This window comes from Caballeronia sp. LjRoot31, assembly GCF_964253885.1.
Classification (GTDB): Bacteria; Pseudomonadota; Gammaproteobacteria; order Burkholderiales; family Burkholderiaceae; genus Caballeronia.
The window spans coordinates 1,143,093-1,373,778 of sequence record NZ_CAXURX020000001.1 but is presented as its reverse complement, the minus strand read 5'-3'; the positions used below and the strand labels follow the sequence as shown (position 1 = coordinate 1,373,778).

Sequence of the window (230,686 nt, the reverse complement as noted above, 5' to 3'; positions counted from 1 at the left end):
GCTGGCCGTTCGGACGATTTCCGTCATCCATCTCGCAGTCCATACTCGCCTGGCTCACCCACACGGCATCGTCCCTCCGAAAACCCGGCTTCAGCCGCAGCAACGGCTCAATTTCATCACTCTTGACGTATTACGCAAAACGTAATACGATGAACATAATGATCCAAACGTTCCGATGCAAGGACACGCAAACACTGTACGAAGGTGGAACACCGAAACGGTTTCGGGCAATCGCTGATGTCGCTATCAGAAGGCTTACGGCATTGGACGCTGCAGTGGAAATACGCGACCTGAAGTCGCCGCCCGGCAACCGGCTCGAATCCCTTTCCGGCGACCGGCGCGGTCAGCTCAGTATCCGGATCAACGGTCAATGGCGCGTTTGTTTCAAATGGACGACGAAGGGTCCCGTCGACGTCGAAATCATCGACTATCACTGACCACTACTAGGAAAGCTCATGTCCAAGAACGGCATGCGTCCGGTTCACCCGGGCGAGATATTGCGGGAAGATTATCTGGTCCCGCTCGAAATGAGCGTGAACGCGCTGGCGCTGGCGTTGAATGTGCCTGCAACGCGTCTGCATGAAATCGTGAAGGAGCGGCGCGGCATCACGGCCGACACCGCCTATCGCCTTGCACGCTACTTCGACTCGACCCCCGAGTTCTGGTTGAATCTCCAAGCCATGTACGACTTGAAAACATTGCCCACGCGCAGTGAAATCGATCGCAAGGTTGAACCCCGTGAGTTGTCGCGCGCGTGATGCATCAAGCCGGGCAGGCACGGAAATGTGGTGTGGCCTGACTCCGGGTGTCGTCGTAAAACCTTGGGGCAAGGTCTGCGGAGTTGGGTTAGCGGAATTGATCCGCGAGCGATAGACCCGATCCCGGCGTGCAACACGCGCACCTTCGCTGCCACAGCCCAGCCTTGACGTGATCCAGGATCGACTTTGCGTGTCCGGCAGCTATCCACGTATTACTTGTTACGCATATGTAGCGTATAGCACCGAGGCAAATGGCAAGCGCCCGGAAGACACCGGGGCCTTTGCCATACAATGCGCAGCATCATGCCCACGTCCAAGCTCCCAGACCTTCACCTTCTCTTGCCGTTCGCGCTGCCATCGGCTGCGGACGCCGCCACCGCGCTGCACAAGCTGGACCGCCCCGCGCTCGACCGGCTGCTCGCCCGGGCGACGCTCGATGAGCGCGTGATCGGCGAGGATTTCCAGCGCACTCTGCCGCACGAGCGCTGGATCGCACGGCAGTTTGGCGTCGTGAACGAGGCGCCCGGACAAGCCGCCGACGAAGCGCCGCTCGCGCCCTATATGTTGCTCGCCGACGGCGGAACGCCCGGCGATACCATTTGGGCATGCATCGAACCGGTGCACGTGCGGATCGCGCGTGATCATCTGGTGCTGATCGATCCGGCCACGCTGGGTGTAGACGATCAGGAAGCACGCACGTTATTCGATGTCGTCAAGCCGCTGATAGAAGACCTCGGACTGACCATTCAGGCGCCGCAACCAGCACGCTGGTACGTCGCCGGACCGAATCTCGGCAAGCTCGCGGGCGCGTCGCCGTTGCGAGCGAGCGGGCGCAATATCGAAATCTGGTTGCCGCATGAAGCAGGCACCGGCGAGCGCTCACGTGCGTGGATGAAGCTGCAGAACGAAGTGCAGATGGCGTGGTTCGAACACCCGCTCAACGAAGCACGTGAAGCGCGTGGCTTGCCCGCGATCAACTCGATCTGGCTGCACGCGCAAGGCGCGCTACGCAGCGTAACGAGCCCATTCGCGCACGTGATGTCGAACGCTCCGGCCACACGCGGGCTCGCATTGGCAGCCGATATCGTGCCGCAAGCGCCGCCGGAATCTTTCGCCGCTTTCATGGCTTCAACAACGGCAAGCAATGGCCGCGCGCTTGTCGAACTCGACCCGTTTTCCGCACCGTTCATCGAGCAGGACTGGGCGCGCTGGAACGACGCGCTCGGCACGCTTGAGCGCGACTGGTTCGCGCCGGCCCTTGCCGCGCTCGAGAACGGAACGCTTGGCACGTTGCGCCTCACGTTGTGCAGCGACACGGGTTCAGTGTCGCTGACCGTCACGCGCGGCGCGTTGCGCAAATTCTGGCGGCGGCGTCCGATCGCGGCGCTGCTTATCGAATGAACGAAGCGAATAAACGAAACGAGTAGATGAAGCGAATGAAACGAATCCTCACCGGCCTGTCCGCATGACCCGAATCGTCACCCGTGCGCCCTCTCCCGCCGATGCCGCCGTCCTCGTGCGGCATGGCGTTCATCCTGTCATTGCGCGTCTGTATGCATCGCGTGGCGTGTGCTCGCCGGAAGAGATCGAGACCGAACTCAAGAAATTGCACGCGCCCGTCGGGCTGAAAGGTTGCGATGAAGCCGCCGCCGTACTCGCCGACGCGCTCGCGGCGAAGCGACGCATGCTGGTCGTCGCTGACTACGATTGCGACGGCGCCACCGCTTGCGCCGTTGCCGTGCGCGGCTTGCGGATGTTCGGTGCGCAGATCGATTACCTGGTGCCGAACCGGTTCGAATACGGTTATGGCCTGACGCCCGAGATTGTCGCGCTGGCCGCGCGCCGCGCGGGAGGAAAGCCGGATCTGCTGATCACCGTGGACAATGGCATCGCAAGCGTGGATGGCGTCGAGGCTGCGAATGCGTTGGGTATCGACGTGCTGGTGACCGATCACCACCTACCCGGCGATGAACTGCCGCCCGCGCGCGCCATCGTCAATCCGAACCAGCCGGGCTGTGCGTTTCCGAGTAAATGCATCGCGGGCGTGGGGGTCATTTTCTATGTGCTGCTCGCATTGCGGGCGGAGCTGCGTCGTCGCAATGCTTTCACCACCGACGCGCCCGAACCGCGTCTGGATGGCCTGCTCGATCTGGTTGCGCTCGGCACGGTCGCCGACGTCGTCAAGCTCGATCCGAACAACCGGATCCTGGTCGCGCAGGGCCTGAAGCGGATTCGCGCGGGACGAATGCAACCGGGCATCGCGGCGCTGTTTCGCGCGGCTGCGCGCGATGCGCGCGCAGCGTCCGGATTCGATCTCGGTTTTGCGCTTGGGCCGAGGCTGAATGCGGCGGGACGGTTATCGGATATGTCGCTTGGGATTGAATGCCTGATCACCGATGACATCGGCCGCGCATGGGAACTCGCGCAGCAACTGGATTCGATCAATCGCGAGCGGCGTGAAATCGAAGCCGGGATGCAGGAACAGGCGCTTGAGGAACTTGCCAATATCGATCCTTCGGATTCAGCCACGTTGACGCTGTTTAATCCGGCGTGGCATCAGGGCGTGATCGGGATTGTCGCGGGGCGGCTGAAGGAGAAGTTTCACCGGCCATCGTTCACATTTGCTCATGCCGATGACAGCGGGGTTTTATCGAAGGGATCGGGGCGCTCGATTCCGGGGTTTCATCTGCGCGATGCGGTCGACCTGATTTCCAAGCGCGAGCCTGGGATGATCGTGAAATTCGGCGGCCACGCAATGGCGGCGGGGATGACCATTGTTACCGCTGACATCGCGCGGTTTACTGCGGCGTTTGAAGCCGTCGGGCGCGAGTGGTTGACGTCCGATGCCTTGTCACGGGTGGTCGAAACCGACGGCGAACTCGAGGACGCTTATTTCACGCCGCAGTTTGTTGAATTGATCGATGGCGCGGTGTGGGGGCAAGGCTTTCCGGCGCCCGTGTTTTCCGGGGAGTTTGAAGTGGCGTCCCAGGCGCTGGTCAAGGACAAGCATTTGAAGCTGCAATTGCGGCGCGGGCAGCAGCGGTTCAACGCTATCTGGTTTAATCACACGGAAACGCTGCCGGCACGCGCCGTCGTGGCGTACCGGCTCGTTTCCGATACCTGGAATGGAGTCGCGCGGGTCCAGATGATCGTGGAACATGCGCTGGGGTAAGGCGCAGTCCGGCCTGGACCACTCATGCCGCCTCCCGCCATCCGTGCGAACGGACCACGCGCTCTCCCGCGCTGGCGGCCTTTGGCGTCCAGCAGGCACCCCGTCCTAAGCTATAATTTCCCTCTTAGCCAAAAAACCTGAAAACGATCAAAAATGGAAGCGGAACGTCTAAACGCAATCGAGAACCTCCTCGCCGACCTGCGCCGTCGCGCTGGCGAGCTCCGGGGGTATCTTTGACTACGACGCCAAGGCCCTGCGTCTTGACGAAGTCAACCGGGTACTAGAAGACCCGAACGTCTGGAACGACTCGAAAAACGCCCAGGCCCTGGGCCGCGAGAAAAAGCTGCTGGACAACGTTGTCACCACCATCACGGACCTCGACAACGATCTTCGCGACACGCAAGACCTCTTCGACATGGCCCGCGAAGAAAACGACGAAGACACGCTCGTCTCATGCGAAGCGGACACGGCAGCGCTCGAAAAACGCGTCGAAGACATGGAATTCCGCCGGATGTTCTCGAACCCGGCCGACCCGAACAACTGCTTCATCGATATCCAGGCCGGCGCCGGCGGCACGGAAGCGTGCGACTGGGCCGCAATGTTGATGCGCCAGTACCTTCGCTACTGTGAACGCAAAGGCTTCAAGACCGAAGTTCTCGAAGAATCCGACGGCGACGTTGCCGGTATCAAGAGCGCGACCATCAAGGTTGAAGGCGAATACGCGTACGGCTTCCTGCGCACGGAAACGGGCGTTCATCGGCTGGTACGCAAATCGCCCTTCGACTCATCGGGCGGACGCCATACGTCGTTTTCATCGATCTTCGTGTATCCGGAAGTCGACGATTCCATCGAAATCGATATCAATCCGGCCGACATTCGCACCGACACGTATCGCGCATCGGGCGCCGGCGGCCAGCACATCAACAAGACCGATTCGGCCGTGCGCCTGACTCACGCGCCCACCGGGATTGTTGTGCAGTGCCAGAACGACCGCTCGCAACACCGTAACCGCGCCGAAGCCATGCAGATGCTGAAAGCGAAGTTGTACGAGTTCGAAATGCGCAAGCGGCAGGTTGAGAAAGACAACCTGGAAAACAGCAAGACCGACGTGGGCTGGGGTCACCAGATCCGCTCGTACGTGCTCGATAACAGCCGCATCAAGGACTTGCGCACGAACGTGGAAATCAGCAACACGAAAGCCGTGCTGGACGGCGACCTGGACGACTTCATCGGCGCGAGTCTCAAACAGGGCGTATAAGCAAAAGTCGAGCAAATGGCGCGGCTTCAGTAACACGCCGCCGCGCCAACAGCATCGTTTCGACGTTGCTTCGTTCACGGCAATCCATCGCAGCATTGCATCGCTAATATTTGCGACCATCCGTGTGCCTGTGTTCCTGCGCTGTGTTTCAACCTTGTCATTCACGCGGTGAAACGCAAACAACCTGGACGCAGCATCAGGCCCACGACCAAGCCGCATTCATCGCACTCAAAGCCAAACACATCATGACCGAACCGACTCAGCCGGGCGCAGCTCCCGAACTGGAAGAAAACCAGATCCTCGCCGAGCGTCGCGACAAACTCCGTGCGCTGCGTGAGCAAGGAATCGCATTTCCGAACGATTTCCGGCCGACACACCAAGCCGCCGCGCTGCAATCCGACTACGCCAATAAAGACAAGGAAGCGCTCGAAGCCGAGCCGCTGCAAGTCGCGGTCGCGGGCCGGATGATGTTGAAACGCGTGATGGGCAAGGCCAGTTTTGCGACGGTGCAAGACGGCAGCGGCCAGATCCAGTTCTTCATCACGCCCGCAGACGTCGGCCAGGAAGTCTACGACGCGTTCAAGAAGTGGGACCTGGGCGACATCATCGCGACGAAGGGTGTTTTGTTCCGCACGAACAAGGGCGAGTTGTCGGTGCGTTGCACGGAATTGCGCCTGCTGACCAAAGCGCTGCGCCCTCTTCCCGATAAATTCCACGGCCTCGCCGATCAGGAAATGCGCTATCGCCAGCGTTATGTCGACCTGATCGTGACGCCGGAAACGCGCCAGACGTTTATTGCGCGCACGAAAGCGTTCGCGTCGATCCGCAGCTTCATGGCGAAGGCGGATTTCATGGAAGTGGAAACGCCGATGCTGCACCCGATTCCCGGCGGCGCCGCGGCGAAGCCGTTCGTCACGCATCACAATGCGCTCGACATGCAGATGTTCCTGCGTATTGCGCCGGAACTGTATTTGAAGCGCCTGGTGGTCGGCGGCTTCGAACGCGTGTTCGAAATCAACCGGAATTTCCGTAACGAAGGCGTGTCACCGCGACACAACCCCGAGTTCACGATGATGGAGTTCTACGCTGCGTACACGGACTACACGTGGATGATGGACTTCACCGAAGCGCTGATCCGTCAGGCGGCCATCGATGCGCGCGGCGACGCGAGCATCGTGTATCAAGGGCGTGAACTGGATTTGTCGAAGCCGTTCCATCGGTTGACGATCTGCGAAGCGATCCAGAAATACGCGCCGCAATACACGAACGAACAACTCGCCGATGCCGCGTTCCTGCGCACTGAGTTGAAGAAGTTCGGTGTCGATGCATCGCAGCCGCAGTTTTTGAACGCGGGCGTCGGTTCGTTGCAACTCGCGTTGTTCGAGGAAACGGCCGAATCGCAATTGTGGGAGCCGACGTTTATTGTCGACTATCCGCTGGAAGTCTCCCCGTTGGCGCGGGCATCGGACACGGCTCCGGGCATCACGGAACGCTTCGAGTTGTTTATCGTGGGGCGTGAGATTGCGAACGGCTTCTCGGAGCTGAACGATCCGGAAGATCAGGCAGCGCGGTTCCAGAAACAAGTCGACCAGAAAGATGCCGGCGACGAGGAAGCCATGTTCTACGACGCCGACTACATTCGCGCGCTGGAACACGGCATGCCGCCGACGGGCGGCTGCGGAATCGGTATCGACCGGCTGGTCATGTTGCTGACCGATAGCCCAAGCATTCGCGACGTCATCCTGTTTCCGCATTTGCGTCGCGAAGACTGAGCGCACGCAGGGACGGCAAGTTTGTAAAAAAGGCGCGAAAGCGCCTTTTTTTCGTCCTGAAGAATGGCTGGATTTGTAACTTTCGGTAAAAACCTCCATCCAAGACTACCGCTTGATGCCGGCTTTATCTGGAAAACCCTTATAAAACAAAGCCATCCGGCACATCTTCAATCCGGTGCGTTTCTTGCATCTGATGGATACCTGGAAACGTTACAAATTGACAAACCTTACGCTTCAGATTGTTCGACACTGCTTTCGTGAATGAGCAACGTCACACCCGGTAATGCCACACTCTGCCTTGAGACGGAGGTCCAAAAATGGATAACAGCAACAACATGACCACATCGAATTCACCGAATCCCGACGCGCCACGCGACCGCAAGATTCATCCACTGGTGGCAACCGCCGCGGGCGCGGTGATCATTGCCAGCCTTGCTGCCACGGCAGCAGTCACCGGGCTGTTCCCGAAAGCATCGAGTACGTCCCCGACCAACGACCAGACCCAGGCCGCGCAAGTTGCGACGCAACCGGCAACGCAACCCGCCGAGCCCACTGCTGCTCAGCAACAGCAGGCGCAGCAGGACCAGCTTGCTCAACAGCAAGCTCAGCAGCGCGCGGCAGCCCAGCAGCAACAACAGCAACAGGCGGCACCTCCTCAGATGGCACAGCAGCAACCTGTCCCTGCGCAGCAGCCTAACTACGCACAGCAGCAACCCGCTCAACCCGCCTATTGCTCGACGTGCGGTACGGTGGAAGCGATCTCGGCCGTACGGCATGAAGGCCAGGGAACCGGCATTGGTGCGGTAGGCGGCGCGGTCGCAGGCGGTCTTGTCGGGAATCAGTTCGGACGCGGAGGCGGTCGAACCGGCATGACGATCCTCGGCGCGCTCGGCGGTGGCCTGGGCGGTAATGCGGTCGAAAAACATCTGCGCAGCGAAACCGATTATTCGGTACGCGTGCGGATGGAAAGCGGCAAGACGCGTTACTTCACGTATCGCCAAGCGCCGCCGTTCAGCCAAGGGCAACGCGTGCGGATTGAAAACGGCACGCTGGCTGCGGGCTGATTTATAGCCGGAAATTTCAGAAACGAAGCCACAAAAGCAAAACGGCGATTCCCGATGGAATCGCCGTTTTGCCTTGTCCGCACCGCTTTAGCTCAAAGAAATCGACCGGATTCAATAATCCGCGTCTTCAATCCACGCCGCCTGGATCGCTTCGAGAATCTTCTCGTTGGACCTTGCAGGGTCGTCGTCGAAGCCCGGAAGCTCTGTCACCCAGCGATGCAAATCCGTAAATCGCACAAATTGCGGATCGACGTTCTGATGCGCGTCGGTCAGTGCCATCGCGATATCCTGCGTATCTGTCCACTTCATGGCGAGCGCTCCTGTCTCGTGGTCGCTGATTTAAGTTCAGTGATTCTCTTTGGCGTGATTGATGGTGTAGCGCGGAATCTCGACAACCAGATCCTCGTCCGCCGGCGCCATCGCCTGACATGATAACCGCGACGTCGGCTCAAGTCCCCAGGCCTTGTCGAGCAAATCGTCCTCGTCCTCCTCCGACGGCACAAGCGCGTTGAAGCCCTCGCGAATGATCACGTGACACGTCGTGCACGCGCACGATTTTTCGCACGCGTGTTCAATCTCGATGCCGTTGTCCAGCAAGTTGTCGCAAATGCTCTTCGACGTATCCGCGTCGATCACAGCGCCGTCAGGACACAATTCCACGTGGGGTAATACTACGATCTGAGGCATGAATTTCGTTCCGTTCTTTGTACGTGAGAGGCTCGGCGCGTCCTCGGCTAATAGTCAGACTTCGTCGAGCCTGCGGCCGGCGAGCGCGCGGCGAATGCTCTTGTTCATGCGGCGGGCAGCGAATTCATCGGTGGCGGCGGCAAGTTCTTTCGTCGCCGTTTCGATGGCATCAACGCTGTCCCCGCCCGTGACCGCCGAGAGCTTGACGATCAGCGCTTCAATGTTGACCCGCTCCGCTTCGTCCAGCAGTTCACCGTCCACGCCGAGCGCCGCCTGCGATGCTTCCACCAAGCGCTGCGCGTCGACCTGCGCCTCGCGCAACGCACGGGCGCGCATGTCGACTTCGGCGGTCGTGAAGCTTTCTTCCAGCATGCGCGCGACGTCGTCATCGGCGAGACCGTAGGATGGCTTCACCACCACCGACGCCTCCACACCCGACAATTGCTCACGCGCGAACACGGACAACAACCCGTCCGCGTCTACCTGATACGTCACGCGAATGCGCGCAGCGCCGGCGGCCATCGCGGGAATGCCCCTTAACTCGAAACGCGCGAGCGAACGGCAGTCCGAGACCAGCTCGCGCTCGCCTTGCACGACGTGGATTGCCATCGCCGTCTGGCCATCTTTGAAGGTCGTGAAATCCTGCGCGCGTGCGACCGGAATGGTCGAGTTGCGCGGAATGATCTTCTCGGTCAATCCGCCCATGGTCTCAACGCCGAGCGACAGCGGAATGACATCGAGCAGCAGCCAGTCATCGCCTTCTCCGCGACGATTTCCCGCGAGCAGGTCCGCCTGGATGGCGGCACCGAGCGCCACGACCTGATCCGGATCGAGATTGGTCAACGGCGGCTGGCCGAAGTAAGTTTGCACCGCGCGGCGGATCACCGGCATGCGCGTGGCACCGCCAACGAGCACCACACCCTTGATCTCGGCGGGCGCGACCTTGGCGTCGCGCAAGGCCTTGCGCGTGGGGGTCAAAGTGCGGGCGACCAGTGCGTCAGTCAGCGTAGCGAAGTCGCTTTCGGTGATAGTGAAATCGATTTGCTTGCCATCGGACAACGTGGCTTGAATTGTGGCCTCAGGCGCGTCGGACAGCGCTTCCTTAGCCGTGCGCACGCGATCCAGCAGCAGACGCACGTCTTCCGGCGTAGCGGGCGTTACCTTGGATTTCACCAGCACATGCCGATACAGCATCGCATCGAAATCGTCGCCGCCGAGCGCTGAATCGCCGCCCGCTGCGAGCACTTCGAACACGCCCTTCGTGAGCTTGAGGATCGACAGATCGAAGGTCCCGCCGCCCAGGTCATACACGGCATACAAACCTTCCGATGCATTGTCCAGCCCGTACGCAATCGCCGCGGCGGTCGGTTCGTTCAAGAGGCGCAGCACGTTCAAACCGGCGAGTTTCGCGGCGTCTTTCGTGGCTTGCCGCTGGGCTTCATCGAAGTATGCAGGCACCGTGATCACCGCGCCGACCAACTCGTCGGCAAGCGTGTCTTCCGCGCGATATCGCAGCGTCGCCAGAATTTCCGCCGATACTTCCACCGGACTTTTCACGCCGTCGACGGTGCGAATCTGCACCATGCCCGGCGCATCGACGAAATCGTACGGCGCGTTTTCCGCCCCTTCCACTTCGCTTTTGCCGCGGCCCATGAAGCGCTTCACCGACACAATGGTATTGCGCGGATCGAGCGCCGCTTCTTCCTTCGCCACGCGGCCGATCCGCCGGCCGCCCTTCTCCAGATACCGGACCACTGACGGCAGCAAGTAATGGCCGTCTTCGTCGGGCAGCACTTCGGCCACGCTGTTGCGCACGGCGGCAACCAGCGAATTGGTCGTACCAAGGTCGATACCCACAGCTACCCGCCGCTGATGCGGCGCCGGAGCCATGCCGGGTTCTGAAATTTGCAGTAAAGCCATCGTTGATCTAGTGGGGGTTGGTGTCGTCTGGTTTTATATATGGCGTCAGGCTCAGTCGAGCTTCTCGATCTGCACGCCGATCTCGCTCGCCACGCGCTCAATGAACATCAGCTGGCGCACGGCTTCGCTCGCCGCCTGGTCGGAATGGCTGTCGATCAGCGCCGCCAGTTTTTCGAAGCGGATACGTTCCTGATCGCGCAACTCACGGAGCAAGTCTTCGAGCGCGCCAAGGTTCCTGGCGTGGGCCGCGTCTTCTATGTTTTCGCGCCATTCCATTTGCTGCATCAGGAAGGCCGGTTCCATCGCGGTGTTGTTCTCTGCGTCGGCATGCACGCCGCGCAGCGACAACATATACGTTGCCCGCTTTAGCGGATCGCGCAACGTCTGATACGCCTCGTTCGCCCGCGTGGCCCACTGCATCGCGACGCGTTTCTGCGCGTCGCCAGCGGCCGCAAAACGATCGGGATGAACCTGCGCCTGCACCGTCCGATACGCGTCGTCGAGTGTTTTTGCATCGATGGCGTAGGTCGGCGGGAGGTCAAACAGATCGAAGTGACTGTCGTTGAGCGTTGCCATGTTGAAAATGAGTGAAAGATCAGCGGAAAGCAGGGCCAAGAGAGACTTCTAAACCGGCGGCATTAAAGAAAAAGGCGGCACGCGCCGCCTCTTTTGCTGTTCTTGCGCCGCGCTATACGCGAAACGATTCGCCGCAACCGCACTCGTCTTTCACGTTCGGGTTATTGAACTTGAACCCTTCGTTCAGCCCTTCGCGCGCGAAATCCAGCTCGGTCCCGTCGATATAAGCCAGGCTCTTCGGATCGACAATGATCTTCACGCCGCTCGACTCGAACACCTGGTCTTCCGGCGCGAGTTCGTCCACATACTCGAGCTTGTAAGCGAGGCCCGAGCAGCCGGTTGTGCGCACGCCGACGCGCAGGCCAACGCCCTTGCCGCGTCGAACCAGATACTTCTGCACGTGTTGTGCTGCCTTGTCCGTCAACGTGATTGCCATAGTCTCTCATCAGCAGCCGCTCGCCCGGAGTCAATCGTTTCTCCGGCCGCCACGCTGCAGCCTTGCTTTGAATCGAAAACCAGAGCGCCTGAAGTCAACTGATCGACTAACTGATCACCCAAGCGCCCTTCCCGAAACCTGATTGCTGATTACTACCTACCGCTTAAGCCGCGTGTTGCTTTGCTTCAACCGGAGCAGCTTCCACCGTGCCCGCACCATGACGTTGCTTGTAGTCAGCAACGGCGGCCTTGATTGCGTCTTCGGCCAGGATCGAACAGTGAATCTTTACCGGCGGCAGTGCCAGTTCTTCGGCGATGTGCGTGTTCTTGATCTCCAGCGCCTGATCCAGCGTCTTGCCCTTCACCCACTCAGTCACGAGCGAGCTGGAAGCAATAGCCGAACCGCAGCCGTATGTCTTGAACTTCGCATCCTCGATCACGCCGTCCGCGCCCACGCGGATCTGCAGCTTCATCACATCGCCGCATGCCGGCGCACCGACCATGCCGGTGCCGACGGTGTCATCGTCCTTGCCGAACGAACCGACATTGCGCGGGTTTTCGTAATGGTCCAGAACCTTGTCGCTATAAGCCATGATCAAACTCCTTGAATTCGTATGCGTGTGCGTTCAAACATGAGCGCAAATGAGCCGCCGTCAAAGCGGCCAGCCAAGCGCTTAATGCGCAGCCCACTGAATCGACGAAATGTCGATACCGTCCTTATGCATTTCCCAAAGCGGCGACAGATCGCGCAATTTCTGAATCTTGCCCTTGAGCAAGTTAATCACGTAATCCACGTCCTGCTCGGTCGTGAAGCGGCCCACTGTAAAACGGATCGAGCTGTGCGCGAGTTCGTCGTTGCGGCCAAGCGCCCGCAGCACATAAGACGGTTCCAACGAAGCCGACGTACATGCCGAACCCGACGACACCGCCACGTCCTTCACCGCCATGATCAACGATTCGCCTTCCACGAAGTTGAAGCTGATGTTGAGGTTATGCGGCACACGGGTTTCCATGTCGCCATTCACATACACCTCTTCCATCTCCTTCAAGCCGTTGAGCAAGCGGTCACGCAACATGCGGATACGCTCGTTTTCAACGGCCATTTCTTCACGCGCGATCCGGAACGCCTCGCCCATGCCGACGATCTGATGCGTGGCCAGCGTGCCCGAGCGCATACCGCGCTCGTGACCGCCACCGTGCATTTGCGCTTCAATACGGATACGCGGCTTGCGACGCACGAACAACGCGCCGATACCCTTCGGGCCGTACGTCTTGTGCGCCGAAAACGACATCAGGTCGACCTTCTGCTTTTGCAGATCGATCTCAATCTTGCCGGTCGCTTGCGCTGCATCTACGTGAAATATGATGCCCTTTGCACGCGTGATCTCGCCGATCGCCGCCACGTCCTGGATCACGCCAATCTCGTTGTTCACGCTCATCACGGAAACCAGGATGGTGTCCGGACGGATGGCTGCCTGAAACTTGTCCAGGTCGAGCAAACCGTCGTCCTTCACATCCAGGTAGGTGACTTCGAAACCTTCGCGTTCGAGTTCACGGCAGGTATCGAGCACGGCCTTGTGCTCGGTCTTCACCGTGATGATGTGCTTGCCTTTGCTCTTGTAGAAATGCGCCGCGCCCTTGATGGCGAGGTTGTCCGATTCGGTGGCGCCCGACGTCCAGATGATTTCGCGCGGGTCACAATTGACCAGCTTCGCGACGTTCTCGCGCGCTTCCTCGACCGCCCGCTCCGCGTCCCAGCCGTATTGGTGGCTACGCGATGCCGGATTGCCGAACTGCTCGCGCAGGTACGGAATCATCTTGTCCACCACGCGCGGATCGACCGGGGTCGTTGCGCTGTAGTCCATGTAAATGGGCAGGTGGGGAATGTCGTTGTTCATCAGTTGCTCCGGGGATTTAACTCAATTGGCTCGTTCAAGGCGAGACGGCCGCGTCATTGAATAGATACTCAAATAAACGCGGCAGCCGTCAGCCGGCCAGGTTGAAAACGGAATTCGGTCCTTTCGGCGCCACGCGCACCGGTTCGACGCCCGCCGATTCGGTACGCCGGTCGCGCAATACCGCTGGCGATCCTTCGCGTGCGCGCTGCTGGTCGACGAGATCTTTCAGCGAGACCGAGTCGAGATACTCGACCATCTTCTGATTGAGTGTGGACCAGAGTTCGTGGGTCATGCAGTGGCCGTCGTGCTGCTTGGTGCCTTCGCAAGCACCCTTGCCACCGCATTGCGTGGCGTCGATAGGCTCGTCCACCGCAATAATGATGTCTGCGACCGTGACGTTCTCGGCGCGGCGCGCAAGATTGTATCCACCGCCCGGACCGCGCACCGACTCGACAATCTCGTGCCGGCGCAACTTGCCGAACAACTGTTCGAGATAGGACAACGAGATATGCTGGCGCTGGCTGATTCCTGCCAGCGTCACCGGGCCCTGCTCCTGGCGTAAAGCCAGGTCGATCATCGCCGTGACGGCGAAACGGCCTTTCGTGGTGAGTCTCATAGTTTGTAAGCTACCGGGGGCTACGGCTAATACTGGATGATTTTGGTCAAGTATAAATAGCCTACGGATTTAGTCAAGTATCTACAGGCATTTTCTTAGGAATTTGCTGAGAATATTGCACCGATTGAAACCTGCTTCCGGGGCCGCGATCAGACCACCAACTGTGTGCGAAGCGCTCGCAGCAAGCCTTCGCAGGCATCCTCGCACTGATCGAGCACGCGTTCAAAACCTTCGTCGCCGCCAAAATACGGGTCGACCACCACGCGGCTGTCGTCACGGGTTGCGAACTCCATCAGCAACCGGATCTTGTCGCGATACTCCGCCGGACACGCTTCGGTCAGCGCGGCGGCGTTGGCGTCGTCCATCGCGATAAGCAGATCGAACCGCGCGAAATCTTCGCGGCTGACCTGCCGGCCGCGCAACGGTGACAAGTCGTAACCCCGTTTCCGGGCAGCTCGCTGTGCGCGTTCGTCGGGCGGCTGGCCGATATGCCAATTGCCGGTACCGGCGGAATCCACCACGATCTTGTCAGATAGCCTAGCCCGTCCCACCTGATGCAACATCACCGCTTCGGCGCTCGGCGAACGGCAGATATTGCCCAGGCACACGAAACAGACGGCGATAGTGGTCATCAGATTCCAGGCATCGTTGGCTTGAGCGCGATTTGCAATTCGGCTGCCCCAGGCCGACCGGACGGGTCCGCGCGAAGCAGTCCCGAATTATACAAAAGACGGCGTTTGCACGCCCGAGCGGACTCCCCGCAGCCCTATCGCCCCTGCTCAGAACGTCCCCGAAACAGCCGTAGCCGACGTCCCATTAGCCTGTCGATATCCATTGCCGGCGTTATCGGACTCGACAAGTCCCAGTGAAATCGCACGCGCGAATTCCGCACTGACGCTTGCGGCGCTTTGCGGATGGGGTGCTGCAGCCCCGGCAATCGGGTGGATGGCATGGCAGTAGCCGGCGAGTGCAAGTGGTACGAGCATCGCAATGGGCCAGTAGGTCGATATTGTCTTTTTCATTTTCAAACCCCTTCTCAGGTCCTGTGGGCTGACGGGCCCACTTCCAGACAATGAGATTTTAAGGGTTTGCACTTATCCCATAAAGATGCCCCAGCACAAAGCATTGTTGCAGTCCTGTCAACAGCGTATGACATGTCGGCGTTGTGTGGTTCATGAGCAATTCCTGCCACTGTCACTCTGTCACTGCGGAGATAAAACTTTACAAACTTCTTGCGACATCCTCTCCGCGAAACTGTCAGATACGGTAATTAGTTTAAGGAACGTCTTTCCGCTCATGATGAAACTCACAGTTACAAGCCTGATCCTCGCTTCGTCCGCCTTGGTCGCGGGCTGCGCCGTCTACCCGGACGGCACGCCCGCTTACGCGACAGGCGGCGGTTATTCCGCATATCCCGCTTACCCGGGCTCTGCGCCTCCCCCGCCTGGCTACGAAGCCGGTTACGGTTATGGCTATGGCGCACCGGTCGTGCAGTCGGGCGTGATCATCGACGGCGGCGGTGGATATTACGGCGGCCCCGGCCCGCGCTATTGGAACGACGGCCCCGGTTATCGCCGCCCGCCTCCTCCGGGTGGCCGGGACGATCGGGGCGGCGACCGTGGAAACCGGGGTGGTAACCGAGGAGACAACGGCGGCGGTGATCGGGGCGGTCATGGCGGGCCGCAAGCGGGTGGACCGCAAGGAGGCAGGCCGCAGCCGCAAGCGGGCAATCCGGGCCGGCCGGCACCAGCACCGCAGGCGCAGCAGTCACGCGGGTCTACGCCCTATGTCGGCCGATCTCTCTGGGGTAAGCAGCCGGCGCAACAACCCGAGCATAATCACTAGGGCCTTTGCTCCCCTCACTTGCAGACCAAAGCCGCCCGAAGCCTTTTCAGGTTCCGGGCGGCTTTTCTTTTTGTCTGCAGAAAATCTGGCATGTGACGGCTATCGTGCCGCTGAGCCTTTCGCACTTTTCACAATACGAGATACAATCATTATTCCGCTGTTTGACGTATCAACTGATTTTCTCCATGAGCGATACGAACCCGGAATCCCGAACGTCCATACAGGTGATCGAGCGCATGATGCGCCTGCTCGACGCGCTCGCCGCGCACACCGATCCCGTCAGCCTGAAAGAACTCTCGCAGAGCACGTCGCTGCATCCGTCCACCGCGCATCGCATCCTGAACGACATGGTGACGTGCCGTCTGGTCGATCGATCGGACCCCGGCACGTATCGGCTTGGCATGCGCTTGCTCGAGCTCGGCAATCTGGTCAAGGCGCGGCTCTCGGTGCGCGAAGCCGCGATGCCGCCCATGCGCGAATTGCATCGGCAGACAGGCCAGACGGTCAATCTCTCGGTGCGCCAGGGCGACGAGATCGTCTATATAGAACGGGCTTATTCCGAACGCTCCGGTATGCAGGTCGTGCGAGCGATCGGCGGCCGTGCACCGCTGCATCTGACGTCGGTGGGGAAACTCTTTCTCGCGGCCGACGAATCTGCCCGCGTGCGCGCGTATGCCACGCGAACCGGCCTCTCCGGCCACACGCAGAACAGCATTACGGATATCGGCAAGCTCGAGCGCGAATTGTCGTTCGTGCGCAGCCAGGCGTGCGCCCGCGATAACGAGGAACTGGAACTGGGGGTTCGCTGCATCGCCGCCGGCATCTACGACGATACGGGGCGGCTTGTCGCCGGCCTGTCGCTTTCGGCGCCTGCGGATCGGCTGCAAGACTCATGGCTGAATCAACTGAGCGGCACCGCGCTGGAGATTTCGCGCTCGCTCGGATATCGCCCGGAAGCTACCGCGGATTCGCAGCAGCGCTGATATTTTCCGTGCGAGTACGAAAGATTCGCAACATTCGCAGGCGATAAAAAAAACCGGCCCGATCGAACGATCAGGCCGGTTTTTTAACGTTGGGACTCAAACGATTCAGGTACCACCGCCGCCTGCATCGGCGCTGGTAATATGCGGCTCGCCAGCGGTCTCCAGGAAACCGCGCAAACGGCCGGCATCGGCGAAACGTGAATATTTGCCTGATGAGTCCAGCAAGACCATCACGACCGGACGGCCATGAATGGTCGTCTGCATCACCATGCATTCGCCTGCTTCGTTAATGAAACCGGTCTTCTGCAAGCCGATGTCCCAACTCGGATTCCGGATCAGCGCATTCGTGCTGTTGTAGGCCAGATTGCGCTTGCCGGTAAACACGTCGTAGCTGCGATCGGTCGAGAACTTGCGAATCAACGGATATTGATACGCCGCATTCACCATCTTCACGAGATCGCGGGCGCTCGAAACGTTCTGGCTCGTCAATCCGGTCGAATTCTCGAAGTGCGTGTCGGTCATGCCGAGCATCTTCGCCTTGGCGTTCATTGCAGCGATAAAACCAGGACGCCCATTCGGGTAATAACGCGACAACGCCGCGGCCGCCCGATTTTCCGATGCCATCAGCGCGATATGCAGCATGTCTTCGCGGTTGAGCTCAGAGCCGACCGAAAGACGCGAACCCGTGAATTTCTCGTAGTCGCGATCTTCGTCCGTCACCGTGATTTCTTCGGTCAGCGGCGCCTTGGAGTCGAGCACGACCATGGCCGTCATCAGCTTCGAAATTGAAGCAATAGGCACGACGGCGCGCGAGTTTTTATCGAAGAGTGTTTCTGCTGTGTTCTGGTCCACCACGTACGCAACGCTTGAGCGCAACGCGAGGCTGTCCGGCGTCTCGTGCAGGCCGAACGCCTGGCCGACGGTAGGCGGACGCGGCTGGAACGCCACCGAACGCACAGCGGCACGGCGGCCGTGCGCGTCCATCCGGTAACTTACGCGATGCCGCCGCGTGGCGCGGGGCGTCTCGTCATCCTGTACCGCAGCGGCTTGAGCGACCTTCACACCCTTCGCCGCCTTGGCATTGCGCGCAGCGACTTTCGACGACTTGGCAGTTTTAGCTTGCGGCGCAGCGACTGCGCCTTTGGCCAGCTTCTTGGTGGATTTCGAGGTTGGGGTCTTGGCAAAAGCGTCGACCGGTGCAGCCGCGAAAGACGTCGCGAGCGCCACCGACACGGCAACCGACAGTGCAGTGCGGACTGCAACGCCGTGGATCACCCTGAGCGACGAAAACATTTCGGTTTTCATTAGTGTTCTGTTCTGGACCGGCGAGAGAGTGTCGCCAGTGTAGTAAAGCTTCGAAAAATTAGCAATATTAAGCACTTATCCGCGCTACTTAAACCGGTTTGTAAGACGCGATTTATCGGAGCGAACAAATTCTGAGTTCCGATCGTAAAAAATCATCGCCGATGGCGCAATCGTTTTGACCGCCATACGCCATTGCCAGACATGGGCTATCAGCTTCATATCGGCAATAGTTTGTAAAACTTGAGGGAGATTTTTGATCTTGCCCTCAAGGCAAAAATTTCACTGATAGTGTGGACGGCGACAGGAAACGAAGCTTTTCGGCAAGACATGCCGGTTCTCAACGGCATTTCGACCGGTATCGAAAGTTTTTGTTCATACAAACTTTGACGATGTTGATCGATCTCGAATGTTAACGTCGCGTTAACACATTTGGTTTACTGAGTTTCAAACCGTTTCAAATGAAATTTACCGGGCGCAGTGTATCGGGTGCGCCTGAATCGTGCAGGCCGCCGAACGCGACGGCAGCAAGCTGAATGGTCTGGAGATGGATGTCGACGGTGACGTTGATATCGCGGCCGTAACCACCGGCCATTGTGATTGCCACGGGGATATCCCGCCCGGACGCGGCGGTGAACACGAGGGAATCGCGCCTGGCCAGGCCATCGACACTCAGTGCGAGTCGCCCCAACCGGTCGTCGACGTGTGGGTCCGCGCCGGCGAGATAAATAAGCATGGCGGGTTCAAAGCGTTCGAACATCGTCGATAAACCGCCGGAAAGCGCTTCCACATACGCGTCGTCCTCGCAGCCGTCGGGTAGCGCGATGTCGAGATCGCCGATCTCCTTGCTGAACGGATAATTCGACGTGCCGTGCAGCGACAGCGTGAAAACGCTCGGATCGTCCTGGAAGATGGCGGCGGTTCCGTTGCCCTGGTGTACGTCGAGATCGACGATCGCTATGTGCGGCGTGGGCTCGCCGCGCTCCCGCGCCTCGGCCTGTAGCGCCCGGGCAGCGACGGCCGCGTCGTTGAACACACAGAATCCTGCGCCGTGTGACGCATATGAATGATGCGTGCCCCCGGCCAGATTCACCCCGAAACCACCCTCCCGGGCAGCGTGACACGCAGCGATCGTCGCCCCCACGGAGCGCCGGGAACGCTCCACCATTTCAGGCGACCACGGAAAACCAATCTCCCGCTGCTCGCGGGCGTCCAACGCTCCGGTCGCCACCCGCTCGATGTAATCACCCGCGTGAACACGCGCCAGCTCGAAATCGGCTGCGATCGGCGCTTCACGCAACTCGACATTCGGCAGTTCGGCCTGCACACGCTCACGCAAAAGGTAATATTTCTGCATGGGAAACCGATGGCCGGCCGGTAGCGGCAAGACGAATCGATCGCTATAAAAGGCTTTCATTCGAAACAAAATTCCACTTTTCCAGAACCGAGATCAGTGTACCGGCAGCATTTGCGTCCTTCGCCCCAAGCTGGTGCAGCGCATCTCGAAATGTAGTTCCACTACAGAGTTCTCCACTCGTAAGCCATTGTTTAATAAGCAATCGTACGATGTTGCGCCGCACAAAAAGATACTTGACATCTTTAGGAATATCCCTAGAATAGGTTCCATGTTGCGACGCACCAATGGCTGTTCGCCTCATACGGTTTCCGGATTTCCGGTCGCCGCCAAAACCCACGACCCGCGCTGATGATGGGTCGACACTTTCAGGAGCGTGACATGACCCTTTTGACCCCGGAACAAATCGCCGCTGCAAACAAAGCTCAATTCGACACCCTCTTCGGCCTGACGAACAAGGCATTTGAAGGTCTGGAAAAGCTGCTTGAGTTGAACCTGCAAGTTGTGAAGTCGACGCTGGCTGAAAGCCAGGAAAACGCGCAACGCGTGTTGTCGGTGAAGGACGCGCAAGAACTGCTCGCACTGCAAGCCAGCCTGGCTCAGCCGGTCGCGGAAAAGGCGCTGTCGTATGGCCGTCACCTGTATGAAATTGCATCGTCGACGCAAGCTGAATTTGCCCGTGTTGCCGAAGAGCAGTACGAAGACCAGAACCGCAAGGTGCAAACGCTCGTAGAAAACGTCGCGAAGAACGCACCGGCAGGTTCGGAAACGGCTGTCGCCGTGATGAAGTCGGCCATCACTGCCGCCAACACCACGTACGAAACGATCCACAAGGCAAGCAAGCAAGCTGTCGAGATCGCGGAAAGCAACTTCAACGCAGCCGCTACGGCCGCTACGAAGGCTGCATCGCAAGCTACGGCTCAAGCTTCGCGTGCTACCAAGAAAGCGGTCTGAGCGAATTCATTCGCACGCGGTGGCGCCGGGAACTCCGGTGCGGCCACGAGACGGTCAGGCTGAATAGAAAACCGTTCCAACGAAAGTTGGGGCGGTTTTTTTTCGCCCTCTGTCACCCCAAGGGAATGTCGCGTACAGCGCAAAGGCCCAAAAAAAACGGCGCGTTCCTGACAGGACGCGCCGCTCTTTAACCAGCCAACCGCGCCTTACTTCTTGCGCTGCGGCGGCAGGTCCGTGCACACGCCTTCGTACAACTCGGCGGCCATCCCGATCGATTCGCCGAGCGTCGGGTGCGGATGGATCGTCTTGCCGATATCCTCCGCGTCCGCGCCCATCTCGATCGCCAGACACACTTCGCTGATCAGGTCGCCCGCATTCGTCCCGACGATCCCACCACCGATAATCCGGTGCGTTTCTTCGTCGAAGATGAGTTTGGTGAAACCTTCGTCGCGACCATTTGCAATCGCCCGGCCCGACGCAGCCCACGGGAACGTGGCCTTGCCGTACTTGATGCCTTCGGCCTTGCACTGATCTTCGGTCTTGCCGGCCCACGCCACTTCGGGATCGGTGTAAGCGACAGACGGAATCTGCAATGCGTCGAAGTACGCCTTTTCACCATGCGCCGCTTCCGCTGCAACGTGGCCTTCGTGCACGGCCTTGTGCGCGAGCATCGGCTGGCCAACCAGATCGCCGATAGCAAAAATATGCTCGACGTTCGTGCGCAACTGCTTGTCGACGTTGATGAAACCGCGATCGGTCACCGCCACGCCGGCCTTGTCCGCACCAATCTTCCCACCGTTCGGGCTACGACCGACCGCCACGAGCACGAGGTCATAACGTTGTGCTTCAGCGGGTGCTTTTTCGCCTTCGAAGCTCACATAGATGCCGTCGTCCTTTGCTTCCGCCTTGGTCGTTTTCGTCTTGAGCATGACGTTCGCGAAACGCTTGGCGTTGAACTTCTCCCACACCTTCACGAGATCACGATCCGCACCGGCCATCAGGACATCGAGCATTTCGACCACGTCGATTTCCGCCCCCAGCGACGCATACACCGTCGCCATTTCCAGGCCGATAATGCCGCCGCCGATCACGAGCATGCGCTTCGGAATCTGGCGCAATTCGAGCGCGCCGGTGGAATCCACCACGCGTGGATCTTCCGGCATGAACGGCAGCTTCACGGCTTGCGAGCCTGCTGCGATGATCGCCTGCTTGAACTGCACGACCTTTTTGCCGCCCTCGCCTTCGATCTCCATGTGATTCGGGCCGACAAACTTGCCGACACCCGTGACCACCTGGACCTTGCGCGCCTTCGCCATGCCGGCCAGTCCGCCGGTCAGTTTCTTGACGACGCCCGACTTGAAGTCGCGGAGTTTGTCGAGATCGATCGTCGGTTCACCGAAGGAAATGCCGTGGTGCGCGAGTTCCTTCGCGGCGTCGGTGATCGCGGCAGCGTGAAGCAGAGCTTTCGACGGAATGCAGCCAACGTTCAGGCACACGCCGCCAAGCGTTTCATAACGCTCGACGATGACCGTGTTCATGCCGAGGTCAGCTGCGCGGAACGCGGCCGAATAACCGCCGGGGCCGGCGCCGAGCACGAGCATGTCGCATTCGATATCGGCGGAACCGGAGAACGACGCGGCTTTCGGTGCGGGCGCGGCAGTCGCTTTTTCGGCCGGCTGCGGCGCGGCGGTCTTCGGTTTTTCCTCAACCTGGCTGACACCGCCGCCCTGGCCTTCAAGCGTGAGGATGACGACGCCTTCGGAGACGTTATCGCCGATCTTGACCTTGACTTCCTTGACCGTGCCCGCTGCGGGCGACGGTACGTCCATGGTCGCTTTATCGGATTCGAGCGTGACGAGCGATTGTTCTTTCTCGACGGTGTCGCCTGCCTTCACGTGAATTTCGATGACCGGGATGTCGGTGAAATCGCCGATATCCGGCACCTTCACGTCTTGCGATCCACCGCCTGCGGGTTTTTGTTCAGCGGGCTTGGACGCGGCCGTTTCTTTCGGCGCCGGTGCATCGGCTTTCGCCGCAGCGGGCTTTTCAGCGGGCGCTGCCGGCTTTTCGCTGCCGGCGTCGGCCGTTTCCACCAATGCGATCACGGTGCCTTGCGAGACTTTATCGCCGGCTTTTACCTTGACTTCCTTGACCGTACCGACGAGATCGCTGGGGACTTCGATGGACGCTTTATCGGATTCGAGGGTGAGGACGCCTTGTTCTTTTTCGATGGCGTCGCCGGCTTTGATATTTACTTCGACGACATCGACGTCTTTGAAATCGCCGATATCGGGTACTTTAAGTTCGGTGAGACTCATGTTGTCCCCTAAAAAGGAAGCGGGCAGAACCAAAGGATGCAACGCGTAGCCCTGGGTTCTGCCGTCGGCAGACTTGCCTTTCTTTGCTTACTTTCTTTGGCAATTCAAAGAAAGTAAGTGCCGCCCCGCACAGGGGCGACTAGCAAAGTGCAGTGCAATGCAAGTTCAATGAAGCGGCTAGCGGGCCAACATAAGCGGCCCGCCAAGCACAAACATCACAAACTCACGCGACGGAAATCCGCCAGCACAGCAGAAAGGTAGGCATTGAACCGCGCGGCCTCGGCGCCATCGATAACCCGATGATCGTACGACAGCGACAAAGGCAGAATCAGGCGAGGTACAAACGCCTTGCCGTCCCACACCGGCTTCATCGCGCCCCGCGACAACCCCAAAATTGCCACTTCAGGCGCATTGATGATCGGCGTGAAATGCGTTCCGCCGATGCCACCCAGTGACGAAATCGAGAAACATCCGCCTTGCATCTGGTCGGGCTTCAGCTTGCCTTCACGTGCAGCCTTCGACAGATCGGCCATCTCCTTCGCGACATCGACGAGGCCCTTCTTGTCCGCGTCGCGAATCACCGGAACCATCAAACCGTTCGGGGTATCGGCGGCAAAACCGATGTTGTAATACTGCTTGAAGACGAGGTTGTCGCCGTCGAGGCTCGCATTGAACGTCGGGAATTTCTTCAACGCGGCAACCACCGCCTTGATCACGAACGCGAGCATGGTGAACTTCACGCCAGCCTTTTCGTTTTCCTTGTTCAACGTCACACGCAGCGCTTCCAGGTCGGTGATATCGGCTTCGTCGTTGTTCGTGACGTGCGGAATCATGACCCAGTTGCGATGCAGGTTCGCGCCCGAAATCTTCTTGATGCGCGACAGCGGCTTCGGATCGACCGGACCGAACTTCGTAAAGTCGACCTTCGGCCACGGCAGCAGATTCAACTCGCCGCCACCGGCCGGCGCTGCGGCGGCTGCCGCCGGCGCTTTACCCTGGCCGCTCATCACGCCCTTCACGAACGCGGTCACGTCGGCTTGCGTGATGCGGTTCTTTGGGCCCGAACCCGTTACGGACGACACGTCAACGCCGAGTTCGCGCGCAAACTTGCGCACCGACGGCGATGCGTGGCTCGACGTACGCGAGCCTTCGCCAGCGGGAATCGCCGGTGCGAGCGCGAGTGCGGACGGTGCTTCTTTCTGGGCGGGCGCGGCTTTGGCCGGTGCATCCGAAGGCGCTTCTGTCTTCGGTGCTTCCTGCCTGGGAGCAACAGCGGCCGCGGCAGCCGATCCTTCACCGCCTTCCAGCACGAGGATCAACGTGCCTTCCGAGACGTTGTCGCCGACCTTGACCTTGAGTTCCTTGACCGTGCCCGCTGCGGGCGACGGCACGTCCATGGTGGCTTTATCGGATTCGAGCGTAACGAGCGATTGCTCCTTTTCGACCTTGTCGCCGACCTTCACATTCACCTCGATGACCGGAATATCCTTGAAGTCGCCAATATCCGGCACCTTCACTTCAACCGATCCACCACCCGACGATGCAGCCGGGGCAGGAGCCTTATCCTGAGCCGGCGCTTCAGCGGGTTTTTCAGCGGCCTTCGGTGCAGCAGCGGCAGCAGCACCGGATTCAGCCGCTTCCAGCACGACGATCAACGCACCTTCCGACACGTTGTCGCCCACCTTGACCTTCACTTCCTTCACGACGCCAGCGGCCGAACTTGGCACATCCATGGTCGCTTTATCGGATTCGAGCGTGACGAGCGATTGCTCCTTCTCGACGGTATCCCCAACTTTCACCAGCACTTCGATCACCGGAATGTCCGTGTAATCGCCGATATCCGGCACCTTGACTTCGATCGCTTGACTCATTGTTTATTGTCTCCTGGGTCGCGACGCGAAAAATCGCCCTGCCACGAGGCTAAAGCCAGGGGCAAGGCGACTTCGCGCAACAACACTCGGGGGCCGATGCGTTAAACCGTCATCGGGTTGGGTTTGGCGGGGTCGAGCGCGTACTTCTTGATCGCGTCGGCGACGACCTTGCGGTCGATCGTGCCTTCGTCGGCCAGCGCATTGAGCGCCGCGACGGTGACCCAGTAGCGGTCGACTTCGAAGAAATGACGCAGTTTTTCGCGCGTGTCCGAACGGCCATAACCGTCCGTGCCGAGCACGACAAACTTGTTCGGCACGTAACCGCGAATCTGGTCGACGAGCGCACGCACATAATCCGTCGATGCCACCACCGGACCTTTCGCGTCCTTCAGCAGCTTCGTCACGTGCGAGACCTGGCGTTCTTCCGTCGGGTGCAGCAGGTTCCAGCGCTCCACTTGCGCGCCTTCGCGTGCCAGTTCCGTGAAGCTCGGAACGCTCCAGAGATCGGCGGCCACGTTCCAGTCGTTCTTGAGCAGGTCGGCAGCGGCGATCACTTCATTGAAGATCGTGCCCGCGCCCATCAGCTGAACGCGCGGCGTTTTTGCGTCGGCATCCGATTTGCGGAACGAGTACATGCCCTTGATGATGTCGGTGGCTACGGAATCGCCTTGCGGAATCGCCGGGTGTTCGTAGTTCTCGTTCATCACCGTGACGTAGTAATACACGTCTTCCTGCTCGGCCACCATGCGACGCAAACCGTCCTGCATGATCACCGCGAGTTCGTAACCGAAGGTCGGGTCGTAGCTCACGCAGTTCGGCACCGACGCCGCCCACATCAACGAATGGCCGTCTTCGTGCTGCAGCCCTTCGCCGTTGAGCGTCGTACGCCCGGCCGTGCCGCCCAGCAGGAAACCGCGCGAACGCATGTCGCCCGCTGCCCACGCCAGGTCGCCGATACGCTGGAAGCCGAACATGGAATAGAAGATGTAGAACGGGATCATGATCTCGCCGTGCGTCGAATACGACGTCGCGGCCGCGATCCAGTCACACATCCCGCCGGCTTCGTTGATCCCTTCCTGCAGGATCTGGCCGGTTTCCGATTCGCGATAGAACATCAGCTGGTCGGAATCTTCCGGCACGTACTTCTGGCCGTCCTGATTCCAGATACCGATCTGGCGGAACAACCCTTCCATTCCGAAGGTACGTGACTCATCCGGCACGATCGGCACGATGCGTTTGCCGAGCGCCTTGTCCTTCAGCAGGATGTTGAGAATCCGCACGAACGCCATGGTCGTGGAGATCTCGCGGCCCGGACCCGTGCCCTTCAACACCGGTTCGAACGCCGACAGATCCGGCACCGGCAGCGACTCGGCTTTCTGACGGCGCGCCGGCAGATAACCACCCAGTTCCTGGCGACGAGCGCGCATGTACTCGAGTTCCTTCGAACCTTCCTCGAACTCCAGGTACGGCACGTCGGCGATCTGGTCGTCGGGGATCGGCAGCTTGAACTGATCGCGGAACTTCATCAGCTGATCCGTGTGCAGCTTCTTCTGCTGATGGGTGATGTTCATTGCCTGACCGGCTTCGCCCATGCCATAACCCTTGATGGTCTTGGCGAGGATCACGGTCGGCTGACCCTTCGTCTTCGATGCTTCCGAATACGCCGCGTAAATCTTGTGCGGATCATGGCCGCCGCGATTCAGGTTCCAGATGTCCTCGTCGGACCATTCCGCCACCATCGCCTTGAGTTCCGGCGTGTTGAAGAAATGCTCGCGCACGTAGGCGCCCGACTCCGACTTGTAGGTCTGGTATTCGCCGTCTACCACTTCCATCATCCGGCGCATCAGCGCACCGGTTTTATCGCGGGCAAAGAGCGAATCCCAGCGGCTACCCCACACCACCTTGATCACGTTCCATCCAGCACCGCGGAATTCACTTTCGAGTTCCTGGATGATCTTGCCGTTGCCGCGAACCGGGCCGTCGAGACGCTGCAGGTTGCAGTTGATCACGAAGACGAGGTTGTCGAGCCGTTCACGGCCGGCCATGCCGATTGCGCCGAGCGATTCCGGTTCGTCCGTTTCGCCGTCGCCAAGGAATGCCCAGACCTTGCGGCTGCCTGCCTTGATGATGCCGCGCGCATCCAGGTACTTCATGAAACGCGCCTGATAGATCGCCATGATCGGGCCGAGGCCCATCGATACGGTCGGGAACTGCCAGAAGTCCGGCATCAGCCACGGATGCGGATACGACGAAATGCCTTCGCCGCCCACTTCCTGGCGGAAATTATCGAGCTGGCTCGCTTTCAGGCGGCCGAGCAAAAACGCGCGCGAGTACACACCTGGCGACGAATGGCCCTGCACGAACACGAGGTCCCCGCCATGTTCGGGGGACGGTGCGTGCCAGAAATGGTTGAAGCCGACGTCATACAGCGTGGCCGCCGATGCGAACGAAGCAATGTGGCCGCCCACGTTCGTGTCCTTGCCCGCGCGCAGCACCATGGCAATGGCATTCCAGCGCGTGTACGAGCGGATCTTGTGTTCGATGTCCTGATCGCCGGGAATCTTCGACTGGGCGGCGACCGGAATGGTGTTGATGTACGGGGTGTTAGCGGAAAACGGCAGATGTTCGCCGTGCACGCGCGCGAATTCGATCTGCTTTTCGATCAGGTAATGGGCGCGATCCGGACCTACTGCCGAAATCACGCCGTCGAGGGCTTCCAGCCACTCAGCGGTTTCCTGGGGATCTTCGTCGTCCTTGGCGTTGGCGACATATTTCATCACTTCGTCGGGTACAGCGGACATGCTCGTCTCCTGATTTGAGGAACGCTCTGTGAACAGACGACGCGAGCCTTTAAGCCATCCGCAAGACACAATTGCGGAAAACAATGAGGGACAAGCGCGCGTGCGGCAATTCTAAAGAGCCTCAGAACGGTAGCGCAAGCAATTTTTCGAATCATGAGACTCAATCTCATAATGCGGAAAAATGCTGCAACGCACCGTGGGACAAGGACTTTTTGTTAGACGCGTTGGTGTCCTTGCGATCAATTGCGGGACTTTTCAAGACTTTTTACGCCATTTAACAGTGTGGCGCTGCGTTACAATTGCGCGCATGTTGACCGAACGGCTTTTCGCACGCTCGGCGCGCTCGAAGGGCAAACCCAACGACTCGGCGCCGACCCGCTGGCACCACGGACCGTGGTGGTCAAACTCGTACTTGCTGACCCCGTTGATCTCGATCCTGGTCTTCCTGGTCGTGATGAGCCTGATCTTGTGGAGTCTCAACCGGCGCGAACAGCAACAGCAGGAAGACACGCTCTACCGTAACGTGGCTTGGGCGCAGCAGCAAATCAGGCTTTCCATGACTGGGGCGCAGGAGCAGATTCAGGCGTTGGCGCGTGACATCGCGACGGGTCATGGGGACCCGCAGACGTTCCAGAGTTCCACCGGCGACATCATGCAGGGGCATCCCGAAATCCTCTACATGAACTGGTACACGGCGCAGCACAAGCCCCGCTGGCCGAATACGCCGCTGCCCGTGCTCGGTTCACGGCTCGCCAAGCCCACGGATGCTCAGATGGACGACGCCGTCCAGTCCGCGTTCGACGAAGCCCGCACCAGCCGCCGGCAGGTCTACTCGCCACTTCTGTACGACGATTTAGGCAATGGCTACATCACGTTGCAGACGCCGGTTTATCGCGACCGCGATTTTCTCGGGTCCATTGCGGCGGTGTTTTCCATCGAGGGGATTCTCAAGCATGACATCCCCAGCGAACTCTCCGCCAAGTACAAGATTTCCATTACCGATCTGAACAATCGCGAGCTCGCGACCACGTCCAGCCGGCCGCGCCTGCCGCGCGACATGTTCTATGACCTGCCGCTCGATCCGCCGGGACAAGGGGTATCGGTACGCGTTTATTCGTATCCGCAACTGACGAATTTCACGAACAACACGCTCGTCTGGCTGGTCGCCGGCTTGTCTTGTTTTGTGTTGTGGAGTTTGTGGAGCCTCTGGAAACACACCCGGCAACGCTTTGAAGCGCAACAAGCGCTCTACGCCGAGGCGTTCTTCCGCCGGGCGATGGAAAATTCAGTGCTGATCGGCATGCGCGTGCTCGACATGCACGGCCGCATCACGCACGTGAATCCCGCGTTTTGCCGGATGACCGGCTGGGACGAAAGCGATCTCGTGTCCAAAGTGGCGCCCTTTCCGTACTGGCCGAAAGACGCATATCCTGAAATGCAGCGGCAACTGGACATGACCTTGCGCGGCAAGGCGCCTTCATCCGGCTTCGAATTGCGCGTGCGTCGCAAGGACGGTTCGTTCTTCCACGCGCGGCTTTATGTCTCGCCGCTGATCGATAGTTCAGGTCGGCAGACCGGCTGGATGTCGTCGATGACCGACATTACCGAGCCGCGCCGCGCTCGCGAAGATCTCGCCGCCGCGCATGAACGCTTCACCACCGTGCTGGAAAGCCTCGACGCGGCGGTATCCGTGCTCGCCGCCGACGAAGCCGAACTGCTGTTCGCGAATCGCTACTATCGGCACCTGTTCGGGATTCGCCCGGACGGCCATCTCGAACTGGCGGGCGCGGGTTTCGACACGGCGCAGGCGTCGTCGGATTCCATCGATATGGTCGATACGTATGCCGGCCTGCCCGCCACCGCGCTGACCGAAAGCACCTCGGACGCGCAGGAAGTGTATGTGGAGAGCATCCAGAAGTGGTTCGAAGTGCGTCGCCAGTACATTCAGTGGGTGGACGGCCATCTCGCGCAGATGCAGATTGCGACCGACATCACCACGCGCAAGCAGGCGCAGGAACTGGCCGATCAGCAGGAAGAAAAGCTGCAGTTCACCAGCCGTTTGATGACGATGGGCGAAATGGCGTCGTCGTTGGCGCACGAGTTGAACCAGCCTTTGGCCGCGATCAATAATTACTGTTCGGGTTGCGTTGCGCTGGTCAAATCGGGCCGCATGACGCAGGACGCGCTGTTGCCCGTGCTCGAAAAAACCGCGCAGCAGGCGGTGCGGGCAGGCATGATCATCAAGCGCATCCGCGAATTCGTGAAGCGCAGCGAACCGAAACGCCAGCCTACGCGCGTGGCGGATATCGTCGCGGACGCCGTCGGCCTCGCAGAAATCGAAGCGCGCAAACGCAAGATTCGCATTCTCACCGAGATCCGCTCGCGTATGCCCGTGATTCATGTGGACCCGGTGCTGATCGAGCAGGTGCTCGTGAACTTGTTGAAAAACGCTGCGGAAGCCATGCACGATGCCAAGCCGAACGCCGTCGATCCTGTGATCCGCGTGCTCGTGCAGCGCGTGGACGGCGGGTTTGTCTGCGTGAGCGTGGTGGACCAGGGACCCGGCGTGGACGAAGCTACGGCCGAGCGCCTTTTCGAACCTTTCTATAGCACCAAGTCCGACGGTATGGGCATGGGCTTGAACATTTGCCGATCGATCATAGAATCGCATCGTGGACGTCTTTGGGTGGTGAACAATATCGATGCCTCCGGCACCGTGACGGGCGCCACATTCCATTGCAGTTTGCCAATCGGAGAAGCCGATGGTCCGGGCAGTAACGGACCGGAAGCTCTCAGTCATCAACCCACACAACAAACTGTTACGGGAGAGCTATGAGCACAGTCACCACTCAGGAAACCGTCTTTGTCGTCGACGACGATGAAGCCGTGCGTGATTCTTTGCGCTGGCTGCTTGAAGCCAATGGCTACCGCGTCTCGTGTTTTGCGAGCGCTGAGGCGTACCTCGACGCGTATCTCCCGATCGCCCATTCAGGCGCAATCTCGTGCCTGATACTGGACGTACGGATGTCCGGCATGAGCGGTCTCGAATTGCAGGAGCGGCTGATTGCGGAAAACTCGCTGCTGCCGATCATCTTCGTGACGGGTCACGGCGACGTGCCGATGGCTGTGTCGACCATGAAGAAGGGCGCGATGGATTTCATCGAAAAGCCGTTCGATGAAGCCGAGTTGCGCAAGCTGGTTGAACGCATGCTGGATAAGGCGCGTACCGAGAGTTCGAGCGTGCAGCAGCAGCGTGCCGCGGCCGAGCGGCTGGGCAAGCTGACGGCGCGGGAGCATCAGGTGCTGGAGCGGATTATTGCGGGGCGTTTGAATAAGCAGATTGCCGATGATCTTGGTATCAGCATCAAGACGGTCGAAGCGCATCGCGCGAACATCATGGAAAAACTTTCCGTGAATACGGTTGCGGATTTGCTCAGGCTGGCACTGTCCAACAAGCCGCAGACGCAGTCGGCCCAATAGGGGTTTTAGGGCTTCTCGCTGGTACGCCGAGGGGCGGCTTTTTGCGCCTCGGCGGCAGTGGTTTTGGTTTGTGCCCGGTCGAAGCCGAATCGCCCGTCCCCGCCAGTGGCAAAAAGCGTCGAGAAATGTAGACAGACCCAAACCGGCCATCGTCCCGAGCGCCGCACCGCCCGCCGCACCCGCATCCCCGTCCGGTATAATCAAACACTCACCGCAACGCCGCGCCGCACTGGCGCAACAGGCCCCTTGCGACCCTGCGCCCTCAAGAAAAGCAGCGGACTTGTTCTCCGCCCAGACCTCCTATGACCGCCCAAATCATCGACGGCAACGCCCTCTCCAAGACCCTTCGCGCCGATGTAGCCGTACGTGCCGCCGCCCTGACCGCCCGTGGCCAGCAACCCGGCCTGGCAGTCATTCTCGTCGGTGAAAATCCGGCCAGCGAGGTCTACGTCCGCAACAAGGTAAAAGCCTGTCAGGACAATGGCTTGCACTCCGTATTCGATCGTTTCCCGTCCACGCTCACCGAAAGCGAATTACTGACGCGGCTCGACGACCTGAACAACGATCCGAACGTGCACGGCATCCTGGTACAACTTCCGTTACCGAAACATATCGATAGCCATAAGGTCATCGAAGCCATCGCGCCAGCCAAGGACGTAGATGGTTTCAACGTCGAAAACGCCGGCGCGCTAATGACCGGCAAACCGCTGTTTCGCCCGTGCACGCCCTACGGCGTGATGAAGATGTTCGAAGCGCATGGCATCCCGCTCGAAGGCGCGAATGCAGTCGTGATCGGACGCTCGAACATCGTCGGCAAACCAATGGCCATGCTGCTGCTCGAAGCCGGCGCCACGGTCACCATCACGCACAGCAAAACGCGCGATCTGGCCGCGCTGACGCGCAACGCGGATGTGGTCGTCGCGGCAACCGGCCGGCGCAATATCCTGACCGCCGACATGGTCAAACCCGGCGCAACCGTGATCGACGTAGGCATGAATCGCGACGAGAACGGCAAACTCTGCGGCGACGTGGATTTCGCGGGCGTGAAGGAGGTGGCCGGTTTCATCACACCCGTGCCAGGCGGCGTCGGGCCAATGACCATCACCATGCTGCTGGTGAATACCATCGAAGCGGCCGAACGCGCGATGCAGCAGGATCGGGATTAAAGCGTTGGGGCAACGCCCTTCAGCGCTTACATGCATGATGGGCGCACCGGCTGCCCGATTGCCGCACCAACACGCACAGCCGGCACGCCGATCGGGTAAATCGCCGCGTTAGCCAGAATCGATTTGAGAATCGGTGGAAGCGTCCCCACAATAGTGAATAGCCCAACCGTCGAAATCGCGCGCTGTGTCAGGCGCGGCGTCACGTTCATCGTCGCATCCATTTTTATCCGAGACCGGGAGAGTCATGTCCAGTTCGACACCATCGAATATCGCGAATCAAGCTCAGACCCAAGCTCAGGGCAACCCCCTGCTCGACTTCTCCGACCTGCCCCGTTTCAACGACATCAAGCCGGAACACGTGACGCCCGCGCTCGACGTCCTGCTCGCCGATGCAAAAGCCGCCGTCGATCACGCCAGCGCGCCTGAGACCCCGGCTACGTGGCGAGACATCGTGGAAAGCGTGGAGCGCGCGAGCGAACGCCTGTCGCGTGCGTGGGGCGTGATCGGCCACCTGAATGCCGTCGCCGATACCCCCGAATTACGCGCCGCCCACGCCGAGAATTTGCCGCGCGTGACGGAGTTCTCAGCGAGCGTCGGGCAGAACCTGGCGCTCTATGAGAAATACAAGGCGATTGCGGCGAGCGAAGAACACGCATCGCTTTCAGTTGAGCAGAAGAAAATGCTCAGTAACGAGTTGCGCGGGTTCCGTTTGTCGGGCGCCGAGTTGCCCGAAGATAAAAAGCCCCGGTTTGCGCGCGTTCAGGAAGAACAGGCGGCGTTATCGAAGGCATTCTCCGACCATGTCCTCGATGCCACGAATGCGTTTTCGTATGTCGTCACCAAGGAAAGTGAACTCGCCGGTTTGCCGGAAGACGTGATCGAAGCGGCACGCGAAGCCGCGCAGAAAGAAAGCCGTGAGGGCTGGAAGTTCACGCTGCATTTCCCCTCGTATTTCCCGGTGATGCAGTACGCCGAACATCGGCCGCTGCGTGAAGCGATGTATCGCGCCTATGTGACGCGCGCGTCCGAACTGGGTGCGAACTACGGCAATGGCAAGCCCGAATGGGACAACACGGCGAATGTCGTCGAACAGTTGAAGCTGCGTGCCGAAGAAGCCCACGCGCTCGGCTATCAGAACTTCGCTGAGGTGTCTCTTGCGCCGAAGATGGCAGAATCGCCGGAACAGGTGGTTGCGTTCCTTGAGGACCTGGCTGTGCGTGCACGCCCACACGCCGAGAAGGACTGGATGGAGTTGCGCGCGTTCGCCGCGACCGAGCTCGGCATGCCGGAATTGCAGCCGTGGGACTCGACCTTCGCCGCGGAGCGCCTGCGCCAGCAGCGTTATTCGTTCTCGGAAAACGAAGTGAAGCAGTATTTCCCGCAAGAGGCCGTGCTGAAGGGTTTGTTCAAGGTCACGGAGACGCTGTTCGGCGTGAGTATCCGCCGCGATGAAGCCGCCGTCTGGAATCCGGAAGTGCGCTTTTTCCGCGTCGAAAACAAGGACGGTTCGCTTGTCGCGCAGTTCTATCTGGACCTGTATGCGCGCGAAGGCAAACGCGGCGGCGCCTGGATGGACGACGCCCGCTCGCGGCACAAACGCCGTGAAGGCGGCGTGCAGACGCCCGTCGCGTATCTGACGTGCAACTTCTCCGCGCCCGTTGGCGGCAAGCCAGCGTGTTTTACCCACGACGAAGTCATCACCCTGTTCCACGAATTCGGACACGGCTTGCATCACATGCTGACGCGTGTCGATGAACTTGGGGTATCGGGTATCAACGGCGTGGAATGGGATGCGGTCGAACTGCCGTCGCAGTTCATGGAGAACTTCTGCTGGGAGTGGGACGTGCTCACCGACATGTCCGCTCACGTGGACACGGGCGCCACGCTGCCGCGCGAACTCTTCGACAAGATGCTCGCCGCGAAGAACTTCCAGAGCGGTCTGGGCACGTTGCGCCAGATCGTGCTCTCCATGTTCGATATCCAGCTTCATAGCGACTACGATCCGGCCGGCGCGACGAACGTCAACGACTTCGCACGTGAGATCAACGAGCGGTTCCACGTCGTGCCGCAAGCGCCTTTCTCCCGTTGGACCAATACTTTCACGCACATTTTCGCCGGCGGGTATGCCGCGGGGTATTACAGCTACAAGTGGGCGGAAGTGCTGTCGGCGGATGCGTATGCCGCGTTCGAAGAGGCCGCGAAGCTGGGTGGTGGATCAGTGCTTGATGCGACAACGGGCATTCGGTACCGGCGCGAGATTCTTGAAGTAGGCGGCAGCCGGCCAGCGATGGACTCGTTCAAGGCATTCCGCGGCCGGGAACCGAATATCGATGCGCTGTTGCGGCATAACGGCATGTCGCCGGAGACGGCGCATTGAGGTTATGACAGCGGCGACGCTGTTTGAATGATTGAAGAAGACCGTTCCAACTCGCGTTGGAACGGTTTTTTTATGTGCTTTATTTAGAAGGGTCTCGACTTACCGATCCAGCCGGAAATTCACTTCCTCCGGCCGCCCTTCCAGACTGAGTTGCGCCCGCATCGCCGGCGCGCGGCTGACCACCTTGCCGCGGCGAAGCACCGCTATTCGCGTCGCCCGCAAGCGAATCGCTTCAACCGGGTCGCGCGCGTCCAGTATCACGCAATCCGCGTTGTTGCCCACGGCAATCCCGTACCCTTCGATACCCAGGATTTTCGCCGGCGTCGTCGTCACCGCTTCGAACGCGGCACGCATGGCATCAATACCCGTCATCTGCGCGACGTGCAAACCCATGTGCGCCACTTCCAGCATGTCGCCTGAGCCCAGGCTGTACCACGGGTCCATCACGCAGTCGTGGCCGAACGCTACGTCTACCCCTGCTGCCATCAACTCCGGCACGCGCGTCATGCCTCGGCGCTTGGGGTAGGTATCGGCACGACCTTGAAGCGTGATGTTGATCAGCGGATTCGCGATCGCGGCCACGCCGGAGTCGCGAATCAACGGGATCAGCTTGCTCACGTAGTAGTTGTCCATGGAATGCATCGACGTCAGGTGCGAACCCGTAACACGTCCCTGCAGACCCAGCCGATGGGTCTCCGACGCCAAGGTTTCTATATGGCGCGACATTGGATCGTCGGATTCGTCGCAATGCATGTCCACGCGCAGTCCCTTCTGCGCCGCGAACTCGCAAAGAAGGCGCACGGACTCGGCGCCATCGGCCATCGTGCGTTCGAAATGCGGAATGCCGCCGACCACATCGACGCCCATTGATATCGCGCGCTTCAGGTTCTCGAACGCGCCCTTGCTCCGCAAAACGCCGTCCTGCGGGAACGCAACGAGTTGCAAGTCCAGATACGGCTTCACACGGCGCTTCACTTCCAGCAACGCCTCCACGGCGAGCAGACGCGGATCGCAGACATCCACGTGAGATCGAATCACGAGCAGGCCACGCGCGACGGCCCAGTCGCAATATTGCATCGCCCGGTCGACCAGTGCGTCCTGTGTCAGCTCGGGCTTCAGCTCACCCCATAACGCGATCCCTTCCAGCAGCGTTCCCGACACGTTCACCCGCGGCAAACCGTAGGACAGCGTGGCATCCATGTGGAAATGCGCATCGACGAACGGCGCGCTGACAAGAGAACCCGCGGCATCGATTTCCTCCGGCGCGGTCGCGGCGAGCTGCGGTTCGATCGCGGTGAAACGCCCGCCTTCGATGCCGATGTCCACCAGATCGCGGGAATCCGCGAGCGCTGCGTGTCGAATGATCAGGTCCATGAGCTTGTCCTTTCGCCAAGTGTTTCGATGATTGTAGCGGGACAGAAAGCTCGATTTCCGGAGTGCTGGCCACGTTAGCCATTTGGTCGACTACAGCAAACTTGGGCGACCGATCACAGTGACCACTCCACTTTCCCGATGGTTGGCTTTCGTCACTACGCTCAAATCACTCCGATGCCGATTCCCGAGTGAGCAAGATCAGATCACTACATTCAATCGATGCCTTGAGTTTTCGTATCCAGTGGGATACACTTTACCAAGGCATCCCACTTAACGTTATCTGGGATCCACACGCATGACGAACACAATCAATCAAACGCACGACTTTTCGGCTTGGCTGTTGGGCGTGACTGATGTGTTAGCAAGAGCCGCCATCTTGATCCGGATCAAACGCGCCGCGTTGGGAAATTTCGGCGATTGCCATGACGTCGGCGGCAGCGTGTGGGAAATGCGGATTCACACAGGCGCGGGCTATCGTGTGTATTACGTGCGTGACGGCTTGACGGTTTATCTATTGTTGGCCGGCGGAAGCAAGCAAGGGCAGATATCGGATATCGCCCGAGCGAAGGCCATGTGGCAGCGAATCAGACAGGAACGGAAATGAACTCAACTCACATTTCAACTTTCGACGCATCCGACTATCTCGATAGCGAAGAGGCCATCGCGGCCTATCTGAACGAGGCGCTTGCCTCGGGGAACTCCGACATTCTCCTGTCGGCTCTTGCCGATGTTGTGAAAGCACGCGGCATGTCGAAAGTTGCCTCCGAAGCGGGTGTGCAACGCGAAAGCCTGTACAAGTCGCTGGCTGAGGGGGCGAAACCTCGATTTGAAACTATCCAGAAAGTGGCCGCTGCGTTGGGGGTGAAACTCGTCGCCGTGCCGGTACATCACTGACGCCCTTCGCCTTGAGGTCCTAAGGCCGGTGGCTCAGGTAAGCTGCGCCCACGCTTCAATCAATCGGGCCTATAACGCCGAAAGACCAACAAACAGCTTAACGCTCACGCCGACAACTCATCACTGACGAGAGTCAATCTCCGCACCAATCAAATGAAAATTGCCACCTGGAACGTCAACTCCCTCAAGGTCCGCCAACAGCATGTGATCGACTGGCTGGCAACAAGCGGCGTCGACGTGTTGTGCTTGCAGGAGCTCAAGCTCACCGACGACAAATTCCCCGTCGCTGAACTCGCGGCCGTCGGCTACCGAAGCTGGTTCGCCGGTCAGAAGACCTACAACGGCGTCGGTATTCTGGTACGCGACAGCCTGACGGTCGACGAAACCACGGTCGTGCGCAATATCCCGGCGTTCGAAGATCCGCAGCAACGCGTGATTGCCGCGACGGTCGAGGGCGTGCGAATCATCTCGGCGTATTTTCCCAACGGCCAGGCTCCGGGCACGGAAAAATTCGCGTACAAGATGCGCTGGCTCGAGGCGCTGCGGGACTGGATCGAGGGCGAGATGAAGACGTATCCGCAACTCGCGCTGCTCGGCGACTACAACATTGCGCCGGAGGATCGCGACGTCCACGACCCGAAAGCGTGGGAAGGCCAGAACCTCGTCTCGCCCGAAGAACGCGCGCATTTCGTGCAGTTGATCGAACTAGGTCTCACCGACACCTTCCGCATGTTCGAGCAGCCGGAGAAGCTTTACACCTGGTGGGACTATCGGATGCTCGGGTTCCGTCGTAACGCGGGATTGCGCATCGATCACATTCTGGTCACGGCAGAACTCGCCGCACGATGCACAGCGTGCGAAGTGGACAAAGTGCCGAGAAAGTGGGAACAACCGTCGGATCACGCGCCGGTAATCACAACTATTAACTGAATAGGGAGTGCTCTGGCAGCGGAGCGTTAACGCGGAAGCTGTGCCAAGCGCCAGGCGACTGCGTTATGTCTCGTTCGGAACTTGAGGCGAAAAGCTCGCTATCAAATACGCCCATAAATGCAGGCGAAGAACCGCGGCGAGGGCGTCGGCAGACGCCCTCCACTACCCGCATCAGGCGTCCAGGTGCAACTCCTGAATCTTGCGTGTGATCGTATTGCGGCCGATCCCCAGTCGCTCGGCCGCTTCCACTTTCCGGCCGCGCGTGAAGTCGAGCGCCTCGCGAATCACGGCGGCTTCAAAGCGCCGCGCGAGTTCGTCCATGACATCGGCGGTATTTTCACGCAGCAATCGCGCAACCTCGGTCCGCAGGCCGTTTTCCCACACGCTCGCGGGAACGCCGGCAGGCGGCGTACCAAGCGATGCAGGCAAACCGCCGACACCACCAGATAGGGCCGCGTTCGACCCACCGCCAATTTCCGCCGCCGAGGCGGTCAACGCAGTGCTCTCACCCGCGTATTCCTGAGTCGGCGTGAGATCCGGCGGCAAATCCTTTTGCTCGATGGTCTGCGCCGGCGCCATCACGGTCAGCCAGTTACACAGGTTTTCGAGTTGCCGTACATTGCCTGGAAACGGCAGCGATGCCAAAAAACCAAGCGCATCTTCCGATACGCGCTTCGGCTCGACACCAAGATCGCGCGCGCTTTTCTGCAGGAAATGCCGCGTGAGCAACGGAATGTCTTCACTACGCTCGCGCAACGCGGGTAGACGCAAGCGAATCACGTTCAGCCGGTGATACAAATCCTCTCGAAACAACCCTTGCCGCACGCGTGATTCAAGGTTCTGATGCGTCGCCGCGATCACCCGAACGTTCGCCTTCAACGGGTTGTGGCCACCCACGCGATAAAACTGCCCATCGGATAACACGCGCAACAGACGCGTCTGCAGATCAAACGGCATATCGCCGATTTCATCGAGAAACAACGTACCGTTTTCAGCTTGCTCGAACCGCCCCTGCCGCATCGCCTGCGCACCCGTAAACGCGCCGCGCTCGTGGCCGAACAACTCGGACTCAAGCAGATCCTTCGGAATGGCAGCAGTGTTCAACGCAATGAACGGCCCATTCGCGCGCGGGCTATGGCGGTGCAGCGCACGCGCGACAAGCTCCTTTCCGGTGCCTGATTCGCCCGTGATGAGCACAGTGGCGGCGGAATGTGACAGACGGCCGATCGCGCGAAACATGTCCTGCATCGCCGGCGCCTGGCCAAGCATCTCAGGCGTTTCGGTGACGCTGTTGTCGTAGGCCGCTTCACCGCGCATGCTTTCATCGACGGCGCGGCGGATCAATTCAACGGCCTTGTCGACATCGAACGGCTTTGCCAGGTATTCGAACGCACCGCCCTGGAACGCAGCCACGGCGCTGTCGAGATCGGAGAACGCCGTCATGATGATGACCGGCAAACCGGGCAGCTTATCGCGCACAGTTTGCAACAATTCGAGTCCCGAACCTCCCGGCATGCGGATGTCGGACACAAGCACTTGCGGACTTTCCTGTTCAAGCGCTATAAGCGCGTCGCGGACGCCGGAAAAACTGCGCGTGGCGAAGTTCTCTCTTGCGAGCGCTTTTTCAAGCACCCAGCGGATGGATTGGTCGTCGTCTACTATCCAGATCGGCTTCATATAGTTCGGCGAGATGTCTTCGTGTGGTTCGGTATAAGCCCGTCGAAACGGTCAGGTACTAGCGCTTTTCAAAATGTCGATGAACCCTCGTGATCGATCCTTAACCTTGACTCCATGCTTCGGTACTTCGATCCTTCATCGGTGTCCGGTCAGCCGCCGAACGGCAACAAGATGGTGAACTCGGTACAACCAGGCTTGCTTTCCACTTCGATCAACCCATCGTGCTGCTGCACGAACGTCTGCGCGAGCGTAAGACCCAGTCCACTCCCATCTTCCCGCCCGGACACAAGCGGATAGAAAATCCGGTCGCGTATCTCTTCCGGGATTCCGGGACCGTTGTCAGTGATATGCAAGTCCAGTGCCAGTTTGTGCAGGCGCTTGCCAATCGTCACTTTGCGCGCAATACGGGTACGCAACTCGATACGCGCATCGCCTTGTGAAATGCGTTCGCGCAGCGCTTCCGCCGCGTTGCGCACGATGTTGAGCAATGCCTGGATAAGCTGCTCTTTATCGCCGCGCAAGTCGGGCACGCTCACGTCGTAATCGCGATCGAGCGTGAGGCCACGCGGAAACTCCGCGAGAATCACGGCGCGCACGCGTTCGCATACTTCGTGAATATTTACGTCGCCAACAATATGTGGATGCCGATGCGGCTCAAGCAATCTGTCTACCAAGGTTTGTAGCCGATCCGATTCCTTGATGATCACCTGCGTGTATTCGCGCAACTCGTCGCGTTCACGCGCGCCCAACTCGAACTCGAGCAGTTGCGCTGCGCCTCGAATGCCGCCAAGCGGATTCTTGATTTCATGCGCGAGGTTGCGAATCAGCTGCTTGTTGACCGCCGTCAGATCGTGAATACGCTCCTCGCGGTCGGTCTTCAAATGCCGCTCGTTCTCGAATAGTTCGAGCAGCACGTAATTCGGTGCGACTTCCAGATACGCAACAATCGCGTGAACATGCAACGGCTCGCGGCCGGGACGTTCGAGCACGGCGTCGAGATGCGTTGCGTTGAAACGATGATCGGCAATCGACGCAATGGTCGTCACCAGTTCGTCCGCATTGGCGAACAGTTCAGGCCATGAGGTTTGAGCCAGTTGCTTGCGCGAGCGCTCCAGCATGGCTTCCGCCGACGGATTCGCGAACGCGATCTTGAGGCTCAACTTGTCGAGCACAAGCACGACCGTGGGCAGCGCTTCCATGCCCGGCAGCAAATGCGTAGCGACGAGCGCGGCGTCGTCGGACAACGAATTGTCGGGAGGACTCTTTCTCGCCTTGATGAGATTCTTGAGAACCATCGTGCAGTGAGACCCCGTCTTGAAACTTGTCAGGAGAAGTGTCGGCGATTAAAAAAAGGGACGGCACGCCGTCCCTTTTCGATCACTCGACACTCCTGCTTCGCGTCAGGCGACGCACTTCTCCGCAAGACAGCGAACGAAGAAGCGCGCGCGCCATGCAACGCGCTTTACAGCGAGTAGTACATTTCGAACTCGATCGGATGCACAGCCTGGCGATAGCGCTGCAGTTCATTCGTCTTCAGTTCGATATACGCGTCGAGCATGGAATCGGTGAACACACCGCCGACCGTCAGGAACTCACGGTCAGCGTTAAGCGCGTCCAGCGCTTCGTCGAGGCCGGCACACACGGTCGGGATCTTTGCATCCTCTTCCGGCGGCAAGTCGTACAGGTTCTTGTCAGCGGCTTCGCCCGGGTGGATCTTGTTCTGCACGCCATCCAGACCGGCCATCATCAGCGCCGAGAAGCACAGGTACGGGTTCGCCATCGGATCCGGGAAACGCGTTTCGATACGGCGGCCCTTCGGGTTCGACACGTGCGGAATGCGGATCGAAGCCGAACGGTTCTTCGCCGAGTAAGCCAGCTTGACCGGTGCTTCGAAGTGCGGCACGAGACGCTTGTACGAGTTCGTCGACGGATTCGTGATCGCGTTCAGCGCGCGAGCATGCTTGATGATGCCGCCGATGTAGAACAACGCGAATTCTGACAGGCCTGCATATCCGTCGCCGGCGAACAGGTTCTTGCCGTCCTTCCAGATCGACTGGTGAACGTGCATGCCCGAGCCGTTGTCGCCCACGACCGGCTTCGGCATGAACGTCGCCGTCTTGCCATACGTGTGCGCCACGTTATGAACGATGTACTTCAATTGTTGCGTCCAGTCGGCGCGTTGAACCAGCGTCGAGAACTTCGTGCCGATTTCGTTCTGGCCCTGGCCCGCCACTTCGTGGTGGTGCACTTCGACCGGAATGCCGATCTGTTCGAGCAACAGGCACATTTCCGAACGGATGTCCTGGAACGTGTCGACCGGCGCAACCGGGAAATAACCGCCCTTCGTGCCCGGACGGTGACCCGTGTTTCCGCCTTCGAATTCCATCGACGACGACCACGGCGCTTCTTCCGAGCCAATCTTGACGAAACAGCCCGACTGATCTGCGCTCCAGCGAACCGAGTCGAAAATGAAGAATTCGGGTTCCGGACCGAAGAAAGCGGCGTCGCCCAGACCCGAGCTCTTCAGATACGCTTCAGCACGCTTCGCGAGCGAGCGCGGATCGCGTTCATAGCCTTTGCCATCTGCCGGTTCCACCACGTCGCAGGACATCACGAGCGTCGACTCTTCATAGAACGGGTCGATGAACGCAGTATCCGCATCCGGGATCAGCAGCATGTCCGACGCTTCGATGCCCTTCCAGCCGGCGATAGACGAACCGTCGAAAGCGTGGCCGCTTTCAAATTTGTCTTCGTCGAATGCCGAGACCGGCACCGAAACGTGTTGTTCTTTACCGCGCGTGTCGGTGAAACGGAAGTCGACAAACTTGACGTCCTCGTCCTTGACGAGTTGCATGACGTCGGCCACGGATTTGCTCATTACTTATCTCCTGATTAACAAAAGTCGACGAACATCAATTCGCCGCCTGACCGATTCGAAACCATCGGTAGAGTCAAAAGCAGCTTCCATGCCAAGTGCACCATTGTTGCGCTAAGCGGTTGAAGCTGCGCGCTTTTTCGGGGAAGCACCACTACCCTTCAAGGGGCTTACTGATCGAAATCGCATCATTATGCACATATTCAGTGCACTCAAAACTGAGACCCGTAACGTTAGCACTGATTCGGGGCAATTCAAACGCTCCGCACCAGTCCGATGCGTTCTGCCGCCTCAGCCAACCATGCATGAGCGAAGCGCTGGCAGCAAGCTAGAATGCCTAATTAAAATGTCCGATTGGAGACCCAGTCCATGAGCACGCTCGAGCAGCTGTACGCCCAGGCCACACTTCGCGCCGATCAAAACCAGTTGCCTTACGCGGGCGCCATTCTGCCCGCCGAAGCTTTCGAGCTTCTGCAACTCGACCCCGCTGTTCGCCTGATCGACGTACGTACGCGCGCCGAACTCGACTGGGTCGGCCGGCCAGCCATTGATACCGCGCAGTACTCGCACGTTGAATGGATCCAGTATCCAGGTTCCGTCCCGAACACGGCGTTCATGCATCAGTTGCGTGAAGTGGCCTCGCCCGACACGCCCGTCCTGTTCCTCTGCCGTAGCGCTGCGCGCTCAAAACTAGCGGCGGTCCTCGCTCAGAAGGAAGGTTTCACCAAAGCCTTCGACCTGCTGGAAGGATTCGAGGGCGACAAGGATGGACAGGGCCACCGCAAAACCGTTTCCGGCTGGTGCTTTCGCGGCCTACCCTGGATCGGCGCGTAAATCCTCTGGTTGAGTGGTCGAGTTCGTCGCGGCTTAAGCCACTGCGCCCGGTTCAATCTCCACTATCTCGCCACCGAGCTCGGCCACACCCTCCCGCAACCGGGTGAACGCGGCGTTCGCTGCACCCGGTTCCCCCTTCACGCCCAAGTCAATGTGCGCACGCCCGTACACCTCACCGCGCGTGGCGTCACCGACGCTTGGCAGGCTGAAGACCCGCACTCCCGCGAAGTCGCTTTCGATTGATTCCATCAGCGGCGTAATACGCGATTCCGGCAACCCGAAGACCAGCACTGAACGCTCTACATAAGGCGTTGCGTGATGCAGGTCCGCGTATTTGTTGTCCAGCACCCACTCGATCATCGGCCATGCCATGACGGGGAAACCGGGCACGAAATGAATGTTCCCCGCTGAAAAGCCGGGAATCCGGTTATAGCTGTTTGGAATGATGCTCGCGCCCTTCGGGAACGTGCCCATGTTCAACCGATGCAGGTTTTCCGGCAGATCGAGATCCACCGGCTTGTCACCCGCCGTTTCCCGGATGCGCGCACGGATCAGTTCGGCCGCTTCTGGATGCAGTTCGAGCGGCACCCCGAGTGCAGCGGCAGCGCACTGCCGCGTGTGATCGTCGGGTGTCGCGCCAATTCCGCCCGTCGAGAAAACGATATCCCCCGACGCAAAGGCTCGTTTAAGCGTAGCGGTAATGCGTTCGCGGTCATCGCCAATATAGTCTGCCCAGTCGAGCGACAACCCGCGCGCCGACAACAATTCGATAACTTTCGGCAGATGCTTGTCGGTCCTGCGACCGGACAAAATCTCATCGCCAATGATGATCATGCCAAAGCCCATGAATGCTCCCTGATCGTGAAAATTAGCCGGAAATTCGAAATTCGGGCGGTGCGCCGGGACCGCTCAGCGTAGATGCAGCCGCAGCGGTTTCTATCCGCAAGCGCTCAAGCGCATGCAAGCAGTAGTGCGCAAACCAGAGTGCCGAGAAAACGAGGATGAACGCATAGATCCAGATAGTCGCCGCCGCCACGACTGGAAATAATGGCAGCAGCCAGACCGACCACGCCCATAACATGGTCGGCAAAGACCCCAGCAGACCGCTGATCACGCCAATTCCAAACAGCGGCCACCGGGAGCGCCGCACGATAGCGCGCCGCTCCTCCGCGCTAGCATGCAACGCGAGAGCGTCATAGGTCATGACCCGGTAAGTCAGCCAGCCCCACAACACGGGCGGAATGATCGCGAAAAACGGCGGGATCAGCCACAGCGGTAACGTCACGACCAGCAGCACGAGGCACACGACCGTTGTGACCACTGAATGCCCCAGACTCCCGTACCACGAGCCCCCGCGCCGCATTTCAAGCGACGCGTACTGACGCCGCGTCAACAGCCTGATCACGGCGGGCATGGAAAGCGTCGCAATGAGCAACAAAATGGTTACCACGATTAACGGAATCGCCATGATCACGATGAAAAACGGCGCAATCACCGCGTGCAACGACGAAAAACCGATCGAATCGAAGAGCCGGTACATTGCGGACGTCAGCGCCCAGCCATCAAGCCAGTTACGCGCGGCGCCCGTCAGCGTCTGCCAGAAAAACCACAGGACGGCGCCCCATGCAACGGTCGCCACAGCGAACGGCATGAACGTCAGCCACAGCATTCTCGGATGAAAAGCGTTCGCGAGCGCGCGTACGAACGAACGCAGCAAGTCATTCATGCAAAGAGTCGTCTGAAAGGGAAAGAAGACAGGATAAACCACTGAGCACATGCCGCGCTGCTCGTCCGTTTGGCTAACGCTGCCAGTTAAAACGACTTCGCCGGCTGGAGGCCGGCGAAGAGGACTGAGGCGCTACAAACTGAGTAGGTTCAAACAAAAACACATAGGCCCGGACAGGATAGTCTGAACCGGGTTTGATCACGCATGGCTGCTTAAACGGCGGCCGCGTCCGAATCCGAACCCGGGGCGCGGGTCGCCCGATGCGACACGATGCGCTCCCCGATGCGCTTAAACGCAAGCCAGTGCTGCTCGATGAAACCATCGCCGTAATTGCGGCCGGGCTTGTCCGCAACCGCCAGTTGGTCGCGAATACCGGTCGGCTCGAGCTCCTGATTCCACGACACGCTCCTGAACATCATGTCCCACCACGGCAGCAGCACGCCGAAGTTGCATCCGTAGGTCGTGCCTTCGTGACCATAGCCAATTGCATGGTGCCGCCGATGGAACGTCGGGCTGACAAGCAGGCGCTCGCCAAGCCAGCCGTAATGCAGCCGGATATTCGCGTGCTGGACGCTTTGCATCAGGTTGGTGATTGCGACGAGCACCACGAACTGCGATGGTTGCACGCCGATCACCAGCGCCACGCAAGCAAAAACCCCCGCCTGCATGACGTCGTCCAACAGATGGTTCCTGTCGTCGGTCCACAACGACATCTTTTGCTGGCTGTGATGCACCGCGTGCAATTCCCACCAGATGCCGATTCGGTGCTCCATCCGGTGATACCAATAACCGACGAAATCAAGCACGACCAGATAAATAACGAACGCGATGATCGGCTGAGACGTGACGCCCGGCCAAAGATTGTCAAGCTCGACGTTGGCAATGTTGTGCAGCCGCAGCCAACTCTGAAAACCATCAAAGAATGGCTGAAACGTGAAGAAAAAGAACAGATTCAGGATGCCCAGCTTGACGATCCACGTATACAGCGCGTCCACGCGCACGCCTTTCCTGTTTTGCCACTTCTCGGCAGGCCGCAAGGCCTCAAGCGGTCGCAGGATCGCGTACATGGCAAGCACTTCGAGCACGCCCACGATCACCCAATAGAGCGCGTCGTAGGTGTCTTCGTCATAACCCATCAGACCGACCTTGAACAGGAACGGCTGCACGACGTCGACGTACAGCCACGTCTGCGCCGTCGAGACGACCGTGTCGAACAGGGAAAAAATGGAATGAAACATGGTGCTCCGTCACTGTTACCAGGTGCAGTCCTATCTTGGCGGCACCTCAACCTTCAATCTAGTTGCTTCTTTGACCGCTGATTTCAACCGCCATTCGGACCGGTCACCGGGGCACGGTCGAAAAAATAGATGCCATGTGGCGAACGCCCCACCGCGATTGTCTGAATGAGCTTACGGTTTGTCAGGTCGATAACTCCGACCTTCTTCGCAAACCGGAATGTGACCCAAAGATAACGTTTATCGGCTGAAAGTTCCATATCGTCGGGGCCGGGCAACAAACCCGTGATGTCGCCGACATTCGTCAACGAGTCTTGATCGATGATGCTGATCGTGCTCGCGACCCGATTCGACACCACGACATGCTTACCGTCCGCCAGCGAGCGGAAGTTGTGCGCGCCATTGCCCGTCTTGATCGTTTTAATGATTTTCTGGGTACGCCAGTCGACCACAGCCACATAGTCCGCGCCGGTCATGCCGACCAGCAGATATTTGTCGTTCGGTGTCATCCAGAGGCCGGCAGGCACCGGGCCGACCTTCATCTTCCATTTCACGGTTTGCGTTGCCAGGTCAATTGCTGCTACTTCGCCGGATACCTGCAGCGATATCAACACCGTCTTGCTGTCGTTCGTGAACGCGATGTGGCTGGGCATGACCGCCAGCGGTATGCGCTTCGCGAGGGACATATTGGCGCCGTCGTACCGATAGATATCCAGCCTGTCGAGCCGCAAGCCGGTGGACACGAACCATTTCTTGTCAGGCGAAAAACCCATCTGATACGGGTCCTCGATGTTTTCAACCCAACGCTGCAGCTTGCCCGTCTTCGGGTCGACGAACATCAGATTGTTCGAGACCGAGTTTGCAACGATCAGCGAGGCGTTGTCCGGCGTCGCCATCAAGTGGTGCGGTTCCTTGCCGGTCGGGATGGTCGACACGACCTGATGCGTCGCTTCGTCGATAAGACTCAGTGTGGCCTCGCCGGAATTCAGCACGATTATGTTGTTGGCGTGAACCGGCACGGCGATAGAAAAAGCAGCGATCAATGCAGCAGCGGCAGCAGTCGCGCGGGAGAAACGAGTACGGAGAGAATTACGCATGAAAACTCAGGTCGAAAAACAGTCGCCATTGTAGAACGTTTGCGCCAAGCAGAGTGTTGATCCAGAACGGGTTTTTGGCACTTTTCGGCATTGACGCCGCAAATACTCCTGAAGTCGATCCGATACATTTCCAAGGCTGCGCCCTGCGCGGGATTCCACAGAAAGAAGGCGCATTGGGGCGAAAAATCCGCCACAAAAAATGACGATTTTTTAATTTATTTTGCAATCCAAACTATCTTTTCTTAATCGCACTCATTTTAGGAAAGATCGTGTATTTCGAAAACACGATAACCGCGATGATCCCGACCTTCTGAGTCCGAACGTAGCAATGCAGGAAGGCTGTCCGACGCCCGAGCGGGCCAGAACTTACGAGGCGGGAGATCCTCGTTCCAAGGAACCGTCGCGTCCAGATTCCTCCCTTTTCAGCAGGCAGGCACTCGCGCGATTAAATCCATCGATCAACCCGACATGTATTTGTCAAATTGTTAGACATCCTTCTTTCATGAATAGAATCTTTAAAGCAGTCTGGAACGAGTCATCAGGCACCTGGGTCGCGGCTTCCGAGACATCCAGATCGAAGACCAAGCGGTCTTCGGCACGCAAGCTTGCAATGGTGCAAGTGGCAATGATCAGCATTGGCGGCCTTGTTATGTCCTCTGGCGCCCATGCTGACGATTGGGCTGCGGCCGGAACGGGTACCAATGCCATCTACGTTGGGCCCAATGCCGCCGCGAGCGCCAATCGCGCTTCGGGCATCAATGCCGTCGCGATTGGCACCAACACAAACGCGACAGGCGAAAATACGGTCGCCACGGGCTTCTCCGCTTCCGCCAGCGGGATCGGGGCCAGTGCATACGGCTCCGGCGCAAATGCGTCCGGAACAGCATCCACAGCGTTGGGCGGAGGAAGTTGGGCGACTGGCGAGAGCAGTACCGCAGTAGGCGCATTGGCGGAAGCAGATGGCGCCAGATCCGCCGCATTTGGCACGGCATCTATCGCCACTGGAAACAGCGCAATGGCGCTGGGTGACACGGCATCGGCATCCGGCGCACAGTCGACCGGTATTGGCGCAAACGCTGTTGCGGCGGGTGACGGTTCGAATGCCATCGGCGCATCCTCGCAAGCGCAAGGAAGTAACGCCATTGCTTTCGGCACAAGTGCAAACGCACAGGCCACTGATTCTGTCGCTATTGGTACTGGTTCTGCCTCGGCCGCAGCCAGTGCGGTTGCGCTGGGTGCAAACGCGACGGCATCCGGAACCGCATCGAGTGCGTTCGGCATGTCAGCGACCGCTTCCGGTGCTAACGCCACTGCCGTTGGTTCGAACGCCCAAGCTACAAATACGAGTTCGACCGCGATCGGAAATTCAGCTACCGCTTCTGGCTTACAGTCGAATGCCATCGGCGTGTACGCAGAAGCGCGTGGGGCGAACGCCCTCGCGGCAGGTAGCTATGCTATTGCTGCCGGCGACAACTCAGTCGCTGTGGGTGCGGACTCCGCAGCGAAAGATCGGGCGACCGCTTTGGGTGTCAGTGCCACAGCAATCGACACCAGCGCGGTGGCCATTGGCGACACCTCCCTGTCAAACGCATCAATGGCGAGCGCCATTGGCCCATACGCCACAGCTTCGGCGGTCGGTGCGACGGCCGTGGGGTCGAACGCCACGGCTTCTGCCATCGGCGCGACGGCCGTGGGGTCGAACGCGCAGGCCAGCGGCTTAACCTCGTTTGCTGCGGGCTCCCATGCCAGCGCAACGGCTGAAAACGCAATCGCGATCGGTACGCAGGCTTTGACCGGAATCGATCCGGCGTCACTCGTGGCCAACCCAGGCGCAAATCCCGCAAGCGACGCCATCGCGATCGGTACAAGCGCGAACGCCGCAAATGTAGATACCGTAGCGCTCGGACGTAAGGCAACAGCCACGGGTGTAGCAGCGGTCGCCGTCGGAACGTTAGCCGGCGCCTATCAGGACGGCGCCACTGCCGTGGGTAACAACGCCACCGCCCAGGGCGTCAATACAACAGCCGTTGGCCAGTATTCAACGGCAGCAGGAGCGAACTCAGTCGCCGCCGGCGCAGGGACGTTTGCGTCAGATAACGCAGTGGCAGTCGGCTATCAGGCCAACGCGATCGAAAAGCAAGCCATCGCGGTAGGCGTCAATTCAACGGCGTCCGGACTCGCCGCCACAGCCATTGGCGACACCGCACAGGCTTCCGGAGTCGACTCCATCGCGGTGGGTCATAGCGCAGTCGCAGCGGGTACAAGCAGCATCGCCTTTGGCGCGCAAGCCAACGCTGCATTCGCAAACTCCATCGCTATCGGCAACAACGCGATCGCGAACAATGAGAATAGCGTGGCTCTCGGCGCGGGATCGGCAACGACCACCGGTGCACAGACCGGCTATACCGCTTACGGCCTGACGGCACCGCAAACATCAGCGGGCGAAGTGAACGTGGGTAACCGCACGATCAGCGGCGTTTCAGCCGGCGCGCTGGACACAGACGCGGTCAACGTTGAACAGTTGAAGGCGGTTAGCGACCAGGCCGCAGCAGCCGTTGCAACGGCAACCGCAGCCTCCGACGGCGCGGTCAAATACGACCGCAATGCCGACAGCTCGGTGAATCACGACAGCGTGACGCTCGAAGGCACTAGCGGAACGGTATTTCATAACGTCGCGGCTGGCGTGGATACAACCGACGCGGTGAACGTTGGTCAGCTTAACGATGCAATCGGTCAAGTCAACGCGTCGGTCGGCGATGCTGTCACCAATGCGGTGAATAGCGCAGTCACCAATGCGGTGAATAACGCCGTTATCGACGCCAACGATCCCTTGTTCAGCGCAGATGGCGATCGCGATACGGAGGCTGCATCCGCCACCGGCACGAAGGCGGTTGCGGTAGGCGCGCAGGCATTGGCGACGGGCGCCGGCTCGGTTGCAATGGGCAATGGCGCTCAGGCTACAGCCGACAACGCCATGGCAGTCGGCCAAAACGCACTGGCAAGCGGCGCGGGTTCGGTTGCCCTGGGCAACGGCGCCCAGGCTTCCGCCGACAGTTCCGTGGCGCTCGGCCAAAATTCGGCGGCGTCCGGCACCGGCGGTGTTGCCATGGGTAACGGCGCTCAAGCAACTGCGACCAATTCAGTCGCCCTCGGCCAGAACTCGGTCGCTGATCGCGCAGACACGGTGTCGGTTGGGGCAGCAGGCAGCGAACGTCAGATCACGAACGTCGCGCCCGGCACGCAAGGCACCGACGCGGTCAACGTGAACCAGTTGAACCAAAGCGCCGGCAGCACGTTGAAGCAAGCGAACGACTACACCGACTCCAAAACGGAAGGCGCGCGTCGCGACGCCTACGCCGGCACGGCGTCGGCACTCGCGGTCGCAGGTTTGCCGCAAGCGGTATTGCCAGGCCGCGGCATGGTGGCCTTGGGCGGCGGCACGTACGGCGGCCAATCGGCTGTTGCTATCGGCATTTCGCAACTTTCCGATAACGGCATCTGGGCCTACAAGGTAAGCGGCACGACGAGCACGCGCGGTCAGTTCGGCGTTTCAGTCGGCGCCGGCATGCACTGGTAAGCCAGCGCAGTCACAGAGGTAGTGTCGCGGGCAAGCTGCAAAAGCCCGCGACATCGAGTTAATGAAAACAACGGATCCGATCAAGAGATGAACTTCACCTTCCGCAAACCATCGCGTGCACTTCCTTTCGCCGCCTCGCTCGTCGTGGCGCTTTTGTTGTCGGGCTGCGGTACGGGTAGCAAGCTTTCCAGCGACGGCAGCCAGGACCAACTGGTATTTCCGACAGCCGACTCGGCATCGACCCTCGGCGGCAGCTACCCGTTGACCGAAGCCCTGCGCAAGCTCAAGCCCGGTATGAACAAAAACCAGATTGCAGCACTTCTGGGCCGTCCGCAATTCCAGGAAGGATTTTTCGGCGTCCGCGAATGGGATTATGTTTTGAACGTCACGAACGACGCTGGTGCGCCGCAAATGGTGTGTCAGTTGAAAGCGGTGTTCACGTCACGTGACGAAGCGCGCAATTTCTATCGCAAGTGTGGTGATAGCGTAGAGACGTTGGCCGATGGTAAATGGCAGAAGTATGTGATGACGCCTGTCAGCACGCAGGCTAGCGGTGAGGTAAGCACTGAGTCCAGCGTTCTGACAGCTGCGCCCCTGAGTCTCGAAGTCATCCAGTCTTCGGGCGAAACGACGAAGTAGTCGTTGTAGAACGTGTAAAGCGCGAGCCGGCTATCCGCCGAGTCTCGCGCTTTTTTACGTGCGGCCCTTACGTGCGTCTCTTATGTGCGTCCCCTACGTGCGTTATCGTTGCATCGATTCCCACACTTTGTACAAGCGCTTGACCGAAATCGGCATGGGCGTTCGAAGTTCTTGCGCAAATAACGACACGCGCAACTCTTCCAGCAACCATCTGTATTCACTCAATCGCGCATCCGCCACACCGCCGCGTTGAGCAATCGCCCGCTGATAGTTTTGCAGCAACGGCGCAATCTCCGCCGACAACCGCGCGTCCCGCACTGCATCCGCTTTCAACTTGTCGATACGCAACCCTATCGCGTTCAGATAACGCGGGAAGTGGGACAACTGCGTGTAAGGCGTATCGATAATAAAACGCTTGCCGATCAGCGTGCTAAGTTGCGCGACCATGTCCGAGTATGGCGCGCCGAACGATTTAGCCTGCGTCAGTTTCTTGGAGATCGTCGCGTATTCCGCCAGGATCTGCCCGGCCAACCGCGCGATTTCCTGTGCCAGCAACGTCAACCGGCTCTTGCCCTGATCTCGCCGCGCGTAGAAATCCACGTCGTTATCGGGAAGCGGATCTTGCAGGCATGCACGATCCAATGCCGTTTCAATAATCTGGCCTGCCAATTCCTCCTGCGTCCCCAGCGCCATGTAATGCAACGACATCTCGCGCAATCCACCAAGATTGCGTTCGAGATACCGGATCGGCTCGCGCAACTGCAGCGCAAAGAGTCGCCGCAAACCGGCCCGATGAATCCGCGCCGCTTCTTCCGGTGAATCGAAGACCTCAACGTCGCAATGCGTTCCCCGATCGACAAGCGCCGGATAACCGAAGAGCGTCTGACCGCGCCGGCGAATTTCAAGCAACTCGGGCAGCTTGCCAAAATCCCAGGTAGTCAGGTTTTCATACAACGCGGTACTCGACGAATCGGATGCGGAAGCCGTTCGGGTGACAGGCGCTGCCGTGTCGTTGCTACCATCCAACGTCGCGCCCGCTGCCAGCTTCTGGAAATGCTGCTGCGCCTGGCCACCCAGTTCCGATCGCAGTTGGGCAAGGTTTCGGCCCATGGCAAGTTGGCGACCGTGTTCGTCGATGACCTTGAAGTTCATGAACAAATGGGCGGGCAGCGACTCGAGCTTGAAGTCCGAGGGTTTCATCGCGATCTGCGTTTGTTCGCGAATATCCGCGATCAAGGCTTCGAGCAAACCGCCCGCGCCGAATGTCTTGCCACTGTGGCGCTCGACCACGCCGGCTGAAAACTCCGGCAAGGGCACAAGGTGACGCCGCAACTTTTGCGGTAACGACTTCAGCAGCAATTGCACTTTTTCCTTGAGCATGCCGCGAACAAGCCACTCGGAACGGCGGGCATCGACTTGATTCAGTCCGAACAGCGGCACGGTGAGCGTCACGCCATCGCGGGCAGAACCCGGTTCGAAGTGATACGTCAGCGTCATTTCGATGCCGGCCATCGTCATCCGCTTCGGAAACAAGTCGGTCGTGACACCGGCAGCTTCGTGGCGCATCAGGTCGTCGCGCGAGAGGAACAGCAGACGTGACGACGCGCCATTCTTCTTCTCTTCATCCCGATACCAGCGCTCGAAAGCCGCGCCGGAGTACATGCCCTTCGGCACAAGCGAATCGTAGAAACCGAAGATCAATTCGTCGTCGACGAGCACATCCTGCCGGCGCGACTTGTGCTCCAACTGTTCGATATCCGCCAGCAGCTTGCGGTTGTGCGCGAAAAACGGCAGCTTGGTCTCGAACTCGCCGTCCACGAGCGCGCCGCGAATAAACAATTCACGCGCCCGCTCCGGGTCCTGTTTGCCAAAACTCACGCGCCGACGTGCGTAGACGGTAAGGCCATGCAGCGTTGCGCGTTCGAACGCTGCAACTTGCGCGGCTTTCTTTTCCCAATGCGGTTCGGAAATCGATTTACGCAGCAAATGCGCGCCGACTTGCTCAAGCCATTCGGGCTCGATTTTCGCGATACATCGCGCGTAGAGCCGGCTCGTTTCCACGAGTTCGCCTGCTACAACCCAGCGCCCCGCCTTCTTCAGCAACGCTGAACCAGGCCACAGATAAAACTTGATACCGCGCGCGCCAAGGTAATACGGCTCGTCGTCGGCCTTCAGGCCCACGTTGCCAAGCAAACCCGTCAGCAAAGCGAGATGAATCTGCTCGAACGTCGCCTCGGATTCGTTCAGACGCCAGCCGTGTTCGCGCACGACGGTCAGCAATTGCGAATGCACATCGCGCCATTCACGCAGACGCACGTGATTCAAAAAGTTCGCGCGGCACGCATCGGTAAGCTGCTTGTTCGACTTCTTGTGCGCGATCGCATCCTCGAACCACGCCCAGATTTTCGTCCACTGCAGGAATTCGGAACGCTCATCGGCGAATTTCTTGTGCGCCAGATCCGCTTGTTCCTGCGCTTCGATCGGCCTGTCGCGCGGATCCTGAACCGACAACGCGCTCGCGATGATCAACACTTCGCGCAACGACTGATGGTCACGCGCGGCAAGAATCATCCGGCCGACGCGCGGATCGAGCGGCAAACGCGCCAGTTCGCGGCCGAGCGGCGTGAGCGCGTTGTCGTCATCGACTGCGCCAAGTTCGTTCAGCAGTTGATAACCATCGGCGATTGCACGGCCCGGCGGCGGTTCGAGAAACGGAAACGTTTCGATGGCCGTCAGATGCAGCGATTTCATCCGCAAGATCACCGCGGCAAGCGATGAGCGCAGGATTTCCGGATCGGTGAACCGCACGCGAAGGTTGTAATCGTCTTCTTCGTAGAGACGAATGCACACGCCGTCCGCGACCCGCCCGCACCGCCCCGCGCGCTGGTTCGCCGAACTCTGCGAAATCGGTTCGATCTGCAACTGCTCGACCTTGTTCCGATACGAATAGCGCTTCACGCGGGCAAGCCCGGTATCGACAACGTAGCGAATCCCCGGCACCGTCAACGAAGTTTCCGCGACGTTCGTCGCCAGCACGATCCGGCGCGTGTTCGACGTGCGGAATACGCGCTCCTGCTCGGCGGCGGAAAGGCGCGCGAATAATGGCAGGATTTCCGTGTGCGGCGGATGGTGCTTGCGCAACGCTTCGGCGGCGTCGCGAATTTCGCGCTCACCGGGGAGAAAAACGAGGACATCGCCGGGGCCTTCGCGGCAGAGTTCATCGACAGCATCAACGATCGCTTCCATGAGGTCGCGATCATTTTCACGTTGAGTCTTTGGCCGATCCGGACGGTCTTTCGGCTGCGTGCCCGGCGTCGGACCTTGTGCCGACTTCACCGCCGCGCTCTCCTCCTCCACCGGTCGATATCGCACCTCAACCGGATACAGCCGCCCGCTCACCTCGATCACCGGCGCGGGTTTTTCGTCACTGCCGAAATGACGGGCGAAGCGGTCGGCATCGATCGTCGCCGATGTCACGATCACCTTCAGATCCGGCCGGCGCGGCAGGATTTCGCGCAGATAACCGAGCAGGAAATCGATGTTCAGGCTGCGTTCGTGCGCCTCGTCGATGATGATCGTGTCGTACGCGGCGAGCAGCGGATCGGTCTGCGTCTCGGCGAGCAGAATACCGTCCGTCATCAGTTTCACCGATGCACCGGGCGACAGGTTGTCCGTGAACCGAACCTTGTAGCCAACCACTTCGCCGAACGGCGTGCCGAGTTCTTCAGCGATCCGCCGTCCCGTCGCCGATGCCGCGATTCGCCGCGGTTGGGTATGGCCGATCAGCCCCGTGCCGCCTGCGCCGAGGCCGCGTCCGAGTGCAAGGCAGATTTTGGGTAGTTGCGTTGTTTTTCCGGAGCCCGTTTCGCCGCTGACAATCACCACCTGGTTCGCCTGGATCGCGGCGGCAATTTCGTCACGCCGGGCGGATACCGGTAGCGTTTCGGGGAAACGGATCGGCGGGATGGGGTTCGGTTCGACTACGCGGCGCGGACGCGGGGTATCGCGATGCTGAGGGCGTGGGTTGGGACGTGATGAGTCAGGTTGCGGACGAACGGCTCGCCCGAGCGCGTCATCAGGTTGATGTCGAGCGGCGGGTTGCGCGGCGTCATGCTGCGAACGAGCGACGGGGCGTGCGGCGGCAGATGGCGAACGAACCACCGGTTGTGCAGCGCCGCTTTCTGACCGGGCGCCCTGTTGCGCGTTTTCCGATGTGCGTCCGTCGTTCTGCTGCCGAGCGTTGTTCGCGCCCGGCTCCGCACGGCTCCGCGTTTGTGCATCCGATCGGCGGGGTTGTATGGCCGGGCGCTGCGGCGCGCCCTCTGCCGCTGTGCGCTCAGGCCCATGTGCCCGCTGTTTATCCACCGGCAGTCCGGACGATGCCCCCCTGTCCGATCTCGCCCCAGACGACATCGACGGGCCGCCTGTATTCCCGCGCGTCTTGCCTGGTTTCTGATCACGTTGCCTGTTCGCCTCGCGCCCCTCGGAACTGACCGGTGGTTGCACGGTATCGGTGCGTTCAACGATGCGCGATTCCTGCGTACGTCGAATATTTGAGTCTTGCGCAGACGACTCGGTTGCGACGCGTTGTTGTACCGACGCATCGGCTGGCTGGCTAACGTGAGCTTTCCGCGAATCGCGTTCCGGGCGCGTATCGGAAGCTGACCGCTCGCTCTGGTTTTTTGTCGAACCGCTGGCTGCTGCGGTTTGCGCTTTCGTTTCAGGTTCGCGTCGCGGCGGCATGACAGTGGCTTGCTTGCCTGGCTGCCCTGGCCCAACTCGGGAAACGCGCTCGCTGCGCGGCACGTTAGAAACGCCCGTTGACGCGACGCTGGCGCCGCCGCTTCCAGCGCTCCGATTTCCCGGACTATTAGCGGACACGCGTTCGTCACGCGGCGTTATTGGCGTCGAGGGTGTTTTCGGCGCTTCGGTTCGTTTTATCGCCGGGGCGCGTTCCTCGCTGCCGACGCGCACACTTGCGCTTTCACGACGCCGCTCAGACTCTGCAACGGGAGCCTGCGAACCAGGGACGCTCACCTTGCCTGACGACAAAGACAACGAAGCTAGCGCGGACAGCGACGACAGTGAAACCGCGCCGCCGCGCTCATCCTTTCGCGGCGAACCTTGTCGCGAAGACGAGGAAGACAAAGAAGAAGCAGTACCGGACGAACCCTTCGATTCATCGCGCGAAGCAGAAGAAACTCCCGCCCCTTTCTGAACGCTTTTTTTCGATCCCTGTTGACCAACGGCGGAGCCGCCCGTCGAACCCGCTCCCGACACCCCGGCAAATCGCCGCGCAGCCGCGTCCTTCTTGCTATTCGCGGCGGTCCCGGTACCGCCTCCGGCGTCATCTTCGCCATCGCTTTCGCGCGCCGCTGCATCGCGCAGCAGCGCTTCACGCAGCTTTTTCAACTGCTCCTGGGGGTCAAGCTTGTCCGCATCGGCGGGACGTTTGGAAACATTCGGCATAGCACGGCATTATAATCCCGGCATGAATTCTCAAACCGACCTCCCCGCCGCGCCTCCGCCGGTTACGACCGAGCCCGAAGCGCCTGATCAACACGGCCAGTTCGTGGAATGGATGCGCTCCGTCGCGCCCTATATTCACGCGTTCCGAAACAAGACCTTCGTGGTCGCGTTCGGCGGCGAACTGGTGCAGGAAGGACGTCTGAACGCACTCGTTCAGGACGTCGGCCTGTTACACGCCATGGGCATTCACGTCGTGCTCGTGCACGGTTCGCGGCCCCAGGTGGAAGAACAATTGAACCTGCACGGCGTGGAGTCGGAGTTTTCACACGGCTTACGGATCACCGACGCCCGCGCGCTCGAATCCGCGAAAGAAGCCGCTGGGGAAGTGCGCCTGGATATCGAAGCGGCAATCAGCCAGGGCTTGCCGAACACGCCGATGGCGCATGCGCACATCAGCGTGGTATCGGGCAATTTTGTGACAGCGCGGCCGGTCGGCATTCTCGACGGCGTCGATTTTCAGCACACGGGCGTGGTCCGGAAGATCGACGGCGATTCCATTCGCCACTCGCTCACCAGCAGCAAGCTCGTGCTGCTCTCCCCGCTCGGTTTTTCGCCGACGGGCGAAGCGTTTAATTTGTCGATGGAAGATGTGGCGTCGGCAGCAGCTATCGCGTTGCGCGCCGACAAGATCATTTTCCTCACCGAAACCCCCGGTCTCGTCGATGAAAACGGCGAACTCGTGCGCGAAATGTCGTTGGACGACGCGTACCGGCTGCACGAAAGCGGTGAGTTGCAAGGTGACGCCGCGTTCTATTTGAAGCACACCATTCGCGCTTGCCGCGGCGGCGTGGCGCGGGCGCACATCATCCCCTACGCGCTCGACGGCAGCATCCTGCTCGAGCTGTTCCTGCATGACGGCGTGGGCACGATGATCTCGTACGAGAATCTCGAAAGCCTGCGAGAAGCCACGCCGGATGACGTCGGCGGGATCCTGACGCTGATCGAACCGCTGGAAATGGACGGCACGCTCGTACGGCGCGGCCGGCATCAGATTGAACGCGATATCGACCATTTCTCGGTGATCGAGCACGATGGCGTGCTGTTCGGCTGCGTGGCGCTGTATCCGTACACGCAGGAACGCATCGGTGAAATGGCCTGCCTGACGGTCTCGCCCGAAGCGCAAGGTTCCGGCGATGGCGAACGCTTGTTGAAGCGCGTCGAGCAACGTGCGCGCGCTCGTGGCCTCACGCATATTTTCGTGCTGACCACGCGCACCGAGCACTGGTTTCTCAAACGCGGCTTCGTCAAGGTGACGGTCGACGATCTTCCCGAGGACCGCCGCCGGCTGTACAACTGGCAACGTAAATCGCTTGTGTTGATGAAGCAGCTCTAATTTATTTCGAGTTATTTCGAGGCGTGTTCGTCCGGTTGCAAGCGCACCCATGCGCCGCCCGACGCGAAGCGCCCAGCTACCCCGCTACAGGAGAAATACAGATGGCCCGAACGATTCAATGCGCGAAACTCGGCAAGGAAGCCGAAGGACTCGACTTCCCACCCCTGCCGGGAGAACTCGGCAAGCGGATCTATGAAACGATTTCGAAGGAAGCATGGCAAGGCTGGCTCAAGCAGCAAACCATGCTGATCAACGAAAACCGCCTGAACATGGCAGATCCGCGCGCACGCCAGTACCTGCTGAAGCAGACGGAAAAGTACTTTTTCGGTGAAGGCGCCGACACCGCCCAAGGCTACGTGCCGCCGACGCAAAGCTGATCAGGCAAGTCCTTTTCTGGCGATAAAAAGCCGGTCTTTCGAGGCCGGCTTTTTCTTTTTAGAGACTCGCGCAAGCAGCCCTTTCAGAAGGCCAGTTTGCGGATCGTCTTGCATCGTGCTATCATCTCCTTCTTTCCAACTGCAATTCAAAGTCAATTTCTTAGCAATGACGCGCCTGAAGCATTCATTCAAGCGCTAATTCGAGATATCGGTGAGTGGTTGTGGAGGCTTCCTCGGGTCTGGATTTGCCCGTGGACACGCTGTTCTCAAGCCTTCCCAATCCGTGACACGGCAAGCAACTGAACACCAGCGCACCAAGCGCCTCCGTTGCTCAATTTAGCTGTGTCCAGCCATCTATCCCCGTAGTACCCGTGCACGCAAACCCGTGCTACCTACAAAGTGCCATTTCGCGACATCGGCGCGAGGCATCGGCATTGTCCATCGCACCGTCAGCGCATCGCTTATGCGTTCAGCGGGCGCGCAGCCGCTTTCAGTGCACGCACTGAAACTCGCCTCGTCGCGAAACTGCACTTTCCTGGCAACGTGCGCTTAGGCGCACGCCGAACCGCCCCACGGGCGGATCGGCAACAACCTGGAGCTTCTCTTCATGGCAATACCGAACGACAGCCGCGGGCGACAACCCCAACCCCAAAAAGACCTGTCGTTTGACGACATCACCATCGTCGATAAATCGCTGCTCAAGCGCGCAGTCGGCGCGATGGCGATCGGCAATGCAATGGAATGGTTCGATTTCGGCGTCTACAGCTATATCGCGGTGACGCTCGGCAAAGTGTTCTTCCCGTCGGCCAATCCGGGGGCGCAACTGATCGCCACGTTCGGGACGTTCGCCGCGGCGTTTCTCGTGCGCCCGCTCGGCGGCATGGTGTTCGGGCCGTTGGGAGATCGCATTGGCCGAAAGCGCGTGCTCGCGATGACCATGATCATGATGGCGGTCGGCACGTTTTGTATCGGCTTGATTCCGGCGTATGGAAGCATCGGCATTTTTGCGCCGATCCTGCTGCTTGCCGCGCGTTTGGTTCAGGGCTTTTCCACGGGCGGAGAGTATGGCGGCGCGGCGACGTTTATCGCGGAATTCGCGACGGACAAGAAACGCGGGTTCATGGGCAGTTTTCTTGAGTTCGGTACGCTTGTGGGATACGTGCTCGGCGCGGGCTGCGTGGCGGTGCTGACGGCAACGATGCCCGAACAATCGCTGCTCTCCTGGGGATGGCGCATTCCGTTCCTGATTGCAGGACCAATGGGGCTAATCGGCTTGTATATCCGGCTGAAGCTTGAAGAAACGCCTGCCTTCCAGCGCGAAGCCGACAAGCGCGAAAGCGAAGCGCACAGCACGCCCAAAGAGCAATTCCGCGACATGTTGGTCAAGCAGTGGAAGCCGATGCTGCAATGCGTCGGGCTCGTGCTCATCTTCAACGTGACCGATTACATGGCGCTGTCTTATCTGCCGAGTTATCTGTCCGCGACGCTGAAATTCAATGAAACGCACGGGCTTTTCATTGTGCTGATCGTGATGGTGCTGATGATGCCGATGACGCTCGCCGCCGGCCATCTGTCGGACAAGGTCGGGCGCAAGCCGGTGATGCTGTTTGGATGCGTCGGGTTGCTGCTGTTGTCGATACCCGCGCTGACGCTGATCCGCATGGGCACCATGCTGCCGATTTTCAGCGGCATGCTGATTCTCGGCGTGTTGCTCTCGTGTTTCACCGGGGCCATGCCGTCCGCGTTACCCGCGCTCTTCCCGACCAAGATCCGCTACGGCGCGCTGGCGATCGGCTTCAACGTATCGGTTTCGCTGTTCGGCGGCACGACGCCGCTGGTCACCGCGTGGCTGGTTTCATCGACGGGAAATCTGATGATGCCGGCGTATTACCTGATGGGGGCATCGGTGATCGGAATCGTCTCGGTGCTCGCGCTGCATGAGACGGCCAGGCAACCGCTGAAGGGTTCGCCGCCGTGTGTGGGCTCGCGCTCGGAAGCGCATGCCGTGCTGCGCGGCGTGCGGCAAGCCGCTGAAATGGATGACCGGATGCCGGAAGCGACTGCACGCGCATAACCGTCATCAAGCTGATCGATGGGCGGTTGTTCGCCAGTCGTTCCGCTGTTAAACGAAGTTAAGCAAAGAGGCCATCCAGCTAACGTTGGATGGCCTCTTTGCCTGGTCGCTCAAGTGGGGCCGGCGCTGGCCTGCCATTCACTCAACCAGCCGCACGATTTCCACCTGCACCTCGCCCTTGTCGATCAACATGATGCCAAGCGTCACCGGCAATTTGAATCGACGCGGCCCGGCGCTTCCCGGATTGACGAACAGCGTCGCGCCGCGGCGTTCGATCAAAGGCTTGTGCGAATGGCCGGTGACGACCACGTCGATACCGTCAAGTTGCTTCGGAGCGTCCGCTATGTCGTGGACAAGATGAATCGCCGTACCGCCGATATCAAACGTCAGCGCTTCCGGCAAGTCGTCGATCCGCACGCCCGAGTCGTTATTGCCGCGGACCGCGGTGACGGGCGCGAGTTCGTTGAGCGTATCGAGAACAGCGGGATGGCAGATATCGCCGGCGTGAATGATGTGCTCGCAGCCGCGCAACGCATCGAGCGCCTCGGGGCGCACGAGATTGTGGGTATCGGAGATGATGCCGATGCGGATGACAGATGACATGGGCTTCGCTCGCAGGACTCTAAGCAACGAGCGTAGCACTGTTCATGCCGATGAAATCACCCTGCCGCAGGCCGTTACTCTTCCGTCAGCAGGACTTTCTCCACGCGCCGGTCGGGGACGAGCCATACGACCGCAACGATCGCGTATAAGGCCGCGGCAACCCACGGCTCCCAAAACGAGGCGGCAATCGCGACGAGATACAGCACCACCGAAATCTTCCCCTTGCGATCCGCACCGATTGCGCGCTCCAGCATGGAGTTGGCGCCGTGCAGGCTGATCAGCGCGCGCGTGAGGATGTACCACGCGAGCGCCGTCATGAAGAGATCGAAGCCGTAAAGCGCGGTGGGCCATGGCGCCAGGTGGTTCTCGCCCATCCAGTTGGTGGTGAACGGGAACAGCGACAGCCAGAACAGCACATGGAGGTTCGCCCACAGCACGCTGCCATTGACGCGCTTGGCTGCATGCATCAGGTGATGGTGGTTGTTCCAATAGATGCCGACATACACGAAGCTCAGCACGTAGGCGCAAAACACGGGACCCAGCGCGCTGAGTGACGCCAGATCGGCGCCGTGCGGCACCTTGAGTTCCAGCACCATGATCGTAATGATGATGGCGATCACGCCATCGCTGAATGCCTCAATCCGATTCGTGCCCATCCTCGTCCTTTCTCGTGCTTTTTCGTTTTTCGTCGTTTTAACGCTGGGGTTTACGGCCCCAACCCGCAGCAAATTATGCGCGAGCAACCTGGCGTTGTCGATTTAGCGCGAACGAGAGAAGAACGTCGTGGTGTATCGACGCAATGCAGTGCACCCAACCACCAGAATCTTCGGACATTATCGCGGAACGCAGGCGTGAAGCCATTGCAGCAGTTGCAACCCTGCTCCGGCTGCGAGAATGGCCAGCCCGAGTCCCAGACGCGTCCGTTCACGCCATGCGCCGATAGAAACGTCTTTCATACTCGCCTCCTGACATCGATGGGTCGACCGTTGATCCCGCCACTCAGCGACGGCGGATTTTCATGTACCTGAATACGCGAACCCGGCTTCGAATGGATGCAGGGCGGAGAGAATATTCTTGGGTTTCTATGCCGCGGAATACAGCGAAAGGTGCCGGGATGATGAATGCGCCCCCCCGCCAGGCGGGCAGACGTGGGACGCTGGCGCCTGTCTGGATTGGCCCGCCCGCCGTCCGATGGTAGAATCCCGTCCGCTTGGCGGGGTGATGAAATTGGTAAACATAGCGGACTTAAAATCCGCCGCCTAACGGCTTGCCGGTTCAAGTCCGGTCCCCGCTACCAGCGTCAGATTGCTTGAGCGCCCCTGAACGAATGGGATGTTTTTCTGCCGCGAGAAGATCAACGCGATGATCACTGTATATTCATACAGAAGCGGTTCAATACCGTTGCGCACGTTCCCGGATTTCATTTGGCTTGGGCTAAAAGGAAACGAGAGAAGCACCGATCGCGCATGGCAGACCCGGGCAGACCCGTTTTATCGATGCCGAAACCGCCAGTCATCCGGTCTTCGCTTAACCGACTGAAGTAGACTGCGCGTCCTACCTAGCGCGAGCCATCATGAAACATCGAACCTTTTATGCGGTGGCCGCTGCTGCCGTTCTTACCTGCACAGCAGGCTGCACGACTCCTTACCGCAACGGCCAGGAGTGCAAGGCCAGGATGGTCGAGACCTACCCGGCCTCGCAGCCCAGGTTGAGCTACGAAATACCCCGCGTCTCTTACCAGGGCACGCGTGTGGTGGTTGAAGGCAGCTACACCAAAAAGATTCCGCCGACGGGCATAACCCCCATCAAGACAACATCGGTGCAGGTACAGGCAGCCGTCGAATGCACGTTCGAAGACGACAAGCTCAAGACGTTCCAGTGGCTGACACCGGCGGATCTCGCTGAAAAATACCCGCTGAAACCGGGCGCCGAAGCCACGGAGTAAGGTTTTTCATCAAGGCCGGAAATGTGGGCAGGTCGATGAGGCAATGAACGTACAAACCTGCTCATGTAGCGGCTCAGTCACCGGCTAACGCCGGACATGGCGGCCGCGGCCAGCACCTCCCGGTCGTCTTTAGTATCATCGGCGGCTCGCTTCATGCGTTGAATCCTCGAGGCCTCGCCCATGTCCGCTGCCGCCACCGATTCAAATTCCCACGCCCCGAATCAGCCGCACCACCAGCCCCACCAGCACTACTCGCGGGCGACGCTGCTCGTCCTGGCGACGATCGCAGGCGTATCGGTCGCGAATATCTATACGAATCAGCCGCTGCTCGCGGCGTTTCGCGCGTCGTTCCCGGAAAGCGCGGGGATGATCGGCGCGGTGCCCGCCGTCACGCAACTCGGCTACGCGATCGGCATGTTATTGCTAGCGCCGCTCGGCGATCGCTTCGATCGCCGCCTGATCATCCTTCTGCAACTGGCCGCACTCGGCATCGCGCTCGTTGCGGCAACGGCCGCGCCCACGCTCGGCGTGCTGATCGCCGCGAGCCTGGCGCTCGGTATCGTGGCAACCATCGCGCAACAAGCCGTGCCGTTCGCCGCCGAACTCGCGCCTCCCGCGCAACGCGGTCACGCGGTCGGCACGGTGATGAGCGGCTTGCTGATCGGCATTCTCCTTGCGCGCACGGTCTCGGGTTTCGTCGCGGAGTATTTCGGCTGGCGAGCGGTGTATGGCGCCTCCGTCGTCGCGACCATCGGGCTCGCTATCCTCGTGGTCATGCGCCTGCCGCGGAGCAAGCCGACTTCCACGCTGCCGTACGGCCGGCTGCTCGTGTCGATGTGGCATCTCGTGGTCGAGTCGCCGGCGCTGCGCGAGGCATCGATGACTGGAGGCGCCCTGTTCGCGGCCTTCAGCATCTTCTGGTCGGTGCTCACGTTGTTGCTCGCGGGCGAGCCGTTCCATCTCGGCCCTCAGGCGGCCGGGCTGTTCGGCATTGTCGGTGCAGCGGGCGCACTGGCCGCGCCGCTCGCCGGCAAGTCGGCGGACAAGCGCGGGCCGCGCGCGGTGGTGTCGCTGTGCATCGTGCTCGTGGCTGTGTCGTTCGTGGTGTTCGCGCTGTCGGGACGCAGCCTCGTGGGGCTGGTGATCGGCGTGATCGTGCTCGATGTGGGCGTGCAAGCCGCGCAGATATCGAATCAATCGAGAATCTACGCGCTCAAGCCCGAGGCGCGCAGCCGCGTGAATACCGTGTACATGGTGGTCTATTTCATTGGTGGCGCCGTGGGGTCGGCTGTTGCATCGCTGGCATGGCATGCGTTCGGATGGGTCGGCGTGTGTATTGCGGGATTGGCGGCCACCGGGCTTGCCGGCCTGAGCCATTCGCGCAGCCGTTCAAAAAGCGCCTGAGCGGGAGGTCTGATCAAGGCAGGCATGACTCGCGCGCTTGATGGCGCTCAGTCCCCGCTTAATCCCCGCTAATCCCGCGCGCGGGCGTAATGATGCAGCGCGTCGAGAACGCGGTCGAATTCCAGGGATTTATCGAAGAAATGGCGCACGCCGTATTGCAGGCAGCGCTCGCGGTACGCCGGCAGTGCATGGTTGGTGAGCACGGCGGCGAAGGCCGAATCGGTCATTCCGGTGCGTTGCAGATACGCCAGCACCTCGACGCCGGAACCGTGCTTCAGTTGCAGATCAACAATCACGGCGTCGAATCCCTGCGCTTCCAGCAGACCGATCGCCGTCTCGGGCGTGTCCGCCCAAGCGGTGACGCGCAGCTCACCGGACGCATCGATCGCTTCCACCAGGCTGCGCCGGATCAACGGCGAGTCTTCGATCAACAGCACGCTCAGCGGCCGCTTGTGCGCGAGACCGGTTTTATCGACGCTCGTTTGTTGGCCCACGACGGGCACCCTCCTACTCGATCAAGCCATTCTTGATCGCGTAATACGTTAGATCGGCATTGTTCGCGAGCCGCATTTTTTCGAGAACGCGTGCGCGATATGTGCTGATCGTCTTCACCGATAAATGCAGCTCCTCCGCTATTTCGGTCGGAATCTGGCCGCCCGCAAGCTTGCAAAAAATCTGGAACTCCCGCTCGGACAAGGCCTCGTGCGGCCGCTCGGTGGCGGGTTTTTCGAGCTTGTCGGCGAGTGCGTCGGCAATGAACTCCGACAGGTAGCGGTGGCCCCGCGCCACCGTCCGAATGGCCCGCACGATTTCGTCGGGCGCCGCGTCCTTGTTGAGATACCCGTTGGCACCGGCGCGCAGCAGATTGATCGCGTACTGGCTTTCCGGATAACCCGACAGCATCAGCACGCCCTGCTCCGGGCGGATCTGCTTGATCACGCGTAACGTATCTATACCGTTCTTATCCGGCATCGCGATGTCCAGCAGCACGACGTCGAACGCGCTTTCGCGCACGAGCGCGATGGTTTCGTCACCGGTGGACGCTTCGGCGGCGACTTCCATGTCGGGTTCATCGGCGACGAATTGCCGGAATCCGCTCCGCACAATGGCGTGGTCGTCCGCTATCAACACTCGAATCATCTGCGCTGCCTGCAGCCGTTTTTATCGTGAATCATTGTACTGACGACGCGCGGCGGGAATCATCCCGCCGCGCGTCGTCCCGGGGCTTCTTCAGCATTCTTTTTACCGCTAAATGCGCGGTTCGGGTCAGCCGTCGAGGCCGTCGAGCAGATCGGCCATGTCGTCGGCGTGCTCTTCCTCGACCGCCAGGATCGTTTCGAAGATCCGGCGCGTGGTGACATCCTTTTCGCCAAGGTAGCGAACGATTTCACTATATGTATCGATCGCAATGCGTTCCGCGATCAGGTTCTCGCGAATCATGTCGATGAGATTGCTGCCTTCCTTGTACTCGGAATGCGAGCGTGACGCGAGGCTGTCGGGTGCGAAATTCGGCTCGCCGCCCAACTGGACGATGCGCTCGGCGATGGTGTCGGCATGTTCCTGCTCTTCGGTCGCGTGCTGCGCGAATTCCGACGCGACAGCTTCCGAATGGATGCCCTTCGCCATGAAATAGTGGCGTTTGTAGCGCAGCGTGCAGACGATCTCGGTTGCAAGTGAATCGTTCAGCAGCTTCAGCACGGCTTCCTTGTCTGCGCCATACGTCGACGTGACCGAGCCATCGTCCATGTGCTGGCGCGCGCTGGCGCGAATTTTTTCCATATCCAGTACGAATGGATCGGATTTCCGGCCGGGTTCCTTCGATTGTGCCGGGGCAGCTTTTACAGCAGACGATTTCGACATTGATGTGCTCCAGAAAGAGAATGGATCTTTTGTTCGGCGGTTGAACAGGTTCGACAGGTTCGTGACGGCAGCCTCGCCGGATATAGACCCGGACCACCGTCCTCGGTCACTCTTGCTCAGTCACTTTTGTTGTGGCTCGCATACCGCGTGCCTGCTCGCTAACATCACGTTCGAAACACGCCCAGCAGCAACGTAACAACGAAAACCACGAGAAAGATGTAGAACAGGATCTTCGCGATCTCCGCAGCCCCTGCTGCAATCCCCGTAAAGCCGAACACAGCCGCGATAATCGCGATGATGAAAAAAACAACCGCGTAATGGAGCATGGCAACCTTCCATCTCGTTGGGTTCTTATGGGCCTCGGATCGGGCATCGAATCCGGCTTTCAGGACGACTCGGATGGACGATCGCCATACAGCGTGAAGTCGGCCACCCGTCGAACAGGGTTCAGATAAAGCCGGTCGAAGCGTGCGAGATTCAAGTACCGATGGCTACAGCCGCTAATCGACTATTTTCTTCGTCACGATAAAACCGAGCACGAGGAATACCACGCACAAGATCAGGAACAGCACGAACAGGAACTTCGCGATGCTGGCCGCGCCCGCTGCCACGCCGGTGAAGCCCAGCAAGCCCGCGACGATGGCGACAATGGCGAAAAACAATGCCCACTTCAACATGATCGGATCCCCAATAAAGTTGGACTAGTAACAGGATGTTAGCGATGCGGTTATGGGCTGCCATCTGGATGCACGCCGTTTTTCGTGTAGGACATCACCGACAAATGCTTTCAATTCACTTCTGGCCTGTCACCGATCAAGCGCTAGCCAAACATAATTCGATCAGCCCGCCGCAGCGTGAAAAGTTACACTGGCCAGACAGAAAACCCGGCGACTCCCTATGACTTCCTCTTTGCACGAAGGCGGCGCGGCGAATCCGGTAGCAGGCGTCACGCGGCGCGCAACCCGGTTCAGCGCGCGTCTGAACGGCTGGATGCGCCGCTGGAGCTGGGCCGTCGCAATGACCGTCGCCATTGTGATTACCGTTGGCGGCCTCGTGATACTCGAATCGGGCCGCATGCGCATTGCCGCGGAATATGAGACCGCGCTCGACGCGAAAGGCGCCACCACGCAGTTGACCGCGCTGGCGGCGGACATCGCGTCGCTAACTGCCGACGAACGCGCGTTCCGCCTGGCGCCCGGCAACACCTACACCGCCCACTACAACGCAGCGGCGGCGAGGATCAAACAAACGGTTGCGTCGCTGGATGCGTACTATCGCCAAAAAGCGGACGACACCGCGCTCGCCAGTTTCAGGCAAGTCAGCGCGATCCTCGATGCCCGGATCAATGCGGGACTAGCCGCTCGCTCCGGTTCAGACGCTGCATCGAGTACCGATATCCTCGACAGCGCGCTCGCCCTGCTGCGTGTGAATGAAGAACGCCGGGCGCAGTCCGCGCTCGATGCGAGCCGCGCCGACCAACGCATTTCCACGTTCTGCGTGGGCGCGTTGTGCGCGTTGAATATCGTGTTGTTCCTGCTGTTGTTTCGCAATCTCGGTATCCAGCTGGACAAGCAGGATCGTGTGCAGCAAAAGCTGATTACGCAGCAAGAGGAGCTCGACCAGCTCGTGTTCGACCGCACGCGGCAACTTGAAGCGCTCGCGTGGCATTTGCAATCGGTGAGTGAAAACGAGAAGACCCAGCTTGCCCGCGAACTGCACGATGAACTCGGTTCGATCCTGACGGCCAGCAAGATGGATGTGGCGTGGGTCAATAACAAGCTCAAGGGCGCCGAGCCCGCGATGGCCGAGAAACTTGGCCGTGCGCTCGCGAACCTTGATCAGGGGATTGCGCTGAAGCGGCGGATTATCGAAGACATGCGGCCAACCGTTCTTGCCAATTTCGGGCTGGTCACGGCGTTGCGCACCCTCGCCGATGAAACCGCGCAACGCACCGGCTGGACGCTCGAACTCGCGCTCCCCGACGACGACATCAAGCTCGGTGAAGAAGTCGAAATCGCGTTGTTCCGGGTCGCGCAGGAATCGCTGACGAACGCGGCCAAATACGCGCGCGCGTCGAGCGTGTCGATTGCGCTGGCGCTGGATGACGAGCGGGTGTCGATGCATATCGCCGATGACGGCGTCGGCATCCGCCCACAGGACCTGCAGCGCACGCATACGCATGGACTGCTGGGCATGCGCCAGCGGGTCAGCGCGCGCGGCGGCCGTATCGAGATCGAACGACGCCAGCCGCATGGCACTGATATCCGCGTCACCATGCCCCGCGTGCGTAACTTCGATGCTTAAGGGTCCACCGCCTGTTGGCTCTTTACCTGGCGCTCGCACTACGCTTGTAGGACGGCGCCGACACAAGTTACAGACCGCTCCTACACGATAAAAACATCCGCGCCTACAGCTTGCGAACGCGCAGTTTTTTATGATTCTTCAGACCGGCATGGTCGATCGAAGCGGCAGTCGTCATGGGTTTTGTTGCTTGTTCAAGCCCGGCAAAACTGTTTCAAGGATCGGTCGTTGCCAAGGCCGCAATGTGTCGGGCAACTGCTTTTGCAGGCGCTTTTGCAGCCGGACACCGGTGGCCAGGATTCGAACATCGGGCACGCTCTCATGGCCGAACGGCCAGCGGACCCGCATCAAACTCAAGGGGAATTGCTCATGACTCGACTTATCGCTTTGCTGTTGATCGTTGGAACTGCCGCACTCGCAGCTTGCAATACAGTGGCCGGCGCCGGCCAGGACCTTTCGAAGGGCGGCAACGCCATCACGAATTCGGCCGATAAGCACAACGCGGAGTAAGTAAGCTGGCGACAGATAGCTAGCTAGCGGTTAGTGAATTAGCGGCCGCCGGCAATGTGCCGACTGCTGTCTTCACTGGCTCCCAAGCTTTGTGACGCCGCGCCTACAACGGAACGGGTCGTGGGATCCAATCAAACCGACGATCACAAAGAACCTCCCTTAGCGGAGGTTCTTTTTTTGTGTCTTGGCTAAAGACCCACGAACGCGCATCAGTCAGAAGCAGGCGGTAAAGCGGTCCAGCTTCCCGCCTCGGGGCGCTGCGTGATGCGCTCGATCGGTTCGGCCGCCTGCGATTCGATAAGACCGCCGATCAGATCGGCGAAAGGCTTGATGTTCCGGTACGTGCTGGCCTGTTCGAGCGCCGCCAGATACGCGCTACGGGACTGAACGGTTACGATGGTCCAAAGGTAGCCACCCGTGGTCAGCAGGTAGTTCATGAGAAAGCGGCTGAGGCGGCCATTGCCGTCCATGTAGGGGTGGATAAACACGAAGATGAAATGACCCAATACTGCTCGCACGCCGGGGTGCTCTTCTGCCTGCAGCAGGTCGAAGAGCGCCGGCATGCAATCCCGTACCGCTTCAGGCGCGAGCGGTACATGCAACGCATTTCGAATGAACACGTTGTTGTTTCGATACCCGGCCAGATCGCTCGCCTTCAAGATACCCGCGGTCACGCTCGGCGAAAACAGCGTCACGTACCACTGTGAAAAATCTCGCTTGAGGGTGGTAGAAGGATCGTCAGCTTGAGCCACTACGCGGCCAATCAGGGAGCGGACCCGGGCATGGGTCTCCGCGTAACCTTTGGCCGCCATGGCATCGCGCGTCAGCCGGTCTTCCTTGTTGGTCAGGGGGCTCCAGTCACCATTGCGAACCTTCGCGATCAGGTCGGTGCTGACCCGATACCCTTCGATAGACAGCGAGTGATACGCGTCCGCGACGTACCTTGCCTCTATGTCGTGCAGGAGCGCTTCGCTGTCTGGGTTCGGCAAGCGCGGAATATCGCGGAAGCGATCGATCACCATGTCCCGCATGCCCGACCACATGGCCTGAATGCGCTGCACATAAGGTGACTCGTTCATCCGGCCGCCAATATGGGCTAGCGGCCGCTCGAACGGGTTATCTTCGACCACCACATAGGCGGCCGCTTTCATCGTATCGAGGAGCTGGGCGGCATCCTGACCACGGCCGACGGCCCGCAACGCTCCCGCCATACGGCCGGCAACGACACTATGGCCGCCCTCGAGCAATCGGGCGGTGAGCGTACTGATATCGACCTGACGCGTGACGATCTGCGCGGCAAGCTCGTGCGTGTGGAAAAAGCTCGGACTTGCCCGAATCAGCGCTTCAGGCACAGGAATCAACATGAGTCCACTCGCGTTCGGCGCACGGCCGTCCACCAGCATGTCAGGCTTCGTCCGATAGAGAAACATGGAACAGCCGTGGGGCAATGCTTGAGGCTGGTTGGTCGCCAGCGGCGAGTAAAGCAGGATCTGCTTTTCGATACTGGTGTGGCCACTGTGCTTGAGGAGCGAAAGCTCGGGGCTCACCTGCCATTGGTCTGCAAACCTGGAGTGGGCATACGCGGCCACGAAGGTTTCCATGTTCGCGTACCAATGCGTCGAGTCGCCCTCCGCGTCTTCCGGATTGTTCGACTGATACCAGCCTTGAATGACGAGCTTGAGGAAGCCGGCATTCTGGAGCCGCTCACGGTGTGTGCGGGTGAGCTCGGGATGCGCACTGATCTGGAATACGGAAAGGCCCCTGTCTTGCAGCGCTTTGAGGATTGACAGGGAAGAGACTAGTTTTTCGTTGGGTGCAGCCACGCGGTTCGCTCCGGGACTTCAGACCATAATTAGAGTTTTGTGTCGTATTATATCCAGAGTTTTGTGTCGCACTATAACTCGAGTTTTGTGCTTTACTATAATTAGAGTTTTATGCTTTTTTTCGAGGCGAAGTTGAGCAATAAATTGGGCAGATCCAATGCTGTCAAGGCTCTATGACATTAATTTACCGAGACTTTCCCGCCTCAATCGATGTCAATTTATGGCTGTTTCTCGCCCGGTTGTCCACGAAAACCATGCGACGGCAGACGGTTTTATCTGACATAGTCGTGGCGCTGTCCGGCAGTTGGCAGCGTGGAAACCGGGTTTCATGCCATCGAGCGAGAACAAGCCCGGGGTTCTGTCTTTTCCCGACTATCCAGTCGCCCCATAAAAAAGCTGACCGTTTCTCCGGAAGTCTCCGAAACGGTCAGCCGTTTTTGAACTGTCAGCCGTCACGCCCGCCGTCAAACCAGCCCACGCCTCTTGTAATCGAACCAGAACGACAAACCCACGCTCGCCAGAATGATGAGGGTTGCCATCACGGTCCACTTCGTGATCACTTCGCCGAGAAACAGCGCACCTATCACCACGGCCACCACGGGATTCACGTACATGCAGCTGCTCGCGATAATCGGACTCGTGTGGCGAATCAGGTACGCATACGCGACATACGCGGCCATCGAACCGACGAGCATCAGATAGAGATAAGCCAAAAACGGCGTGAACCCCATGCTCACGATACGTTCGCCCGATACCCACGCAACGATGGTCGCCATCGCCCCGCCAAGGCCGATCTGCAGTGCAGTCGATACCAGCAGGTCGGACGGCAGCTTCAGACGCCCCGCGAGAAACGAGCCGCCTGCCCAGAAAACTGCGCCGCACAGGATCGCAAGACTGCCGGCGGTTGAACCCGACGACGGATCGCCGTGATTCAGCAACGCAATCCCGACCAGCCCAAGCCCGACGGCTACCCACTCACCCTTCGCCACTTTGCGGCCTGCAATCGCGGCGATGACCGTGGCGAACAACGGCACGGTCGCCACCATGACCGCGGCAGTGCCGGTCTCGACCGTGCGCATACCGAACGCGAGCATTCCGCTCGACAAACCCACAAGCAACGTTCCGACCGCCGCGGCGTTTCGCACTTCGGCGAAAGTCGGCCAGACCGGGTCCCGACGCGCAGCAAAGATGAACAAACCGATGCCGGCGAACAGGTTGCGCAACCCGGACAGCATCAGCGGCGGGAACGCTTCCAGCGACAGATGCACCGCCATGTAGGTCGAACCCCATACGAGGTACACGACGCAAAGGGCAAGCGCCACGCGGCCGCCGCGCGTCGCGGGAAGCCGGAACGGGAAATGGCCGGGAAGATTGAACGGGCGACGCGCAGGGGTATCGGCCAAGGGTTGCTGGCTCATCACGTCTGGCAGAACGTCTGGCGATGGCGCGTTGGCTGCTGCGTGCGGAAACGGCAACACGTCGGCCGAGGGCTGCGACTGCGGAGGTTGTGCCGGCGGCACAAACGGCGAAGCTGAAGAATCGGAATCAGACGACCGCGCGGGCGGCAACGGTGTGGACATCCGTTACTCCGCGACGAAGATGATTGCAACGTCAGCCGGCCAAACGGGCAGGCCTACAACCGCCGGTTTCGTTTCACCCGGGACCGGGGGAAACAAAGAGCGGCGCGCATGCCGCTTGAGCGTCGCGGCAAAACGGGCAAGGCAGGACAACATGTCGGAAGCAGGAAAAGGGGTCGGGCAACAACGTGCCGAAGCTCGATAACGGCTCAAAAAGCCGGCAGGAGCCGCCGCGAGTTTGCCGGACCGTTTCGTGAAAAATATCGGACCGCATCCGGGAAAACACGGTGGTCGCCATTATGCAGTAAGCCATGCACACGCACGCGGGAGTGTTACAGATGGTTGCCAACACGCTACGGCGAGGTGTATTGTTGCGACTGCTAACGCGGGGGTCCTGCGCTGCACATCGCAATCTGTCACTGGATTGTCCGTGTGTCGCGGGTGAGAAATACCCTTTGAACCTGATCTGGATAATGCCAGCGCAGGGAAGCGTTCGGATTTCGCAGCGCTGGGGTCTTTTGGGTCTATCTCTTCCTCGCGTTCCCTGCCAAGTCCGCCCGCCTTCTTCTCTGCTTTTCTTCGGTCTCCCGTAGCTAGCGTTTGACTCAGCCGGTTCTCGTGCCAATTGATGCCATTCGTGCAATTTCGCGCGTTTGGCGTTTTTTCGCGGACCGGCTGGGAAACATCCGTCCCCACAGCAACCATCTGCATGGGACCGGAGTAAGCGCATGGGATCGGAGTAAGCGCCATGGGACCAGAGTAAGCGCCAAAGCGCCCACTCTGGTCGACGCGCCCACCCCGGTCGACACGCTAATTCCGGTCGACACAGGAGAGCCGCATGAATGCCAATCCGAAATTCCTGTCCGACGACGCCGTCGTCGACGCTGCCGCCATCGCGCCGCTGCCCAATTCACGCAAGATCTACGTGACGGGCTCACGTCCCGACATCCGCGTGCCGATGCGTGAAATCACCCAATCCGATACCAACGAAAGTTTCGGCAGCGAAAAAAATCCACCGGTCTATGTCTACGATTGCTCCGGCCCGTATTCGGACCCGGAAGCCAAGATCGATATCCGATCGGGTCTGCCGGCCGTGCGCCAGGGCTGGATCGAAGAACGCGGCGATACGGAGTCTCTCAGTGGTCTCTCAAGCAACTTCGGCCGTGAGCGCGCCGCCGATCCGGCGACTGCCGACCTGCGTTTCAAAGGCTTGCATCGCACGCCGCGCCGCGCTGTGCCGGGCAAGAACGTCTCGCAGATGCACTACGCGCGCCAGGGCATCATCACGCCGGAGATGGAATACATCGCGATCCGCGAGAACCAGCGCCGTGCTGAATATCTGGAATCGCTGCGCACGAGCGGCCCGAACGGCGAAAAGCTCGCCACGATGATGGGTCGCCAGCATCCCGGCCAGGCGTTCGGCGCCCAGGCCTTCGGTGCCAACGCACCCAAGGAAATCACAGCCGAGTTCGTGCGCGAGGAAGTCGCCCGCGGCCGCGCGATCATCCCGGCGAATATCAACCACCCGGAAAGCGAGCCGATGATCATCGGCCGGAACTTCCTGGTGAAGATCAACGCGAATATCGGCAATTCGGCGGTGACGTCGTCAATTGGCGAAGAAGTCGACAAGATGACCTGGGCCATCCGCTGGGGCGGCGACACGGTCATGGATCTGTCGACCGGCAAGCATATTCACGAAACGCGCGAGTGGATTATCCGCAATAGCCCGGTGCCAATTGGCACGGTGCCGATTTATCAGGCGCTCGAAAAGGTCAACGGCAAGGCCGAAGACCTGACCTGGGAAATCTTCCGCGACACGCTGATCGAACAGGCGGAACAGGGTGTGGATTACTTCACGATCCACGCCGGCGTGTTGTTGCGCTATGTGCCGATGACCGCGAACCGCATGACGGGCATTGTCTCGCGCGGCGGGTCGATCATGGCGAAATGGTGTCTGGCGCATCACAAGGAAAGCTTCCTGTACGAGCACTTCGAAGACATCTGCGAAATCATGAAGGCCTACGACGTGAGCTTTTCGCTCGGCGACGGCCTGCGTCCCGGCTCAATCTACGACGCCAACGACGAAGCCCAGCTCGGCGAACTGAAGACGCTCGGCGAGCTGACGCAGATTGCGTGGAAACATGACGTGCAGGTGATGATCGAAGGTCCGGGCCATGTGCCGATGCAGCTCATCAAGGAGAACATGGACCTGCAACTCGACTGGTGCGACGAAGCACCGTTCTACACGCTTGGGCCGCTCACAACAGATATCGCGCCGGGCTACGACCACATCACGTCGGGCATTGGCGCCGCGATGATCGGCTGGTTCGGCACCGCCATGCTCTGCTATGTCACGCCGAAGGAACATCTGGGCCTGCCGAACAAGGACGACGTGAAGACCGGCATCATCACGTACAAGCTCGCCGCGCACGCCGCCGATCTGGCGAAAGGTCATCCGGGTGCTCAGGTGCGGGACAACGCGCTCTCCAAGGCGCGCTTCGAATTCCGCTGGGACGACCAGTTCAATCTCGGACTCGATCCGGACAAGGCGCGTGAATTCCACGACGAAACCCTGCCGAAGGACTCAGCCAAAGTCGCGCATTTCTGCTCGATGTGCGGCCCGCATTTCTGTTCGATGAAGATCACCCAGGACGTCCGTGAATATGCGGCGAAGCAAGGGGTATCGGATATCGAAGCGCTGAAGCAAGGCATGGAAACGAAGGCGATCGAGTTCGTGAAAAAGGGCGCTGAGATTTACCAGCGCACGTAAGAACGAGCAAGCAACGACCACGCCGGTCGCCCGTAAAGCACGATGACCCGGTGAAAATAGAAACGGCCTGTCGCATGTCACATGCGACAGGCCGTTTTGCGTTGGAGGACGCTCAATCCAGTACTTGTCTGCTGAATACGACGGTCGGGCACCGTTTCTGCTTCTTCATTGAAGGAACCGGCAGGAATTGTCTTTTCGCCGCCGGGTTGGACGTGGACAGTGAGGCTCACCCGCCCAGCGCAAATCATGCGCGGCATGCAACGCATGTACGACGAGGAGCCTCGCCGGTTTGACAGCAACCCGTTAAACCTTCGTGATTCATCGTTTTTGGAGAGTTGAAATGGACAAGATCAAACAGATTGGCGCTGCGACTCTGATTGCCGCACTTCTCGGCGGCCTGTCTGCATGCGATCAAATGAGCACCCGTCAACGCGATACGGCTGTCGGCGCAGGTGTCGGCGGCGTGGCGGGAGCAGCGCTTGGCGGCAGTGCGCTATCGACAGTGGGCGGCGCGGCCGCGGGCGGCCTGATCGGTAACCAGGTCGGCAAGTAGGTTGAACGCCAGCGTGATGTCAGCGTGCCAGATGATGTTTCATCCGGCACGCTTTGCCCGGTCGCCTCACTTTGACAATACAGCGGCTGGGTACAACCGAATTTAAGTGCTTGGGTGCGTCCGCCATCCCGTCCAGTGAAACAGATCGAAACATTGGGTAATCCCCGGTGCTTTCCCGTGTTTTGGCGATGCGCTAGGCTCCTGACATCCCGTTCATTCGAACGGTCGCGTTTCGACGCAATGAGGAGTCGCATCATGAGCCCAAAGCTCGCACTATCCGCCCTCTTGGGCGCTTTGAGCTTGAGCGCTTGTTACTACGTGCCGTATGGTTATTACCCGGCGTATCCACCCTATCCGGGCACCCCGGTCGTCAGCACAGCACAAGCGCAACAAGAGATTCCTGTCGCTCCTGCAGGGGCGCCCGGCACCGGATATGCGCAGGGCTATCAAGGCAACGACAACCCGCCCCCCTCCGCGTATGCGTCAACAACACCGCAGTACGTTGCTGCGCCGCCTGTCGCCTATGCGCCGTATCCCGCTTATTACCCGAGCTATCCGGTCTACGCGCCCTATCCGGCTTATTACGGGGGCTACGGTTATCCCGCGTACGGGTATGGACCATCGCTGTCGGTCGGCTTCGGCTGGTACGGTGGCGGCGGGCGCGGACATTATTATCGTCACTGAGCGTCGTCACTGAGCGCTTCGCCCTCTGCTTTTCCGCCCGGGCGAGCCTTACTCGTTCGATGTAACGCTTTCACGCGAACCGCGCTGCAATAGCGCGGTTCGACTTTGTGTGCCCTGATTGTTCGCGCTGTCCGGTCGCGTAAATAGCGCGTCCGGGACGGTTCCACGGCAATCGGTGTGATATGGCACGATTTTCGCTGACGTTCCTGATAGCTACGCCACCCCGGGCGCTATCGCTACAGGAATCCTCATCATGCTGGTCTTCGCGCTGGTTCTGCTCTGGCTTGCCGCCTGTCTTGGCGTGATCTCCATCTGGCTGTTGCGCCGGGTTTCACACGACTCGCCCGGGACCGACGCGTCAAAGACACACGAACCCACCACGCCCTAAAGCTTCGATACAACCCCGAAGGTATGGTTAATCCGTCCTTGACGCGCGCCATCCTCGCTCTATCCTTAGTCCAGACGCATTAGGCAAGCGCTTAGTTGCAACGGTGCGTCGAGCGGCGGCGCGCTTATTGCAACGCGACCGAGCTCACGGGGGTGTTAGTACCGGTCGCCATGACCGGAGAAAACGCCGCGCGTCCAGCAGAATAAAAACCAGGAGACGATATGTTTCACCAGATTCTGACGCCCGTCGGCGGCTCACTCGGCCTGTCCTTTCTCGTCGCCGTGCTGCCTATCGCAGTCGTGCTGGCCCTGCTCGGCTGGGCACGCCGGCCTGCCTGGCAAGCGTCGCTCGCCGGACTGATCGTTGGCATAGTGGTAGCCATCGCGGTATGGCACTTCCCCGTTGGCCTGGCGATTGATTCCGTCGCGGCAGGCGCCGTGTTCGCCGTCTGGCCGGTCATGTGGATCGTCTTCACCGCGATCCTGCTCTATAACATCGCGCAGCGTTCGGGCCGTTTCGAAGCGTTCCGGATATGGATGATCGATAACCTCCCGAACGACCGGCGCATCGTGCTAGTCGTGATCGGCTTCTCCTTCGGCGCGCTCCTGGAAGGCATCTCCGGGTTCGGCACGCCGATCGCCATTACGAGTTCGCTGCTGATCCTGCTCGGCTTTCCGACGCTCGAAGCGCTCACCTTCACACTGATCTTCAACACGGCGCCGGTCGCGTTCGGCGCGCTCGGCGTGCCAATCACCGTGCTCGGCGCGGTGACCCATCTCTCCCCCGACTTGCTCGCCAAGATGGTCGGCCGCCAGTTGCCGTTCTTCGCGCTGCTGCTGCCGTTCTATGTGATCGGCGTGTACGCGGGCTTTCGCAACATGCTCAAGATCTGGCCGGTGCTGCTGGTGGCCGGTGGCACGTTCTCGCTCACGCAATTCGTCACGGCGAACTACATCAGCTACTCGCTCACCGACGTGCTCGCGTCGATGGTTTCGCTGATCCTCACGATTGCGTTCCTGCGCGTCTGGAAGCCTGCCCCGGACGAGCGCTTCGCCGTCAACGTGGATCGGGCGGCGCAGGTCCGCGGCAAGCTTTCCGGCGGGCAGGGCTGGGTGCCGTGGATCGTGGTGTCGGTGGTGGTGATCGTGTGGACGATCGCGAAGATCTTCCTGATCGGCGATGTCAAGGTGCCGTGGCCGGGCCTCGACAAAGCTGTTTTCATCACGCTCTATAACCAGCCATACGGCGCGATCTGGGACTTTCAGCCGCTCGCGACCGGCACCGCGATCCTGGTGGCATCGATCATTACCGCCCTGATCGTACGGCTGCCGGCGAGCGAGTTCGGTGCGTCAATCGTGGATACCTGGGTGCAGACGCGCATCGCCATTTTGACGGTCGCGACCATTGTCGGGCTCGCGTACCTGATGAACTACTCCGGAATGAACTACACGCTGGGCCTCGGGGTGGCGTCGGTGGGAGCATTCTTCCCGCTGGTGTCGGCGTTCCTCGGCTGGGTGGCAGTCTTTCTGTCCGGCAGCGATACATCGGGTAATGCGCTGTTCGGCAATCTGCAGGTGGTCGCGGCACGGCAGCTCAATCTCAATCCCATCCTGATGGCCGCCACGAATTCATCGGGCGGCGTGATGGGGAAGATGATTTCGCCGCAGAACATCTCGACAGGTGTAGCCACCACGGAACTGAAAGGCAAGGAAGGCGTGGTTTTCGCGAAGACGTTCAAGCACTCCATCCTGCTGACGGTGCTGCTCGGCGTGCTGGTCTGGCTGCAGCAAAATGTGCTGACGTGGATGATTCCGCATTGAGGGGGAAGCGGGCGGCGGTCTCGCTGCTTGCTGGGTTGTTGTAAACGTCAGTGTTCCGGCCGCACGTGATGCGGGTGGCCGGACTTGGCGCCCCATGTGGCTGAGCGGCGGCGCGGAAGTGTTTGAGTTCCGGCCGTGCGTGATTGCGGGTGGCCGGAACCGACATTCATGAGGCGGCGCAGATGGGTTGTTAGCCGGTATGGATCTCGTCGCGCGGATCGGGACGAACCCGGCGAAGGGGATCATCAATCGTTGGCCGCGGGCTCGAAGCGGATCACCGTGCGAGATGGGCTTCGAGACGAGATTCGAGATGGACTTGAGACTGGCTGGTGCGCCTCACTCCCCCACTACGCGTCCGCGCGTTGCCTTCACCGCGCCTCGCCGCACTTTTCCATCCACCCTTCGCAACTGCGACGCCCGCGTAGGTTTCGTCGCCACGCGCGTGCGGCGTGTCACGCTGACGCGCTGGATCATCTCGTCGAGCCGGGCAAGCGCCGCTGCACGATTCATGTCCTGCGTGCGGTGTTCCTGCGACTTGATGATGATCACCCCGTCACGCGTAATACGACTGTCGCGTAACGCAAGCAGGCGCATCTTGATCGTGTCCGGAAGCGACGACGCCTGGATGTCGAAACGCAGGTGAATCGCACTCGACACCTTGTTGACGTTCTGGCCGCCCGCCCCCTGTGCGCGCACGGCGCTCAGCTCGACCTCGTTCGGCTGGATCACATACTCGATCGTATGATTCACGATGCCGCCTCCGCAATGCGCGCGGCCAGACCCGAGTCACGCCGCGTAGGTGTCCGGACGGCCTGCGCGAAGACGTCCGTCGAGCCGATCACCTCTATGCGGCTACGCGCCCGCGTGATCGCCGTATAAACCAGTTCCCGCGACAACATGCGGCCAAACGCACTCGGCAATACCAGCGCGGCGTGATCGAATTCCGAGCCCTGCGATTTGTGGACCGTCAGTGCAAATGCCGTGTCGTGGGGCGGCAATGCGGCGGGAGAGAGCATCCGTAACGTGCCGTCGGCCATCCGGAAGCAGACCTGCATAGCGCCGCTGGCCGCCGGCAGCGCAATGCCGATATCGCCGTTGAACACGCCCAGCGCATAGTCGTTGCGCGTCACGATCACCGGCCGCCCCGCGAACCATTGAGCGCCCGCGCCCAGCGTGACCGATGCAGCCGCCCTAACCCACGCTGATACACGCGCGTTGATTTCATCGACACCACGCGGCCCGCGACGCGTGGCGGCAAGGATGCGAAAGCGGTTGAGCGCATCGAAAAGCGGTGCTGCCCCGGTTCCCGCTTCGAGCGTTTCGGCGAGCATTCGCGCGTACGGTTCGAAACCGGCGTTCAGGCGCGCCAGCGTGCGCTCGGATAAATGAGGCCCCGTATCGTCGATAAGCAGCGCCGCTTTCGTTGGGTTGTCCTGGCTACTGAGCGTCAAGGCGGCAAGCGCGTCGTCAACGGAACCGCGACGGATGGCGACCGACAACCTGCCAATATCAGAATCCAGGCCGAACCGATAATTACGCTGCAACCACACGACGCAATCGGTCAACGGACTTGTCGCGGTTTGATCGACTGCAACAGGCGCCGCCGGATGCCAGTCGACTTCGGACAGGCCGGCCGATACGTTGTAATCGTCGTCCGGGATCAGGTAACCAGGTTCGTCGACCCACATGGGTTCGGTTTCAAGCAGCGCGGCCTGATCATCAACGTCGCCCTCTTGGTCGCTCGGCAACTCGGCGATGAACCGCGCGGCCGGCATCGACAGCGCTGCAGCGATCCGCGTCGCGCCTGCATCGCTGAAAACCGGCCGCGCGCTCAATTCAGCGAACACAGCGCCCGCTTCCACGGCGGCAAGTTGATCCTTGTCGCCAAGCATCACGAGGCGCGCACCGGGTGCGACCGCTTCGAGAAGATGCGCGGCCAGCGCGACATCGATCATGGACGCCTCGTCGATCACGATCACATCGAACGGCAGCGGATTGTCGCGATGATGCCGGAAGCGCCCGTTCCCCTGCGTGCCGAGCAGACGCTGCAGCGTGAACGACGTACGCGGCAAACGCGCGGCCAACTCTGGCGGCAACACATTGGCGCGTTCGACCAGCGCCTCCTGCATGCGCTGCGCCGCCTTGCCCGTGGGCGCCGCGAGCGCGATGCGCAAAGCCGGGTTTTCGTCGAGCAGGCAAGCGAGCACGCCGACAACTGTCGTTGTCTTGCCCGTTCCCGGACCACCGCTCACGATGGTGAGACGCCCTGACAACGCAACGAGCGCAGCCACGCGTTGCCAGTCGATGTTGTCATCGTCGTTCTTTGACTCCGCGAAATAGCGCCCTACGCGCGCTTTCAATTCAGCCGGATCCGGCGCATCGGCAGACACCTGGGCACGTTCGACCAGCGCCCGCGCGAGCCGCCGTTCGTAGTCGAAATACCGCGCGAGATAGATACGCCGGCTTGAATCGATGACAAGCGGCAGCAGGTCTGCGGCAGCTTCATGGCCATCGCACGCCACGCCGCTTGCCAGCAACGCGGCGTGTACCGTACCGGCAGTTTCACCGTACCGCTGCGCGAGTGCATCGAGCGCGATACACACGTGCCCTTGGGTCGTCGCGCGGCTTACTGCAAACGCCGCGCGCTGGGCCCAGCGGACGTTGTCGACTTTTCCCTGAAGGCGCTTCGATAACCCGCCTATCCGGCGCGCGAATCCATCAGCGAGCGCAATGCTGTCGTCGGAAACAAGAGTCAGGTCGGGCGCGTTCATGCGGCAACTCCTTGCATCAGTCGATCGATCGCCTCGATCAGTTCCAGTGATGGCTTGCCCACATGCACCCCCGCCGGCTTGTCACCATCGCGCCAATCGGGTCGTACGCCGCGCACGAACAAATACAGATAACCGCCAATGTGCCGCTCAAACGCGTAGTCGCGCAGCCGCAAATGCAGATACCGATGCAGCGCAACCGTGTAAAAGAGCGCCTGCAAGTGATAGGCATGCGAGGCCATTGCGGCGTCGAGAGATTGCTCGTCGTAATCGGCGGGCGTCAGCCCAAGATGATTCGACTTCCAGTCGACGATCCAGAAACGCCCTTCATGCTCGACGATCAAGTCGATAAACCCCTTGACGAAGCCGCGCAAGGTTCCGGCTTCCAGCGCGACATCCGGGAAGCCATGCGCGACGAGCACGCGCCGCAACGCCGTGAAATCCAGCGATTCCGCCGGGAACAGGAACTCGAGTTCATTCATGCGCCGCTTGGTGGCGATGGTATCGAGGCGCATGCCGGGTACGAGTTCTGTTGCAACTGTATCGGCGAGAAGACGCGCCATCATCTCGGGCAGGTTGGAAGCCAGACTGTCGGACGCAGAAACAGGAATGGGATGTTCATGTAACGCGCGCTCGATCGCTTCGGGCCATGTGGCTAAGTCCGTGAAATCAGCGAGCTCGTACATCCGGTGCAGGCACTCGCCCGCCGACGGGCCGCGCGGGAATAAGAGGATATCGTCGGTATCGAGTTGGATCGGAGGCAACGGCGTTTCAATCGGCATCACCACTGTAAGCGCCGCTATTGCGTCGATACGCCCGTCGTGGTCAGGACGTTCGTCGGTGGGCTGCGCCTGATTCGATTCCTCACGAGCGCCGGCAGCGATCATGGAACTGAAGCTGGCGGTCCGCCAACTGTCACGCAACACGCGACGACTGGTTCGCGGCTGCGGCGTGAAACCCGCGTCGCGTTTCACAACGAGCGGTTCACGCACGTCGATCACAGGCAAGGGTTCGACGGAGATGGAGCCCGTCGCAAGCGCTTGCCAGCTTCCGATCACGTCGTCTTCTTCGGGTGGTTCAGTGAGCCAGTCGCTGAACTCGCGGCCCGCGCCTGCGACCAGCCAGTTCAGCACACTGCGCCGCGATTCCTTCGCTGATTTGCCGATCAGATACACGCCTCCGACCAGATAACACCGGTACACCGCGCGCGTGAGCGCAACGTACACGAGCCGCGCGCGTTCGGCGGCCTGCTCGCGCGTGGCGAGTGCGGACGCGCGTTCACCCTCTTCGTCGGTGTAGCCGTAATGCAAGATGGCCGCGCCGTCGTCGTGGTATTCGCGGGCATCGGGCAGTCCTGTGGACGGCGGGTCGCGTAGCGCGCCATCGTTCAGGAACGGACAGAACACGACCGCATATTCCAGCCCCTTCGATTTGTGCACCGTGACGATCTGCACGAGATTGCGATCGGACTCGAGCCGCAACTGCGCATCTTCTCCACCGCCCTGCTCCGCGCGCTGCGCGGCTAGCCAGCGCAGCGTGGGCGCAATGCCAGGTTGAACCGCGCCACGTGCCTGGATCAACTCGGCCAGATGATTGACGTTGGTCAGGCGGCGCTCGCCGTCCGGACCGACGACAAGACGCCGCGCGATCAGCAGCTCACGTGCGAGCGTGCGCCACATCACCGCAAAACCGCGCTCGTGCCATAGCATCCGGTAACGCGAGAAACGTTCGACCCAGCTCATGGCATCGGTCGCTGCGGATTCTTCCACCGCTTCGCTGTGCTCCATGCTCCACAACGCGGCGGCATCGAGTCCGAGCCAGTCCGTTGCAAGCGCTGCACGCAAGCGGCGCAAGTCGCCGGGGGTATCGATGGCGGCAAGCAATCGTTCGATCTGCTCAGCATCGAACGAACCGAATACCGATGCCTGCGCCAGTTCCACGCTGCCCACGCCCCAGCTTGCGAGCACCCGCTTGACGAGACTTCCCTGCCGATGTGTCTGCACAAGCACCGCAATCTGGCCGGGAGACAAGGGTTTGTCGCCGATCGTTACTTCGCCGTTTTGAGCGCCGCGCAACAACCGCACGATCTCCGCGGCGCAAGCCTCCGCCGCCTGGCGGTTGGCGTTCGTTTTCGACAGCGCCGAATCGCCTTGCGGCAACATCCACACGCAGAAATCAGCGGTATCGGAATACGCGGCCGATGCTGTGTTGTCATTGAACGGCTTGCGCTCGCGCGTGCCCGCGCGCACCGGCTGGTAGGTCAATCCATCGAGGATGAACGCCGCCGGATTTGCGCTGAAAATGCGGTTGCAGGCGTCGATGATCGGCTCAGTCGAGCGCTGGTTAACCGCAAGGGTATATCTTGCCGACGCACGCTTGCGCGCCGTCAAATACGTATGCAGGTCGGCGGCACGAAAACTGTAGATGGCTTGCTTCGGATCGCCGACCAGAAACAACGGCCCTTGTGGCGCGAAGATGCTGTTGAAGATGGCAAACTGCAGCGGGTCCGTGTCCTGGAACTCATCGATCAAGGCAGCCGGATAACGTGCCCGAAGTGCATCGGCGAGCCACGGATTGGCGTGGAGCGCCTGATACAGGTTGGACAGCAGGTCGTCGAACGACACCACGCGCCTCGTCCGCTTGCGCACCGCCAGTTCCAGCGGCGCGTAGTCGAGCCACTCGCGCACAGTGCCAAGCCATGCCGCGCGCTGCGCCGCTTCCGCGGCAGCCGCCGCAGCGGCAAGCGTCTCGGCGTGATCGAAGAAAACATGCGAGGGTGGCTCGTTCTTCACCTTCGTGCCTTTCTTCAACGCGCTCGCCGTGAGCTTCAGTGCTTCTTTCGGCGGCGCGGCGTGACAATCGTTGTCGGCGAAATAGTCGGACCACGCGGCAATCGCCGCATCGATCAGCGTGCGCTTGTGCGTGGTCTTGCTGAGCTTCGCTTCGGCGTCGATCAGCAATTGCACGATGGTGTCGCGTTCGGCATGCCACACCGCGCACGCCGTATCGAATAACGCTTGCGCGTCCTCTCGGTGGGCGAGCTCCGACTCCCCCCAGCGCAACGTGGCAAGCGGTTTTTTCAGCCGGCGCGAAAGCTGTGCATCAAGCGATGCCGGTCCTGCGCGTTTGCTCACAAGCCACGCGGCGAACGATGAATCCCGCGCGGCAACCGGCTCGACCCGTTCACGCCAGAAGTCCGCTGCCATCTCGAAGCGCAACGCGCTGTCGTCGGCTTCCAGTTCGAACGCGAACGGCATGGTTGCAGCGAACGGCGCCTCTTGCAACGCGCGCTGGCAGAACGCGTGGATCGTGTGGATGGCGGCCTGATCGAAAGTATGCAGGGCAATCCTGATGCGCTTGAGCGCTTCGTCGGGATCAACGCGTTCAAGCGTGGTCTCGAACAGGCGCTCAAGGAATGCGTCGTCCGCGGTGTCACCGGTTTCCATCGCGTGCGCGATCTGGACGAGCCGCGAGCGGATACGCTCATGCAGTTCAGCGGTCGCAGCCTTCGTGAAGGTGACGACGAGGATTGCGTCAGCGGCGAGCTTCTTTTCCAGCAGAAGGCGAACGTACAACGCGCAGATGTTCCACGTCTTCCCCGTTCCCGCCGATGCTTCAATCTGGCTCACGCCATCGAGCGAACACTCGAAGACGTCGAGTTCATCAGCCATGTCGGCCGTTAGTGTGGTGGTTGTTTCGATACGCGTCATGCGTCGCTCCGCATGTGCTGGATCAACGGCTCGAAGACGATCCTGGCCAATGTGGCAAAGGTTTCATCGAGTCTCAGTTCAGCGCCGCGAAACGCGATGCGCAACGCGGGATCGTCCGACTCGCCACGCGTCCTGTCGGACACCCACACGCCCTGCGCCTTGGACTCGCTTTCCTTGACCCATGTCCACGCGCTTTTCGGAAAAAACCGCAGCGGCAACCGCCGCCCGGCGCGATACAACGCAGCGAGCGTTGCCAGGTGTGCATGAGGATCGTCGACGGGCGTCAATTCAAAGCCGCTCGATTGCGCGCCGCGCCCGTGCCATACCGTGCGTCGAGGGCCATCGGGCAGCGCGGCGCAGTACGCAAGATGTGCAAGCCATGCAGAGAGGTAGTCGCGAGCGCGCGGCACGTCGTATCGATAAATAATCTGGCCTTCGTCGGTGAGCAAATTCAAAGTGCCGTGAAGCTGCAGCGGCTGCAAAGCGTCGGCTTGCAACGTAGCGTCGTGGCGGCCGAACAACTCGGCATCCGGCCAACGTGGCTCGATATCCAGCGTGAACGGCAAGCGCGCCGCGCCTTCCCCCGTCGCAACCCGCACCCGATTGGCAAGCGAATGCAACGCGCCGATTTCCCGCGATTGCCACACACCGCCCGTCGCGCCGCCTGGCATTTCAGGACTCGCACGCGCGACCCGCCGCGCACGATCGAGCCCGCGGACTTCATTGTCGTCGGTGAGTGCGAGCAGCGCGGGCAGCACTCGATCGGCCAATGCCGCGCGGCCCGGATATTCGAGCTCGAACGGTTCGGTATCACCGAGTTCGGTCTCAGCGTCGAAGAGCGAGATGCCGAGCCGATCACGCAAGATAGCGCGCGCCGGATGACGCCAGAAACGCTCGAAATCGTCGAATGCAACGGGCTCCACCTCTTCCGCCGGTAACGGCCCGCTAAAGAATTTCATCGACGGTTCAATCCTGCCGAGCGCGAGCGTCTGCGCCAGTTCCGCGCGCTCCGGCTCGTAGGTGAACAGCGGCGCGCTGAAGTACTCGGGCGCGAACGGCTGCAACGGATGCTCGAATACGAAACGGCTGCGCGCGCTCTCGAGCTCGTTCGGCGTTGCACCCTCGCCCGCCACCGTTTCCGCCAGATAGTCGAGCAATTCGTCGATCAGCGCAGCAGGCGGCAGCGCGGCGTTGTCGCGAATGCTGCGTCCCGTGTACGCGATCATCAAGCGGTCCCGCGCCGACAACAGCAAGTCGAGGAACAGATTGCGTTCGTCGTCGCGGCGTTGCCGGTCACCGAGCTGGCCAAAACTCGCCATCAGGTCGAATTCGTCGGCACGCGCGAGGCTCGGCAACATGCCGTCGTCCATGCCGAGCAGGCAGACCACGCGATACGGCAACCCGCGCAAGCTCGTCAGCGACGAAAACGTCACGCCGCCCCATGGGACACCGCCACGCGCGGCGTCGTCGAGTGCGTCGGTGAGCGCCGTTCGCAGCACGTCGGCAGCAATTTCAGTGTCGACAGCGCCTTCGCTCATGGAAAGCATCAGCGAGTCGAGCGTCGAGCGAACGTCGGCGATTGAGTCCGCGAATGGCAGGCCGGCGTCGAAGAACTGCGTGAGCGCGTCGAGCAACAATTGCGTCCAGGCCTGCGGCGTACGCGCGGTGGCTATACGTTCGCCGAACGCGTCAATATCGTCAATAAATCGCGTCAATCGGCCGAGCAATTCCGCATCCGACCCTTGCGCGCCGCCAACCGGCAGCCATTCGTCGACAGGAGCGCCGCCGTCGGGCAGCGCATAGCCGAGGAACAGCCGCGTGAGGGCATCGGAGAAGGTATGACGGGCAGGAGGCACGTCGGCGGCAGTGACGGCCGACGGCGTGAGCCCGCGGCGTGCACCGGCCGCCGCAAGCCACGTCTGCGCGGTTTCCAGCGCGACGGCGTCTATGCCATAACGCGCCGCGACCGCGTCGACCCGCAACCATTCGATCAACTCGGGCGCGCCCACACTGCGTTCAGGCAACGCCAGCCAGTCGAGCAATACGCGCGCGACCGGGTTCGCCTGCGAAGGCGGCAAACCCGTAATCCGATACGGAATCCGCCGGCGCTCACCGGCCACGCCAGCGGGCGCAGTGCCGAACACCCCGTCGATGAGCGAACCCGCCGCCGCGAGATCCGGAAACGCCACGAGCACGTCCGACGGCTGCAGCCCGTCCACTTCCTCGAACCAGCCAAGCAAACGGTCGTGCAACACTTCAAGCTGCCGCGACAAGCTATGGCACACATGAATTTCGATACCGGGTTCAAGCGCTTCGCCGGGCTCGGAAACTCCGTTCAAGTTGAGAATCGCGTTCTGCACATGAGCGAGCCATGTCGGCCCGGGATTCTCCTCGAAATGGCTGGCTTCCCGCGACGCCGCGCTCTCCGTGAGTTCACGCAGCATGTGTAATTGCGCCTGCGTCTGGCGGCCCCATTCGGCGAGCAGCGGATGGCCCACCTCCTGGAAGTCCAGCTTCCCCGCCAGTTCGAGCTGTTCCACCCGCGCTTCGCTCACGATGTCGAACCAGAACTCGCGGCATGGATCAATGGCATAGATACGTACGTCGATCCATCGTGACAATTCGCGCAGCAACGCGATATGCAATGGCGGCATGGTCGGCAACGCGAACACGCTCACGCGCTCCGGCCACTCGGCCTTCATCACGGCGTCGAGATCGAGTTTCGGCGATTCAGTCAGGAACCGGTACGCGGGCGGCGTGGGATCATGAGCGTCAGCATTTTGTGCGAGATCGGCGAGCAGCGCGCGCCATAGCGCGGCCTGCCAGCGCTCGTCCTCGCGCTGGATTTCTGTGGCGTTCGGCAGGCGCGGACCGTTCGCATCGATTGCCCCGCCGGCCGACGCCAGGATCGACCCGCCGGCCTGCCAGTGCAGCAGCCATTCCGGCCGATACGTCAGATAGTGATCGAACACGGTCGCGATACGGCGCGCGAGTTCATAGCGCATGGAGTCGTCGGCGGCGTCGAGGTAGGCGCGCAATCGCGACGAACTCTCTGGAGCCGCCTCCGTCATTGCGCCAAGCAGCCGGAAACAACGCCATACCAGCCGGTCGGGCGCAAACGGCGAATGCTCGGGAACCGGCAATACGTCCCCGATCCTCGCCCACAACCACTGCGCGAGATAACACAGGTCCACGTTTGCACAAATGCCAAAGCGGGCAGCCATGTCCAGTTCGAGCCGACGGCGCACTGCCGCGCTCGGCACGATGATCGTCTGGCTGGCAAATGGATCGCCGCCATTCAGCGCGAACGCGGCGACGTCGTCGAGCAGCGCCTGCGACAGCGTTTCATGGCGATTCGAATAGAAAAGTTCGAGCATGGATCCTGCTAATTGGGCATGAAAGGCAACAGCTCGAACGGCCAAGGCCACGGACGTGTCGCGAGGTGAAACGACAGGATAGCAAAGGCCGTTCTTAACCGGAATTCGTCCGAACGGCCTAGGTTTGGATACCGTGGAGTTGGGTTAGACTCGAACCCACATTAAGTCAGGTCCAGTGCCCCGACGTGGCATACCGAGACCATGGCGGGACCTGAGACACCCCGAAGATACCCGGGCAGCAAATTAGGAAGTCGATGCGTTACTCGCTAGAAATCAGAAAATTCATTTATAGCCAGTACTTCTTCGGTGGCTTGCGGATCGCGCTCGGCGTCTCGCTGCCGGCCATCCTGATGCTGACTGTATTTCACAATCGTGAACTCGGCTTCACCATTGCGACCGGCGCGCTGGGCGCGAGCGTCGTCGATATGCCGGGGCCGTTGAAGTACAAGCACAACGAGATGCTCGCCTGTACGGTGATCGGCTTCCTGTCGGCGCTGGCTACCGGTATCGCAAGCGCGAACGTTGTGACGCTGTGGCTGGCCGTCGTGCCGCTTACTTTCGTGCTGTCGCTGGTGGTGGTGTACGGCAACCGTTGGCCGCAGATCAGCTTCGCCACGCTCTTCATGATGATCGTGACGCTGGAGGATCATTTCACGCCCATGCAGGCGCTCGTCAACGCGTCGTGGATCCTGCTCGGCGGTCTTTGGTACACCTATTGGGCAACCTTTGTCAGCCGCTCATTGGTGTATCGGATCGAGCGCCAGGCGCTGGCTGAAAGCGTGTTCAGTTGCGCCGAGTATCTGCTCGCGCGCTCGGCTTTTTACGATCTCGACGCCAATCTCGACGAGTGTTACCGAAAGCTGATCGAAAAGCAGATCGCGGCTGTCGAGCGCCAGGACGCGGCCCGCGACATCGTGCTGCGCAACCTGCCGAAATTGAGAAGCGGCAAGCTCGATGCGCGCCGCGTCATGCTCTTCAACCTCTTCATCAACGTGGTCGACTTGCACGAGATGTTCGTGGGGGCGCACACCGATTACCCGCTCGTGCGCAACACGTTCGGCGGTGCGGACATTCTGATCTTCTATCGCGACCTGATGAGAAAGACCGCGCTCGATCTCGAGGACATCGGCCTGGCCGTGCTGCAAAACCGGCCGGCGCGGGCACGAATCAACGTGAAGGCCGAGTTGCGCGCGATCGAATACGAACTCGACCAGATGCGCCGGCACGACGTTCCGCACAAAAATCCGGAAGCGTATTCGGCGGTGTCATCTGCCTTCAGGAGACTTTGGAGTGCGACACGGCTAATCGACAAAATGCGTCGCCAGACGCGGCACGATCCGAGCATCACGGAAACGGTGATTCGCGTCGATCCAACCTTGTCGCGTTTTGTGTCGAGCCGGCGCGTGCCGTTCATGCAGATTTTTTCGAACCTGACCATGGCCTCGCCGAGCTTCCGGCACGCACTGCGCGTGACCATCGCGGTGGGCGTGGGATTCTGGCTCGGCCGCTTGCTGCCGCTCACCAACGCGTACTGGATCGTGATGACGACGGTCATCATTCTCAAGCCCGGTTATTCGCTTACCAAACAGCGTAATGTCCAGCGGATTATCGGCACGGCTATCGGCTGTACGGCGTGCGTCGGGTTGATCCTGGTGGTGAAGGACCCGCACGTGTTGCTGGTCGCCATGTTCGCCTGCATGGTCATGAGCTACAGCCTGCTGCTGTTCAACTACACGGCAAGCGTGGTGTTCACGTCGGCTTATGTGCTGCTGATGCTGCACCTGCTCGCGCCGGGTGGCATGCGGCTGATTGGCGAACGCGCCATCGACACCGCCGTCGGATGCGCCATCGCGATTGCCGCCAGTCATCTCTTCCCGTACTGGGAATACCGGCTGATGGGCAAACAGGTGCGCGACATGATCGGCGCAATGCGAAATTATCTCGAGGCAAGCTGGTGGTGGAGCGGCAAGCCCTCCACTCACGCTGAAGCGAAGAGCACGGCGGACGCCAATCTTTTCGCCGATGCCAACGCCGGAACAGCGCAAGCCGCAACGGCCGCGCTTGCGCGGGTGGAAGCCGGCGAAACGGAACTCGCGGCAACGGGGAATGCGTCCCGGAGCTTGGCAAGTGAAGATGACGCGGGGCCTTCACCCATCATGAGCGACCGGGCAACCGTTCGGGCGGAGACAATGGTATCGAACGAAAGCAACGCTGCAGGCCTCGCGAACGACGAGATAACCGCAAACGTCGATAGCCAAGCGGTCGTCGCGTCAGCCATAAACACGTCCGGCGAAGCACAATCTCCTGCGCCCATGAAGCAAGCGGACGGTCCGGCCCAGACGCTCGCGGGCGCGGCAGCGAAGACCTCATATCAACCGGCCGTCATTGAAACGAGCAGCAAGCCCCCGGCCGCCGCATCGAAGAAAAAAGCCACCGGCGAAAGCGCGGCCGCGACCGCCATTTCAGGTGCCTCCGCCGCGGCGGCCATTGCAGCAGAGGCGCTCGACAGCGACTTCCGCTACCGCCTCGCGCGCAAAAACGTGCATATAGCTTTTGCGAATCTCGCCCAGGCGTTTCAGCGCATGATGCTCGAACCGAAAGCGCAGCAAAAGTTCGTGCCCGAACTCAACGACCTGCTCATCCGCAGCCACGTGCTCGCGTCACAGATCACTGCGGCGGGGCCGTTGCTGCAATCGGTAGGGAAGTCTGCCGCGGGACACGCGGCGCAACCCGTGCAGCGCGCGCTGACCGTGATCCGCGACAATCTAACGCAGGCGCAGAACGGCGTGCCCGCTCCCGAAGATCAAGCCGAGCAGTCGAAGCTACTCACGCGCGAACTGGATTCAATGGTGGTGGGTGCGGAGCGTGCCCAGGATATCCCGGTCGATACCGTCCAGGATCTGAAGCTGCTTGCGCATCAGTGCAAGCAGATGCTGACGGCGTCGCTCCTGATTCGCAAGGACGCGAGCCTCATCAACCTGCCGGAGTGATGACCGGGGCAGCGCCCCGTCATGCATAAACACATGAGCGGCAGGTCGAAAGAGCGTTACTGGGAAGCACCCGTCGCGGGCGCAGCGGGAACGGTAGCGCTCGCCGCCTCCGGCGGATTCTCTCTTTCGTACTCGCGCTTGTCGCGAATCGCGTTGAAGAACAATGTGCCGATCACAAGCAGCACCACGACCACGATAAGAATACTGATCGCGAAGGTGGGGTTCTTCCGCGTCGGAGCCTTTTTGCGGTGGTCATCGGTCATGAAATTGAAGCTCTGAGTGGGATTGGACGAAGCGCACGATCTTACCCGACATGGATTTCAGAAGGGTTGCGGAAGCCTTTCCTTCCACCCCGCAGAACGCGTTCCACCTCGCACAAAACCTCAGTTTCCCGTGACTCCGAGCGGGGATCGCACAGGCAGAGCGGTGGAATATTTGATCTGTTCCATCGCGAAACTCGAACTCACGTCGTAAAGCGGGACAGCGCGAATCAGCGTTTTGTAGACACGGTCGTAATCGTCGATATCCGACACCACCACGCGCATCAGATAGTCCGTTTCCCCGCTCATCCGATACACCTCGACGACTTCGGGAATGTCGCGCACCGCGCGCGTGAAGTCCTCCGCCCAGTTCTGCGTGTGCTGATTGGTCTTCACCGCGACAAATACCGTTGTCCCGACCCCCAGCTTACGCGGATCGCACAGCGCGACCTGAGCGCGGATCACGCCGGTTTCCTTCAACCGTTGCACGCGCTTCCAGCATGGCGTTTGCGAGAGATTGACGCGCGTCGCCAGCTCGGCGATCGGCATTGTCACGTCTTCCTGCAGCAGCTCCAGCAACTTGCGATCGATAAGGTCCATGCCCATAGCCCGCCCCTTGTAGGAAATTATTCTACTTTTCCGTGTCTTGGCGAAATTATATGGAAACTTTTTCCACATGCAAACCGGTATAAAAGAGGCTCGGCTTTCCGCTCCTTTCTACCTGATTCCGCCTTCCTGACGAGCCTCGCCATGACCCTTGCCCTTGATACAAAGTCGCCGCTCGCGCGGTTGTCCGAAACACTCGATCAAGCCTGCTGCCTCGATCCGTCGTCGGCGGGGTTCGCGCTTGGCGTGCGGTCGGCGCTCGATGGCTTGTCCCGGGAAACCGGTCTTTTGTCCGATGCCCAACGTGAAGGCGGGCCGGATGGTTATCGGCGGCATTTGCTGGTCGCCGATCCGCTCGGCCGCTATGCCGTCGCCGCGCTCGTGTGGCAAGCCGGTCAGGCGAGCCCGGTACATGGCCATCACACGTGGTGCGCCTATACAGTGATTGAAGGAACGCTGTCCGAGACGCTGTTTGCGTGGGACGCCAACACGAATCGGGCGGTTCAAACGCGCCGCCACGAACGGGCGCAGGGCGCGGTGTCGTTTGTCGGCGCGGGCCGTGGGGCAATTCACCAGTTGGGCAACGCATCGGCGACGGGACGCACCGCGGTATCGCTCCATGTGTATGGCGTGCCCGGCGCGCACATCTCAACGCATGTCAATGATCTCGTCATGGTTGCCGCATAACACGCGGCGGCATCGGCAAACTGTACAACCCTCGTCCTACGCTTTCCCCGGCTCCGACGCCGTTGGAATCTGCGGTGGCACCTGCACAGATTGATCGGTCGGAGGCGGCGCGGCCTGGGATTTATGCGAAACATCGCGGGCCATGGCAGCCGCGCTGCGCTCCACCGGCGACAACGGAGCTGCTTCCGTCAGTTCCTCCAGATCGCTCAAGTCCGTGTCCATGCCCCCGGATTCCCGCGATACCCGCAGTTGCATTTGCGGCACCGGAACGTCCATTCCGATCTCGTCCATCTTGCGCTTGACCCTGACGTTAAATGCCCGCGCGACACTCCATTGCTTTAGCGGCAGGGTCTTGATCTGCCCTTTCACGACCATCCAGTTGGGATCGAAACGGTCCAGCCCCCACACTTCGATCGGCCCAAGCATCTCGCGCCGGTATCGGAAATCGGCCATCAATTCCGCGCCGACCTCACGAATCATCTGCGTGATCTGGTCGACATCGGCGGAAAACGGCACCCGCACTTCAAACACTGCATACGCGAAATCGCGCGACAAATTCTTCACCACCTTGATTTGCGAAAACGGAATGGCGTGAATCGCGCCCTGCCCGTCGCGCAGCCGTACCGTACGGATGGTCAGCGTTTCCACCACGCCCGCATGGCCGCCGTCGACCTCGATCGAATCGCCGACAGAAATGGTGTCCTCGATGATGATGAAAAGTCCCGTTATCAGATCGGCCACCAGCGACTGCGCACCAAAACCCACCGCCAGCCCGATCACGCCGGCGCCGGCAAGCAGCGGCGTCACGTTCAGCCCAAGATTTGCCGCGGTAATGATCGCGGCGACGCTCAGCAGTCCCACGAACACCACGTTGCGAATCAGGGGCAGCATGGTGCGCGCGCGCATGCTCGGACCGCGCCCTTTGCCGCGCGGCGTGTTCGGATTGAGCGCCTCCTGAATCCCCGTATCGATCAGGATCCACATCAGCCAGGCGATAAGAATGGTCAGCAGAATCGCGCTCACCGCATGCGTGATGCCGCGTGCGGCCACGCTTTCCTCCGCCAGTTTGGTGAGCGAAAAACCCCAGAAACGCGAGGCAAGTTCGAGGAAGGCCAACCAGATCATCAGCACGACCATGCGTCCGAAGAACTTGAAAAGCCGTCGTACATAGGCCGATTGCCGGCGCGTCTTGCGTTGCGGCAGTCGCGTGACCCGCAACGCAACAGCGCTGAGAAACAGTCCGACCACCAGCAAGCCGGCGGTTGCGATCGCCATTTGCAGCACGTTCTCGGAGGTCCCGATGCCCGCCAGCGTCGCGATCACCGAAGCTGACGCGAGCAGCAGCATTGGCACCTGCCAGAGCGAGCCGACTACTTCGAATGTTTCGGTCGCGGCCTTGTGCTGGCTGCGCTGCTCATACGAACGGCTGCGAATCAGATGGGACACGGGCCGCCGGAACGCCAACGTGAAATAGCCGGTCAGGATCGCCGCGCCCATGTTCGCGACCGTTGAGAGGAGCCCGGACAAATTCGTGCCGAGCTGTTGCGCCACGTCGTAGTTCGACGCGGCGTCGCCGAGCGCGCCGAGGGTGCCGATAAGAAACAACAGGCGGCGCGCATGCAGAATCAGCAGATGCACCGCCACCCGGCGGTGCGCCGAGCCGAACAGCGAGAACATGATCAGGCAGATCGACGAAAACACGGCGCCCGCGACAATCGCGTACGCCGTGACCATCGCGAGCGTGCGGCCTAGCGATACCGGCATCAGCCGCACAAAAGTCAGCGCTGCGATGAACGCGAACAGGTATGGCCCGACCCGCCGCAGCGCGAAGATCAGAAGCTCGCTGGTGGTCGGATTGGCACGCAGCCCGAAATGCACCTGGTAACGCGCGTGCAAGTACCGCTGGAAGTAGACCAGCAGAAAAGCGCAGAGCCCCCAGCCCGTCAGCATCAGGCAATAGTTGAGCAGCGTGTGGCCAAAACTCTCGCGGCTCTGACCCGACACAATGGTGAAAAGCTCGTTGCCCGCGGCGTTCAGGCGACCGCCCCAATAATTAAACGGCGTACGACCACGGCTGAAGTCCTCTTCCACGCTCGACAGCCCCGACGCGATCGCCCCGAGCAGCCCCGTTTTGGGCGTGATGGCAGCGACGACCGACGACGCGGCCGTCGATGAACTCGCCGACGAGGCCGCAGCCACCTCCGGCAGCACTGCCGCGCCGGAGCCGTCGGACGCAGCAGACACATCAGCCGGTTGCGCGGCGGCTTCGGCGTCACGCTTGGCGTCGCGCAGCTTTTTCAGCTGTGCGACCAGCGCCGTGCGTTCCCGGTCGTTGTCCAGCGTGGAGATGACCGTGTCGAGCGAGCGCGTCAGATCCGCGTCGCTGGGCGGACTGGCCGTGGCGTCCGCCGTACCCGAAGCCGCTGCGGCCCCCGAGCTTGGGTCCGGCGCCGCAGGTTTGTTGATGAGTTCCTGAAACGACGGCAACGTGAGCGCAGGAGGGGCGGCGTTAGCGTTCAGGGCAAAAACAGTGAGCGCCGAGCTGACCAACGCTAATACCAGCGCGCCAGCGAGCGCCCGGATGCGGCTTGGTTTCATGGCGGTGCGCAATAGGCAAAAGAGGTAAAAGACCGCCAGTTTAGCCGCTGCGCTGAAATAATCTTTAGACAAAACGGTCACGCAGGTAACGAGATGTTAGCCCGCAAACGCCGTATTTACGGCGTCGAAAAGCGCGGCAGCCTGCGCGACTCCAGCCGGCTGTCACCTATTTGTCCATATCCGAGCGGGCGTTTCCAGGGTCCGCCGACGTAGCAGGTGACCCGCTCGACGAATTGCCCGAACTTGTTCCTGATACGCCAGTCGCTCCGCTTTGACCCGTGGCCGAGCTTGCAGACCAGTCCTGCAATTTGCGCCCCGCGGACTGCAGGCCCGCACCGGTATCGCTTGCAGCATTGACGATAGCCGCGTTTGTTGCGCTCGCCGCACCCTCCAGATTGGCCCGCGCGGCTGCCGCCACGCCGCTCGCCGACATATCCGGCAAGGTGCCCGCCGACTGCACGTTCTGCTGCGCGGACTGCTTGACCGAGTCGACCTGCTGGTCGACATAGCTCGCCGCCTGATCGAATTTCTGGCCAGCCTGGCTGGCTACGTTGTTCAGCGCGCCGGCGACCTGTCCCGCCGCGGCGTCATGCTTCTCACACGCGGCGAGAAGTCCAAGCGCAACCACGGCGCCGGCCAGCCGGTTCATCCAGTTCTTTTGCATCGTCATTGTCCTGTTGGGCGAGCAAGCTGCAGCTGCCCGATTGTTACATTCACCGCTTCAACGGCTCTTTCGAACCCCATGATAACCGTGCACGCCAGCCCACTTCCGCCCAACCCGGCGATGCTGGCCGTTCGGCCAGGTTTCAGGCGTAGTCCCGAGAAATCGCAGTAACACTACCTGCATTGCCTCTGAACATTGAAATTCAAGCCGCTTTAAGACGCTTCTGATTCATTTCATCGCCGCCGCTCCTTATAGTGCGGCCATCCCTGAATTCGATATTGAAGTGTTCTCATGATCCTGATGAACCTGCTAGTTGCCCTCGTCGCCGGCATGATCCTTTTCGAGCCATTCACGCGCACGCCCATGTCGCGTTCAGTGCGCTTTTCCGACCATCGCAATCGTGCCATGCGTGCCTTTGTGCAGGCGGGTGTGGCGCTGGTCGCCGCAATGATTGTCGCTACCAGCAATCCTGCGCCGCAGCAGGTTTCTCCCGTGCTCGTGTTCGGCAGCTCGGCCGTGCTGGGTATAGCTGGCATCTATTGGGCACTACGCGGCCGGCGCTTGCTGAAACCCGGCAAGATGTTTGCCGCACACCGCTAGTGCGATAGATAAGGGCACGGGCCCTTTGCCGGATCAACCGCCCTGCAAATAGCGGCGCGTCTCACGATGCCCTTTCGTCTCGGAAGGGCATCGTCTTATTGGCGAAAGCATCAGGATCTTTTAGTTCACCCGAAAATACTAAACATGCGCGGGGAACAAGCTGAAAAGCCCTGAGATAAGGTAGCGTAACGGGTCGAGTCGAGTGCACGCGACATCCAGCGTCCATCATCAGCACCACAGCAAGGTCGGCACTGGCAACAACGCCGTTGCACGTGTGAACACGGATACGCTATCAGGATGGCGCCGTCCGGAACATGTTCGGGAGCGCTTTTCTTTTGACAGGCAAAAAAAAGGCGCTACGTTGCCGTAGCGCCTTAAAAGTTCTAGCCATTCCGAGGGCCGTGCTAGAACCTGAGAGCTGGTTATCGATCGCATTTCGATGCGCAAGATTCGCGCTTCCGAGGTACTTTCGAAATCGGGTTCCATTTTTTACGTTATGCGAAACCTAGTCAAGCGAAATTTCGAGGATTGAGCGACGATCTAACGGTAAGGTACGCGGGTTTGATGACAAAAACGGGTCCGGCAAATGCACCTTTTCATTGCTGGGTAATACGATTCCGGTGAGCGGCGGCGCGTGCTTAGTCAACTTCGACGAATGGCGTCTCCGGCCTTTCCAACGAAACCAAGTTCCGAAAAATAATGCAAACCACTGAGAGCCGGCCCACGAGCCGGGAAAAGGAAAAAGGACGTGATGGTGAAGAAGTCGTCGCATTGTCCCGAGGCCTCGACGTACTCCGTCGTATCGCCGCCGCCGACGCTCCGGTCAGCAATCGCGAACTAGCCGAATGGACGGGCATTCCAAAACCAACCATCTCGCGGCTGACGGCGACACTGGTAAGCGCCAATTTGCTGTTTCAATTACCCGACAGTGAGCGTTTCGTACTGACGGCTTCGGTCCTGGAGTTGAGCAATGGCTTCCTGCGCAACTTCGACATCCGGGCGCGGGCGCGGCCGTTTCTTATCGAACTGGCGGACCGGACCACGCTCAGCGTCCATCTGGCCGTACGCGACAGGCTGGATATGGTCGTCATCGATACCATCCGGCCGCGCTCGGCCGTGCTTGTATCGCGGCTCGAAGTCGGCTCGCGGATGGACCTGGGACGCACGGCGGTCGGCCGCGCGTATCTGGCGGCGCTCGGCGAGCCCGACAGGGCCAGTCTGCTCGACAGTCTGCGGATCGCATCGGGCGACGACTGGCCGAGCATAGACGGCAGCCTGAAGCCGGGCCTGGAAGACGCGGTGCGCCGCGGCTTCGCCATCTCCACCGGCGAGTGGCATCACGGGCTCAATGCCGTGGCGGCGGGGTTCGTGGGGCCGTCGGGACAACGCTACGCGGTCAATTGCGGCGGCGCCGAGTATCAGGCCCCGCGCGACGCGCTGCTGAACAAGGTCGCCCCCGCTTTGCTCGAATGCGTCGCGAAGATCACGCACGAGATCGGCGGAACGCCGTCCGCGCGCCTCAGCGAATAACGCACTTCGCGCCTGACGCACAGCAAGACACCGACGTGCCGCTGTGTCCGCGCCGGTGCATCGGCACGTCGGGCCGCTCCCCGTCCATGGCAGTAGTCCACGCACAACCGCGACCACAGCGGCCACCCCGGCGCAAAAACCGATTGAGCACGCCTTGCCATGGCTTCGCGTGACTCGCAAAAGCACAACGCGATACGATGTCGGCCGGCGTTCACGGCCCTCAGCGCGTTATTTCCGCTTTGCCTTCTGTCCCCGTTGGGAATCGTAACGTTCGTAATCAATCGAAAGAAAGATAGCTGGACTGCAACGAAGCGCGGGACGTAGCATCACACTTCGCGCGCGGCCAAGCTTTCGATGCTTTCACTCAGGTGAACGCCACGCGAGCGCTCCGGGCGCCTATGGCGTGCTTGCCGCGTAACTGACCGCTGCGTCGCGTAAAGTGCGTGACGTATCAATCGACGGCGTTCCCGGCACGCGTCAAAACCGTGTGCGCGAACGCTGGCGGGCCAAAACGCCAGCACCTCAAGACAGTTTCCGAGCCCACCGACTCACCGAGCCACTGAAACGATGGACGAACAAAAAAAACACCCAGCATCACCGCCTTACCCTGACGCCCGTTCGCCCACATCCCAAGCCTCGACTCCTCCTGTGTCCACCTCCCAGCCCCGCCGGCGCCGGCTTGGTTGGATCATCGTCGCGATCCTGGTCGTGGCGGGCCTGTTCGCATGGCATCCGTGGAACCGTGGCGGTGCCGATAACCCACAGCACGAGCGTCAGGCAGGCGGCGGCCGGCGCGGTGGCGGCGGTCCGGGCATGGGCGCTCCGCCGCAACCCGTGCATGTGGCTACTGCGACGCAAGGCGAAATGCCGGTGGTGATCAACTCGCTCGGGACAGTGACGCCGCTGGCGTCGGTGACGGTCAAGACGCAGCTCAACGGCACGCTGCAGGACGTCGCCTTCCGGGAAGGGCAGATGGTCAGGAAGGGCGACGTCCTGGCGCAGATCGACCCTCGCCCCTACGAGATCTCGTTACGCAATGCACAAGGCACGCTCGCGAAAGACCAGGCGCTGCTGCAAACTGCCCGCCTCGACCTGAAGCGTTACCAGGTATTGCTCTCGCAAGACTCGATCGCAAGCCAGCAAGTGGACACACAGGCGTCGCTCGTCCAGCAGTACGAGGGAATGGTCAAGTCGGACCAGGCGAATGTGGATACCTACAAACTCGACCTGACCTACGCGCGCATCACGGCGCCGGTGTCGGGCCGAGTCGGCTTGCGGCAGGTCGATCCGGGCAACTACGTGACGACCGGCGACACGAACGGCGTGGTGGTCATTACGCAACTGCAGCCCATCAGCGTCATTTTCACGACCTCCGAAGACAACCTCACCGCCATCCTGAAGCCGTTGCACACGGGCACGAAGATGTCGGTGACCGCTTATGACCGGGCCAACACCAAGTCGCTCGAAAGCGGTTATCTGGAAACCATCGACAACCAGATCGACACCACCACGGGCACGGTCAAGCTGCGCGCGACCTTCGACAATCAGGAGAGCATGCTGTTTCCGAACCAGTTCGTGAACACGAAACTACTGGTCGATGTCATCAAGGACGCGGTCATCGTGCCCACGCCCGCGGTGCTCAACGGTTCATCGGGCGCGTTTGTCTATGTGGTGAAACCGGACAATACAGTCACCGTACGCAACGTGAAGATCGGTCCGGTCGATGGTGAACGCACCAGCATCAGGACAGGTCTGGAAGTGGGCGAGCGTGTCGTGATCGACGGCTCCGACCGCCTGAAGGAAGGCGCGAAGATCACCATCCCGGCAGACAGGCCCAAAGGCGCTTCCGGTGCGTCCGGCGCGGCTGCGGCATCGGCTGCTTCGGGCGCGCATCGCGGCCACCATCGCAAGCAGCAACAATGATGTACTCATGATCCATAACCGCACTGCACCCGCATGAATCCATCGCGTCCTTTTATTCTGCGTCCGGTCGGCACGGCGCTGCTGATGGCGGCAATCATGCTGGTCGGCCTCGTTGCGCTGCGTTTTTTGCCGCTGTCCGCGTTGCCCGCTGTCGACTATCCGACCATCCAGGTGCAGACGTTCTATCCGGGTGCATCGCCGGACGTGATGACCACCTCGGTCACCGCGCCACTTGAAAAGCAGTTCGGGCAGATGGCGAGCTTGAACCAGATGTCGTCGCAAAGCTCGGCGGGCGCCTCCGTCATCACGCTGCAGTTCAGTCTCGACCTGCCGCTCGACATTGCCGAGCAGGAAGTCCAGGCGGCTATCAATGCGGCGGGCAACCTGCTGCCGTCCGACCTGCCCGCCCCGCCGATCTACGCAAAGGTGAACCCTGCGGATGCGCCCATCATCACGCTCGCGATCAGCTCGAAGACCTTGCCGCTCACACAGGTCCAGGATCTCGCCGATACCCGGCTCGCGCAGAAGATCTCGCAAGTCGGCGGCGTGGGGCTGGTGTCGGTCAGCGGCGGTAATCGGCCGGCTGTCCGGATCCAGGCGAACACGCGTGCACTGGCGTCGTACGGTCTGAACATCGACGACTTGCGCACCACCATCTCGAACCTGAACGTCAACACGCCGAAGGGCAATTTCGATGGCCCCTCGCGGGCCTACACGATCAACGCGAACGACCAGCTGACCGACGCCAGCGCGTACCAGAGCGCGGTCATCGCTTACAAGAACGGCCGGCCGGTGATGCTGACTGACGTGGCGACCGTCGTCTCAGGGCCGGAAAACACCAAGCTCGGCGCGTGGGTGGATAACACGCCGGCCATCATCCTGAACGTGCAGCGCCAGCCGGGCGCGAATGTGATTGCGGTTGTCGACGGCATCAAGAAGATCCTGCCGCAGTTGCAGTCAGCGCTGCCGGCCGCGCTCGACGTGCGCATCGTCACCGACCGGACCACGACCATCCGCGCCTCGGTGCGTGACGTGCAGTTCGAACTGGCGCTCTCCGTGGTGCTGGTCGTGCTCGTGATCTACCTGTTCCTCGCGAACGTCTGGGCCACGCTGATCCCGAGCTTGTCCGTACCGGTCTCGCTGATCGGCACGCTGGCCGTCATGTATCTGTGCGGCTTTTCGCTCGACAACCTCTCGCTGATGGCGTTGACCATTGCGACGGGTTTTGTCGTCGATGACGCCATCGTGATGATCGAGAACATCGCGCGTTACGTGGAGGAAGGCGAAGCGCCGCTCGAAGCGGCGCTCAAGGGTTCGAAGCAGATCGGCTTCACCATCATTTCGCTGACTGTTTCGCTGATCGCGGTACTGATTCCGCTGCTGTTCATGGGCGACGTAGTCGGGCGGCTGTTCCACGAATTCGCGATCACGCTGGCGGTGACCATCGTGATCTCGGCGATCGTCTCGCTCACGCTCGTGCCCATGCTGTGCGCGAAGTTGCTGCGCCACACGCCGCCGAAGGAAAGCCATCGCTTCGAAGCGCGCGCGCATCAGTTTATCGACTATGTGATCGGGCGTTATGGCGTCGCGTTGACCTGGGTGCTCGACCGGCAGCGCTCGACCCTGGTGGTCGCCCTGCTCACGCTCGTGCTCACTGCCCTGCTCTATATCTGGATTCCGAAAGGCTTCTTTCCGATCCAGGATACCGGCGTGATCCAGGCGATTACGCAGGCGCCGCAAGCCGCGTCTTACCAGGCGGTGGCCGAACAGCAGCAAGCGCTCGCCGCGCAGGTCCTGAAGAACCCGGACGTTGAAAGCCTGACCTCGTTCATTGGCGTGGACGGGACCAATATCACGCTGAATAGCGGCCGGATGCTGATCAACCTGAAACCGCGCGACGACCGCAGCAATACGTCGAGCGACGTGATCCGCACCCTGCAGAAAGACGTGGAAAACATTCCGGGCATCCGGCTCTACATGCAGCCGGTGCAGGATCTGACTATCGATTCCACTGTCAGCCCGACCCAATACCAGTTCATGCTGACGGATCCGAATTCGGCGGAGTTCGCGCAATGGGTGCCGAAGCTGACGGCGCGGCTCCAGCAATCGCCGGAACTGGCGGATGTCGCGACCGACCTGCAGCAGAACGGTCAGTCGGTGTACGTGGAAATCGACCGGTCGACGGCGGCGCGCTTCGGCATCACGCCGGCCACCGTCGATAACGCCCTCTACGACGCATTCGGCCAACGCATCATCTCGACCATCTTCACGCAGTCGAACCAGTATCGCGTGATCCTTGAGTCCCAGCCGACCGAGGCGCACTACAGCGAGACGCTGAGCGGCATCTACCTGCCCTCCTCCACGGCAAGCTCGGGCCAGGTGCCGCTGTCGGCCATCGCCACTTTCCATGAACGCGCGGCGCCGCTGCTGGTCACGCACCTCGGGCAGTTCCCCGCGACCACCGTCTCGTTCAACCTCGCCCCCGGTGCGTCGCTGGGCGCGGCCGTGAAAGCGATCGATCAGGCGCAGAAGGACATCGGCTTGCCGCCCTCGTTCCAGATCCGTTTCCAAGGGGCGGCGCTGGCTTTCCAGGCGTCGCTGTCGAACGAACTGTTCCTGATCCTGGCCGCGATCGTCACCATGTATATCGTGCTCGGCGTGCTGTACGAGAGCTTTATCCACCCGATCACGATCCTGTCCACGCTGCCCTCGGCGGGCGTCGGCGCGCTGCTTTCGCTGATGATTACCGGGCACGATCTCGACATCATCGGGATCATCGGGATCGTGTTGCTGATCGGCATTGTGAAAAAGAACGCCATCATGATGATCGACTTCGCGCTGGAAGCCGAACGCGAGCAGGGCAAGAGTCCGCGCGATGCAATCTATCAGGCGTGTTTGCTGCGTTTCAGGCCGATCCTGATGACCACCATGGCCGCGCTCCTCGGCGCTTTGCCGCTGATGCTCGGCTGGGGCGCGGGCTCCGAATTGCGGCGGCCGCTCGGGATCGCGATTGTAGGCGGGTTGATCGTGTCGCAAGCGCTGACGCTCTTCACCACGCCGGTGATCTATCTCGGCTTCGATTCGCTCGCGCGCCGCGTGCGTGCGCGTTTCTACCGGAACGCGCCGCCTCGGCCGGCGAGCCCGGCGAGCGATACGGAGTAAGCGCATGAACCTGTCGCAACCGTTCATCGCGCGCCCGGTCGCTACCACGCTGCTGGCTATTGGCATTGCGCTCGCCGGCCTGTTCGCGTTCACCAAGCTGCCGGTCGCGCCGTTGCCGCAAGTCGATTTCCCGACCATTTCGGTTCAGGCGAGCTTGCCTGGCGCGAGTCCGGAAACCGTCGCGACCAGCGTGGCGAGTCCGCTGGAGCGCCATCTGGGTTCGATCGCCGACGTCACCGAAATGACGTCGCAAAGCTCGGTCGGCGCAGCGCGGATCACGTTGCAGTTTGGTTTGAACCGCGACATCGATGGCGCCGCGCGCGACGTGCAGGCCGCGATCAACGCGTCGCGCGCCGATCTTCCCACTGCGCTGAAAAGCAATCCGACGTACCACAAGGTCAACCCCGCCGACGCGCCGATCCTGATCCTCGCGCTCTCCTCGCCTACGCGGACGGCCGGTTCGCTCTACGATTCGGCCGCGACCGTGCTGCAGCAAACGCTTTCCACCGTGCCCGGTGTGGGCGAAGTGGACGTGAGCGGCTCGGCGAATCCGGCCGTGCGGGTAGAACTGGAACCAAACGCGCTGTTCCACTACGGCATCGGGCTGGAAGATGTCCGTGCGGCGCTGGCGTCGGCGAATGCGAACAGTCCGAAGGGCGCCATCGAGTTCAATGGCACCCACTTCCAGCTCTATACGAATGACCAGGCGAGCAAGGCCGATCAGTATCGCGACCTGGTGGTGGCTTACCGGAACGGCGCGGCGGTGCATCTGCGAGACGTAGGTGAAGTCGTCGATTCGGTCGAGGACCTGCGCAACCTGGGCCTGATCAACGGCAAGCGCGCCGTGCTTGTGATCCTGTACCGGCAGCCGGGCGCGAACATTATCGACACCATCGACCGTGTGAAAGCGATGGTGCCGCAACTCCAGGCAGCGTTGCCGGCTGACATCGAGATCACGCCTACGGCCGATCGCTCGACCACGATCCGAGCGTCGCTGCACGATACGGAATTCACGCTGATTGTCGCGGTGGCGCTGGTCGTGATGGTTGTGTTCCTGTTCCTGCGGAACTGGCGCGCCACACTGATTCCCAGCGTGGCCGTGCCGATCTCGATCATCGGCACGTTCGCGGCCATGTATCTGCTCGGCTTCTCGCTCGATAACCTCTCGCTGATGGCCTTGACCATTGCGACGGGCTTCGTGGTCGACGACGCCATCGTCGTGCTCGAAAATATTTCGAGGCACATAGAGAACGGCGTCCCGCGCATGAAAGCCGCCATTCTTGGCGCGCAGGAAGTGGGTTTCACCGTGCTGTCGATGAGCATTTCGCTGGTCGCCGTGTTTCTTCCTATCCTGTTGATGGGCGGCATTGTCGGGCGGTTGTTCCGCGAATTCGCGTTGACGCTGTCGTTGGCGATTGCCGTTTCGCTGGTCGTCTCGCTGACGGTCACGCCCATGATGTGCGCGCGTTTGCTGCATGAACCGCACGAACAAAAGCCGCCCGGCCGGTTTTCACGCTGGCTTGAACGCCAGTTCGTGCGGATGCAGAACGGATACGCGCGTACGCTTGGCGTGGCGCTCGCGCATCCGAGGATTGTGTTGCTGGTGTTGCTCGCGACCATCGGTTTGAATGTGTATCTGTACATCATCGTGCCGAAGGGATTTTTCCCGCAGCAGGATACGGGGCGAATTATTGGCGGCATTCAGGCCGACCAGAGCACGTCCTTCCAGGCGATGAAAGGCAAGTTTTCCGAGATGATGCGGATCGTGCAAGCCGATCCGGCTGTGGAAAGCGTCGCTGGGTTCACGGGTGGCCGGCAGACCAACTCGGGCTTCATGTTCATCTCGCTGAAGGCCAAGAAGGACCGCAAGGTATCGGCCGAAGAGGTGATCCAGCGGCTGCGCGCGCCACTTTCGGACGTCGCGGGCGTGCGAACCTTTCTGCAAGCGGTGCAGGACATTCGCGCGGGCGGACGGCAATCGAATGCGCAATATCAGTTCACGCTGCTGGCTGATTCCACCACCGACCTTTACACGTGGGGGCCGAAGCTCACCGACGCTCTCCTCACCCGCCCAGAACTCGCCGATGTCAATTCGGACCAGCAGCAAGGCGGCCTGGAATCGTTTGTGACGATCGACCGGGCGACGTCCGCGCGGCTGGGCATCCAGCCGGCGCAGATCGACAATACGCTCTACGACGCGTTTGGCCAGCGCCAGGTGTCCACCATCTACAACGAGTTGAGCCAGTACCACGTGGTGATGGAAGTCGCGCCGAAATACTGGCAAGACCCGGAGATGCTCAAGCAGATTTATGTGAGCACGTCGGGCGGGACCGCGAGCGGAGCGGCATCGACGAACGCGACCACGACGACTTCCACGGCTACTTCTGCGTCCACGAGTTCGAGCAGCGTTTCGTCAACTGACACGACTAGCGCACTGGCATTGGCGTCCATCCGCAATGCCGCGACCAACGCCATTGCCGCGAGCGGGAAGTCCAGTTCATCGGCGGGCGCGGCTGTGTCGACGTCGCAGGAGACCATGATCCCGCTCTCGGCCATTGCCAAGTTCGGGCCGGGCAATACGCCGTTGTCGGTGAATCACCAGAGCCAGTTCGTGGCGTCGACCATCTCGTTCAACCTGCCGCCCGGCAAGTCGCTTTCCGATGCCACCGCCGCCATCTACGACACCATGGCGACCCTTGGCGTGCCCAGCACGATCCACGGCAGTTTCGCGGGCACGGCGCAGCAATTCCAGGATTCCACGAAAGATCAGCCGATCCTGATCCTGGCGGCGCTTGCTGCGGTGTATATCGTGCTTGGGATTCTGTACGAGAGTTACATCCATCCGATTACGATTCTCTCGACGTTGCCGTCGGCGGGGATTGGCGCGTTGCTCGCGCTGCTGCTGTTCAGGACGGAGTTCAGCATCATTGCGTTGATCGGGGTGATCTTGCTGATCGGCATTGTTAAGAAGAACGCGATCATGATGGTCGATTTTGCGATCCAGGCGCAGCGGCATGGGGCAGCAACGTCTCGCGAGGCGATCGAGCAGGCGTGCTTGCTGCGCTTCCGGCCGATCATGATGACAACGGCTGCGGCGTTGCTGGGTGCGTTGCCGTTGGCGTTCGGCAATGGCGAGGGATCGGAGATGCGCGCACCGCTGGGGATCGCGATTGTGGGCGGGTTGATCGTGAGTCAGTTGCTGACGCTCTATACAACACCGGTGGTTTATCTTTATATGGACCGGATCCGGATTTGGTCGGAGGAACGGCGCGCGCGCCGAGCTCCGCCGAGGGGTGCTCAGGTTGAGTGAGGGGCGGCGGTTGGTGCCGGGGTGTAGGTTCCAGGGTTAGCGGTTGGGGTTAGTGCCGGGGGTGCGTTTGGGGTTAGTGGTCAGGGGTCAGTGCTGGGTTGGTCGGTTTTGGGGTTAGCGGTCGGGGTTGGTGCCGGGTTGCTGCTTTCAGTGTTAGTGGTCTGCGAGAGTCGGGGGGGTGTGCCGGATTTTCTCTTTATCACTATTAGCCACTGTGCGTGGCGGCACGTCATTTCTTTGTCCAAAGCGACAAAGAAACGAAGCAAAGAAAACGCTTTTAAACCACGCTACCCTAAGTGTCCACAGCGTGCAGTTTCTATTCATAGGTGCCCCAAAAGCACGGTGCTCGCCAGAGCGACGGATGTTTGAACCCCTCCTTCTCGCGAATCCTGACACGAACACGCTTCGCCCCGTACGTTCTCGGGCAAGCACGAATTGCCGAGGGACCCGCACGGCCTCACGCGCATTCGCTGCCGCGTTTCTTGGTGCGTTGGCCGAGCGTGCGCTGTTTTTTGGTGGGCTATACGGCCGAACGCATACTTACGGCCTCATGTTTGGCGGGCTATTGCGCGGCATGCACGATTCTTTTCGTCAGCTACGGCCTGATGCATCCGCGTGGGCCGTGTCTTGGTGGGGTTAGCGACGTGGTCGTCATGCGTACAAATTTGGAGGGTGGTTACCCGCGGATAGCGCGGGGTGCTCCTTGGGCAGGTTCAATCACTGGTGGCGAAGCGTGTGGGTATCGGTGTTCGGAGAAGGAGGGCTTCACACATCCTCCGCTCTGGCGAGCACCGTGCTTTTGGGGCACCTATGAATAGAAACTGCACGCTGTGGACACTTAGGGTAGCGCGGTTGAAAGCGTTTTCTTTGCTTCGTTTCTTTGTCGCTTTGGACAAAGAAATGACGTGCCGCCACGCACAGTGGCTAACAGTGATAAAGAAAAAATCCGACTCTCGCAGACCACCACGGCCGAAAGCAGCAACCCGGCATTGACCCCGACCACTAACCGCGGAACCAGGCACCCCAGCATCAACCCCGACCGCTCCCCCCCCCAAAAACCCCCAAACCCGTCCACCGGCGCGAGCACTCCCCCCGTGCATGAATTCCAAAAATCGCTTAACGTTTTAGCTCCTGCCCACAAACAGAAGGAGCGAAAAAGCAATGAAAATCCTGCTCATCGGCGCGCACGGCCGGACCGGCCGCCACATTGCCCGGCAACTCCGCGCCGCATCCCTCCCCTTCAAAGTCTTGCTGCGCAAATCCGCACACCGCGGTGAGTTCGCCGCACTTGGCGCCGAAATAGTACTCGGCGATCTGACCCACGATTTCTCCCACGCCTTCGACGACGTCACGCACGTCATCTACGCCGCAGGATCGGCGGAAAGCGAAGGCGTGAACGAGGAACGCGCGATCGATCGCGACGCTGTCCAACGCACCGCCGACTACGCAAAACGCCGCCGGACAAAACAACTCGTGGTCATCAGCGCGATCTCCGCCTACTGGCCGGAATCCAGCCCGTTGCCGCTCAAACATTACTCGAAAATGAAGCGCGAAGCCGACGACTACGTCCAGGCAAGCGGCGTCCCGTACGTGATCTTGCGACCAGGGCCGCTCTCCAATGACATCGGCCGGGGCACAATCGCACTCTCCACGCAACGCAGCGCGGATGCAGCGCCCGTTTCACGCGATGACGTTGCACGCATCACAGTGGCATGCATCAAACGCGATGTGCGCGACGAGGTGATCGGGTTTGTCGGCGGCGACGTTCCAATAGACGATGTGCTCGACGCAGTTCAGACAGCCCCGATCAGCCGATAACCCACGCCGGTCTCAGTAACAATATGCTCCGGCTGCGCGGCATCGCGTTCAAGTTTCTGCCGCAGGTGCGCCATGTAAATGCGCAAGTAGTGGTGGCTTTCCACATGCGACGGCCCCCACACTTCGCGCAGTAACTGGCGATGCGTCAGCACGCGGCCGGCGTGCCGCACCAGCGTGGAAAGCAGCCTGTATTCAATCGGCGTCAGATGCACGGGCGCACCGCCACGCGTGACCTGACGTAGACCAAGATCGATGACTACGTCGCCGAATTTCACCAAAGGCGATTCACTCGACGCGGCCTGGTTGCGTCGCCGCAAATGCGCCCGAATCCGCGCCATCAGTTCCGATACACCAAACGGCTTGGTCAGGTAATCGTCGGCGCCCGCATCCAGCGCCGCGACCTTCTCCTCTTCCTGCGTACGCGCCGATAACACGATCACCGGCAATTCGGTCCAGCTTCGCAGTTCGCGGATCACATCAAGACCGTCGGTATCGGGCAGGCCAAGATCGACAATCACGAGATCAGGCTTGCGCGTGGCCGCGTCCACCAGCCCCTGCTTGCCCGTTTCCGCCTCGTGCACGGTAATGCCCTCAGCTTCGAGCGACGCGCGCACAAAACGGCGAATCTGCTTTTCATCCTCGATCAACACAACAGTGAGGTTAGGTTCGCTCATGGGGCTTAATGTGGCTTTAGGGGGCTTTAGGGTCCGACGGGGAGAAATCGACGAAGTCCTGTTCGGCTTCATCGGAGAAACTGGGCACGGGCGGCGCCGCATCCACGGGCAAGGTGAACCAGAAACGCGCGCCCTGGACCTGGGGGTTCGGAAGACTCGCGTCCAGCCGGTTATTCGCGCCGATTGTACCGCCGTGCGCCTGCACGATCGCGCGGCAAATCGAGAGCCCGAGCCCGATGCCCGGCTTCGCCGACTCCTTCTCGCCACGCGTAAATTTCTCGAACACGCGGTCTTCCATATTCGCGGGCAAACCCGGACCGTTATCGTCAATATAAATACGCACGAACGGCTTGCCATTCACATCCAGGCTATCTGCGCCAATCACGAGCTTCGAGCCCGGCGGCGTATATTTCGCAGCGTTCTCGAGCAGGTTCGAGAAGAGCCGTTCCATCAGCACAGCATCGAGTTGCAGGAACGGCAGATCGGCGGGCAGACGCACCTCGACCGGGTGGCCGGTCAAGACGCGCCGACACGCCCGCAACGCCGCACCGACCGTCTCTTCCAGCAACGACCATTGCCGGTTCAGCCGCAGACCGCCCGCCTGCAAACGCGCCATGTCCAGCAAGTTCGTGACAATGCTGGTCATGCGCAGCGATTCATCGTGGATCGCCGCGATCAATTCGGCATTGGCCGGCGAACGGACATCGCCGCGCGCTTCCGCGAGCATGGATGCAAAACCAACGATGGTCGTGAGCGGCGTGCGCAAATCGTGCGAGATGGCGGACAGCAGCGAATTGCGCAGGCGCTCGGACTCCATGCTCACCAGCGCGTCGCGTGCAATCTCGACGTAATGCACCCGTTCGAGCGCCAGCGCGATCTGCGCGGCGAATGCGTCGAGCATGCGCTTTTGTTCGGGGACATCGAGTTCGCCGGCGTTGCGCGTGACGACCGCGAGCACGCCGCGCGTGCGCATCGGCGCCTTGAGCGGCAGATACAGTGCGGTCGCAGCGGGCAGCGTGTCCGTGCCACGGCCGGCCGGCTTCTGCTGGTCGTAGACCCATTGGCCAACATCAAGGTCAAGCGCGCTTGCATCAAGCAGCAACGCGGCCACTGACGTATCCGATGGATCAAGTTTCTGGCGCACTTTGTCGCTGGAATCGGGCAGGAGCATCGCAACTTTCGCGCGAAATACTTCGCTCACATGCCGCATACCGATACCCACGATCTGCTCGACGCCAAGCGCCGCGCCGAGTTCGCCAGCCATTGCATACATCGCGCCCGTACGGCGCTCACGCTTGGACGCCACGCGCGCCTCGCGTCGCAAGCTCGACGTGAGGTGGCTGATCACCAGCGACGTCAGCAGCATGCCGGCGAAGGTCAGCAGGTATTGAGTATCGGAGACGGACAGCGACATGCGCGGCGGCACGAAGAAGAAGTCGAAGGCCGCGACGCTCAGGAACGACAGCAGGACGCCCGGACCACGGCCAATACGCGCCGCTGCGTAAATCACGCCGATCAGATAAAACATCACGAGGTTCGTGAGATCGAAATGATTCCGGATCTGGCTCGCGAGCAGCGTGATGACCGCGCAGGTCGCGATGGCGTACGCGTAGCCACGCGGCGCCGAGCGCTGCTCGCGCGCGGCACTCAACGCGTCGTGCCAGTCAGGCGCGATCCCCTCTTCCTGTAACAACGATCCGCTTCGGTCATCCGAGCCGTTTGCTTCGCTCTGGTCACTCTCCCGCGGTCGAACCAGCGTGAGATCGAGGTCGCCCGCCTGTTCCGCCAGCCGCTCGCCAAACGACCGTTGTAACCATCGTGCGAAACCGCGATGCTTCGATGCGCCCGCCACCAACTTCGACGCGTTGCGCGCCTGCGCATAGCCGATCATCGTCGCAACTGCATCGTCACCGGCCAGCGTCACCGTCTCGGCGCCCAGTTCGGCGGCGAGCTTGAGCGCGGCGAGCGTGCGTTCGCGACGCGCATCGGAAAGTTTTTGCAGCCGTGGCGTTTCAACATACACCGCGATCCAGTCCGAGCGCAGGCTTGCCGCGAGCCTTGCCGCGGCGCGCACAAGCGTAGGCGCTTCCGGTCCCGGCCCAATGCACACAACCAGCCGGTCGCGCGCCTGCCAGATCCTGTCGATAGAACGATCCGCGCGGTATTCGCGCATCTGGGCATCGACGCGATCCGCCGTGCGCCGCAGCGCCAGTTCACGCAGCGCGATGAGGTTTCCCTTGCGAAAGAAATTGCGGACTGCGTGTTCCGCCTGCTGCGGCATATAGACCTTGCCGTGGCGCAGCCGTTCCAGCAGCTCCTCGGGCGGGAGATCGACCAGCGTGACTTCATCGGCCTGATCCAGCACGCGATCCGGAACCGTCTCGAACACGCGGATCTGCGTGATCTGCCCGACGATGTCGTTCAGGCTTTCCAGATGCTGGACATTGACCGTGGTGTAGACGTCAATACCCGCGTCCAGCAATTCATGCACGTCTTGCCAGCGTTTCAGGTGACGTGCGCCAGGAACATTCGAATGAGCGAGTTCATCGACAAGTACAAGCTGCGGGTGGCGCTGAAGCGCGGCGTCGAGATCAAACTCCTGGAGCGCATGGCCGCGATACAGCATGTTCGCCAACGGCAATTGTTCGATGTCTTCCAGTAACGCGGCCGTTTCGCTTCTGCCATGCGTTTCCACTATGCCGGCGACTACGTCGTCGCCCTGCTGCTTCCTGCCCCGCGCTGCAAGCAGCATGGCGTAGGTCTTGCCCACTCCCGCCGATGCGCCGAAAAATATCTTCAGCCGTCCGCGACGACGCTTCTCTTCTTCTCTTTGCAGCTTTCCGAGCAGCTCGTCTGGGTTTGGGCGGTTCATTTTTTAGCTTTGCGGAGCAATCGCATCCGAGGCGAGGTTCGGTTTCTTTGGTTCAACATCAACATACTCACACGTGGCTTTCGCAGTATCACGAACCGATACGTTTCGCGTCTCCTTTTTGCGTCTCCGGCGTCGGGTCCGATATTGGGTTTGCTGCCGGGTATTTTCCCCAAGTATTGAACGATGGCCCGAACATTAAGCGCGCCGACGTAAAAGGCGGATCAAAGATCGGGATATGGACGTAAAAATTGTGTAAATGGGGCTGCGGAAGACCTTCGCAGCGAGGCTTTGTTGCGGTGGTCTTGCAGCGGGCATTTGAGTAACGTGGATCGCAAGACGGTCCCGTCCGATGCGTTACCAGCTAAACACGCTTATTCGCATTTATCGCTGCGGCCGCAACGGACCGCGCGACGTGAAAGAACGCCGCATCCGCCCCTCTTCATACTCTTATCAAGGCAGGAAAATTGTCGACCCTGTTGTTCGACGCGCCTCCAGATCTTCGTGCGCCTTTGCCGCTTCGGCCAGCGGATACCGCTGCCGTACGCTCGTCTTGACCTGGCCTGTACTCAACACATTGAACAGTTCACCCGTCATCTCTTCGAGATCGCTGCGTTTGGCGACATAGCTGAACAACGTGGGCCGCGTGAAATACAGCGAACCACGCCCGGCGAACTCGGATGAATCGATGGGTGGCAACGGCCCCGATGTATTGCCGAAACTCACGAACAAACCCAACGGTGCGAGGCAGTCGAGCGATGCCGTGTAGGTGTCCTTGCCGATCGAATCGTAGACCACCGGCACGCCTGCGCCGTTCGTGATCTCGCGCACCCGCTTTGTGAAGTCCTCGCGGGTATAGACGATCGGATAATCACATCCGTGCGCCTTCGCAAGTTCGGCCTTCTCGTCCGAGCCAACCGTACCGATCACCGTCGCGCCGAGCGCCTTGGCCCACTGGCACGCGAGCATGCCTACGCCGCCCGCCGCCGCGTGGATCAGGATGGTATCGCCGGCTTTCACGCGATACGTCCGTCGCAGCAGATATTGCGCGGTCAGGCCCTGCAACATTACCGACGCCGCATCCTCGTACGCGATTGCATCGGGCAGGCGCACGACATACTGCGCCGACATGACCCGTTCCTGCGCATAAGCGCCCGGCGGCCGCGACGCGTAAGCCACCCGGTCGCCCACCTTGAAACCTGTCACGCCTTCGCCGAGCGCAGTGACCTCACCTGCCGCTTCCATGCCAAGTCCGCCGGGCAGCGGCATGGGATATAGCCCGGTACGAAAGTACACGTCGATGAAATTCAAACCGACCGCATGATGTTTCACGCGAATCTCGCCCTTACCCGGCTCGCCCACTTCGACGTCGACCCATTTCATCACTTCCGGGCCACCGGTTTTATCGAATCGAATTGCCTTTGTCACCCTTGTCTCCTTTTGCCGGCGCCAGCCGGCCACTAGTCACTATTCAGCCGGCCTAAACCCGGTTCAGGCGTAGCTTCAGATCATCGAGAATCATGCGCGCTGTCGCGAGATTCGTCGCGCACGCCACGTTGTGGACGTCGCACGCGCGCACCAGCGCATTGATGTCCGGCTCGTGCGGTTGCGGCGTCATGGGGTCGCGCAGGAAAACCACCACGTCGACCCGTCCCTCTGCCAGTTCAGCGCCAATCTGCAGATCGCCGCCAAACGGTCCGGAGAGCTTGCGCTCGACCTCCAGACCATGGGCCGCCGCAATCCGCGCACCGGTCGTGCCGGTCGCCACCAACCGGCACTGCGCCAGCGTGGCCGCGAATTCGCCGGCCAGCGCCACGATGTCATCTTTCTTCATGTCGTGCGCGATCAGCGCGACGCGTGGGTTCATCGAATGCCTCCGGGTTGTGATGGATTGTGATGTTTTATAGGATTCGACAATCAATACGTGCCCGGATAAGCCCCGCCGTCGATCAGCAGGTTTTGCCCCGTGATATAGCCGGCGTGGACGCTGCACAAATACGCGCACGCTCGGCCGAACTCCTCCGGCGTACCGAAGCGGCCCGCCGGCAGCCGGCTCATGCGGCGTTTCTTGGCCTCTTCAAACGAAATGTTGTTCGCCTTCGCGTCCGCCTCGAACGTGGTGATGAGCCGGTCGGTATCGAAAGAGCCCGGCAGCAGGTTGTTGATGGTGACACCGGTCGCCGCGACCTTGCGCGACAAACCCGCGACAAAACCCGTCAACCCTGAACGCGCACCGTTCGACAGACCCAGCACGTCGATAGGCGCCTTCACCGACGAACTCGTGATATTCACAATACGTCCAAAGCCACGCTCGATCATGCCGTCCAGAGTCTGTTTGATGAGTTCGATCGGCGTCAGCATGTTCGAATCAAGCGCCTTGATCCAGTCGTCGCGCGAAAATTGCCGGAAATCCCCCGGCGGCGGCCCACCGGCGTTGTTCACGAGAATGTCCGGCGCAGGACACGCGGCCAGCGCCGCGGCGTGGCCTTCGGCCGTGGTGATGTCACACGCCACCGCCGTCACATTCACGCCAAAGCTTGCACGAAGATGCTCGGCCGTGGCCTCAAGCGGTCCCGCCGTGCGCGCAACGATCACGAGGTTGACGCCCTCGGCCGCCAGCGCCTCGGCACAACCGCGCCCCAAACCCTTGCTGGCCGCGCACACGAGCGCCGTGCGCCCCTTGATTCCCATGTCCATTGCTGTCCCTTTCTAGTTGTCCGCGTTGAAACCGGGGGAAACGATTTCGATTAAAAGCGGGGTAATGAAGTCTTGAGCCGAATCCTGGTCCGCCATCCGTTCGTGGGGACCGCGTGATGCAATTCTAGAAGAATGAGGGATCGGCCGTCGGACGCGCAATAAGCCGGATGGCCTATCACCCCCAATCTCCACTTTGGGCGCGCCTAATTTGGGTAAACTGGCGTCATTACTTGAGCCCAGCCATGCAAAACCGAAGCGGCTTCAGGACCGAACGAATCACCCGATTCACCCGAATCCACACTTAATGCCGCGGCAACCGCGCGAATTCCATGAAACAGGACAGCCGCTTTCCCAATCTCTTCATCCTCAGCCACCCGCTGATTCAGCACAAGCTGACGCACATGCGGGACAAGGACACGTCCACGCGAACGTTTCGCGAGTTGCTGCGCGAGATCACGTTGCTGATGGGTTATGAAATCACGCGCAACCTGCCGCTGACCACGAAGCGCGTTGAAACCCCGCTGGTCACCGTAGACTCGCCCGTGATCGCCGGCAAGAAGCTGGCTATCGTGCCGGTGCTGCGAGCCGGTATCGGCATGTCGGACGGGCTGCTGGACCTGATTCCATCGGCGCGGGTCGGCCATATCGGCGTGTATCGCGCGGAGGATCACCGGCCGGTCGAATATCTCGTGCGCCTGCCACCGGACCTGGAAGAGCGCGTGTTCATCCTGTGCGACCCAATGCTCGCAACCGGCTATTCGGCGGTCCATGCCGTGGACGTAATGAAACGGCGCAAGGTGCTCGGTGAAAACATCATCTTCGTGGCGCTAGTTGCGGCGCCCGAAGGCGTGAAGGTTTTCTCGGACGCCCATCCGGACGTGAAGCTGTACGTGGCTTCGCTCGACTCGCATTTGAACGAGCACGCGTATATCGTGCCGGGCCTGGGCGACGCAGGCGACCGGCTGTTTGGTACGAAGAACTAGCACAGAACCAAGCGCCAGCACGGGAACATGAAAGGACGTGCGCGCCGCTGGAGCAAGGCCAACGCCTGCCGAAGCAGCGCGCCATGATAAAATTCGGGTCCGCCAAATAAGCGGTTCGCGCATTGGGTTGGCTGGCGGGATTAGCAGGCAGGATTGGCTGACCGGATTAGCTAACATCAGTCGGCCGGCAGCGGGTTATGGGCGGATGTGTTGGTTCGAGTTCGCGGAATCGTGAATTTGCAGATTGTCGGCAACCGGCCCGGCCTCGTAGAACCGCCAACCAAGGCATGCGCCCTGCCGCGCCTTCCGATTTGAGCCCTGCAACCGTACGGCGCGAACATAAAAATGCCGGCTGGCGAAAAGCGCCTTTTCGGGATAGGGCGGCATCATTGACACACAGGCGTGCGAGAGAAGCTCGCGCGCGATGGAGAAAGGTATGGCGGGTCATTCAAAATGGGCCAACATCAAGCATAAGAAAGCGGCGACCGATGCCAAGCGTGGCAAGGTCTGGACGCGTCTTATCAAGGAAATTCAGGTCGCCGCACGCATGGGCGGCGGAGAAATGGATACAAACCCGCGCCTGCGGCTCTCCGTCGAAAAGGCCTACGACGCCAACATGCCCAAGGACAACATCAACCGCGCTATCCAGCGCGGTGTGGGTGGTGTCGACGGTGCGACGTATGAAGAAATTCGCTACGAAGGCTACGGTATCGGCGGTGCGGCGATCATCGTGGACACCATGACGGACAACCGTACCCGGACCGTTGCGGAAGTCCGCCACGCGTTCTCGAAGTTCGGCGGCAACATGGGCACGGACGGCTCGGTGGCGTTCATGTTCGATCACGTCGGCCAGTTCCTGTTCGCTCCCGGCACGTCCGAAGACAAGCTGATGGAAGCGGCGCTCGAGGCAGGTGCGGACGACGTGGTGACGAATGACGACGGCAGCATTGAAGTAGTTTGCCCCGCCAACGACTTCCAGAAGGTGAAAGATTCACTGGAAGCCGCGGGGTTCAAGGCGGAAGTGGCGGAAATCATCATGAAGCCGCAGACGGAAGTCGAGTTCACCGGCGAGGACGCGGCGAAAATGCAGAAATTGCTCGACGCGCTGGAAAATCTGGACGACGTGCAAGAGGTGTACACCAACGCGGCCATCGACCAGGAATGATTGCCGGGTAAATGAGCCGGTCGGCCACAAAGGCGCCGCGACGGTTTGTCTGAACACCCGTGCGGCGCGGATGTGCCCGGTGTGGGACGTCCGAAGCCACTGTCCGTTTCTGGCTCGATTGGTGCATGTGGCGGTGGGTTCAGTCGTTTGTTTGAACAGCGGAGCCCGGACGCGTGCGCGCCGAATACGGTGGCCATGGGTAAATAAACCCGCCGGTTGGCGCGTTATGTGAAAGGCAAGCCGGCAGACCACGCCGGGCATGTTTCCAGCATTCCGGGCCTGAAATACAGGCTGGATATAGTCGTTGAGGTGGGCCGAACCGGGCCGGAAGCCGCGTTTGACAGCCGGGAAGCCGAGTGACGCAGCCGCGTGATGGCGCGAACCACTTCCCGCGTCAATGCACCCGCCGAGGATTCGGCAGACGACCGGCCAAGATCCGGCGCATGACAAAGCAGATATCCGCGGATCAGGCGCGGTGGACCAATTTAAATCGGCTCGAATTGATAAAAATCGATTCGACCCAGGTCCACCCTCCTGCCGCCATGAATTTCTTAAGATCTTCGAGGATTTAAATGAAGTTACTCGTCGTCGGTTCCGGCGGTCGCGAACACGCGCTCGCGTGGAAGCTCGCGCAGTCGCCGCGCGTGCAAATGGTTTATGTCGCGCCGGGTAACGGCGGCACGGCTCAGGACGAGCGTCTGCTCAATGTCGACATTACCGATCCCGCCGCACTCGCTGATTTCGTGGAGAAAGAGCAGATTGCGCTGACCGTGGTCGGCCCCGAAGGTCCGCTCGCGGCGGGTATCGTCAACCTGTTCCGCTCACGTGGCCTGAAAATTTTCGGCCCGACCAGGGAAGCCGCGCAACTCGAAAGCTCGAAGGACTTCGCGAAAGCGTTCATGAAGCGCCACGCTATTCCGACGGCCGAATACGAAACGTTCACGGACATAGCCGCTGCCCACGCGTATCTGGACACGAAGGGCGCGCCCATCGTCATCAAGGCCGACGGACTCGCGGCCGGCAAAGGCGTGGTCGTGGCAACGACGCTTGAAGAAGCGCACGCGGCCGTCGATTCCATGCTCGCCGACAACAAACTGGGCGACGCGGGTGCGCGCGTGGTGATCGAAGAATTCCTGGACGGCGAGGAAGCGAGCTTTATCGTGATGGTGGACGGTAAGCATGTGCTGGCACTGGCCTCGAGCCAGGACCACAAGCGCTTGCTCGACGGCGACAAGGGTCCGAACACTGGCGGCATGGGCGCCTATTCGCCCGCGCCCATCGTCACGCCGCAACTGCACGCCCGCGTCATGCGCGAAATCATCCTGCCGACCGTGCGTGGCATGGAGCAGGAAGGCATCCGCTACACCGGTTTCCTGTACGCGGGCCTGATGATCGACGCGCACGGCAATCCGAAAACGCTCGAATTCAATTGCCGGATGGGTGACCCGGAAACGCAACCGATCATGGCGCGCCTCAAGGGCGATTTCTCGAAGGTAGTGGAACTGGCGATCGCCGGGACGCTGGCGACGGCGGAGATCGAATGGGACCGGCGCACAGCGCTTGGCGTCGTGCTGGCCGCGCACAACTACCCGGACACGCCGCGCAAGGGTGACCGGATCAATGGCATTCCTCCGGAGACGCCGGAAGCCGTGACTTTCCACGCAGGCACTACGCTGGAAAACGGCAAGCTCAGTACATCGGGCGGACGCGTGTTGTGCGTCGTGGGTTTGTCCGACTCGGTACGTGGCGCGCAGTCCGTCGTCTACGATACGATCAATCAAATCGCGTTCGACGGCATGCAGTATCGGCGGGACATTGGTTATCGCGCACTGAATCGTAAAGCGGCAGACCGCCAGAGCTGAAGCGGAACCGGTGTTAAGGTAGCCGGAAGCAAGGTGAGCGGAAACAGTCATTAGAAACCGTCGCCGGAAACGCAGCACATTGAGCAACGCACTGCCGGACCTTCGCGTCCGGCAGTGCGTTTTTAGAAGGAACGCGCACAGGACGAGGCAACTTTGGGCCAATCCAAGGTTCGCCCCACTCCGGGCTCTTTCCCCGCAAGCCGTAAAACAGTCCACGATGACCGCTCCAACCTACGACGTACAAGCTGTCCGCACTTATCTGACCGGTTTGCAAGAGCAGATCGCGCAGACGCTTGGCGCGTTCGACGGCAATGAATTTTCCATCGATTCCTGGCAGCGTGGCCCGGAAGAACAATTGCGCGGAGGCGGCAGCACACGGATTCTCGAAGGCGGCCAGTTTTTCGAACGCGGCGGCATCGGCTTCTCCGATGTAGCCGGTGACGCTTTGCCGCCCTCGGCGAGCGCCGCGCGTCCGCAACTTGCCGGGCGCGGTTTTGAGGCCATGGGCGTGTCGCTTGTCATGCATCCGCGCAATCCGCACTGCCCTACCGTGCACATGAACGTGCGCCTGCTGATGGCGACGAAAGCGGGTGAGCCCCCGCTGTTCTGGTTCGGCGGCGGCATGGACCTCACGCCTTATTACGGCTACGAGGAAGACGCCCGACATTTTCACGGCGTGTGCCGGGACGCCTTGGCGCCCTTCGGCACAGATCTGTACCCGCGTTTCAAGAAATGGTGCGACGAGTATTTTTATCTCAAGCATCGCAATGAAGCGCGTGGGGTCGGCGGGATTTTCTTCGACGACGTCTCGGAACCCGGTTTCGAAGAATCGTTCGCCATGATGCGCAGTGTCGGCGACAGCTTCCTGGCCGCGTATCTGCCGATCATCGAACGCCGGCGCGACACGCCTTACGGCGAAGCGCAGCGGGAATTCCAGACCTACCGGCGTGGCCGTTACGTGGAATTCAACCTCGTCTTCGACCGCGGCACGTTGTTCGGGCTGCAAAGCGGCGGCCGGACAGAATCCATCCTGATGTCGATGCCGCCGGCCGTCACGTGGCGCTACGACTGGAAGCCGGAGCCGGGCACGCCCGAAGCGCGGCTTTACTCCGATTTCCTGGTGCCACGAGAGTGGCTATAAAAGAACTGCGAAAGAAGCCGCAAGAAGGCTGCAGACTATGAGACCTGATCGCTGCACCTGTTGCAATCTGTCCCCGAAGAGGATCGTCCACTGAAATCGAACCTCCCTTGCGCTCGACGCGTCGGTTTACTGGGCGGCACATTCGACCCGATTCACGACGCTCATCTGGCCCTTGCGCGCCGTTTCGCCGAGTTGCTCGACCTGACGGAACTCGTGCTGTTGCCGGCCGGCCAGCCGTGGCAGAAAAAGGATGTCACCGCGGCGCATCACCGGCTTGCCATGACCCGCGCGGCGGCGGATTCGCTGCATGCGGAAGGGTTGCAAGTCATCGTCGCCACCGATGAAATCGATCACGAAGGCCCGACCTATACCGTGGAGACGCTGGCTCGCTGGCGCGCGCGAGAAGGTGCGGACGCGTCGCTGTCACTTTTGATCGGTGCCGACCAGCTCGTGCACCTGGATTCATGGCGCGACTGGAAACGCCTGTTCGAGTTTGCGCACGTGTGCGTGGAAACCCGTGCCGGATTTAATGTCTCAACGGTTTCTCCCGCCGTAGCCGCGGAGATTACCGCGCGCAGCGCCCCGGCTGAGGTGCTGCAAGCCACGCCGCACGGCCATCTGCTGATTGATTCCGCGCTGGAGCTGGAAGTGTCGGCAACGGAAATCCGCGAGCAGTTGGGAGAACGCCTGCGGGCGCACGCGGCGGGTGAGAAAGGCGCCGAGAGTCATGTACCGTCCGCCGTATGGGACTATATTGTTCAACACCACTTGTATCATCGGTAAAAACCATCGGTAAAAATATGGAAATCACAAAGCTTCAACGCGCGATCATCGACGGTCTCGAAGACGTCAAGGCGCAGGACATCAAGGTGTTCAACACCACCCACCTGACCGCCCTCTTCGACCGTGTCATCGTCGCGAGCGGCACGTCGAATCGTCAGACCAAGGCGCTCGCCAACAGCGTGCGCGACAAGGTCAAGGGGCTGGGCGGCGACGTCATCAGCACCGAAGGCGAGGAAGTCGGCGAGTGGGTGCTGGTCGATTGCGGCGACGCCGTCGTCCATATCCTGCAACCGGCGCTGCGCCAGTACTACAACCTCGAAGAGGTCTGGGGCGACAAACCCGTGCGGGTGAAACTGCAAAGCTCGGGTGGCTTCAGCGGCGCCCAGGTGAGCGTGTCGGACGACGAAGAAGACGACGAGCCGGCGGCCAAGCCAGCTCGCAAGACCACGCGCCGCTGACGTTCGCCGCACCCGTACGTCGCGCTGCCCGTCAAGGTAAAAGCGCGGACGTAGTGCGGGTGAAGCGCTTTGCAATGTCGCCATGAAACTTCATATCCTCGCGGTCGGCCACAAGATGCCCGACTGGATCGCGACCGGCTTCGACGAGTATGCGAAACGCATGCCGCCCGAGCTGCGCGTCGAGTTGCGTGAGATCAAGCCCGAACAGCGTTCATCGGGACGTAACGCCGAGAGCGTGATGGCTGCCGAACGCCTGCGAATCGAGGCGGCGCTGCCCAAGAATGCGCGGCTTGTCGCGCTCGACGAACGCGGCCGTGACTGGACCACCATGCAACTCGCCAGCGCATTGCCGGACTGGCAGCAGGAAGGCCGCGACGTGGCGTTCGTGATAGGCGGCGCCGACGGTCTCGACCCGCAGGTCAAGGCGCGTGCCGAAGTCCTGCTGCGTGTTTCAAGTCTCACGCTGCCGCACGGCATGGTCCGCGTGCTGCTGGCCGAACAGCTTTATCGCGCGTGGAGCATCACGCAAAATCATCCCTATCATCGCGCGTAACGTATGAGGTGTGGCATCGGGCGTTGAACAACCACGCTTGGGGCTACGGCGCGTGACCTTCAATATCCGCGAACATGCCATCGTCCAGCTTCCCTTTTGTTTATCTCGCGTCGCAAAGTCCCCGGCGGCAAGAACTGTTACAGCAACTCGGCGTGCGCTTCGAGTTGTTGCTGCCGCGTCCCGATGAAGACGCCGAAGCGCTCGAAGCCGAGTTGCCCGGTGAGGCGGCCGACGTCTATGTACTGCGTGTTTGCGCAGCAAAGGCGCAAGCGGCCTACGCTCGCCGCCAGAAGGGCGGACATCGTGCGGCACCCATTCTGGTGGCCGATACAACCGTCACCCTCGATGGCGCGATCATGGGCAAGCCCGACAACGCGGACCATGCCGTCGCAATGCTCGAACGGCTATCCGGACGCGATCACGAGGTGCTGACAGCGCTTGCCGTGGTCGATGCAGACGGCGTTCTGCTCACGCCTGTTCTGTCGCGTTCGCTCGTGCGGTTCGCCGCTGTCGAACGTGCTGCACTGCAGCGTTACGCGGCCACGGGCGAACCGCTCGGAAAGGCCGGTGCATATGGCGTTCAGGGACGCGCCGCGGCGTTTATCGAACGGATCGAGGGGTCCTATTCGGGTATCATGGGCCTGCCTCTTTTCGAAACAGCAGCACTCCTGCGCGTGGCGCGCGTTGACTTCTAAACAGTCCATGAACGAAGAAATCCTGATCAACGTCACACCGCAGGAAACCCGCGTTGCCCTCGTTCAGCAAGGCGCGGTGCAAGAGCTGCACGTCGAGCGCACGTTGTCGCGCGGACGGGTAGGCAATGTCTATCTCGGCAAGGTCGTGCGCGTGCTGCCTGGCATGCAGTCGGCCTTTATCGATATCGGGCTCGAACGTGCGGCGTTCCTGCACGTGGCGGATATCTGGCATCCGCGTATTGCCGGCGAAACGCATTCGAACGCGCCGCATACGCCGATCGAGAAGATCGTATTCGAAGGCCAGGCGCTGATGGTGCAGGTGGTCAAGGATCCTATCGGCACCAAGGGCGCGCGGCTTTCCACGCAGGTGAGTATCGCGGGGCGAACACTGGTCTATCTGCCGCAGGAGCCGCATATCGGGATCTCGCAGAAGATTGCCAGCGAGGCTGAACGCGAGGCCATCCGGGCACGGCTCACGGCTGTTCTTCCCGTTGACGAAAAAGGCGGCTACATCGTCCGGACGATTGCGGAAGATGCGTCGAGTGAAGAGCTTGCGGCCGATGTCGCTTATTTGCGCAAGACATGGGCGACGATTGTCGCGCAATCGACGCGGGTAGCGCCGACCTCGCTGCTGCATCAGGATCTCAATCTTGCACAGCGCGTGTTACGCGATTTCGTCAACGACGAGACTTCGCGTATTCAGGTCGATTCGCGCGAGACGTACCAGATGCTGGCCGACTTCGCGATCGAGTTCACGCCGGCTGTGGCTTCCCGTGTGCATCACTATGCGGGCGAGCGGCCGCTATATGACCTGTACAACATTGAAGCCGAGATTCAGCGCGCGTTGTCACGCCGGGTCGACTTGAAGTCGGGCGGTTATCTGATGATCGACCAGACCGAAGCAATGACCACCATCGACGTGAATACGGGCGGTTATGTAGGTGCCCGTAATTTTGACGATACGATCTTCAAAACGAATCTCGAAGCAGCGCACACCATTGCACGGCAACTGCGGTTGCGCAATCTGGGCGGGATCATCATTATCGATTTCATCGACATGGAAAACGTCGAGCATCGCGATCAGGTGCTTGGCGAATTGAAGAAGGCGTTATCGCGAGATCGGACGCGGGTGACGGTGAACGGTTTTTCGCAGTTGGGGCTGGTTGAGATGACACGCAAGCGCACGCGTGAATCGCTCGCGCATGTGTTGTGCGAGCCGTGTCCGACCTGCGATGGCAAAGGCCAGGTGAAAACGCCGCGCACCGTGTGTTACGACGTGCTGCGCGAGATCATGCGTGAGTCGCGTCAGTTCAATCCGCGCGAGTTTCGCGTGGTGGCGTCGCAGCAGGTGATCGATTTGTTTCTCGAGGAAGAGTCGCAACATCTGGCGATGTTGATGGACTTTATTGGCAAGCCGGTTTCGCTTCAGGTGGAGTCGAATCTGAGTCAGGAGCAATACGACATTGTGCTGATGTAGATCTCATGTAAAGGTCCTCGAAGACACCAAGGAATGAGTACTTGGAGCCACGAAAAAGCAGACCAGGCGTTTGGATCGTCAATTACGGTCTTTCGACCGGACCAGCGGCTTGCCGTCGCTGCGACGCTTGCGATGTACTTGATGTTGACGGTCTCGATGCGCATCCCATCGAACGCACCTCAAATGTCCCCAGGGTCGCTCCAGGATGACGATTATCCCGTTTTGGGATATACTGCCTGTCATGCACATAATTTCGAAACCACCGCTCATAGCCTTCTGGGCAAAGCACGCGGACGCGAAATCGCCGCTACAGGCCTGGCTCAGAGTCATGCAGAACAAGGATTTCTCGGACTTCAATGATGTGAAAGCGACGTTCGGCGCTGCTGACTATGTGAAGCCACATACGGTCTTCGATATCGGCGGCAACAAATATCGGTTAATTACCGCGATCCACTACAACGTCCGAAAGGTGTACGTTCGGCACGTTTTGACACATGCTGAGTACGATACCGGCAAATGGAGAAAGCAATGATTGACACGGCCGAACGTCTCCCCGCACCAAAAGCCATCCTGCAGGCGTGGGCGCCGTTTAAGAAGCTGATAGGCGTAACGTCCGTTCGCACCGAGGCGGACTATGCAAAAGCCATGGCGCTGATCGACGAGCTGCTCGATGAAGTTGGCGACGACGAAGCACACCCGCTCGCCGAGGTGCTCGACCTTATCTCAGCGCAGGCGAAAGCATACGAAGACGAGCACGTGCAGATCCCGGAAGCGGAACCGCGCGAAGTCCTTCGGTTCCTTATGGATCAACACGATCTCAAACAAGGGGATCTGGCAGACGTGGCGCCTCAGAATCGAATCTCTGAGATCCTCAACGGCACGCGCCCTATTAGCAAGGAGGTCGCCAAACGCCTGGCGAAGCGTTTTCACGTGCACGCGGATCTTTTCTTATGAACGCCAACCCGTGCCCGGGAAGCCGCTGTGTACCTCAACACGGCGGCCGCACGCCGCGAATTCAGCGCGACCGTCGCGCTCGATAAAATGGCAGTCGTTCGTGAGCCCCGCTCGACGTCTGACGGCAAGCACCAGGATCACCCCCTCACTTCCGCAAACTCCGGGCGATCGCCGCGACCAGTCCCTTCAACGATACCGGCTTGCTCAAATGACCGTCAAACCCGGCATCGAGCGCGCGGGCGACATCTTGTTCGCGGCCAAACCCGGTGAGCGCCAGCGCAGGCAGCCGCGCGGTCCGCGGTGTCTTTCGCATTTGCCGAATCATCTCGTAGCCGTTCATGGCCGGCATGCCAATATCGGACAGCACCACATCGAACTCCTGCTGCGCCGCCGCTTCAAGCGCCTGCTCGGCGCTCGGCTCGGCACGCACCTGCGCCCCCTCCATTTCAAGTAGCGTACGAAACGCCTCTAACGCTTCGATGGAGTCATCGACAAGCAATACGCGCAGGCCCTTCAAGATGCCCGGATCAACGGTTTCACGCGGTGTTTCCATCGGCGGCGACGGCGCATTCTCCGGCAGCCATAGCCGGAAGCGCGCCCCTTGTCCCTGCCCCGCCGACTCCACTTCAATACGCCCGCCGTGCAACTCCGCGAGTTGCTTCACAAGCGACAACCCGATCCCAAGGCCACCTCGATCACGACGGCCGCCGCCATCGGCCTGGCTGAACATCTCGAAGATACGGGGCAGGAAGCCGGGATCGATACCCTGCCCCGTATCCTCCACCTCGACACAAACAAACCCGCCTTGCCGCGATAACGCGATCCGCACCCGCCCGCCATGCGGCGTGAACTTCAGCGCGTTGCGCACGAGATTCCAGACCATCTGCTCGACGCGCTCGGCATCGGCACGAATCATCACAGCGGCATCGGCGCCCGCTACCGACAACTCGATATCCCCCGCCCGCGCATCCGCCGCGCTCGCAGCCACCACCGCTTGCAGCACGGACGCGACCTCCACCGGCGCGAACCGGAGCGCAAGCTTGCCGGTACGTACACGCGACAGGTCGAGCAAGTCGTCGATGATCCTGGCCTGGCCCGCCACCGCGCGCTGGATGGCATCGGCGGCGTCCTGCACGCTTGAGATGTCCCGCACATCAGGCATGCGCGTGAGCAATTCGGCCTTCACGTGAATCAGGTTGAGCGGGTTTTTGAGCTCATGCGACAACACGGAAAAGAACTCGTCCTTTAACCGGTCCGCCGCTTCGGACTGCGCACGAATCGCGCGCTCCAGCGTGAGTGAAAGTTGCTTCTGGCTCTCGACGCCGGTCTTGTTGGTGACATCGCGAGCGATCTTCGCGTAACCGCGGAACTGATCGGACTCGATCGGCGTGGTGACGCCGCTGCAATAGATTTCGGTGCCGTCGGAGCGCACGTGCCAGCGCTCGTCTTCGGCACGTCCGGCCTGAGTGGCGCGTTGCCGCTCGCGCAAAGGCACGCGCGCTTCACGGTCACCGGGAAGAAAGATGAGATCAAGCGGCTGGCCTCGCACTACGCTCTCCGCATGGCCAAAAATGCGTTGCGCGCCGCCGTTCCACGTGACGATCAACCCGTCCATGTCGAGCACGATGATCGCGTAGTCGTTCGTGGTAACCGCCGCCAGCCGCAAGCGTTCTTCACTGCTGCGCGCCGCCGCTTCGGCCGCCCGGCGCGCCGTGATGTCGATCAGCGTGATGACCGCTCCATCAATCTGATCGTCCGCCGTGCGATACGGCAGCACGCGCGCAAGAAACCATTCGCCACGATTCGTGCGGATCTCGCGCTCGGTGAGCGTGAGGGTGTCGAAGGCCGCGTGTGCATCGTCGGCCATTTGTGGATAGTCGAGCCGATGCGTGAGATCCAGCAACGGCCGCCCGATGTCCGACGCAATCAGCTTGAAGAGCTCGACCGCCGGCGGCGTATATCGCTTGATACGCATCTCGCGGTCGACGAACACCGTTGGAATGCCGGTTGACGAGATCAGGTTGCGCAGATCGTCGTTGGCCTTGGCTGTTTCGGCGACGGTGTCCGAGAGTTCGAGATTCACCGTGACCAGTTCGTCGTTAAGCGACTGCAGTGCTTCCTTGCCCGCTTCCAGTTCCTCGCTGGTCGAGCGCAGTTCTTCGTTGATCGCCTGCAATTCTTCATTCGATGCCATCAACTCCTCGGCGGACACGCTGGCGCCTTCCGTCAACGACTCCATTTGCGTCTGCGCGCGATGCAGGTCATGTTCGAGATCGATGAGTTTGTCGGTATCGGTATCGGCTTGGGCTTTGTTCGCGGGGGCGTCCTGTTGCGCGGCAACCTCGTTCTCGATTTCGTCGAAGAACACGACAATCACGTCTTCGCCACTGCCGTCGTCCTTGAACAACCGTGCCGATATATTGACGAACGAGAGCGTCTCGCCGCGCGAAAAACGCACGCGCCGCGACACGACGCTGTCCCCGTCGCGCAATACGCGATGCAGCGCGCTCCGCAACTCCGCGCGCAACTCCGCGCGCAACTCCGGGTTGACGAGCGTGAGCAGATTCCGCGAGGGCTCTCCGCTGACATACTGCAGGAAGCGCCCGGCGTGATCGGACATATGCAGGATCACGCCATCGCGATCCACGGTCACGTTAGGTGGCGCATAACGCTCGAATACACGCTGACGCAGCGCCGCCAGCGACGCGGGCGTTCCATGCCCCAGTCCGGGCCGCCTGGGGATATCGAAAATCGCGGGGCGGATCAGCGGCAGCGGCGGCGTAGCACGCGTACCAACGCGTTTCGACTGGTAAATGCGGTTGCGCTTGTCCACTTGCTCGAACAGGTCGCTCGCAATCTCGATGGATTCTGCGCCGCCGAGAAACAAGAATCCGCCCGGCCGCAGCGCAAAGTGAAACGTCTCCAGGACCCGGTGCTGAACGGTTCTATCGAGGTAGATGAGGAGGTTGCGGCACGAGATCAGATCCATTCCCGAAAACGGCGGATCGCTCAGGATGTTGTGGATAGCGAACACCACTCTCTGGCGCAATTCCTTGCTCACCTGGTAACGGCCGCCGGGCTTCACAAAAAACCGGCTCAGCCGCTCGGCTGATATGTCCGCCACGATCGATCCGGCATAAACGCCCGCACGCGCCGTCTCGATCGCGCTCGCGTCGACATCCGTAGCGAACACCTGGATCAGCGGAAATTTGCCGTGGGCCGGCCCGTGCTCACTCAGCAGCATCGCCAGCGAATAAGCCTCCTCCCCCGTCGAGCACCCCGCCGACCACGCGCGCACCGGCTCGTCGAGCGGGCGCGCTGCGAAGAGGTTCGCCACCACCCGCTGCTCCAGGGCATCGAACGATTTGCGGTCGCGGAAAAAATTCGTCACGCCGATCAGCATGTCCTTCAGAAGTGCCGTCGTTTCCTCAGGATGCATTTCGATAAACCGCTTGTACCCGGCCAGATCGGCTACGCCGTTCACTTGCAGCCGCCGTTCGATGCGCCGCATCACCGTCCCGCGCTTGTAGTGCCGGAAGTCGTGGCCCGTGCGGATGCGCAGGATGCTCAGCAATGCCTGAAGCACGTCGATATCGGCGTTCGGGACGGCTGGTTCAATGCCGGATTCAATGCCGGATTCAATGCCGGGTTCAATGCCGGGCTCGTTTAGCGGCGAGTCGTCAGCGGCGTGCAAGGCTTTCATCGCGTGGGCGTTGTCGCGCAGCTCGATGAGGCGGGCGGGCATCCGCTCGACGGACAGCACGATATCGACGAATCCGGTTGCCAGCGCATTGCGCGGCATCTCGTCGTATTCCGCGTCCATCGGGTCCTGCACGATGTTTATGCCGTTCTGCTCCTTGATCCGCGCAATGCCCATCGAGCCGTCGCTGCCCATCCCCGAGAGGATGATGCTGATCGAGCGTGCCCGGTGCGCGTCCGCCAGACTCCGGAAGAACAGGTCGATCGCGACTGGCCGGCGTCGCGATGGGTCGCTCGGGACGACATGAAGACAACCGTCCGCGAGCGATAAATCGTTCGACGGTGAAATCAGGTAGACCGTGTTCTTTTCGATCGGCGTGGTGCCGAAGACCTGCACGACCGGCATGGAGACCGAGCGTTGCAGCACTTCGTCGACATGGCTCGCGTGATTCGGCGATACATGCAGCACGGCGACGAACGCCATGCCGCCGTCCGTCGGCATACCCTGGAGCAGCCGAATCAACGCCTGGATTCCGCCCGCCGACGCGCCAATGCCGACAATCGGGAAATCGAGTGAATGGGGATTCGGCAAGGATTCCGAGGGCGAAATGATCCGGGCACCGGGCTGTTTTCTAATGGTCAATGGAGGCTCCTTTCGAGCATTTGCAAACCTCCCGGTTCACCGGGTTAAAAAGTGATTTGCAAGCTTGCTTCCTGGGCCATCCGCGCCGGGAGTCCATCCGTCTCGCGAGATAGAAACAGGTTAATAACAACGTTATTGCCGTCAGCTTTATTTCAACGATACTAACCCGTATCGGACAATCCGGAGAGAAGATTCTGATTAATCACGTCATTTCTTCTACGAAGTATTTGTTGAACTTTGCGAAACGCCGAGGCCCCGATTCGGTACCAAATGATTATTTATGACAATGGCCAATGGCGATTCATCGGTAGATTTTATCGAAAAAATGCCGCAATGATTTAGATCGGCAACAGTGACATATTCCGATTTAATGCCAATTAGCACGTACGGTCGGTTTATCGTTTGCGTCAGATCCATTCGCGTTTATGCCCCGAACAAACGTAACGTGGCACGCCGTAACATCGTAACGGCGGTGATACGCATGATCGTCACTCAATGGTTTCCGGCTATTTCCTGTGCCCGCCAAACGTTACCAGTGAAGGGCCGGTAGCGTTTCCCTGAACGAGGCGAAATATGGCATGACTCATGCGTGAGACCTTATAAGCCGGGCATTGACCAGTGCCCCGGCGCAGCGGCTCTTATTCAATTTGGCAGGGGCCTGATTTTAATCAAGCACCATGCCTTGCCGCCTGTTACAACGCATATAAAAGCGTCGAACCGGATGGCAATAACCAGCGACCGCAAAAATGACGGCGCTACCGGGGAACATAATGAATCATCTACTCATAGAAACCGATCTTGCGCATCTGGAACAGATAATCAACCGGATTGCGTCGAGTCACGGCTTGTCTTTATCATATTGGCGAACCCGTGTTGATTCGGTATTATCAATGAGCCTCATGCCGGCGCAACGCAAGCGCATAGGCCATATAGATGCCGTCATCTCGATGCTGGAGAAAACGGCCTCGGGTAAGACGTCCCAGTTTGGTTGATGATTGATGGCTGAGCAAGGTTCGACGGGCCGCCCCAATGGCCTGTCGACAATGAGTTATCCAGATCGACTCATCTTGAACCTGATCGCGCCATAACAACCGCCATCAAATATCACATCTAATAATAGCCCATGCTTTAAGTGCATAGCCTTATCGTCTTTCAATATAAAATAATGATGAAAATTACCGCGATCGGCGAAATTCACGCTGAAAACGTGAGCTAAAAGAGCTTCTTTCTAATAATGCTGGACACGATTATTTTATGTTTTTAAGATCACTCCGCTGACGCTTGGATGAACGTGAGGACGTGATCCCATTGTCACCAAGTTTCGAAGCTCGCTTATCCGGCACAACCGTCTCGCCACAACGGTCGCCACGCAAGATTGGCGTAATCCCGGATAAGTCGTCACTGGCGGTCGCCGCGGGAATGGCGCGGCATCCCGGCCGCGACCATTCCCGATGAAGATCGGCAAATCCCGGTAGCCTTCAATAAACCTCATTGAATCGTCAGGACCCGCGTGCCGTCTTTTTTCATCGATCGTCCGGTTTTTGCGTGGATTGTTGCCCTGGCCATTTTTGTGGCGGGCGCACTGGTCACGCCCTTTCTGCCTGTCGCGCAATATCCACGGCTGACACCGCCGCGCATCGTCATTGACGCGATGTATCCGGGCGCGTCGCCGGAAAGCGTGGACAACACCGTCGCGAGCGTGATCGAAGAAAGCCTGGACGGCGCCGAAGGCTTGCAATACTACGAAACCACCAGCGACAGCCTCGGCGAACTTGAGATCGGGGCCACGTTTTCGGCGGGTACCAACCCGGACATCGCGATGGTCGATGTCCAGAACCGGATGAAGCAGATCGAGTCGCGCCTGCCTCAGCAAGTCGTGCAGCAAGGCATCAGCGTCTTCAAGTCGACCGGCACGTTCCTGATGCTCGTCGCGCTCACGTCCACTGACGGTCAGCGCGATTCCGTGGCACTGAGCGACTACGTCAACCGCACTATGCTGCGCGATCTGAAGCGCGCGCCGGGCGTTGGCTCAGCCGAATTGTGGGATGCCGGAGAGGCGTTGCGGGTCTGGATCGACCCGATGAAACTGCGCGAATTCAACCTGGCCGCCGCCGATGTCACGCAGGCCATCGCGGCGCAAAACGCGACGGTCACGGCCGGCACGCTCGGCGACGTGCCTTTTGTCACCGGTCAGCAATTGACGGCGTCGGTCACGGTCAGGGGACAATTGATCTCGCCGGCCGAATTCGGCGAGATCGTGCTGAAAGCACGCGCGGATGGATCGGCCGTTCGGCTGAAGGATGTCGCGCGGGTCGAACTGGGCCGCGACAGCTACGCGTCGTTTTCGCGGCTGAACGGCAAGCCGGCGGCAACGGTCGGCATCCGGCTCTCGCCGCAGGGCAACGCGATGGAAACGTCCGCCGCGATCCGCGCGAAGCTTGCCGACCTGTCGCGCAGCCTGCCGCCGGGCACGGCAGTCGAAATCCCGTTCGACAGCTCCAGGTTCGTCCACGTCGCGTTGCACGAAGTGGCGCTGACGCTGCTCGAAGCGGTGCTGCTGGTGTTCCTCGTCATGTGGCTGTTCCTGCGCGACCTGCGTTATGCGCTGATCCCCACCGTGGTCATTCCGGTTGCATTGACCGGCTCGCTGCTTGCGCTTTACGTGCTCGGCATGTCGATCAATGTGTTCACCCTGTTCGCGATGGTGCTGGCGATAGGGATCCTGGTCGACGATGCCATCGTCGTGGTCGAAAACGTCGATCGCGTAATGCGCGAAGAGGGTCTCGCGCCACGCGCGGCCACGCGCCGGGCGATGCAGCAGATGGGCAGCGCGATCATCGGCATTACGGCCGTGCTGACCGCCGTGTTCGTGCCAATGGCGTTTTTCCCCGGCAGTGTCGGCGGGATTTACCGGCAGTTCACGGTCGCGATGATCGCGTCCATTCTCGTGTCTGCGTTCACGGCCCTTTCGCTGACGCCGGCGCTGTGCGCGAGCCTGCTAAAAGCGCCGCCGCGAAGCGCGTTGCGGCATGGTGCGCACGGCTCGCATGGATCAAGCGACTCGCATACGGCCGCTGGCCGTTCGTTCGGCTTCACGGCGGCATTCGACTGGACCTCGCGGGGATATCGCGGGCTCGTTGCGCGCGTGCTGCGCCGCGCAGGTCCCATGCTCGCGGTGTATCTCGTGTTGGCCGGCGCGTGCGCGGTGCTTTATCTGCATATGCCGGGCGGCTTCCTGCCCCAGGAAGACCAGGCGCAGCTTCAGGTGACGGTGCAGTTACCGGCGGGCGCCACGCAGGCGCGCACGCTCGCCGTCGTCGAGCAGGCGGAAGCGATCCTGAAACGCGAACCCGCGGTGGCGAACGTGACGAGTGTGGTCGGCTGGAGTTTCCAGGGCAGCGGCCAGAATGTGGCCATGTGTTTTGTCGATTTGAAAGACTGGTCGGCGCGGGACACCGACGCGGCCACCCTGCGCGATACGCTGAACCGGTCGTTCTCGAAGATCATGGATGGCGACGTGGCTGCCCAGATGCCGCCGTCGGTGCCCGGCATCGGCCATTCGGAAGGGTTTGTGATGCGGCTGGAAGATCGCGGCGGCATTGGCGTTGCAGCGTTGAACGCCGCACGCGAACAACTCTTCGAGCAGGCTCGCAACAATCCCGCTTTCGCCGATGTGCATTCGGAAACGTTGCCGGACGCGCCGCGCATCGAGCTGGACGTGGACCGCGCGAAGGCTTATGCGCTGGGCGTTTCGTTCGACAAGATCGGCGACGCGCTGGGGAACACCTTTGGCTCGTCGTATATCGACGACTTCCCTTCGGGCGGCCGCATGCGCCGCGTGATGGTCGCTGCCGACGCGCCGTCGCGCATGACCGAAAACAGTCTCATGAGCCTCTCGGTGCGTAACGCCGCGGGGCAGATGGTGCCGTTGTCGTCCGTGGCGTCGCTGCACTGGACGACCGGGCCGTCGGTCCTGACGCGCTACAACGGTTCGCCTTCGCTCGATGTCAGCGGCCGTCCCGCCAACGGCACAAGTTCCGGCGCGGCGATGGCCGAAATGGAGCGGCTTGCGCAAGCATTGCCGGTGGGCGTGGGTTTCGACTGGACCGACACGGCGCTCGAAGAAACGCGTGCCGCCCGCCTGACGCCGATACTGATCGGCTTGTCGTTACTGGCCGTGTTCATGGCGCTCGCGGCGCTTTACGAGAGCTGGACCATTCCGCTCGCGGTGCTGACGATCGTGCCGCTGGGCGTGATTGGCGCAGTAATCGCGATGCTCGTGCGCGGCATGCCGAACGACGTCTACTTCAAGGTCGGCATGATCACCGTGATTGGGTTATCGGCGAAAAACGCGATTTTGATCGTGCAGTTCGCGCGCACCTTGTACGCCGATGGCACGCCGTTGGCGGAGGCAATTATCGCGGCGGCGAGCGCGCGCTTCCGGCCGATCGTGATGACATCGGCGGCGTTTTTGCTGGGCGTGGTGCCTTTGCTCGTGTCCAGCGGCGCCGGGGCGGAAAGCCGGCGATCGATCGGGACCGGCGTATTCGGCGGCGCTATTACGGCGACCGTGCTGGGGCTGGTGTTCACGCCGCTGGCGTTTTATATCGTCGTGTCGGGGCAGCGGCTTATTCAAGACCGGGTGAAGTCGATGGCACGGGAGAAGGTCACGGCGAACGTCGAGTCCGAGGCGCCGCATGGCGACGTTCAAGGCTCGCAAGAGGGGTAACGTCAGGGACTAGCCGATAGGTTCGGCGCGCGCGTCAGGGGTGGATTCTGCCCGTGGCGGCACGAGCGAAAATCACGAGCGAAATCGTGAGAGAAAGCGCGCCAAGCAGAGACGATGGCTGAGCCTGACCCAAAGCGCCGCTTCCAGGCGCCTGCGCTCGCGCTCATCCTTGCAGCATCTCCTTTCCCCCGGCCTGTTTCACCTATGATGGCGACATCTCGCGTGCTTTCACGCGTGTCGGGAGACAGGTCATGCAATTTCCAGCGGGATCAGTCCAGGCACTCAGTTCGGCCGCATCAACGGTGTTTTCCATTGGTATCGTGTTCCTCGGTTACTGGGGCATCCACGAGGGCTCGCATTGGCGCGCGGGCGATGTCTGTGTCGCCCTGCTGGCGCTTGCCGGTTTCGCGTGCCTGGGTTCAGTGCCTTGGCTCGCCACGTCACCCACGAAGCGCCCCGACGATGAATCCCGCCTGCGTCTCGCACGGCACGCGTTTTTGGGCGGCGTAGGTGCGCTGTGGATAGCGATCATCGTGTCCGTGTTCACGCAATGAGGATCGCTCGCGCCGTGCTTTTCTCATTGCTTCCCTTAACGCTTACCCTTCTCTTCCCCGGCACCATTTCGTCATGAAGATACGCGCAGGTCTTGTCGTTGAACTCGGAGTCAATCTCGTACTGCCGTGGGTTGCGTATCGGCTCGCGTTGCCGCATTGGGGCGAGCTCGGCGCGCTGTACGCATCGGCGGTGCCGCCTGTCGTCTGGAGTCTCGTGGAGTTCGGGAGAACCCGCCGCGTCGATGCCCTCAGCATCCTGGTCCTGCTTGGCATCGTGCTGTCCATTGTGCTGATGGCGCTCGGCGGCAGTCCGCGTCTTCTGCTGATGCGTGAATCGATGGCCTCCGGTGCTATCGGCATCGTGTTCCTGCTGTCGCTTGCGATGCGGCGTCCGCTCACCTTTTACCTCGCTCGGGCAACCGTCGCGCGTGAAGGCGAAGGCGGCGCGGCGCGCTTCGAAGCGCTCTGGAACGAACGGCCTGCGCTGCGTCGATCGGTTCGTCTGATGACGGCCGTGTGGGGTCTCGGCCTGACGGGCGAGAACGCGCTTCGAAGCTGGCTGGCGTGGCACTGGCCGATCGAGCGTTTCCTGGTCGTTTCGCCGTTCATCGGTTACGCGATCTATGGCGCGCTCACGGTATGGACGTTGATGTATCGTAAGAAGCTGCAGAGGCGCGCTACGGCCGCGCCCACCGTGGCTGTTCGGTCATAGTGCAATGGGGGCCTCGGCCTGCTGGGCGGAATAAACGCGGCGCTTGATCCGCAAGCACATTCGTCCATAACGGAGCGGGCGCCTCGACCCGCTGGGCAGTACAAATGCGGCGGTTAATTCGCGAGCACCATAGGTTTCAGCGCTTCGTCAGGCACAGCCGTCTACCCCGGGCTCCGCTGAAACGCCATCCGCTGCGCAGGACTCAACCGGCCCCTCCACGCTCCCCAAAAAACAAAAACGCGCCCCTGGCCGTTCCGACCAGGGGCGCGCATCGATTCAAAACGAAAAAGCTTCAGGCGGCCTGTTGCTGATACTGAATCCGGTGAAGATTCGCGTACAGCCCGTTGTGGCGCAGCAACTCGGCGTGGCTGCCTTGCTCCGCGATTTTCCCGGCGTCCATCACCAGAATCCGGTCGGCACGTTCAATGGTCGAAAGGCGGTGCGCAATCACCAGCGTCGTGCGCCCCTTCATGAGCGTTTCCAAGGCTTCCTGCACGTGCCGTTCGGACTCGGAATCGAGTGCGGACGTGGCTTCGTCGAGGATAAGAATAGGCGCGTCCTTGTAGATCGCCCGAGCAATAGCCAGCCGCTGCCGCTGCCCGCCCGACAGGCGCATGCCATTGCCGCCCACGCGCGTGTCCACGCCGTCGGGCATGGCCGCGACGACATCGGCGAGATTCGCGGCGGCAAGCGCCGCCATCACCCGCTCGCGATCCGGCGTCTGGCCGTACGCGACGTTGGCGGCGATCGTGTCGTTGAAGAGCACCACGTCCTGGCTCACCATGGCCATTTGTCCGCGCAGATCGTGCAGGCTGTACTCGGGCAGCGGCACGCCATCGACCAGCACCGCGCCGCTGGCGGGATCGAAGAAACGCGGCAACAGGTTGACCAGCGTGGTCTTGCCGCTTCCCGACGCACCGGCCAGCGCCACCATTTCGCCGGGCGCGATCTTGAACGAGATGGCGTCGAGCGTGGGCGTCCCGGTCGATCCGTAACTGAACGACACCTCGCGGAACTCCACCTCGCCGCTGGCGCGCACGAGCGGCCGGCCGCCGCCTTCTGGCTCGACGGGTTCATCGATCAGACCGAAGATCAGTTCCGCCGCCGTCATGCCGCGCTGCAGCGGCTGGTTGATATCGATCAAATGCTTGAGCGGCGAGATCACCAGCAGCATGGAGGTGACGAACGCCACGAAACCGCCGACGGTCGTCTGGTCATTCGCCGACTGCACCACGGCAATGGTGATCACGATCGCCAGTGCAATCGACGCTAAAAACTGCGTAAGCGGTTGCGCGAGGCCGCCAGACACCGTCATGCGCATGGAGTAACCGCGCAGGCGGTTACTCATTTCGGTGAAACGATCGTTTTCGTAGCGCTGGCCGTTGTGCACCTTGACGACCTTATAACCGCCAACGGTCTCTTCCACGATGTACGACAGTTCGTTCGTCAGCAATTGCGACTCGCGATTGAGCCGCCGCAACCGGCGATTGATCTTGCTCACCAGCCAGCCGATAGCCGGCAGGATCACCGCGATCACCAGCGTCAGCCGCCAGTTGAGGATGAACAGGTAACCCAGCAGGAACACGACAGTCAGCGAGTCGCGCACGAGCGTAACGACCACGCTCTGGAGCACGTTGAGGATCTGGTTCACCTCGAACACGATGGCGTTGATGATCGTGCTGGCCGTTTCCCGCTGGAAGAAACCGGCGCTGGTGTGGATCATCCGGTCGAACATCTTGAGACGCAGTTCGAGCAGGATCTTGTTGGTGACATAAGCGAGCAAGTAGCCCGACGCGTATTGCGCGCCGCCCCGCACGACCGCGAGGCCGACCACGGCGGCCGGCACGATCCACTTGGCGCTGGCGCTGCCTTTCGCGCCAAAGCCGTGATCCAGCAGCGGCTTGAGCAGCATGGGAATGCCTGCCTCGCTCGCGGCGACGAAACCCATGGCGATCAGGCCGAGCGCGACAATCCAGATCAGGGGGCGGATGTACGGCCAGAGCCGGCTCATCACGGCGGCCGGCGACGTGGTCTGCCCGCTGCCGATCGTCTTGCTCAAGGTTGGCTTCTGACTCAAAAGGTGTCCTTAGTCGTGGATCCCGTGGATCCGTGGATCGCACGGCGGACGGCGGGCGGAGCAGGACTGAACCTGCGCCCGGGCGGCGCTGAGCGCGCTGAATCCCGCCGATGCGGCAAACCGCTATTGTAATGCGCCGGACCCTCTTGTCTCATTAAGAGGCTCGCCAGGAGACTCACCCAGAGGCTCGTCCGGGCGAGAGCCACGGCCAAGTTGAATTTCCGCCGCTACTGCTGCGATAAAGCCCGTCGCGCCGGCGCAACCCTCCCCGCCAGGCGCTCGCCGCGACCGAGCAGGAGCCCCGAAAAACACCAAAAGGCAAGCGCGGTGGTCTGCCACATGAAGTCGTCGGTGAAATTCTTTGCAATCATCCCGATAACCAGCGCCATGCCCGCCGCGCTCAGCCACGGCACCACATGCCGCAACCGCCAGAAGCGCCGGATCAACGCAATCAGCAGCGCAGCCTCCAGCACCACGCCCACTATCCCCGTCTCCAGCCATGTATTCAAAAACAGGTTGTGCGCATGCGTCAGCGCCTGCGGTTCCGTCTCCAGCAGCGCGGGGGGTATTTCGCTTTGAAATACCCGCCCCGGCAACGGCTTGCCGAAACCAACGCCCGTCCACGTATGCGACTCGCCTTCACGACCGTAGAATGCCCACAGTTTGGGACGGGTATCGGAAGACATGACGTCGCCAATGCCCGCCAGCGCCTTGGGTACGTACACCTGGTCCCCGCCCATCTTCAACTCCCGCGCAGCGGGTGTCGGCATGGCATGGCCGTAACGAAGCCGTGCGCTCAATTCGAGCGTGCCGACCGCCGCCACGCAGATCACCGCAATGCACACGCCCGCGACCAGCAAGTGTTTCCGGTACAACGGGTAACACGCAATCACGAGCGTCACGGCTGCGGCCGGCCAAAAGAAACGGTTGAGCGTCGCCAGCCCGATGACAAAAGCAAGCACCAGCCCGCTCAGGCCGATCGGCCACCAGCGGCGGTTCAGCATCAGGCCGGTGAAGAGCGTCATCGAAAAGATGGCGAGTGTGCTTGTGTGGCCGACGCGGTTGTAATAGTGGAGAAGGATGTCGGAGGGATTCGTGGGCGGCTGCAAACGGCCCCAGTAATACAGGCTGCCGGCGGCCAGCAGCACGCAGGCCACCCAGTTGATCAACACCATCCGCTCAGGTCTGGCCGTGCGCGTGCCGATCAGCCAGAACGCGAAGAACGACACCAGCGGATACAACACTTCGTCGAGCCACGCGTGCATGCTGTCGCGCGGATACGGCGACCACGCGATCGACGCCAGCGCCCACGCACTCCAGACAACGATAGGCCACAGCAGCGGCCAGTGCAGCGGCGACGGCCGCTCCGAAGAACAAGCCGCGGCGATCGTGCCGATACCCACCAGCCCCAGCGCCATGTTCTCGAACGCAGTCATGTGGGCAAACATCGCGACAAACATAATCACTGGACACGCCACCCACAGAACGCGTTCCACCTGCTTGCACGTCTTCGTCATTGCACTCCCGGAAGGACCGCCTGCAAGCAGTTGCAGACGACCTCAAGCGAAATAAATCCCATGCAGTCCGCATGGTCACCGCGCCATGCGACGCAAGTCGTCGTATTGCGGTCACAACGGCGAGCCCAGGCCACGTGCCGTCTGAAAATAACCGGTTCATCGCGGCACGGCATGTCCGCGATAGTAACCGGCATGAACGGCGCATCGCGCCAGTAGTTTCCCGCGCCATGTATCACCGCGTTACCGGGGCCGAACAAGGTAACCGTCGGCACGCCGGTCAGACGCCCGAGGTGTGCCACGCCCGTGTCCGGACAGACGATCGCCCGCGCGCCGGAGAACAGGTGCCATACCTGTCCCAGATCGATCCGGCCCGCGAAATTCGGATAGCGGGCATCGGGATCGATAACCTCGATCAGCGCCGTCTCGCTCGGTCCGCCGCTCCACACAGGCGTGAAACCCCGCGCTTCGACAAACGCCGCCAGTGCCTTCCAGCGTTCATCGGGCCAGCGTTTGACCGCCGTGCTCGCACCCGGATGTAACACCACGTAAGGACGTCGCAACACGCGCGCGTCAGGCTCCGAGAACGCGGCGGGCGCAGGCGCCGGCCAGTCGCTCAGCCGATAAGGCCGCGGCGGTGGCCCGGCCACCAGTTCGGCCGCGAGATCCGCCCATGCCGCGGGCGCGTCGGGATACGGCACGGCTTCGTCGAGCGGCGCGTTTTTCCAGGCCGGTGTGTCCGCAGCATGTCCGACGATCCAGCGGCACCCCGCCGCCAACGCAAGCCATGCGTGTCGATTATCCCCGGCCACGATGCCAAGATCGTACGGTCCCGAACGCAGCACCGCATTGACCGAGCGGAAATCGCGCGGGTCGAAGGGAATGACGTCGATGCCAAACGGCCTGCCCGCATAAAGCGGCACGATCGGCTTGGGACAGGTCAGCACAATCTGCGCGTCAGGATTTTGTGCGCGAAGTTTCGCGACGAGCGGCGTGAGCAAAAGCGTGTCGCCGAGTAGCAAATGATGCGCGATCAGGATGCGCTTCAAGACTCGAGGCTTGTGGCGCAATGGCTTCAACGCCAGCCGGGGCAACGCGCGGGCGAAAATGCGCACGCGTCCGGAAAGTCGGCTCATCGGGTGGCGTTCCTACGTGAAATCGAGATTATGCCGGTTGGTCGTGGTGAGCCCGGGTTTTCATAACCGCCATACTACAAGACCGGCCGCGCTGATGACGTCAAGCGGCAGGCTGGACTTTACGTCGGCGAACACGGCGCCCGGTTTCGCCAGCGCCAGCAACGCGTCCGTCTTCGCCAGAAAATCACGATGCGGAACCGCCAGAACGATCAGATCGGCCGGTTCCAGCGCGTCGAAACTGGTCAGCGTCACGCCGTATTCATCGAAGGCTTCTACCGTATCCGCGAGCGGATCGTGAAGCTGAACATCGAGTCCGTAGTCTTGCAAGTGATGCACGATATCGATCACTTTCGAATTGCGCAGATCCGGACAATTCTCCTTGAACGTCAGCCCGAGCACCGTCGCCTTTGCATGCAGCGGTGCGCGGCCGGTCCGGATCAGCGTCTTCACTGCGCGATCGGCCACGAAACGGCCCATGCCGTCATTCACGCGCCGCCCGGCGAGGATCACCTGAGGCGTATAACCGGAAACCTGCGCCCTGTGCGTCAGGTAATACGGGTCCACGCCGATGCAATGTCCGCCCACCAGTCCCGGCGTGAAATCCAGGAAGTTCCACTTGGTGCCGGCGGCGTCCAGGACTTCGCGCGTGTCGATGTCGAGGTAATCGAAGATGATGGCCGCCTCGTTCATCAGCGCAATATTCAGGTCGCGCTGCGTATTCTCGATAACCTTCGCGGCCTCGGCCACCTTGATCGAACCGGCACGGTACACACCGGCCGTCACCACCGAGCCATAGACCCGCGCCACGAGGTCAAGCGTTGCGGCGTCCGACCCGGACACGATCTTCACGATATTGCAAAACGTGTGCTGCTTGTCGCCGGGATTAATGCGCTCCGGACTGTAGCCAACCGTGAAGTCCACGCCCAGCTTGAGGCCCGATTCACGTTCGAGGATCGGGATGCAGATTTCCTCCGTGACGCCGGGATAGACCGTCGATTCGTACACCACCACGTCGCCGCGTTTAAGCGCGCGACCCACCGTCTCCGACGCCCGTTTCACCGGCATCAGATCCGGCTGCGCGCCGGCGCTGATCGGCGTGGGTACCGCGACAATATGAAAATTGGCTTGCCGGAGCACCTCGATGCTATCGGTCAGTTCCAGAAGAGTAGCGGCCAGTTCCTCGCGGCTGGTTTCGCCATTGCGATCGAGGCCCGCGCGCAGATCGGCTAGCCGCGCCGGGCTCGTATCGAAACCGATAGTGCGGCGTTGCAAGCCGAATGCAATGGCGACGGGCAAACCCACATAGCCCAGGCCAATGACGGAAACGTGGCGATCATGCATCGTAATAAGTGCTCGGAATTATCGAAACGGGCAAGCCCGAAGGCAGCTCCCGGCGGGTCAGCAAGGGACGGGAAAACCGCCGGCAAACCGTCATTTGATTTTCAGGTAAAGACCGCTGAGAAGCGGCCGGCTATGCACCCACAGACGGCTTTTCAGCCACGTGGCCGGCTTGTCGCGCACGTCCAGCCGCAAGATGCGCCCCGGATTGCCGTGATGCTGGTTGGTACCGGGTTCAACGGTGTATAGATGACGGAAACCCGCCGCGTGCGCTTCTTCCACGTAGTCGGTATCGAAATAGCCTTGCGGCCAGCAGAGATGATCCGATACCTCTCCAAGGTGATGCGCGAGCGTCGCCCGTGCTTGCAGCAGGTCATCGCGCAGGCTCGCGCGTTTGCTAGCTGGATTGCCGCTCACGCGGTCCCAGCGCGTATGCGTGTGCGTGTGGCTGTGAAACTCGAAGGTCCCGGCTTGACGCATTGCATCGATTTCTGACCAGCGCATGATGGCCCGGTCGGTCTCACCGGCCTCGATCGCCGCCTTCGCTGCCGAGTGGCCCAGCAAGTTCAAGTTCAGGTGGAACGCCGGGTCCACCGCGTTCGGGCGCACAGGACCACTGTTCACCCAGCCAGACACAAGGAATCCGAGCGCGGTAAAACCGTGTTCTGCAAGCACCGGATGCGCGTAAACCCAATTGTCGAGATAACCGTCGTCGAAGGTGAGCACGACCGACTTCGCCGGCACCGGCTTGCCCGCCAGAAACTCGCTGAACGCCCGCGCGCCGAGCGTGGTGTAACCCTCGCGCGCGAGCATGGCCATTTGATCCGCGAAATGCACGGGCGACACCGTCACCGCGCCGGCCGCCGGACTCACGTGGTGATACATCAGCACGGGCACTGCACGCGCCGTATTCAGCGCCGTGTTCATGCGGCGCCCCGCTCGCTCAAGCTGCTTCGGTAAAACCCGGCCATCTCGCTGGCCATGGTATCGACGGAAAAGCGCGTCTGCGTGGTCCGCAAACCGGCCGCGCCCATGCGGCGGCGTTCGTCGGGAGCATCGACCAGACGTAGCAGCGCGGCGGCCAGCGCGCGGTCGTCGTGCGCGGGCACGAGCAGGCCGTTCACACCGTCATCGATCACTTCCGGCACGCCGTCCACCGCCGTCCCGATCACCGGAAGGCCTGCTGCCATTGCCTCGATGAATGACGTGCCCAGCGCCTCCTGATGGGTCGGCAGCACAAACAGGTCGAAGCCCGCCAATACGTTCGGAATATCGCGGCGCAGGCCGAGTAAATGAATGTGACGGCCAAGGCCCTGCGCCTGCACGTTCGCGCTGATTTCGTCGAAGAGCGGACCGTCGCCGGCGAAGACAAAATGCAGGTTCGGCCGCTGCTCGATCAACGGTTTCGCGACACGGATCAGGTCGGGATGCCCCTTCTTGTCGCGCATGATGGCAACCGTGCCCGCGATCACCGCGTCCTCGCGAAGACCCAGTTCCGCGCGCAGCGTGGAGCTCACGCGGCTCACCGGCTGCGACTTGACGATGCCCGTATAGATCGTGACGATATCCTTCTGCGGCACGCCCGCGGACACCAGGTAACGCATCACCGACTGGCTCACCGCCACCACCTTGTGCGGCAGCCACGTGTAGGTCGCCCGCGACGTGATGGCGAGCGCCAGATGCCGCGTCCGCACGATCAGCGGCGTGCCCGAGAGCCGCGCGGCGGCGCCGCCGAGCAGGCTATCGCGACCGCTGTGGGTATTTAGCACATCGAAGCGGCCTTGCTTGAGAATATGCCGCATATGCGCAACCGCGCTGACGTCGGCGCCTGAACGCATGGTCGTGGTGTGGACCGTAAAACCTTCCGCGCGAAGACGCTCGCCGAGCCGCGCACCCGGTACGCACACGAGTTCGAGCGTATGACCGCGTTCGCGCAGCGCGAGCATTTCCTTGAACGTCCGATGTTCCTGACCGCCCCATCCGTTGGACGATTCGCTGTGCAGAATTCTCAGCGGTTTCATTGCTATGGCGAACTCCGGGTGAATCTTGATGGTTTCAAGGTGAACGACGACGAGCGCTGGGCGCCGGGCTGCGGACCCTGCGTTTCGTGTGTTTCATGCGTTTCTGGCGCTGTGTTAGTGCGCTGAATTTCGTGCGCCGGGCCGCGCGCGTTGGCGTCTTTTCAGCGCATTCGGGCTCACCCCGGGCCGCGGCTTTTCAGGCCCGGGGCCCGGCCGACCGGAGCATGCGGCTACTGGTCTGGTATAACGGTGGCCGGGCGGCCAGGATTGATGCGCAATGCGTATGGCGTGAATTCACCCGTTTTCGCCAAGCCCCGCACGCCCTCGCACGCCCTGCTAGGGACGAGACAACGCATCGAGACAGCGACTATAAACGCAGCATTCACCGCTGAAACTTTTTGCATCAAATTATAGCAATTCGCATACCCCACGCTTAAGCCCCATGACTCGTCCAACGCTCGGTATTGCCCTCATTACCTTCAATGCAGCCGCACGCCTCGCGCAGTGTCTCGAGGCGGTTTCCTTCGCCGATGAAATCGTCGTGATCGACGGCGGCAGCACCGACGCAACGGTCGGCATAGCGGAGGCGCATCGCGCGCGCGTGATTGAGGCGCCCAACTGGCCGGGGTTCGGGCCGCAGAAAAATCGCGCGCTCGATGCGCTCACGACCGACTGGGTGTTGTCCATCGACGCAGACGAAGTGGTCTCGGCGGAATTGGGCGCCGCGATCCGTGCGGCGCTATCGAAGCCGCAAGCCGAGGTCTACGCGATCGACCGGCTGTCGAATTTTTGCGGGCAATGGGTGCGGCATAGCGGCTGGTATCCGGACTGGATTCCGCGCCTGTTCAAACGAGGCACGGCTCGTTTCTCCGATGACCTCGTGCACGAGCGGCTAGTGCTGACGAACCCGGATGCAACGAAGGTCGCGCGTCTGCAGGGCAAGCTGATGCACTATTCCTACGAGGACTTCGAAACCGTCCTGCGCAAGATGGATAACTACTCCACGGCCGGCGCGCGTCAACGCCATGCGGCGGGCAAACGCGGCAGTTTGGGCACTGCGGTGCTGCGCGGGGCATGGGCCTTTGTTCGTACCTACTTTCTGCGACGCGGTTTTCTCGACGGCCGCGCGGGTTTCATGATTGCCGTGTTCAATGCGCAGACCGTGTATTACCGGTTTCTCAAGCTCGCTGAACTGAACCGGATGCGCTGACCGGCATGTTGGCAGCGACGCCCTCGGCAAGCGTCAGCAACAACTTGATGTGCGCGGCAATGCTGGTGTCGTAGAGAATGGATGCCGACGTCACGTTGGTATTTTTTGCATCCAGTGCGCGCCGGACGGCGTGCCGCAGGCCATCTGCATCGCCCGGCTGGAAGGTAAATTTCGCGTCGTCCGCAATCGCGCTGCAACAGCCTACGCTGGTTGGGAAAATCACCGGCGTCCCGCACATGACGGATTCGATACCGACCAGCCCGAACGGCTCGTACTTCGAAGCAAGCACGGTGAAGTCCGCAGCCCGATAAGCGTCTTCGATATTCCTCGCGTAACCGATATAGCGCACCTGCGCCGAGGTCTGCGCGGGCGGCCGCCCGGCGACCGCGACAACCACCGGCAGACCGCTGTCACGCAGCGCCGCCTCGATCAGCGGCAACCCCTTGCGCTCATGGCTGCTCGACGGAAACAGCAGCACGATTTCGTGATCGGCGAAACCAAACTGCTTGCGCAGCTCGCTGCGCTTCTCGTCCGGCACAGGGGAAAACCGTGTGCCGTCCACCGGCGGATACAACACGCGGATCTTTGAGTCGGCCACATCGTAGAGCGAGCGCAATTCGTCGCGCATCATTTCCGAGTGCGCGACGATCACGCTGGCTTGCTGGTATTGCAAACGCTCCAGCGCAATCTGGCGGCTGTCCGAGCGGCGCTCGCGCCGGCCGGTCGCGGCGAGAAAGCCGATATGCGTACCGCCGCAAATCGCTATCTCGGAGGACTCCACACGATTGCAGCCAATCAGCAGATCCACCCGCGCTTTCTTGCGCGCTCGTTTGAGCGCCCAGTTGTAATACGTGTCGCGCAACCTGGAAGGCAGGAACGACACGTTGATCCGGCGCGCATCGACCATCTGGCTTTCCGGCTGCGACGCATCGATCTTGCGCGCGAAAAACACCGGCTTGCGCTCGCCGGTGAAGCCGGCCGCGTTGAGCCCTCGAATCAGGTCCAGCGCGTAACGTTCAAGTCCACCGCTGAGTTTCAGCGCGTTGGCGGAGATGGCGACTTTCATCCCGGCGCGCATCAATACACGATTTCGATCGAGCTTCCCGCGAATTCCCCGCGCAATGCCGTAATGAGATCGTCGGTGGGTTTTACACGCCACGCGTCGCCGAGCCGCACTTCGCCCTCCGCATGCTCGCTGCGATACACGATACTCACGTTCAGGCCATTCGGGATATGCACCGGCTGCCGCTGGCCACGGCCGCCGTCGCGATCACCGCCTCGCGAACCTCCGCGCGACGGTGCCTGCACTGCTGCCGATACCGGCGCAGCGGCCTGTTCAGGCGGCGCGCTATGCGCTTCCAGCACCTTCTTAAGCCGCAGTGCGTCGGCGTTGCCGTTCATTTCCACCTTCACCGCCTGCGCATAGCGGCTGCGTGAACGTTCGAGATCCATTGCCGCATCCACCGTGAAGCGAATGCCGCCAGTGAACGCGTCATTACGCGCCTGACCCTGCACGACCAGCAACTCGTCTTCCTTGTAGAGCGCCTTGTTCGCTTCGAACTGCTCGTTGTACACGGTGACTTCACACTGGCCGGTGCCGTCGTCCAGATTCACGATCAGCATCTTGCCGCGCTGGGTCATCTGCGTGCGCATGGTCGTGATCACACCCGCGACAAGCTTGTCGCGCCCTTCCTTCAATTCGCCGATCTTCTGGCGCACGAAACGCCGCACTTCGGTCTTGTAGGCGTCGAAGAGATGACCCGACAGGTAGAAACCCAGCGCGCTCTTCTCCTCCTGCAAACGCTTCTTGTCCGACCACATGGGTTCGTCGAGAAGCTCGTGGCCTTGCTGGGGTTCGTCTCCCATGTCGAAGAGGCCGGACTGCATGGCGTTGGCCGCGGCTTGATCGGCCGCTTCCATTGCAAGAGAGACCGATGCGATCAATTGCGCGCGGTTTTCGTGCAGCGAATCGAATGCGCCGGCACGGATCAGCGCTTCCACCGTGCGCCGGTTCACCATGCGCCGATCCACCCGCATGCAGAAATCGAAGAGATCGGTGAACGGCGCTTCTTCCCGCGCGCGCAAGATTTCTTCGATAGCACCCTGCCCGCTGCCCTTCACCGCGCCGAGGCCGTATCGAATGGTCTTCGAACGTGTGCCGTCAGCTTCGGCCACCGGTTCGAAGCGGTACGCCGACTGGTTGATGTCCGGCGGCAACACGGCCATCTTGTTGACCAGGCAATCCTCGAACAGGATCTTGACCTTGTCGGTGTCGTCCATGGCGAGCGACATATTCGCTGCCATGAATTCGGCCGGATGATGTGCCTTGAGCCACGCCGTGAAATACGCGAGCAACGCGTAAGCGGCCGCGTGCGACTTGTTGAAACCGTAGCCGGCGAACTTCTCCATCAAGTCGAAGATTTCGTCGGCTTTGGTGGCGGTCAGTCCATTCTTCGCCGCGCCCTGCCGGAACAGTTCGCGATGCTCGGCCATTTCCTCGGCCTTCTTCTTACCCATCGCGCGACGCAGCAAGTCGGCGCCACCGAGCGAATATCCGCCGATGATCTGCGCCATCTGCATCACCTGCTCCTGATAGACCATGATGCCGTAGGTCTCTTTCAGGACGGATTCAACACGCGGGTCCGGATACTCCACGATTTCGCGACCGTGCTTACGCGCGCAGAAGCTTGGGATCAGGTCCATTGGACCCGGCCGATACAACGCCACCAGCGCGATGATGTCCTCGAACCGGTCAGGCTGCGCATCCTTCAGCATGCCCTGCATGCCGCGGCTTTCCAGCTGGAACACAGCAACCGTATTGGCTTTCTTGAGGATTTGGAACGAAGCGGGATCGTCGAGCGGAACCTGCGACAGACTCCAGTTTTCCTTCGATGGGTCCAACCTGCGGATATACCGCTCCGCCCAGTCCAAGATCGTAAGCGTAGTCAAACCCAAGAAGTCGAACTTCACCAGCCCGACCGCTTCCACGTCGTCCTTGTCGTATTGGCTGACGACACCGCCGTCTTCACCCTGCGTATAAAGCGGGCAAAAGTCCGTGAGCTTGCCCGGCGCGATCAGCACACCGCCCGCGTGCATGCCGACGTTACGCGTCAACCCTTCCACGCGCTGCGCAAGTTCGATCAGTTGATGCACTTCGTCTTCATTGTCGAAGCGTTCCTGCAGCGTAGGCTCTTCCTTCAGCGCATCCGCGATGGTCACGTGCTTGCCTGGCTTGAACGGGATCAGCTTGGCGATGCCATCGGTGAACATGTAACCCAGGTCGAGAACCCGGCCGATATCGCGCACAGCCGCCTTCGCCGCCATCGTGCCGAAGGTCGCGATCTGTGACACGGCGTCCGCGCCGTATTTCTGCTTCACGTACTGAATGACGCGGTCACGCCCTTCCTGACAGAAGTCGATGTCGAAGTCAGGCATCGACACACGGTCCGGATTCAGGAAACGTTCGAACAGCAGGTTGTATTTGAGCGGGTCGAGGTCGGTAATGAACAGCGCGTACGCGACCAGCGAACCGGCGCCCGAACCACGGCCCGGACCGACCGGCACGCCATTGTTCTTCGCCCACATGATGAAGTCGGCGACGATCAGGAAGTAGCCCGGAAAGCCCATGCCAATGATGGTCTTGCACTCGAATTCCAGGCGCGCGTAATACGTCTCGCGCTGCGCTTCGCGCGCGGCTTCATCGGGATAAAGCTGGATCAGCCGTTTCTCAAGACCTTCCTTCGACAAATGCACGAGGTAGTCGTCGAGCGACATGCCATCGGGTGTCGGGAACAGCGGCAATTTCGGCTTGCCAAGTTCGAGCGTCAGGTTGCAGCGCTTCGCAATTTCGACCGTGTTGGCGAGCGCCGATGGAATGTCCGCAAACATTGCGCACATTTCCTCTTGCGTACGGAAATATTGCTCGGTCGTGAAGCGCTTCTGACGACGCGGATTCGCGAGCATATCGCCTTCGGAAATACACACGCGCGCTTCGTGCGCCGTGAAGTCGTCCGGGGTCATGAACTGCATCGGGTGCGTAGCGACTACCGGCAGCTTGAGCTTCGCGGCCAGCGCGACGGCCTGTTGAATGTAGGTCTCGCCGCCCGGCAGCGCCGCGCGCTGCAACTCGATGTAAAACGCACCCGGAAAAAGCTTGGCCCAGCGCTCCGCGTGACGTTCCGCGGCTTGATCGTTACCGGCGGCGAATGCCATGCCAATATCGCCATACTGCGCGCCCGACAGCGCCAGCAAGCCTTCCGATAATCCGCTTTCCAGCCACTCGTATTCGACTTCGGCGCGGCCGCGATATTGATTCGTCAACCAGGCTTTCGACAGCAGTTCGCACAGGTTGAGATAACCGCGCTGGTTCTTCACCAGTAACAGCAAACGCGAGGGCTTGTCGCGATCTGCGGGATTGGTGATCCAGACGTCGCAGCCGGCAATGGGTTTGACACCCTTGCCACGCGCTTCCTTATAGAAACGGACGAGGCCGAAAGCGTTGCCGAGGTCGGTCAGCGCGAGCGCGCCCTGACCGTCCTTGGCAGCGGCTTTAACGACGTCGTCAAGGCGCACGATGCCGTCGGCAATCGAGAATTCGGAGTGAACACGAAGATGGACAAAGCGGGGATCTGACATGAACGATATTGTACATGCGCCTATTCGCGAAATTCGCCCCGACGGCTGCGTTAGCCGTTCGGCCAGGGCTAATCAAGCCGGATGAAAAAAGTGCCGCATCGGCGTGGGCTCATCGGCCGATCGGTCGAGTCGGAAGCGCGCGCCATTTGCGGGATAATACGGATTCGGTGAACGCCCCTGGCGCTCGTCGAAATCGCTTTTTCCTCCGGCAACGCCCGTTTTCCAGCACTTTAAGAGCATTCGCGTCATGAGCATCGTCAACCTTTCCTCCTATAAGTTCGTGACCATCGAGAACGGCGCCGACTGGCGTCCCCAGATTGTTGACCGGTGCACCGCACTCGGCCTGCGCGGCACGATCCTGCTCGCGCCGGAGGGCATCAACCTGTTTGTCGCGGGCGAGCCGGAGCAAATTGGCACGTTCATGGACTACCTGCGTACTGACTCGCTCTTCGAGGGGAAATTCGCCGATATAGAGTTCAAGGAAAGCGTGTCGGCCACGCAGCCTTTCGGCAAGATGCTCGTCAAGCTGAAGCGCGAAATCATCACCATGAAAAAACCGGCAATCCGGCCCGAACTGGGCCGGGCGCCGTCCGTCGGCGCGGCCACGCTGAAGTCGTGGCTGGATCGGGGACATGACGACGAGGGCCGTCCCGTCGTCATGCTCGACACGCGCAATGCGTTTGAAGTCGACGTCGGCACCTTCGATCAGGCGCTCGATTACCGCATCGCGAAATTCAGCGAGTTTCCGGGCGTAATCGAGGAACATCGCGCGGATCTCGATGGCAAGACTGTGGTGTCGTTCTGTACGGGTGGGATTCGCTGCGAGAAAGCGGCCATCCACATGAAGGAAGTGGGCATTGACCACGTCTATCAACTCGAGGGCGGCATTCTCAAATACTTCGAGGAAGTAGGCGGCGCGCATTACCACGGTGAGTGTTTTGTATTCGATCACCGGACGGCGTTGAATGCCGCGCTCGAACCGGCGGCGATTGCGCAGAACGGTGAAGCCCAAGGTGTGGGGGCCACGGCAACCACGGAAGACGACGCCACCGATACCGACGAGGCACACGCCGCGATAACAGCAGACGGCCAGGCGTCGTTCCCTAGCCCGAACCACGGCCCGCACGAATCGCACGCAGAGGCTTCCGGCACGCCAGCGGCGCACGACCTTTCGTCGCGCGCCCCGCGCTGATCTGATGGCCGCGTTGCAGCCCAAGCTCACAGGTCGGAGAGCGGGATGAACGCTGAACCGGGCTATCGGGGCCGCTTTGCACCTTCACCCACGGGACCGCTGCATTTCGGCTCGCTGGTGAGCGCGTTGGCGAGTTTTCTCGATGCACGGGCTCATCGCGGAACGTGGCTGGTCAGGATCGAAGACGTCGACGGACCGCGCACCGTGCCGGGCGCGGCCAAGGAAATCCTGGACACGCTGAGCAGGTTCGGCATGGTTTCCGCCGAACAACCGGTCTGGCAAAGTCAGCGTGAAGTTGCATACCAGCAGGCCTTCGAGCAATTACTGGCCGCCGGCTTCGTGTTTCCGTGTGCTTGCACGCGTCGCGAAATAGCCGATTCCCTCGCACACAGCCACGCTCGACACGCTCGACACGCCACGCTGGCTTATCCGGGTACATGTCGCAACGGGCTGCATGGAAAACCACCGCGTGCATGGCGGATGCGCGTTCCAGATGGCGACGCCGCCGTTCTGAGCTTCAAGGATCGCTGGCAGGGAATGCAAACGCAGGACTTGGCAACAGAGGTCGGTGATTTCGTGCTCAAGCGTGCGGATGGAGAGTGGGCCTATCAACTGGCGGTAGTCGTGGACGACGCAGCGGCTGGCATTACGCATATCGTGCGCGGCGCCGATCTGCTGGACTCGACCGCGCGCCAGATTTATTTGCAACGCTGCCTGGGCGTTTCAACGCCCGCTTATCTGCACGTGCCGGTCATAGTGAACGAACAAGGTGAGAAACTCAGCAAGCAAACGGGTGCAACGGCGCTTGATACCAGAGCCCCGCTGATTGAGTTGACGCAAGCGGCGAAGCATCTCGGTCTGTATCCCTCCCCGGCTGGTTCGCTCGAAGCGTTTTTCTCCGACGTAACGGCGCAATGGGCGAAGCGGTTCGCGATTTAGGATCGTTGTTGCAGGACGTTGAAAATAGAGCGTTGAAAAACAAAAAAGCGGCATCTCTGCCGCTTCATCGTTTTTTTCACTCCCTACCACCATCCAATAACCTCAAGACCCCGACGGCGTTCTCCGCGGCATACCCAGTCCACCGAGCAGCGCAGCCAGCGGCTGACGCGGCGTGTTCTTGCGTTCGGCTTCCGCAGCGGCGTCATCCTGCGTTTTTCTCGTCGATGCCGCCGACGGCTCGTACGGCTTCAGGAAGAAATCGTCGATAGGTTGCTGACGCGTATGCGAACGCTCGAACGATGTCGAACGACGACGCGGCTCCTCGCTACGCGCATGCCGATGCTCACCGCGCTCCGGCCGCGCCGAGCGCTCTTCCCGGCGAGGAGCGGAAGACGATTCGCGCCGCACCGGCACGTCGACCTTCAGCACCATGACTTCCAGCGGCCGCTTGATCAGCTTTTCGATATCGGCGAGTTGCTTGCGCTCGTTCGGGCTGCACAACGACAAAGCGTCACCCGACGCGCCCGCACGACCCGTACGGCCAATCCGGTGAACGTAATCTTCCGCGCTGAACGGCAGGTCGAAGTTGATCACAGCCGGTAGATCGGTGATGTCGAGACCCCGGGCGGCCACGTCGGTTGCGACCAGCGCTTCGATCTCGCCCTTCTTGAATGCGTCGAGCGCCTGCATGCGCTCGCCCTGCGTACGGTCGCCGTGAATCGCCGTCGCAATAATCCCGTCCTTCTCCAGCACACGCGCCAACCGGCTTGCGCCGATCTTGCTGTTACAAAACACCAGCACCTGTTTCAGGCCGCGCTCACGAATCAGTTGCGTCACTGCGCCGGATTTATCGCTTTCCGCGACTTCGAACACGATCTGCCGAACGTTCGCGTTCGTGGAATTGCTGCGCGCGACTTCAATGGTTTGCGGATTACGCAGATAGGTTGCTGCAAGCTTCTTGATTTCGCCCGAGAAGGTGGCCGAAAACAGCAGCGTCTGGCGTTCCTTTGGCAGCAAATTCAGAATGCGCTGCAGATCCGGCAGGAAGCCCATGTCGAGCATCCGATCGGCTTCGTCGAGAACGAGAATCTGCACCTGGCCAAGATTCAGCGTCTTTTGCTGAACGTGATCGAGCAAGCGTCCGGGCGTGGCGATCAGAATTTCAACCCCGCGCCGCAGCGCTTCTGATTGCGGGTTCATGTCGACACCGCCGAACACCACCGTGCTGCGCAATGGCGTGTGCTTGGAATACGCCTGCACGTTCGCGGCGACCTGGTCGGCGAGCTCGCGCGTTGGCGTGAGAATCAGCGCGCGCACCGGATGGCGGGCGGGCGATGCGCTCGTGCTGGCCATGGGCAGCAGACGCTGGATGATCGGCAGGGAAAAACTCGCCGTCTTGCCCGTGCCCGTTTGCGCGGCGCCCATCATGTCGCGGCCGGCCAGCACCACGGGGATAGCTTGCGCCTGGATCGGCGTGGGGATCGTGTAGCCGGAATCGACCACCGCTCGCAGGATGTCGGCGGACAGGCCGAACTGGTCGAACGTGGGCACGGGACCGGGCACCGCGGATTCAGTGGCGCCCAACTCGAGCGCGGGGGCGAATGTGGCAGCGGGCGCGGCGGGACTCGCTTGAACTTCAGTGCTGGAATCAGCCCCGGGTGCGGCGTCGGATGAAGCGGCGGACGGGTTCGTGGCGACGGAATCGGACATGGTGACTTTGGTGGCTTTCGCTTTCGCTAAAAATGCGCCGGAGCGGCGCGCGAGCGGTCATTCCACCGCTCATGGACATCGGATGAAGAAGAACCGCGTGTTTCGTCGATGCAACCGGCAAACAACGATCAACGCGCGGACTTCAGATCCGCAGGGTTTCGTTTCGCTGCGAATCCTCGCTTGACCCGGTCTGACGCAACCGGATGGCGTAGTACGTAAGCGGTACAAAGCGGGTGCAAACGGCTAAGTACGGGTGGCAAGTGCTGGTGCTGCATGACCATGACGGCAACCGCCGCAGGCATGAAAAAGCTTGGCAATCGATATGAAAGAACACCGATCTGCCGGCCCAAGGACCTGGCTTCCCGTCCGGTTCCCGATCCCCGCCGGGTGAGGCGCTCGGACTACGGGAAAGCCCGCTATTGTAGCACTCCCCCGCCCGCCATCACGTTGATCCGCGACGCGCCTTCAAGGCGGCGCCGCGGCCGGGAAGCCCGGCCAGACGGACCTCGACGGCGCGGCCTCGGCTGCTATAACAGCCTATTTCGGTTTCTGCACGGGTTTCGGCGCATCCCTGACGACCATCAGACGCAATTCCGTCATGTCCTCGATCGCGTATTTCACGCCTTCCCGGCCCAGTCCGGAATCCTTGACACCACCGTATGGCATGTTATCAACGCGAAATGACGGAACATCGTTGACCACCACACCGCCTACTTCCAGTTCGTCCCACGCAAGATTCACGTTCGTGAGGCTGTCCGTGAACACGCCGGCCTGAAGACCGAAATCGCTGTCATTGACCGTTTCGAGCGCCTGGCTGAAGTCCGTGAACTTTTCCAGGATCGCGACCGGCCCGAACGCTTCCTTCCGATACAGATCCTGGTCGCGTTGCACGCCTTCCAGCAACGTCGCTTCGAACATTGCGCCTTCGACCTTGCCGCCCGCGATGATTTTCGCGCCGCTCGCCACGGCGCTTTCCATCCAGCCGGCCAGCCGCTTCGACTCGGATTCCGAGATCATCGGGCCGACGAAGGTCTTCTCGTCCTTCGGATCGCCCATTTTCAGCGACTTCGTTTTCACGATGAGCTTGTCGCGCAAAGCGTCGTAGATATCGGCGTGAATCAGGATCCGCTGCACGCCGATGCAACTCTGCCCCGACTGATAAAACGCTCCGAACGCCAGCCGGTCCACAACGTAATCCAGCCGGTCGGCCTGATCGCGATCGACGATCGCCGCCGCATTGCCACCGAGTTCCAAAATCACCTTCTTCTTGCCCGCTTTCTTCTTCAGCTCCCAGCCTACCGCCGGCGATCCCGTGAACGACAGGAGACGGAACCGATCATCGGTGGTGAAAAGATCAGCGCCGTCGCGATGAGCCGGAAGAATCGAGAACGCGCCTTTCGGCAGATCGGTTTCGGCGAGAATTTCGCCCATGATGAGCGCGCCGACGGGCGTGCGGCTCGCGGGTTTCAGCACGAACGGGCAACCCGCCGCGATGGCCGGCGCAACCTTGTGCGCCGTCAGATTCAGCGGGAAATTGAACGGCGAGATGAACGAGCACGGGCCAATGGGCACGCGTTTGTAATAGCCGTGGTAACCGGCCGCGCGCGGCGCGATCTCCAAATTGATCATGCCGCCGTCAATACGCACCGACTCCTCGGCCGCGACCCTGAAGGTGTCGATCAGCCGCGTGACCTCACCTTTCGAATCGTTGATCGGCTTGCCCGCTTCAATGCACAGCGCCTCGGCGAGTTCATCGAAACGCTCGCGAAAGCGCTTCACGCAATGATCGAGCACCGCTTGCCGCTGATACGGCTTGAATTCCCGCATCGCGCGCTGGGCGGCAACGGCGTGGCCGATGGCCGCATCGATCGCCTTCGCGTCCGCCATTGCCACGCGGGTCGCCACTTCGCCGCTGAATTTATCGGTGACTTCCAGGTCCGTGTTCGCCGCGACGGCGACGTTTGCCAGGTAATACGGATAGGTTTTCTTTAGCATGTCAGCCTCTGCTTAGCCGCTAGTAGGTCTAAAGTTGCGCGCTGAGCCGTTTGATTTCGCGGTTCAACACGCGCTCGTTGTCCGAATAGTCGATAGGCACATCGATCAGATGAACGCCCGGCGTCGTGAAACATTCCCGCAGCAAGGGCGCGAGCTCGTCCGCCGAATTCACTCTATGCCCGAGCGCCCCATAACTTTGCGCATATAAGACGAAATCGGGGTTCCGCAGCGTCATTCCAAAATCCGGAAAATTCATGTTTTCCTGCTTCCAGCGGATCATGCCGAACGCATCGTCGCGCAGCAGGAGAATCACCAGATCGAGCTTCAGCCGCACGGCCGTTTCCACTTCCTGCGAATTCATCATGAAACCGCCGTCGCCGCAAACGGCCATTACGTTGCGGTCGGGGTGCACGATCTTGCTTGCAATAGCAGACGGCAGGCCCGCTCCCATCGATGCAAGCGCGTTGTCGAGCAGAATGGAATTCGGTTCGTGCGCCCGGTAATAACGCGCGAACCAGATCTTGTACATGCCGTTATCGAGGCAAATGATGCCGTCCTTCGGCATGGTGTCGTACACGTCCTTGACGATGCGCACCGGATAAAGCGGGAACCGGTCGTCGTGCTGGCCCTTTGCCAGTTGCGCGTCGAAATGTTCCTTGATCATCTTGAAGCGCGAAAAATCCCAGTTTTGCTCGCTCTTTTTCAGCAATTCCTTCATCTGCCACACCGCGTTCGCGATATCCCCCACCACTTCGATCTGCGGGAAATACACTGGATCGACCTGTGCGCCGAGGAAATTCACGTGGATCACGGTCTTTTCATCTCCGTCGCCGCTGCGCATGAAAAACGGCGGCTTTTCGATCACGTCATGGCCAATATTGATGATGCAATCGGCGTGATCGATCGCGCGATGCACGAAGTCGCCATCGGAAAGCGTGGCGTTGCCAAGCCACATGGGATGCGATTCATCGATCACGCCCTTGCCCATCTGCGTGGTGAAGAACGGAATGCCGATCTGGTCGACAAATTCGCGCAGCATCTTCGTCGTGGTCTTGCGATTGGCGCCCGCGCCGATCATCAGGAGCGGATATTTCGCCTCGCGGATCGCCGCGACGGCATGCTCCACCGCCTTTTCCTCCGCAATCGGACGACGGCTGAAACTCTTCGGGATCGGCGCGCCGTCACCCTCTTCGTGCGCCACGTCTTCCGGCAGTTCAAGGTGCACGGCGCCCGGACGCTCTTCTTCCGCGCGCCGGAACGCCTCGCGCACCGACGCCGGAATATTGCCGATCGACACCATCGAACGTGTGTATTTGGTCAGCGGCTCCATCATGCGCACGACATCGACGATCTGGAAACTGCCTTGCTTGCTCGATTTGATCGGCTTCTGGCCGGTGACCATCAGCATGGGCATGCCGCCGAGTTGCGCGTACGCGGCGGCGGTCACGAAATTGGTCGCGCCGGGCCCGAGCGTGGCCAGGCACACGCCGGTCTTGCCCGTCAGGCGGCCGTAGGTTGCGGCCATGAAACCCGCAGCTTGTTCGTGGCGAGTCAGGACGAGCTTGATTTTGGAGCGGCGCAGCGACTCGAGGAGATCGAGATTTTCCTCGCCGGGAATGCCAAACACGTATTCGACTTTTTCTGCTTCCAGCGCTTTGACGAACAGATCCGATGCTTTCATGGAGAGTCTCGCTTGGGGACGGCGTGCACGGTAAATGTCGTGCAAAAGACGGAAATGAAATGGACCGGGTGCTGCTGAATGAGGCCACAAGAAAGCCACACGAAGGCCGCGCGGCACCCGCCCGTCCGTTTATGGTCAGTTGACCTGCACGCGGTTTGCGCGTGCGGATACAACCTTACTCCGGATAGCCATTCGATGTCGCGGACGACGCCGCGCGTTTAAGTCAACGGAAGCGTTAGCCTTCAAACCTTACAGGCGTCCGGGTTCAAGGTTCTGGATGAATCGGAAGTCGAAAAATCGGACATCGAATGCAAAGAGCCCGTTCCAACGTGAATCGGAACGGACTCTTTTTTCATCGCGCGGTCAAACGGCTGTCTAGCTTTCCGTCTTGCAGTCGGCAAGTATCGGCGGGGCCTTCGGATCGGCGGTGTCGTCGGTGAGCGAACCTTCTGGGCCTTTGGTCCACCACGTGTAGTGATCGCCAACGTATTTCGCCCCCGATGCCGCCAGAACATTCACAAACAACATCTTCCGGCCGTCGACGGTCAGCAGCGCAAAACTCTGCTTGTTCTTCGTGTTCATGTACTGCACGGTCAGCGTGCCGCCGCCGCGGCATTCGTAACGCAGCGTGTTGGTCGTCGCCGTCTGAATCTGCGGCACGGTCAGCGGCATCGCGACCGCCGAATGGGTCACGGACATCAAAACCATCGTACCGGCTGTCAAGGCGATCGATCTGACCATTCGTTCCATCCATTGGAACCGTGCTTGCCTCTTTCCATCCTTCATCGTTCTATCCTTTCGTTACCTCTTTCCCGGTGAACCCGCCGTGCAACCGCCAAGCGTCGGATGCACGGAGCGGCGTCGAACCCGGCCTGCCGGAACAGCCGACGCCTTCAAACGACTCGCCCAACATCATCAAGGATCAATGACGCCCGCGCACGCATCGGTCGGCGCGGCCGCCACGTGGCCGACCAGCGGCACCATCTTCAATCCCGCCGATGCCACCCGGCACGGCGCCGCCGCCACGCCGCATCCGGCCAAACCAACCAACGTCGCGCACAGCGCGACCATTGCACACCATTTCACTTGAAACCTCCGTGCCGCCCGCGAAAAGCTCGCCGCGAGCGGCGTGTTGCCGTCATCGAGTGGAGACGGGTCTTACCTTAGACGCGGCCAGTTTCGCGCGTTCCCGCGCTTCGTCGGTATCGCGTCCAGTTGCAAGCGCAACGCCCATGCGGCGCTTCGCGAAGCTTTCCGGTTTGCCGAACAGGCGCAGGTCCGAATCGGGCACGGCGAGCGCGTCAGCAACGCCTTCGAATGCGACGCCCGCTTCGTCCAGTCCGCCATAAATCACCGCCGACGCACCCGGCGCGCGCAAGGTTGTATCGACGGGAAGACCGAGGATCGCGCGCGCGTGCAGGTCGAATTCGGAGAAGCGCTGCGTAGCAAGCGTGACCAGACCCGTGTCATGCGGTCGCGGGCTGACTTCGGAAAACCAGACGTCGTCGCCGCGCACGAACAATTCGACCCCGAACAATCCGCGGCCGCCCAGCGCCGTCGTAACTTTTGCCGCGACATCGCGCGATTTGGCGAGCGCCGCGATGCTCATTGCCTGCGGTTGCCACGATTCCACATAGTCGCCCGCCACCTGGACATGGCCGATCGGCTCGCAGAAATACGTCTGCAGATCGCCCGTTTCCGGGCTGACCGCGCGCACGGTGAGCTGCGTGATCTCGTACTCGAAGTCGATAAACCCTTCCACGATCACACGCCCATGATTGACGCGGCCGCCGGCCATGGCGTGCTGCCACGCCGGTTCGATATCCGCGGCGCTTTTGAGCACGGACTGCCCCTTGCCCGAGGACGACATCACCGGCTTCACCACACACGGAAAACCAATCTTGCCGATGGCCGCCGTCATCTCGTCCAGCGACTCGGCGAACGCATACGGCGACGTCGGCAGGCCGAGCGTTTCGGCGGCGAGACGGCGAATGCCTTCGCGGTTCATCGTGAGTTGCGTCGCGCGCGCGGTCGGGATCACGACGGCGAGCCGCTCGGCTTCGATTTCAGCGAGGGTATCGGTTGCGATGGCCTCGATCTCCGGCACGATCAAATGTGGCCGTTCAGCTTCGATCAACGCGCGCAACGCCGCGCCGTCGGTCATGTCGATCACATACGAGCGATGCGCGACCTGATGACCCGGGGCATCGGCGTAACGGTCGACCGCAATCGTCTCCACGCCGAGCCGCTGCAACGCGATGATCACTTCCTTGCCGAGTTCGCCCGCGCCGAGCAGCATCACGCGCGTCGCGCCGGGCGTGAGCGGCGTGCCGATTTTCGCCGGCTGCTGCATCGGCTGCATGCCGGATTGAGGGGAAGAAACGGCGGACGCAGCGGACTTCGCGCTCTGCATGGATGCTCCAGAAAAAGAGGCCTGTCAAGCCCGCGATGTTAACACGCGGACCCTTTTCCGGACGCGATCGGTGTTGTGTTTTCGGGCGCGGGCTGGCGGATCCGGGATGATAGCGGCGTTGCGCGGCGGCCGCCTGCACGGCGGCTTTGGTGCGATCGAACGAGCGGTCGCGCTAACCTTTCTTTACATGTTGCAATGACTTTGCCGCAATCTGCCTTGGTCAATCTTGGGACGAGTGCGATACCCTTACGGTTTTGCCAGCTCCAAGGAAATTCCATGTCGATGCAGCCCTCCCGTTCGCAACCTGCGCGTGTTTCGGCGCGCAGCCGGGTCCATGCTGCGTTCCCGCGTTCCAGGCCCTCATTGGCAGCCGTGATGTCGATCGTGACTCTCGCTTTCGGTGCGGCGTTGGCAGGTTGCACGATGCCGACACATCCGGACAGCGCCGCGCCGCCGACCGATCCTTACAACCCGGCCGCGACCCAGCTTCTCGACGATACCCAATGGCAACTCACCAGTTGGACCAATGCCGACGGCAAGACGCGCCCGGTTCCGGCCAGTCCGGCTGGCGCCGCTGGCGGCAGCGCGGGCGGAGCGCCGATCACCCTGAACTTTTCGACGCTAGGCGGCCAACGCAAGGCGAACGGCTTTTCCGGCTGCAACCGTTTCACCGGCACCTATGATCTGGCTGGCGGCGAGCTGTCCTTCGGCCCCCTTGCCAGCACGCGGATGGCTTGCGCGCCGGGACCGGGCAGCGCGCTCGAACAACCGTTCCTCCAGGGCCTGACGGATATCGAAAAAACCGGCGTGCAAATGCAGCCGCCGCAACAATTGCAGATCACGCTCAAGAACGGCGACGTGATGACGTTCACACGAGGCGCGCAACCTTGAGATCGATGAAGGCCGGTTTGAAGGGTTGAGGTTTTTGAGGGTGGAGGTTGAGGAAAAGGCGGTTGCGTTTCAGGCGGTCGTCACGGAGTCTGTTGGACGTTGGCGCCCGGTCGAGTCAGGGCATTTGGCATCCTGGCGCTTGACGTCGTTTGACGTCGTTAAGCGCGTTGGTTTTTCGTTTGGCTGTGCGTCTTTGAAATGGAATATGAACGCTCGCCTGACCCAGCCAACACTGTCTCGATGCATCAATCGTCACCTGCGGCCGAATGCTTGATCGCTTGACCACCGCCCGCCCTCGCCGCGTTCATGGCGGTTAAACTCGGCGGTACTGATTCATATTTGTCTGAGCCTGGGTTCGCTGCTCACATCGCTTACATCATTCCTGGTTCCTTGCATGCACACGGTAGTTTTCGGCTGGTTCGGTGCTTCGGCCGTCTGGTTCATCCCCCTTCTCTGGCGCATCGTCAAGTCCGTTCTCCCCAACGGCGGCGGCCTGCGCGGTCCGGGCACGATCCGGCTCTGGCTCGGTTTCTTCTGCGTGCTCCTCGCGAGCTGCGCGCTAGAAGCCGCCCTGTTTCATTCGTTCGCATTCGCAGCCGACGTCGACCATCTCGGCCACGCGCTGTTGCTCGGCCTGGGCGGACAGGCCGGCGTCGTGAGCACGCGGGCTGCGCTGAGCGTGGGTGCCGGTGCGGCCATTGTGTTTCTCATCAGCTTGCCGTGGCTCTGCGGGTTCCAATGGCGCGAGACCCTTGGCTGGGCAAACGGCGCATTCGGCCTGGGCCTCAAACCCGAGTGGTTCACGCCACGGGAACGGTCGGTCCGAGAGAAACCATCGCGTGCCCGGGCATCGCGCGACAACGCGCAAACGCGGGGAGCGAGCGCGGGTCTCGGCAGCTTCAAGGCGGGGAGCACGGTTGGGAGCGGTGTCACGACTTCTGGTAGAACCTCGCACGATGCTCCGGCACTCGGCTTGCCGACTGCAACGCAACGCCCAAGCAGTCGTTATCAGCGGCCGACCGTCTGGCGTCCGCAGCCTGCACGGCGCAGCGACGCCGAGCGGCTGCTGCGCGGGCCCGAGGCTGCGCGGCCGGTTGAACCCTTGTCGTCGACACATCGTGAACCGAGCGCCGGCAAAGACAGCTATTCGGACCGCTTCCCCGATGCACGCCCTGCCGCTTCGCACAGCGGTCGCGGAACAGGACCTCGGGAGCCGCTCGAACCGATCGCACCGGCGGGCTGGCTAAAGAGCGGCCCGGAGTCGGGATCGTCGTCGGGAACGCGGGAAAGGACGGCAAGCGTGAACGCGCCCGAGGCGGCGACGAGCGCGGGATCGGGTAGCGTCACGCGGATCGGGAGTGCGGCGGGTACCGGGGAAACGGCAAGTGCCGTGCCGCCGAATGCGGCCCGGACATCGGCAACGCGGGGAACGGACCGCCCCGTGGATGCTGCCGCGTCACGGCTTCCAGACGTATCGCGTCCATTGCTGAACCGGAGCACGCCGGGCGCTATTCGTGCGCCGGGTTCCTCCGGTGTTTCCCACGCCGCTTCGCGCAATACATCGATGAACCCTACCGGCGGCAAATCGGTTCCTCCGGGAGTATCGAGCGACTCTTTTTTTGCTGCGACAACGGCATTCGCGGCTGTTCCCGCCAAACCTGCCGGTCCACCGCCAGCACCTGAACGGATAAAGGAGACGCTGCGCTCCATCGAGCAAAGCACGGCGCAATGGACCACGCGCGCAGGTGGCGTTGATACAGCGCGGGAAGCGGGAGCGTTGCCAGATACAAGCGGCGCAGCTAACGGACACGATGCAGCGGCGTTGAACGCTTCGGGTGCTTCCGACGCGCTGGCCGCTTCGGCTAGCCCCGTGGGTTCCGCTCCTCCAGCGTCCTCAGCTATCACCACGCCCCTAGCTTCTCCGGCGTCGGCATTTGCGCCCCCGGCTGTTTCTGCATCGTTGGTAAGTGCGGGTCTCGCGAGTCATGCAACCCCCAACACACCAACACCGAACGCGACGGATCTTGAGAAGACCACAATCATCTCCGATTCGTCCCCGACGTCGGGCACGACTACTCCGTCGTCGATAACCAACCCGTCCGCGAACCAGGCCGACCAGCCGGGAACGGCGGAAGGCGTTGCGTCGCTGGCGGCATCGAGTGTTGCGGGCACGTATTCGTCCAGCGCTTCGTTACGCGATGGCTACACCTTCGCCTCTGCCGCCCAGACTATCGTGCGCGAGCCAACGCAGCCGGAGACCGGCACGGATGCAAGCACGAGCAACGCAGACATCCACAACAACGGCGCCCTGCCCTATCCCGTATCACCGACAGCGCACGATAACGGTATCGAACAAACACCGGCGACCGCCCCGGTCACGACGCAATCCGTCGATGTACGCTCGAACCCGTTGTCGAACCTGCCCGTGCAGCCCACCGATAGCGACGAGACCAAGAATCAGACGTCGGATCCGATATGGCCGGCCGACATCGATGGAACCGCGCATCTGGCCTCTTCCGCCATTGCAGGCAATGCCGCGCTCAACCCATCGAACGGTTCCGCGTCGATCGAAACCCGTGACCTGAACGGTTCATCTACGCTCTTGGAACCGACAACGCCGAGCACGACGACGTCGCCCAATACGTCACCATCCATGCAAACGCCAGTTCACCTCGCCGATCTCCCGCCGTGGGCCGTCCGCGCCGGGCAAACGCACCCTGTGCAGACGACGCATGACATCGTCCCGGCGACACCGGCATCGTCGTTATCTGGAAGCCCCGCAACTACGTCCACGGGTCAGGCACACACGCCGCCGTGGCAAGCAGATTTGGGCGCCGCACGTGCGCCGTTAAGCGACGTCGATACGCCACATGCCGCGCCCGACGAAACGAACGCAAACGTCGAAACCAGCATCGATACCCCGCCCGCCTCTCTCGCTCCGAACGAATACGCGGCACAAACGCAAACGCCAACCGACCGAACGGCGCAAACGGAATGGAAAACCGCGACCGAAGCACAAGCAGGCCCGAACTACAACCACGCTTCGAACATTGTCCATTTTCCGCGCGCCATTGCGAACGCGGACGCGAGTGCCAATGCGGACGCGACCCCGGCTCCCGCGCCTGAAACAACCCCGCAGCAATCCGATTCCCGCCCGCCGGTGCGCGGTTTCATCGCGACCGAATTCGAGTTCCACGCGCCCGCGGCGTCGGCCGTCGATCTCCCCGGCCTCGACCTCCTCGAACCCGCATCCGACGAAGTCGAACCGGTCTCCGAACAACATCTCGCCGAAACGGGCCAGTTGATCGAGCAGCGCCTGCAGGAATTCAAGGTACCGGTGACCGTGGTCGGTGCATCGGCGGGACCGGTCATCACGCGCTTCGAAGTCGAACCGGCGCTAGGCGTGCGCGGCAGCCAGATCGTCGGCTTGATGAAGGACCTGTCGCGCGGACTCGGGCTGACATCCATCCGCGTGGTCGAGACGATTCCCGGCAAGACCTGCATGGGACTCGAATTGCCGAACGCCAAACGGCAGATGATCCGGCTCTCCGAAATCCTGGAAGCCGACGTTTATCGCGACTCGAAGTCGTTCCTCACGATCGCGATGGGCAAGGACATCGTCGGCAATCCGGTCGTAACTGACCTCGCGCGCGCGCCGCACATGCTGGTCGCGGGCACGACGGGTTCGGGCAAATCGGTGGCGATCAACGCGATGATCCTGTCGCTGCTTTACAAGGCGAAACCGGAAGACGTACGCCTGATCATGATCGACCCGAAGATGCTGGAACTGTCCGTGTACGAAGGCATTCCGCATCTGCTCGCGCCGGTGGTCACCGACATGAAGCTGGCCGCGAACGCGCTGAACTGGTGTGTCGGGGAAATGGAGAAGCGCTACAAGCTGATGTCGGCGGTAGGCGTGCGCAATCTGCAGGGTTTCAACCAGAAAATCCGCAATGCCGAAGCCGCGGGCAAGAAGCTGACGAACCCGTTTTCGCTCACGCCCGACGCACCCGAACCGCTCGCCAAGCTGCCGATGATCGTGGTCGTGATCGACGAGCTAGCCGACTTGATGATGGTCGCCGGCAAGCAGATCGAGCAGTTGATCGCGCGGCTGGCGCAAAAGGCGCGCGCCGCCGGCATTCACCTGATTCTCGCGACGCAGCGGCCGTCGGTGGATGTGATCACCGGGCTGATCAAGGCGAACATTCCGACGCGGGTGGCGTTTCAGGTGTCATCGAAGATTGATTCGCGCACGATCCTCGACCAGATGGGCGCGGAGTCATTGCTCGGCGCAGGCGATATGTTGTTCCTGCCGCCCGGCACGGGTTATCCGCAACGCGTGCATGGCGCGTTTGTCGCGGACGAGGAAGTGCATAGCGTGGTGGAATATCTGAAGCAGTTCGGCGAACCGGAGTACGAGGAAGGGATCTTGTCGGGACCGACGCCCGAAGGTGGCACGCCGGACCTGTTCGGCGACACGCCGGATGCCGAAGCCGATCCGCTCTACGACGAAGCCGTATCGTTCGTGTTGCGCACGCGCCGGGCATCGATTTCGTCAGTGCAGCGGCAATTGCGCATTGGCTATAACCGCGCAGCGCGGCTCGTCGAACAGATGGAAACAGCGGGCCTTGTTTCACCGATGAGCACGAACGGAAACCGCGAAGTGCTCGCACCGGGACCGGCGGAATAAGCCGTTATCAGATGACCGGGGCGCGGGCAAGGTTGCGAAACCATAACCTGGGCCCTGGCCATCTCATCTCACCTCACCACAACCGGAAGCGCCGCAACAAATACAGCGTGAAGGCGGCGCAAACGGCCATCACGCCCATCACGATCAAGAACGAATAGGTATCGTGCGTGCCGGGCAGCCCGGCCACGTTCATGCCAAAGATACCGGACACAAGCGTTGCGGGCATCAGCAACGCGGACATGACCGCGAGCCACAGCAGCTTGCGGTTGATGTCCTCCGAGAGCAACGCGGCAATCTCGTCCTGCAGCAACTTCGAGCGTTCGTATTGCGCCTCGAGTCCGGCAGCCAGCCCGTTGAGCACCTGAATTGCCTGGATCAGCGTTTCCATCGACCGGGGCTCTGCCCACTCCAGCCGCCGCAGAACCAGTTGCGTCAGCGCGTTGCGCTCAGGATCCACAAACCGCTTCACTTCCACCAGCCGCCTGCGCACCGACCCCAGCTCCGCGCGCCAGTTCGAATGACGACCGTCGAGCACGCCCTCCTCGACGTCATCGAGCCGATCGCCGATTTCATCGATACGATCCGCGAACGTCTCGTTCAACGCGCGAATCAGGCCGGCGAAAAGATCGACGGTATCCCGGAACACGGCGCCTTCGAGCACAGCATGACGCAGCCGGTCGGTGGATTGAAGCGGCTGCGCGCGCACCGTGATCATGCGGTTCTTATCGACGTAAAAGCGCAGCGCGCCTGTCGCCCGGCGCGTGGCCTGCGCGTTCGGATCGGCGTCCGGGGTCTCCGCGACGCGCTCCAGATCCGCCACGACGCCGTACATGAACGTCCCGCCCATGTGCACGCGCGGGCGCTTGTCCTCACCGTTCAGGAATTCGCGGGCGACATCGGGCATGGCGGTCACGCCGGTCAGCCAGCTTTCGACGGTGTCGTCGTTTGCGCTCAAATGCAGCCACGTCGGACCGTCGCCCGCGATCTCGCGACGCGCTTCATCCCACGACAGCCGTAAGGCCTCCGCGCCGGCAAACCGGAACGCGCAGATAAAACCCGGTGGTGTGGGTGCGTCCTGCTCCGTACTGCGAGCGGTAGGACCCGACTCGCTACCAACTACTGACGTAATGTTCAACGTTGAATTCCTTCGATACCGGGACAACCCCGGCCTTACCAGTTAAACAAAAACCACGTTACTTAAAAACCAAGAAAGAACCAGGAAAAAGCCAGAAAACCTGTGCAAGCCGCGAACCCCCGACGACCCGCACAGTTGAATAAAAAATCCTCAGGATGGCGAAACGAACTTGAAATCGACCGGTGAACCAATCTCCAGGCGCTTCGGATCGGAAGCAAGTTCGCCCGTGTCCGGATTGCGCCGGAAAAAGTAGACGCTGTCGCTGTCCTGGTTGCCGACGATCAGCCAGCGTCCGGTCGGATCGATGGCAAATTCGCGCGGCGACTTGCCGAGCGTCGAACGCCGGTTGAGCAGCTTGAGATGGCCATCGGACGGATTCACGGCGAAGGTCAGGAGTTCGTTCGCATCGCCGCGATTGGTGGCATAGAGGAAACGGCCGTCCGGCGACAGATGGATCGCGCTGCCGCCCACCTTGCCCTTGAAACCGGGCGCGGTCATCGGCAGGGTTTGCCTTAGCGTGAGCTTGCCGTCGTCATAGTCGTACACCGACACCGACGCACTCATTTCGGTTGTGAGGTACGCATGTTTGCCGGCTTGATCGAAGATCAGGTGGCGCGGCCCGGAACCCGGTTTCACGAGCGTATAACGCGACTCGGTCGGCCCGAACAAACCGCGGCTGCCGTCGGGCGTGTATCTATATGAATAGATCTTGTCCGCACCCAGGTCCTGCGCGAACAGGTAACGGCCATCGGGCGAAAACACCGTGGAGTGCACATGCGAATTGTCCTGGCGCCCTTTCACGGGACCGCTGCCGTCGTGATGCACGGTGAGTACCGATGGATCAACCCGGTCACCTTCCAGTGGAAACACGGCAAAGCTGCCGCCCGGATTCGATGCCACCGAGTAGTTGGCGGTCAGCAAATAACGGCCATCCGGCGATAAAGCGAGATACGCGGGATCGTTGCCATCGGAAGAGACGCGGTTCACGAAGGTGAGCTGCCCGCTCGGCGGATCGAAGCGGAATGCGCTGACGCCGCCGCGTTGAGAAGCGGGACCGTTATCGCCGGGAAGCTCGTTGACCGCGTAGACATGCTGCCGATCGTGGCTCACCACGAGATACGACGGATTCACCGCCTGCGCGGATGAAAGGCGCGTGATCGCACCGGTGCCCGTGTCGAACCGGTACACATAGAGACCCTCGCTCTTGCCGCTGCCGGTGTACGTGCCCACGAGCAAGTCGAATACACCGTTATCGGCAGCGCCGGAAGTCGCTGACGTGCCGGTGGCGGCGGCCGTACCCGCCCCTTGTGCGAAGGCTTGGGCGGCAGCCAGCGACAACACAGCGGCAACGCTCGCGGCAACACCCGCCGCGACACCTTTCGACATCAATCGCGACCGTCCGGACTGCTTTAAACGCGCCGGCCCGGCGGCGCGGCACGATGTTTGCGTGGAAGCGAAGCCCCGGACACGGAGCGTGGAAGGAAAATGAGGAAAACGACATGTCAAACGCGTCAAACGAGAGAAATGGGTGAGATCCGCCAAATACATACAGCCTCCTGATCGTTCGTTATTACGGCTTGTTTCAGGTTATATGAGCCGTGGACAAGCGCCCGATTGTCCCAATTGTCACCGGTCACTGCTTCGGCGCATGATGCAAACCGAATGATGCAAACCAATTCCCATCAAAAAATCAACAAGGAGTCGCCATGAATATCCATCTGAGCCTTGGACCGCTGGTTGCGCTGATAGCGGGCATTCTGATCCTGATCGTGCCGCGCCTGCTCAACTTCATCGTTGCGATTTACCTGATCATCATCGGGCTGATCGGCGTATTCGGACTTAGCACGACACATTTCTGACGGCCTCGGCACGAACACAGCCATCGCGCTGCTAGCCGTCACGCGCTCCTTAAGACGCTGTTATTGGAGCGAGGTTCCGAACGTTCCGAACCTTCCGACGACGAGCAAACGCTGAACGCGGGGTCGCAATCCGCGATCCCGCGCTAAGAATGTTCTGACGTTGAACGAAGCCGTTGCGTGCTGCAGCGCAATCGGTATCAGTTATTGGCAAGCTGGTCGAGCCGCATCCGGCCCTGCAGCGACAAACCGCCCACGGCGGTGCGCCCATCGACCTCGCGATGCCGCGTGAAACAGGCGCGTTCGATCAGGAACGACGCAGCGGTCTCCATCCCGTTGCGGGACAGGCCGAGATTCTTGTAATTGAGATCCAGGAGCGCGGTTTGATCGACGATGTGGCTCGCGGCCGACAGGATGGCGATGCAATCGGCTCTCGACGGATTCAGCATGGCTTTCACTTTCGATGTCCTCGAAAACGTTAGGCAAGCAGGGAGCGCGTGACGTGCATCAACAGGTCCTATACCACGGTACGACGGACCCACGTGACTGCTTTCGGCAAAACCGTCAGGCGCGAAGATTCATTCTAGGCATTTGTCACAAGTTTTTTCAACCTTCCTGCGCTTGCGGTTTTGCAAGGCCTTTTGCGCGGCCGTCTGCAAGGTCACTTACACCGGGAGTAAGGGACTGGAGCTTGCGACCGAAGCTTGCAACCGGTACGCATGAAAACGCGAAATGCGAATGCGCTTCATAATCGAACACTCGAAGGACTGGAACAGCCTGGCCTCCCCCAACCACGCGGCACCTGTACTGCGGCCGCATCGACCTCACTCCCCTAGCCTATGCCCGCACTGATTGAGGACTACGCCCTGGTCGGCGATGGTCACACCGCTGCCCTGATTTCAAAAGAGGGTTCGATAGACTGGCTGTGCTGGCCGCGCTTCGACTCCGGCGCGTGTTTTGCGGCCCTCTTGGGCACGCCGGAAAACGGCCGCTGGCTGATCACGCCCGACCTGCCCGACGGCGCCCCGCCGCCGGTCATCACCCGCCGGTATCGCGGCGATACGCTGATCCTGGAAACCGATTTCGAAACGCCCGACGGAAAGGTTTCGCTCATCGACTTCATGCCGGTCCGTGACGGCGCGTCCGACCTTGTGCGGATCGTGGTGGGCCGGCGCGGCACGGTGAAGATGAAAATGGAACTGGTGCTGCGCTTCGATTATGGCTCCTCCATCCCCTGGGTCAGCCGGCTCCCCGACGAAAGCGGTATTCGCGCGATCGCCGGTCCCGATCTGTGCGTGTTGCGCACGCCCATCGAGCTCACCGGCGAGAACATGCGCACCGTCGGCGAATTCACCGTGAGTGAGGGTGAGCGCGTCCCCTTCTCGCTCGTGTATTCGCAATCGCACTTGCACCTGCCTCGTGCACTCGATCCCCATACTCAGTTCGCGCGCACCGAGAACTTCTGGCTGGAGTGGTCGGGACGCAGCAATCTTGACGGCCGCTGGGGTCCGGCCATCCGCCGCTCGCTGATTACGCTCAAGGCGCTCGCTTACGAACCGACCGGCGGTATTGTCGCGGCGCCGACCACGTCGTTGCCTGAGCAACTGGGCGGCACGCGCAACTGGGATTATCGATACTGCTGGTTACGCGACGCCACCATCACCCTCCTCGCGATGATGCGCAGCGGTTACTACGATGAAGCGCGCGCCTGGCGGGCGTGGCTTGGCCGCGTGATGGCCGGGTCGCCGGATCAGGTGCAGATCATGTACGGCATTGCGGGCGAGCGGCGCTTGCCCGAATGGGAAGTCGACTGGCTGGCGGGTTACGAGAACTCGAAGCCCGTGCGCATTGGCAACGGCGCGGTCAACCAGTTGCAACTCGATGTCTACGGCGAGGTCATGAACGCGCTGCATCTCGCGCGGGTGGGCGGCCTCCAAAGCGATGAAACCGTATGGTCGATCCAGCGCGCCATGCTCGATCATCTCGACACCATCTGGCAGGAAGCGGACGAAGGCATCTGGGAAACACGCGGCGGCCGTCAACAATTCACGTTCTCGAAGGTCATGGCGTGGGTCGCCTACGACCGCGCGATCAAATCGGCGGAACAGTTCAGCCTGGAAGGCCCGATCGACCACTGGCGCGCGGTGCGCGACACCATTCATGCGGACGTATGCGAGAAAAGCTGGAATCCGTCGATGAACTCGTTCGCGCAAACTTACGGCGGCGACGCTCTCGATGCCAGTTTGCTGCTGATTCCACTGCTCGGCTTTCTGCCCCCCGAAGATCCACGCGTGATCTCCACGGTCCACGCCATCGAGCGTGATCTCACCCATGACGGGCTGGTCAAGCGATACCACACGACGGAAGTACAGGACGGACTGCCGCCCGGGGAAGGCACGTTTCTGGCGTGCAGCTTCTGGCTGGTCGACAATCTCGCGCTGCAGGGCCGCCACGAGGAAGCGTACGCGATGTTCGAGCGTTTGCTCGGTCTCGCCAACGACGTCGGCCTGCTGGCCGAGGAATATGACACGGTCGCGAAACGTCTGGTTGGTAATTTTCCGCAAGCGTTCTCGCATGTCGCGCTCGTGCATACCGGCATGAACCTGATGCGCCACGAACAAGGCATGGCGAAGGCTACGGGCCAGCCCGCGTCGCGTCAGGACAAACCCTCGGACGCAACGCTCGCAAAAGAAAGCAAAACGTAATGCTGTTCGAATAATTAACGGAAATTGACGATTTCAACGCTAAATTCATGCTGAATAGCGGTAAAGAACACGTATGTTGCGTTGCACAAAAGCGCGTTCTTGGCTATGATCGAAGAGGCTTTCCGACCGGTCGTTCGGTGAATTGAAATTTTGAATGGGGTCTGGATCACGGCTTAGCCGGTATGTGTTTTGTGTGCTGTTTCGTGTTGAGCCCAGAACCGTGTTGAGCCCGGAAGGCAACGCCGGCTTGATGCCCAGTCCCGCCCCCCTTCCCTGCGACCCCTCATGAAGCGAACAAGCAACAACGCAAGCAACAACGAATAACTGCCAGCACCAGCAATGCGGTGCAATCGACGAACTGCACGCCGAGCCGGGAACCAGCGAAAGCCTGACCCGGCATGACGCCACCGCCGATAGAGGCCAACCGCCGGACACGCTCCCGGAGACGGGCGCAGCCGGATTTATACAGGTCAGACATGCTCTATCAATTCCACGAATTTCAGCGGGCCATGTTGAGCCCCCTTACGGCATGGGCGGAAGCGGCATCGAAGTCGTTCACCAATCCTTCCAGCCCGCTCGCGTACGTGCCCGGTTCCACGCGGCTCGCGGCCGGCTACGAATTACTGTACCGCCTGGGCAAGGATTACGAAAAGCCCGAGTTCGAACTGCATCAGATCGAGAAGAACGGCCATGCCATTCCTATCGTCGAGCAGATCGTGCTGGAAAAACCCTTCTGCAGGCTGATCCGCTTCAAGCGTTTCTCCGACGACAGCGCAACCGTCACCGAACTCAAGACCGAACCTATCGTGCTGGTGTGCGCCCCGCTGTCGGGTCACCACTCCACGCTGTTGCGCGACACGGTGAAAACGCTGCTGCACGACCACAAGGTCTATCTGACGGACTGGCTCGACGCCCGCATGGTGCCGCTTGAAGACGGGTCGTTCCATCTCGACGACTACGTGGAGTACATCCAGGAATTCATCCGCCATATTGGCGCGAAAGACCTGCACGTGATCTCGGTGTGCCAGCCGACCGTGCCGGTGCTGGCCGCTATCTCGCTGATGGCCAGCCGCGGTGAAGACACGCCGCGCACCATGACCATGATGGGCGGCCCTATTGATGCGCGTCGCAGCCCCACGTCGGTCAACTCGCTCGCGAGTGAACATTCATACGAATGGTTCGAGAACAACGTGATCTACACGGTGCCGGCGAACTATCCGGGTGTAGGCCGCAAGGTGTATCCGGGCTTTCTGCAGCATGCCGGTTTTGTCGCCATGAACCCGGAGCGGCACGTGACGGCGCATTGGGACTTCTATCAGAACCTGATGCGTGGTGACGACGAAGATGCGGAGCAGCATCGCCGCTTCTACGACGAATACAACGCCGTGCTCGACATGGACGCCGACTACTACCTCGACACCATTCGCATTGTGTTCCAGGAGTTCCGCCTGGCCGAAGGCACGTGGAACGTCAATGGTGAGCTCGTGCGTCCGCAGGACATCAAGAACACGGCACTGCTGACCATCGAAGGCGAACTCGACGACATTTCAGGCAGCGGCCAGACACGTGCTGCGCATGACTTGTGCACCGGCATTGCGGCGAAGAACAAACGCCACTACATGGCGGAGAAGGCCGGCCACTACGGCATTTTCTCGGGACGCCGCTGGCGCACGATGGTGTATCCGCAACTGCGCGAATTCATTCTCGCGCACGACAAGGCGCCGAAAAAGGAAGCTGTCCCGGCCTGATCGCGGTCTGACGGAATAGCCGCCTGGAATTGATTGGCATGACACAGCACGCCGCGTTTTACGCGGCGTGTTTCATTGGAGGGCCCCTCTGCGACGAGCAGGCCCGATGCATCAGCGCCGCAACAAATACGCGAGCAGCAATTCCGTGTTCATCTTGATGATTTCATCGCGTTCGGCGTCGCGGCTGAAGTCGAGTCCGAACGTGGCTTCGAGCGTGAAACGATTCGATACGATGTAATACCCGAGCCCCGACAAAGTCACGTAAAAACGCAGCGGGTCGACGTTATTGCGAAATAGTCCGGCATGCTGACCACGTTCGAGAATCTTCGCAAGCGTGGCGACCACCGGCGATATCAACTCCCGAATGCGCGTGGAACCCTTTATATAGCGGGCTTCGTGCAGATTTTCGTTATTGATGAGCCGCAAGAGTTCGGGATGCTCACGATAATAATTCCAGATGAAATGCGCCAGTTGCGTGATCGCTTCGACGGGTGCGATCCCATCGAGATCCAGCGTCTTTTCAGCCTCGGTGAGTGCGGCGAATGCATGTTCGAGCACAGCCGTGAACAACTGCTCCTTGCTGCCGAAATAATAGTAGAGCATTCGCTCGTTGGTTTCGGCACGGCGTGCAATCTGGTCGACACGTGCGCCGAACAAGCCGCCCGCGGCAAATTCCTCTGCGGCGGCGAGCAGGATGCGACGGCGTGTACCCTCGGGATCTCTTTTGATTTTTGGCTGGTTCATGGTGGCTTTGTGATCGACAAACCGCGTTATCGAAATAGCGTCACGCGTTCCCGTGTCCTCAGGACGCATGCGATGGATCGGTTACGCCAACGTGATTGGGGAATACCGTCCTGCAGTCAATCGAAAGCAATTTGATTATGTGCACATCGTTGGCAGGTTGGCAATTGGGAATGGTTGGGAACAGCTTGAAATTCAGCGATAATGCCGCATCCCGTGCAACGGCCGGAAACGCTCGAACAGGACGTCAAAAATGAGCGCGAACCAGAGCGCTCGACATGTCCCCACGTGCTGTCGCCGAATGTCGTCGAATCTCGCCGAACGCGGATTATACGGATCGTGCCAAGGGCCAATCGTCTGTTTTGTCGGATCCACAAGCCTGGCCAACGCCAGATGAATGGACCGTTCGTGTTGCAACGCCTTCGCGCCAAGGTCACGAGCCCGTCCGCGCCATCCTCCCCAAGCCGTTAATGTGACTGTAGTGACTGCAACTTCTGCCAAAACCCTCGCCGACCAGATCGAAGACCGGCTGCCCCAGACGCAATGCACCAAATGCGGCTATCCCGCTTGCCGGCCGTACGCCGAGGCCATTGCCGCGGGCGAGGCAAATTACAACCAGTGCCCACCAGGCGGACAGGAAGGTGTAGTCCGGCTGGCCAGCCTGCTCGGCAAGCCTGTCATTGCGCTGAATCCCGATAACGGCGTGGAACGGCCCCGGCCGCTTGCGATCATCGATGAAAATCTTTGTATCGGCTGCACGCTGTGTTTGCAGGCGTGTCCGGTCGATGCGATCGTCGGTGCGGCGAAGCAGATGCACACGATCATCCCCGAGCTCTGCACCGGCTGCGACCTGTGCGTGCCGCCCTGCCCGGTCGATTGCATCGCCATGGTCCCGGTCACGGGCGAGAAAACCGGCTGGGACGCATGGAGCCAGCAGGAAGCCGACGCGGCGCGCGAGCGGCACGACTTTCGCCAGGCACGCCTCGCACGTGAACGCGACGCGGCCGAAGCGCGCAAGGCGGCGCGCATGGCGGGTGCGTCGGGTACTGAGCCACGCGCTCGACTGAATACCGAGCCAGACGGATCGGTTGACTCAAAAACGGCGCAGCCGGCCACCACGGCCGACGACGACGCGCAGGCAAAAAAGCGCGCCATCATCCAGGCCGCGATGGACCGTGCACGCCAGAAGAAAGAAGAGATGGCCAAACTTGGCGTGGGGCCGAAAAATACCGACGCGGTCAGCCCGGAAGTTCAAGCGCAGATCGATGCAGCGGAAGCGCGGCGCCGCCGTCTCGGTATGACGCACCCTGATAACGACAAAAGTTCGACACCTGCCATCGACCCCGACCGTGAACCTGGTAACGATAACAAGACCTGAACACGATGAACGCCCAAAAACGCCGTGCGATCTTTGAAACGCTGCAAAGCCTGAATCCGCATCCGACCACCGAACTCGAGCATGAATCGCCGTTCGAATTGCTGATCTCGGTGCTGTTGTCGGCACAGGCTACCGATGTCTCCGTGAACAAAGCCATGCGGCGCATGTACCCGGTCGCCAACACGCCGGCCAAGGTGCTGGCGCTGGGCGAAGAAGGCGTGAGGGAGTACATCAAGACCATCGGATTGTTTCGGACGAAAGCGAAGAACGTGATCGCCACGTGCAAGATCCTGGTGGAGCAATACGGAGGGGAGGTCCCGGACGATCGCGAGGCGCTTGAATCGCTTCCCGGCGTTGGACGAAAGACGGCGAACGTGATCCTGAACACGGCGTTCGGGCATCCGACCATCGCCGTGGATACGCATATCTTTCGGGTATCGAATCGGACCGGGCTCGCGCCCGGCAAGGACGTGCGCGCGGTCGAAATAGCGTTGGAGAAATTCGTCCCCGATGAATTCAAACAGGACGCCCATCACTGGCTGATCCTGCACGGCCGTTATGTGTGCCGGGCACGCGTGCCGGAATGCTGGCATTGCGCGATCGAGCCGCTGTGCGAATTCCGGCCGAAGACGCCGGCGCCTATCGAATAAGCGGAATAAGCGGAATAAGCGGAATATAAGTGGAATAAGCACCGGGAAGGTCGACACGTGCCGAAACGGGCGAAAGGCAGCGATGCAGCTTAAAATGAGCCTCTGAAAACGACCCCTGCAAGCCACTCCACACCCATGTTCAACCCCAGCCGCGACGAAGTTCGCCAATTTTTCACCGACACCTGGCGCAAGCAGCGCGAGGGCGGCGTCCTGACACCGCTTGAGAGCATTGCCGCGGATTGGATCGGCGAGCATCCTGAATACCAGCAAGAACTCGCCGATCCCGACGTGGCCCACGCCGACTACTCGCCGGATCAGGGCAAGAGCAACCCGTTCCTGCATTTGTCGATGCATCTCGCCATTACCGAGCAATTGTCCATCGATCAACCGCCCGGCATCCGGCGCGCGCATGAGCGACTGGTCGGCCGGATGGGATCGACGCATGACGCTCAGCACGCCATCATGGAATGCCTTGGGCAGATCATCTGGGAATCACAGCGCAACAACACGCCGCCGGACACCGACGCGTATCTTGCGCTGATCGAACAACGGGCGTCGCGAGACTGAAGAACAAGGCCCGAGAGCCGAGGGCCGAACCAAAAACGAAAACACCCCGCGAGTCATTGACCGGCGGGGTGTTTTTTTATGCGTCCATCAAACCGACAAAGACGATCCGGCGATGCTTACTTCTTCACGATCAAATCGCCATCCAATGATTCGATATACGCCGAGATGTCCTTCAGGTCACTTTGCGACAAGCTTTGCACCTGTGCGGCCATGATCGGGTTGTTGCGCCCGAAGTTCGGATTGCCGTTGCCCATCTGATACTGGCGCAACGCCCAGTACAGATAGTCGGCGTGCTGGCCTGCGAGCTTCGGATACTCCGCGCTCACCGGCTTGTTCAGGTTCGGGCCGTGGCAGGCCGCGCAATTGTGGGCCTCGGTGAGCACCTTGCCATTGCTTGCATCGGCTGCATGCGCCGGCTGCATGGCCAGAACGCCGATCGCGCCGATCAGCGCGGCTGCCGTGCATGCTGTCTTCAACACTGTGTCGAGTGCCTTCATGAATTCTCCTATCCGCGATTAGTGATTACCGGGTGACGGGCGCCCTGGATCTGACATTCAGATGCGGGCGCAACGCGGATCACTTGTCGGGATTGTTCTTCGAAGAGGGGGTTTGCGCGGCGTAATACGCAGCGATGTCGGCGATATCCTGATCGGACAGCGTGGTCGCTATGCCATGCATCGTCTCGAAATGGCGATCGCCCTTCTTGTAGGCATGCAGCGCGTTCTCAATATAGCGGGCGCTCTGGCCGCCGAGCATGGGAACCCGGTACACCTCGGGATACGCGGTGCGGTAACCGGGAATGCCGTGGCACCCGATACACATCGCAACTTTGCCCTGGGCTGCTTTCGCGTTGCCCACGACATCGGCGGATGCCTGTGTCGCGAAGCCGGCAAGCCCCGACAGCGCTGCGATCACGGCACATTTGCCGACGAATTTATTCATAGCTTCTAACCTGGCATGAGGGGAAATCCGGCACCTTGGACGCCTGGCGTTCCGGGACTTTCTCGGGACTGGTCAAACGGACGCGCGCTGAACGAGGGCCCAAAACAGTCCCCAGGAGCGCAAATCCGCGCGTTTTCGCGCATTTCCGTTTTCCAGCCACGCGGGCCAAAAAAATCGCGCTAATTGTACCGCGCGACCTACCCTGCGTCCACCGGCCGCAGCGGGGCCGGCCCCATCGCTCAAGGCCGCAGCGCCTGGGTTCCGGCAGACTGCGACAATCTGTCCGATGGACATTTGATTCTCCTTCGGCAGCAAATGACCCGGTTGAGCACGATTGGGCGTTTCGGGGGCGGCTCGGCCAAAACCCTTCTGACTTATACTGCAATTTTTCCTTCTCCGAGGGACGCGTCATGCGTTTTGAAGGTTCATCGCAATATGTCGCCACCGACGATCTCAAGCTCGCCGTCAACGCCGCCATCACCCTGCAGCGCCCGCTCCTGATCAAGGGCGAGCCCGGCACCGGCAAGACGATGCTGGCCGAGGAAGTCGCCGCCGCGCTCGGCATGCCGCTCCTGCAATGGCACATCAAGTCGACCACCAAAGCCCAGCAGGGCCTCTACGAGTACGACGCGGTGTCGCGCCTGCGCGATTCCCAGCTTGGCGACGAACGCGTGAAGGACATTCGCAATTACATCGTCAAAGGTGTGCTGTGGCAGGCTTTCGACGCCGATGAACCCGGCGTGCTGCTGATCGACGAAATCGATAAAGCGGACATCGAATTCCCGAACGACCTGCTGCGCGAACTCGACCGGATGGAGTTCTACGTCTACGAGACCCACGAACTGGTGAAAGCGAAACACCGGCCACTGGTGATCATCACGTCGAACAACGAAAAAGAACTGCCCGACGCGTTCCTGCGCCGCTGCTTTTTCCACTACATCAAATTCCCCGAACCCACGACGATGAAACAGATCGTCGAGGTGCATTTCCCCGGCATCAAACAGGAACTGCTCGCCGCCGCGATGCAAAGTTTCTTCGAGTTGCGCAACGTGTCGGGGCTGAAGAAGAAACCGTCCACATCGGAATTGCTCGACTGGCTGAAGCTGCTGCTGGCCGAAGATATTGGCCCCGAAGCGCTGCGCTCCACCGATCAGAAACAGGTCATCCCGCCGTTGCATGGCGCGTTGCTCAAGAACGAACAGGACCTGAGCCTGTTCGAGCGCCTGCTGTTCATGAACCGCAACAACCGTTGAAAGGGCTGCAAGCATGAGCCGCTGGATCGATCCGGTTACGCTGGAAGGCAGGTACGTGAGACTCGTGCCGCTCGAACGCGAACACCAGGATGCGCTCGCCAACGCCGCCGCGGACGGCGAGTTGTGGAAGCTCTGGTACACGAGCGTCCCCTCGCCCGAGACGATCACCGCATGGATGGACGCGGCGCTCGCCATGCGCGATTCAGACGGCGCGCAACCCTTCGCGATCATCGACGCGCAGACGGGCGACGTAATCGGCAGCACGCGTTATATGAATGTCGAGGCGGCACATCGGCGGCTGGAGATCGGCAGTACGTGGTATGCCAAACGCGTGCAGCGCACGGCGATCAACACCGAGGCCAAGCTGCTCCTGCTCTCGCACGCGTTCGATACGCTGAAGACCATCGCCGTCGAGTTCCGGACTCACTTCATGAACCGGCAATCGCGCGCGGCTATTGCGCGGCTGGGGGCGAAGGAAGACGGGATTCTGCGCAATCACCAGATCGGCCGGGACGGCATTTATCGCGATACGGTGGTATTTTCGATTATCGAGTCCGAGTGGCCGGCCGTACGCGCGAATCTGCGCGCCAAACTCGAAACGCGGTTCGACTTGCCGCTCGACTCATAGCGCGACTCGTACTGCGACAGATTGGGCAAGGAGCCCGGCATGCTGATCGACTTTTTCTATTCTCTGCGCGGCGCCAAGCTACCGGTTTCGGTCAAGGAATACCTGACGCTGCTTGAAGCACTCAAGGCCCAGGTAATCGGGCCTTCTATCGACGAGTTCTATTTTCTCGCGCGCATGACGCTGATCAAGGACGAGAAATACTTCGATAAATTCGATCAGGCGTTCGGCGCCTATTTCAACGGTATCGCAACACTCGATGAAGACGCGTTCACTGTGCCGCTCGAATGGCTCAAGAAACGGCTGGAGCGGGATTTCACGCCCGAGGAAAAACGCCAGATAGAAGCGCTTGGCGGTATCGACAAGTTGATGGAACGGCTGAAGCAACTTCTCGATGAGCAGAATGAACGGCACGAAGGCGGCAGCAAGTGGATTGGTTCAGGCGGGACGTCGCCGTTCGGCAATGGCGGGTTTAATCCGGAGGGGATTCGAATTGGCGGGGATTCCGCGGGCAACAGGACGGCGGTCAAGGTCTGGGATGAGCGCGCGTATCAGGATTACGACGATCAGGTCGAGATAGGGACGCGTAATATCAAAGTGGCGTTGCGGCGCTTGCGGCGTTTCGCACGCGAAGGCGCCGCCGATGAACTCGATCTCCCCGACACCATTCGCAGCACCGCCGCCAATGCCGGCTGGCTAGATATCAAGATGGTGCCGGAGCGCCACAATAATGTGAAGGTCCTGATGCTGCTGGATGTAGGCGGGTCGATGGACGACCATATCAAGCGCGTTGAAGAACTGTTTTCCGCAGCGAAATCGGAGTTCAAGCATCTGGAGTTTTATTACTTCCATAACTGCGTGTATGACTATCTCTGGAAAAACAACCGGAGACGGCATGGCGAGCGCACCGCCACGTTTGATGTGCTGCACAAATTTTCGCCCGATACAAAGCTGATTTTTGTCGGCGATGCAACCATGAGTCCGTACGAGGTCGTTCAACCCGGCGGATCGGTTGAATATAACAATGCCGAAGCCGGCGCGGTCTGGCTAAGGCGACTCGCCGATCAGTTCCCCCATTTCGCGTGGCTCAATCCTGAGCCTGAAAGGCTTTGGGAATATCGGCAATCGGTATCGATTATTCGGCAAGTACTGGGCGGCCGAATGTTTGGGTTGACGCTTGGCGGGCTTGAAAGCGCGATGCGGGCGCTTTCCAAATAACCGGCGTTCTAACCGTCGTTTGTTACGCGGCTCTCCCGCCGCGCGCCGTTCAATACAAATTCAAGGGCTTATACCGGCCCCTTTACCCCTTTTATTCACATCGATTTAAAGTGGCACGGCAATTTTTTTCCAGACTGTCACTGCCCTTAATCCCTTCCGGCCAGTACGATCTGCGACTCGTCCTCCAAGGTTTCGCATGAATCCGCCCGCCACGACCTTCCGCCCCCTCGCCGATTCCTCCGTCTCCGCGCTTGTCGCGGGATTCGTCGCCATGATGACGGGCTATACGAGTTCGCTCGTCCTCATGTTCCAGGCCGGGCGTGCCGCCCATCTCTCCGATGCCCAGATTTCCTCCTGGATCTGGGCCCTCTCCATTGGCATGGCGCTGTGCACGATCGGCCTGTCGCTCAAGTTTCGCGCGCCGATTGTCGCCGCCTGGTCGACGCCCGGCGCCGCTCTCCTCGTGACCTCGCTCCCGAACGTGGCGTACCCGGACGCCATCGGCGCTTTCGTCGTGTGCGCGGTGTTGCTGACCATCGTGGGCCTCACCGGCTGGTTCGATACGCTCATGCGGAAAATCCCGGCCAGCATTGCCGCCGCGCTGCTGGCCGGCATCCTGTTCGAGATCGGCATCGAGATCTTCAAGGCCGCCCAGTTCCAGACCGCCCTAGTCCTCGCGATGTTCTTCACCTATCTGGTCGTGAAACGCCTCGCGCCCCGTTATGCCATCCTCATGACGCTCGTGGTCGGCATCGTGGCTGCGGGGTCGCTCGGTTTGCTCGACTTCAGCCAGTTCCACGTCGCGCTCGCCCACCCCGTTTTCACCCTGCCGCACTTCTCGCTCGCGGCGGTCATCAGTATCGGCATACCGCTGTTCGTGGTCGCGGTGGCCTCGCAGAACGTGCCCGGCATCGCCGTGCTGCGCGCGGACGGTTATGACACCCCGTCAGCGCCGCTGATCGCGACAACCGGCCTCGCGTCGCTTGTGCTCGCGCCGTTCGGCTCTCACGGCATCAACCTGGCAGCCATTACCGCCGCGATCTGCACCGGCCCCGAAGCCAGCGAAGACCGCTCGAAGCGCTACATGGCCGCTGTCTGGTGCGGGATTTTCTATCTCCTGGCCGGCGTGTTCGGTGCGACCATCGCCGCCTTGTTCGCATCGATGCCAAAAGCGCTGGTCGTGTCAGTCGCCGCGCTGGCCTTGTTCGGCTCGATCATGAGCGGCCTCACCAACGCGATGAGCGACCCGCGGCAACGCGAAGCCGCGCTCGTCACGTTCATGGTCACCGCGTCGGGACTGACGCTGCTGTCTATCGGCTCCGCGTTCTGGGGCCTGGTAGCGGGCGTCGTCACGCAGATTGTGCTCAACGCGCGGCGGGCGTAGATTGATCGTATCGACGCGAAATGTTCACGCGAACAACGTGTAATGGGACGTGGGTTAATGCCGGGCTCCGGGCATCGGAATTGCGTAAGAGACATGGAGGGTGGAGCTTACCCCTCGCGCAACATCGGCCACCCTTGTACTTGCAGGTCAGCAATCGCGGTGACCGGCGCAGCGGGTGAACTCTCGAAGCCACCTGCCGTCGAAACGAGTTGAGCATCGTATGCAACGCGGCAGATCAGCGGCCGAAGGCAAGAAGCACAACCGCGAACCACGGCGTTCTCTGCGCCAAATGGCGCGGCAGGAATAGAATGGCAATCTTGGGCGAGCCGCTCGCCAGCAGCTTTGGCGCAGCACCAGCACCGGCGGTCTCGCACAACCCTTTCACCCGCGGGCATTCCGCATCTTTGACAACGGCATAACGCGCCGAAGACCAGATATGACCACCGCTCTCGACCAGCTCAAGCAATACACCACCGTCGTCGCCGATACCGGCAACTTCCAGCAACTCGGCGAGTTCAAGCCGCAAGACGCGACCACGAACCCATCGCTGATCCTCAAGGCCGTCCAGAACGATGCCTACAAGCCGCTGCTCGAGAAGACCGTCAAGGACCACGCGAGCAAGCCGATGGGCCAGATCATCGACCAGCTGCTGATCGCTTTCGGCAAGGAAATCCTGAAGATCGTCCCGGGACGTGTATCGACAGAAGTGGACGCCCGCCTGTCATTCGACATCAAAGGTTCGATCGCCAAGGGCCGCGACATCATCAAGCTGTACGAAGACTCGGGCATTGACCGCAAGCGCATCCTGGTCAAGCTGGCGTCGACGTGGGAAGGCATCCGCGCCATGGAAACGCTGCAGAAAGAAGGCATCCATTGCAACATGACGCTGCTGTTCTCGACCGCGCAAGCCGCGGCCGCAGCGGACGCCGGCGCGCAATTGATCTCGCCGTTCGTCGGCCGCATCTACGACTGGTACAAGAAGTCGGCAGGCGCGGATTGGGACGCAGTCAAGATGGGCGGCGCGAACGATCCGGGCGTGCAGTCGGTGCGCAAGATCTACGCGTACTACAAGAAGTTCGGCTACAAGACGGAAGTGATGGGCGCGAGTTTTCGCACCGTCAGCCAGATCACCGAACTGGCCGGCTGTGACCTGCTGACCATCAGCCCGGATCTGCTGCAAAAGCTCGCCGAGAGCACTGAAAAGGTTGAACGCAAGCTGTCGCCGGAAGCGGTCGCGAATGATCCCGTGAGCAAGATCGAAGTCGATGAATCGAGCTTCCGCTTCCTCGTCAACGACGACGCCATGGCAACCGAAAAGCTGGCAGAAGGCATCCGCGCGTTCGCCGCCGACGCCGTCAAGCTCGAAAAACTGATCGAAGCGCTGAAATAATTTCGCGGTTGCAACACCTGTATTTCGCGTCTGAAAACGGGCGTCGGCGCTATTGCGCCGACGCCTTTTTTTATGCGGATCGAGGCTGCGGGGTGCGTTTCTAGCCCTCCGGCGTGGGCTAGACTTTTGGCACGGGTGGCTAAGCTGCCCGACTCACCAGGAGTTGCCAATGCGTCTCGAACCCTATTTGTTCTTCAACGGCCGCACCGAAGAAGCGCTCGCGTTCTACCAAAAAGCGCTCGGCGCGGAAACCTTGTCCGTCCTGCATTTCAAGGATTCTCCCGAAGGCGTGAAAGCCACACCGGAATGGCTGGACAAGGTCATGCACGCGACGTTCAGGATAGGGGCAAGCCTGATCATGGCGTCCGATGGCGTGAACGCCGCGCCTCAGGTTTTCTCGGGTTTCAGTATTTCGATATCCGCCGACGACCTCGCATCCGGCGAGAAAATGTTCACGGCACTCAGCGAGGGCGGCGACGTCCGGATGGCGTGGCAACGGACGTTCTGGACCAGCGGGTTCGGCATGGTTTGCGATCGATTCGGCATCCCGTGGATGGTGACCGTCATGGACGACCTCGGCGGATAGCGCCCCCTCGGAGCGCAGGGGTGCTCAACCCCGTCACCCATTCACCGATGAAACGGCTGCGCGCCCTCGATGTTCCATTGCCGCTCGATCTCGATCAGCCGCAAACGCAGTCTGTCGACCTGTTCCGCCAGCCGTTGCGCGAGCCAGTATGGCCCCTGCAATTCGGGCGCGAGCTCCGCGGCAACCCGGACGTTGCGCTCCAGCCGCGCCGCCACTGCGGGAGACCCGGTCGCGGCGTGCAGCAAGCCTACCCGCCCGAATCGCAACGCACGGGCGATCAGCAACAACGTGTGCCTGATCGCCCGCTCGTCTGCGTGAGTACTCGCGATGAGTCCGAGCCCGTCCGCCGGCATGGCCGACGCCATCATTTCGAGCGCGCTCAGAATTGACCGGTGCTGGCGCTGGATGTCGTCGAGCACCGCGGCCGGCACGTCGATCTCTTTTGCCACCGACGCCAGCAAGGAGCGCGAGCTCACCAGCCGCGCGTTCATCGTGAGAAAGCGCTTGGTCAGGGTGTCGGCGGGCATTGGCAGCCCTTCCGCGATCGCGCCGTAAATCCGCGCGCAGTCGCGCATGTTGTCGGCGAGGCGGTAGCGCCATGAATAGGTCGCGTATTGCGGCAGCACGAACGAAAACGCGAGCGCGATCACAATTCCGATCAGCACCGTCAAGGTGCGCCACAAGCCGACTTCGATGGACAGATCGCCGTGTCCCGCGACGATGATCGTCGTGATGGCCGTCAGCAACGCGATATATCCCGGCTTGCCGATGGCGTGATACGCACAAACGCCGGCAATCACCGCCAGCAGCACGTACGTGATCATCGTCGAATGGGTAGCCGATTGCAGCAGGATCAGCCCCAACCCGAGCGACGCGCCAAGCAGCGTGCCCAGCGCGCGCTCCGCAGCCTTCTTGCGGATATTGCCGTGATGCTGCAAGCCACCGATCACCACCAGCAATGTCACCGACGACCATTCGCCGTGCGGAATATCGATACCCGAGGTCAACGCAATCGACGCAAGCATGGCCAGCGCCACGCGCGCCGCATGCAGGTATTTAGCGTAGCGATAGCGAAAATACGGCGAGCCGAGCACATGCAGTAAGCGCCGTGCCTGGCTGCGGTGAGGCCTGCTCGTATCGGTCGAGGACATGCGGTTCCAGTGTATTGACGGGCAAAAGCGGGGCAAGAGGCTGATGAAAGCGGGCGCACAAAACAAAACGCCCGCAACATCCGTTACGGGCGTTTTACCAGCTTTCGGGTCAGAACGGGGTTGGATCGCCCGTTTTTCCCGGATCAAGATCAGGATCAGGTTTCCGCGACGTCGAGATAATCCTCGGGGCTCGTACGGTCGTCCGAGCGCTTCAGACCGATCACACGCACCAGAATGCTCACCACGATCGATACCACCAGATTCACGACCAGTGCCCACACCGCGGCGTAACCGGGAATCGCATAGCCGAACAGGTGGATCGTGAAGATCGAGCCAGCCAGTTTCAGCGACACCGCCATCCATGTACCCGTCGCAATGCCGGCGGCCCAGCCGAGCAGCAAGCCACGGTGATCAAGAACCCGCGTGTACAGACCGAGCACCAGCGCCGGCAGCGTCTGGATAATCCAGATCCCGCCGAGCAGTTGCAACTGGATGGCATAGGTCAGCGGCAGCGCAAGAATAAACACGACAGCGCCCACCTTCACCAGCAGCGACACCAGCTTGGCAACATTGGTTTCCTGCTCCGGCGTCATGTTCGTGTTCACGAACTCCTTATGCACGTTGCGCGTGTACAGGTTGGCCGCTGCGATCGACATGATGGCCGCCGGAACCAGCGCGCCAATACCGATTGCTGCGAACGCCACGCCCACGAACCACGACGGGAAGAAGTGCAGGAACAGTGCCGGGACGGCGAAGTTCGCACCATACGCCTTGAAGTACGGGGCGAATTCCGGCATGTCCTTCACGCCCGATGCCAGCGCCATGTAACCCAGCAACGCGAGCAAACCGAGCACCAGCGAATACGCCGGCAGAAGCGCCATGTTGCGGCGGATCGTGTTACCCGACTTCGACGACAGCACCGCCGTCACCGAGTGCGGATACAGGAACAGCGCAAGCGCTGACCCGACCGCCAACGTGGCGTACGCGCTGTAACCGTTCAGGCTCGATGCATCGGGTGCCTTCAGCAGGATCTTCGCCGGATCGACATGACTGAAGATCGCGCCGAAACCGCCGAGCTGTGCCGGGATGATGATCATGGCAGCGATGATCACGATGTAGATCAGCACGTCCTTCACGACCGCGATCATGGCCGGCGCGCGCAGGCCTGACGTGTACGTGTAGGCCGCGAGAATCGCGAACGCAATGATCAGCGGCAGATCGCCGATGAAGCCCGTTGTATCGAAGCCAAGCGCGCCGATCACCACTTCAATACCGACAAGCTGCAGCGCGATATAGGGCATCGTCGCGACAATCCCGGTCACGGCAATGGCCAGCGCCAGCATGCGGCTGTTGTAGCGAGCGTGCACGAAGTCGGCAGCGGTGACGTAGCCGAATTTCTTGGAGATCGCCCAGAGCTTGGGGAACACCACGAACGCGAATGGATAGATCAGGATGGTGTACGGCAACGCGAAGAAGCCGGTAGCGCCCGCGCCGAACACGAGCGCGGGAACCGCGACGAACGTGTAGGCCGTATAAAGATCGCCGCCGAGCAGGAACCACGTGACGATCGTGCCGAAGCGACGGCCGCCCAGGCCCCATTCATCGAGTTGTCCGAGATCGGCCTTGCGCCAGTGAGCAGCAACAAAACCCAGGATCGTCACGCCGACAAAAAACAGGACGAAGACGAAGGTTGCCGTGGAATTCATCATCGCGGGCTCCCGGGCGTGAGCTTGGGAACATCGTGGATGGGCTTGGTCTTGACATAGACCAGGGCCGTAATCACCGCGCTGATCAGCACCCAGAGCAACTGGTACCAGTAGAAAAATGGAAAGCCCATGAGCACGGGCTCGATCTTGTTGTAGAACGGCACCCAGACCACGCCGATCCACGGAAGAACCAGCAGCCAGAGCCACTGCTTGTTGCGAACTTGACCACTGGCGGTCACCGCCTCTTGAGCCATGACGCTCTCCTCTTTTTTTGAAATGTGCTGCTCGACCAAGGCTCTGAGCGGGTCTCGCGGCAAAGCTCAGTCTCTCGGTCTAATAGCGCCCCGAAATAACACGTGGAGTATATGGACGCTGAAAAGCGGGTCAAGCAGGGCGAACCCGAACCGTAATGACGGAAAACAGCCCGATGTAATGTCTTGCTGTCCTGCCCTGCTTCGGTCGAAGACATTACATTCGGGCAGCGGGTTCGCGGTCGTATCTCGCCGTGGGGGCTTTAGCCTGGACCCTTGGCGATCAGATGGAGAAGCAGGTTGCGCCGTCCGCGCCGGCGCTGATTGCCAGCCCCTTCACCCATTGACGGGCCGGCAATTTCAATTCCTTCTCGATCAGCTTGGCGCGCTTTTCAAGTTGCGCGTATGGCACGTCGAGTTCCGGACCGGCAAACGCGATGGCAATGCGATTGCCGTCGTGGACTTCGGGCAGCGCGATCACGCGGCCGTCGAAGGCTTCGTTCAGGCGCTTCATGTTGCGCACGAAGCTAGGATGATCGCCGAACAGGTTGACCGTCACCACGCCCGCCGGCGCCGTCAGGCAAGCCCGGCACGCACGATAGAACGAGGTGCTATCCAGCACGGGGCCGCGCGCGGTGGCGTCGTAGACGTCGATCTGCAATGCACCGATGGTGCCGTGATTCGCACGGTCATTGACGAAGTCCCACGCGTCCTGCTCGTGGACGGTGAGGCGGGCGTCGTCGTTCGGCAGCTCGAACATCGTGCGCGCTGCTATCACGACGGAGGGATTCAGCTCGACCGCTTCCACCTTCGCGCGCTTCAGGAACGCATGGGCGAACTTGGTCAGCGCGGCAGAACCGAGTCCGAGTTGCACGATGCGCTTCGGCGTTTCGATGAACAACAGCCACGCCATCATCTGCTGAGCGTATTCAAGCTCAAGGTGATTCGGCTTTTTCAGGCGCATCGCGCCCTGCACCCATTCAGTGCCGAAATGCAGGAAACGCACACCATCCTCTTCCGAGAACGTCACCGGCGAGAAACGGGGTTTGCGCGGGACATCGATGCGCGGTGCGTCGTCGAGATCGTGGTCGCGCTTCGAGCGCTTGCCGCGCCTCTGGTCTTGCTTGTCGAGCTTGTCTTGACGCTTGCTGCCGAACGCGCGAGCTTCCGCCGACGCGCGTTTGATTAATTGGGTCATTTGAGGATGTCGCGCCAGAAGCGCAATTTTTGATCGAACGAGAGGATAGCATTCGCCGGACTCGACGACGGCAGGACCAGGGTTTCATAGCCTGCCGCGCGGATCACAGGCTCGAAACGGCCGGAGGTCTTGCCGTTGAAGCAGAGCTTTTTCAGTCGCGGCGCATGCAGGCGGAATGAGGCGAAATCGTTGGGGTTGGCGTGGCGGATCGCGGTGTCGAGACTGCCTTCGCGCTCGCAGGCGGCGAGTACGTCCCATAGGCCAATGCCGTGCGTGAGTAGCTTGAGCACGCGTTCATCGTAGGGAAGTTCGTTTAAAGACTCACCGATCACAGTACCCACCAGCCGCCAGAACTGGTTACGTGGATGGGCGTAATACTGCGCGGCATCGAGCGACGCCACGCCGGGAAAGCTGCCGAGAATCAGCGTGTGGGTGTTTTCATCGGCGATGGGTGGGAAGCCTTTCAGCATTTTTCACGATGCGCGAGGAAAGACCATAGCGCCGGCAGGAAGCATTCGGTGACCATCAGCGGCGCGTCCTGCCTGATGAACACCGAGCGGCGCGCGACAAACGCGTGCGGCGTTTGAAGCGGCGTTTGCCTGGCGGCCAGTCTATAGAGCGGATCGCGCGCGTCGATTCTTCGGCTAGTGAGCGGCGAGCGCCACACGCTGCTATCGCTATAGAGCAACTCGGCGAGCGGGCGCGTGCGCAATCGACGCATGGCCTGCCAGACGCCCGAACTGGCGTCGAGCGGCACGATGCTGTGCGCCGCGACGAACGGCACGCGGTTCACATTCAACACGACTTCGCGGATCCATACCGGCGTGCGCGGCGTGATGTCCAGCGGCGCGGCTTCGTCCCGCCACGGCTGACCGACCGTCTCGCGGGTGACATCGACGGTGACATCGCCTAGTTCACGCAAATGTGCGGTAAGCGAACCGCCGCGCGTGAGCCAATCTTTCTGGTCGGCGGTGAAAGTGGGAAGCGGACGGTCGCGCCAGGCATGAGTACCGGCAAGAGGAGCTTTTGGCATGCGCGAGATTATAAAACCAGACACGTATATAGGAGGATTCGTATAGATGTCGGCGTGCGCTCACGGGAGACTGACGAACCGGACAGGATATGACCGGCGCTCGCGGCAATCTTGTTGCGAGCCATCTATAAAGCATGAGAGGAAACGCATGTCGGTCAATACCAAACAAACATCGAAGGTCGTCGCTACGCTGGCGTCGCACACGCTGCATGATCCGAAGACGTCGGTGATTGCCAAGAGCCTCGCTGCATCGGCGTTATCACAAACGCATACGAAGAATCAAACGGGCGCCGAGATGGAACATAAGGCCGGGCAGGTTCTTCACAGCGATAAATATTCAAAGGACACCAAGACGCTGGCGGCGTCGGTCGTCGCGCAGGCCAACAAGGAACGCAAGGCGAAGTAAATCGTAATGCCGCGTATCCTGCGCTGCAGCTGCAATAAAAAACGCGCTGCCAGTTTCCTGGCAGCGCGTTTTTTTACTTCTTCCAAACGCTGACTTATCGCGCCAGCAACAGCGCGTTGGTCCGCTTCACGAAACTCGCCGGATCTTCCAGCGTGCCGCCTTCGGCGAGCATCGCCTGATCGAAGAGCAGATGACACCAGTCGCTGAAATTCGCGTCATCGGCGTGAAGCTGCTTGACCAGCGGATGATCCGGATTCACTTCCAGAATCGGCTGCATCTGCGGCGCTGCCTGACCTGCTTGCTTCAGCATGCGTTGCAAGTAGCCACTCATGTCGCCGTCATCGGCAACGAGACACGTCGGCGAATCGGTCAGGCGGAACGTCAGGCGCACATCTTTAGCCTTGCCTTCCAGCGCGGCCTTCATGCTTTCCACCAGCGGCTTCAACTCTTCGCCGACCTTCTCCTGCGCCTGCTTTTCTTCGTCGTTCAGCGCACCGAGATCCAGATCGCCGCGCGCCACGCTTTGCAGCGGCTTGCCATCGAATTCGTTGAGGAACGACAGCATCCATTCATCGACACGATCCGTCAGCAGCAGCACTTCCACGCCCTTCTTGCGGAACACTTCAAGGTGCGGGCTGTTCTTCGCGGCCGCCCAGCTGTCAGCCGTAACGTAATAGATCTTCGTTTGCTCGGGCTTCATGCGCGAGACATAGTCGGCGAGCGCCACGGTCTGCTCCGACGAATCCGTATTCGTGGAAGCAAATCGCACGAGCTTGGCAATCCGTTCGCGATTGCCGTAATCCTCGCCGATACCTTCCTTGAACACCTGGCCGAATTCCTTCCAGAACGTGGCGTATTTGGCTTTCTCGACGTCATCGGTGGCTTCTGCCGACGACGATGCCACTTCTTCCAGCATCGACAAAACGCGCTTGGTCACGCCTTCACGAATGGCCTTCACATCGCGGCTTTCCTGCAGGATTTCACGCGATACATTCAGCGGCAAATCAGCAGAATCGACCACGCCCTTCACGAATCGCAAGTACGCCGGCACCAGTTGTTCCGCGTCGTCCATGATGAACACGCGCTTCACGTAGAGCTTCAGGCCGCCTTTATGGTCGCGGTTCCACATATCGAACGGTGCGTGCTTCGGCACGTACAGCAACTGCGTGTATTCGCTACGGCCTTCCACGCGGTTGTGGGTCCACGCGAGCGGATCGTCGTGATCGTGGGAAAGGTGTTGATAGAACAGCTTGTACTGCTCGTCGGTGATGTCGCTCTTCGGACGCGTCCAGAGCGCACTCGCCTGATTCACTGTCTCGTCTTCGTCCTTCGTGACCATCTCGGACTTCTCGGCATCCCACTCTTCCTTCTTCATCAGGATGGGCAGTGCGACGTGATCCGAATACTTCTGGATGATCGATTTCAGCTTGTGCGTGGAGAGGAATTCGTCTTCTTCCGGACGCAGATGCAGCGTGATGCTCGAACCGCGTTGCGCGCGTTCAATCTGTTCGACGACGAAATCGCCCTCGCCCGCGCTTTCCCAGCGCACGCCTTCGCTTGCCGGCAAACCGGCGCGACGCGTTTCAACCGTGATCTTGTCGGCGACGATAAAACCCGAGTAAAAGCCCACGCCAAACTGGCCGATCAACGCAGCGTCTTTCTGCTGATCGCCGGAGAGTTTCGAGAAGAATTCCTTCGTGCCCGAGCGCGCGATCGTGCCGAGATGCGAGATCGCTTCGTCGCGGCTCATGCCAATGCCGTTATCGTCGATGGTCACGGTGCGCGCCGCCTTGTCGTACGAGATGCGGATGCGCAGATCCGGATCATTCTCGTACAGCGCACTATTTTCGATACCTTCAAAGCGCAGCTTGTCCGCCGCGTCCGATGCGTTCGAAATCAGCTCGCGCAGGAAAATTTCCTTGTTGCTGTAAAGCGAATGGATCATCAGATGCAGAAGTTGTTTCACTTCTGCCTGAAAGCTCATGGTTTCTTGTGCCATGGTCGGTTCCTCTGGTTGTGTCTAGTGTTGACGGGTTTTTAAGCGGTAGCGAAGCGGCTGGCATTTTGTGACCGGACGGTACGTACTGGCCGTCACGGTAAATGCCTTGGCGGCCATTGCCGGAAAAGCATCGCGCGGATTCTGCGACAAATGAGGTCGCCCTGCGATAATTTCAAGAGGCGGGCCGTGGGAGCGTGACGTTGCTCAAGCCGATGCTGCAGGCGCCTTATCCCACGCGATCTGCGTAACCGGAGAGCATCGCGGGCAGGCCTGGATCGCCGCAATTCGCGATGTTGAAGCGCATCCACGTGCTGGGCAGTTGATGCGGGGAAAACAGGCTGCCGGGCGTCAGTAAAAAGCCGGCTTCGTGGCCGGCGGCGGCGAGCCCCTCGGAGTCCACGCCGGTATCGGCCCATAAAAACATGCCCGCCGATGGCACCAGATACGGCTTGTAGCCGACTTTTTCGAACATCCGGACGGTTTTCTCCCGGACTCCGTCCAGTTTTGCACGCAGCCGTTCGACGTGACGCCGATAGTGGCCGTCGGTGAGCACTTTGTACAGCACGCGCTCGTTGAGTTCAGGGCTCGTCATGCCGACCAGCATTTTCTGATCGGCGATAGCGTTCGCGACTTCAGGCGCCGCGGCGACATAACCCACGCGCAAGTTCGGCGCGAGCGTCTTCGAATAACTGTTGAGAAAAATCACCCGCTTCAGTTGGTCGAGGCTCGCGAGGCGCGTCGCGGGGAAATTGGTCGGGCAGAGATCGCCGTAGATATCGTCTTCCACCACGATGAAATCATAGGTCTCGGCCAGTTGCAGGATGCGAAACGCCTGCGCCGCGCTCAGCGACGTACCGGTCGGATTCTGCAGCACGGAATTGATCACGAGCATCTTCGGGCGCCAGGTCTGGACCATGGCTTCGAGCGCGTCGAGATCGGGGCCATCCGGCGTGTAAGGCATGCCGACAAGCCGCGCGCCCTGCGCCACGAAGCGGCCGAACATCTGGAACCAGGCGGGATCCCCGACTATGACTGTATCGCCGGGTTTCACGAAAATTCGCCCGATCAGGTCGATGGCCTGCGTCACGCCGGACACCATCACGATTTGCTCCGTCGACGCGCCTATCTCCAGCTCCTCCAGCCGCGTCTGAATTTGCTGGCGCAGCGGCAGAAACCCCTGCGGCGTGCCAAAACCCAGCATTTGTGCACCGCTTTGCCGGCTCATGGAGCGCAGCGCGCTGGTCAGCAATTCGCCGTTCAGCCAGCTAGCCGGCAGATAACCTATGCCCGGCCCCTTCGCCGGACTCGATGTATGCAGCATGTTGCGCAGCAACCAGACCACGTCGATGCTGCTCGGCACCGGTGCGCGCTCACTGGCCAATGTGGGGTGAACGTGGGAATCGTTGGAACTGGTCCGATCGCGCACGAAAAACCCGGAGCCGCGCCGCGAGTCGAGATACCCGTGCGCGACCAGCCGTTCGTACGCCTCCACCACCGTGAAGCGCGACACGCCCTTGTCCACCGCGAGTTTGCGGATCGACGGCATGCGCATGCCCGGACGGAACACCCGCTCGTCAATACGGCGCCGGCCCCACTGGACCAACTGGTCGACGAGCGTCAGTTGCGGCGCGCCGTGCGGCGCGGGAATCTGGTCGAGCGGGACTGACATGTCAGGTTCCATCGGGATTGAATGCGTTCGATGACTGTACCGCAGAGTATCGGATCGATTGTACCGTTACTGTTACGGTCGTTGACGATACATTTAAGACCGGGACGATAGGTAAACTTGGCGGTTTTTGTACGCGATTTATGCGTTTTCCCTGCCGCAGACGAGGTTTCGGGGCCGGTTTTCGGCCGCTTCGAGCCAAACGTCGATTACCCGGCCGATTCACCCGGCCAGATGGCTAACGCAGAGCCAACGCAGCGGCACGGCCGGACGGAACGGGTATGCTGACGAGCTCAGCCGGTGTTGTCCGGGCAATTTTCCTTCAAGCTATTCGTGCACTATGACCGCTCATCCGCTGCAACTCGACCACCTCGTTATCGCCGCCCGCACGCTGGAAGAAGGCGCGGACTTTATCGCCGCGAAGCTGGGAGTGGACGTGACCGGAGGCGGTGCGCATCCGCTGATGCGCACGCATAACCGCCTGCTGAACCTATGGGGCGGCGCGTATCTTGAGGTGATCGCGATCGACCCGAACGCGGAGCTGATCGAAACCTCGGAAACACCGCGTCCACGCCTTTTTGCACTCGACGACCCGGCGCGGCGCTTGCGTCTCGAAGCCGGCCCGCAACTCGTGCACTGGGTCGTGCGGGTGAACCGGCCGAAGCTGCTGACACGCTGGCAGGCGCAATACCCGGAGCGCATCCCGGCCGTGGTTCCCATGACGCGCGGCGGGAACGCGTGGGATCTCACCATTCCCGCGGATGGCACTTTTCCAGCGTGGCAGGGTGCCGGCCACGGGCTCCTGCCGTCGCTGATCCAGTGGGACACGCCGCAGCATCCGAGCGAATCGTTGCCGGAAACGGGTATCGCGCTGAAGTCGCTGACCGGTTTTCATCCGCGAGCGCACCTGATCTCCGAGCAACTGGCATGGCTCGGGGTGTCGCATCTGATGCAGGTCGAGGTGACCGCGAGCACGCCGGTACTCGTCGCGGAATTTGAGTTGGCGGATGGTTCCATTGTTACGCTGGGGGAATCGGCGGAATCGATCGAAGCGGCCAAGCAGGCAGAGGTCGCGCCGGCCAAACCCGCCCGCAAGCGCGCAAAGAGCAAGAAGGCCGACGAAGCGACCGCCGCCCATGACGCGGACACGCCTGAAGACACGGCCGAGCCGACGCAAGACGAAACAATGCAGGAAGACGAGCGCTAGAACATCCGGCGTGCTTCGTACTTGTACCGGGTTTGACAACCGACCCGACCACCGGAGCACCGGGCACGCCATAATAAGCGTCCGCCGCCGTTCACCAATTGCGCCGGATTGCATGCAGTGCGCAGGACCTTATTCGAAGCACCCTGCAACATTTTATCAACCCGCATACGCATTAGAACCGCTTACCGAGACCAACCGAGGACCCCATGAATCAAGCCGACCTTCAAGCCAAGCCGTGGCAGCTTTCCGAACGTGCGAGAAAGCTCACCAGTTCGGCCATTCGCGAAATCCTGAAGGTCACTGAGCGGCCCGAGGTCATTTCATTCGCGGGCGGGTTGCCATCGCCGGCTACATTTCCGGTCGAGGAAATGCGCGTAGCGTGCGACCGCATTCTGCGTGACAGCCCCGCCGCCGCGCTGCAGTACAGCGCCACCGAAGGCTATCTGCCGCTGCGCGAATGGGTCGCGCAACGCTACTCGGTCAACGGCGCGTCGATCCGGCCGTCGCAAGTGCTGATCACAACGGGCTCGCAGCAAGCGCTCGACCTGCTCGGCAAGGTGCTGATCGACCCCGCCAGCCGCGTACTGGTCGAAACGCCTACGTATCTCGGCGCGCTGCAATCGTTTTCCATGTACGAGCCGACCTACGTGCAAGTCCCCACCGACGAACACGGCTTGATCCCGTCCTCGCTCGACGCCACGCTGACGGCCGGTGCGCGCCTCTTGTACGCGCAGCCGAATTTCCAGAATCCGACGGGCCGTCGCCTGTCGTTGGAACGCCGCACCGCGCTGGCCGCGTTTGCGCAACGCGCGGGCTTCCCGGTGATCGAGGACGATCCGTACGGCGCGCTCGACTACGCGGGCGCACCGCTGCCAACCATGCTGTCGATGGCGCCCGATCACATCGTGCATTTGGGTTCGTTCTCGAAGGTCCTGTCACCCGGCATGCGTGTGGGTTACATCATTGCGCCGGAGGAATTGCACTTCAAGCTGGTGCAGGCGAAGCAGGCAACCGACCTGCATACACCGAGCCTCACGCAGCGCATCGTGTACGAGGTCGTCAAGGACGGCTTTCTCGAGACGCATATCCCGAAGATCCGCGCGCTGTATCGTGATCAATGCGCGGCCATGCTCGCGTCGCTCGAACAGCACATGCCGGCGGGCGTTGAATGGAACCGTCCGGAAGGCGGCATGTTCGTGTGGGTGAAGCTACCGAAACACATCGATACAATGAAGCTGCTCGAGCAGTCAATCGAGCAGCACGTCGCGTTCGTGCCGGGCGGTCCGTTCTTCGCGAATGAAGCGGAACACAACACGCTGCGTCTGTCGTTCGTGACCGTGCCGCCGGCGAAAATCGACGAAGGTGTCGCCAAGCTCGGCGCGCTGATCCGCGCGCTGGTCTGATCTTGTTGCATTGCAAGCGCGCTGCGGCGGACGACCGCCCCGGTGTGCTCTCGCGTCATCCTTTCCATTTTTAGGGAATACCCCATGGCCCAACTGAACGTCTACGACAAGCTGAAGGAACTCGGCATTGAATTGCCGACGGCCGGCGCCCCCGCCGCCGCCTACGTGATGAGCGCACAAAGCGGCAACACGGTTTATCTGTCCGGCCACATCGCGAAGAAGGACGGCAAGGTTTGGGTAGGCAAACTGGGCGCTACGCTGACGACCGAAGAAGGCCGCGCCGCCGCGCGCTCCATCGCCATCGACCTGATCGCGACGCTGCACGCGCACGTCGGCGACCTGAACCGGGTGACGCGGATCGTGAAGGTGATGAGCCTGGTCAACTCCACGTTCGAGTTCACCGAGCAGCATCTGGTGACCAACGGCGCGTCCGAGTTGATCGCCGATATTTTCGGTGAGCGTGGCAAGCATGCACGCTCGGCATTTGGCGTCGCGCAGATTCCGCTGGGCGCTTGCGTTGAAATCGAATTGATTGCCGAAGTGAGCTGAAACCCTTGCTTTAAACGCTTAAGAATCGTAAATAGCAGCAACGAATTTTGGTCTTGTTCTTAATCCCGATGCCAGCCGGCATCGGGATACAAATCGGGATACAAATTACCGCATTTCGTTCGCTTAAATTCACATTGGCGAAACGAGTGCCGCCCCGTGCCGAAGGCCCTCCAGACAAGCGTTTCAGCCTATCCGTGTATACCTCGATACTTCGCCTCGCCGCCGCGCTTCCTTAAATGAGTCGGCTTCAGTAATATCTAAGCCGGTTGTCATTGGTATTATCTGACTCAGCCATTATGGAAATCAGCCTCACGCGGGAGAGACTGCATAACCGGCGGGTAGCGGGGTCAACGCTGGACGGAGTTCTGACAGCAGTATTACCAAAACCATCGTAAGCGAAATGCAAGCGTACTTGATGCGCACGTAGGCCCCTGCCTGCAAAGAGGGTCTGCAAACAAACTCGAACGATGGCCCGGATTCACCGGAAAAACGGCAATAACGCCCGCCTCACCGGCATTGGACGCGCTGCAGCAATGCCGACACCCATTTCTGTTGTTCCGGATGCACCATCGGCGCAACCCGTCACAGGGTCCATGGACTGACCAAACCCATGAATCGATCACGGCCCAAAGCGCCACGCGACATGAAACAAGCGGATTTTCCGCGACGGCGCCGCGCATTGTTCGCCATTCCGGCGTTGGGCGCGCTCGTGCTCGTCCTGCTGTGGACGGTGATCTTTGCGCGCCTGTCGGTGGAGCGCGACGCCGCCACTCACGCGTCGATGGCCTCAGCAGCCATTCTCTCGTCCGCGCTTGAGCAGCACACGATCAAGGCCATTCACCAGGTCGACCAGATCACGCGTTTCGTCAAATACGAGTTCGAAAAGACCCCTGGACAGTTCAACCTCGCAAGCACGGTTGAAAAAGGCGTGGTGCAGAGCGACACGCTCGTGCAGGTTTCGTTGATCGACGAACGCGGCATGCTGATCGCCTCGACCTCGGGCGTCACGCCGAAACCCGTCGATCTCTCCGATCGGGAACATTTCCGGATCCACCAGCTTTCCAACGACGACCTGCTCTACATCAGCAAGCCCGTCCTCGGCCGCGTCTCCCGGCAATGGACGCTGCAGATCACGCGCCGCCTGAATCATCCCGACGGCTCATTCGCGGGCGTCGTGGTGGTGTCGGAGGACCCCAGCTACTTCACGAGCGACTTCTACAACGTGGCGTCAATCGGACGCGACGGCGTGGTCGCCGTGATTTCGGACAACGGCTCGGTGCTCGCGCGCAGCACCGGTATGGGTGCAGCCGCGACGTCCGCCCGACCGGACGGCCACCCGATCAAAAAGGTCGACGGCAATGGCAACCCGCCCGCCGCGTTCACAGCAAGCGGTGTGTACCCGACCTCCGACCACGCATCCGGCATCTATGTCGATCCGATCGACAACGTCACGCGCATCGTTTCGTATCGGCACATAGATGGCTATCCGCTCGGTGTGCTTGTCGGGTTGTCGCAGGCGGAGGAATTCACCGACTTCCATCACACGCGGCGCGTTTATCTGCTGATGGCGACTTTCATCTCGCTCGCCATGCTTGGCTTCTTCGCGGTCGCGACCGGGCTGATCGGCAAGCTGCTCGGACGTGAGCGCGAGATGACGCATCTGGTTGAATACGATTTGCTGACCGGTCTGCGAAACCGCTATTCCACGCTGCAAATGCTGCGTCACGACGTGGCCAAGCCGGAGAACGTCGGCCATCTTGCGCTGCTTTTCATCGATCTCGACAACTTCAAGACGGTCAACGACACCCTCGGCCATAACGCCGGCGACATCGTCCTGCAGATGACCGCGTCGCGGCTGGCGCAAACGGTCAGCGACAACGGCATGCTCTCGCGTATTGGCGGCGATGAATTCGTCGTCGTGGTGAAGGGCGCCGACGTCGAGCGGCAAGCGGTTGAACTGGCCGAAGCGGTTTCGCATATGTTCGCGACGCCTTTCGACGTGCGCGGCAGCGCCTTCGTGTTGCACGCGAGCATTGGCATTGCGTTGTATTCCGTGTCGAGCGAAAGCGAAATCGACTTGTTGAAGAAGGCCGATCTGGCCATGTACAGCGCGAAAGATGCGGGCAAGAACTGTTACCAGTTCTATTCGCCGCAGTTATCACATCGCGCCGATCATTTGATGAAGTGGGAACAGCAATTACGGGTCGCCCTGGCCCAGGATCAATTGTTCCTCGCTTATCAGCCAAAGATCGATCTGACCCGACGATGTATCACCGGTTTCGAAGCGCTGGCTCGATGGAATCACCCGCAGCATGGTCTGATTCCGGCTAACGAGTTCATTCCGGTCGCGGAATCGACGGGACTGATCGTGCCTATCGGCGACTTTGTGATTCATACAGCTTGCCGGCAATTAGCCGTCTGGCAGCGTCAAGGGTATGACGGGTTGTCACTCGCGGTGAATATCTCGGCGGTGCAGTTCTGGCGCGGGGATTTGCTTGAGACAGTAGCGGCTGCCATTCGCGAAAGCGGTATAGCGCCGGGGAAACTCGAACTCGAGATTACTGAAACCGTGATGATGGAGTTTCCGGATATCGTCGCGGAAAAGATTTCTGCGTTGAAGCGGCTGGGTGTCAGGATTGCACTGGACGATTTCGGCACCGGATATTCGTCGCTGTCTTATCTGAACCGGTTTGCCGTCGATACGCTCAAGGTCGATCGCTCGTTTATTCAGGCGATTCCGCATGATCGCAGCGTCTGTGTGATGGTGTCTGCCATCGTTAATCTCGCCCGGTCGTTGGGATTGACGGTTGTGGTTGAAGGGACCGAAACAGAGGAGCAGGTTGCGTGGTTGTCGCGGCTTGGGCCCATCGAAGCACAAGGTTTTCTCTTTTCTCGCGCGGTTCCGGCGGACGGTGTGCAAGCGCTGCTCGACCGGTTCGGGGTCTGCGGCCTCGGGCTCATGGCCGACGTAGCGGCGGCCCTGCCGTGGGGGGAAACTCCGTCTAATACCGTCGATTGATACTATTCTGTGGGTCGATTGGCTCAGGTTTCCTGGCGTCACCACCGGTAATCGACGCCTGCACTTCCTGCATGCGTGTGACCACCACCGCCGAACTCACCGTCATAGCGCAAAACGGCGTGGATTTGCCGGCCCAATTCCACTCGGGCGCCAAGACCGACTTGTGCCATATCTCGCGCGGGTCCGCTGCCGTGAACCGTAAAATCACTATCGGCTGCGCCTTCGAAGCTCGCGTTAATCGCTTGTGTCTGCATGCCATATTGATGAGCCCAGGCCAGTTGCGCGTTCAGGCTCCAGGCGCGGCCGATCCAGTCGATATCTTTACGCCATTGCGCACCCAGTAGCGACCGCATTGAATTCGCCGTATTCCCGGCGACGGCCAGATTCGCCGAATCTGCTCCGGTTTCAGTGAATGCCGGACTCTCCACACTCTGCATTTCAAGCGCCACGAATGGCGTGAATACACCGAATTTCGCCATTGGCAGATCCACGCCGTTACGTAGCGATGCGAAGTACTGGTTTCCATCGACGTTTCCAAGCGCTGTGCGCGGGGTATCGGTGAAAAGGAGGGAACGTTTCATTTCATCGTCATTGCGCGCATAGCCAATCGTGGCCTGGAGCCAATACGCTCCCGGCACATAGCTGCCGTAAAGCGCAGCCTGATAGGTATCAAATTGGCCGTGAACAGGCAGCGTGTCCGTCGACGTATTGCCGTGGACAGCAATCAACGCGGCGCCCAGCGTGAACTGCGGCGCGACGCGATAATCGACGCCGGATATCACGCCGGCCAGACTGGTTTGCTGGCCAAGCCACGTGTCATATCCGCCTGTGCTACCCGTGCTGCCGAGCACGTTGATCCACGAACATGCCCGCGTTCCATTGGCCGGTAACGCAGTCGCCTCGCCTGCCGCACATGCACCTGTGGTGCGTGCCGCGGTCAATCTTGAATCGATTGCGTCCATGCCCAGCCGCGCGGCTTCGAAGTGCGCGTTGGGGAACGCCGTATAGGCTTCCGCGCCCAGTTGGTCGAGTGCCGCGTAAGCCGATGAACCTTCGAGGTTCAGCAGGTCACCCGTGACGGACAGAAAATCGCTAGTCGGCAAAGCACCCGCGCCGATGCCTGCCACGCCATGATCGAGCGCCGCCTCAACCGCTATCTGGTTCGGCGTGCCACCGGCGAACTGGAAGCCGCGTTGTACGTGAATGTATGCATTGTTCGCGTCGTAAACTAACGTCGGCAAGACGAATGGGTTAGATACTGTGATGCCCGAGTAAGTGCCATTCAGGCCAGAAGTTGTACTAATTATCTTGTACGTGTCACTTGGCGTGAATAATCCGGCGCGCAACCGCGCTTGTACGGTGCCGCCCTGTAGCGTTGTGGTGCCATCGACGCTGATGAGGTCGATTCCTTGCGGCGAGACATTGGCTTCGTAGCGGCTGCCGGCAGTCTGGACGTATGAGCCGGTGACTGACAGCGTGCCGATCGCCAAAGGCTGAAGAACGGCTGTTGCTGCGGTGCCCGTCACGCCCGGTGCAATGACGCCTTGCACCGTGAGCGCACCATTCAAGGTTCCTGTTCCAGTCAAGGTGGCGCCCGGAGCGACGGTTATCGCCGGGCTGATCAAGGTGCCTGTCAGCCTCAAGGTGCCACTTTCAATAGCGCTTGAGCTACCTATCTGAACGGAACTGGACACGGTCCAGTCGGCGCCTTGCATCGCGAGCGTGGAAAAACCGTAGGTGCGGCCGGAGAGTGTTCCCGAACCCTGCAGGACCAGCGCATTTGCCGAACCGTTTCCGCCATCGAGGTCGCCTGATACCTGACTGCCACTATCGAGCGTCAGGCGATTATTCGACCCTGTAAAACTCACCGCGGCGCCATTTCCGGCCAAGGTTCCGGCGTTATAGACCGAGACGTTCGAACCGGCCTGGACGGCAGCGCCTCCCGCACTTGTAATCGATCCGCCCAGCTCATTCGTCAAGCTCGATGAACCTGTTACTGCATCGATCATGACGCCGGTTCCGTTTTGCCCTTCTGTTGCGATGGTCCCCACATTGGTGATCGAGACATTCGACCCGGCCTGGACAGCAACACCCGCTGCACTTTTGATCGATCCACCTTGCTTGTTCAGAAGCGTCGTAGGACCGGTTGACGCATCGATCGTCATGCCCGCTCCGCTCCCTCCTGTCGCTACAATAGACCCTGCGTTGACGATCGAGACGTTCGAGCCAGCCTGTACGGCATTGCCCGCTGCACTTGCAATCGATCCTCCCAGCTCATTCGTCAAGCTCGATGAACCTGTTAGTGCATCGATCATGACGCCGGTTCCGTTTGCACCTTCCGCTGCGATAGATCCGGCATTGGTGATCGAGACATTCGAACCAGCCTGCACTGCAACACCTGCCGCGCTGTTAATCGATCCACCTTGTTTGTTCAGAAGCGTCGTAGGACCCGTTGACGCATCGATCGTAATCCCCGCTCCGCTTCCGCCCGTCGCTGCAATGGAACCCGAGTTGAGAATCGAAACGTTCGAGCCGGCCTGTACAGCATTGCCCGCTGCACTTGTAATCGATCCACCCTGCTCATTCGTCAAGCTCGCCGCGCCAGTTGACGCATTGATCGCAATCCCGGCTGCGCTACCCGTCGCTGCGATGGAACCCGCATTGACAACACTCGTTCCCGCACCGTTCGCGATGACAGCGGCAGCACCATCGGCACTACTACTTATTAATCCGCTATTGACCACACGGCTCGAATCATTAACCGACACCGCGTTTCCCGACGAAGCGATAATCGCGCCACCGGACACCACCTCGATATCGATCCCCGTTGCCCCCGGCGTTGCTATGACGCTACCGGTCAACCGCCCTGCCATCTCCACGCCGCCGCCGCTCACGAGCCATGTCTGCGCGGCACCGTTAGTGCCGGTGAAAGTCCAGATGCCCGAATCGTTCTTTTGCAGAATGTCGAAGCCGCGATATTGTTCCGTCGCGCCAAGGCTCGACATATCGAATCTTCCCGAACCGGTTCCGCCAAGAATCAGCGTATTGGTGGTGGATACGCCATGCGCACTGGCATCGACGATTCCGGTAATCGCCGAAGTGCCCGCAAGAATCAAGGTATTGTTCTCCGGGCCGAACAGGATCGCCGTGCCGTCCGCGCCAGTGATACTGCCGCTGTTGTAGACCACGCTGCCAACTCCGGCCGTGCCTTCAGTCAGATCGATTCCCGTGCCGTTCGCCGAAAGAATAACGCCAGCGTTCTGAACGGTAGTCGCGGAGTTGGCGAGAATGGCGGGGCCATAGCCTGCAATTCTTCCGGTCGCGAGATTAATGACCGTTCCGCCGCTCGGCAAGTGAACTCCCGACTGAGCTTTCGTTATGTCCAATGCAGAGCCGCCAATGTCGCCTCCATTAGTGACCGAGCTATCTGAGTTATTGGCAAAGACACCATCCAGGTGGCCCACGATCGAGGCACCGGCGGAATTGGTCACGTTACCGCCGTCGTACAAAGCGATGGCCGTGCTGCTCTGGGTGATTACCGATCCGTTATTGACGATCACCGCCGGGCTGTCAAACTGAATAGGGAAATGACCGCCAATAACGGACCCGTTGTTAGTTAGCGTCCAGGGGCCGTCGTGATCGATGTCCCCGTATATGGCGTCACTACTCTGCGTGCTCGTATCAATATACGCGCCGGCAATCACGTTGTAGGGATTGCCCGCCGGAGTCAATACATAACCGGTCGCGGAGCTGCCGAGATCAGTTGCATTTGCTTTCCCCACCATGCAATTGATCAGGATCAGGATGGTTATAGACGCGTCCCGCCAACGACGCCCCGTTTTCGACTGACGTACCAAACGACCGGAACATTCCCTTTCTGACCTGTTCGAAGCACGCATTGCCCATGTCCCGGACGATTAAATCCCAGCACTCTAGACCGTCGCGAAGGTATTGACCATGAGCCGGAATACCTTCAAACATGGAATGAAATGCTGAGACTGACCGCTGCAATCCGTCATTCGTTTCTGCTACGGTTTGTGCAACAACGCGCTACATTCCCCGCGATAAAACCGCCGTACCCACTGTCACCACACCCAGCACAATATTAACCAGCACCAGCCTTCTGATGGTACCCACAGCCCTCGCGCCATCCGGCCAGTTTTGCGATTGCACTGCGCGGCGGATTTTCGGGAATACACCAAAACGGATATGGCCGAAAATCAGCATCATCACAATGCCGAGACCCGCCATGGCGTGTAACGGCAATGCCGCCTGGGCACCGCCGAATTGCGTCAGCAAAAAGCCGCCCGTCAGCAATATCACCAGCACCGATGCCGCCACCCAGTTAAAGAATCGAGCGAATACCGACTCCCATAACGGCAACCTCAATTGCGGCGATAAATCCGCTATTGCCGGCCGCAGACAGAAGTGAGCAAAAATCATCCCGCCAATCCAGACCGCCACTCCCAACAAATGCAGGAACAGCGCCACTTCAATCGCCTTGTTCATTAACGTTCCTAAATGCAGGTGAATCACCGGTTCCCACTGCCGGGCCAAGCGCTTAATCACGCAAGCACTTATCCGCCACTTCGGCTCCCACCTTTTTCATAAGGTTCGGGCGTTCGACTCAGCCAGACGGAGCCAGTTCAAGTATTTTCAAGATAAACAAACGCCCCGGGCCGGCTTAGCCAACCCGGGGCGCGTCATTACCCATCATTGCGCGTCAGTAATCAGCCTTCGAACACCGGCCGCAACTCCGTCACCTTGATAGTGGACTCGGGCGCACGGCCCTTGCGCGCCCGTTTGCCTACGTGTGTTTCCAGAGCCGCACCGCCAAGTTTCTCGTCACGCGCCTTGCCGCCCCGGCCTGTACCGATCAGCACCAAACCGCGTGCGTCGATAGCCAGCGCCTGCCGCAACGTCTCCTTCGGATCGAGCGCCATCAAAATGACACCACGGCCACCGCCTGACAAGGTCTTCATCTCGTCTATATCGAATACCAGCAGGCGTCCATTACTCGACAAGCACGCGACCTTCGTGGCGCCTGGCAGCACCGGCATGGGCGTAAGCGGCGTCGCGCCTTCGTCGATGGTCATGAACGACTTGCCCGCCTTCACCCGGCTCACCATGTCGCCGAGCTTGGCCATGAAGCCAAAGCCGTTACTCGATGCCAGCAGCAGCGGCTGCTCAACCGGAGCGGCGAAGTAATGCAGCAGGTGAGACCCCGACTCGAGTTCGATCAGCGACGTGACCGGCACACCATCGCCGCGCCCGCCCGGCAGGATTGCAACCGGCACGGAGTACACGCGCCCGTTGCTGCCCCACGCGATCAGCATGTCGGGCGTACGCGCCTGGAACGCAGCGTAAATGCCGTCGCCGGCCTTGAACTGGAAGCTGGCCGGATCGAGGCCATGCCCCTTCAACGCCCGCACCCAGCCCTTCTGGGATACCACCACCGTCACCGGCTCGTCGACCACCCGCACCTCGAACGTTGCCCGCTTTTCAGGCTGGATCAACGTGCGGCGATCGTCGCCATATTGCTTGGCGTCCGCTTCAATCTCCTTGATCAGCAGCCGCTTCATGGCGGCGTCGCTGTTCAGCAACTCTTCGAGCTTTTCCTTTTCGCTGCGCAATTCCTTCAGTTCCTGCTCGATCTTGATTGCTTCGAGCCGCGCCAGTTGCCGCAAACGGATTTCAAGAATGTCGTCGGCCTGACGCTCGCTGAGACTGAACCTGTCCATCAACGCCTGCTTCGGGTCATCGGCTTCGCGGATGACACGGATCACTTCATCGATATTCAGAAAGACGATCATCCGCCCTTCAAGAATATGAATCCGGTCGTTCACCTTCCCCAGCCGATGCTGCGTGCGGCGCGTGACCGTCGTGAAGCGGAAGCCCACCCATTCGTGCAGGATCTCGCCGATGCTTTTCTGGCGCGGCCGGCCGTCCGCGCCGATCATCACCAGGTTGATCGATGCGTTCGACTCCAGGCTCGTGTGCGCGAGCAGCGAATTCACGAACTCCATCTGGTCGATACGGCTCGACTTCGGCTCGAACACAAGCCGCACCGGCGCGTCGCGGCCGGATTCGTCGCGGACCGTGTCGAGCAAGGCGAGCAGCGTTTGCTTGGTCTGCAACTGATCAGGACTCAGCGCCTTCTTGCCGAGCTTGATCTTCGGGTTCGTCAGTTCCTCGATCTCCTCGAGCACCTTCTGGCCGGATGTGCTCGGCGGCAATTCCGTGATGACCAGTTGCCACTGACCGCGCGCCATGTCCTCGATCTTCCAGCGCGCCCGCACCTTCAGGCTGCCACGGCCAGTTTCATAAGCCGCCGCAATCTCGGCCTGAGTCGAAATAATCTGGCCGCCGCCCGGAAAATCCGGACCGGGAATCAGCTCGACCAGCCGCGCGTGATCGATCTTCGGATCGCGGATCATCGCAACCGCGGCCGCCGCGACTTCACGCAGATTGTGCGAAGGAACCTCGGTCGCCATCCCCACGGCAATGCCCGACGCGCCGTTCAGCAGCACGAACGGCAGGCGCGCGGGTAAAAGCTTCGGCTCCTGGAACGAACCGTCGTAGTTCGGCATGAAATCGACGGTACCCATGTCGATTTCATCCAGCAGCAATTTCGCGATCGGGGTGAGACGCGCTTCCGTGTAACGCATGGCGGCCGCGCCATCGCCGTCGCGCGAGCCGAAATTACCCTGCCCGTCGATCAACGGATAGCGCATTGAAAACGCCTGCGCGAGACGCACGAGCGCGTCGTAGGCCGACTGGTCGCCGTGCGGATGGTATTTACCCAGCACGTCGCCCACCACCCGGGCCGACTTCACCGGCTTGGCGGTGTTGGCGAGGCCCATCTCGTTCATCGCGAACAGGATGCGGCGCTGCACGGGCTTCTGGCCGTCGGAAACGTCGGGCAGCGCCCGGCCTTTGACCACGCTCACCGCATAGTCGAGATACGCGCGCTCGGCGTAATCGCCAAGCGTCAGTTTTTCGCCTTCCGGCGCGGCTTCTTGGTCCGCGAAGAGATCGTCCATCAGATTTCCAGTGTTATGCGTTGACGAAGTTCAGGGTGTACGTACAGCGTCAGATCGGGCGTCGCCTAAGCCGAAGCATGGAAGCGTCAAATGTCGGCTTCAACTTCGTTGCCCTTCTCCTCGAGCCAACTGCGCCGCGACGCCGCTTCGCCCTTGCCCATCAGCATCGTCATGCGTGTGACCGTGTCGTCAAACCCAAGATCGCCCACCTGAACCGGCAGCAGACGGCGCGTGTCCGGGTTCATCGTGGTGTCCCACAACTGCTCCGCGCTCATCTCGCCCAGCCCCTTGAAGCGGCTGATCGACCATTGCGTCTCGCGCACGCCGTCCTTCCTCAGCTTGTCCAGAATCGCCTCGAGCTCACCTTCGTCGAGCGCGTAGAGCTTTTGCGCCGGCTTCTTGCCGCGCGCGGGGGCATCGACGCGAAACAGCGGCGGCCGCGCGATGCATACATTGCCCTGCTCGATCAGCTGCGGGAAGTGCTTGAAGAACAGCGTGAGCAGCAGGACCTGGATGTGCGAGCCGTCCACGTCCGCGTCCGACAGGATGCAGATCTTGCCGTAACGCAGATTCGAGAGATCGGCTTTCTGGTCCAGGCTGTCCGGACCGTGCGGGTCCACCCCGATCGCCACCGCGATGTCGTGCACTTCGTTGTTTGCGAACAGCCGGTCGCGCTCGGTTTCCCACGTGTTCAGCACTTTGCCGCGCAACGGCAGGATGGCCTGGAATTCCTTGTCGCGACCCATCTTCGCCGACCCGCCAGCCGAATCGCCCTCGACCAGGAAGAGTTCGTTGCGCGAGATATCCGTCGATTCGCAATCGGTCAGCTTGCCGGGCAGCACCGCCACGCCCGAGCTCTTGCGCTTTTCGATCTTCTGCCCGGCACGCGTACGCGCCTGGGCCTGGCGGATCACCAGTTCAGCGAGTTTCTTGCCGTACTCCACATGCTGGTTCAACCACAGTTCGAGCGCGGGCCGCGTAAACGACGACACGAGTTTCACCGCGTCGCGGCTATTGAGACGCTCCTTGATCTGCCCTTGAAACTGCGGATCCAGCACCTTCGCCGACAACACGAACGACACCCGGGCGAACACGTCTTCCGCCAGCAGCTTTACGCCCTTGGGCTGAAGGTTATGCAGTTCGACGAAGCTCTTGACCGCCTGGAACAGTCCGTCGCGCAAGCCCGATTCATGCGTGCCGCCGGCGGGCGTCGGGATCAGGTTGACGTACGACTCGCGCAACAACGGGCCTTCTTCGCTCCACGCCACGACCCACGTTGCGCCCTCGCCTTCGGCGAAGGTTTCCTCGGTCGATTTCGCATTGCCTGCGAACCGCTCGCCTTCGAACAACGGAATAAGCAGGTCGCTGCCGCCCATGCCTTCGAGCAGGTAACCGCGTAACCCGTCCTCATATTTCCAGCTTTGGCGCTCGCCGGTTTTTTCATTGATGAGCACGACTTCCACGCCCGGCAACAACACCGCCTTCGAGCGCAAGAGCCGCTGCAATTCACCAACCGGCAGATTCGGCGAATCGAAATATTTGGGATTGGCCCAGGCAGTGACACGGGTCCCGGACTTCTTCTCGCCCCGATTCATGGCGCGGGTTTCGAGCTGCTTCACCACGTCGCCATTCGAAAAGCCGAGATCCGCGACCTTGCCGTCACGCCACACGGTCACATCCATCCGCGTGGACAATGCGTTCGTCACCGATACACCCACGCCGTGCAGGCCGCCCGAAAACGTATACGCACCGCCGGCGGCCTTGTCGAACTTGCCGCCCGCGTGCAGGCGCGTGAACACGATCTCGACGACCGGCACGCCTTCTTCCGGATGCATGCCGAACGGAATGCCGCGTCCATCGTCTTCGACAGACACCGAATGATCGGCGTGCAGCGTGACCGTGATCTGCTTGCCGTAGCCGCCGAGCGCCTCGTCGGAGGCGTTGTCGATGACTTCCTGAATGATGTGCAGCGGATTTTCAGTGCGGGTGTACATGCCGGGCCGTTGCTTGACCGGCTCGAGACCCTTGAGCACCTTGATCGATGCTTCGCTGTATCCGCTGTTCTTGCCGCTGTCGGCGGCGCTGGGTTTTTTCGTGGACATGTCTGGACGTGGGTCCGGCAGTCCGGGTGGCCGCGACTCGAATTCGATAGCAGAATTCAGAGAGCGGCCACGCCGGACAACCGGCGAATGCGTGAACATAGCGGGCCAACCCGGCCAACCGCGCCTGAGCCGGCCGCGCCGGATTGCGCGTTATTAACTCGAAACCGCGACGGCCTCTCGCCTGGACTACAGCGTTTCACTGCAAGGTGTCACCACGGTGTAACCGCGGAAATCCTTCGGTGACCCTTTCCTCAAGGCCGTGCGCCCGAAAACGCGACGTATTTTACTGTTTTCGACAATTTTTTCGATATGGGGAAGACACAGGTCCCAAAGGCCGGCTTACTTGCGCTTTGCTTCCAGTTCTTCCCAGCGTTCGAGCGCGACCAGCAATTCCTCGTCGATAGCCGCATGCCGTTCGCTCAGCCGCGTGCCTTCTTTCGGATCTTTCGCGAACACCGACCCGTCTTCGAGCTTGGCCGCAATCGACTTTTGCTCCGCTTCGAGTGCGGCGATCTGCGCCGGCAGCGCCTCCAGCTCGCGCACTTCCTTGTACGGCAATTTGGTCGAGCGCTGCGAATTGCGACCGGCGCCGCTGTCTTTGGGCCCGTCTTCCTTCTTCGCTTGCTTGGCCGTGTCGCGGGCGGCGTCCAGAGCGATTCTCTCCGAACGTTCACGCTGGATCTGCCAGTCGGTGAAGCCGCCCACATATTCGCGCCACATGCCGCCGCCTTCCGACGCAAAGACCGAGGTCACGACGTTATCCAGGAACTGGCGATCATGACTCACCAGCAGCACGGTGCCGTCGTAGTCGGTGAGCAGTTCTTCCAGCAGTTCGAGCGTCTGGATGTCCAGGTCGTTGGTTGGCTCGTCCAGCACCAGCACGTTCGCGGGCCGCGCGAACAGACGCGCGAGCAGCAACCGGTTGCGCTCCCCGCCCGACAGCGAGCGCACCGGCGAACGCGCGCGCTCCGGTGCGAACAGGAAGTCGCCGAGATAACTCATGACGTGCTTCTTCACGCCGTTCACCTCGACCCATTCACTGCCCGGGCTGATGGTGTCTGCGAGTGTCTTGTCGAGGTCGAGCTGCGCGCGCATCTGGTCGAAATACGCTACCTGCGTATTGGTGCCGGTGCGCACCGTGCCTTCGTCCGGCGCGAGTTCGCCCAGGATCATCTTGAGCAGCGTGGTCTTGCCCGCACCGTTCGGACCGATGAATCCAAACTTGTCGCCACGCATGACGGTCGCGCTGAAGTTGTCGACAATCGTTCGATCGCCGTATTTCTTCGTCACGTCGGTCAGTTCCGAGACGATCTTGCCCGAGCGCTCGCCTTGGCCCACATCCAGCTTCACGTTGCCCTGCACGTTGCGGCGTTCGGCGCGCTCGTTGCGCATTTCCACCAGCCGCGCGATACGCCCGACGCTGCGCGTACGCCGCGCCTCCACGCCCTTGCGGATCCACACTTCTTCCTGCGCCAGCAGCTTGTCGAACTTGGCCGCTTCGACCTGTTCGATCTCAAGCTGTTGCGCCTTGCGCGTCTGGTACGCGCTGTAATTGCCCGGATACGACAGCAAGCGTCCACGATCCAGATCCACGATGCGGGTAGCAACCTTGTCGAGGAAAGCCCGGTCATGGGTGATGAACAGCAAACCCGTGCGCAACGTGACCAGCATTTCTTCCAGCCAGCGGATGCCGTCGAAGTCGAGGTGATTGGTCGGTTCGTCCAGAAGCAGCACGTCTGGTTGCACGACCAGCGCACGAGCCAGCGCCACGCGCTTTTTCATGCCGCCCGAAAGCGCGCCCGAACGAACGTCGCCGTCCAGCCCGATCTGCTGCAGCGTGGTCGCCACGCGGGTTTGCCAGCTCCAGGCATCGTGCAGGTCGAGCGAGGATTGCAGCGCGTTCATGCGTGTCAGCAGGTCGTCGTGCTCGGGACCTTCGGGGGTATCGGCAAGTTTGTGCGCCACGACGTCATATTCGTCGAGCAGTTCCCGCGCATGGGACAAGCCGGACGCGACGACGTTGAACACCGACGCCTCCAGGTCGAACTCGGGTTCCTGCGGCACGTACACGGTCGTGAGCTCGTTTTGCCGCGTGATGAGGCCGTCGTCCGGCTTGGTGAGCCCGGCGATGATCTTCAGCAGCGACGACTTGCCCGCGCCATTGCGGCCGATCAGGCCGACGCGTTCGCCCGCTTCGAGTGAAAAGTCAGCGTGATCGAGCAACGCAACGTGGCCGAACGCGAGTTGCGCGTTCGAAATGGAATAAAGCGACATGGGAGGCAGCCGGAAAAGTGCAAATACTGGAAGGGGCCATTGTACCGGTCTTGACCGGCGCGCCTGGGGGCCGCTTGCAGGCCCTATGCCATCAGGACAAGGCAAAGCTGCCCGATAAGCCGCAAAAAAACGCGGCCGCGCCGCGTTTTTTGAGATGAGCGCCAGGATCAGAGCGGCCCGGCGCCAATCGATGTCACGCGGCGCGAGGCTGTTACTTCACATGGATTTTGATCGTCTGGCTCATTTCCGGTCCAAACGACTGGTGTGCGCCGTCGCCGAATTGCAAGGTCAGCGTGTGATCGCCCGGGGGCAGCTTCACGTCCGCTTCCGTCTGCATCTTGCCGAAATGCAGCGATTTATCGTTCATTGGAATCACGAGGCCCTTTTGCATCGGGCCTGCGTCGATCAGCACATGGTGGTGGCCTTTTTGCGGATCCATATCACCGGCCGGCGCGAGCTCCATGCCTTCCAGGCCGAAGACCATATGCACCGGGCTTGTGACGGTTGCACCGTCTTTCGGTTCGACGAAAAACACCCGGGCCTGTTGCGCGTGCACCGCAGCAGCCACAAGGAAAACGCTCGACAACACTGCTCCCGACAACATTTTCTTGAACATCATTTTTTTCGCTCCCAGAAGAATGCGGCTGCCGGATCAACTATCCATCCAGACAGGCCAAAACGGTTTCGTATAACACGCGTGGCGTAATCGACGCGGCGCGACCCGCCGGACGACACACAAGGGACTCAAAAACCGCCGGGGAGAGGATACACCGAGCATAAGAAATCACGCGGATCCGTGCTTCTGCCCTGCCCGCGCTACGTCACTTCGATGAACCGATTCTGACATTCCGGTACTATGCGGGTCGCCGGACGTTTCGGCAGCCGTGCGCGGCACAACCCGGAATACGAATTTGCGGGCACAACGCCGCCCCGTGGAATATTTAACGATGTTTCGTCGAACGAGAAGAAAGAGTCTGTCGTGAGTGAAGTTTTAGAATATAAAAGCTGGGTTTGTCTGATTTGTGGTTGGATATACAACGAAGAGGACGGTTTGCCGGAAGAAGGCATTGCGGCCGGAACGCGTTTCGCCGAGATCCCGGACACGTGGCGTTGTCCGTTATGCGACGTCGGCAAAGAAGATTTCGTTGCAGTCGAGTTCTGATCCGGCTGCGGGCTTAGCCGTTGCATTCGGTCGTTTCAACCTGATTTCGCGCCGGTTCAGCGCGCGACCACAATCAGTTCCCGGCTCGCGGTCGATACCGCCGCCCCGTCCCAATCGCCCTGCCACGCGAGATGGCGGAACCCTGCCAACTCAAGCTGGGCGGTGAGTTCGTCCTGAGTGCGAAAGCGCAGTTCGCTCGCGAACGTCAGCGTCTCCTCTGTCGCCTTGAATCGATAATACGTGTTGAAGCGAATGCCCGACTCCGGGCTTGCGCTCACGTCGTCCTGCCACACCTCCACCTCGCCGACTCCGTCCACCTCGATCAGCCTGCCCGACTGTGCAGGCGTCCAGGATTCCCACGCGCGCGCCGCCGGATTACGGCTCTCGAACGCCAGGGTGCCGCCGTCGCGCAGCGCGTAGCGTGCAGCTTTGAGCGTATTGAGGAACGTGGTGTCGTCGAGGAAAACCTGCGCGACGTGGCCCGTCATCACCAGCAGGTCGGCGGGCGGCAGCAAGGCGAGCGCGTCGGCATCGCCTTCAATCCACTGAACGCGGTCCCCGTTCGGTCTATGCCGCGCCACGTGCAGCATCTCGGGCGCGGGATCGACGGCAATGACCCGATGCCCCCGCGACGCCAGTTCACACGCGAGCAAACCCGTTCCGCAACCGAGATCGATTACGCGCTGCATGCCTGTGGCCAGCGCCAGGTAGAAGGTTGTATCGGCGGCGAAGGGGTTCAGGGTGTCGTAGAGCGCGACGAGGCGCGAGTCAGTGTAGAGCGTGGATGGCATCGGAAAAGTTGGCAGCGTTTCATCGGCTTAGGTGAGCGAGCGCATCGCGCATGGACTGGCTTGGCACGAGGATGGAGCCCGCGAACGGCGTGTTGAGATCGAGGATCACAAGCACCGTGGACGCTATCGATAACGCCCCGAGCGTGATCGTAACCAGCGCCAGTGCATTACGTGGTGCGATCAGGCCAAAGCAAAGGAAGATGATGAGCAGCCAGAAGACGAGAATCCGGTCGAACGGCGAAGAAGCCGAACCGCGCGCTTCCTCCACAATTTTCCAGCGTTGCTGGATCAGTTGGTCGAACCGATCAAGGGCTTCTTCGGCGAGCTTCTGGTGGAACGGATCAGGCGGTTGCAACTCGCGTGTGTATCGTTGTGCCCGTTCAAGCATCGCGCCCAGTGCGCTGCTATCGAGTTTACCGGTGCCGGAGCCCGGCACCACCGTTTTTTGATAATCGTTGCCGGGAGGCGGCGGTTCCCGCACCCACGTGGATGCGATCGCGGCCGCCGTGTAGGCGCGCAGGATCCGGCGGGGAGCGTCGGCGTCCGGGCCGTACTCGCGCAAGCTGTCGTCGAGCTGGATCAGTGCAGCAGCATAGGCACGGATGTCGGCAGTGGTGGTATCGAATAGAGTTTTCGACGATGCCGTCAGCAAACCCAGCACAAGCGCCGCGAACGTAACCAGCATGCCGACCACAAGTTTCAGCAATTGTACGGTTTCATGCGCCTTGTGTTCCTCAGGGAGTAGCGGCCGCACGAATACACCAAGCCCCGTGGCCGCGAGCAGGCACAAGAACACGACGGCAGCGGTTTCGAGTTCGGTCATGGCGAGGCCCGGGGGGACGTTTGTATTATCGGATGAAGTAGCGGTTTATTCCAGACGAGAGAATTAATGTGGCGGTCTGGCGCGATTAAGTTGACCCTGTGATGAAGTGGCAACGATAATCGACAGTTCTACTTGTTAATCGACCGGTGAGAAAGGGCATGAATCAGACGAAATACTGGGTTGCTGCGTTTGCTTTGGCAGCCAGCGGGTGCGCGTTCGCCAACGTCGCCGCCGATAACGTCATCCGCAGCGCAGCGCCTGCGAACGACCGCGTCATGGGCAACGAGTGCACGGACAAGTCGATCAAACCATTCGCGCGGCCAAAAGACAGCACACTGTCGGACGATATGTTGCGAACGGCATTGACCTTGATCTCGGGTTTGGCGGGGGGCAGCAATCGCGGGGCTGCGACTGGCGTGTGCGGAGACCGGTCGCCGCTTTAGGTTATTGCTTCACGGTTCCCCGCTCCCGAGCCCGTCATCTCCGCGGATCTCCGCCGCCTTGCTCAAGCACTTCTGATTCGGGCAATCGCACAACTCGGTCGCACAACCCCCCGTCCCTGCCTGACGCTGCGCCAAAGCTATAAAAACAGCCAGCAGCCCTCGGCTAAGCACCTTACCCGGCAGAATTCGAGCGGAGCACGTCGGCTAATCCCGACTGCCTTCAGCCTTGCGAGCAAGTTGTCACTATGCCAGTGCGCGAGAATGCGGCATCGCTGCGCATTTTTACGAATATTGGGTGCCAGAGCGTATTATCTGAGCCGCGGGCGTTGTTGTTCAGCAGCTTCGTGCAACGTGGAAACGAGAGTGTCAGGCGCTCAGCCTATTCGGCTCGCACGAATCTTTTCAGTCACTTTTCAGTCACACTTCCCACTGAAAACCTATGTTCAGTCCCGTCGCACTTTACGTTGTCGGAATTATGTCCGGCGCGATCAGCGTGGTCGTATTTGGCTCGCTGGTGCGGTCCGGGATACCCGGATTGTTTCGCTGGATCAGTGCAAACGTCCTGATGGTGGTCGCACTTGTCGCGTTAGCTTTAGATGACGTTTCACCGACACCGCTGACCATTGTGGTCGCGAGTTTGTTATTCGCTAGCGCCGCATTCCTTGTCCTACAAGGTTGCCGACTATTCTTCGGCCTTCGACCTTCGCGCCTTTACGAGGTCGCTGCGTTCACGATGCTGGTGATTGGCGTTATTTACTGGACCTGCCTTTCGCCGAACGAAGCGGCCCGGGTTGCCTTGATGTCGGCCTTTCTCGCCTACGTCCGTCTGTCGGTGGGTTGGATAACCTACACCAGGAGGCCGCTGCATCGACCTGGGTACAGCTACCAGTTCGTCGCGATTATCGCCGCGCTCGGCGGCCTCGTTCATATTGTTCGCGGGCTTGCCGCTGGCCTCGGCTGGGAACATCACACACGGTTCCTCGAGCCAACGCCCATGACCATTGCGTTTCTCGCGGTCGGCATCGTCACCCTGCCATGCCTCTCGATCGGCGCGCTCATGCTTGCGTATGACCGCATGGCGGAGAGGATGGAGCGGTTGGCAGCTATCGATGAGCTGACCGGCGCCCTTGTGCGACGCGAGTTTATGGCTCAGGCCGAGTTGCAGCTGGAGCGTACCAACCGCGCAAAATCCCGCTTCGCGATTGCGATCCTCGACATCGACAACTTCAAAGCGGTCAATGACGCTCACGGCCACGCGGCCGGCGACCGGGCGCTCGCTCACTTTTCGTCGATTGTGTCGCAGGGCATCCGGCGGGGAGACATTTTTGGGCGGCTTGGCGGGGAAGAGTTTGCAATACTGTTCCCTGAAACAACCAGGGCGGACGCGCTCACGTTGGTGAACAGTTTGCGCTTGCATCTGGCCGCGTCCACGTTAAACGTGACTTGCGGAGAAGTGACGTGCACGTTCAGTGCCGGCGTGGATGAATATCAAGCTAGTGAAATGCTGGCAAACCTGATGGCACGAGCCGACGCAGCGCTCTACTCGGCCAAGGCCATGGGACGAAATCGCGTCGTGTTGGCGGTCTCTACGGGCGACGAGGCAGTCGGAGTCACGAAGGACGCACCGAAACCGACCTGACGGTTTTTTTACGGAAGCACGTCAATCTATACATGGTTATCAGCGCAGCTATTGTGGCGGTGCGGGCATCGGCGGCATAACGGTTGCGATCGATTGCGCTGTCCTGCTCGCGCGGCCGTGCCTGGCGCCTTTCGTTTTAAATGTCTTTGATATACTCTGCCCGCTGCGCCGGATCTATGCTCACCAGCGTTCCCCGACGGGTAAGATTAAAGCCATTTTCTTTGCCCGAAGCCCTTGAACAGCAAGGTTGAGCGGTCTGGGACTGCTACCTCTTGGTATCAGTCGCCAAAAGCGCCGCTCTGTAGCAAAAGCGTAGCAGCCAAGTTAAGAAATCAGGTTTCACAGTGCGTCACGGCGCTTCATTTAGGAAGAAGCGAATTGGCCGGAAACGCACGCTGGGAAAGGACAAAGCCGGTATGAACAGGGCTTGGGTCCACCCGCTGAATTATCCATCTCCCCGTAGTTCAATGGATAGAACAAGTGCCTCCTAAGCGCTAGATGCAGGTTCGATTCCTGCCGGGGGGACCATCTTAGTTCCCAACACACCATACGACTGCGTATAGTCAACTTAACTATCGGCCGCAAAGCCCACCCGCCACGAGATGTCGTCACTTGGAAATTGATTCTCGCGATCAACGACGTTCGGATCTTCGCTCGATTTCATCAACTTGCACACGCCAAAAAATATGCTGGTGCTGCTTCGAACTTTCGAGGCGCAACTCATACTGGAGACTCAACGTGGCGAATGCGAAGAAGGCAGTGCAAAGCAAGCGTGCAGAGATGATCGCTGTAATCGCGGCAAATCCCGGCATAACGTCCGGCGAGATAGGTGAGCGTGTTGGGATACACAGCGCTAGCAAAGTCACAACTGCGCTTTGGAGCGCAGTCCGCAGCGGTCGCGTGATGACCGAGCGGGTCGAACGAGCCGGCCGATTCACGAATGCACATTACATGGCAGATCAGGTGCCTCCTGACGCGGTCGAGCGGATCAATCAAAAGCTCGTCGATGCGAGTACGGTCATCCCTATTTCTAAGGCTGCAGGCGCTCGCAGCAGCGTATTCGATGTGCCGGGCAAACCGGTCCCCGCAGCAAAAAGTCGTCACCGCAAACGTGTCGTTCGCTCAGTTCCTAAAGCAATTCAACCTGCGTCGGCAGCGACGCAAGTCACCGCCGACGGCTTTGCATGTGCCGTAGCAAGTAACGGGCAGCTCGTCTTGATGCGAGAGGGCCAGATTCAATTTGCGCTGACCGACGTCGAAGTGGCGACCTTGCAGAGCTATCTGATGAAGCGCGCTGCGGGGAGTCTGTTCGCGAGCATGGCGTGACAAGCGGCGTCACGTGACCTGCAGAAAATTGTTTCAGTAACGCGCGCCGTTATTGCGCGATCCACGCCCGCTTCCGATCGCCACTACTCTATGAGGGCGCGCCATTGCTCAATGATGGCTCTCTCAGCGTGGACGCCGATCCCGCCGGTTGAACGGCGGGATTTTTCCGCTTGTGCTAGGGTAATACCTCAGCGCAAACATCCAACGGCTGAAAAAAACGGTGCATTGGCGCGAGTGCCGACCGCCAGAGGTGTACTACATAAGGCCCTGGTAAATCCCCTCCATAGTTAAAGCATCCGACGGGAAAAGGCCGCCACGATTGCTCGGGGCGGCGTTGCTAGCCCTGGAGAGAATTAGCGGGTAATGCGGCAATACCCGCTTGGTTAAAAGACGATTATGTATCACGGCAAATCACAGGAAAACGTTAACCGAACTTTCGGTCGCAGATGCGATCTTATTGCGGAGGTTGAAGATCAAGTTGGTTTTGCTTGGGCTTGAGGGGTATGTCGCCAGTACGGGCGACTGCGACACCCAAGCGCCCCGCTTCAGCAATAAGCCCATCGTCTTCGGTATAAATAATGGTAGCCGCGTGGACTCGCGCAATTGCGAGGATCTGTCTGTCGACCTTGATTTTCTGCCAACTCGACTTTGATGCACCCTTCTTGGAACCCTTCGCGCGTGTAGCCTGATCGATCACCGCCAACTCTGTAGCGGCTACTTCGTCAAAAGGCAATATCCGAATCGCGCTGCGCTTCTTGAGCACTTCGATTACTCCCGAAGTACCGAGGCCAGTCCCGCACAAATACTCTGCCCATGCGGGGGCAGGAACGCCGATTATGGTCTTTGCCGCCACCAAATCTTGTATAAGTCCGGATATTTTTTCAAACGCCTCATCTGAGTCGTCCCGGGCAGACAAGGAAATCAAGACATTTGCATCAAAGACTATCATCCACGCCCCGAATTTTCTTCCACGCTTTTATTGGGTCGTCAACATCGGTCCATCCATTGTGGCGCACCTGTCTTAAATCATCCAAGACCCGGTCCAACGACACCTCGTCGACAATTTCAAAAGACTGTATCAACAACGACTCAAGAATCCAGTCGCCGCTACTGACTCTGCTCCATTTTCCTGGACCCGACGCCCGAAGCGTCTCAGCAAGGAAATGGCGCGATAGCTCTTTGGCTTGTGCAATCCCACGAATTTCGCAATTCACGATTTTTCCTTCCATGTCACGAAGCGTGACAGGTATGGTGTCGTCGCGGCCGCCGATCTTAATCACTACGCCGTCGATCGTAGTAGGCTGATAAATCGTAATAGGGTCAATCATGGGCAGTTTCCGCCCGGGGAACTCAAGGAGTTTAGCTTTGCCGCCACGACTAATTGTGCCTATTGCGTTGTCGCTTCGCAGCAGCTTATCAATTGCCTTGAACGCCTTCTGAGCCTCTGGATCGGGGTCACCCGTCTTAACGCTCTGCAATCGCTGAAAAACCTTTGGAAAAGCAGGCTCTTCGATCGAGACTTGAACAATCGCGCTTCCACGCCGAAGTTTTTCGAAGTGAACAGAATTGTCGCTCCCGTACAACGTCGATAGGTGCGCAAGATACTGCGCCAACCGAGCCATCGGTAGCGTTTCTGGTGTGAAGCTGTCAATCCTAAAGTTGAGTCGTTCCCTAGTGTCCATTGCGTGCTCTAAACTGCTGGGCGACGATCGCCACCTGTAGCAACAATCTTAACAGTGGCGGAGTAGTGCCGCCCATTTCTTTAGCGGCTCGGACATGGGCTCACGAGAACCAGAATCGTACCGGTACAATTCACCGCTGCGATTTCTACGGGGCACAAGTGGGAGTATAAATTCGACAATACCTCCCGAATCGCGCTTTCCTGCTTATCGTACGAATGCCGCAGGGGGACCATCTTAGTTCCCAGTAGTGCCCAGCAATTTCCAAAAACCTCGCATGCGTCGAGCCCCCATCGCTTGCCGCCCTAGCTATGCCGCTCGCGGAAACCATCCCGCATCCGTGTCATGGAAAACCATTCTCTGGTCTTCCTTGCGGTCCAGATCAGCGATGCGGCCAATGAGTTCTTTGAGCTTTACATTGCCATCAACTGATTCCAAATAGATCGCCCGAATCATACGGTCTGCGGTCTTCGGAATCTTGCCGCGCCGCTCCCACAACGCAACAGTCTGCTCTGACGTGCCAAGGAGATCCGCAACGCCGTGCTGGGACAAATCCATCTCCTTGCGCAAGAATCTGAATTCAGCGCCCGTCAGGTGGCTCTTGCAAGCCACCGCCCGCCCGATGGCTTTGTGCAGCCCATCAGCGTCTTCAATTGAAATGGCCTTTCCGTATGGGGTCTTCCGCTCGTTGTAGCCGTTTTCCAGCCACACGTTCTGAAGCCCGATCTCTGTGTAGTGGTACATCGTCTACCTCAAAAAACAGTCAACACAACAACCCAATCGCCATTCTCAGCGCGCTCTAGCGCGACAGCCACCCGAACCTCATCGCCAGCATTTCTCCTCCTAAGCGTGCATTGCGAGTGCCCATGAATGTTCGTGTGCGAGGGCTCGGTTACCAGGCCATTGCGCAGGCAGTCATACACTTGCGTCGGCGAAATTTTCCGCTTCTTCATCCGCTTCTTCGAATGCGGCGTGAAAAACACGCTAGACGTGTCTTTAGCTGCGTCGCTTATCAAGCGCCTCAAGCGTTGATCGTTCAGTCGGAAGGGCGTGGGCTGGAAACAATACCCATAATTATTATGGGTATCAACAAGAATGTAAGTGACTTAAATATCGCCGGGTGTCAACCCACTCGAGCCGGCTGTGGATGCCGGCGGGGCTTTTCTCTGCCGTTATCGTCTTGCGGTCTTGCGGCATTTCCTGCATTTGTCCCGACACCGCCGCCAAGCCGCGCGTAAGCGACGTAGACCACGCTTCCCAATGCACGAAGGCCCCGGAAAGCGCTACTCTTAGCGAGCCCTGTTTCGCCTCGCCGCGTGTCGATTTTTCTTCGGGACCCCACCATGGCCACGACCTTCACCGTTTTCAAGGCTCAACTCAACATGCTGCTTCGCGACCAGCCGCGCGGCATGACCGCGGACCTGACCGATTTCGCAGTGGCTTATTGGGACGGGCGTCAGGTAGTGGGCGCCTACTTGCGCGATGCCGGCCATGTCGATGAAGTGTTCGACCTGGACGAGAACGCTTTCGAGCAGTGGCGCGACGAGTTTGTTGCGTGGTTAGCCGATCCGCGTTTTACAGCGCGGCCAGACCTGCTCGCGTAGACAAGAAGGAAGAAAGGAACAAGCCGCCGTCCGATGCCGGCGGATATCAGCGCGCTCTGCTACTGACCGCGATTTAACGCTACTTACCGCGCACCGACCCAGAATTCGTCGTCGAGTGCCTGGAAGAAAAACGCTTCCAGCGCGTCCTCCGACAAATCGTCGAGCGTAATACCGCGCAGGCGGCAAAGCACGTGGAGCGTCTCGTCAGCAGCAATGACGAGATTCCGAAACGCGGTGGCGGTGGGGTTGGTCGTGTCCATGCATCCGCTAACGGCCACTATTGCAAAAACTTTAGACCCAAACGCACGATATTTTCGACTGGCCGAGTCAATCCGGATCCTGAGATGCCAAGGTAATACGTCGTAAGCAATTTTCGCCCTGGTGTCTTACATAAAACACCTGACGCCCATTGCGAGCGCCGGTCACATCGATGCCAGAAACGATCCTTGGATTCGCCCACCGAAATAGGCGCCGCCGCCAAGCTCATCTTCAAGTGCGTTGAAAAAGAATTCACCCAATTGCGCATTCGACAAACTGCCGACCGGAATCTGCCTCAGGCGGCAAAGCAGTTCCAACGCTTCGTCGGCGGCATTGAGTGCGCTACGGTATCGGTATAAGCGGGTTTATCGAGTTTCATGAACGCAATAACGGCACGGGTCGAGCGGGCTTTAATGCCTCGCTGAAAGACTGAAAGACTGAAGAACCACGCCGTGCCGTCCATCGCACATTCGCAGCGGGACGTCCCGATCACCACGGGCCGATGATGTCATCGCCCAGTGCGTTGGAAAAGAACTCGCCAAGCTCGTCGTCGGAGAGCTCTTCGATATCGACCCCACGCAGGCGGCAGATCAGTTCGAGCGTTTCACCCGCAGCTCGGATGAGAGCGCGAGAGGCTTCGGGGGAGGGTTCTTTGGTATCCATGCCAACACTAACGGCGCCGATGCAAGGAACTTTAAGCCCGTATTACCCGTGTATTAAATCGCAGCGCCAGGCAGCACGCGTGAACAAGCTAGACCCACTACCCTGTCATTCCGGCTCGACCGGAAAGCGTCGGTTCAACTCACGCTTGGCCCAATGAAGCGCTTCGTTTTCAGCGACATTGCTGGTCGGCGCCATCTCGCCCGCATTCGTCTTGAGCGGCAAGCTGCCCGCCTGCACGGACCAGTCCCAGCGGGTGCCGCGTTGTTCGACGAACACGTCGATGACATGTTCATTGTGCATATAACGCATGACTTCTCCCGTTGGCAGGACGCGATCCTAGCATGATGACGCGCGAGGCTTGCCGTCAGCCTCGCCCTGCCGCTTCGTGCTCGTCGCACCAGTCGAGCGCCCAAGCCCGCGCGCACGCGATGGCATCGCCGTCGTTATCGAACGCGTCTATGTCGCCTGACTCGTGCTTTTCCGGATGCGCGTCGTCCGCTGCCGGCATGCGGATCATGCGAGCCTGCGCGTAGTACAAGCCATCTTGATCGTGTCGTGAGCGACAGTCGATGTGAAAACCCTTGTAATCGAAACGCATCGGCGTATTCCTCGCAAAAATGTAAACGGTTGGCCCGTTCCAGCAGGTTCGCGCAAGACGCGTTCCGCATGAATACGCGACCAGGCGTTACTGAGCGGACGCAGGGCCGTCGTATTGGCCCCATCGGTCCTCGCAAACTCGTTAAAATACGCCGACCTTGGCCGGACGAACGGAGCGCGAGCGTAATTCAATACCCAATACCCCGCCCCGTCCCGACCGAGCAAGCGGACACCTTGTACAAGTTAAATACCGTTTAGACACCGTTTGCCCCTGCCCAATCTCGCCAGCCACGGATTCCGCTATGAAATTGCTTGCCGCTGTCGCCTTAAGCTTGTGTTTGTCGACCGCTCACGCCTCACAGGAAACCGATGCCTGCGATGCCCATCGCCAGACCCTCGAAAGGCAAATGGCGACCGCGCTGAACCAGGACAACTCGGCGCAACTCGACGCGCTGCAAGCCGAACTCGACAAGACCAACGCCGAATGCACGCCCGACGCGATCGCGCAAAAACGTGCAGACGCATTGAGACGCCACGACAGTGCCGTGGCCGAGGCCAGGAATCGTTTGCGTGACTGGGAAGCGGAGTTGGCGCGCGCCAGGAAAAAGGGCACGGATCAGCTGAACATAGCGGCCTGGGAGCGCAAGGTGAACCGGGCGCGCGCCGATCTGGACCGGGCAGTGGCAAGACCCATTCAATAAACCGCTTACGAAGGATTCGTACCGGCCAGGAGTTCGCTAAAGTTTTTTTCATCGCTGCCGTTAGGCATTGATGAACTCCTTCATCGATATGAAACTCCAGGGTGCGCCTTCCGCGCTGTTGGCAGACCAGGAACTGACGCACCTCGAGCTGGTGCTGCGGCGTTCATTGATCGACGACGCGTTGTGCCCCATCATGCCGCCCACCTACTGGCGTGAGCGGCTTGCGCTGGTCGCGCGAAGCTCGCATCTTTCTCATACGCAGATCCAGACGGTTCATCGGCTGTATCTGCAGATCGACGCCCACGAAGCCGGCAATCGGACACTCGATACCGCGCCCGGATTCAGCCCCGACCCAACGCCGCCAATTCAGCCCGTGCCACGCATGGTCCTGCAACCGGCCCCGGCTCGTCCTTTCGCGAAAGACCGCTCGTAAGCAGGCATAAGCAGGCCGCACGAGATATCGCACGGACGCTCAATGCCGGTGCCGAAGCCACCAGTCGCGTAACGTGCCAAAGCCGGCGTGACTGCGGCGGCCCAGCATGCGGTCGCGGAATTCGTCACGCCAGTCGTGCGCGAGCACCGCAATCGCGAGCGCGGCAAGCGCCGCGAGACCAACGAGGATATTCGCCAAACCCTCCATGGCGCCCTCCATTCGGGTCGACTGCCATGATTCAAGCATAGGTCAAGCGCCTGGAATCGGGGCGTGAGCAGGGGATTTAATTCGCTTGTTCTAGGGCGCTCATGGCTTGTTTGCCGGGGCGTTCTTCGCGTTGGGCAACCGGCTCAACTTGAGGACGAAATCGCGGTGTTTGTCGTGGAAGTCGAACGTGAATTCGACAAGTTCGCGCAAGCCCTCGCGCGGGTCCATGGTGTCCAGATGCAATGACTGTTCGAGCGCGCGGATCTTGCCGTAAGCCTCATCGATAACCGCTTCGTACAACCCTTCCTTGCTGCCGAAGTAGTAATACAACATGTGCTTCGTGGTATTGGTGCGCTCCGCGATGGCGTCGACCCGCTTTCGGACCTCATTCGGACCTTCATCGCAGACGGATTCTTCGAGAAAACCCTTGTTTCAAGGGCTTTCGCCGGGGTTTCGCTATACTTCCGCAGAATTTTGCAGACCCGGTTGCGCGCCCTCACAAGGAATCGAATGACTCACAAGCAAGCCCTGGCCCGCGTTGCGTCGGCCTTCAACTCGATGGTCAAGCCGACCCTGATTGCATGCGTTATTGCAGGTGGCGCGTGCGCCCTGCCGCTGAACGCTAACGCACAAAACGCGCCCGACCAGCAGCCGTTTCCCGCTCAGACACTGCCGCCGGGCCATCCCGCGGTGCCGCCGCCGTCACCGCAAAGTCTCGCGGCCGAAGGCGTGCGCACGAGCGCCAACATTGCACGGGGAGCCGCCGATATCTGCCACATCGACCGCGTGAAGATCGACAGGTTCAAAGTAACGACGCGCAAGAGTTTTCCCGCCGCGCCCGATTTCGACGGCGAGTGGAATCTCGGCTACAAGGAAGCGCAAGCCACCGTCGACCGCTTCTCGGCGATGAAAACCAGCAACCCCACCGAGTACGCAAAGGAGATCGGCGAAGCGTGCCCGGCGCTGACCCAGGGTATCGACGAGGTGACGAAATAAGGCAGCAGCGCTTAGCCGGCCGTGCCGTAATGCGCACGCTTTTCGGCGTACATGGCGGCGTCGGCACGTTGCAGCATGACCTCCAGCCGCTCACCGTCACGCGCGGTGGCCGCGCCCATCGCAAAACTCAAGGGCATGCCCGAATAGAACTGGTTGTTGACTTCGAGCAGTTGCCGGATGCTTTCGATCACCGCGGCGCCGCCGCGCTCGTCTACGCCAGGCAGGAGCAGCACGAACTCGTCGCCGCCAATGCGCGCGGCGTGGCTCGGCTTCTCCACCGCCTTGCCGAGCACTTCGCCGGCGCGCCGCAATAACGCGTCGCCGGCCGCGTGACCAAGTTGATCGTTGACGGTTTTGAGACCGTTCACGTCGACGGCGACAGCAGTCACCGGGAACGGCCCCTTGCGCTCCAGCCGGTTCATTTCATCGATATAAAACGAGCGGTTCTTGAGTTTCGTCAGCGCGTCGTGCTTGCCGAGAAATTCCAGGTACGCCTCCGCTTTCTTGCGCGCGGTGATGTCGGTGAGCGCGACGAGGACGAGATCCCAATCGGCTTCGTGCCCGGGAAACACCGAGAATTGCAGATGCACGTGCAACTGCTGCCCTTCCAGCGAATAGTTGACGACCTCGCGCTGATGGAACAGGCGGTTCTCCCATAAATCGATGAGCTGTTCCTGGAAATGGCTCACCATCTCGTCGCGGAAAACATCGCCCAGACGCGCGAGCAACACGGCTTTGTCCGGTGCGCCGAACATGGTCAGCGTGTGCTGATTCACGTCGAGCACGTGAATTTCCTGCATGCAGCGCTCGACGAATTCCGGATGAACATTCGTGAACGTCCGGAAGTCGACAATCCCGCGTTCACGTATATCGTCCAGCAGCGCCTTCACTGAGCTGAAGTTTTCAACCCACAGCGAAACGGGCGAATGCTCGAACAGGCCGCGCGCATAAAGCTCGCTCAGCGCGGCCTTGCGGCGCACATCTTCCAGTTCCGTAATGTCTTCGACGGTCACCAGCACGCGGTCCCAGGTTGCTTCGTGACCAGGCAGGATCACCGCTTTCAGCAATACGTCGAGCCGCTTGCCGTCGAGCGCGTAGTTCACCGTCTTGCTCACGAACGCCGCTTTGCCGGACCATAGTTGTTCGAGTTCGTCCGCGTGGGTGAGCAGCATGTCGTCGCGGAAAACGGCGCCGAGATTACGCACCAGATGGTCGATATCCTTCGCGCCGAACAGCGAGAGCGTGCGCCGGTTGACCTTGATCAGCCGGATGCGCGACGAGCATTCGGCGATCCGCGCCAAGTCTTCAAGCAGAAAAGCGCGCAGGTCGACAACGCCCTGGGCACGCCAGCCTTCGAACACCTCGCGCACGGCGCTGAAATCCTCGAGCCACAGCGAAACGGGCGCGAGGTCGAACATATCGGCATCGTCCGCCGGCGCGTTCGATGCAGTCGTCGATGCCGCTGCCATACTCTGCAAAGCGCGCCCCTGGTTGTTCGGCATGTCCATCCTTTTCCGATGATCTAGCTTGATATGGTCCGGTTCCGCCATTTTATGCGCAGACGTGGCGCAAGAATGCTGGAAGGAAATAATCAAGGGGACGCAAACGCCGCGGCGTTGAGCAACAATGAAGGGCTTCAGGCATGTTTGCTGCGCGAAGGCGCTGAACGGCCGCACGCCTTGCGGCCTCCACAGGCCCGCGCAATGGCTGAATGCCGGCCAGGCGCCGGCATATCAAGCCCCTTTAAAACCCTGTCAAAGGAGACACGTTCCCATGGCTGACTTTCGCATCTGGTCCGATGAATTCGCGGCCAACGGACATCTTTCGAAGAATCATGAATTCGATCAGCAAGCATTCGGCGTAGACGGCGAAAACATCTCGCCCGCGCTGCAATGGGACGGCGTGCCGGTCGAAGCCAAGAGCCTCGCTCTCACCGTCTACGATCCCGACGCGCCCACCGGCAGCGGTTTCTGGCACTGGATCGTGGTGAACATTCCGGTGGACACCCGCTCGCTGCCGCAAAACGCCGGCAAGGCCGACGGCAGCCTGCTGCCCGCCGGCGCTCTGCAAATGCGCAACGACTATGGCACGGTTGGTTTCGGCGGCGCGGCGCCCCCTCGCGGCGACAAACCGCATCGGTACATTTTCCGGATTCATGCGCTGAAGGCAGAGCACCTGCCGCTCGATGTCTCGACGACCAACGCGGTCGCCCGTTTCATGACGCATCTGAACGAAATCGATTCGGCCACCTATACCGGCCTGTATCAGTTGAAATAAGCGCCGGATCAGGATCGCGCGCACCGCCTGGCACGGCGTCGCGCGGTCCTGCGCGTTCCGAACGCGTTTTCAAGTAAACCGTCTGAAAGGCGCGAGCCTTACACTTCGCGGCCCCCTTCCTCTTCCCTACCGATGGACGCAGACCAAGGTCTTCCTCTTCCCCAGCGCTATTGGGCCATCCTGGTCGTAGCACTCGGCATTACTCTCGCGGTACTCGACGGCGCTATCGCGAACGTTGCGCTTCCGACCATCGCCCGCAATCTGAACGCCAGTCCCGCCGACTCGATCTGGGTGGTCAACGCGTATCAGCTCGCCATCACGGTCTCGCTGCTGCCGCTCGCCTCGCTCGGTGACCGGATCGGTTATCGGCGGGTGTACATGTCGGGACTCGCGCTGTTCACCATCGCATCGTTTGGCTGCGCGCTCTCCGGGTCGCTGACCTCCCTTGCCATTGCACGGGTGATACAAGGGTTCGGCGCGGCGGGCATCATGAGCGTCAACACGGCCCTCATCCGCATGATCTATCCCAGCGAGCATCTCGGCCGCGGCGTCAGCATCAACGCCTCCGTGGTGGCGATCTCATCGGTGATCGGACCTACGGTTGCGTCCGGCGTTCTCGCGATCGCACCGTGGCCGTGGCTCTTTGCTATCAACGTGCCGATCGGCATCGCTGCGTACGCGGCCGGCTGGAAAGCGCTGCCTCGCACGCCGGGACACCGGCAACCCTACGACTATCTCAGCGCGCTGATGAACGCGGCGGTGTTCGGCCTCGCGATCACCGCCGTCGACGGGCTTGGTCACGGAGAACATCGTTCATACGTGTTCGCCGAGTTCCTCGTGGCCGGCGTGGTCGGATACTTTTTCGTGCGGCGCCAACTGACGCAGGCCTCGCCGCTTTTGCCTGTCGATCTCTTGCGAATCCCGGTGTTCGCGCTGTCGATCCTCACGTCTTTCTGCTCGTTCACCGCGCAGATGCTCGCGTTCGTCTCGCTGCCGTTCCTGCTGCAGAACACCTTCGGCATGAGCCAGGTCCTGACTGGCTTTCTGATGACGCCGTGGCCGCTGGTGATCGTCTTCATCGCGCCGCTCGCCGGCATGATGTCCGACCGGTATTCGGCGGGCGTGCTCGGCGGCGTCGGGCTGGCCCTCATGATGCTCGGCTTGCTGCTGCTCGCGACAACCGGCGCACATCCCGCACCCGTCGATATCGCGTGGCGCATGGCGCTGTGCGGCCTGGGCTTCGGATTGTTCCAGACGCCGAACAATCGCCAGATGCTGTCGTCGGCGCCGCGTCATCGCAGCGGCGGCGCAAGCGGCATGCTCGGCACCGCGCGGCTCTCGGGACAGACGCTCGGCGCGGCGCTCGTTGCGCTGATCTTCGGCATTGCGCCGCAGCACGGTACGACCATTACGCTGATCGTCGCGGCGGGCTTTGCAGCCGCAGCGGCCATGGTCAGCCTGATGCGGATTTCACGCGGCAAGACGCCCGCGACAGCCTGAAGCCGACGTGCCCTGCTTGCCTGCCTTACAGGAACCTGGGCACACCCTTTGCTGAATTGAACGAGCGTGGCTCCGAACACCGGAGCCGGTTCGTTCAATGCACCAAGGAGCGTATTTCATGGCTGATTCCCTCAATGGTTACAAGGTCGCAATTCTCGCTGTCGATGGCTTCGAGCAAGCCGAACTGGTCGAACCGCAAAAGGCGCTGAAGGCAGCCGGCGCACAAGTCGATGTGATCTCGCAAAAGCCGGGACAGATCCAGGGTTTCGTGCACACCGACAAGGGCGACAAGGTCAAGGTCGACGCCACCTTCGACCAGACGCGTGCATCCGATTACGACGCAGTCGTGTTGCCGGGCGGCGTGGTCAATGGAGATGCAATCCGAGTCGATGCGAAGGCGCAACACATCGTGAAGCAATTCGATAAGGACGGCAAACCCATTGCCGTGATCTGCCACGGCGGCTGGCTGCCGATCTCGGCGGGAATTGTGTCGGGCCGCACGCTGACGAGCTGGCCGACGCTGCAGGACGATATCCGCAATGCCGGCGGCACATGGGTCGATGAAGAAGTCCATCGCGATCGCAATCTCATCACGAGTCGCAAGCCCGACGATCTTCCTGCGTTCAACAAAGTCATTATCGAAGCGCTCAGCGAGCGAAAGAAAGCGGCCTGAGTGCGGGCTTCCTGGTTGTTTCCGATTGTTCCGATTGGCTACGGAGAACCGAATGACGAAATCGATGCCGACGAATACCCGCCAAAGTTTGAACGCTTTGCATCTTGGTAAGGGGCTACGAATGTCACGGCGCTGCTTGGGCGCTGGCACGATTGCAGCGCTCGTACTGAGCGCAAGTTTTGCATCGATAAATGCAAGCGCACAAAACGGCAACGCGGTAGCGCCGGCACGCCCGGGGTCGGACGGCGCGGCGACGCCTGCGCCGACCGATGCGGCGTCCGCGCCCTTGGCCGCTTCCCACTCTTCCCAAGCCCAATTGTCGCCGGCCGATCAGCAGTTCGTGCAGGACGCCGGCACTGCGGGCGCAACTGAAATCGCGGCCAGCAAGCTGGCGTTGACGAATTCATCCGATGCGCAGGTCAAGAGCTTCGCGCAACAGATGATCGCGGATCACACCCGGCTCGCGCGCAACCTCGATATTGTTGCGAAGCGGCAAGGCATCACCGCGGCGCCGAGCGCGGATGCATCGGTGACGGGAAGCCTGGAGTCATTGCACGGCGCGGACTTCGACAAGGCTTACATTGCACAGGTGGCTGTGGACGGGCATCGGAAAGCAGTGGCCGTCTTTAGCACCGAGAGCAAGGACGGCAGTAACGCGTCACTCAAAAACCTTGCCGCCAGAGCGCTTCCTATTATCAAGCATCACTATGCAATGGCACAGCAACTCGCCAGACTCAAGGGCGTGACATCATGACGGCCGCCTCCGCTGCGCTCGCCTCGACCGTTGCGCAACCTCGGCCAGCCTATGAGGACTCGACCATGCATATCCAGTTTTCCGACGCCACGCCCACCTACGACGGCGACGATTTCGCCCTTCATTTCGCCGCGCTGATCGACGGTGAACCGGTGATATGTTCCATTTCCGCCGAAGCGCTCGAGGATCATTTCGGCGCTGCGTCTGCACGAGAGGACGACCTGCTCGCGGCGTTCGAACGGGGCCGCGCGAGGATCCGCTCGGTGTGCGCCGAAGCGCTTGACAGCAATGGCGGAGAGGGCGTCGTATTACGTAGCGGACTGTTCCGCGTGGCGGGCATGGAGCCGGAATGAGCAGCGCGCTCCATCCGTCATTGGTTCACTGGTGCGGTTCATTCGCACGGTTCATTGAGGCGGTTCATTGAAATAAACGCTTCCCGGAGGTCCTCATGTCTCTGATCATTGCAGGACGGTTTCAAACCTTTCCCCAAGCCGAATCCGCAGCCCAACGTCTTTTTGCGAGCGGATTTCTCGAAGAGGATGTCACGCTCTTTTATGTGGCGCCGAGCGGACAGCACGCACGGCTCGCCACGGGGGGCGACCACTACGCGGATGCCGGGGCGAAAGAGGCAGGCAAGGGAGCGGGCAAAGGTGTCACGATCGGCGCGGTGATCGGCGCGATCGTGGGTGCAGGCGTTTTTGTGTTGTTCAAAACCCCTTGGCTGGCGGCGGTGCTCGCCGCCGGGGCAGGCGCCTATGTCGGATCACTAGCCGGCGCAATGGCGCATGCGCAGTCCGGCAAACGGCCGGCCGCCGATTCGACCAGCACCGAAAATCATGGCTCGGCTAATGCCCTTGACGCGAGGCATTCCGGCGTTGTCGTCGCGGTTCATGTTGGCCCGGAATTGCAGGCACAAGCAGCAGCCATTCTTCGCGATGCGGGCGGCATGGAAGTCGAGCGTGCATCGGGCCAATGGCGAAACGGCCGCTGGGCCGACTTCGATCCGGTCAAGCCACCGGAGCCGGTTCGGGAATTCGCGGAACCGCGTGCGTAAGGTTAGGTGGTTCAGGCCGCTTGGCGAGCGGCCTGATTTACTTCGCATGTTTAGGAAAGCTACGAATTACACCCACAGTTGAACCCGTGCTCTCGATGGCGCACTCGTGCCGCGCACACCGTTCGCCGATTCGCAACTCGCGCGCAGGGGACCGTTCATCAATGCTGACGCCGCCGGGTTGCAGAGGCCTTTATGCGTCGATTGCGCATACGCGGCCGCGAGACTCCCATCGATCTCGTGCTGACGCACTTGCAGCACGATCGCGGATGTGACGATTGCAACGAACACAAGAAACTCGCGGGTATTAACGGGCATTGCTGCTCCAACATTCAGTTTTGGCAGTCATTGCGCAAAGCCCGTGCCACGTGCCAAGTATTGGCTCTATTTTCTAGTAGCGGTTACTGAATTAATGACAGCCCCCTAATCCAAAACCATCCGCACTTCGGCATGGAACGCGCGAACATCGGGCACAGATCGGGCACAGCCGTTGCGTCTCTCCCTTGGACCGCGATCCGGGGAATCAGGGGACCGCGGGCCATCTTCGATTACTCAAAGGAGGTTCATATGAGCACTAACATCGTATCGGTACTGAACGATCTGGTTGAAACGTCGAAGGACGGCGAGAAGGGCTTCCGGAAGGCCGCTGAAGACACCAAGGACGCAACCCTGAAGCAACTGTTTACCGGCCGCGCCGAGGACTGTGCACGCGGTGCGCAGGAATTGCAGGATGTGGTCCAGCGGCTGGGTGGAAAACCGCAAACCAGCGGGACGGTCGGTGGAGCGCTACATCGCGGCTGGGTGGACATCAAGTC

General features: G+C 60.6%; 190 protein-coding genes, 2 tRNA genes, 2 pseudogenes and 1 riboswitch (1 of these 195 running past the window's edge). Of the genes and pseudogenes, 96 read left to right on the top strand and 98 right to left on the bottom strand.

The window, feature by feature from the left end; translation table 11 throughout:
• Positions 1-155 precede the first annotated feature (155 nt).
• The 7 genes from ACSQ8V_RS05915 to ACSQ8V_RS05885 all read left to right on the top strand — a co-directional run bounded on the left by ACSQ8V_RS05915 (position 156) and on the right by ACSQ8V_RS05885 (position 8,024).
• A complete protein-coding gene (locus ACSQ8V_RS05915) occupies positions 156-437 on the top strand; it encodes a type II toxin-antitoxin system RelE/ParE family toxin (protein ID WP_436206600.1) in 282 nt (93 codons plus the stop codon).
• Between the two features lie 18 nt (positions 438-455).
• Positions 456-758, top strand: coding sequence for a HigA family addiction module antitoxin (locus tag ACSQ8V_RS05910; RefSeq protein ID WP_213763298.1), 303 nt, complete (start codon positions 456-458; stop codon positions 756-758).
• A 291-nt stretch (positions 759-1,049) separates the two neighbouring features.
• Entirely contained in the window at positions 1,050-2,159 is a 1,110-nt protein-coding gene (locus tag ACSQ8V_RS05905) for a regulator (protein WP_436205158.1), read from the top strand.
• Between the two features lie 64 nt (positions 2,160-2,223).
• Positions 2,224-3,930, top strand: a complete 1,707-nt coding sequence (recJ, locus tag ACSQ8V_RS05900; RefSeq protein WP_436205157.1) for a single-stranded-DNA-specific exonuclease RecJ — start codon at positions 2,224-2,226, stop codon at positions 3,928-3,930.
• 153 nt (positions 3,931-4,083) lie between these two features.
• Positions 4,084-5,188, top strand: a protein-coding gene (gene prfB / locus ACSQ8V_RS05895; RefSeq protein ID WP_436181197.1) for a peptide chain release factor 2 whose coding sequence is annotated in 2 segments (ribosomal slippage) — positions 4,084-4,164 and positions 4,166-5,188 — 1,104 coding nt in all. Because the reading frame shifts where the segments join, the coding sequence is not laid out codon by codon here.
• A 245-nt stretch (positions 5,189-5,433) separates the two neighbouring features.
• Positions 5,434-6,960 (top strand): lysine--tRNA ligase, encoded by a 1,527-nt coding sequence (gene lysS, locus ACSQ8V_RS05890; RefSeq protein WP_436205156.1) that lies wholly within the window; start codon positions 5,434-5,436, stop codon positions 6,958-6,960.
• A 317-nt stretch (positions 6,961-7,277) separates the two neighbouring features.
• Entirely contained in the window at positions 7,278-8,024 is a 747-nt protein-coding gene (locus ACSQ8V_RS05885) for a glycine zipper 2TM domain-containing protein (protein ID WP_436205155.1), read from the top strand.
• A 111-nt stretch (positions 8,025-8,135) separates the two neighbouring features.
• Here the strand turns inward: ACSQ8V_RS05885 and iscX are convergent, their stop codons facing one another.
• The 10 genes from iscX to ACSQ8V_RS05835 all read right to left on the bottom strand — a co-directional run bounded on the left by iscX (position 8,136) and on the right by ACSQ8V_RS05835 (position 15,178).
• Positions 8,136-8,333, bottom strand: coding sequence for a Fe-S cluster assembly protein IscX (iscX, locus tag ACSQ8V_RS05880; protein WP_213763309.1), 198 nt, complete (start codon positions 8,331-8,333; stop codon positions 8,136-8,138).
• 36 nt (positions 8,334-8,369) lie between these two features.
• Positions 8,370-8,711: an ISC system 2Fe-2S type ferredoxin gene (gene fdx / locus ACSQ8V_RS05875; RefSeq protein ID WP_060816902.1), complete on the bottom strand. Its 342-nt coding sequence runs from the start codon at positions 8,709-8,711 to the stop codon at positions 8,370-8,372.
• Between the two features lie 54 nt (positions 8,712-8,765).
• Complete coding sequence (hscA, locus tag ACSQ8V_RS05870; protein ID WP_436205154.1) at positions 8,766-10,631, bottom strand: Fe-S protein assembly chaperone HscA; 1,866 nt, start codon at positions 10,629-10,631, stop codon at positions 8,766-8,768.
• A 51-nt stretch (positions 10,632-10,682) separates the two neighbouring features.
• The gene (gene hscB / locus ACSQ8V_RS05865) at positions 10,683-11,207 is read right to left on the bottom strand and encodes a Fe-S protein assembly co-chaperone HscB (protein ID WP_436181193.1); all 525 of its coding nucleotides are present in this window, start codon (positions 11,205-11,207) and stop codon (positions 10,683-10,685) included.
• Between the two features lie 112 nt (positions 11,208-11,319).
• The gene (iscA, locus tag ACSQ8V_RS05860) at positions 11,320-11,643 is read right to left on the bottom strand and encodes an iron-sulfur cluster assembly protein IscA (protein WP_213763315.1); all 324 of its coding nucleotides are present in this window, start codon (positions 11,641-11,643) and stop codon (positions 11,320-11,322) included.
• 163 nt (positions 11,644-11,806) lie between these two features.
• Entirely contained in the window at positions 11,807-12,235 is a 429-nt protein-coding gene (gene iscU / locus ACSQ8V_RS05855; RefSeq protein ID WP_213763317.1) for a Fe-S cluster assembly scaffold IscU, read from the bottom strand.
• An 81-nt stretch (positions 12,236-12,316) separates the two neighbouring features.
• The gene (locus ACSQ8V_RS05850) at positions 12,317-13,540 is read right to left on the bottom strand and encodes an IscS subfamily cysteine desulfurase (RefSeq protein WP_213763319.1); all 1,224 of its coding nucleotides are present in this window, start codon (positions 13,538-13,540) and stop codon (positions 12,317-12,319) included.
• Between the two features lie 88 nt (positions 13,541-13,628).
• Positions 13,629-14,156, bottom strand: a complete 528-nt coding sequence (gene iscR / locus ACSQ8V_RS05845; RefSeq protein WP_213763320.1) for a Fe-S cluster assembly transcriptional regulator IscR — start codon at positions 14,154-14,156, stop codon at positions 13,629-13,631.
• A gap of 149 nt (positions 14,157-14,305) precedes the next feature.
• The gene (locus ACSQ8V_RS05840) at positions 14,306-14,788 is read right to left on the bottom strand and encodes a low molecular weight protein-tyrosine-phosphatase (protein ID WP_436205153.1); all 483 of its coding nucleotides are present in this window, start codon (positions 14,786-14,788) and stop codon (positions 14,306-14,308) included.
• A 147-nt stretch (positions 14,789-14,935) separates the two neighbouring features.
• Positions 14,936-15,178, bottom strand: coding sequence for a hypothetical protein (locus tag ACSQ8V_RS05835; protein WP_436205152.1), 243 nt, complete (start codon positions 15,176-15,178; stop codon positions 14,936-14,938).
• A gap of 274 nt (positions 15,179-15,452) precedes the next feature.
• Here ACSQ8V_RS05835 and ACSQ8V_RS05830 point away from each other — a divergent pair, with 274 nt between their 5' ends.
• Together ACSQ8V_RS05830 and ACSQ8V_RS05825 are read left to right on the top strand one after the other, a co-directional pair.
• Positions 15,453-16,001: a hypothetical protein gene (locus tag ACSQ8V_RS05830; RefSeq protein WP_436205151.1), complete on the top strand. Its 549-nt coding sequence runs from the start codon at positions 15,453-15,455 to the stop codon at positions 15,999-16,001.
• Positions 16,002-16,186: 185 nt separating this feature from the next.
• Positions 16,187-16,984, top strand: coding sequence for an IclR family transcriptional regulator (locus ACSQ8V_RS05825; protein ID WP_213763326.1), 798 nt, complete (start codon positions 16,187-16,189; stop codon positions 16,982-16,984).
• Between the two features lie 105 nt (positions 16,985-17,089).
• Here the strand turns inward: ACSQ8V_RS05825 and pbpG are convergent, their stop codons facing one another.
• A complete protein-coding gene (gene pbpG / locus ACSQ8V_RS05820) occupies positions 17,090-18,289 on the bottom strand; it encodes a D-alanyl-D-alanine endopeptidase (protein WP_436205150.1) in 1,200 nt (399 codons plus the stop codon).
• Between the two features lie 454 nt (positions 18,290-18,743).
• Positions 18,744-19,703: a histone deacetylase family protein gene (locus ACSQ8V_RS05815; RefSeq protein WP_436205149.1), complete on the bottom strand. Its 960-nt coding sequence runs from the start codon at positions 19,701-19,703 to the stop codon at positions 18,744-18,746.
• 318 nt (positions 19,704-20,021) lie between these two features.
• Here ACSQ8V_RS05815 and ACSQ8V_RS05810 point away from each other — a divergent pair, with 318 nt between their 5' ends.
• Positions 20,022-20,594 (top strand): phasin family protein, encoded by a 573-nt coding sequence (locus ACSQ8V_RS05810; RefSeq protein ID WP_213763332.1) that lies wholly within the window; start codon positions 20,022-20,024, stop codon positions 20,592-20,594.
• 206 nt (positions 20,595-20,800) lie between these two features.
• On the opposite strand, the gene lpdA is transcribed toward ACSQ8V_RS05810, so the two are convergent.
• The 3 genes from lpdA to aceE form a co-directional block, all read right to left on the bottom strand.
• Positions 20,801-22,912: a dihydrolipoyl dehydrogenase gene (gene lpdA, locus ACSQ8V_RS05805; RefSeq protein WP_436205148.1), complete on the bottom strand. Its 2,112-nt coding sequence runs from the start codon at positions 22,910-22,912 to the stop codon at positions 20,801-20,803.
• Between the two features lie 215 nt (positions 22,913-23,127).
• On the bottom strand, positions 23,128-24,783 hold the full coding sequence (gene aceF, locus ACSQ8V_RS05800) for a dihydrolipoyllysine-residue acetyltransferase (RefSeq protein ID WP_436205147.1): 1,656 nt from the start codon (positions 24,781-24,783) through the stop codon (positions 23,128-23,130).
• Between the two features lie 101 nt (positions 24,784-24,884).
• On the bottom strand, positions 24,885-27,584 hold the full coding sequence (aceE, locus tag ACSQ8V_RS05795) for a pyruvate dehydrogenase (acetyl-transferring), homodimeric type (RefSeq protein WP_436205146.1): 2,700 nt from the start codon (positions 27,582-27,584) through the stop codon (positions 24,885-24,887).
• 307 nt (positions 27,585-27,891) lie between these two features.
• Between aceE and fixL the strand changes: the two genes are divergently transcribed.
• The 3 genes from fixL (at position 27,892) to folD (ending at position 32,230) form a co-directional block, all read left to right on the top strand.
• A complete protein-coding gene (gene fixL, locus ACSQ8V_RS05790) occupies positions 27,892-30,420 on the top strand; it encodes a PAS domain-containing sensor histidine kinase (protein WP_213763340.1) in 2,529 nt (842 codons plus the stop codon).
• Positions 30,417-31,064, top strand: coding sequence for an oxygen response regulator transcription factor FixJ (gene fixJ / locus ACSQ8V_RS05785; protein ID WP_089165612.1), 648 nt, complete (start codon positions 30,417-30,419; stop codon positions 31,062-31,064). The genes fixL and fixJ overlap by 4 nt, the downstream gene beginning before the upstream one ends.
• Positions 31,065-31,366: 302 nt before the next feature.
• Positions 31,367-32,230, top strand: coding sequence for a bifunctional methylenetetrahydrofolate dehydrogenase/methenyltetrahydrofolate cyclohydrolase FolD (gene folD, locus ACSQ8V_RS05780; RefSeq protein WP_213763342.1), 864 nt, complete (start codon positions 31,367-31,369; stop codon positions 32,228-32,230).
• Between the two features lie 26 nt (positions 32,231-32,256).
• Here the strand turns inward: folD and ACSQ8V_RS05775 are convergent, their stop codons facing one another.
• Positions 32,257-32,439: a hypothetical protein gene (locus tag ACSQ8V_RS05775; RefSeq protein ID WP_436205145.1), complete on the bottom strand. Its 183-nt coding sequence runs from the start codon at positions 32,437-32,439 to the stop codon at positions 32,257-32,259.
• 35 nt (positions 32,440-32,474) lie between these two features.
• On the opposite strand from ACSQ8V_RS05775, the gene ACSQ8V_RS05770 reads away from it, so the two are divergent.
• The gene (locus ACSQ8V_RS05770; protein WP_436205144.1) at positions 32,475-34,607 is read left to right on the top strand and encodes a M3 family metallopeptidase; all 2,133 of its coding nucleotides are present in this window, start codon (positions 32,475-32,477) and stop codon (positions 34,605-34,607) included.
• A gap of 99 nt (positions 34,608-34,706) precedes the next feature.
• Here the strand turns inward: ACSQ8V_RS05770 and ACSQ8V_RS05765 are convergent, their stop codons facing one another.
• A complete protein-coding gene (locus tag ACSQ8V_RS05765; protein WP_436205143.1) occupies positions 34,707-35,981 on the bottom strand; it encodes an amidohydrolase family protein in 1,275 nt (424 codons plus the stop codon).
• Positions 35,982-36,276: 295 nt separating this feature from the next.
• On the opposite strand from ACSQ8V_RS05765, the gene ACSQ8V_RS05760 reads away from it, so the two are divergent.
• From ACSQ8V_RS05760 to xth, 3 genes are all read left to right on the top strand, one after another.
• Positions 36,277-36,585 (top strand): type II toxin-antitoxin system RelE/ParE family toxin, encoded by a 309-nt coding sequence (locus tag ACSQ8V_RS05760; RefSeq protein WP_213763347.1) that lies wholly within the window; start codon positions 36,277-36,279, stop codon positions 36,583-36,585.
• Positions 36,582-36,875, top strand: a complete 294-nt coding sequence (locus tag ACSQ8V_RS05755) for an addiction module antidote protein (protein WP_213763349.1) — start codon at positions 36,582-36,584, stop codon at positions 36,873-36,875. The genes ACSQ8V_RS05760 and ACSQ8V_RS05755 overlap by 4 nt, the downstream gene beginning before the upstream one ends.
• Positions 36,876-37,028: 153 nt before the next feature.
• Positions 37,029-37,805: an exodeoxyribonuclease III gene (gene xth / locus ACSQ8V_RS05750; RefSeq protein WP_436205142.1), complete on the top strand. Its 777-nt coding sequence runs from the start codon at positions 37,029-37,031 to the stop codon at positions 37,803-37,805.
• 171 nt (positions 37,806-37,976) lie between these two features.
• Here the strand turns inward: xth and ntrC are convergent, their stop codons facing one another.
• From ntrC to glnA, 3 genes are all read right to left on the bottom strand, one after another.
• Complete coding sequence (ntrC, locus tag ACSQ8V_RS05745) at positions 37,977-39,482, bottom strand: nitrogen regulation protein NR(I) (protein WP_213763357.1); 1,506 nt, start codon at positions 39,480-39,482, stop codon at positions 37,977-37,979.
• A 149-nt stretch (positions 39,483-39,631) separates the two neighbouring features.
• Complete coding sequence (gene glnL, locus ACSQ8V_RS05740) at positions 39,632-40,777, bottom strand: nitrogen regulation protein NR(II) (RefSeq protein WP_213763359.1); 1,146 nt, start codon at positions 40,775-40,777, stop codon at positions 39,632-39,634.
• Positions 40,778-40,944: 167 nt separating this feature from the next.
• Positions 40,945-42,360: a type I glutamate--ammonia ligase gene (gene glnA, locus ACSQ8V_RS05735; protein ID WP_213763361.1), complete on the bottom strand. Its 1,416-nt coding sequence runs from the start codon at positions 42,358-42,360 to the stop codon at positions 40,945-40,947.
• Between the two features lie 366 nt (positions 42,361-42,726).
• Here glnA and ACSQ8V_RS05730 point away from each other — a divergent pair, with 366 nt between their 5' ends.
• Complete coding sequence (locus tag ACSQ8V_RS05730; protein WP_213763363.1) at positions 42,727-43,191, top strand: rhodanese-like domain-containing protein; 465 nt, start codon at positions 42,727-42,729, stop codon at positions 43,189-43,191.
• 33 nt (positions 43,192-43,224) lie between these two features.
• Here ACSQ8V_RS05730 and ACSQ8V_RS05725 read toward each other — a convergent pair whose 3' ends face one another.
• The 4 genes from ACSQ8V_RS05725 to ACSQ8V_RS05710 form a co-directional block, all read right to left on the bottom strand.
• The gene (locus tag ACSQ8V_RS05725) at positions 43,225-44,037 is read right to left on the bottom strand and encodes a competence/damage-inducible protein A (protein ID WP_213763365.1); all 813 of its coding nucleotides are present in this window, start codon (positions 44,035-44,037) and stop codon (positions 43,225-43,227) included.
• A 22-nt stretch (positions 44,038-44,059) separates the two neighbouring features.
• Positions 44,060-44,917 carry an EI24 domain-containing protein gene (locus ACSQ8V_RS05720; protein WP_436205141.1) on the bottom strand — a complete coding sequence of 286 codons (858 nt, stop codon included), beginning with the start codon at positions 44,915-44,917 and terminating at the stop codon, positions 44,060-44,062.
• 212 nt (positions 44,918-45,129) lie between these two features.
• A complete protein-coding gene (locus tag ACSQ8V_RS05715) occupies positions 45,130-46,155 on the bottom strand; it encodes a sterol desaturase family protein (protein WP_436205140.1) in 1,026 nt (341 codons plus the stop codon).
• Positions 46,156-46,238: 83 nt separating this feature from the next.
• Positions 46,239-47,249 (bottom strand): beta-propeller fold lactonase family protein, encoded by a 1,011-nt coding sequence (locus tag ACSQ8V_RS05710; protein WP_436205139.1) that lies wholly within the window; start codon positions 47,247-47,249, stop codon positions 46,239-46,241.
• A 502-nt stretch (positions 47,250-47,751) separates the two neighbouring features.
• On the opposite strand from ACSQ8V_RS05710, the gene ACSQ8V_RS05705 reads away from it, so the two are divergent.
• A complete protein-coding gene (locus ACSQ8V_RS05705; protein WP_436205138.1) occupies positions 47,752-50,826 on the top strand; it encodes a YadA-like family protein in 3,075 nt (1,024 codons plus the stop codon).
• 87 nt (positions 50,827-50,913) lie between these two features.
• Positions 50,914-51,465 carry an outer membrane protein assembly factor BamE gene (locus tag ACSQ8V_RS05700; RefSeq protein WP_436205137.1) on the top strand — a complete coding sequence of 184 codons (552 nt, stop codon included), beginning with the start codon at positions 50,914-50,916 and terminating at the stop codon, positions 51,463-51,465.
• 102 nt (positions 51,466-51,567) lie between these two features.
• Here the strand turns inward: ACSQ8V_RS05700 and hrpA are convergent, their stop codons facing one another.
• A complete protein-coding gene (hrpA, locus tag ACSQ8V_RS05695) occupies positions 51,568-55,830 on the bottom strand; it encodes an ATP-dependent RNA helicase HrpA (protein ID WP_436205136.1) in 4,263 nt (1,420 codons plus the stop codon).
• A 673-nt stretch (positions 55,831-56,503) separates the two neighbouring features.
• Here hrpA and ACSQ8V_RS05690 point away from each other — a divergent pair.
• The 4 genes from ACSQ8V_RS05690 (at position 56,504) to proP (ending at position 60,778) form a co-directional block, all read left to right on the top strand.
• Positions 56,504-56,683 carry a hypothetical protein gene (locus ACSQ8V_RS05690; protein WP_436205135.1) on the top strand — a complete coding sequence of 60 codons (180 nt, stop codon included), beginning with the start codon at positions 56,504-56,506 and terminating at the stop codon, positions 56,681-56,683.
• Between the two features lie 273 nt (positions 56,684-56,956).
• Positions 56,957-58,327 (top strand): amino-acid N-acetyltransferase, encoded by a 1,371-nt coding sequence (argA, locus tag ACSQ8V_RS05685; RefSeq protein WP_213763381.1) that lies wholly within the window; start codon positions 56,957-56,959, stop codon positions 58,325-58,327.
• Between the two features lie 101 nt (positions 58,328-58,428).
• A complete protein-coding gene (locus ACSQ8V_RS05680) occupies positions 58,429-58,704 on the top strand; it encodes an oxidative damage protection protein (RefSeq protein ID WP_165088370.1) in 276 nt (91 codons plus the stop codon).
• 607 nt (positions 58,705-59,311) lie between these two features.
• Positions 59,312-60,778, top strand: coding sequence for a glycine betaine/L-proline transporter ProP (gene proP / locus ACSQ8V_RS05675; RefSeq protein ID WP_436205134.1), 1,467 nt, complete (start codon positions 59,312-59,314; stop codon positions 60,776-60,778).
• A gap of 138 nt (positions 60,779-60,916) precedes the next feature.
• On the opposite strand, the gene ACSQ8V_RS05670 is transcribed toward proP, so the two are convergent.
• The 3 genes from ACSQ8V_RS05670 to ACSQ8V_RS05660 form a co-directional block, all read right to left on the bottom strand.
• Entirely contained in the window at positions 60,917-61,381 is a 465-nt protein-coding gene (locus tag ACSQ8V_RS05670; protein WP_436205133.1) for a metallophosphoesterase family protein, read from the bottom strand.
• Positions 61,382-61,455: 74 nt separating this feature from the next.
• Positions 61,456-62,037, bottom strand: a complete 582-nt coding sequence (locus ACSQ8V_RS05665) for a TMEM175 family protein (protein WP_436205132.1) — start codon at positions 62,035-62,037, stop codon at positions 61,456-61,458.
• Positions 62,038-62,214: 177 nt separating this feature from the next.
• On the bottom strand, positions 62,215-62,337 hold the full coding sequence (locus ACSQ8V_RS05660; protein ID WP_436181171.1) for a hypothetical protein: 123 nt from the start codon (positions 62,335-62,337) through the stop codon (positions 62,215-62,217).
• 256 nt (positions 62,338-62,593) lie between these two features.
• On the opposite strand from ACSQ8V_RS05660, the gene ACSQ8V_RS05655 reads away from it, so the two are divergent.
• From ACSQ8V_RS05655 to ACSQ8V_RS05645, 3 genes are all read left to right on the top strand, one after another.
• Positions 62,594-62,678: transfer RNA gene (locus tag ACSQ8V_RS05655), tRNA-Leu, on the top strand.
• 276 nt (positions 62,679-62,954) lie between these two features.
• Positions 62,955-63,326 (top strand): nuclear transport factor 2 family protein, encoded by a 372-nt coding sequence (locus tag ACSQ8V_RS05650; RefSeq protein ID WP_213763389.1) that lies wholly within the window; start codon positions 62,955-62,957, stop codon positions 63,324-63,326.
• Positions 63,327-63,506: 180 nt separating this feature from the next.
• A complete protein-coding gene (locus ACSQ8V_RS05645; RefSeq protein ID WP_436205131.1) occupies positions 63,507-64,730 on the top strand; it encodes an MFS transporter in 1,224 nt (407 codons plus the stop codon).
• A 68-nt stretch (positions 64,731-64,798) separates the two neighbouring features.
• On the opposite strand, the gene ACSQ8V_RS05640 is transcribed toward ACSQ8V_RS05645, so the two are convergent.
• From ACSQ8V_RS05640 to ACSQ8V_RS05620, 5 genes are all read right to left on the bottom strand, one after another.
• A complete protein-coding gene (locus ACSQ8V_RS05640; protein WP_436205130.1) occupies positions 64,799-65,224 on the bottom strand; it encodes a response regulator in 426 nt (141 codons plus the stop codon).
• A 13-nt stretch (positions 65,225-65,237) separates the two neighbouring features.
• The gene (locus tag ACSQ8V_RS05635; RefSeq protein WP_213763395.1) at positions 65,238-65,870 is read right to left on the bottom strand and encodes a response regulator; all 633 of its coding nucleotides are present in this window, start codon (positions 65,868-65,870) and stop codon (positions 65,238-65,240) included.
• Positions 65,871-65,996: 126 nt separating this feature from the next.
• Entirely contained in the window at positions 65,997-66,590 is a 594-nt protein-coding gene (locus ACSQ8V_RS05630; RefSeq protein ID WP_213763397.1) for a ferritin-like domain-containing protein, read from the bottom strand.
• Between the two features lie 164 nt (positions 66,591-66,754).
• Complete coding sequence (locus tag ACSQ8V_RS05625; RefSeq protein ID WP_074264073.1) at positions 66,755-66,916, bottom strand: DUF1328 domain-containing protein; 162 nt, start codon at positions 66,914-66,916, stop codon at positions 66,755-66,757.
• 174 nt (positions 66,917-67,090) lie between these two features.
• The gene (locus ACSQ8V_RS05620; protein ID WP_031363849.1) at positions 67,091-67,267 is read right to left on the bottom strand and encodes a DUF1328 domain-containing protein; all 177 of its coding nucleotides are present in this window, start codon (positions 67,265-67,267) and stop codon (positions 67,091-67,093) included.
• A 220-nt stretch (positions 67,268-67,487) separates the two neighbouring features.
• On the opposite strand from ACSQ8V_RS05620, the gene ACSQ8V_RS05615 reads away from it, so the two are divergent.
• Positions 67,488-68,894, top strand: coding sequence for a sensor histidine kinase (locus tag ACSQ8V_RS05615; RefSeq protein ID WP_436205129.1), 1,407 nt, complete (start codon positions 67,488-67,490; stop codon positions 68,892-68,894).
• Positions 68,895-69,260: 366 nt separating this feature from the next.
• Complete coding sequence (locus ACSQ8V_RS05610) at positions 69,261-69,401, top strand: entericidin A/B family lipoprotein (RefSeq protein ID WP_097265959.1); 141 nt, start codon at positions 69,261-69,263, stop codon at positions 69,399-69,401.
• Between the two features lie 209 nt (positions 69,402-69,610).
• Here the strand turns inward: ACSQ8V_RS05610 and ACSQ8V_RS05605 are convergent, their stop codons facing one another.
• Together ACSQ8V_RS05605 and ACSQ8V_RS05600 are read right to left on the bottom strand one after the other, a co-directional pair.
• Positions 69,611-71,224 (bottom strand): Fic family protein, encoded by a 1,614-nt coding sequence (locus tag ACSQ8V_RS05605; RefSeq protein WP_436205128.1) that lies wholly within the window; start codon positions 71,222-71,224, stop codon positions 69,611-69,613.
• A 464-nt stretch (positions 71,225-71,688) separates the two neighbouring features.
• Positions 71,689-72,642, bottom strand: a complete 954-nt coding sequence (locus ACSQ8V_RS05600; RefSeq protein ID WP_436206599.1) for an EamA family transporter — start codon at positions 72,640-72,642, stop codon at positions 71,689-71,691.
• 536 nt (positions 72,643-73,178) lie between these two features.
• A riboswitch (TPP riboswitch) is annotated at positions 73,179-73,307 on the top strand.
• Between the two features lie 332 nt (positions 73,308-73,639).
• On the opposite strand from ACSQ8V_RS05600, the gene thiC reads away from it, so the two are divergent.
• The 5 genes from thiC (at position 73,640) to ACSQ8V_RS05575 (ending at position 79,016) form a co-directional block, all read left to right on the top strand.
• Positions 73,640-75,571 carry a phosphomethylpyrimidine synthase ThiC gene (gene thiC / locus ACSQ8V_RS05595; RefSeq protein WP_436205127.1) on the top strand — a complete coding sequence of 644 codons (1,932 nt, stop codon included), beginning with the start codon at positions 73,640-73,642 and terminating at the stop codon, positions 75,569-75,571.
• Positions 75,572-75,911: 340 nt separating this feature from the next.
• Positions 75,912-76,124 carry a glycine zipper 2TM domain-containing protein gene (locus ACSQ8V_RS05590; RefSeq protein ID WP_213763406.1) on the top strand — a complete coding sequence of 71 codons (213 nt, stop codon included), beginning with the start codon at positions 75,912-75,914 and terminating at the stop codon, positions 76,122-76,124.
• A gap of 255 nt (positions 76,125-76,379) precedes the next feature.
• Positions 76,380-76,808 (top strand): hypothetical protein, encoded by a 429-nt coding sequence (locus ACSQ8V_RS05585; protein WP_436205126.1) that lies wholly within the window; start codon positions 76,380-76,382, stop codon positions 76,806-76,808.
• Positions 76,809-77,061: 253 nt separating this feature from the next.
• Entirely contained in the window at positions 77,062-77,196 is a 135-nt protein-coding gene (locus ACSQ8V_RS05580; protein ID WP_436181163.1) for a hypothetical protein, read from the top strand.
• A gap of 221 nt (positions 77,197-77,417) precedes the next feature.
• Positions 77,418-79,016, top strand: a complete 1,599-nt coding sequence (locus ACSQ8V_RS05575; protein ID WP_213763410.1) for an L-lactate permease — start codon at positions 77,418-77,420, stop codon at positions 79,014-79,016.
• Positions 79,017-79,352: 336 nt separating this feature from the next.
• Here the strand turns inward: ACSQ8V_RS05575 and arfB are convergent, their stop codons facing one another.
• From arfB to recC, 4 genes are read right to left on the bottom strand one after another with little or no spacing between them, the layout of a single operon-like run.
• Positions 79,353-79,766 carry an alternative ribosome rescue aminoacyl-tRNA hydrolase ArfB gene (gene arfB / locus ACSQ8V_RS05570; protein ID WP_235210661.1) on the bottom strand — a complete coding sequence of 138 codons (414 nt, stop codon included), beginning with the start codon at positions 79,764-79,766 and terminating at the stop codon, positions 79,353-79,355.
• On the bottom strand, positions 79,763-81,787 hold the full coding sequence (locus ACSQ8V_RS05565) for an AAA family ATPase (protein ID WP_436205125.1): 2,025 nt from the start codon (positions 81,785-81,787) through the stop codon (positions 79,763-79,765). Before ACSQ8V_RS05565 ends, arfB begins: the two co-directional genes overlap by 4 nt.
• On the bottom strand, positions 81,784-85,494 hold the full coding sequence (gene recB / locus ACSQ8V_RS05560; RefSeq protein ID WP_436205124.1) for an exodeoxyribonuclease V subunit beta: 3,711 nt from the start codon (positions 85,492-85,494) through the stop codon (positions 81,784-81,786). The genes ACSQ8V_RS05565 and recB overlap by 4 nt, the downstream gene beginning before the upstream one ends.
• Positions 85,491-88,871 (bottom strand): exodeoxyribonuclease V subunit gamma, encoded by a 3,381-nt coding sequence (recC, locus tag ACSQ8V_RS05555; RefSeq protein ID WP_436205123.1) that lies wholly within the window; start codon positions 88,869-88,871, stop codon positions 85,491-85,493. The genes recB and recC overlap by 4 nt, the downstream gene beginning before the upstream one ends.
• Positions 88,872-89,125: 254 nt before the next feature.
• Between recC and ACSQ8V_RS05550 the strand changes: the two genes are divergently transcribed.
• Positions 89,126-91,861 carry an FUSC family protein gene (locus ACSQ8V_RS05550; protein ID WP_436205122.1) on the top strand — a complete coding sequence of 912 codons (2,736 nt, stop codon included), beginning with the start codon at positions 89,126-89,128 and terminating at the stop codon, positions 91,859-91,861.
• Between the two features lie 56 nt (positions 91,862-91,917).
• On the opposite strand, the gene ACSQ8V_RS05545 is transcribed toward ACSQ8V_RS05550, so the two are convergent.
• Together ACSQ8V_RS05545 and ACSQ8V_RS05540 are read right to left on the bottom strand one after the other, a co-directional pair.
• Positions 91,918-92,124, bottom strand: coding sequence for a hypothetical protein (locus ACSQ8V_RS05545; protein WP_436205121.1), 207 nt, complete (start codon positions 92,122-92,124; stop codon positions 91,918-91,920).
• Positions 92,125-92,244: 120 nt separating this feature from the next.
• Entirely contained in the window at positions 92,245-92,727 is a 483-nt protein-coding gene (locus tag ACSQ8V_RS05540; RefSeq protein WP_213763421.1) for an Lrp/AsnC family transcriptional regulator, read from the bottom strand.
• 144 nt (positions 92,728-92,871) lie between these two features.
• Here ACSQ8V_RS05540 and ACSQ8V_RS05535 point away from each other — a divergent pair, with 144 nt between their 5' ends.
• Positions 92,872-93,414 carry a cysteine dioxygenase family protein gene (locus ACSQ8V_RS05535; RefSeq protein WP_213763423.1) on the top strand — a complete coding sequence of 181 codons (543 nt, stop codon included), beginning with the start codon at positions 92,872-92,874 and terminating at the stop codon, positions 93,412-93,414.
• Positions 93,415-93,450: 36 nt separating this feature from the next.
• Here the strand turns inward: ACSQ8V_RS05535 and ACSQ8V_RS05530 are convergent, their stop codons facing one another.
• Both ACSQ8V_RS05530 and ACSQ8V_RS05525 read right to left on the bottom strand, forming a co-directional pair.
• Positions 93,451-96,012: a mechanosensitive ion channel family protein gene (locus tag ACSQ8V_RS05530; protein ID WP_436205120.1), complete on the bottom strand. Its 2,562-nt coding sequence runs from the start codon at positions 96,010-96,012 to the stop codon at positions 93,451-93,453.
• 166 nt (positions 96,013-96,178) lie between these two features.
• The gene (locus ACSQ8V_RS05525; RefSeq protein ID WP_436205119.1) at positions 96,179-96,676 is read right to left on the bottom strand and encodes a hypothetical protein; all 498 of its coding nucleotides are present in this window, start codon (positions 96,674-96,676) and stop codon (positions 96,179-96,181) included.
• Between the two features lie 291 nt (positions 96,677-96,967).
• On the opposite strand from ACSQ8V_RS05525, the gene ACSQ8V_RS05520 reads away from it, so the two are divergent.
• From ACSQ8V_RS05520 to ACSQ8V_RS05495, 6 genes are all read left to right on the top strand, one after another.
• Complete coding sequence (locus ACSQ8V_RS05520) at positions 96,968-97,276, top strand: hypothetical protein (protein ID WP_213763429.1); 309 nt, start codon at positions 96,968-96,970, stop codon at positions 97,274-97,276.
• Positions 97,277-97,975: 699 nt separating this feature from the next.
• Positions 97,976-98,806 (top strand): IclR family transcriptional regulator, encoded by an 831-nt coding sequence (locus tag ACSQ8V_RS05515; RefSeq protein ID WP_436205118.1) that lies wholly within the window; start codon positions 97,976-97,978, stop codon positions 98,804-98,806.
• A gap of 567 nt (positions 98,807-99,373) precedes the next feature.
• Complete coding sequence (locus ACSQ8V_RS05510; protein ID WP_436205117.1) at positions 99,374-100,729, top strand: MdtA/MuxA family multidrug efflux RND transporter periplasmic adaptor subunit; 1,356 nt, start codon at positions 99,374-99,376, stop codon at positions 100,727-100,729.
• A gap of 33 nt (positions 100,730-100,762) precedes the next feature.
• Positions 100,763-103,891 carry an MdtB/MuxB family multidrug efflux RND transporter permease subunit gene (locus tag ACSQ8V_RS05505; RefSeq protein ID WP_436205116.1) on the top strand — a complete coding sequence of 1,043 codons (3,129 nt, stop codon included), beginning with the start codon at positions 100,763-100,765 and terminating at the stop codon, positions 103,889-103,891.
• 4 nt (positions 103,892-103,895) lie between these two features.
• Positions 103,896-107,201, top strand: coding sequence for an efflux RND transporter permease subunit (locus ACSQ8V_RS05500; protein WP_436205115.1), 3,306 nt, complete (start codon positions 103,896-103,898; stop codon positions 107,199-107,201).
• A 1,161-nt stretch (positions 107,202-108,362) separates the two neighbouring features.
• The gene (locus tag ACSQ8V_RS05495; protein WP_436205114.1) at positions 108,363-109,019 is read left to right on the top strand and encodes an SDR family oxidoreductase; all 657 of its coding nucleotides are present in this window, start codon (positions 108,363-108,365) and stop codon (positions 109,017-109,019) included.
• Here ACSQ8V_RS05495 and kdpE read toward each other — a convergent pair.
• The 5 genes from kdpE to ACSQ8V_RS05470 form a co-directional block, all read right to left on the bottom strand.
• A complete protein-coding gene (gene kdpE, locus ACSQ8V_RS05490) occupies positions 108,995-109,693 on the bottom strand; it encodes a two-component system response regulator KdpE (RefSeq protein ID WP_436205113.1) in 699 nt (232 codons plus the stop codon). The two genes, ACSQ8V_RS05495 and kdpE, sit on opposite strands and share 25 nt — an antisense overlap.
• A gap of 16 nt (positions 109,694-109,709) precedes the next feature.
• Positions 109,710-112,565 (bottom strand): DUF4118 domain-containing protein, encoded by a 2,856-nt coding sequence (locus ACSQ8V_RS05485; protein ID WP_436205112.1) that lies wholly within the window; start codon positions 112,563-112,565, stop codon positions 109,710-109,712.
• Positions 112,566-113,015: 450 nt separating this feature from the next.
• Positions 113,016-113,990, bottom strand: a complete 975-nt coding sequence (locus tag ACSQ8V_RS05480; RefSeq protein WP_436205111.1) for a quinone oxidoreductase family protein — start codon at positions 113,988-113,990, stop codon at positions 113,016-113,018.
• A 52-nt stretch (positions 113,991-114,042) separates the two neighbouring features.
• The gene (locus ACSQ8V_RS05475; RefSeq protein ID WP_213763445.1) at positions 114,043-114,429 is read right to left on the bottom strand and encodes a methylglyoxal synthase; all 387 of its coding nucleotides are present in this window, start codon (positions 114,427-114,429) and stop codon (positions 114,043-114,045) included.
• A gap of 50 nt (positions 114,430-114,479) precedes the next feature.
• Entirely contained in the window at positions 114,480-115,259 is a 780-nt protein-coding gene (locus ACSQ8V_RS05470; protein WP_213763532.1) for an SDR family oxidoreductase, read from the bottom strand.
• Positions 115,260-115,588: 329 nt separating this feature from the next.
• On the opposite strand from ACSQ8V_RS05470, the gene upp reads away from it, so the two are divergent.
• The 11 genes from upp (at position 115,589) to ACSQ8V_RS05415 (ending at position 125,330) form a co-directional block, all read left to right on the top strand.
• A complete protein-coding gene (gene upp, locus ACSQ8V_RS05465; RefSeq protein WP_089160717.1) occupies positions 115,589-116,242 on the top strand; it encodes a uracil phosphoribosyltransferase in 654 nt (217 codons plus the stop codon).
• Between the two features lie 436 nt (positions 116,243-116,678).
• Complete coding sequence (locus ACSQ8V_RS05460) at positions 116,679-117,407, top strand: YebC/PmpR family DNA-binding transcriptional regulator (RefSeq protein ID WP_436205110.1); 729 nt, start codon at positions 116,679-116,681, stop codon at positions 117,405-117,407.
• 572 nt (positions 117,408-117,979) lie between these two features.
• Positions 117,980-119,269: a phosphoribosylamine--glycine ligase gene (gene purD / locus ACSQ8V_RS05455; RefSeq protein WP_213763447.1), complete on the top strand. Its 1,290-nt coding sequence runs from the start codon at positions 117,980-117,982 to the stop codon at positions 119,267-119,269.
• A gap of 217 nt (positions 119,270-119,486) precedes the next feature.
• On the top strand, positions 119,487-120,410 hold the full coding sequence (hemF, locus tag ACSQ8V_RS05450) for an oxygen-dependent coproporphyrinogen oxidase (protein ID WP_436205109.1): 924 nt from the start codon (positions 119,487-119,489) through the stop codon (positions 120,408-120,410).
• Between the two features lie 57 nt (positions 120,411-120,467).
• Entirely contained in the window at positions 120,468-121,193 is a 726-nt protein-coding gene (locus tag ACSQ8V_RS05445) for a nicotinate-nucleotide adenylyltransferase (RefSeq protein WP_436206598.1), read from the top strand.
• Positions 121,194-121,210: 17 nt separating this feature from the next.
• The gene (gene rsfS / locus ACSQ8V_RS05440) at positions 121,211-121,651 is read left to right on the top strand and encodes a ribosome silencing factor (protein WP_089160712.1); all 441 of its coding nucleotides are present in this window, start codon (positions 121,211-121,213) and stop codon (positions 121,649-121,651) included.
• 82 nt (positions 121,652-121,733) lie between these two features.
• The gene (gene rlmH / locus ACSQ8V_RS05435; protein WP_436205108.1) at positions 121,734-122,204 is read left to right on the top strand and encodes a 23S rRNA (pseudouridine(1915)-N(3))-methyltransferase RlmH; all 471 of its coding nucleotides are present in this window, start codon (positions 121,734-121,736) and stop codon (positions 122,202-122,204) included.
• Between the two features lie 74 nt (positions 122,205-122,278).
• Complete coding sequence (locus ACSQ8V_RS05430; protein ID WP_436205107.1) at positions 122,279-122,899, top strand: Maf family protein; 621 nt, start codon at positions 122,279-122,281, stop codon at positions 122,897-122,899.
• Between the two features lie 7 nt (positions 122,900-122,906).
• Positions 122,907-124,376, top strand: coding sequence for a ribonuclease G (gene rng / locus ACSQ8V_RS05425; RefSeq protein WP_213763452.1), 1,470 nt, complete (start codon positions 122,907-122,909; stop codon positions 124,374-124,376).
• 205 nt (positions 124,377-124,581) lie between these two features.
• Positions 124,582-124,908 carry a type II toxin-antitoxin system HigB family toxin gene (locus ACSQ8V_RS05420; protein WP_436205106.1) on the top strand — a complete coding sequence of 109 codons (327 nt, stop codon included), beginning with the start codon at positions 124,582-124,584 and terminating at the stop codon, positions 124,906-124,908.
• Positions 124,905-125,330 carry a helix-turn-helix domain-containing protein gene (locus ACSQ8V_RS05415; protein ID WP_436205105.1) on the top strand — a complete coding sequence of 142 codons (426 nt, stop codon included), beginning with the start codon at positions 124,905-124,907 and terminating at the stop codon, positions 125,328-125,330. The genes ACSQ8V_RS05420 and ACSQ8V_RS05415 overlap by 4 nt, the downstream gene beginning before the upstream one ends.
• A gap of 145 nt (positions 125,331-125,475) precedes the next feature.
• On the opposite strand, the gene ACSQ8V_RS05410 is transcribed toward ACSQ8V_RS05415, so the two are convergent.
• A complete protein-coding gene (locus ACSQ8V_RS05410; RefSeq protein WP_436205104.1) occupies positions 125,476-129,672 on the bottom strand; it encodes a CheR family methyltransferase in 4,197 nt (1,398 codons plus the stop codon).
• A gap of 770 nt (positions 129,673-130,442) precedes the next feature.
• On the opposite strand from ACSQ8V_RS05410, the gene ACSQ8V_RS05405 reads away from it, so the two are divergent.
• The 4 genes from ACSQ8V_RS05405 to ACSQ8V_RS05390 all read left to right on the top strand — a co-directional run bounded on the left by ACSQ8V_RS05405 (position 130,443) and on the right by ACSQ8V_RS05390 (position 135,667).
• Positions 130,443-130,664 carry a hypothetical protein gene (locus ACSQ8V_RS05405; RefSeq protein ID WP_436205103.1) on the top strand — a complete coding sequence of 74 codons (222 nt, stop codon included), beginning with the start codon at positions 130,443-130,445 and terminating at the stop codon, positions 130,662-130,664.
• A 518-nt stretch (positions 130,665-131,182) separates the two neighbouring features.
• A complete protein-coding gene (locus ACSQ8V_RS05400; protein WP_436205102.1) occupies positions 131,183-134,401 on the top strand; it encodes a multidrug efflux RND transporter permease subunit in 3,219 nt (1,072 codons plus the stop codon).
• A gap of 251 nt (positions 134,402-134,652) precedes the next feature.
• Positions 134,653-134,955 carry a hypothetical protein gene (locus ACSQ8V_RS05395; protein ID WP_436205101.1) on the top strand — a complete coding sequence of 101 codons (303 nt, stop codon included), beginning with the start codon at positions 134,653-134,655 and terminating at the stop codon, positions 134,953-134,955.
• Between the two features lie 73 nt (positions 134,956-135,028).
• Complete coding sequence (locus ACSQ8V_RS05390; protein WP_436205100.1) at positions 135,029-135,667, top strand: VC0807 family protein; 639 nt, start codon at positions 135,029-135,031, stop codon at positions 135,665-135,667.
• Positions 135,668-135,959: 292 nt separating this feature from the next.
• Here the strand turns inward: ACSQ8V_RS05390 and msbA are convergent, their stop codons facing one another.
• The 6 genes from msbA to ACSQ8V_RS05360 all read right to left on the bottom strand — a co-directional run bounded on the left by msbA (position 135,960) and on the right by ACSQ8V_RS05360 (position 143,753).
• The gene (gene msbA / locus ACSQ8V_RS05385; protein ID WP_436183096.1) at positions 135,960-137,678 is read right to left on the bottom strand and encodes a lipid A export permease/ATP-binding protein MsbA; all 1,719 of its coding nucleotides are present in this window, start codon (positions 137,676-137,678) and stop codon (positions 135,960-135,962) included.
• A gap of 293 nt (positions 137,679-137,971) precedes the next feature.
• Positions 137,972-139,261, bottom strand: coding sequence for an O-antigen ligase family protein (locus ACSQ8V_RS05380; RefSeq protein ID WP_213763460.1), 1,290 nt, complete (start codon positions 139,259-139,261; stop codon positions 137,972-137,974).
• On the bottom strand, positions 139,258-140,394 hold the full coding sequence (locus tag ACSQ8V_RS05375) for a glycosyltransferase family 9 protein (protein WP_436205099.1): 1,137 nt from the start codon (positions 140,392-140,394) through the stop codon (positions 139,258-139,260). Before ACSQ8V_RS05375 ends, ACSQ8V_RS05380 begins: the two co-directional genes overlap by 4 nt.
• Positions 140,395-140,454: 60 nt before the next feature.
• Entirely contained in the window at positions 140,455-141,735 is a 1,281-nt protein-coding gene (locus ACSQ8V_RS05370) for a nucleotide sugar dehydrogenase (RefSeq protein WP_436205098.1), read from the bottom strand.
• Between the two features lie 90 nt (positions 141,736-141,825).
• Entirely contained in the window at positions 141,826-142,659 is an 834-nt protein-coding gene (locus tag ACSQ8V_RS05365; RefSeq protein WP_436205097.1) for a polysaccharide deacetylase family protein, read from the bottom strand.
• Complete coding sequence (locus ACSQ8V_RS05360; protein WP_436205096.1) at positions 142,656-143,753, bottom strand: glycosyltransferase; 1,098 nt, start codon at positions 143,751-143,753, stop codon at positions 142,656-142,658. Before ACSQ8V_RS05360 ends, ACSQ8V_RS05365 begins: the two co-directional genes overlap by 4 nt.
• Before the next feature lie 442 nt (positions 143,754-144,195).
• Between ACSQ8V_RS05360 and ACSQ8V_RS05355 the strand changes: the two genes are divergently transcribed.
• Positions 144,196-144,963, top strand: a complete 768-nt coding sequence (locus tag ACSQ8V_RS05355; RefSeq protein ID WP_436205095.1) for a glycosyltransferase family 2 protein — start codon at positions 144,196-144,198, stop codon at positions 144,961-144,963.
• On the opposite strand, the gene ACSQ8V_RS05350 is transcribed toward ACSQ8V_RS05355, so the two are convergent.
• Together ACSQ8V_RS05350 and dnaE are read right to left on the bottom strand one after the other, a co-directional pair.
• The gene (locus ACSQ8V_RS05350; RefSeq protein WP_436205094.1) at positions 144,932-146,029 is read right to left on the bottom strand and encodes a glycosyltransferase family 4 protein; all 1,098 of its coding nucleotides are present in this window, start codon (positions 146,027-146,029) and stop codon (positions 144,932-144,934) included. The genes ACSQ8V_RS05355 and ACSQ8V_RS05350 overlap by 32 nt on opposite strands.
• 11 nt (positions 146,030-146,040) lie before the next feature.
• Entirely contained in the window at positions 146,041-149,607 is a 3,567-nt protein-coding gene (dnaE, locus tag ACSQ8V_RS05345) for a DNA polymerase III subunit alpha (RefSeq protein ID WP_213763534.1), read from the bottom strand.
• 238 nt (positions 149,608-149,845) lie between these two features.
• On the opposite strand from dnaE, the gene ACSQ8V_RS05340 reads away from it, so the two are divergent.
• The gene (locus ACSQ8V_RS05340; RefSeq protein ID WP_436205093.1) at positions 149,846-150,790 is read left to right on the top strand and encodes a sulfurtransferase; all 945 of its coding nucleotides are present in this window, start codon (positions 149,846-149,848) and stop codon (positions 150,788-150,790) included.
• Between the two features lie 45 nt (positions 150,791-150,835).
• On the top strand, positions 150,836-151,729 hold the full coding sequence (gene gluQRS, locus ACSQ8V_RS05335; protein ID WP_436205092.1) for a tRNA glutamyl-Q(34) synthetase GluQRS: 894 nt from the start codon (positions 150,836-150,838) through the stop codon (positions 151,727-151,729).
• 102 nt (positions 151,730-151,831) lie between these two features.
• Here the strand turns inward: gluQRS and ACSQ8V_RS05330 are convergent, their stop codons facing one another.
• From ACSQ8V_RS05330 to purT, 6 genes are all read right to left on the bottom strand, one after another.
• Positions 151,832-153,439 carry a DEAD/DEAH box helicase gene (locus ACSQ8V_RS05330; RefSeq protein ID WP_213763468.1) on the bottom strand — a complete coding sequence of 536 codons (1,608 nt, stop codon included), beginning with the start codon at positions 153,437-153,439 and terminating at the stop codon, positions 151,832-151,834.
• A gap of 537 nt (positions 153,440-153,976) precedes the next feature.
• Positions 153,977-155,434, bottom strand: coding sequence for an aldehyde dehydrogenase family protein (locus ACSQ8V_RS05325; protein ID WP_436205091.1), 1,458 nt, complete (start codon positions 155,432-155,434; stop codon positions 153,977-153,979).
• Positions 155,435-155,462: 28 nt separating this feature from the next.
• Positions 155,463-157,115: an acetolactate synthase large subunit gene (locus tag ACSQ8V_RS05320; RefSeq protein ID WP_213763470.1), complete on the bottom strand. Its 1,653-nt coding sequence runs from the start codon at positions 157,113-157,115 to the stop codon at positions 155,463-155,465.
• 375 nt (positions 157,116-157,490) lie between these two features.
• Complete coding sequence (locus ACSQ8V_RS05315) at positions 157,491-157,856, bottom strand: MliC family protein (RefSeq protein WP_436205090.1); 366 nt, start codon at positions 157,854-157,856, stop codon at positions 157,491-157,493.
• A 174-nt stretch (positions 157,857-158,030) separates the two neighbouring features.
• Complete coding sequence (locus ACSQ8V_RS05310; protein WP_346730470.1) at positions 158,031-158,186, bottom strand: DUF6726 family protein; 156 nt, start codon at positions 158,184-158,186, stop codon at positions 158,031-158,033.
• A gap of 67 nt (positions 158,187-158,253) precedes the next feature.
• On the bottom strand, positions 158,254-159,468 hold the full coding sequence (gene purT / locus ACSQ8V_RS05305) for a formate-dependent phosphoribosylglycinamide formyltransferase (protein WP_436206597.1): 1,215 nt from the start codon (positions 159,466-159,468) through the stop codon (positions 158,254-158,256).
• A gap of 336 nt (positions 159,469-159,804) precedes the next feature.
• On the opposite strand from purT, the gene ACSQ8V_RS05300 reads away from it, so the two are divergent.
• Together ACSQ8V_RS05300 and ACSQ8V_RS05295 are read left to right on the top strand one after the other, a co-directional pair.
• On the top strand, positions 159,805-160,419 hold the full coding sequence (locus tag ACSQ8V_RS05300) for an META domain-containing protein (RefSeq protein ID WP_436205089.1): 615 nt from the start codon (positions 159,805-159,807) through the stop codon (positions 160,417-160,419).
• A 394-nt stretch (positions 160,420-160,813) separates the two neighbouring features.
• Positions 160,814-165,109 carry a DNA translocase FtsK gene (locus tag ACSQ8V_RS05295; protein WP_436205088.1) on the top strand — a complete coding sequence of 1,432 codons (4,296 nt, stop codon included), beginning with the start codon at positions 160,814-160,816 and terminating at the stop codon, positions 165,107-165,109.
• Positions 165,110-165,182: 73 nt separating this feature from the next.
• Here ACSQ8V_RS05295 and ACSQ8V_RS05290 read toward each other — a convergent pair whose 3' ends face one another.
• Positions 165,183-166,244, bottom strand: a complete 1,062-nt coding sequence (locus ACSQ8V_RS05290) for a transporter (RefSeq protein WP_218627210.1) — start codon at positions 166,242-166,244, stop codon at positions 165,183-165,185.
• A 150-nt stretch (positions 166,245-166,394) separates the two neighbouring features.
• Complete coding sequence (locus ACSQ8V_RS05285) at positions 166,395-167,630, bottom strand: lactonase family protein (protein WP_436205087.1); 1,236 nt, start codon at positions 167,628-167,630, stop codon at positions 166,395-166,397.
• A 320-nt stretch (positions 167,631-167,950) separates the two neighbouring features.
• On the opposite strand from ACSQ8V_RS05285, the gene ACSQ8V_RS05280 reads away from it, so the two are divergent.
• Complete coding sequence (locus tag ACSQ8V_RS05280) at positions 167,951-168,103, top strand: DUF3096 domain-containing protein (RefSeq protein ID WP_075645423.1); 153 nt, start codon at positions 167,951-167,953, stop codon at positions 168,101-168,103.
• A gap of 197 nt (positions 168,104-168,300) precedes the next feature.
• On the opposite strand, the gene ACSQ8V_RS05275 is transcribed toward ACSQ8V_RS05280, so the two are convergent.
• Positions 168,301-168,549 (bottom strand): hypothetical protein, encoded by a 249-nt coding sequence (locus ACSQ8V_RS05275; RefSeq protein WP_213763539.1) that lies wholly within the window; start codon positions 168,547-168,549, stop codon positions 168,301-168,303.
• Between the two features lie 390 nt (positions 168,550-168,939).
• Here ACSQ8V_RS05275 and ACSQ8V_RS05270 point away from each other — a divergent pair, with 390 nt between their 5' ends.
• Both ACSQ8V_RS05270 and ACSQ8V_RS05265 read left to right on the top strand, forming a co-directional pair.
• Positions 168,940-170,805 carry a glycoside hydrolase family 15 protein gene (locus ACSQ8V_RS05270; RefSeq protein ID WP_436205086.1) on the top strand — a complete coding sequence of 622 codons (1,866 nt, stop codon included), beginning with the start codon at positions 168,940-168,942 and terminating at the stop codon, positions 170,803-170,805.
• Between the two features lie 476 nt (positions 170,806-171,281).
• The gene (locus ACSQ8V_RS05265; protein WP_436205085.1) at positions 171,282-172,553 is read left to right on the top strand and encodes a polyhydroxyalkanoate depolymerase; all 1,272 of its coding nucleotides are present in this window, start codon (positions 171,282-171,284) and stop codon (positions 172,551-172,553) included.
• 111 nt (positions 172,554-172,664) lie between these two features.
• Here ACSQ8V_RS05265 and ACSQ8V_RS05260 read toward each other — a convergent pair whose 3' ends face one another.
• Entirely contained in the window at positions 172,665-173,297 is a 633-nt protein-coding gene (locus tag ACSQ8V_RS05260) for a TetR/AcrR family transcriptional regulator (protein WP_213763475.1), read from the bottom strand.
• A 478-nt stretch (positions 173,298-173,775) separates the two neighbouring features.
• Here ACSQ8V_RS05260 and rsxB point away from each other — a divergent pair, with 478 nt between their 5' ends.
• The 3 genes from rsxB (at position 173,776) to ACSQ8V_RS05245 (ending at position 175,889) form a co-directional block, all read left to right on the top strand.
• Positions 173,776-174,672, top strand: coding sequence for an electron transport complex subunit RsxB (gene rsxB, locus ACSQ8V_RS05255; RefSeq protein ID WP_436205084.1), 897 nt, complete (start codon positions 173,776-173,778; stop codon positions 174,670-174,672).
• A gap of 5 nt (positions 174,673-174,677) precedes the next feature.
• Complete coding sequence (gene nth / locus ACSQ8V_RS05250; protein ID WP_213763477.1) at positions 174,678-175,322, top strand: endonuclease III; 645 nt, start codon at positions 174,678-174,680, stop codon at positions 175,320-175,322.
• A 135-nt stretch (positions 175,323-175,457) separates the two neighbouring features.
• Complete coding sequence (locus tag ACSQ8V_RS05245) at positions 175,458-175,889, top strand: DUF1841 family protein (protein ID WP_031361310.1); 432 nt, start codon at positions 175,458-175,460, stop codon at positions 175,887-175,889.
• Between the two features lie 116 nt (positions 175,890-176,005).
• On the opposite strand, the gene ACSQ8V_RS05240 is transcribed toward ACSQ8V_RS05245, so the two are convergent.
• Both ACSQ8V_RS05240 and ACSQ8V_RS05235 read right to left on the bottom strand, forming a co-directional pair.
• Positions 176,006-176,386, bottom strand: coding sequence for a c-type cytochrome (locus ACSQ8V_RS05240; protein WP_213763478.1), 381 nt, complete (start codon positions 176,384-176,386; stop codon positions 176,006-176,008).
• 79 nt (positions 176,387-176,465) lie between these two features.
• Positions 176,466-176,831, bottom strand: coding sequence for a c-type cytochrome (locus ACSQ8V_RS05235; RefSeq protein ID WP_097261818.1), 366 nt, complete (start codon positions 176,829-176,831; stop codon positions 176,466-176,468).
• A 410-nt stretch (positions 176,832-177,241) separates the two neighbouring features.
• Between ACSQ8V_RS05235 and ACSQ8V_RS05230 the strand changes: the two genes are divergently transcribed.
• The 4 genes from ACSQ8V_RS05230 to ACSQ8V_RS05215 all read left to right on the top strand — a co-directional run bounded on the left by ACSQ8V_RS05230 (position 177,242) and on the right by ACSQ8V_RS05215 (position 181,311).
• On the top strand, positions 177,242-178,084 hold the full coding sequence (locus ACSQ8V_RS05230; RefSeq protein ID WP_062090977.1) for an AAA family ATPase: 843 nt from the start codon (positions 177,242-177,244) through the stop codon (positions 178,082-178,084).
• Positions 178,085-178,097: 13 nt separating this feature from the next.
• On the top strand, positions 178,098-178,712 hold the full coding sequence (locus tag ACSQ8V_RS05225; protein WP_213763479.1) for a GNAT family N-acetyltransferase: 615 nt from the start codon (positions 178,098-178,100) through the stop codon (positions 178,710-178,712).
• A 39-nt stretch (positions 178,713-178,751) separates the two neighbouring features.
• On the top strand, positions 178,752-179,927 hold the full coding sequence (locus ACSQ8V_RS05220; protein WP_436181121.1) for a vWA domain-containing protein: 1,176 nt from the start codon (positions 178,752-178,754) through the stop codon (positions 179,925-179,927).
• 196 nt (positions 179,928-180,123) lie between these two features.
• On the top strand, positions 180,124-181,311 hold the full coding sequence (locus tag ACSQ8V_RS05215) for a benzoate/H(+) symporter BenE family transporter (RefSeq protein WP_436181120.1): 1,188 nt from the start codon (positions 180,124-180,126) through the stop codon (positions 181,309-181,311).
• A 235-nt stretch (positions 181,312-181,546) separates the two neighbouring features.
• On the opposite strand, the gene ACSQ8V_RS05210 is transcribed toward ACSQ8V_RS05215, so the two are convergent.
• On the bottom strand, positions 181,547-181,777 hold the full coding sequence (locus ACSQ8V_RS05210) for a hypothetical protein (protein WP_436181119.1): 231 nt from the start codon (positions 181,775-181,777) through the stop codon (positions 181,547-181,549).
• On the opposite strand from ACSQ8V_RS05210, the gene tal reads away from it, so the two are divergent.
• Both tal and ACSQ8V_RS05200 read left to right on the top strand, forming a co-directional pair.
• The gene (tal, locus tag ACSQ8V_RS05205) at positions 181,748-182,701 is read left to right on the top strand and encodes a transaldolase (RefSeq protein ID WP_213763483.1); all 954 of its coding nucleotides are present in this window, start codon (positions 181,748-181,750) and stop codon (positions 182,699-182,701) included. The two genes, ACSQ8V_RS05210 and tal, sit on opposite strands and share 30 nt — an antisense overlap.
• 169 nt (positions 182,702-182,870) lie before the next feature.
• Positions 182,871-183,287 (top strand): VOC family protein, encoded by a 417-nt coding sequence (locus ACSQ8V_RS05200; RefSeq protein ID WP_436205083.1) that lies wholly within the window; start codon positions 182,871-182,873, stop codon positions 183,285-183,287.
• Positions 183,288-183,328: 41 nt separating this feature from the next.
• Here the strand turns inward: ACSQ8V_RS05200 and ACSQ8V_RS05195 are convergent, their stop codons facing one another.
• From ACSQ8V_RS05195 to ACSQ8V_RS05170, 6 genes and pseudogenes are all read right to left on the bottom strand, one after another.
• On the bottom strand, positions 183,329-184,438 hold the full coding sequence (locus ACSQ8V_RS05195; RefSeq protein WP_436205082.1) for an FUSC family protein: 1,110 nt from the start codon (positions 184,436-184,438) through the stop codon (positions 183,329-183,331).
• A 155-nt stretch (positions 184,439-184,593) separates the two neighbouring features.
• A complete protein-coding gene (gene mctP / locus ACSQ8V_RS05190) occupies positions 184,594-186,144 on the bottom strand; it encodes a monocarboxylate uptake permease MctP (protein WP_436183092.1) in 1,551 nt (516 codons plus the stop codon).
• Positions 186,144-186,398 (bottom strand): DUF3311 domain-containing protein, encoded by a 255-nt coding sequence (locus ACSQ8V_RS05185; protein WP_213763486.1) that lies wholly within the window; start codon positions 186,396-186,398, stop codon positions 186,144-186,146. Before ACSQ8V_RS05185 ends, mctP begins: the two co-directional genes overlap by 1 nt.
• 280 nt (positions 186,399-186,678) lie before the next feature.
• On the bottom strand, positions 186,679-187,593 hold the full coding sequence (locus tag ACSQ8V_RS05180) for a spermidine synthase (protein ID WP_436205081.1): 915 nt from the start codon (positions 187,591-187,593) through the stop codon (positions 186,679-186,681).
• A complete protein-coding gene (locus tag ACSQ8V_RS05175; protein WP_213763488.1) occupies positions 187,590-188,063 on the bottom strand; it encodes a DNA-deoxyinosine glycosylase in 474 nt (157 codons plus the stop codon). The genes ACSQ8V_RS05180 and ACSQ8V_RS05175 overlap by 4 nt, the downstream gene beginning before the upstream one ends.
• A gap of 5 nt (positions 188,064-188,068) precedes the next feature.
• Positions 188,069-188,626 (bottom strand): annotated as a pseudogene (locus tag ACSQ8V_RS05170) (chorismate--pyruvate lyase family protein); the annotation flags it as partial.
• A 148-nt stretch (positions 188,627-188,774) separates the two neighbouring features.
• Between ACSQ8V_RS05170 and ACSQ8V_RS05165 the strand changes: the two are divergent.
• Positions 188,775-189,032 (top strand): hypothetical protein, encoded by a 258-nt coding sequence (locus tag ACSQ8V_RS05165; protein WP_213763490.1) that lies wholly within the window; start codon positions 188,775-188,777, stop codon positions 189,030-189,032.
• A gap of 94 nt (positions 189,033-189,126) precedes the next feature.
• Here ACSQ8V_RS05165 and htpG read toward each other — a convergent pair whose 3' ends face one another.
• Positions 189,127-191,031, bottom strand: coding sequence for a molecular chaperone HtpG (gene htpG / locus ACSQ8V_RS05160; protein WP_436205080.1), 1,905 nt, complete (start codon positions 191,029-191,031; stop codon positions 189,127-189,129).
• Between the two features lie 226 nt (positions 191,032-191,257).
• The gene (locus ACSQ8V_RS05155) at positions 191,258-192,700 is read right to left on the bottom strand and encodes a PLP-dependent aminotransferase family protein (protein ID WP_436205079.1); all 1,443 of its coding nucleotides are present in this window, start codon (positions 192,698-192,700) and stop codon (positions 191,258-191,260) included.
• A 337-nt stretch (positions 192,701-193,037) separates the two neighbouring features.
• Between ACSQ8V_RS05155 and ACSQ8V_RS05150 the strand changes: the two genes are divergently transcribed.
• The 4 genes from ACSQ8V_RS05150 (at position 193,038) to ACSQ8V_RS05135 (ending at position 198,875) form a co-directional block, all read left to right on the top strand.
• Positions 193,038-193,904: a VOC family protein gene (locus ACSQ8V_RS05150; RefSeq protein WP_436205078.1), complete on the top strand. Its 867-nt coding sequence runs from the start codon at positions 193,038-193,040 to the stop codon at positions 193,902-193,904.
• Positions 193,905-194,110: 206 nt separating this feature from the next.
• Positions 194,111-195,307, top strand: a complete 1,197-nt coding sequence (locus ACSQ8V_RS05145; RefSeq protein WP_436205077.1) for a PLP-dependent aminotransferase family protein — start codon at positions 194,111-194,113, stop codon at positions 195,305-195,307.
• An 84-nt stretch (positions 195,308-195,391) separates the two neighbouring features.
• A complete protein-coding gene (locus ACSQ8V_RS05140) occupies positions 195,392-195,856 on the top strand; it encodes a RidA family protein (RefSeq protein WP_436181114.1) in 465 nt (154 codons plus the stop codon).
• A gap of 610 nt (positions 195,857-196,466) precedes the next feature.
• A complete protein-coding gene (locus tag ACSQ8V_RS05135) occupies positions 196,467-198,875 on the top strand; it encodes a bifunctional diguanylate cyclase/phosphodiesterase (RefSeq protein WP_436205076.1) in 2,409 nt (802 codons plus the stop codon).
• Positions 198,876-198,913: 38 nt separating this feature from the next.
• Here ACSQ8V_RS05135 and ACSQ8V_RS05130 read toward each other — a convergent pair whose 3' ends face one another.
• From ACSQ8V_RS05130 to ACSQ8V_RS05105, 6 genes are all read right to left on the bottom strand, one after another.
• Positions 198,914-202,660 (bottom strand): autotransporter domain-containing protein, encoded by a 3,747-nt coding sequence (locus ACSQ8V_RS05130; protein ID WP_436205075.1) that lies wholly within the window; start codon positions 202,658-202,660, stop codon positions 198,914-198,916.
• 265 nt (positions 202,661-202,925) lie between these two features.
• The gene (locus ACSQ8V_RS05125) at positions 202,926-203,384 is read right to left on the bottom strand and encodes a CopD family protein (RefSeq protein WP_213763498.1); all 459 of its coding nucleotides are present in this window, start codon (positions 203,382-203,384) and stop codon (positions 202,926-202,928) included.
• Positions 203,385-203,605: 221 nt separating this feature from the next.
• Complete coding sequence (parC, locus tag ACSQ8V_RS05120) at positions 203,606-205,918, bottom strand: DNA topoisomerase IV subunit A (RefSeq protein WP_436205074.1); 2,313 nt, start codon at positions 205,916-205,918, stop codon at positions 203,606-203,608.
• A gap of 86 nt (positions 205,919-206,004) precedes the next feature.
• Positions 206,005-208,020 carry a DNA topoisomerase IV subunit B gene (locus tag ACSQ8V_RS05115; protein WP_213763500.1) on the bottom strand — a complete coding sequence of 672 codons (2,016 nt, stop codon included), beginning with the start codon at positions 208,018-208,020 and terminating at the stop codon, positions 206,005-206,007.
• 339 nt (positions 208,021-208,359) lie between these two features.
• Positions 208,360-210,294, bottom strand: a complete 1,935-nt coding sequence (locus ACSQ8V_RS05110) for an ATP-binding cassette domain-containing protein (protein WP_436205073.1) — start codon at positions 210,292-210,294, stop codon at positions 208,360-208,362.
• Positions 210,295-210,505: 211 nt separating this feature from the next.
• Positions 210,506-210,898, bottom strand: coding sequence for a DUF4399 domain-containing protein (locus tag ACSQ8V_RS05105; RefSeq protein ID WP_436183091.1), 393 nt, complete (start codon positions 210,896-210,898; stop codon positions 210,506-210,508).
• A 375-nt stretch (positions 210,899-211,273) separates the two neighbouring features.
• On the opposite strand from ACSQ8V_RS05105, the gene ACSQ8V_RS05100 reads away from it, so the two are divergent.
• Positions 211,274-211,456 (top strand): rubredoxin, encoded by a 183-nt coding sequence (locus ACSQ8V_RS05100; protein WP_213763541.1) that lies wholly within the window; start codon positions 211,274-211,276, stop codon positions 211,454-211,456.
• A 56-nt stretch (positions 211,457-211,512) separates the two neighbouring features.
• Here ACSQ8V_RS05100 and ACSQ8V_RS05095 read toward each other — a convergent pair whose 3' ends face one another.
• Positions 211,513-212,247, bottom strand: a complete 735-nt coding sequence (locus ACSQ8V_RS05095) for a class I SAM-dependent methyltransferase (protein WP_436205072.1) — start codon at positions 212,245-212,247, stop codon at positions 211,513-211,515.
• Between the two features lie 19 nt (positions 212,248-212,266).
• A complete protein-coding gene (locus ACSQ8V_RS05090; protein WP_436205071.1) occupies positions 212,267-213,070 on the bottom strand; it encodes a hypothetical protein in 804 nt (267 codons plus the stop codon).
• A 158-nt stretch (positions 213,071-213,228) separates the two neighbouring features.
• On the opposite strand from ACSQ8V_RS05090, the gene ACSQ8V_RS05085 reads away from it, so the two are divergent.
• The 4 genes from ACSQ8V_RS05085 (at position 213,229) to ACSQ8V_RS05070 (ending at position 216,478) form a co-directional block, all read left to right on the top strand.
• Positions 213,229-213,513, top strand: coding sequence for a hypothetical protein (locus ACSQ8V_RS05085; RefSeq protein ID WP_436205070.1), 285 nt, complete (start codon positions 213,229-213,231; stop codon positions 213,511-213,513).
• 439 nt (positions 213,514-213,952) lie between these two features.
• On the top strand, positions 213,953-215,152 hold the full coding sequence (locus tag ACSQ8V_RS05080) for a GGDEF domain-containing protein (protein ID WP_436205069.1): 1,200 nt from the start codon (positions 213,953-213,955) through the stop codon (positions 215,150-215,152).
• 453 nt (positions 215,153-215,605) lie between these two features.
• Positions 215,606-215,680 (top strand) — tRNA-Arg (locus tag ACSQ8V_RS05075).
• Positions 215,681-215,764: 84 nt separating this feature from the next.
• On the top strand, positions 215,765-216,478 hold the full coding sequence (locus tag ACSQ8V_RS05070) for a hypothetical protein (RefSeq protein WP_436205068.1): 714 nt from the start codon (positions 215,765-215,767) through the stop codon (positions 216,476-216,478).
• Between the two features lie 454 nt (positions 216,479-216,932).
• On the opposite strand, the gene ACSQ8V_RS05065 is transcribed toward ACSQ8V_RS05070, so the two are convergent.
• The 4 genes from ACSQ8V_RS05065 to ACSQ8V_RS05050 all read right to left on the bottom strand — a co-directional run bounded on the left by ACSQ8V_RS05065 (position 216,933) and on the right by ACSQ8V_RS05050 (position 219,140).
• Positions 216,933-217,427, bottom strand: a complete 495-nt coding sequence (locus ACSQ8V_RS05065; RefSeq protein WP_436205067.1) for a type II toxin-antitoxin system VapC family toxin — start codon at positions 217,425-217,427, stop codon at positions 216,933-216,935.
• The gene (locus ACSQ8V_RS05060) at positions 217,414-218,160 is read right to left on the bottom strand and encodes a hypothetical protein (protein ID WP_436205066.1); all 747 of its coding nucleotides are present in this window, start codon (positions 218,158-218,160) and stop codon (positions 217,414-217,416) included. The genes ACSQ8V_RS05065 and ACSQ8V_RS05060 overlap by 14 nt, the downstream gene beginning before the upstream one ends.
• Before the next feature lie 306 nt (positions 218,161-218,466).
• Positions 218,467-218,901 carry a helix-turn-helix domain-containing protein gene (locus ACSQ8V_RS05055; protein ID WP_158936538.1) on the bottom strand — a complete coding sequence of 145 codons (435 nt, stop codon included), beginning with the start codon at positions 218,899-218,901 and terminating at the stop codon, positions 218,467-218,469.
• 8 nt (positions 218,902-218,909) lie between these two features.
• Positions 218,910-219,140 carry a DUF4258 domain-containing protein gene (locus tag ACSQ8V_RS05050; RefSeq protein WP_436205065.1) on the bottom strand — a complete coding sequence of 77 codons (231 nt, stop codon included), beginning with the start codon at positions 219,138-219,140 and terminating at the stop codon, positions 218,910-218,912.
• 360 nt (positions 219,141-219,500) lie between these two features.
• Here ACSQ8V_RS05050 and ACSQ8V_RS05045 point away from each other — a divergent pair, with 360 nt between their 5' ends.
• Entirely contained in the window at positions 219,501-219,761 is a 261-nt protein-coding gene (locus tag ACSQ8V_RS05045; protein WP_213762631.1) for a hypothetical protein, read from the top strand.
• 83 nt (positions 219,762-219,844) lie between these two features.
• Here ACSQ8V_RS05045 and ACSQ8V_RS05040 read toward each other — a convergent pair whose 3' ends face one another.
• A complete protein-coding gene (locus tag ACSQ8V_RS05040) occupies positions 219,845-220,021 on the bottom strand; it encodes a hypothetical protein (protein ID WP_213762630.1) in 177 nt (58 codons plus the stop codon).
• 186 nt (positions 220,022-220,207) lie between these two features.
• Between ACSQ8V_RS05040 and ACSQ8V_RS05035 the strand changes: the two genes are divergently transcribed.
• Positions 220,208-220,378 carry a hypothetical protein gene (locus tag ACSQ8V_RS05035; RefSeq protein WP_436205064.1) on the top strand — a complete coding sequence of 57 codons (171 nt, stop codon included), beginning with the start codon at positions 220,208-220,210 and terminating at the stop codon, positions 220,376-220,378.
• 130 nt (positions 220,379-220,508) lie between these two features.
• On the opposite strand, the gene ACSQ8V_RS05030 is transcribed toward ACSQ8V_RS05035, so the two are convergent.
• From ACSQ8V_RS05030 to ACSQ8V_RS05020, 3 genes are all read right to left on the bottom strand, one after another.
• A complete protein-coding gene (locus ACSQ8V_RS05030) occupies positions 220,509-220,682 on the bottom strand; it encodes a hypothetical protein (RefSeq protein ID WP_213762628.1) in 174 nt (57 codons plus the stop codon).
• A 105-nt stretch (positions 220,683-220,787) separates the two neighbouring features.
• Positions 220,788-220,991, bottom strand: coding sequence for a hypothetical protein (locus ACSQ8V_RS05025; protein ID WP_031361269.1), 204 nt, complete (start codon positions 220,989-220,991; stop codon positions 220,788-220,790).
• Positions 220,992-221,046: 55 nt separating this feature from the next.
• A complete protein-coding gene (locus tag ACSQ8V_RS05020; protein ID WP_213762627.1) occupies positions 221,047-221,280 on the bottom strand; it encodes a hypothetical protein in 234 nt (77 codons plus the stop codon).
• 301 nt (positions 221,281-221,581) lie between these two features.
• On the opposite strand from ACSQ8V_RS05020, the gene ACSQ8V_RS05015 reads away from it, so the two are divergent.
• Positions 221,582-221,980 (top strand): DUF1090 family protein, encoded by a 399-nt coding sequence (locus ACSQ8V_RS05015; RefSeq protein WP_213762626.1) that lies wholly within the window; start codon positions 221,582-221,584, stop codon positions 221,978-221,980.
• A gap of 70 nt (positions 221,981-222,050) precedes the next feature.
• Positions 222,051-222,413: a hypothetical protein gene (locus ACSQ8V_RS05010; protein ID WP_436205063.1), complete on the top strand. Its 363-nt coding sequence runs from the start codon at positions 222,051-222,053 to the stop codon at positions 222,411-222,413.
• A 39-nt stretch (positions 222,414-222,452) separates the two neighbouring features.
• Here ACSQ8V_RS05010 and ACSQ8V_RS05005 read toward each other — a convergent pair whose 3' ends face one another.
• Both ACSQ8V_RS05005 and ACSQ8V_RS05000 read right to left on the bottom strand, forming a co-directional pair.
• The gene (locus ACSQ8V_RS05005; protein ID WP_436205062.1) at positions 222,453-222,659 is read right to left on the bottom strand and encodes a hypothetical protein; all 207 of its coding nucleotides are present in this window, start codon (positions 222,657-222,659) and stop codon (positions 222,453-222,455) included.
• A gap of 102 nt (positions 222,660-222,761) precedes the next feature.
• Positions 222,762-222,995 (bottom strand): annotated as a pseudogene (locus ACSQ8V_RS05000) (TetR/AcrR family transcriptional regulator); the annotation flags it as partial.
• A gap of 135 nt (positions 222,996-223,130) precedes the next feature.
• Here ACSQ8V_RS05000 and ACSQ8V_RS04995 point away from each other — a divergent pair.
• Positions 223,131-223,616, top strand: a complete 486-nt coding sequence (locus ACSQ8V_RS04995; protein ID WP_436205061.1) for a hypothetical protein — start codon at positions 223,131-223,133, stop codon at positions 223,614-223,616.
• Between the two features lie 11 nt (positions 223,617-223,627).
• On the opposite strand, the gene ACSQ8V_RS04990 is transcribed toward ACSQ8V_RS04995, so the two are convergent.
• The gene (locus ACSQ8V_RS04990) at positions 223,628-225,085 is read right to left on the bottom strand and encodes a diguanylate cyclase domain-containing protein (RefSeq protein ID WP_436206596.1); all 1,458 of its coding nucleotides are present in this window, start codon (positions 225,083-225,085) and stop codon (positions 223,628-223,630) included.
• A 304-nt stretch (positions 225,086-225,389) separates the two neighbouring features.
• On the opposite strand from ACSQ8V_RS04990, the gene ACSQ8V_RS04985 reads away from it, so the two are divergent.
• From ACSQ8V_RS04985 to ACSQ8V_RS04960, 6 genes are all read left to right on the top strand, one after another.
• Positions 225,390-225,893, top strand: a complete 504-nt coding sequence (locus tag ACSQ8V_RS04985; RefSeq protein ID WP_436205060.1) for a YbhB/YbcL family Raf kinase inhibitor-like protein — start codon at positions 225,390-225,392, stop codon at positions 225,891-225,893.
• A 132-nt stretch (positions 225,894-226,025) separates the two neighbouring features.
• Entirely contained in the window at positions 226,026-227,393 is a 1,368-nt protein-coding gene (locus ACSQ8V_RS04980) for an MFS transporter (RefSeq protein ID WP_436181098.1), read from the top strand.
• Positions 227,394-227,511: 118 nt separating this feature from the next.
• Positions 227,512-228,066, top strand: coding sequence for a type 1 glutamine amidotransferase domain-containing protein (locus tag ACSQ8V_RS04975; protein ID WP_436181097.1), 555 nt, complete (start codon positions 227,512-227,514; stop codon positions 228,064-228,066).
• Positions 228,067-228,187: 121 nt separating this feature from the next.
• The gene (locus ACSQ8V_RS04970; RefSeq protein WP_436205059.1) at positions 228,188-228,820 is read left to right on the top strand and encodes a DUF4142 domain-containing protein; all 633 of its coding nucleotides are present in this window, start codon (positions 228,188-228,190) and stop codon (positions 228,818-228,820) included.
• Complete coding sequence (locus ACSQ8V_RS04965; RefSeq protein WP_436181095.1) at positions 228,817-229,173, top strand: DUF1488 domain-containing protein; 357 nt, start codon at positions 228,817-228,819, stop codon at positions 229,171-229,173. Before ACSQ8V_RS04970 ends, ACSQ8V_RS04965 begins: the two co-directional genes overlap by 4 nt.
• Positions 229,174-229,268: 95 nt before the next feature.
• Entirely contained in the window at positions 229,269-229,874 is a 606-nt protein-coding gene (locus tag ACSQ8V_RS04960; RefSeq protein ID WP_436205058.1) for a hypothetical protein, read from the top strand.
• Between the two features lie 66 nt (positions 229,875-229,940).
• On the opposite strand, the gene ACSQ8V_RS04955 is transcribed toward ACSQ8V_RS04960, so the two are convergent.
• Complete coding sequence (locus ACSQ8V_RS04955) at positions 229,941-230,189, bottom strand: hypothetical protein (protein WP_436205057.1); 249 nt, start codon at positions 230,187-230,189, stop codon at positions 229,941-229,943.
• Positions 230,190-230,438: 249 nt separating this feature from the next.
• Here ACSQ8V_RS04955 and ACSQ8V_RS04950 point away from each other — a divergent pair, with 249 nt between their 5' ends.
• Positions 230,439-230,686, top strand: partial view of a PA2169 family four-helix-bundle protein gene (locus ACSQ8V_RS04950; protein WP_436181093.1) — the 5' portion only. Its footprint extends 205 nt past the window's final position; 248 of the gene's 453 nt are visible here — the first part of the coding sequence; its start codon is at positions 230,439-230,441; the stop codon falls past the right edge of the window.

What these genes read in the sequence shown, in the direction of transcription:
- ACSQ8V_RS05620 (WP_031363849.1), bottom strand. Translation starts at nt 67,267, where the DNA reads ATGTTGAAGTGGGCATTGTTTTTCGCCATTGTCGCCATCGTCGCGGGC.
- ACSQ8V_RS05505 (WP_436205116.1), top strand. Translation starts at nt 100,763, where the DNA reads ATGAATCCATCGCGTCCTTTTATTCTGCGTCCGGTCGGCACGGCGCTG.
- ACSQ8V_RS05080 (WP_436205069.1), top strand. Translation starts at nt 213,953, where the DNA reads ATGTTCAGTCCCGTCGCACTTTACGTTGTCGGAATTATGTCCGGCGCG.
- ACSQ8V_RS04965 (WP_436181095.1), top strand. Translation starts at nt 228,817, where the DNA reads ATGACGGCCGCCTCCGCTGCGCTCGCCTCGACCGTTGCGCAACCTCGG.
- ACSQ8V_RS05200 (WP_436205083.1), top strand. Translation starts at nt 182,871, where the DNA reads ATGCGTCTCGAACCCTATTTGTTCTTCAACGGCCGCACCGAAGAAGCG.
- glnA (WP_213763361.1), bottom strand. Translation starts at nt 42,360, where the DNA reads ATGAGCAAATCCGTGGCCGACGTCATGCAACTCGTCAAGGACGAGGAC.
- ACSQ8V_RS04970 (WP_436205059.1), top strand. Translation starts at nt 228,188, where the DNA reads ATGTCACGGCGCTGCTTGGGCGCTGGCACGATTGCAGCGCTCGTACTG.
- kdpE (WP_436205113.1), bottom strand. Translation starts at nt 109,693, where the DNA reads ATGAGCGAACCTAACCTCACTGTTGTGTTGATCGAGGATGAAAAGCAG.
- ACSQ8V_RS05015 (WP_213762626.1), top strand. Translation starts at nt 221,582, where the DNA reads ATGAAATTGCTTGCCGCTGTCGCCTTAAGCTTGTGTTTGTCGACCGCT.
- ACSQ8V_RS05700 (WP_436205137.1), top strand. Translation starts at nt 50,914, where the DNA reads ATGAACTTCACCTTCCGCAAACCATCGCGTGCACTTCCTTTCGCCGCC.
- ACSQ8V_RS05525 (WP_436205119.1), bottom strand. Translation starts at nt 96,676, where the DNA reads ATGCAAAAGAACTGGATGAACCGGCTGGCCGGCGCCGTGGTTGCGCTT.
- ACSQ8V_RS05115 (WP_213763500.1), bottom strand. Translation starts at nt 208,020, where the DNA reads ATGTCCACGAAAAAACCCAGCGCCGCCGACAGCGGCAAGAACAGCGGA.
- ACSQ8V_RS05355 (WP_436205095.1), top strand. Translation starts at nt 144,196, where the DNA reads ATGACTCGTCCAACGCTCGGTATTGCCCTCATTACCTTCAATGCAGCC.
- fixJ (WP_089165612.1), top strand. Translation starts at nt 30,417, where the DNA reads ATGAGCACAGTCACCACTCAGGAAACCGTCTTTGTCGTCGACGACGAT.
- ACSQ8V_RS05260 (WP_213763475.1), bottom strand. Translation starts at nt 173,297, where the DNA reads ATGAACCAGCCAAAAATCAAAAGAGATCCCGAGGGTACACGCCGTCGC.
- ACSQ8V_RS05515 (WP_436205118.1), top strand. Translation starts at nt 97,976, where the DNA reads ATGCAAACCACTGAGAGCCGGCCCACGAGCCGGGAAAAGGAAAAAGGA.
- ACSQ8V_RS05220 (WP_436181121.1), top strand. Translation starts at nt 178,752, where the DNA reads ATGCTGATCGACTTTTTCTATTCTCTGCGCGGCGCCAAGCTACCGGTT.
- ntrC (WP_213763357.1), bottom strand. Translation starts at nt 39,482, where the DNA reads ATGAAGCCGATCTGGATAGTAGACGACGACCAATCCATCCGCTGGGTG.
- lpdA (WP_436205148.1), bottom strand. Translation starts at nt 22,912, where the DNA reads ATGAGTCTCACCGAACTTAAAGTACCCGATATCGGCGATTTCAAAGAC.
- ACSQ8V_RS05005 (WP_436205062.1), bottom strand. Translation starts at nt 222,659, where the DNA reads ATGCTTGAATCATGGCAGTCGACCCGAATGGAGGGCGCCATGGAGGGT.
- ACSQ8V_RS05660 (WP_436181171.1), bottom strand. Translation starts at nt 62,337, where the DNA reads ATGAAAGACGTTTCTATCGGCGCATGGCGTGAACGGACGCGTCTGGGA.
- ACSQ8V_RS05650 (WP_213763389.1), top strand. Translation starts at nt 62,955, where the DNA reads ATGAAACATCGAACCTTTTATGCGGTGGCCGCTGCTGCCGTTCTTACC.
- upp (WP_089160717.1), top strand. Translation starts at nt 115,589, where the DNA reads ATGAAACAGGACAGCCGCTTTCCCAATCTCTTCATCCTCAGCCACCCG.
- ACSQ8V_RS05045 (WP_213762631.1), top strand. Translation starts at nt 219,501, where the DNA reads ATGGCCACGACCTTCACCGTTTTCAAGGCTCAACTCAACATGCTGCTT.
- ACSQ8V_RS05530 (WP_436205120.1), bottom strand. Translation starts at nt 96,012, where the DNA reads ATGAAACCAAGCCGCATCCGGGCGCTCGCTGGCGCGCTGGTATTAGCG.
- ACSQ8V_RS05770 (WP_436205144.1), top strand. Translation starts at nt 32,475, where the DNA reads ATGTCCAGTTCGACACCATCGAATATCGCGAATCAAGCTCAGACCCAA.
- ACSQ8V_RS05500 (WP_436205115.1), top strand. Translation starts at nt 103,896, where the DNA reads ATGAACCTGTCGCAACCGTTCATCGCGCGCCCGGTCGCTACCACGCTG.
- gluQRS (WP_436205092.1), top strand. Translation starts at nt 150,836, where the DNA reads ATGAACGCTGAACCGGGCTATCGGGGCCGCTTTGCACCTTCACCCACG.
- ACSQ8V_RS05350 (WP_436205094.1), bottom strand. Translation starts at nt 146,029, where the DNA reads ATGAAAGTCGCCATCTCCGCCAACGCGCTGAAACTCAGCGGTGGACTT.
- ACSQ8V_RS05295 (WP_436205088.1), top strand. Translation starts at nt 160,814, where the DNA reads ATGCACACGGTAGTTTTCGGCTGGTTCGGTGCTTCGGCCGTCTGGTTC.
- ACSQ8V_RS05175 (WP_213763488.1), bottom strand. Translation starts at nt 188,063, where the DNA reads ATGCTGAAAGGCTTCCCACCCATCGCCGATGAAAACACCCACACGCTG.
- ACSQ8V_RS05580 (WP_436181163.1), top strand. Translation starts at nt 77,062, where the DNA reads ATGCTGGTCTTCGCGCTGGTTCTGCTCTGGCTTGCCGCCTGTCTTGGC.
- ACSQ8V_RS04955 (WP_436205057.1), bottom strand. Translation starts at nt 230,189, where the DNA reads ATGCCCGTTAATACCCGCGAGTTTCTTGTGTTCGTTGCAATCGTCACA.
- iscU (WP_213763317.1), bottom strand. Translation starts at nt 12,235, where the DNA reads ATGGCTTATAGCGACAAGGTTCTGGACCATTACGAAAACCCGCGCAAT.
- rng (WP_213763452.1), top strand. Translation starts at nt 122,907, where the DNA reads ATGAACGAAGAAATCCTGATCAACGTCACACCGCAGGAAACCCGCGTT.
- glnL (WP_213763359.1), bottom strand. Translation starts at nt 40,777, where the DNA reads ATGGTTCTCAAGAATCTCATCAAGGCGAGAAAGAGTCCTCCCGACAAT.
- ACSQ8V_RS05485 (WP_436205112.1), bottom strand. Translation starts at nt 112,565, where the DNA reads ATGAACCGCCCAAACCCAGACGAGCTGCTCGGAAAGCTGCAAAGAGAA.
- ACSQ8V_RS05460 (WP_436205110.1), top strand. Translation starts at nt 116,679, where the DNA reads ATGGCGGGTCATTCAAAATGGGCCAACATCAAGCATAAGAAAGCGGCG.
- ACSQ8V_RS05670 (WP_436205133.1), bottom strand. Translation starts at nt 61,381, where the DNA reads ATGTCATCTGTCATCCGCATCGGCATCATCTCCGATACCCACAATCTC.
- fdx (WP_060816902.1), bottom strand. Translation starts at nt 8,711, where the DNA reads ATGCCTCAGATCGTAGTATTACCCCACGTGGAATTGTGTCCTGACGGC.
- ACSQ8V_RS05320 (WP_213763470.1), bottom strand. Translation starts at nt 157,115, where the DNA reads ATGAAAGCATCGGATCTGTTCGTCAAAGCGCTGGAAGCAGAAAAAGTC.
- ACSQ8V_RS05030 (WP_213762628.1), bottom strand. Translation starts at nt 220,682, where the DNA reads ATGGATACCAAAGAACCCTCCCCCGAAGCCTCTCGCGCTCTCATCCGA.
- ACSQ8V_RS05145 (WP_436205077.1), top strand. Translation starts at nt 194,111, where the DNA reads ATGAATCAAGCCGACCTTCAAGCCAAGCCGTGGCAGCTTTCCGAACGT.
- ACSQ8V_RS05545 (WP_436205121.1), bottom strand. Translation starts at nt 92,124, where the DNA reads ATGACCGATGACCACCGCAAAAAGGCTCCGACGCGGAAGAACCCCACC.
- ACSQ8V_RS05565 (WP_436205125.1), bottom strand. Translation starts at nt 81,787, where the DNA reads ATGAACGCGCCCGACCTGACTCTTGTTTCCGACGACAGCATTGCGCTC.
- ACSQ8V_RS05610 (WP_097265959.1), top strand. Translation starts at nt 69,261, where the DNA reads ATGACTCGACTTATCGCTTTGCTGTTGATCGTTGGAACTGCCGCACTC.
- ACSQ8V_RS05775 (WP_436205145.1), bottom strand. Translation starts at nt 32,439, where the DNA reads ATGAACGTGACGCCGCGCCTGACACAGCGCGCGATTTCGACGGTTGGG.
- ACSQ8V_RS04980 (WP_436181098.1), top strand. Translation starts at nt 226,026, where the DNA reads ATGGACGCAGACCAAGGTCTTCCTCTTCCCCAGCGCTATTGGGCCATC.
- ACSQ8V_RS05265 (WP_436205085.1), top strand. Translation starts at nt 171,282, where the DNA reads ATGCTCTATCAATTCCACGAATTTCAGCGGGCCATGTTGAGCCCCCTT.
- hscA (WP_436205154.1), bottom strand. Translation starts at nt 10,631, where the DNA reads ATGGCTTTACTGCAAATTTCAGAACCCGGCATGGCTCCGGCGCCGCAT.
- ACSQ8V_RS05885 (WP_436205155.1), top strand. Translation starts at nt 7,278, where the DNA reads ATGGATAACAGCAACAACATGACCACATCGAATTCACCGAATCCCGAC.
- ACSQ8V_RS04985 (WP_436205060.1), top strand. Translation starts at nt 225,390, where the DNA reads ATGGCTGACTTTCGCATCTGGTCCGATGAATTCGCGGCCAACGGACAT.
- ACSQ8V_RS05185 (WP_213763486.1), bottom strand. Translation starts at nt 186,398, where the DNA reads ATGGCTCAAGAGGCGGTGACCGCCAGTGGTCAAGTTCGCAACAAGCAG.
- ACSQ8V_RS05365 (WP_436205097.1), bottom strand. Translation starts at nt 142,659, where the DNA reads ATGAACACGGCGCTGAATACGGCGCGTGCAGTGCCCGTGCTGATGTAT.
- ACSQ8V_RS05840 (WP_436205153.1), bottom strand. Translation starts at nt 14,788, where the DNA reads ATGACCACTATCGCCGTCTGTTTCGTGTGCCTGGGCAATATCTGCCGT.
- ACSQ8V_RS05390 (WP_436205100.1), top strand. Translation starts at nt 135,029, where the DNA reads ATGAAGATACGCGCAGGTCTTGTCGTTGAACTCGGAGTCAATCTCGTA.
- recJ (WP_436205157.1), top strand. Translation starts at nt 2,224, where the DNA reads ATGACCCGAATCGTCACCCGTGCGCCCTCTCCCGCCGATGCCGCCGTC.
- ACSQ8V_RS05905 (WP_436205158.1), top strand. Translation starts at nt 1,050, where the DNA reads ATGCGCAGCATCATGCCCACGTCCAAGCTCCCAGACCTTCACCTTCTC.
- mctP (WP_436183092.1), bottom strand. Translation starts at nt 186,144, where the DNA reads ATGAATTCCACGGCAACCTTCGTCTTCGTCCTGTTTTTTGTCGGCGTG.
- ACSQ8V_RS05150 (WP_436205078.1), top strand. Translation starts at nt 193,038, where the DNA reads ATGACCGCTCATCCGCTGCAACTCGACCACCTCGTTATCGCCGCCCGC.
- ACSQ8V_RS05040 (WP_213762630.1), bottom strand. Translation starts at nt 220,021, where the DNA reads ATGGACACGACCAACCCCACCGCCACCGCGTTTCGGAATCTCGTCATT.
- ACSQ8V_RS05330 (WP_213763468.1), bottom strand. Translation starts at nt 153,439, where the DNA reads ATGTCCGATTCCGTCGCCACGAACCCGTCCGCCGCTTCATCCGACGCC.
- ACSQ8V_RS05470 (WP_213763532.1), bottom strand. Translation starts at nt 115,259, where the DNA reads ATGGACATGGGAATCAAGGGGCGCACGGCGCTCGTGTGCGCGGCCAGC.
- ACSQ8V_RS05755 (WP_213763349.1), top strand. Translation starts at nt 36,582, where the DNA reads ATGAACTCAACTCACATTTCAACTTTCGACGCATCCGACTATCTCGAT.
- ACSQ8V_RS05380 (WP_213763460.1), bottom strand. Translation starts at nt 139,261, where the DNA reads ATGACGAAGACGTGCAAGCAGGTGGAACGCGTTCTGTGGGTGGCGTGT.
- ACSQ8V_RS04990 (WP_436206596.1), bottom strand. Translation starts at nt 225,085, where the DNA reads ATGGCAGCGGCATCGACGACTGCATCGAACGCGCCGGCGGACGATGCC.
- ACSQ8V_RS05020 (WP_213762627.1), bottom strand. Translation starts at nt 221,280, where the DNA reads ATGCGTTTCGATTACAAGGGTTTTCACATCGACTGTCGCTCACGACAC.
- ACSQ8V_RS05225 (WP_213763479.1), top strand. Translation starts at nt 178,098, where the DNA reads ATGAGCCGCTGGATCGATCCGGTTACGCTGGAAGGCAGGTACGTGAGA.
- recC (WP_436205123.1), bottom strand. Translation starts at nt 88,871, where the DNA reads ATGCTCGAACTTTTCTATTCGAATCGCCATGAAACGCTGTCGCAGGCG.
- ACSQ8V_RS05815 (WP_436205149.1), bottom strand. Translation starts at nt 19,703, where the DNA reads ATGAAAGCCTTTTATAGCGATCGATTCGTCTTGCCGCTACCGGCCGGC.
- ACSQ8V_RS05590 (WP_213763406.1), top strand. Translation starts at nt 75,912, where the DNA reads ATGGACAAGATCAAACAGATTGGCGCTGCGACTCTGATTGCCGCACTT.
- ACSQ8V_RS05085 (WP_436205070.1), top strand. Translation starts at nt 213,229, where the DNA reads ATGAATCAGACGAAATACTGGGTTGCTGCGTTTGCTTTGGCAGCCAGC.
- ACSQ8V_RS05625 (WP_074264073.1), bottom strand. Translation starts at nt 66,916, where the DNA reads ATGCTCCATTACGCGGTTGTTTTTTTCATCATCGCGATTATCGCGGCT.
- aceF (WP_436205147.1), bottom strand. Translation starts at nt 24,783, where the DNA reads ATGAGTCAAGCGATCGAAGTCAAGGTGCCGGATATCGGCGATTACACG.
- ACSQ8V_RS05540 (WP_213763421.1), bottom strand. Translation starts at nt 92,727, where the DNA reads ATGGGCATGGACCTTATCGATCGCAAGTTGCTGGAGCTGCTGCAGGAA.
- ACSQ8V_RS05810 (WP_213763332.1), top strand. Translation starts at nt 20,022, where the DNA reads ATGACCCTTTTGACCCCGGAACAAATCGCCGCTGCAAACAAAGCTCAA.
- ACSQ8V_RS05635 (WP_213763395.1), bottom strand. Translation starts at nt 65,870, where the DNA reads ATGATTCGAGTGTTGATAGCGGACGACCACGCCATTGTGCGGAGCGGA.
- ACSQ8V_RS05155 (WP_436205079.1), bottom strand. Translation starts at nt 192,700, where the DNA reads ATGTCAGTCCCGCTCGACCAGATTCCCGCGCCGCACGGCGCGCCGCAA.
- ACSQ8V_RS05315 (WP_436205090.1), bottom strand. Translation starts at nt 157,856, where the DNA reads ATGGTCAGATCGATCGCCTTGACAGCCGGTACGATGGTTTTGATGTCC.
- purD (WP_213763447.1), top strand. Translation starts at nt 117,980, where the DNA reads ATGAAGTTACTCGTCGTCGGTTCCGGCGGTCGCGAACACGCGCTCGCG.
- aceE (WP_436205146.1), bottom strand. Translation starts at nt 27,584, where the DNA reads ATGTCCGCTGTACCCGACGAAGTGATGAAATATGTCGCCAACGCCAAG.
- ACSQ8V_RS05240 (WP_213763478.1), bottom strand. Translation starts at nt 176,386, where the DNA reads ATGAAGGCACTCGACACAGTGTTGAAGACAGCATGCACGGCAGCCGCG.
- rsfS (WP_089160712.1), top strand. Translation starts at nt 121,211, where the DNA reads ATGGAAATCACAAAGCTTCAACGCGCGATCATCGACGGTCTCGAAGAC.
- ACSQ8V_RS04995 (WP_436205061.1), top strand. Translation starts at nt 223,131, where the DNA reads ATGACTCACAAGCAAGCCCTGGCCCGCGTTGCGTCGGCCTTCAACTCG.
- ACSQ8V_RS05110 (WP_436205073.1), bottom strand. Translation starts at nt 210,294, where the DNA reads ATGTCGCTTTATTCCATTTCGAACGCGCAACTCGCGTTCGGCCACGTT.
- thiC (WP_436205127.1), top strand. Translation starts at nt 73,640, where the DNA reads ATGAATGCCAATCCGAAATTCCTGTCCGACGACGCCGTCGTCGACGCT.
- ACSQ8V_RS05180 (WP_436205081.1), bottom strand. Translation starts at nt 187,593, where the DNA reads ATGACCCAATTAATCAAACGCGCGTCGGCGGAAGCTCGCGCGTTCGGC.
- ACSQ8V_RS05645 (WP_436205131.1), top strand. Translation starts at nt 63,507, where the DNA reads ATGTCCGCTGCCGCCACCGATTCAAATTCCCACGCCCCGAATCAGCCG.
- ACSQ8V_RS05835 (WP_436205152.1), bottom strand. Translation starts at nt 15,178, where the DNA reads ATGAAAAAGACAATATCGACCTACTGGCCCATTGCGATGCTCGTACCA.
- ACSQ8V_RS05710 (WP_436205139.1), bottom strand. Translation starts at nt 47,249, where the DNA reads ATGCGTAATTCTCTCCGTACTCGTTTCTCCCGCGCGACTGCTGCCGCT.
- lysS (WP_436205156.1), top strand. Translation starts at nt 5,434, where the DNA reads ATGACCGAACCGACTCAGCCGGGCGCAGCTCCCGAACTGGAAGAAAAC.
- ACSQ8V_RS05760 (WP_213763347.1), top strand. Translation starts at nt 36,277, where the DNA reads ATGACGAACACAATCAATCAAACGCACGACTTTTCGGCTTGGCTGTTG.
- ACSQ8V_RS05510 (WP_436205117.1), top strand. Translation starts at nt 99,374, where the DNA reads ATGGACGAACAAAAAAAACACCCAGCATCACCGCCTTACCCTGACGCC.
- ACSQ8V_RS05375 (WP_436205099.1), bottom strand. Translation starts at nt 140,394, where the DNA reads ATGAGCCGACTTTCCGGACGCGTGCGCATTTTCGCCCGCGCGTTGCCC.
- ACSQ8V_RS05130 (WP_436205075.1), bottom strand. Translation starts at nt 202,660, where the DNA reads ATGGTGGGGAAAGCAAATGCAACTGATCTCGGCAGCTCCGCGACCGGT.
- ACSQ8V_RS05310 (WP_346730470.1), bottom strand. Translation starts at nt 158,186, where the DNA reads ATGGTCGCGCTGTGCGCGACGTTGGTTGGTTTGGCCGGATGCGGCGTG.
- nth (WP_213763477.1), top strand. Translation starts at nt 174,678, where the DNA reads ATGAACGCCCAAAAACGCCGTGCGATCTTTGAAACGCTGCAAAGCCTG.
- ACSQ8V_RS05230 (WP_062090977.1), top strand. Translation starts at nt 177,242, where the DNA reads ATGCGTTTTGAAGGTTCATCGCAATATGTCGCCACCGACGATCTCAAG.
- ACSQ8V_RS05275 (WP_213763539.1), bottom strand. Translation starts at nt 168,549, where the DNA reads ATGCTGAATCCGTCGAGAGCCGATTGCATCGCCATCCTGTCGGCCGCG.
- ACSQ8V_RS05095 (WP_436205072.1), bottom strand. Translation starts at nt 212,247, where the DNA reads ATGCCATCCACGCTCTACACTGACTCGCGCCTCGTCGCGCTCTACGAC.
- iscR (WP_213763320.1), bottom strand. Translation starts at nt 14,156, where the DNA reads ATGAGACTCACCACGAAAGGCCGTTTCGCCGTCACGGCGATGATCGAC.
- ACSQ8V_RS04975 (WP_436181097.1), top strand. Translation starts at nt 227,512, where the DNA reads ATGGCTGATTCCCTCAATGGTTACAAGGTCGCAATTCTCGCTGTCGAT.
- ACSQ8V_RS05215 (WP_436181120.1), top strand. Translation starts at nt 180,124, where the DNA reads ATGAATCCGCCCGCCACGACCTTCCGCCCCCTCGCCGATTCCTCCGTC.
- ACSQ8V_RS05235 (WP_097261818.1), bottom strand. Translation starts at nt 176,831, where the DNA reads ATGAATAAATTCGTCGGCAAATGTGCCGTGATCGCAGCGCTGTCGGGG.
- proP (WP_436205134.1), top strand. Translation starts at nt 59,312, where the DNA reads ATGGCAATACCGAACGACAGCCGCGGGCGACAACCCCAACCCCAAAAA.
- ACSQ8V_RS05730 (WP_213763363.1), top strand. Translation starts at nt 42,727, where the DNA reads ATGAGCACGCTCGAGCAGCTGTACGCCCAGGCCACACTTCGCGCCGAT.
- ACSQ8V_RS05705 (WP_436205138.1), top strand. Translation starts at nt 47,752, where the DNA reads ATGAATAGAATCTTTAAAGCAGTCTGGAACGAGTCATCAGGCACCTGG.
- ACSQ8V_RS05420 (WP_436205106.1), top strand. Translation starts at nt 124,582, where the DNA reads ATGACGATTATCCCGTTTTGGGATATACTGCCTGTCATGCACATAATT.
- ACSQ8V_RS05715 (WP_436205140.1), bottom strand. Translation starts at nt 46,155, where the DNA reads ATGTTTCATTCCATTTTTTCCCTGTTCGACACGGTCGTCTCGACGGCG.
- ACSQ8V_RS05010 (WP_436205063.1), top strand. Translation starts at nt 222,051, where the DNA reads ATGAACTCCTTCATCGATATGAAACTCCAGGGTGCGCCTTCCGCGCTG.
- hscB (WP_436181193.1), bottom strand. Translation starts at nt 11,207, where the DNA reads ATGGCAACGCTCAACGACAGTCACTTCGATCTGTTTGACCTCCCGCCG.
- iscX (WP_213763309.1), bottom strand. Translation starts at nt 8,333, where the DNA reads ATGAAGTGGACAGATACGCAGGATATCGCGATGGCACTGACCGACGCG.
- hemF (WP_436205109.1), top strand. Translation starts at nt 119,487, where the DNA reads ATGACCGCTCCAACCTACGACGTACAAGCTGTCCGCACTTATCTGACC.
- ACSQ8V_RS05065 (WP_436205067.1), bottom strand. Translation starts at nt 217,427, where the DNA reads ATGATAGTCTTTGATGCAAATGTCTTGATTTCCTTGTCTGCCCGGGAC.
- rlmH (WP_436205108.1), top strand. Translation starts at nt 121,734, where the DNA reads ATGAAACTTCATATCCTCGCGGTCGGCCACAAGATGCCCGACTGGATC.
- ACSQ8V_RS05475 (WP_213763445.1), bottom strand. Translation starts at nt 114,429, where the DNA reads ATGAACCCACGCGTCGCGCTGATCGCGCACGACATGAAGAAAGATGAC.
- ACSQ8V_RS05140 (WP_436181114.1), top strand. Translation starts at nt 195,392, where the DNA reads ATGGCCCAACTGAACGTCTACGACAAGCTGAAGGAACTCGGCATTGAA.
- purT (WP_436206597.1), bottom strand. Translation starts at nt 159,468, where the DNA reads ATGCAGCAGCCGGCGAAAATCGGCACGCCGCTCACGCCCGGCGCGACG.
- ACSQ8V_RS05430 (WP_436205107.1), top strand. Translation starts at nt 122,279, where the DNA reads ATGCCATCGTCCAGCTTCCCTTTTGTTTATCTCGCGTCGCAAAGTCCC.
- ACSQ8V_RS05550 (WP_436205122.1), top strand. Translation starts at nt 89,126, where the DNA reads ATGCGTTACTCGCTAGAAATCAGAAAATTCATTTATAGCCAGTACTTC.
- ACSQ8V_RS05535 (WP_213763423.1), top strand. Translation starts at nt 92,872, where the DNA reads ATGACCCTTGCCCTTGATACAAAGTCGCCGCTCGCGCGGTTGTCCGAA.
- ACSQ8V_RS05615 (WP_436205129.1), top strand. Translation starts at nt 67,488, where the DNA reads ATGACTTCCTCTTTGCACGAAGGCGGCGCGGCGAATCCGGTAGCAGGC.
- ACSQ8V_RS05630 (WP_213763397.1), bottom strand. Translation starts at nt 66,590, where the DNA reads ATGTCGAAATCGTCTGCTGTAAAAGCTGCCCCGGCACAATCGAAGGAA.
- tal (WP_213763483.1), top strand. Translation starts at nt 181,748, where the DNA reads ATGACCACCGCTCTCGACCAGCTCAAGCAATACACCACCGTCGTCGCC.
- ACSQ8V_RS05055 (WP_158936538.1), bottom strand. Translation starts at nt 218,901, where the DNA reads ATGTACCACTACACAGAGATCGGGCTTCAGAACGTGTGGCTGGAAAAC.
- parC (WP_436205074.1), bottom strand. Translation starts at nt 205,918, where the DNA reads ATGGACGATCTCTTCGCGGACCAAGAAGCCGCGCCGGAAGGCGAAAAA.
- ACSQ8V_RS04960 (WP_436205058.1), top strand. Translation starts at nt 229,269, where the DNA reads ATGTCTCTGATCATTGCAGGACGGTTTCAAACCTTTCCCCAAGCCGAA.
- ACSQ8V_RS05830 (WP_436205151.1), top strand. Translation starts at nt 15,453, where the DNA reads ATGATGAAACTCACAGTTACAAGCCTGATCCTCGCTTCGTCCGCCTTG.
- ACSQ8V_RS05600 (WP_436206599.1), bottom strand. Translation starts at nt 72,642, where the DNA reads ATGAGCCAGCAACCCTTGGCCGATACCCCTGCGCGTCGCCCGTTCAAT.
- ACSQ8V_RS05300 (WP_436205089.1), top strand. Translation starts at nt 159,805, where the DNA reads ATGTCGATGCAGCCCTCCCGTTCGCAACCTGCGCGTGTTTCGGCGCGC.
- iscA (WP_213763315.1), bottom strand. Translation starts at nt 11,643, where the DNA reads ATGGCAATCACGTTGACGGACAAGGCAGCACAACACGTGCAGAAGTAT.
- msbA (WP_436183096.1), bottom strand. Translation starts at nt 137,678, where the DNA reads ATGAGCCGGCTCTGGCCGTACATCCGCCCCCTGATCTGGATTGTCGCG.
- ACSQ8V_RS05405 (WP_436205103.1), top strand. Translation starts at nt 130,443, where the DNA reads ATGAATCATCTACTCATAGAAACCGATCTTGCGCATCTGGAACAGATA.
- ACSQ8V_RS05665 (WP_436205132.1), bottom strand. Translation starts at nt 62,037, where the DNA reads ATGGGCACGAATCGGATTGAGGCATTCAGCGATGGCGTGATCGCCATC.
- ACSQ8V_RS05575 (WP_213763410.1), top strand. Translation starts at nt 77,418, where the DNA reads ATGTTTCACCAGATTCTGACGCCCGTCGGCGGCTCACTCGGCCTGTCC.
- ACSQ8V_RS05370 (WP_436205098.1), bottom strand. Translation starts at nt 141,735, where the DNA reads ATGCATGATCGCCACGTTTCCGTCATTGGCCTGGGCTATGTGGGTTTG.
- ACSQ8V_RS05195 (WP_436205082.1), bottom strand. Translation starts at nt 184,438, where the DNA reads ATGTCCTCGACCGATACGAGCAGGCCTCACCGCAGCCAGGCACGGCGC.
- ACSQ8V_RS05910 (WP_213763298.1), top strand. Translation starts at nt 456, where the DNA reads ATGTCCAAGAACGGCATGCGTCCGGTTCACCCGGGCGAGATATTGCGG.
- ACSQ8V_RS05325 (WP_436205091.1), bottom strand. Translation starts at nt 155,434, where the DNA reads ATGCTAAAGAAAACCTATCCGTATTACCTGGCAAACGTCGCCGTCGCG.
- ACSQ8V_RS05765 (WP_436205143.1), bottom strand. Translation starts at nt 35,981, where the DNA reads ATGGACCTGATCATTCGACACGCAGCGCTCGCGGATTCCCGCGATCTG.
- ACSQ8V_RS05280 (WP_075645423.1), top strand. Translation starts at nt 167,951, where the DNA reads ATGAATATCCATCTGAGCCTTGGACCGCTGGTTGCGCTGATAGCGGGC.
- ACSQ8V_RS05495 (WP_436205114.1), top strand. Translation starts at nt 108,363, where the DNA reads ATGAAAATCCTGCTCATCGGCGCGCACGGCCGGACCGGCCGCCACATT.
- ACSQ8V_RS05825 (WP_213763326.1), top strand. Translation starts at nt 16,187, where the DNA reads ATGAGCGATACGAACCCGGAATCCCGAACGTCCATACAGGTGATCGAG.
- pbpG (WP_436205150.1), bottom strand. Translation starts at nt 18,289, where the DNA reads ATGAAAACCGAAATGTTTTCGTCGCTCAGGGTGATCCACGGCGTTGCA.
- ACSQ8V_RS05680 (WP_165088370.1), top strand. Translation starts at nt 58,429, where the DNA reads ATGGCCCGAACGATTCAATGCGCGAAACTCGGCAAGGAAGCCGAAGGA.
- ACSQ8V_RS05850 (WP_213763319.1), bottom strand. Translation starts at nt 13,540, where the DNA reads ATGAACAACGACATTCCCCACCTGCCCATTTACATGGACTACAGCGCA.
- ACSQ8V_RS05105 (WP_436183091.1), bottom strand. Translation starts at nt 210,898, where the DNA reads ATGTTGTCGGGAGCAGTGTTGTCGAGCGTTTTCCTTGTGGCTGCTGCG.
- ACSQ8V_RS05415 (WP_436205105.1), top strand. Translation starts at nt 124,905, where the DNA reads ATGATTGACACGGCCGAACGTCTCCCCGCACCAAAAGCCATCCTGCAG.
- htpG (WP_436205080.1), bottom strand. Translation starts at nt 191,031, where the DNA reads ATGGCACAAGAAACCATGAGCTTTCAGGCAGAAGTGAAACAACTTCTG.
- ACSQ8V_RS05720 (WP_436205141.1), bottom strand. Translation starts at nt 44,917, where the DNA reads ATGAATGACTTGCTGCGTTCGTTCGTACGCGCGCTCGCGAACGCTTTT.
- ACSQ8V_RS05060 (WP_436205066.1), bottom strand. Translation starts at nt 218,160, where the DNA reads ATGGACACTAGGGAACGACTCAACTTTAGGATTGACAGCTTCACACCA.
- ACSQ8V_RS05585 (WP_436205126.1), top strand. Translation starts at nt 76,380, where the DNA reads ATGAGCCCAAAGCTCGCACTATCCGCCCTCTTGGGCGCTTTGAGCTTG.
- ACSQ8V_RS05165 (WP_213763490.1), top strand. Translation starts at nt 188,775, where the DNA reads ATGTCGGTCAATACCAAACAAACATCGAAGGTCGTCGCTACGCTGGCG.
- ACSQ8V_RS05395 (WP_436205101.1), top strand. Translation starts at nt 134,653, where the DNA reads ATGCAATTTCCAGCGGGATCAGTCCAGGCACTCAGTTCGGCCGCATCA.
- ACSQ8V_RS05725 (WP_213763365.1), bottom strand. Translation starts at nt 44,037, where the DNA reads ATGGGCTTTGGCATGATCATCATTGGCGATGAGATTTTGTCCGGTCGC.
- folD (WP_213763342.1), top strand. Translation starts at nt 31,367, where the DNA reads ATGACCGCCCAAATCATCGACGGCAACGCCCTCTCCAAGACCCTTCGC.
- argA (WP_213763381.1), top strand. Translation starts at nt 56,957, where the DNA reads ATGAATTCTCAAACCGACCTCCCCGCCGCGCCTCCGCCGGTTACGACC.
- ACSQ8V_RS05285 (WP_436205087.1), bottom strand. Translation starts at nt 167,630, where the DNA reads ATGTCGAAAGGTGTCGCGGCGGGTGTTGCCGCGAGCGTTGCCGCTGTG.
- fixL (WP_213763340.1), top strand. Translation starts at nt 27,892, where the DNA reads ATGTTGACCGAACGGCTTTTCGCACGCTCGGCGCGCTCGAAGGGCAAA.
- ACSQ8V_RS05135 (WP_436205076.1), top strand. Translation starts at nt 196,467, where the DNA reads ATGAATCGATCACGGCCCAAAGCGCCACGCGACATGAAACAAGCGGAT.
- ACSQ8V_RS05270 (WP_436205086.1), top strand. Translation starts at nt 168,940, where the DNA reads ATGCCCGCACTGATTGAGGACTACGCCCTGGTCGGCGATGGTCACACC.
- ACSQ8V_RS05340 (WP_436205093.1), top strand. Translation starts at nt 149,846, where the DNA reads ATGAGCATCGTCAACCTTTCCTCCTATAAGTTCGTGACCATCGAGAAC.
- xth (WP_436205142.1), top strand. Translation starts at nt 37,029, where the DNA reads ATGAAAATTGCCACCTGGAACGTCAACTCCCTCAAGGTCCGCCAACAG.
- ACSQ8V_RS05090 (WP_436205071.1), bottom strand. Translation starts at nt 213,070, where the DNA reads ATGACCGAACTCGAAACCGCTGCCGTCGTGTTCTTGTGCCTGCTCGCG.
- ACSQ8V_RS05360 (WP_436205096.1), bottom strand. Translation starts at nt 143,753, where the DNA reads ATGAAACCGCTGAGAATTCTGCACAGCGAATCGTCCAACGGATGGGGC.
- ACSQ8V_RS05025 (WP_031361269.1), bottom strand. Translation starts at nt 220,991, where the DNA reads ATGCGTTATATGCACAATGAACATGTCATCGACGTGTTCGTCGAACAA.
- ACSQ8V_RS05125 (WP_213763498.1), bottom strand. Translation starts at nt 203,384, where the DNA reads ATGAACAAGGCGATTGAAGTGGCGCTGTTCCTGCATTTGTTGGGAGTG.
- ACSQ8V_RS05520 (WP_213763429.1), top strand. Translation starts at nt 96,968, where the DNA reads ATGATCCTGATGAACCTGCTAGTTGCCCTCGTCGCCGGCATGATCCTT.
- ACSQ8V_RS05245 (WP_031361310.1), top strand. Translation starts at nt 175,458, where the DNA reads ATGTTCAACCCCAGCCGCGACGAAGTTCGCCAATTTTTCACCGACACC.
- recB (WP_436205124.1), bottom strand. Translation starts at nt 85,494, where the DNA reads ATGACGCGTATCGAAACAACCACCACACTAACGGCCGACATGGCTGAT.